This window comes from Citrobacter sp. TBCS-14 (assembly GCF_005280805.1).
Classification (GTDB): Bacteria; Pseudomonadota; Gammaproteobacteria; order Enterobacterales; family Enterobacteriaceae; genus Citrobacter; species Citrobacter gillenii.
The window spans coordinates 1-230,686 of record NZ_SZWM01000476.1 but is presented as its reverse complement, the minus strand read 5'-3'; the positions used below and the strand labels follow the sequence as shown (position 1 = coordinate 230,686).

Annotated in this window: 198 protein-coding genes, 8 pseudogenes, 1 riboswitch and 1 other annotated feature (1 of these 208 cut by a window edge); of the genes and pseudogenes, 122 read left to right on the top strand and 84 right to left on the bottom strand. The window is 53.3% G+C overall.

Annotated features, from left to right (window positions below; translation table 11 throughout):
• Positions 1-269: the 5' end (the start) of an MDR efflux pump AcrAB transcriptional activator RobA gene (robA, locus tag FDX22_RS18050; protein ID WP_096758389.1), read on the bottom strand. The gene continues 601 nt to the left of window position 1, outside the view; only the first 269 of its 870 coding nucleotides appear in the window; its start codon is at positions 267-269; the stop codon falls past the left edge of the window.
• A 211-nt stretch (positions 270-480) separates the two neighbouring features.
• On the opposite strand from robA, the gene creA reads away from it, so the two are divergent.
• Genes creA through creD form a run of 4 tightly spaced genes read left to right on the top strand, consistent with a single transcriptional unit; the run spans position 481 to position 4,484 of the window.
• Positions 481-954: a protein CreA gene (gene creA, locus FDX22_RS18045; RefSeq protein ID WP_096758388.1), complete on the top strand. Its 474-nt coding sequence runs from the start codon at positions 481-483 to the stop codon at positions 952-954.
• 12 nt (positions 955-966) lie between these two features.
• Positions 967-1,656: a two-component system response regulator CreB gene (gene creB / locus FDX22_RS18040; protein WP_096758387.1), complete on the top strand. Its 690-nt coding sequence runs from the start codon at positions 967-969 to the stop codon at positions 1,654-1,656.
• On the top strand, positions 1,656-3,080 hold the full coding sequence (gene creC / locus FDX22_RS18035; protein ID WP_137399166.1) for a two-component system sensor histidine kinase CreC: 1,425 nt from the start codon (positions 1,656-1,658) through the stop codon (positions 3,078-3,080). Before creB ends, creC begins: the two co-directional genes overlap by 1 nt.
• A gap of 57 nt (positions 3,081-3,137) precedes the next feature.
• On the top strand, positions 3,138-4,484 hold the full coding sequence (gene creD / locus FDX22_RS18030) for a cell envelope integrity protein CreD (RefSeq protein ID WP_115259515.1): 1,347 nt from the start codon (positions 3,138-3,140) through the stop codon (positions 4,482-4,484).
• Between the two features lie 60 nt (positions 4,485-4,544).
• Here creD and arcA read toward each other — a convergent pair.
• Together arcA and FDX22_RS32655 are read right to left on the bottom strand one after the other, a co-directional pair.
• A pseudogene (arcA, locus tag FDX22_RS18025) lies at positions 4,545-5,078 on the bottom strand (two-component system response regulator ArcA); the annotation flags it as partial.
• A 209-nt stretch (positions 5,079-5,287) separates the two neighbouring features.
• A pseudogene (locus FDX22_RS32655) lies at positions 5,288-5,470 on the bottom strand (response regulator); the annotation flags it as partial.
• 95 nt (positions 5,471-5,565) lie between these two features.
• On the opposite strand from FDX22_RS32655, the gene yjjY reads away from it, so the two are divergent.
• The 6 genes from yjjY (at position 5,566) to thrC (ending at position 11,832) form a co-directional block, all read left to right on the top strand.
• Positions 5,566-5,706, top strand: a complete 141-nt coding sequence (gene yjjY / locus FDX22_RS18015; protein ID WP_001541509.1) for a protein YjjY — start codon at positions 5,566-5,568, stop codon at positions 5,704-5,706.
• A 399-nt stretch (positions 5,707-6,105) separates the two neighbouring features.
• The gene (locus tag FDX22_RS18010) at positions 6,106-6,792 is read left to right on the top strand and encodes a tRNA/rRNA methyltransferase (protein ID WP_115259514.1); all 687 of its coding nucleotides are present in this window, start codon (positions 6,106-6,108) and stop codon (positions 6,790-6,792) included.
• A gap of 206 nt (positions 6,793-6,998) precedes the next feature.
• Positions 6,999-7,125, top strand: a sequence feature (Thr leader region).
• Positions 7,004-7,069, top strand: a complete 66-nt coding sequence (gene thrL / locus FDX22_RS18005; RefSeq protein WP_096759473.1) for a thr operon leader peptide — start codon at positions 7,004-7,006, stop codon at positions 7,067-7,069. It overlaps the preceding feature by 66 nt.
• A 23-nt stretch (positions 7,126-7,148) precedes the next feature.
• Positions 7,149-9,611, top strand: coding sequence for a bifunctional aspartate kinase/homoserine dehydrogenase I (gene thrA, locus FDX22_RS18000; RefSeq protein WP_146717569.1), 2,463 nt, complete (start codon positions 7,149-7,151; stop codon positions 9,609-9,611).
• Between the two features lies 1 nt (position 9,612).
• Positions 9,613-10,545, top strand: coding sequence for a homoserine kinase (gene thrB / locus FDX22_RS17995; protein WP_096758382.1), 933 nt, complete (start codon positions 9,613-9,615; stop codon positions 10,543-10,545).
• Positions 10,546-11,832 carry a threonine synthase gene (thrC, locus tag FDX22_RS17990; protein ID WP_146717568.1) on the top strand — a complete coding sequence of 429 codons (1,287 nt, stop codon included), beginning with the start codon at positions 10,546-10,548 and terminating at the stop codon, positions 11,830-11,832.
• 102 nt (positions 11,833-11,934) lie between these two features.
• Here the strand turns inward: thrC and yaaA are convergent, their stop codons facing one another.
• On the bottom strand, positions 11,935-12,708 hold the full coding sequence (gene yaaA / locus FDX22_RS17985; protein ID WP_115259511.1) for a peroxide stress protein YaaA: 774 nt from the start codon (positions 12,706-12,708) through the stop codon (positions 11,935-11,937).
• A 77-nt stretch (positions 12,709-12,785) separates the two neighbouring features.
• Complete coding sequence (locus tag FDX22_RS17980) at positions 12,786-14,216, bottom strand: sodium:alanine symporter family protein (RefSeq protein ID WP_115259510.1); 1,431 nt, start codon at positions 14,214-14,216, stop codon at positions 12,786-12,788.
• Between the two features lie 274 nt (positions 14,217-14,490).
• On the opposite strand from FDX22_RS17980, the gene tal reads away from it, so the two are divergent.
• From tal to FDX22_RS17965, 3 genes are all read left to right on the top strand, one after another.
• Positions 14,491-15,444, top strand: a complete 954-nt coding sequence (tal, locus tag FDX22_RS17975; RefSeq protein ID WP_096758378.1) for a transaldolase — start codon at positions 14,491-14,493, stop codon at positions 15,442-15,444.
• 110 nt (positions 15,445-15,554) lie between these two features.
• Complete coding sequence (mog, locus tag FDX22_RS17970) at positions 15,555-16,142, top strand: molybdopterin adenylyltransferase (RefSeq protein WP_117342344.1); 588 nt, start codon at positions 15,555-15,557, stop codon at positions 16,140-16,142.
• Between the two features lie 124 nt (positions 16,143-16,266).
• The gene (locus FDX22_RS17965) at positions 16,267-17,574 is read left to right on the top strand and encodes an MFS transporter (RefSeq protein ID WP_146717567.1); all 1,308 of its coding nucleotides are present in this window, start codon (positions 16,267-16,269) and stop codon (positions 17,572-17,574) included.
• Between the two features lie 35 nt (positions 17,575-17,609).
• Here the strand turns inward: FDX22_RS17965 and satP are convergent, their stop codons facing one another.
• Together satP and FDX22_RS17955 are read right to left on the bottom strand one after the other, a co-directional pair.
• Complete coding sequence (gene satP, locus FDX22_RS17960; protein WP_096758375.1) at positions 17,610-18,176, bottom strand: acetate uptake transporter; 567 nt, start codon at positions 18,174-18,176, stop codon at positions 17,610-17,612.
• Between the two features lie 171 nt (positions 18,177-18,347).
• Positions 18,348-18,752, bottom strand: a complete 405-nt coding sequence (locus tag FDX22_RS17955; RefSeq protein ID WP_146717566.1) for a DUF2541 family protein — start codon at positions 18,750-18,752, stop codon at positions 18,348-18,350.
• Positions 18,753-19,136: 384 nt separating this feature from the next.
• Here FDX22_RS17955 and dnaK point away from each other — a divergent pair, with 384 nt between their 5' ends.
• The 4 genes from dnaK to nhaR all read left to right on the top strand — a co-directional run bounded on the left by dnaK (position 19,137) and on the right by nhaR (position 24,588).
• Positions 19,137-21,053, top strand: coding sequence for a molecular chaperone DnaK (gene dnaK / locus FDX22_RS17950; RefSeq protein WP_096758373.1), 1,917 nt, complete (start codon positions 19,137-19,139; stop codon positions 21,051-21,053).
• Positions 21,054-21,139: 86 nt separating this feature from the next.
• Positions 21,140-22,273 carry a molecular chaperone DnaJ gene (gene dnaJ, locus FDX22_RS17945; protein ID WP_115259505.1) on the top strand — a complete coding sequence of 378 codons (1,134 nt, stop codon included), beginning with the start codon at positions 21,140-21,142 and terminating at the stop codon, positions 22,271-22,273.
• Positions 22,274-22,483: 210 nt separating this feature from the next.
• The gene (gene nhaA, locus FDX22_RS17940; RefSeq protein WP_115259504.1) at positions 22,484-23,650 is read left to right on the top strand and encodes a Na+/H+ antiporter NhaA; all 1,167 of its coding nucleotides are present in this window, start codon (positions 22,484-22,486) and stop codon (positions 23,648-23,650) included.
• Positions 23,651-23,688: 38 nt separating this feature from the next.
• Positions 23,689-24,588: a transcriptional activator NhaR gene (nhaR, locus tag FDX22_RS17935; RefSeq protein WP_115259503.1), complete on the top strand. Its 900-nt coding sequence runs from the start codon at positions 23,689-23,691 to the stop codon at positions 24,586-24,588.
• Positions 24,589-24,647: 59 nt separating this feature from the next.
• Here nhaR and rpsT read toward each other — a convergent pair whose 3' ends face one another.
• A complete protein-coding gene (gene rpsT / locus FDX22_RS17930; protein ID WP_003018940.1) occupies positions 24,648-24,911 on the bottom strand; it encodes a 30S ribosomal protein S20 in 264 nt (87 codons plus the stop codon).
• 105 nt (positions 24,912-25,016) lie between these two features.
• On the opposite strand from rpsT, the gene FDX22_RS31330 reads away from it, so the two are divergent.
• The 7 genes from FDX22_RS31330 to rihC all read left to right on the top strand — a co-directional run bounded on the left by FDX22_RS31330 (position 25,017) and on the right by rihC (position 32,136).
• Complete coding sequence (locus FDX22_RS31330) at positions 25,017-25,232, top strand: DUF2575 family protein (protein WP_096758366.1); 216 nt, start codon at positions 25,017-25,019, stop codon at positions 25,230-25,232.
• A gap of 7 nt (positions 25,233-25,239) precedes the next feature.
• The gene (gene ribF / locus FDX22_RS17920) at positions 25,240-26,286 is read left to right on the top strand and encodes a bifunctional riboflavin kinase/FAD synthetase (RefSeq protein WP_146717565.1); all 1,047 of its coding nucleotides are present in this window, start codon (positions 25,240-25,242) and stop codon (positions 26,284-26,286) included.
• Positions 26,287-26,323: 37 nt separating this feature from the next.
• The gene (gene ileS / locus FDX22_RS17915) at positions 26,324-29,140 is read left to right on the top strand and encodes an isoleucine--tRNA ligase (protein WP_146717564.1); all 2,817 of its coding nucleotides are present in this window, start codon (positions 26,324-26,326) and stop codon (positions 29,138-29,140) included.
• Complete coding sequence (lspA, locus tag FDX22_RS17910; protein WP_096758363.1) at positions 29,140-29,637, top strand: signal peptidase II; 498 nt, start codon at positions 29,140-29,142, stop codon at positions 29,635-29,637. Before ileS ends, lspA begins: the two co-directional genes overlap by 1 nt.
• 117 nt (positions 29,638-29,754) lie before the next feature.
• Positions 29,755-30,204 carry an FKBP-type peptidyl-prolyl cis-trans isomerase gene (gene fkpB, locus FDX22_RS17905; RefSeq protein ID WP_115259500.1) on the top strand — a complete coding sequence of 150 codons (450 nt, stop codon included), beginning with the start codon at positions 29,755-29,757 and terminating at the stop codon, positions 30,202-30,204.
• Position 30,205: 1 nt separating this feature from the next.
• A complete protein-coding gene (gene ispH, locus FDX22_RS17900) occupies positions 30,206-31,156 on the top strand; it encodes a 4-hydroxy-3-methylbut-2-enyl diphosphate reductase (protein ID WP_146717563.1) in 951 nt (316 codons plus the stop codon).
• 65 nt (positions 31,157-31,221) lie between these two features.
• Positions 31,222-32,136 carry a ribonucleoside hydrolase RihC gene (gene rihC, locus FDX22_RS17895; protein ID WP_146717562.1) on the top strand — a complete coding sequence of 305 codons (915 nt, stop codon included), beginning with the start codon at positions 31,222-31,224 and terminating at the stop codon, positions 32,134-32,136.
• Here rihC and FDX22_RS17890 read toward each other — a convergent pair whose 3' ends face one another.
• Complete coding sequence (locus FDX22_RS17890; RefSeq protein WP_137362031.1) at positions 32,137-33,045, bottom strand: LysR family transcriptional regulator; 909 nt, start codon at positions 33,043-33,045, stop codon at positions 32,137-32,139.
• 92 nt (positions 33,046-33,137) lie between these two features.
• Between FDX22_RS17890 and FDX22_RS17885 the strand changes: the two genes are divergently transcribed.
• The 5 genes from FDX22_RS17885 (at position 33,138) to caiF (ending at position 40,378) form a co-directional block, all read left to right on the top strand.
• Entirely contained in the window at positions 33,138-33,770 is a 633-nt protein-coding gene (locus FDX22_RS17885; RefSeq protein ID WP_146717561.1) for an alanyl-tRNA editing protein, read from the top strand.
• A 269-nt stretch (positions 33,771-34,039) separates the two neighbouring features.
• Positions 34,040-34,861, top strand: coding sequence for a 4-hydroxy-tetrahydrodipicolinate reductase (dapB, locus tag FDX22_RS17880; RefSeq protein ID WP_146717560.1), 822 nt, complete (start codon positions 34,040-34,042; stop codon positions 34,859-34,861).
• A 456-nt stretch (positions 34,862-35,317) separates the two neighbouring features.
• Positions 35,318-36,466 carry a glutamine-hydrolyzing carbamoyl-phosphate synthase small subunit gene (gene carA, locus FDX22_RS17875; RefSeq protein WP_096758357.1) on the top strand — a complete coding sequence of 383 codons (1,149 nt, stop codon included), beginning with the start codon at positions 35,318-35,320 and terminating at the stop codon, positions 36,464-36,466.
• 18 nt (positions 36,467-36,484) lie between these two features.
• Positions 36,485-39,709: a carbamoyl-phosphate synthase large subunit gene (gene carB, locus FDX22_RS17870; protein WP_146717559.1), complete on the top strand. Its 3,225-nt coding sequence runs from the start codon at positions 36,485-36,487 to the stop codon at positions 39,707-39,709.
• Between the two features lie 273 nt (positions 39,710-39,982).
• Entirely contained in the window at positions 39,983-40,378 is a 396-nt protein-coding gene (gene caiF / locus FDX22_RS17865) for a carnitine metabolism transcriptional regulator CaiF (protein ID WP_096758355.1), read from the top strand.
• A 76-nt stretch (positions 40,379-40,454) separates the two neighbouring features.
• Here caiF and caiE read toward each other — a convergent pair whose 3' ends face one another.
• From caiE to caiT, 6 genes are all read right to left on the bottom strand, one after another.
• Entirely contained in the window at positions 40,455-41,051 is a 597-nt protein-coding gene (caiE, locus tag FDX22_RS17860) for a carnitine operon protein CaiE (protein ID WP_117342338.1), read from the bottom strand.
• A gap of 93 nt (positions 41,052-41,144) precedes the next feature.
• Complete coding sequence (gene caiD / locus FDX22_RS17855; protein WP_115259493.1) at positions 41,145-41,930, bottom strand: crotonobetainyl-CoA hydratase; 786 nt, start codon at positions 41,928-41,930, stop codon at positions 41,145-41,147.
• A gap of 53 nt (positions 41,931-41,983) precedes the next feature.
• Positions 41,984-43,537 (bottom strand): crotonobetaine/carnitine-CoA ligase, encoded by a 1,554-nt coding sequence (gene caiC, locus FDX22_RS17850; RefSeq protein ID WP_146717558.1) that lies wholly within the window; start codon positions 43,535-43,537, stop codon positions 41,984-41,986.
• A gap of 63 nt (positions 43,538-43,600) precedes the next feature.
• Positions 43,601-44,818, bottom strand: coding sequence for an L-carnitine CoA-transferase (gene caiB, locus FDX22_RS17845; RefSeq protein WP_115259491.1), 1,218 nt, complete (start codon positions 44,816-44,818; stop codon positions 43,601-43,603).
• A gap of 60 nt (positions 44,819-44,878) precedes the next feature.
• Complete coding sequence (gene caiA, locus FDX22_RS17840) at positions 44,879-46,021, bottom strand: crotonobetainyl-CoA dehydrogenase (RefSeq protein WP_096758350.1); 1,143 nt, start codon at positions 46,019-46,021, stop codon at positions 44,879-44,881.
• A 33-nt stretch (positions 46,022-46,054) separates the two neighbouring features.
• On the bottom strand, positions 46,055-47,572 hold the full coding sequence (gene caiT, locus FDX22_RS17835; protein ID WP_096758349.1) for an L-carnitine/gamma-butyrobetaine antiporter: 1,518 nt from the start codon (positions 47,570-47,572) through the stop codon (positions 46,055-46,057).
• A gap of 481 nt (positions 47,573-48,053) precedes the next feature.
• On the opposite strand from caiT, the gene FDX22_RS17830 reads away from it, so the two are divergent.
• The 9 genes from FDX22_RS17830 (at position 48,054) to folA (ending at position 56,346) form a co-directional block, all read left to right on the top strand.
• On the top strand, positions 48,054-48,824 hold the full coding sequence (locus FDX22_RS17830; RefSeq protein WP_146717557.1) for an electron transfer flavoprotein FixA: 771 nt from the start codon (positions 48,054-48,056) through the stop codon (positions 48,822-48,824).
• Positions 48,825-48,839: 15 nt separating this feature from the next.
• On the top strand, positions 48,840-49,781 hold the full coding sequence (locus FDX22_RS17825; protein WP_115259489.1) for an electron transfer flavoprotein subunit alpha/FixB family protein: 942 nt from the start codon (positions 48,840-48,842) through the stop codon (positions 49,779-49,781).
• 50 nt (positions 49,782-49,831) lie between these two features.
• On the top strand, positions 49,832-51,118 hold the full coding sequence (locus tag FDX22_RS17820; RefSeq protein ID WP_137399178.1) for an FAD-dependent oxidoreductase: 1,287 nt from the start codon (positions 49,832-49,834) through the stop codon (positions 51,116-51,118).
• Positions 51,115-51,402: a ferredoxin-like protein FixX gene (fixX, locus tag FDX22_RS17815; RefSeq protein ID WP_096758345.1), complete on the top strand. Its 288-nt coding sequence runs from the start codon at positions 51,115-51,117 to the stop codon at positions 51,400-51,402. The genes FDX22_RS17820 and fixX overlap by 4 nt, the downstream gene beginning before the upstream one ends.
• Before the next feature lie 108 nt (positions 51,403-51,510).
• The gene (locus FDX22_RS17810; protein ID WP_115259487.1) at positions 51,511-52,854 is read left to right on the top strand and encodes an MFS transporter; all 1,344 of its coding nucleotides are present in this window, start codon (positions 51,511-51,513) and stop codon (positions 52,852-52,854) included.
• Between the two features lie 90 nt (positions 52,855-52,944).
• Entirely contained in the window at positions 52,945-53,178 is a 234-nt protein-coding gene (locus FDX22_RS17805; protein ID WP_096758343.1) for a YgdI/YgdR family lipoprotein, read from the top strand.
• Positions 53,179-53,282: 104 nt separating this feature from the next.
• Positions 53,283-53,813 (top strand): glutathione-regulated potassium-efflux system oxidoreductase KefF, encoded by a 531-nt coding sequence (gene kefF, locus FDX22_RS17800; protein WP_115259486.1) that lies wholly within the window; start codon positions 53,283-53,285, stop codon positions 53,811-53,813.
• Positions 53,806-55,668 carry a glutathione-regulated potassium-efflux system protein KefC gene (gene kefC, locus FDX22_RS17795; protein WP_146717556.1) on the top strand — a complete coding sequence of 621 codons (1,863 nt, stop codon included), beginning with the start codon at positions 53,806-53,808 and terminating at the stop codon, positions 55,666-55,668. Before kefF ends, kefC begins: the two co-directional genes overlap by 8 nt.
• Positions 55,669-55,866: 198 nt before the next feature.
• On the top strand, positions 55,867-56,346 hold the full coding sequence (gene folA / locus FDX22_RS17790; RefSeq protein ID WP_096758340.1) for a type 3 dihydrofolate reductase: 480 nt from the start codon (positions 55,867-55,869) through the stop codon (positions 56,344-56,346).
• Between the two features lie 96 nt (positions 56,347-56,442).
• Here the strand turns inward: folA and apaH are convergent, their stop codons facing one another.
• Genes apaH through lptD form a run of 6 tightly spaced genes read right to left on the bottom strand, consistent with a single transcriptional unit; the run spans position 56,443 to position 63,204 of the window.
• Entirely contained in the window at positions 56,443-57,291 is an 849-nt protein-coding gene (gene apaH, locus FDX22_RS17785) for a bis(5'-nucleosyl)-tetraphosphatase (symmetrical) ApaH (RefSeq protein WP_146717555.1), read from the bottom strand.
• A gap of 10 nt (positions 57,292-57,301) precedes the next feature.
• Entirely contained in the window at positions 57,302-57,679 is a 378-nt protein-coding gene (gene apaG / locus FDX22_RS17780; RefSeq protein WP_096758338.1) for a Co2+/Mg2+ efflux protein ApaG, read from the bottom strand.
• A 2-nt stretch (positions 57,680-57,681) separates the two neighbouring features.
• Positions 57,682-58,503, bottom strand: coding sequence for a 16S rRNA (adenine(1518)-N(6)/adenine(1519)-N(6))-dimethyltransferase RsmA (gene rsmA, locus FDX22_RS17775; protein WP_096758337.1), 822 nt, complete (start codon positions 58,501-58,503; stop codon positions 57,682-57,684).
• A complete protein-coding gene (pdxA, locus tag FDX22_RS17770; protein WP_146717554.1) occupies positions 58,496-59,488 on the bottom strand; it encodes a 4-hydroxythreonine-4-phosphate dehydrogenase PdxA in 993 nt (330 codons plus the stop codon). The genes rsmA and pdxA overlap by 8 nt, the downstream gene beginning before the upstream one ends.
• A complete protein-coding gene (gene surA, locus FDX22_RS17765; protein ID WP_146717553.1) occupies positions 59,488-60,774 on the bottom strand; it encodes a peptidylprolyl isomerase SurA in 1,287 nt (428 codons plus the stop codon). Before surA ends, pdxA begins: the two co-directional genes overlap by 1 nt.
• 54 nt (positions 60,775-60,828) lie before the next feature.
• Positions 60,829-63,204, bottom strand: a complete 2,376-nt coding sequence (gene lptD, locus FDX22_RS17760; protein ID WP_146717552.1) for an LPS assembly protein LptD — start codon at positions 63,202-63,204, stop codon at positions 60,829-60,831.
• Between the two features lie 255 nt (positions 63,205-63,459).
• Here lptD and djlA point away from each other — a divergent pair, with 255 nt between their 5' ends.
• Entirely contained in the window at positions 63,460-64,272 is an 813-nt protein-coding gene (gene djlA / locus FDX22_RS17755) for a co-chaperone DjlA (protein ID WP_096758333.1), read from the top strand.
• A 104-nt stretch (positions 64,273-64,376) separates the two neighbouring features.
• Here the strand turns inward: djlA and rluA are convergent, their stop codons facing one another.
• The 3 genes from rluA to polB all read right to left on the bottom strand — a co-directional run bounded on the left by rluA (position 64,377) and on the right by polB (position 70,481).
• On the bottom strand, positions 64,377-65,036 hold the full coding sequence (gene rluA, locus FDX22_RS17750) for a bifunctional tRNA pseudouridine(32) synthase/23S rRNA pseudouridine(746) synthase RluA (RefSeq protein WP_135912603.1): 660 nt from the start codon (positions 65,034-65,036) through the stop codon (positions 64,377-64,379).
• Between the two features lie 11 nt (positions 65,037-65,047).
• Positions 65,048-67,954: an RNA polymerase-associated protein RapA gene (gene rapA, locus FDX22_RS17745; protein ID WP_146717551.1), complete on the bottom strand. Its 2,907-nt coding sequence runs from the start codon at positions 67,952-67,954 to the stop codon at positions 65,048-65,050.
• 175 nt (positions 67,955-68,129) lie between these two features.
• Positions 68,130-70,481: a DNA polymerase II gene (polB, locus tag FDX22_RS17740; RefSeq protein WP_146717550.1), complete on the bottom strand. Its 2,352-nt coding sequence runs from the start codon at positions 70,479-70,481 to the stop codon at positions 68,130-68,132.
• 527 nt (positions 70,482-71,008) lie between these two features.
• Between polB and FDX22_RS17735 the strand changes: the two genes are divergently transcribed.
• Positions 71,009-71,395 carry a DUF4751 family protein gene (locus FDX22_RS17735; RefSeq protein ID WP_115259478.1) on the top strand — a complete coding sequence of 129 codons (387 nt, stop codon included), beginning with the start codon at positions 71,009-71,011 and terminating at the stop codon, positions 71,393-71,395.
• A 43-nt stretch (positions 71,396-71,438) separates the two neighbouring features.
• Here the strand turns inward: FDX22_RS17735 and araD are convergent, their stop codons facing one another.
• The 3 genes from araD to araB all read right to left on the bottom strand — a co-directional run bounded on the left by araD (position 71,439) and on the right by araB (position 75,453).
• The gene (araD, locus tag FDX22_RS17730) at positions 71,439-72,134 is read right to left on the bottom strand and encodes an L-ribulose-5-phosphate 4-epimerase (RefSeq protein WP_115259477.1); all 696 of its coding nucleotides are present in this window, start codon (positions 72,132-72,134) and stop codon (positions 71,439-71,441) included.
• Between the two features lie 96 nt (positions 72,135-72,230).
• Positions 72,231-73,733, bottom strand: coding sequence for an L-arabinose isomerase (gene araA, locus FDX22_RS17725; RefSeq protein ID WP_115259476.1), 1,503 nt, complete (start codon positions 73,731-73,733; stop codon positions 72,231-72,233).
• A 10-nt stretch (positions 73,734-73,743) separates the two neighbouring features.
• Complete coding sequence (gene araB, locus FDX22_RS17720; protein WP_115259475.1) at positions 73,744-75,453, bottom strand: ribulokinase; 1,710 nt, start codon at positions 75,451-75,453, stop codon at positions 73,744-73,746.
• Between the two features lie 339 nt (positions 75,454-75,792).
• Here araB and araC point away from each other — a divergent pair, with 339 nt between their 5' ends.
• Both araC and FDX22_RS17710 read left to right on the top strand, forming a co-directional pair.
• Positions 75,793-76,638, top strand: a complete 846-nt coding sequence (araC, locus tag FDX22_RS17715) for an arabinose operon transcriptional regulator AraC (protein ID WP_117342325.1) — start codon at positions 75,793-75,795, stop codon at positions 76,636-76,638.
• Between the two features lie 119 nt (positions 76,639-76,757).
• A complete protein-coding gene (locus FDX22_RS17710; RefSeq protein ID WP_096758325.1) occupies positions 76,758-77,525 on the top strand; it encodes a DedA family protein in 768 nt (255 codons plus the stop codon).
• A gap of 57 nt (positions 77,526-77,582) precedes the next feature.
• On the opposite strand, the gene thiQ is transcribed toward FDX22_RS17710, so the two are convergent.
• The 4 genes from thiQ to sgrR form a co-directional block, all read right to left on the bottom strand.
• Complete coding sequence (gene thiQ / locus FDX22_RS17705; RefSeq protein ID WP_135912598.1) at positions 77,583-78,284, bottom strand: thiamine ABC transporter ATP-binding protein ThiQ; 702 nt, start codon at positions 78,282-78,284, stop codon at positions 77,583-77,585.
• Entirely contained in the window at positions 78,268-79,878 is a 1,611-nt protein-coding gene (thiP, locus tag FDX22_RS17700) for a thiamine/thiamine pyrophosphate ABC transporter permease ThiP (RefSeq protein WP_146717549.1), read from the bottom strand. The genes thiQ and thiP overlap by 17 nt, the downstream gene beginning before the upstream one ends.
• Complete coding sequence (gene thiB, locus FDX22_RS17695) at positions 79,854-80,837, bottom strand: thiamine ABC transporter substrate binding subunit (RefSeq protein ID WP_115259471.1); 984 nt, start codon at positions 80,835-80,837, stop codon at positions 79,854-79,856. The genes thiP and thiB overlap by 25 nt, the downstream gene beginning before the upstream one ends.
• 157 nt (positions 80,838-80,994) lie before the next feature.
• Positions 80,995-81,172: riboswitch (TPP riboswitch) on the bottom strand.
• 46 nt (positions 81,173-81,218) lie between these two features.
• Positions 81,219-82,874: an HTH-type transcriptional regulator SgrR gene (sgrR, locus tag FDX22_RS17690; RefSeq protein WP_146717548.1), complete on the bottom strand. Its 1,656-nt coding sequence runs from the start codon at positions 82,872-82,874 to the stop codon at positions 81,219-81,221.
• A gap of 99 nt (positions 82,875-82,973) precedes the next feature.
• Between sgrR and sgrT the strand changes: the two genes are divergently transcribed.
• Both sgrT and FDX22_RS17680 read left to right on the top strand, forming a co-directional pair.
• A complete protein-coding gene (gene sgrT, locus FDX22_RS17685) occupies positions 82,974-83,096 on the top strand; it encodes a glucose uptake inhibitor SgrT (RefSeq protein ID WP_096758320.1) in 123 nt (40 codons plus the stop codon).
• A gap of 115 nt (positions 83,097-83,211) precedes the next feature.
• Positions 83,212-84,390 carry a sugar efflux transporter gene (locus FDX22_RS17680; RefSeq protein WP_146717547.1) on the top strand — a complete coding sequence of 393 codons (1,179 nt, stop codon included), beginning with the start codon at positions 83,212-83,214 and terminating at the stop codon, positions 84,388-84,390.
• A gap of 107 nt (positions 84,391-84,497) precedes the next feature.
• On the opposite strand, the gene leuD is transcribed toward FDX22_RS17680, so the two are convergent.
• The 5 genes from leuD to leuL form a co-directional block, all read right to left on the bottom strand.
• On the bottom strand, positions 84,498-85,103 hold the full coding sequence (gene leuD, locus FDX22_RS17675) for a 3-isopropylmalate dehydratase small subunit (RefSeq protein WP_146717546.1): 606 nt from the start codon (positions 85,101-85,103) through the stop codon (positions 84,498-84,500).
• A 10-nt stretch (positions 85,104-85,113) separates the two neighbouring features.
• Positions 85,114-86,514, bottom strand: a complete 1,401-nt coding sequence (gene leuC / locus FDX22_RS17670) for a 3-isopropylmalate dehydratase large subunit (RefSeq protein WP_137362013.1) — start codon at positions 86,512-86,514, stop codon at positions 85,114-85,116.
• Positions 86,515-86,516: 2 nt separating this feature from the next.
• Positions 86,517-87,608 (bottom strand): 3-isopropylmalate dehydrogenase, encoded by a 1,092-nt coding sequence (leuB, locus tag FDX22_RS17665; protein ID WP_115259468.1) that lies wholly within the window; start codon positions 87,606-87,608, stop codon positions 86,517-86,519.
• On the bottom strand, positions 87,608-89,179 hold the full coding sequence (gene leuA, locus FDX22_RS17660) for a 2-isopropylmalate synthase (protein WP_117342317.1): 1,572 nt from the start codon (positions 89,177-89,179) through the stop codon (positions 87,608-87,610). Before leuA ends, leuB begins: the two co-directional genes overlap by 1 nt.
• Positions 89,180-89,275: 96 nt before the next feature.
• Positions 89,276-89,356, bottom strand: coding sequence for a leu operon leader peptide (leuL, locus tag FDX22_RS17655; protein ID WP_115259466.1), 81 nt, complete (start codon positions 89,354-89,356; stop codon positions 89,276-89,278).
• A gap of 654 nt (positions 89,357-90,010) precedes the next feature.
• Between leuL and leuO the strand changes: the two genes are divergently transcribed.
• The 25 genes and pseudogenes from leuO (at position 90,011) to mutT (ending at position 117,802) form a co-directional block, all read left to right on the top strand.
• Positions 90,011-90,958: a transcriptional regulator LeuO gene (gene leuO / locus FDX22_RS17650; protein WP_115259465.1), complete on the top strand. Its 948-nt coding sequence runs from the start codon at positions 90,011-90,013 to the stop codon at positions 90,956-90,958.
• 319 nt (positions 90,959-91,277) lie between these two features.
• The gene (ilvI, locus tag FDX22_RS17645) at positions 91,278-93,002 is read left to right on the top strand and encodes an acetolactate synthase 3 large subunit (RefSeq protein WP_096758313.1); all 1,725 of its coding nucleotides are present in this window, start codon (positions 91,278-91,280) and stop codon (positions 93,000-93,002) included.
• A 2-nt stretch (positions 93,003-93,004) separates the two neighbouring features.
• On the top strand, positions 93,005-93,496 hold the full coding sequence (ilvN, locus tag FDX22_RS17640; RefSeq protein WP_096758312.1) for an acetolactate synthase small subunit: 492 nt from the start codon (positions 93,005-93,007) through the stop codon (positions 93,494-93,496).
• Between the two features lie 179 nt (positions 93,497-93,675).
• The gene (gene cra, locus FDX22_RS17635; protein WP_096758311.1) at positions 93,676-94,680 is read left to right on the top strand and encodes a catabolite repressor/activator; all 1,005 of its coding nucleotides are present in this window, start codon (positions 93,676-93,678) and stop codon (positions 94,678-94,680) included.
• 614 nt (positions 94,681-95,294) lie between these two features.
• Positions 95,295-95,753 carry a division/cell wall cluster transcriptional repressor MraZ gene (gene mraZ / locus FDX22_RS17630; RefSeq protein ID WP_005124560.1) on the top strand — a complete coding sequence of 153 codons (459 nt, stop codon included), beginning with the start codon at positions 95,295-95,297 and terminating at the stop codon, positions 95,751-95,753.
• Between the two features lies 1 nt (position 95,754).
• Positions 95,755-96,696, top strand: a complete 942-nt coding sequence (gene rsmH / locus FDX22_RS17625; RefSeq protein ID WP_146717545.1) for a 16S rRNA (cytosine(1402)-N(4))-methyltransferase RsmH — start codon at positions 95,755-95,757, stop codon at positions 96,694-96,696.
• A 110-nt stretch (positions 96,697-96,806) separates the two neighbouring features.
• Positions 96,807-97,172, top strand: coding sequence for a cell division protein FtsL (gene ftsL / locus FDX22_RS17620; protein ID WP_115259462.1), 366 nt, complete (start codon positions 96,807-96,809; stop codon positions 97,170-97,172).
• A 15-nt stretch (positions 97,173-97,187) separates the two neighbouring features.
• Positions 97,188-98,273, top strand: a pseudogene (gene ftsI / locus FDX22_RS17615) (peptidoglycan glycosyltransferase FtsI); the annotation flags it as partial.
• 13 nt (positions 98,274-98,286) lie between these two features.
• Positions 98,287-99,153: pseudogene (gene ftsI, locus FDX22_RS17610) on the top strand (peptidoglycan glycosyltransferase FtsI); the annotation flags it as partial.
• Complete coding sequence (gene murE / locus FDX22_RS17605; protein WP_117342316.1) at positions 99,140-100,627, top strand: UDP-N-acetylmuramoyl-L-alanyl-D-glutamate--2,6-diaminopimelate ligase; 1,488 nt, start codon at positions 99,140-99,142, stop codon at positions 100,625-100,627. The pseudogene ftsI (FDX22_RS17610) and the gene murE, both read left to right, overlap by 14 nt.
• Positions 100,624-101,982, top strand: coding sequence for a UDP-N-acetylmuramoyl-tripeptide--D-alanyl-D-alanine ligase (gene murF, locus FDX22_RS17600; protein WP_117342315.1), 1,359 nt, complete (start codon positions 100,624-100,626; stop codon positions 101,980-101,982). The genes murE and murF overlap by 4 nt, the downstream gene beginning before the upstream one ends.
• A complete protein-coding gene (mraY, locus tag FDX22_RS17595; protein ID WP_096758305.1) occupies positions 101,976-103,058 on the top strand; it encodes a phospho-N-acetylmuramoyl-pentapeptide-transferase in 1,083 nt (360 codons plus the stop codon). Before murF ends, mraY begins: the two co-directional genes overlap by 7 nt.
• 2 nt (positions 103,059-103,060) lie before the next feature.
• Positions 103,061-104,377 carry a UDP-N-acetylmuramoyl-L-alanine--D-glutamate ligase gene (murD, locus tag FDX22_RS17590; protein ID WP_115259459.1) on the top strand — a complete coding sequence of 439 codons (1,317 nt, stop codon included), beginning with the start codon at positions 103,061-103,063 and terminating at the stop codon, positions 104,375-104,377.
• Positions 104,377-105,621 (top strand): cell division protein FtsW, encoded by a 1,245-nt coding sequence (gene ftsW, locus FDX22_RS17585; RefSeq protein WP_135912587.1) that lies wholly within the window; start codon positions 104,377-104,379, stop codon positions 105,619-105,621. Before murD ends, ftsW begins: the two co-directional genes overlap by 1 nt.
• The gene (murG, locus tag FDX22_RS17580; RefSeq protein ID WP_146717544.1) at positions 105,618-106,685 is read left to right on the top strand and encodes an undecaprenyldiphospho-muramoylpentapeptide beta-N-acetylglucosaminyltransferase; all 1,068 of its coding nucleotides are present in this window, start codon (positions 105,618-105,620) and stop codon (positions 106,683-106,685) included. The genes ftsW and murG overlap by 4 nt, the downstream gene beginning before the upstream one ends.
• Before the next feature lie 51 nt (positions 106,686-106,736).
• Positions 106,737-108,212: a UDP-N-acetylmuramate--L-alanine ligase gene (gene murC, locus FDX22_RS17575; protein ID WP_146717543.1), complete on the top strand. Its 1,476-nt coding sequence runs from the start codon at positions 106,737-106,739 to the stop codon at positions 108,210-108,212.
• Positions 108,205-109,125, top strand: coding sequence for a D-alanine--D-alanine ligase (locus tag FDX22_RS17570; RefSeq protein WP_117342314.1), 921 nt, complete (start codon positions 108,205-108,207; stop codon positions 109,123-109,125). Before murC ends, FDX22_RS17570 begins: the two co-directional genes overlap by 8 nt.
• 1 nt (position 109,126) lies before the next feature.
• Positions 109,127-109,774, top strand: a pseudogene (gene ftsQ, locus FDX22_RS30105) (cell division protein FtsQ); the annotation flags it as partial.
• A 6-nt stretch (positions 109,775-109,780) separates the two neighbouring features.
• A pseudogene (locus FDX22_RS30100) lies at positions 109,781-110,188 on the top strand (cell division protein FtsQ/DivIB); the annotation flags it as partial.
• Positions 110,185-111,447 (top strand): cell division protein FtsA, encoded by a 1,263-nt coding sequence (ftsA, locus tag FDX22_RS17560; protein WP_146717541.1) that lies wholly within the window; start codon positions 110,185-110,187, stop codon positions 111,445-111,447. The pseudogene FDX22_RS30100 and the gene ftsA, both read left to right, overlap by 4 nt.
• Positions 111,448-111,632: 185 nt before the next feature.
• On the top strand, positions 111,633-112,784 hold the full coding sequence (ftsZ, locus tag FDX22_RS17555) for a cell division protein FtsZ (RefSeq protein ID WP_003018753.1): 1,152 nt from the start codon (positions 111,633-111,635) through the stop codon (positions 112,782-112,784).
• Between the two features lie 100 nt (positions 112,785-112,884).
• On the top strand, positions 112,885-113,802 hold the full coding sequence (gene lpxC, locus FDX22_RS17550) for a UDP-3-O-acyl-N-acetylglucosamine deacetylase (RefSeq protein WP_045439825.1): 918 nt from the start codon (positions 112,885-112,887) through the stop codon (positions 113,800-113,802).
• 281 nt (positions 113,803-114,083) lie between these two features.
• Positions 114,084-114,590, top strand: a complete 507-nt coding sequence (gene secM, locus FDX22_RS17545; protein ID WP_115259455.1) for a secA translation cis-regulator SecM — start codon at positions 114,084-114,086, stop codon at positions 114,588-114,590.
• A 60-nt stretch (positions 114,591-114,650) separates the two neighbouring features.
• Positions 114,651-117,356, top strand: a complete 2,706-nt coding sequence (gene secA, locus FDX22_RS17540) for a preprotein translocase subunit SecA (RefSeq protein WP_115259454.1) — start codon at positions 114,651-114,653, stop codon at positions 117,354-117,356.
• Positions 117,357-117,412: 56 nt separating this feature from the next.
• Positions 117,413-117,802 (top strand): 8-oxo-dGTP diphosphatase MutT, encoded by a 390-nt coding sequence (mutT, locus tag FDX22_RS17535; RefSeq protein ID WP_115259453.1) that lies wholly within the window; start codon positions 117,413-117,415, stop codon positions 117,800-117,802.
• A gap of 101 nt (positions 117,803-117,903) precedes the next feature.
• On the opposite strand, the gene yacG is transcribed toward mutT, so the two are convergent.
• From yacG to coaE, 3 genes are read right to left on the bottom strand one after another with little or no spacing between them, the layout of a single operon-like run.
• The gene (gene yacG / locus FDX22_RS17530) at positions 117,904-118,098 is read right to left on the bottom strand and encodes a DNA gyrase inhibitor YacG (protein ID WP_115259452.1); all 195 of its coding nucleotides are present in this window, start codon (positions 118,096-118,098) and stop codon (positions 117,904-117,906) included.
• Between the two features lie 9 nt (positions 118,099-118,107).
• Positions 118,108-118,851: a cell division protein ZapD gene (zapD, locus tag FDX22_RS17525; protein WP_096758294.1), complete on the bottom strand. Its 744-nt coding sequence runs from the start codon at positions 118,849-118,851 to the stop codon at positions 118,108-118,110.
• Positions 118,851-119,471, bottom strand: a complete 621-nt coding sequence (coaE, locus tag FDX22_RS17520) for a dephospho-CoA kinase (RefSeq protein ID WP_135912586.1) — start codon at positions 119,469-119,471, stop codon at positions 118,851-118,853. Before coaE ends, zapD begins: the two co-directional genes overlap by 1 nt.
• A gap of 225 nt (positions 119,472-119,696) precedes the next feature.
• Here coaE and FDX22_RS17515 point away from each other — a divergent pair, with 225 nt between their 5' ends.
• The gene (locus FDX22_RS17515; RefSeq protein ID WP_115259449.1) at positions 119,697-120,740 is read left to right on the top strand and encodes a GMP reductase; all 1,044 of its coding nucleotides are present in this window, start codon (positions 119,697-119,699) and stop codon (positions 120,738-120,740) included.
• 109 nt (positions 120,741-120,849) lie between these two features.
• Here the strand turns inward: FDX22_RS17515 and hofC are convergent, their stop codons facing one another.
• The 4 genes from hofC to nadC form a co-directional block, all read right to left on the bottom strand.
• On the bottom strand, positions 120,850-122,052 hold the full coding sequence (gene hofC / locus FDX22_RS17510; protein ID WP_146717540.1) for a protein transport protein HofC: 1,203 nt from the start codon (positions 122,050-122,052) through the stop codon (positions 120,850-120,852).
• Positions 122,042-123,427, bottom strand: coding sequence for a type II secretion system protein GspE (gspE, locus tag FDX22_RS17505; protein ID WP_146717539.1), 1,386 nt, complete (start codon positions 123,425-123,427; stop codon positions 122,042-122,044). The genes hofC and gspE overlap by 11 nt, the downstream gene beginning before the upstream one ends.
• A gap of 9 nt (positions 123,428-123,436) precedes the next feature.
• Positions 123,437-123,874, bottom strand: coding sequence for a prepilin peptidase-dependent pilin (gene ppdD / locus FDX22_RS17500; RefSeq protein ID WP_115259446.1), 438 nt, complete (start codon positions 123,872-123,874; stop codon positions 123,437-123,439).
• 231 nt (positions 123,875-124,105) lie between these two features.
• Positions 124,106-124,999 carry a carboxylating nicotinate-nucleotide diphosphorylase gene (nadC, locus tag FDX22_RS17495; protein ID WP_115259996.1) on the bottom strand — a complete coding sequence of 298 codons (894 nt, stop codon included), beginning with the start codon at positions 124,997-124,999 and terminating at the stop codon, positions 124,106-124,108.
• Positions 125,000-125,086: 87 nt separating this feature from the next.
• Between nadC and ampD the strand changes: the two genes are divergently transcribed.
• Together ampD and ampE are read left to right on the top strand one after the other, a co-directional pair.
• On the top strand, positions 125,087-125,650 hold the full coding sequence (ampD, locus tag FDX22_RS17490; protein WP_096758288.1) for a 1,6-anhydro-N-acetylmuramyl-L-alanine amidase AmpD: 564 nt from the start codon (positions 125,087-125,089) through the stop codon (positions 125,648-125,650).
• Positions 125,647-126,501, top strand: a complete 855-nt coding sequence (ampE, locus tag FDX22_RS17485) for a beta-lactamase regulator AmpE (RefSeq protein ID WP_096758287.1) — start codon at positions 125,647-125,649, stop codon at positions 126,499-126,501. The genes ampD and ampE overlap by 4 nt, the downstream gene beginning before the upstream one ends.
• 81 nt (positions 126,502-126,582) lie before the next feature.
• Here the strand turns inward: ampE and FDX22_RS17480 are convergent, their stop codons facing one another.
• The 3 genes from FDX22_RS17480 to aroP all read right to left on the bottom strand — a co-directional run bounded on the left by FDX22_RS17480 (position 126,583) and on the right by aroP (position 130,467).
• A complete protein-coding gene (locus tag FDX22_RS17480; protein ID WP_115259444.1) occupies positions 126,583-127,533 on the bottom strand; it encodes a family 43 glycosylhydrolase in 951 nt (316 codons plus the stop codon).
• Complete coding sequence (locus FDX22_RS17475; RefSeq protein ID WP_115259443.1) at positions 127,533-128,939, bottom strand: glycoside-pentoside-hexuronide (GPH):cation symporter; 1,407 nt, start codon at positions 128,937-128,939, stop codon at positions 127,533-127,535. The genes FDX22_RS17480 and FDX22_RS17475 overlap by 1 nt, the downstream gene beginning before the upstream one ends.
• A 154-nt stretch (positions 128,940-129,093) precedes the next feature.
• Positions 129,094-130,467 carry an aromatic amino acid transporter AroP gene (aroP, locus tag FDX22_RS17470; protein ID WP_115259442.1) on the bottom strand — a complete coding sequence of 458 codons (1,374 nt, stop codon included), beginning with the start codon at positions 130,465-130,467 and terminating at the stop codon, positions 129,094-129,096.
• A 564-nt stretch (positions 130,468-131,031) separates the two neighbouring features.
• Here aroP and pdhR point away from each other — a divergent pair.
• The 4 genes from pdhR (at position 131,032) to lpdA (ending at position 138,127) form a co-directional block, all read left to right on the top strand.
• On the top strand, positions 131,032-131,796 hold the full coding sequence (gene pdhR, locus FDX22_RS17460) for a pyruvate dehydrogenase complex transcriptional repressor PdhR (RefSeq protein ID WP_146717538.1): 765 nt from the start codon (positions 131,032-131,034) through the stop codon (positions 131,794-131,796).
• Positions 131,797-131,959: 163 nt separating this feature from the next.
• Positions 131,960-134,623 carry a pyruvate dehydrogenase (acetyl-transferring), homodimeric type gene (gene aceE, locus FDX22_RS17455; RefSeq protein WP_096758282.1) on the top strand — a complete coding sequence of 888 codons (2,664 nt, stop codon included), beginning with the start codon at positions 131,960-131,962 and terminating at the stop codon, positions 134,621-134,623.
• Between the two features lie 14 nt (positions 134,624-134,637).
• Entirely contained in the window at positions 134,638-136,527 is a 1,890-nt protein-coding gene (gene aceF, locus FDX22_RS17450; protein ID WP_137361999.1) for a pyruvate dehydrogenase complex dihydrolipoyllysine-residue acetyltransferase, read from the top strand.
• 175 nt (positions 136,528-136,702) lie between these two features.
• A complete protein-coding gene (gene lpdA / locus FDX22_RS17445) occupies positions 136,703-138,127 on the top strand; it encodes a dihydrolipoyl dehydrogenase (protein ID WP_096758280.1) in 1,425 nt (474 codons plus the stop codon).
• 119 nt (positions 138,128-138,246) lie between these two features.
• On the opposite strand, the gene FDX22_RS17440 is transcribed toward lpdA, so the two are convergent.
• Entirely contained in the window at positions 138,247-139,041 is a 795-nt protein-coding gene (locus FDX22_RS17440) for a DUF2950 family protein (RefSeq protein WP_096758279.1), read from the bottom strand.
• Between the two features lie 10 nt (positions 139,042-139,051).
• Complete coding sequence (locus tag FDX22_RS17435; RefSeq protein ID WP_146717537.1) at positions 139,052-140,656, bottom strand: DUF3300 domain-containing protein; 1,605 nt, start codon at positions 140,654-140,656, stop codon at positions 139,052-139,054.
• Between the two features lie 433 nt (positions 140,657-141,089).
• Between FDX22_RS17435 and acnB the strand changes: the two genes are divergently transcribed.
• Both acnB and yacL read left to right on the top strand, forming a co-directional pair.
• A complete protein-coding gene (gene acnB / locus FDX22_RS17430) occupies positions 141,090-143,687 on the top strand; it encodes a bifunctional aconitate hydratase 2/2-methylisocitrate dehydratase (RefSeq protein ID WP_096758277.1) in 2,598 nt (865 codons plus the stop codon).
• 173 nt (positions 143,688-143,860) lie between these two features.
• Positions 143,861-144,223 (top strand): protein YacL, encoded by a 363-nt coding sequence (yacL, locus tag FDX22_RS17425; RefSeq protein ID WP_096758276.1) that lies wholly within the window; start codon positions 143,861-143,863, stop codon positions 144,221-144,223.
• Between the two features lie 32 nt (positions 144,224-144,255).
• Here yacL and FDX22_RS17420 read toward each other — a convergent pair whose 3' ends face one another.
• Positions 144,256-146,307, bottom strand: a complete 2,052-nt coding sequence (locus FDX22_RS17420; protein ID WP_186805345.1) for a glycoside hydrolase family 36 protein — start codon at positions 146,305-146,307, stop codon at positions 144,256-144,258.
• An 18-nt stretch (positions 146,308-146,325) separates the two neighbouring features.
• Positions 146,326-147,729: a sugar porter family MFS transporter gene (locus FDX22_RS17415; RefSeq protein WP_115259438.1), complete on the bottom strand. Its 1,404-nt coding sequence runs from the start codon at positions 147,727-147,729 to the stop codon at positions 146,326-146,328.
• A 233-nt stretch (positions 147,730-147,962) separates the two neighbouring features.
• Between FDX22_RS17415 and FDX22_RS17410 the strand changes: the two genes are divergently transcribed.
• Positions 147,963-148,976, top strand: coding sequence for a LacI family DNA-binding transcriptional regulator (locus tag FDX22_RS17410; protein ID WP_146717536.1), 1,014 nt, complete (start codon positions 147,963-147,965; stop codon positions 148,974-148,976).
• Here FDX22_RS17410 and FDX22_RS17405 read toward each other — a convergent pair.
• Positions 148,969-149,316 (bottom strand): YacC family pilotin-like protein, encoded by a 348-nt coding sequence (locus FDX22_RS17405; protein ID WP_096758273.1) that lies wholly within the window; start codon positions 149,314-149,316, stop codon positions 148,969-148,971. The two genes, FDX22_RS17410 and FDX22_RS17405, sit on opposite strands and share 8 nt — an antisense overlap.
• Positions 149,317-149,469: 153 nt before the next feature.
• Between FDX22_RS17405 and cueO the strand changes: the two genes are divergently transcribed.
• From cueO to hpt, 3 genes are all read left to right on the top strand, one after another.
• Complete coding sequence (cueO, locus tag FDX22_RS17400) at positions 149,470-151,080, top strand: multicopper oxidase CueO (RefSeq protein WP_117342305.1); 1,611 nt, start codon at positions 149,470-149,472, stop codon at positions 151,078-151,080.
• Positions 151,081-151,205: 125 nt separating this feature from the next.
• The gene (locus FDX22_RS17395) at positions 151,206-151,730 is read left to right on the top strand and encodes a hypothetical protein (RefSeq protein WP_096758271.1); all 525 of its coding nucleotides are present in this window, start codon (positions 151,206-151,208) and stop codon (positions 151,728-151,730) included.
• A gap of 247 nt (positions 151,731-151,977) precedes the next feature.
• Positions 151,978-152,514: a hypoxanthine phosphoribosyltransferase gene (gene hpt, locus FDX22_RS17390; protein WP_003018658.1), complete on the top strand. Its 537-nt coding sequence runs from the start codon at positions 151,978-151,980 to the stop codon at positions 152,512-152,514.
• 72 nt (positions 152,515-152,586) lie between these two features.
• On the opposite strand, the gene can is transcribed toward hpt, so the two are convergent.
• Positions 152,587-153,249, bottom strand: a complete 663-nt coding sequence (gene can / locus FDX22_RS17385; protein WP_096758270.1) for a carbonate dehydratase — start codon at positions 153,247-153,249, stop codon at positions 152,587-152,589.
• A gap of 101 nt (positions 153,250-153,350) precedes the next feature.
• Here can and FDX22_RS17380 point away from each other — a divergent pair, with 101 nt between their 5' ends.
• The 4 genes from FDX22_RS17380 to FDX22_RS17365 all read left to right on the top strand — a co-directional run bounded on the left by FDX22_RS17380 (position 153,351) and on the right by FDX22_RS17365 (position 156,879).
• The gene (locus FDX22_RS17380; protein WP_096758269.1) at positions 153,351-154,277 is read left to right on the top strand and encodes an ABC transporter ATP-binding protein; all 927 of its coding nucleotides are present in this window, start codon (positions 153,351-153,353) and stop codon (positions 154,275-154,277) included.
• Positions 154,274-155,044, top strand: coding sequence for an ABC transporter permease (locus FDX22_RS17375; RefSeq protein ID WP_096758268.1), 771 nt, complete (start codon positions 154,274-154,276; stop codon positions 155,042-155,044). Before FDX22_RS17380 ends, FDX22_RS17375 begins: the two co-directional genes overlap by 4 nt.
• A 103-nt stretch (positions 155,045-155,147) precedes the next feature.
• On the top strand, positions 155,148-155,588 hold the full coding sequence (locus FDX22_RS17370; protein ID WP_115259434.1) for a PTS sugar transporter subunit IIA: 441 nt from the start codon (positions 155,148-155,150) through the stop codon (positions 155,586-155,588).
• Between the two features lie 61 nt (positions 155,589-155,649).
• On the top strand, positions 155,650-156,879 hold the full coding sequence (locus FDX22_RS17365; protein ID WP_135912575.1) for a polysaccharide deacetylase family protein: 1,230 nt from the start codon (positions 155,650-155,652) through the stop codon (positions 156,877-156,879).
• Between the two features lie 2 nt (positions 156,880-156,881).
• Here FDX22_RS17365 and FDX22_RS17360 read toward each other — a convergent pair whose 3' ends face one another.
• From FDX22_RS17360 to thpR, 16 genes and pseudogenes are all read right to left on the bottom strand, one after another.
• On the bottom strand, positions 156,882-157,967 hold the full coding sequence (locus FDX22_RS17360) for a fimbrial protein (protein ID WP_137399700.1): 1,086 nt from the start codon (positions 157,965-157,967) through the stop codon (positions 156,882-156,884).
• Positions 157,968-157,981: 14 nt separating this feature from the next.
• Complete coding sequence (locus tag FDX22_RS17355) at positions 157,982-158,548, bottom strand: fimbrial-like protein (protein WP_115259431.1); 567 nt, start codon at positions 158,546-158,548, stop codon at positions 157,982-157,984.
• A 72-nt stretch (positions 158,549-158,620) separates the two neighbouring features.
• A complete protein-coding gene (locus FDX22_RS17350) occupies positions 158,621-159,178 on the bottom strand; it encodes a fimbrial protein (protein WP_115259430.1) in 558 nt (185 codons plus the stop codon).
• 22 nt (positions 159,179-159,200) lie between these two features.
• The gene (locus FDX22_RS17345) at positions 159,201-159,782 is read right to left on the bottom strand and encodes a fimbrial protein (protein ID WP_135912573.1); all 582 of its coding nucleotides are present in this window, start codon (positions 159,780-159,782) and stop codon (positions 159,201-159,203) included.
• A 22-nt stretch (positions 159,783-159,804) separates the two neighbouring features.
• On the bottom strand, positions 159,805-162,360 hold the full coding sequence (locus FDX22_RS17340; RefSeq protein ID WP_115259428.1) for an outer membrane usher protein: 2,556 nt from the start codon (positions 162,358-162,360) through the stop codon (positions 159,805-159,807).
• A 45-nt stretch (positions 162,361-162,405) separates the two neighbouring features.
• Positions 162,406-163,128 (bottom strand): fimbrial chaperone, encoded by a 723-nt coding sequence (locus tag FDX22_RS17335; protein ID WP_135912571.1) that lies wholly within the window; start codon positions 163,126-163,128, stop codon positions 162,406-162,408.
• Positions 163,129-163,187: 59 nt separating this feature from the next.
• Positions 163,188-163,772 carry a fimbrial protein gene (locus FDX22_RS17330; protein ID WP_135912570.1) on the bottom strand — a complete coding sequence of 195 codons (585 nt, stop codon included), beginning with the start codon at positions 163,770-163,772 and terminating at the stop codon, positions 163,188-163,190.
• A gap of 291 nt (positions 163,773-164,063) precedes the next feature.
• Positions 164,064-164,444, bottom strand: coding sequence for an aspartate 1-decarboxylase (panD, locus tag FDX22_RS17325; RefSeq protein ID WP_023178331.1), 381 nt, complete (start codon positions 164,442-164,444; stop codon positions 164,064-164,066).
• A gap of 95 nt (positions 164,445-164,539) precedes the next feature.
• Positions 164,540-165,394, bottom strand: a complete 855-nt coding sequence (gene panC, locus FDX22_RS17320) for a pantoate--beta-alanine ligase (protein WP_115259425.1) — start codon at positions 165,392-165,394, stop codon at positions 164,540-164,542.
• Positions 165,395-165,405: 11 nt separating this feature from the next.
• Positions 165,406-166,197: a 3-methyl-2-oxobutanoate hydroxymethyltransferase gene (gene panB, locus FDX22_RS17315; RefSeq protein WP_117342296.1), complete on the bottom strand. Its 792-nt coding sequence runs from the start codon at positions 166,195-166,197 to the stop codon at positions 165,406-165,408.
• A gap of 123 nt (positions 166,198-166,320) precedes the next feature.
• Positions 166,321-166,809, bottom strand: a pseudogene (gene folK, locus FDX22_RS17310) (2-amino-4-hydroxy-6-hydroxymethyldihydropteridine diphosphokinase); the annotation flags it as partial.
• Positions 166,810-166,919: 110 nt separating this feature from the next.
• Positions 166,920-168,317 (bottom strand): polynucleotide adenylyltransferase PcnB, encoded by a 1,398-nt coding sequence (gene pcnB / locus FDX22_RS17305; protein WP_222592533.1) that lies wholly within the window; start codon positions 168,315-168,317, stop codon positions 166,920-166,922.
• A gap of 71 nt (positions 168,318-168,388) precedes the next feature.
• A complete protein-coding gene (gene gluQRS / locus FDX22_RS17300; protein WP_146717534.1) occupies positions 168,389-169,285 on the bottom strand; it encodes a tRNA glutamyl-Q(34) synthetase GluQRS in 897 nt (298 codons plus the stop codon).
• A 72-nt stretch (positions 169,286-169,357) separates the two neighbouring features.
• Positions 169,358-169,813: an RNA polymerase-binding protein DksA gene (gene dksA / locus FDX22_RS17295; RefSeq protein ID WP_003829221.1), complete on the bottom strand. Its 456-nt coding sequence runs from the start codon at positions 169,811-169,813 to the stop codon at positions 169,358-169,360.
• Between the two features lie 178 nt (positions 169,814-169,991).
• Positions 169,992-170,696 carry a DNA/RNA nuclease SfsA gene (sfsA, locus tag FDX22_RS17290; protein ID WP_115259421.1) on the bottom strand — a complete coding sequence of 235 codons (705 nt, stop codon included), beginning with the start codon at positions 170,694-170,696 and terminating at the stop codon, positions 169,992-169,994.
• A 12-nt stretch (positions 170,697-170,708) separates the two neighbouring features.
• Positions 170,709-171,242, bottom strand: a complete 534-nt coding sequence (gene thpR / locus FDX22_RS17285) for an RNA 2',3'-cyclic phosphodiesterase (RefSeq protein ID WP_146717533.1) — start codon at positions 171,240-171,242, stop codon at positions 170,709-170,711.
• A 73-nt stretch (positions 171,243-171,315) separates the two neighbouring features.
• Between thpR and hrpB the strand changes: the two genes are divergently transcribed.
• The 6 genes from hrpB (at position 171,316) to fhuB (ending at position 182,643) form a co-directional block, all read left to right on the top strand.
• On the top strand, positions 171,316-173,745 hold the full coding sequence (gene hrpB, locus FDX22_RS17280) for an ATP-dependent helicase HrpB (protein ID WP_186805344.1): 2,430 nt from the start codon (positions 171,316-171,318) through the stop codon (positions 173,743-173,745).
• Between the two features lie 125 nt (positions 173,746-173,870).
• Positions 173,871-176,411, top strand: a complete 2,541-nt coding sequence (mrcB, locus tag FDX22_RS17275; protein ID WP_146717531.1) for a bifunctional glycosyl transferase/transpeptidase — start codon at positions 173,871-173,873, stop codon at positions 176,409-176,411.
• Between the two features lie 232 nt (positions 176,412-176,643).
• Positions 176,644-178,857 carry a ferrichrome porin FhuA gene (gene fhuA / locus FDX22_RS17270; protein ID WP_146717530.1) on the top strand — a complete coding sequence of 738 codons (2,214 nt, stop codon included), beginning with the start codon at positions 176,644-176,646 and terminating at the stop codon, positions 178,855-178,857.
• A 47-nt stretch (positions 178,858-178,904) separates the two neighbouring features.
• Positions 178,905-179,702 carry a Fe3+-hydroxamate ABC transporter ATP-binding protein FhuC gene (gene fhuC / locus FDX22_RS17265; RefSeq protein WP_096758256.1) on the top strand — a complete coding sequence of 266 codons (798 nt, stop codon included), beginning with the start codon at positions 178,905-178,907 and terminating at the stop codon, positions 179,700-179,702.
• A complete protein-coding gene (gene fhuD / locus FDX22_RS17260; protein WP_146717529.1) occupies positions 179,702-180,589 on the top strand; it encodes a Fe(3+)-hydroxamate ABC transporter substrate-binding protein FhuD in 888 nt (295 codons plus the stop codon). The genes fhuC and fhuD overlap by 1 nt, the downstream gene beginning before the upstream one ends.
• 14 nt (positions 180,590-180,603) lie before the next feature.
• Positions 180,604-182,643 carry a Fe(3+)-hydroxamate ABC transporter permease FhuB gene (fhuB, locus tag FDX22_RS17255; protein WP_117342289.1) on the top strand — a complete coding sequence of 680 codons (2,040 nt, stop codon included), beginning with the start codon at positions 180,604-180,606 and terminating at the stop codon, positions 182,641-182,643.
• 136 nt (positions 182,644-182,779) lie between these two features.
• On the opposite strand, the gene hemL is transcribed toward fhuB, so the two are convergent.
• Positions 182,780-184,060 carry a glutamate-1-semialdehyde 2,1-aminomutase gene (hemL, locus tag FDX22_RS17250; RefSeq protein WP_096758253.1) on the bottom strand — a complete coding sequence of 427 codons (1,281 nt, stop codon included), beginning with the start codon at positions 184,058-184,060 and terminating at the stop codon, positions 182,780-182,782.
• 168 nt (positions 184,061-184,228) lie between these two features.
• Here hemL and clcA point away from each other — a divergent pair, with 168 nt between their 5' ends.
• From clcA to erpA, 3 genes and pseudogenes are all read left to right on the top strand, one after another.
• Positions 184,229-185,650 (top strand): H(+)/Cl(-) exchange transporter ClcA, encoded by a 1,422-nt coding sequence (clcA, locus tag FDX22_RS17245; RefSeq protein WP_115259415.1) that lies wholly within the window; start codon positions 184,229-184,231, stop codon positions 185,648-185,650.
• 23 nt (positions 185,651-185,673) lie between these two features.
• Positions 185,674-185,739, top strand: a pseudogene (gene yadW, locus FDX22_RS30535) (small protein YadW).
• Positions 185,732-186,076, top strand: coding sequence for an iron-sulfur cluster insertion protein ErpA (erpA, locus tag FDX22_RS17240; RefSeq protein WP_003018581.1), 345 nt, complete (start codon positions 185,732-185,734; stop codon positions 186,074-186,076). The pseudogene yadW and the gene erpA overlap by 8 nt, the downstream one beginning before the upstream one ends.
• A gap of 119 nt (positions 186,077-186,195) precedes the next feature.
• Here the strand turns inward: erpA and FDX22_RS17235 are convergent, their stop codons facing one another.
• From FDX22_RS17235 to mtnN, 3 genes are read right to left on the bottom strand one after another with little or no spacing between them, the layout of a single operon-like run.
• Positions 186,196-186,819: a TRIC cation channel family protein gene (locus FDX22_RS17235; RefSeq protein WP_135912565.1), complete on the bottom strand. Its 624-nt coding sequence runs from the start codon at positions 186,817-186,819 to the stop codon at positions 186,196-186,198.
• Between the two features lie 38 nt (positions 186,820-186,857).
• Positions 186,858-187,658 carry a vitamin B12 ABC transporter substrate-binding protein BtuF gene (gene btuF / locus FDX22_RS17230; RefSeq protein ID WP_117342287.1) on the bottom strand — a complete coding sequence of 267 codons (801 nt, stop codon included), beginning with the start codon at positions 187,656-187,658 and terminating at the stop codon, positions 186,858-186,860.
• The gene (mtnN, locus tag FDX22_RS17225) at positions 187,651-188,349 is read right to left on the bottom strand and encodes a 5'-methylthioadenosine/S-adenosylhomocysteine nucleosidase (protein ID WP_115259412.1); all 699 of its coding nucleotides are present in this window, start codon (positions 188,347-188,349) and stop codon (positions 187,651-187,653) included. The genes btuF and mtnN overlap by 8 nt, the downstream gene beginning before the upstream one ends.
• Positions 188,350-188,432: 83 nt before the next feature.
• Between mtnN and dgt the strand changes: the two genes are divergently transcribed.
• The 3 genes from dgt to cdaR all read left to right on the top strand — a co-directional run bounded on the left by dgt (position 188,433) and on the right by cdaR (position 192,821).
• On the top strand, positions 188,433-189,950 hold the full coding sequence (gene dgt / locus FDX22_RS17220; RefSeq protein WP_115259411.1) for a dGTPase: 1,518 nt from the start codon (positions 188,433-188,435) through the stop codon (positions 189,948-189,950).
• 129 nt (positions 189,951-190,079) lie between these two features.
• The gene (gene degP, locus FDX22_RS17215) at positions 190,080-191,513 is read left to right on the top strand and encodes a serine endoprotease DegP (RefSeq protein ID WP_115259410.1); all 1,434 of its coding nucleotides are present in this window, start codon (positions 190,080-190,082) and stop codon (positions 191,511-191,513) included.
• Between the two features lie 150 nt (positions 191,514-191,663).
• Complete coding sequence (cdaR, locus tag FDX22_RS17210; protein WP_115259409.1) at positions 191,664-192,821, top strand: DNA-binding transcriptional regulator CdaR; 1,158 nt, start codon at positions 191,664-191,666, stop codon at positions 192,819-192,821.
• An 87-nt stretch (positions 192,822-192,908) separates the two neighbouring features.
• On the opposite strand, the gene FDX22_RS17205 is transcribed toward cdaR, so the two are convergent.
• From FDX22_RS17205 to map, 4 genes are all read right to left on the bottom strand, one after another.
• The gene (locus FDX22_RS17205; RefSeq protein WP_096758245.1) at positions 192,909-193,295 is read right to left on the bottom strand and encodes a DUF3461 family protein; all 387 of its coding nucleotides are present in this window, start codon (positions 193,293-193,295) and stop codon (positions 192,909-192,911) included.
• A 109-nt stretch (positions 193,296-193,404) separates the two neighbouring features.
• A complete protein-coding gene (gene dapD, locus FDX22_RS17200; RefSeq protein WP_115259408.1) occupies positions 193,405-194,229 on the bottom strand; it encodes a 2,3,4,5-tetrahydropyridine-2,6-dicarboxylate N-succinyltransferase in 825 nt (274 codons plus the stop codon).
• A 31-nt stretch (positions 194,230-194,260) separates the two neighbouring features.
• The gene (gene glnD / locus FDX22_RS17195) at positions 194,261-196,933 is read right to left on the bottom strand and encodes a bifunctional uridylyltransferase/uridylyl-removing protein GlnD (RefSeq protein ID WP_117342285.1); all 2,673 of its coding nucleotides are present in this window, start codon (positions 196,931-196,933) and stop codon (positions 194,261-194,263) included.
• A 103-nt stretch (positions 196,934-197,036) separates the two neighbouring features.
• A complete protein-coding gene (gene map, locus FDX22_RS17190; protein WP_146717528.1) occupies positions 197,037-197,831 on the bottom strand; it encodes a type I methionyl aminopeptidase in 795 nt (264 codons plus the stop codon).
• Positions 197,832-198,155: 324 nt separating this feature from the next.
• Here map and rpsB point away from each other — a divergent pair, with 324 nt between their 5' ends.
• From rpsB to tilS, 20 genes are all read left to right on the top strand, one after another.
• Positions 198,156-198,881, top strand: coding sequence for a 30S ribosomal protein S2 (gene rpsB, locus FDX22_RS17185; protein ID WP_016151758.1), 726 nt, complete (start codon positions 198,156-198,158; stop codon positions 198,879-198,881).
• A gap of 134 nt (positions 198,882-199,015) precedes the next feature.
• Positions 199,016-199,867 (top strand): translation elongation factor Ts, encoded by an 852-nt coding sequence (tsf, locus tag FDX22_RS17180; protein WP_096758241.1) that lies wholly within the window; start codon positions 199,016-199,018, stop codon positions 199,865-199,867.
• A 146-nt stretch (positions 199,868-200,013) separates the two neighbouring features.
• Positions 200,014-200,739: a UMP kinase gene (gene pyrH, locus FDX22_RS17175; RefSeq protein ID WP_096758240.1), complete on the top strand. Its 726-nt coding sequence runs from the start codon at positions 200,014-200,016 to the stop codon at positions 200,737-200,739.
• A 139-nt stretch (positions 200,740-200,878) separates the two neighbouring features.
• Complete coding sequence (frr, locus tag FDX22_RS17170) at positions 200,879-201,436, top strand: ribosome recycling factor (RefSeq protein ID WP_115259405.1); 558 nt, start codon at positions 200,879-200,881, stop codon at positions 201,434-201,436.
• Between the two features lie 108 nt (positions 201,437-201,544).
• Positions 201,545-202,741, top strand: a complete 1,197-nt coding sequence (gene ispC, locus FDX22_RS17165; protein WP_146717527.1) for a 1-deoxy-D-xylulose-5-phosphate reductoisomerase — start codon at positions 201,545-201,547, stop codon at positions 202,739-202,741.
• A 188-nt stretch (positions 202,742-202,929) separates the two neighbouring features.
• Complete coding sequence (gene ispU / locus FDX22_RS17160) at positions 202,930-203,688, top strand: (2E,6E)-farnesyl-diphosphate-specific ditrans,polycis-undecaprenyl-diphosphate synthase (protein WP_115259402.1); 759 nt, start codon at positions 202,930-202,932, stop codon at positions 203,686-203,688.
• A 12-nt stretch (positions 203,689-203,700) separates the two neighbouring features.
• Entirely contained in the window at positions 203,701-204,558 is an 858-nt protein-coding gene (gene cdsA / locus FDX22_RS17155; RefSeq protein WP_115259400.1) for a phosphatidate cytidylyltransferase, read from the top strand.
• Positions 204,559-204,569: 11 nt separating this feature from the next.
• Positions 204,570-205,922 carry a sigma E protease regulator RseP gene (gene rseP, locus FDX22_RS17150; RefSeq protein ID WP_096758235.1) on the top strand — a complete coding sequence of 451 codons (1,353 nt, stop codon included), beginning with the start codon at positions 204,570-204,572 and terminating at the stop codon, positions 205,920-205,922.
• Positions 205,923-205,951: 29 nt separating this feature from the next.
• Positions 205,952-208,366: an outer membrane protein assembly factor BamA gene (gene bamA / locus FDX22_RS17145; protein WP_146717526.1), complete on the top strand. Its 2,415-nt coding sequence runs from the start codon at positions 205,952-205,954 to the stop codon at positions 208,364-208,366.
• 122 nt (positions 208,367-208,488) lie between these two features.
• Positions 208,489-208,974, top strand: a complete 486-nt coding sequence (skp, locus tag FDX22_RS17140) for a molecular chaperone Skp (RefSeq protein WP_115259395.1) — start codon at positions 208,489-208,491, stop codon at positions 208,972-208,974.
• A 3-nt stretch (positions 208,975-208,977) separates the two neighbouring features.
• Positions 208,978-210,003, top strand: a complete 1,026-nt coding sequence (lpxD, locus tag FDX22_RS17135; RefSeq protein WP_115259393.1) for a UDP-3-O-(3-hydroxymyristoyl)glucosamine N-acyltransferase — start codon at positions 208,978-208,980, stop codon at positions 210,001-210,003.
• Positions 210,004-210,106: 103 nt separating this feature from the next.
• Entirely contained in the window at positions 210,107-210,562 is a 456-nt protein-coding gene (gene fabZ / locus FDX22_RS17130; RefSeq protein WP_000210739.1) for a 3-hydroxyacyl-ACP dehydratase FabZ, read from the top strand.
• Between the two features lie 3 nt (positions 210,563-210,565).
• Entirely contained in the window at positions 210,566-211,354 is a 789-nt protein-coding gene (gene lpxA, locus FDX22_RS17125; protein WP_096758231.1) for an acyl-ACP--UDP-N-acetylglucosamine O-acyltransferase, read from the top strand.
• On the top strand, positions 211,354-212,502 hold the full coding sequence (gene lpxB, locus FDX22_RS17120) for a lipid-A-disaccharide synthase (RefSeq protein WP_096758230.1): 1,149 nt from the start codon (positions 211,354-211,356) through the stop codon (positions 212,500-212,502). Before lpxA ends, lpxB begins: the two co-directional genes overlap by 1 nt.
• A complete protein-coding gene (gene rnhB, locus FDX22_RS17115) occupies positions 212,499-213,095 on the top strand; it encodes a ribonuclease HII (RefSeq protein WP_115259391.1) in 597 nt (198 codons plus the stop codon). Before lpxB ends, rnhB begins: the two co-directional genes overlap by 4 nt.
• Positions 213,096-213,131: 36 nt before the next feature.
• Complete coding sequence (gene dnaE, locus FDX22_RS17110) at positions 213,132-216,614, top strand: DNA polymerase III subunit alpha (RefSeq protein WP_096758228.1); 3,483 nt, start codon at positions 213,132-213,134, stop codon at positions 216,612-216,614.
• A 12-nt stretch (positions 216,615-216,626) separates the two neighbouring features.
• The gene (gene accA, locus FDX22_RS17105) at positions 216,627-217,586 is read left to right on the top strand and encodes an acetyl-CoA carboxylase carboxyl transferase subunit alpha (RefSeq protein ID WP_096758227.1); all 960 of its coding nucleotides are present in this window, start codon (positions 216,627-216,629) and stop codon (positions 217,584-217,586) included.
• Positions 217,587-217,685: 99 nt separating this feature from the next.
• On the top strand, positions 217,686-219,836 hold the full coding sequence (ldcC, locus tag FDX22_RS17100; protein WP_146717525.1) for a lysine decarboxylase LdcC: 2,151 nt from the start codon (positions 217,686-217,688) through the stop codon (positions 219,834-219,836).
• Positions 219,837-219,889: 53 nt separating this feature from the next.
• Positions 219,890-220,279 carry a VOC family protein gene (locus FDX22_RS17095; RefSeq protein ID WP_096758225.1) on the top strand — a complete coding sequence of 130 codons (390 nt, stop codon included), beginning with the start codon at positions 219,890-219,892 and terminating at the stop codon, positions 220,277-220,279.
• Positions 220,280-220,340: 61 nt separating this feature from the next.
• Complete coding sequence (gene tilS, locus FDX22_RS17090; RefSeq protein WP_146717524.1) at positions 220,341-221,633, top strand: tRNA lysidine(34) synthetase TilS; 1,293 nt, start codon at positions 220,341-220,343, stop codon at positions 221,631-221,633.
• Between the two features lie 83 nt (positions 221,634-221,716).
• Here tilS and rof read toward each other — a convergent pair whose 3' ends face one another.
• Both rof and FDX22_RS17075 read right to left on the bottom strand, forming a co-directional pair.
• Positions 221,717-221,977, bottom strand: a complete 261-nt coding sequence (gene rof / locus FDX22_RS17080) for a Rho-binding antiterminator (RefSeq protein ID WP_096758223.1) — start codon at positions 221,975-221,977, stop codon at positions 221,717-221,719.
• Entirely contained in the window at positions 221,964-222,164 is a 201-nt protein-coding gene (locus FDX22_RS17075; protein ID WP_096758222.1) for a YaeP family protein, read from the bottom strand. The genes rof and FDX22_RS17075 overlap by 14 nt, the downstream gene beginning before the upstream one ends.
• A 188-nt stretch (positions 222,165-222,352) precedes the next feature.
• Here FDX22_RS17075 and FDX22_RS17070 point away from each other — a divergent pair, with 188 nt between their 5' ends.
• From FDX22_RS17070 to nlpE, 3 genes are read left to right on the top strand one after another with little or no spacing between them, the layout of a single operon-like run.
• Complete coding sequence (locus tag FDX22_RS17070; protein WP_115259385.1) at positions 222,353-222,895, top strand: YaeQ family protein; 543 nt, start codon at positions 222,353-222,355, stop codon at positions 222,893-222,895.
• Positions 222,895-223,317, top strand: coding sequence for an alternative ribosome rescue aminoacyl-tRNA hydrolase ArfB (gene arfB, locus FDX22_RS17065; RefSeq protein WP_096758220.1), 423 nt, complete (start codon positions 222,895-222,897; stop codon positions 223,315-223,317). Before FDX22_RS17070 ends, arfB begins: the two co-directional genes overlap by 1 nt.
• A 31-nt stretch (positions 223,318-223,348) precedes the next feature.
• Complete coding sequence (gene nlpE, locus FDX22_RS17060; RefSeq protein WP_115259383.1) at positions 223,349-224,047, top strand: envelope stress response activation lipoprotein NlpE; 699 nt, start codon at positions 223,349-223,351, stop codon at positions 224,045-224,047.
• 42 nt (positions 224,048-224,089) lie between these two features.
• On the opposite strand, the gene proS is transcribed toward nlpE, so the two are convergent.
• The 6 genes from proS to metN form a co-directional block, all read right to left on the bottom strand.
• Entirely contained in the window at positions 224,090-225,808 is a 1,719-nt protein-coding gene (gene proS, locus FDX22_RS17055) for a proline--tRNA ligase (RefSeq protein ID WP_146717523.1), read from the bottom strand.
• A 110-nt stretch (positions 225,809-225,918) separates the two neighbouring features.
• Entirely contained in the window at positions 225,919-226,626 is a 708-nt protein-coding gene (gene tsaA, locus FDX22_RS17050; protein ID WP_146717522.1) for a tRNA (N6-threonylcarbamoyladenosine(37)-N6)-methyltransferase TrmO, read from the bottom strand.
• Entirely contained in the window at positions 226,623-227,027 is a 405-nt protein-coding gene (gene rcsF, locus FDX22_RS17045; protein WP_096758216.1) for an Rcs stress response system protein RcsF, read from the bottom strand. The genes tsaA and rcsF overlap by 4 nt, the downstream gene beginning before the upstream one ends.
• Positions 227,028-227,143: 116 nt before the next feature.
• A complete protein-coding gene (metQ, locus tag FDX22_RS17040) occupies positions 227,144-227,959 on the bottom strand; it encodes a methionine ABC transporter substrate-binding lipoprotein MetQ (protein ID WP_096758215.1) in 816 nt (271 codons plus the stop codon).
• A gap of 45 nt (positions 227,960-228,004) precedes the next feature.
• Positions 228,005-228,658, bottom strand: coding sequence for a methionine ABC transporter permease MetI (locus tag FDX22_RS17035; RefSeq protein WP_003018471.1), 654 nt, complete (start codon positions 228,656-228,658; stop codon positions 228,005-228,007).
• Positions 228,651-229,682, bottom strand: a complete 1,032-nt coding sequence (gene metN / locus FDX22_RS17030; protein ID WP_096758214.1) for a methionine ABC transporter ATP-binding protein MetN — start codon at positions 229,680-229,682, stop codon at positions 228,651-228,653. Before metN ends, FDX22_RS17035 begins: the two co-directional genes overlap by 8 nt.
• A gap of 189 nt (positions 229,683-229,871) precedes the next feature.
• Between metN and gmhB the strand changes: the two genes are divergently transcribed.
• Positions 229,872-230,438, top strand: a complete 567-nt coding sequence (gmhB, locus tag FDX22_RS17025) for a D-glycero-beta-D-manno-heptose 1,7-bisphosphate 7-phosphatase (RefSeq protein WP_115259377.1) — start codon at positions 229,872-229,874, stop codon at positions 230,436-230,438.
• The last annotated feature ends 248 nt before the right edge of the window (positions 230,439-230,686 follow it).

Below are 230,686 nucleotides of genomic sequence, written 5' to 3'. Positions count from 1 at the left end.
CGGGTAAACGTCTGTTGAGAGTCAAAACGGTATTGCAGGGCAATATCCAGAATCGGACGCGCAGTCAGGCGTAACGCCACAGCGGACTTCGATAAACGACGGGCGCGGATGTAGGCACCAATAGCGTGGCCCGTCACGTCCTTAAACATTCTCTGCAGATGCCACTTGGAATAGCCTGCTTTTGCCGCCACATTGTCAAGCGACAGAGGCTGATCCAGATGACCTTCCAGCCAGATTAATAGGTCGCGAATAATGCCAGCCTGATCCATAAAATATCCTCATCCTTTCAACAGCGAGTACCTGACGTCAGGTAAGAGGATAATAGCATTTTTTGCTGTTTTAGCATTCAGTGTTTTTTTTGCTCATAAATGCTGTTTTCGGACATACGAAAGCGTGATTATTGTAATCCTGTGATCTGTATACATTTTATTTTAGAATGTTGAATAATTGCTCAGGGCAACTTTTAAAAATGGTAACAATATGAAATATAAGAGCTTAGTCATTTCCTCAATTTTGCTGTTGTTGGCGCAGGTGGCCCATGCGGAACAGATCGGTTCTGTCGATACGGTATTTAAAATGTTTGGACCGGATCATAAAATCGTCGTCGAAGCGTTTGACGATCCCGATGTAACCAATGTGACCTGCTATGTTAGCCGCGCAAAAACCGGTGGCATTAAGGGCGGGTTAGGGCTGGCTGAAGATACCTCCGATGCCGCCATTTCCTGCCAGCAAGTGGGGCCGGTTGAGCTGAGTGACAGAATCAAGAACGGTAAAGCGCAGGGCGAAGTCGTCTTTAAGAAACGGACGTCGCTGGTGTTTAAATCATTACAGGTGGTGCGTTTTTATGATGAAAAACGCAACACGCTGGCGTATCTGGCCTATTCCGACAAGGTTGTCGACGGTTCGCCGAAAAATGCCATCAGCGCGGTGCCCATCATGCCGTGGCGGCAGTAACAAGGAAGCAAAATGCAACAGGCGTTGATCTGGTTGGTTGAGGATGAGCAGGGTATCGCGGATACGCTTATCTACATGCTGCAACAGGAAGGTTTTAGCGTGGAAGCGTTTGAGCGTGGACTGCCGGTGCTGGAAAGCGCGCGTCAGCGATGCCCGGATGCGATAATCCTCGACGTCGGACTGCCTGATATCAGCGGTTTTGAACTGTGCCGACGTCTGCTGGAGCGCCACCCGGCGCTGCCGGTTCTTTTTCTGACCGCCCGCAGCGATGAAGTGGACCGCCTGTTAGGTCTGGAGATTGGCGCGGATGATTACGTCGCCAAACCCTTCTCGCCGCGCGAGGTGTGCGCCCGAGTGCGCACGCTGCTGCGGCGGGTGAGGAAATTTGCAGCACCGCCATCGGCAGCGCGTTTTGGCAATTTTGAACTCAATGAACCCGCCGCGCAGATTGCGTGGTTTGGCTGTCCGTTAAACCTGACGCGCTATGAGTTCCTGTTGCTGAAAACCTTGCTGATGTCGCCGGGGCGTATCTACTCGCGCCAGCAACTGATGGATTTAGTTTGGGCCGATGCGCAGGATACCTACGACAGAACGGTGGACACGCACATCAAAACACTGCGCGCCAAACTGCGGGCTATTAATCCGGATCTCTCGCCGATTAACACGCATCGCGGGATGGGATACAGCCTGAGGAACGCCTGATGCGCATTGGCATGCGACTGCTGCTGGGCTACTTTTTGATTGTCGCCGTTGCCGCCTGGTTTGTTCTGTCTATTTTTGTGCAGGAGATTAAACCTGGCGTACGCCGGGCCACCGAAGGCACGCTGATTGACACCGCCACGCTGTTAGCGGCGCTGGCACGCGACGACGTACTCTCTGGCTCTGCTGCCAACGGCAAGTTGGCGCAGGCCTTCTCGCAACTGCATAACCGCCCTTTTCGTGCCAACATCAGCGGCATTAACAAAGTGCGCAATGAGTATCACGTCTACATGACTGATGCTCAGGGCAAGGTGTTGTTTGATTCCGCCAATAAAGCAGTAGGGGAAGATTATTCCCGCTGGAACGACGTGTGGTTAACGCTGCGCGGGCAATATGGTGCGCGCAGTACGCTGCAAAATCCGGCTGACCCGGAAAGCTCGGTGATGTACGTTGCGGCACCGATTATCGACGGTGAGCGCATTATTGGGGTGCTTAGCGTCGGGAAGCCCAATGCGGCAATGGCACCGGTAATTAAACGCAGCGAGCGGCGGATGCTGTGGGCGAGCGCGGTGTTGCTGGGGATCGCATTAGTGATTGGCGTGGGAATGGTATGGTGGATCAACCGCTCTATTGCCCGCCTGGCGCGCTATGCTGACTCGGTGACGGAGAATCGGCCCGTCGCGTTACCGGATTTAGGCAGCAGTGAATTGCGAAAACTGGCGCAGGCGCTGGAAAGTATGCGCCTGAAGCTGGAGGGTAAGAATTACATTGAGCAGTATGTGTATGCCTTAACCCATGAACTGAAAAGCCCGCTGGCGGCTATTCGTGGCGCGGCGGAGATTTTACGCGAAGGGCCGCCACCTGACGTGGTGGCACGTTTTACCGAAAATATTCTGACGCAAAATGCGCGTATGCAGGCACTGGTCGAAACCCTGTTGCGCCAGGCGCGGCTGGAAAACCGGCAGGATGTTGCGTTTACGCCCGTTGCGGTTGATGCACTGTTTGCCCAGTTGCGCGAGTCGCGTAGCGTCCAGTTGTCTGCTAAACATATCACGCTCAACATTGAGCCCTCATCATGGGTGGTTGCGGCTGAACCTGCGCTGCTGGAGCAGGCCATGGGTAATCTGCTGGATAACGCCATCGACTTTACCCCTGAACAGGGGACCATTTTCCTGAGTGCGCAGCAGCAAGGAGAAAAGGTCTCGTTGCAGGTGACGGACAGCGGCAGCGGGATCCCTGATTTTGCGTTACCGCGCATTTTTGAACGATTTTATTCACTGCCCCGCGAGAATGGTCACAAGAGCAGCGGTCTGGGGCTGGCGTTTGTCAGCGAAGTCGCCCGTCTGTTTGACGGCGATGTGACACTGAGTAATCGCCCCGAAGGCGGGGTACAGGCGTCGTTCACACTTCACCGTCACTTCACATAACTTCAAATTCTGCGCACATAGCCGTTCTACCTTGTCGTCATTGCAAAGGAGAACGCTATGTTGAAATCCCCCCTGTTCTGGAAAATCGTCACCTTAGGTGGCGCCATGCTGTTGCTGTTAATTCCTCTGACGATGGTCAGGCAGATAATCGTTGAGCGATCGGATTACCGTAATGAGGTCGAAGATGCTATCCGGCAGAGTACCAGTGGGCCGCAGAAGTTAGTTGGGCCGCTAATTGCTATCCCCGTGACCGAACTTTATACCTCGCTGGAAGACGGTAAAGAAGTCTCGCAAAAGCGCAGCTATATCCATTTCTGGCTGCCGGAGTCGTTGATGGTTGAGGGCAATCAAAATGTTGAAGGACGTAAAGTCGGCATTTATGAGGGCCAGGTCTGGCATAACGATGTGTCGTTGAACGCGGAGTTCAATGCGGAACGGCTGAGTGAATTGCATCACCCTAATATAACGTTAGGGAAACCGTTTATTGTGGTTGGCGTCGGCGACGCACGCGGGATTGGCGTGGTGAAAGTGCCGCAGATTAACGGGACGTCGCTGGCCGTTGAGCCGGGAACGGGGCTTGATGGGCGTGCGCAGGGGATCCACATTCCGCTGCCGGATGCGGAATGGACGAAGCAAAACCTTAGTCTGGCGCTGTCGCTTAATCTGAACGGTACCGGGGATTTTTCCGTTGTCCCCATTGGACGTAACAGCGAAATGACCCTAACCAGTAACTGGCCGCATCCCAATTTTCTGGGGGATTTTTTGCCCACGAAGCGTGAAGTTAGTGCATCAGGGTTTACGGCCCAATGGCAAAGCAGCTGGTTTGCCAATAACCTCGGTGATCGTTTTGATGGGGAAAAAATTGGCTGGCAGGGAATGCCAGCGTTTAGCGTGGCGGTAGCTACACCGGCCGATCAATATCAGCTGACCGACAGAGCAACGAAGTATGCCATCTTACTGATCGTACTGACTTTTATGTCTTTCTTTGTGCTTGAGAGTATGACCAGTCTGCGCCTGCACCCCATGCAGTATCTGTTGGTAGGGTTATCGCTGGTGATGTTTTATCTGCTGTTGCTGGCACTGTCAGAACATATTGGTTTTACCGCGGCGTGGATTATTGCCAGCCTGATTGGTGCCCTGATGAACGGCGTGTATTTACAGGCGGTATTACAAGGGTGGCGTAACAGTATTCTGTTCACCCTGGCGCTGTTGGCACTGGACGGGGTGATGTGGGTGTTACTGCGTTCGCAGGACAGTTCTTTGCTACTGGGAACCGGCGTGCTGTTATTGGCACTGTGCGGGATTATGTTCCTGACGCGTCATCTTGACTGGCACGCACTGGCTCGGCCCAAAGCAAAAGAGACGCAACCCGTGGAAAACGATGAATTTCGTTTGTGGAAGTAGGGTGGAGATAAAATGAAAAACGGCGCTTTACGCGCCGTTTTTGTTCCCGCAAGGATGAGATTAATCCTGCAGGTCGCCGCAGAAACGATAGCCTTCACCGTGAATGGTGGCGATGATTTCTGGCGTATCCGGCGTAGATTCGAAATGCTTACGAATACGACGGATAGTCACGTCAACGGTACGGTCATGCGGCTTCAGTTCGCGACCGGTCATTTTTTTCAGCAGTTCTGCGCGAGACTGGATCTTGCCCGGATTCTCACAGAAGTGAAGCATGGCACGGAATTCGCTGCGTGGCAGTTTATACTGCTCGCCGTCAGGACCGATCAGAGAACGGCTGTTGATGTCCAGTTCCCAACCATTGAACTTGTAGCTTTCGACGCTACGACGTTCTTCGCTGACCGTGCCCAGGTTCATGGTACGGGACAGCAAGTTACGAGCACGGATAGTCAGTTCACGCGGGTTAAACGGTTTGGTGATGTAATCATCCGCGCCGATTTCGAGGCCGAGAATTTTATCGACTTCGTTATCGCGGCCCGTCAGGAACATCAGCGCAACGTTAGCTTGTTCGCGGAGTTCGCGCGCTAACAGAAGACCGNCACTGTGCCCAGATTCATGGTGCGGGACAGCAGGTTACGAGCACGGATAGTCAGTTCGCGTGGGTTAAACGGCTTGGTGATGTAATCGTCAGCGCCGATTTCGAGGCCGAGAATTTTATCGACTTCGTTATCACGGCCCGTCAGGAACATCAGTGCAACGTTAGCTTGTTCGCGAAGTTCACGCGCTAACAGAAGACCANGAAGACCGTTTTTACCTGGCAGATTGATATCCATAATCACAAGGTTGATGTCATATTCAGAGAGGATCTGATGCATTTCCGCGCCATCTGTCGCCTCGAATACATCATAGCCTTCCGCTTCGAAAATGCTTTTCAACGTGTTACGTGTTACTAACTCGTCTTCAACGATAAGAATGTGCGGGGTCTGCATGTTTGCTACCTAAATTGCCAACTAAATCGAAACAGGAAGTACAAAAGTCCCTGACCTGCCTGATGCATGTCGTAAATTAACATGATCGGCGTAACATGACTAAAGTACGTAATTGCGTTCTTGATGCACTTTCCATCAACGTCAACAACATCATTAGCTTGGTCGTGGGCACTTTCCCTCTGGACCCGACAGTGTCAAAAACGGCTGTCATCCTAACCATTTTAACAGCAACATAACAGGCTAAGACGTACCGGACACCCAATAAAACTACGCTTCGTTGACATATATCAAGTTCAATTGTAGCACGTTAACAGTTTGATGAAATCATCGTATCCAAATGTTAGCTTTCATCACAAAATTGCAATAATACAACTAGTTGCACGTGCTAACTAATAAATGTAATGAATCCTACGAATGAGATCCATTTTAAATTAAATTATCATGAATAAACAGAAGGATATGCAACTTCTGTTAACATAAAAAGCAATAGTACAGGTACGAAACAGTTTAGCATTTTTTACTTAATGTAAAATGCTTTTTCAGTGATCTCTGTTAAAAATATGTAAATTCGCGCTGCGTAATATGTTGATGTGCATCACATTATTATCGGCAAACTGACCAAAAAGAGTAGCAAAATGCGTTTAACAATTATTCTGGTGGCCCCTGCCAGAGCGGAAAATATTGGTGCGGCAGCCCGTGCGATGAAAACCATGGGATTCACCGAGTTGCGGATCGTTGACAGTCAGGCACACCTGGAACCGGCCACGCGCTGGGTGGCCCACGGTTCGGGTGACATTATTGATAATATTAACGTTTTTACAACGTTAGCCGAGGCGCTGCACGACGTGGATTTTACCGTTGCTACCACGGCGCGCAGTCGCGCAAAGTTTCATTATTACGCTACTCCGGTCGAATTGGTTCCGTTGCTGGAGGAAAAATCGGCGTGGATGGATCACGCTGCGCTGGTTTTTGGCCGTGAGGATTCTGGCCTGACGAATGAAGAACTGGCGCTGGCAGACGTGTTGACCGGCGTACCGATGGTGGCTGACTATCCTTCACTGAATTTGGGGCAGGCGGTGATGGTGTATTGCTATCAATTAGCCGGTTTAATACAACAGCCCGCTAAAACCGCTGAGGTGACGGATGAGCTTCAGCTCCAGGCATTACGGACGCGTGTTTTACGTTTATTGACCACGCTGGATGTTGCCGATGACATCAAACTCACGGACTGGTTGCAACAACGAATGGGCCTGTTAGGACAGCGAGACACGGCAATGTTGCACCGTTTTTTACATGATATTGAAAAAAATATCACAAAATAAAATATTGCCAATCTATTCTTTGTGGGTTTTTTATTCTTACTTCAAGCGTGCCTGACGCGCCGTATTGGTTGAAAGTAAAACGGTAAGCAGTGACTCGTGAACAAGTTTCGGAACGTGATCAATTTAGAAATTTATTGACTTAGGTCACGAGATACTTTAACCCTAAAAGAATAGAGCACAGACAGATAATAATTACAGAGCACACAACATCATGAAACGCATCGGCACCACCATTACTACAACCATCACCATTACCACAGGTAACGGTGCGGGCTGACGCGTACAGGAAACACAGAAAAAAGCCCGCACCTAAACAGTGCGGGCTTTTTTTTCGACCAGAGGCAACGAGGTAAACCATGCGAGTGTTGAAGTTTGGCGGTACATCAGTGGCAAATGCAGAGCGCTTTCTGCGGGTTGCCGATATTCTGGAAAGCAATGCCAGGCAGGGGCAGGTTGCGACCGTCCTCTCTGCCCCGGCAAAAATCACTAACCATCTGGTGGCGATGATTGAGAAGACCATCGGTGGCCAGGATGCTTTAGCCAATATCAGCGACGCCGAACGTATTTTCTCTGAGCTTTTGGTCGGTCTTGCCGCGGTTCAGCCCGCTTTCCCGCTGGCGCAACTCAAAGCCTTTGTTGAACAAGAATTTGCCCAAATTAAGCATGTCCTGCACGGCATCAGCCTGCTGGGACAGTGCCCGGACAGCATCAACGCCGCGCTTATCTGCCGTGGTGAAAGAATGTCGATCGCAATTATGGCCGGGCTGCTGGAAGCACGTGGCCACAAAGTGACGGTTATTGATCCGGTTGAGAAACTGTTAGCGGTGGGTCATTACCTCGAATCGACCGTTGATATTACCGAGTCTACGCGTCGAATTGCCGCCAGCCGTATTCCGGCAGACCATATGGTGTTGATGGCAGGCTTTACCGCCGGGAATGAAAAAGGTGAGCTGGTGGTGCTGGGACGTAACGGCTCTGATTACTCCGCCGCCGTGCTGGCTGCCTGTTTGCGTGCAGACTGCTGTGAGATCTGGACGGACGTTGACGGCGTGTATACCTGCGACCCGCGTCAGGTCCCCGATGCCAGACTGCTGAAGTCAATGTCTTATCAGGAAGCGATGGAGCTGTCTTATTTCGGCGCCAAAGTGCTTCACCCGCGCACCATTACCCCGATTGCCCAGTTCCAGATCCCTTGCCTGATTAAAAATACCGGTAACCCGCAAGCGCCGGGTACGCTGATTGGCGCCAGCCGCGATGAAGATGATCTGCCGGTAAAAGGCATTTCGAATCTCAACAATATGGCGATGTTCAGCGTGTCGGGTCCTGGAATGAAAGGGATGGTCGGCATGGCGGCCCGCGTGTTTGCCGCGATGTCTCGCGCAGGGATTTCGGTGGTACTGATCACCCAGTCGTCTTCTGAATACAGCATCAGCTTCTGCGTCCCGCAGGGCGACTGTGCGCGTGCACAGCGTGCGATGCAGGATGAATTCTACCTAGAGTTGAAAGAAGGACTGCTGGAGCCGCTGGCGGTCACTGAGCGCCTGGCGATCATCTCAGTAGTTGGCGACGGTATGCGTACACTGCGCGGTATCTCCGCGAAATTCTTTGCCGCGCTGGCGCGTGCCAACATCAATATCGTGGCTATCGCCCAGGGCTCGTCTGAGCGCTCTATTTCGGTGGTGGTGAACAATGATGATGCCACCACCGGCGTGCGCGTGACGCATCAGATGCTGTTCAATACCGATCAGGTGATCGAAGTCTTTGTCATAGGCGTCGGTGGCGTCGGGTCTGCGCTGCTTGAACAGCTTAAGCGGCAACAAACCTGGCTGAAGAGCAAGCATATTGATTTACGCGTTTGCGGGGTGGCGAATTCGAAGGCCCTGCTGACCCATGTTCACGGTCTGAATCTGGAAAACTGGCAGGCGGAGCTGGCGGAAGCCAAGGAACCTTTCAACCTCGGTCGCTTAATTCGCCTGGTGAAAGAATACCATCTGCTTAACCCGGTGATAGTGGACTGTACGTCAAGTCAGGCCGTGGCAGATCAGTATGCGGACTTCCTGCGCGAAGGCTTCCACGTCGTGACGCCGAATAAAAAGGCGAATACCTCGTCGATGGATTACTACCATCAGCTACGTTTTGCCGCCGCGAAGTCCCGACGTAAATTCCTCTATGACACCAACGTTGGCGCGGGATTACCGGTTATCGAAAACCTGCAAAACCTGCTCAGTGCAGGTGATGAACTGCAACGCTTCTCGGGGATTCTGTCCGGTTCGCTGTCGTTTATTTTTGGCAAGCTGGATGAAGGCATGAGCTTCTCGCAAGCCACCACGCTTGCACGCGAAATGGGCTATACCGAGCCCGATCCACGCGATGACCTTTCCGGGACGGATGTGGCGCGCAAACTGCTGATCCTCGCCCGCGAAACCGGTCGCGAGCTGGAGCTTAGCGATATCGTTATTGAGCCGGTGTTACCGCAAGATTTTGATGATTCTGGCGATGTCTCTGCGTTTATGGCTAAGCTGTCGCAGCTCGATGATGCGTTTGCCGCGCGCGTGGCGAAAGCCCGTGATGAAGGGAAAGTCATGCGCTATGTTGGCAATATCGAAGAAGACGGTGTATGTCGGGTGAAAATCGCCGAAGTGGATGGCAACGATCCGCTGTATAAAGTGAAAAATGGCGAAAACGCGCTGGCGTTCTACAGTCACTACTACCAGCCATTACCGCTGGTACTGCGTGGTTACGGTGCAGGTAATGATGTCACGGCGGCGGGCGTCTTTGCCGATCTGCTACGCACCCTTTCATGGAAGTTAGGAGTTTAACATGGTGAGAGTTTATGCCCCGGCTTCCAGTGCCAATATGAGCGTCGGGTTTGATGTGCTCGGGGCGGCGGTTACGCCCGTTGATGGTTCTTTGTTAGGTGATGTTGTCTCTGTGGAAGCCGCTGACAGCTTTAGCCTCAACAACCTGGGGCGCTTTGCGAGCAAACTGCCGTCAGAGCCGCGGGAAAATATCGTCTACCAGTGCTGGGAGCGATTTTGTCAGGAGCTGGGGAAAGCCGTTCCGGTGACGATGACGCTGGAAAAAAATATGCCGATTGGCTCCGGCTTAGGCTCCAGCGCCTGTTCTGTTGTGGCCGCGCTGGTGGCAATGAATGAGCACTGCGGTAAACCGCTCAACGACACCCGCCTGCTGGCGATCATGGGTGAGCTGGAAGGGCGTATCTCCGGCAGTGTTCACTACGATAATGTGGCGCCTTGCTTTTTGGGCGGTATGCAGTTGATGATTGAGGAAAACGGCATTATCAGCCAACAGGTGCCAGGCTTTGATGAGTGGTTGTGGGTGCTGGCCTATCCGGGAATTAAGGTTTCAACGGCTGAAGCGCGGGCGATTTTACCGGCGCAATACCGTCGCCAGGACTGTATCGCCCACGGGCGACATCTGGCGGGCTTCATTCATGCTTGCTATTCCCGTCAGCCAGGGTTAGCGGCAAAGCTGATGAAAGATGTGATTGCCGAGCCATATCGCACCCGCTTGCTGCCCGGCTTCAGCCAGGCGCGTCAGGCAGTGGCGGAAATCGGCGCGGTGGCCAGTGGTATTTCCGGTTCTGGACCGACGCTGTTTGCCCTGTGCGATAAACCGGAGACGGCGCAGCGGGTTGCAGACTGGCTGGGTAAAAATTACCTGCAAAATCAGGAAGGCTTTGTTCATATTTGCCGGCTGGACACGGCGGGCGCACGGGTACTGGGAAAATAAATGAAACTCTACAATCTAAAAGATCATAACGAGCAGGTCAGTTTCGCGCAGGCCGTCACCCAAGGGTTGGGTAGAAAACAGGGGTTATTTTTTCCGCACGATCTGCCGGAATTTAGCCTGACCGAAATCGATGAAATGCTGAAGTTGGATTTTGTCAGCCGTAGCGCAAAGATCCTGTCCGCCTTTATTGGTGATGAAATAGCGAATGACGTCCTCGCAGATCGCGTGCGCGCGGCGTTTGCATTCCCTGCGCCGGTTGCTCAGGTGACGGGGGATGTCGGTTGTCTGGAGCTGTTCCACGGCCCGACGCTGGCCTTTAAAGACTTTGGCGGGCGCTTTATGGCGCAGATGCTGACGCACATCAGCGGCGACAAGCCGGTAACCATCCTGACGGCCACGTCCGGCGATACCGGGGCGGCGGTCGCGCATGCCTTTTATGGCCTGAAAAATGTGCGCGTGGTGATCCTCTATCCTAACGGTAAGATCAGCCCGTTACAGGAAAAACTGTTCTGTACGCTGGGTGGAAACATTGAAACTGTCGCCATTGACGGTGATTTTGATGCCTGCCAGGCGCTGGTGAAACAGGCGTTTGATGACGAAGAACTGAAGGTGGCGCTGGGATTAAATTCGGCTAACTCGATCAACATCAGCCGGTTGCTGGCGCAAATCTGCTACTACTTTGAGGCCGTGGCGCAACTGCCGCAGGAGGCGCGCAATCAGCTGGTGGTTTCTGTACCGAGCGGCAACTTTGGCGATCTGACCGCTGGACTGCTGGCAAAATCACTCGGTTTGCCGGTGAAGCGTTTTATCGCGGCAACCAATGTCAACGATACGGTTCCGCGTTTCCTTGAAGAAGGCGAGTGGGCGCCGAAAGCCACCCAGGCGACCTTATCGAATGCCATGGATGTCAGCCAGCCGAACAACTGGCCGCGCGTGGAAGAGCTGTTCCGTCGTAAAATCTGGCGTCTGAACGAACTGGGCTATGCGGCCGTTGACGATGCGACCACTGAGGAAACGATGCGTGAGCTGCAGGCGATTGGCTACATCTCAGAGCCGCACGCGGCGGTGGCGTACCGCGCGCTGCGTGATCAACTGAACCCAGGCGAATATGGCCTGTTCCTTGGGACCGCGCACCCGGCGAAGTTTAAAGAAAGCGTTGAACAGATCCTTGATGTGACGCTGGATCTACCAAAAGAGCTGGCGGAGCGTGCGGACTTGCCGCTGCTGTCGCATCATCTACCGGCTGATTTTGCCGCGCTGCGTCAACTGATGATGACCCGCGGGTAATTGTTGTGCCGGATGGTGACGCTAGCACGTCTTATCCGGCCTACGGGCGTTCGTTTTGTGTCGTAGGCCGGATAAGGCGTTAGCCGCCATCCGGCATGTACACTAGTGCTCGTGACGTTTAAACACCAACTCGCCTTTACCGGAAGCTTCTTCATCAAAGAAATAGCCCTCGCTGTTAAAGGCGGTCAGCTGTTCTGGCTGGGTTAAGCGGTTTTCAATGATATAGCGGCTCATCAGACCGCGCGCTTTTTTAGCATAGAAACTGATCACTTTGAATTTGCCATTTTTCTCGTCGAGGAAGACCGGTTTGATCAGCTCCGCGTTCAGTTTTTTCGGTTTCACGGACTTAAAATACTCATCCGAGGCGAGGTTAATCACCACGTTGTCGCCTTGTGCTTCCAGCGCTTCGTTCAGCTTGTCAGTGATGATGTCCCCCCAGAACTGGTAGAGATCTTTGCCTTTGGTGTTGGCAAGGCGAATGCCCATCTCGAGGCGGTAAGGCTGCATCAGATCCAGCGGGCGCAGCACGCCGTACAACCCGGACAACATGCGTAAATGCCGTTGGGCGAAATCAAAATCGGCCTCGCTGAAGGTGTCTGCCTGCAGCCCAGTGTAGACGTCGCCTTTAAACGCCAGGATGGCCTGACGCGCATTATCGGGCGTGAAGTCAGGCTGCCAGTCGTGGAAACGGGTGGCGTTCAGGTCCGCCAGCTTGTCGCTTATCCCCATCAGCTTACCTATTTGCGGTGCAGACAGCTGACGCGCTTCGTGGATAAGCTGCTGGGAATGGTCCAGCAGCTCGGGCAGCGTATGGCGCGTGGTGGCCAGTGGACTTTGGTAGTCGAGCGTTTTTGCAGGTGAAATCAGAATCAGCATATCCAGTCCTTGCGGGAGATTTACTGCGACTGTAGCAAAAAAAACGACAGAATTGATCGATGGTTGCGATTGCCGCGCTAGCTGCGCGGCGGCTCATCCCAGGTATCAGGTGCAAGCTGTTGTCTGATATCAGGATAACGCTGCGGATCAAATTCCGGTCGCACGCCGAGTTTTCGCTGGCGCAGGTAGTCGCTGGCAAGAGTATGAACAACCGGGGAAAGCAGCAAAATCGCCGTCAGATTCGTGATGGCCATGCAGGCCATAATAATGTCGGCGAGCTGCCACACCAGCGGAAAGTGGAGTAGTGTTCCGCCGATCACGGTGCAGACGGTGGTAATACGCAAAATCCAGATGATGCGAATGGTGTCCAGTTTCAGAAAGATCAGATTATTTTCTGCATAAATGTAGTTAGCGACAATAGAGCTGAAGGCGAACAGAACCACAATCAGCGCAACGAATCCGGCACCCCATTCCCCCGTGAGCGTTACCATGGCCTTCTGGACCAGTTGAATACCTTCCATTGGAACGTACGTGGTGCCATTGCCTGCCAGTAGAATAATCATTGCGCTGGCCGTACAGATAACCAACGTATCACCCAGCACGCCAATCATCTGCACGATGCCTTGTGCGGCGGGATGCGGAGGCCATGACGCGGCCGCGGCCGCGGCGTTAGGCGTTGAACCCAGGCCCGCTTCATTAGAAAACATACCGCGTTGAAAGCCGCTGGCAATGGCCTGGCTTAGCGTATACCCGGCGGCGCCGGCGGCGGCTTCCTGCCAGCCAAACGCGCTTTTCACAATAGTGACGATGACCTCAGGGATCTGTCCGATATGCCACAGGCAGATGACGATGCTGCAGCCGACCCACAGCAGGGCCATTAAGGGCACGATCCATTGCATCAGGCGGGCAACGCCTTTAATACCGCCGACGATGACGAGCAAAGACAGCACTGCCAGCGAGATCCCGGATACGAGGGGCGGGATGTCGAAAGCAAACTCCAGCGCACGCGAGACCGAGTTCGCCTGGACGCTGTTAAAAACTAAGCCATAGGCAATGAGTAAAAAGATGGCGAACAGAACACCCATCCAGCGCATGCCCAGCCCGCGCGCCATATACCACGCGGGTCCGCCGCGAAACTGGCCTTTACTGTCGCGTTCTTTATACAGTTGGGCGAGTGAGCATTCGGCAAATGAAGTTGCCATGCCGATCACCGCCGAGACCCACATCCAGAAGACGGCACCCGCCCCCCCAGCCGCGATAGCCAGGGCAACGCCTGCCAGGTTTCCGCTGCCGATACGGGCGGCGAGGCTGGTACACAGAGCCTGAAATGAGGTTAAACCCCCAGGTTGTGGGTTGATGCTATTTTTAAGACTTTTGCCAAACTGGCGAACGTAGCGGAACTGGACGAAACCGGTACGGTAAGTGAACCAAAATCCTGCGCCCAGCAGGAGATAGATCATCACCGAGCCCCACAGTATTTCATTAATAAATGCGAAAAAATCAGGCATTAACATCCCTCTTGTTGATGCCGGCACGCGCTAATATCCTGATGTAAGCGCTACCAATTATCGAACAGTATAAACCTTGTAATGAGATTGATAGCGGGAGTTTACCATAACATCAGGTCGACTCTTTAATTGCGCACTATAGGCTCTGAGATGCGTAATCAGGGCTGAACGGCAGGTGAGGCACTCCCGGCGGTTGCGCTGAGAGTGCGTCGTGCTATCATCAGGAAAGATCGGTTACATCCCCCTAACACGCTGTTTAAAGAGAAACGCTATCATGACGGACAAATTGACCTCCCTTCGTCAGTTCACCACTGTAGTGGCCGACACCGGAGACATCGCGGCAATGAAGCTGTATCAGCCTCAGGATGCCACAACTAACCCTTCTCTCATTCTTAACGCAGCGCAGATCCCGGAATACCGCAAGCTGATTGATGACGCTGTGGCCTGGGCTAAGCAGCAGAGCAACGACCGCGCGCAGCAGGTCGTCGACGCGACGGACAAACTGGCGGTAAACATCGGCCTGGAGATCCTGAAACTGGTCCCGGGTCGTATCTCTACTGAAGTTGACGCGCGCCTGTCCTACGACACCGAAGCGTCTATCGCGAAAGCGAAACGTCTGATCAAAATGTACAACGATGCTGGCATCAGCAACGATCGCATTCTGATCAAACTGGCTTCTACCTGGCAGGGTATCCGTGCCGCGGAGCAGCTGGAAAAAGAAGGCATCAACTGTAACCTGACTCTGCTGTTCTCCTTCGCGCAGGCGCGTGCATGTGCAGAAGCAGGCGTTTACCTGATTTCTCCGTTCGTTGGCCGTATTCTGGACTGGTACAAAGCCAACACCGATAAGAAAGAGTACGCACCGGCAGAAGATCCGGGTGTGGTTTCCGTCACGGAAATCTATGAGTACTACAAACAGCACGGTTACGAAACCGTGGTGATGGGCGCGAGCTTCCGTAACATCGGCGAAATCATTGAGCTGGCGGGCTGCGATCGTCTGACTATTGCCCCGGCACTGCTGAAAGAGCTGGCTGAAAGCGAAGGCGCGCTCGAACGTAAACTGTCCTTCTCTGGCGAAGTGAAAGCGCGTCCTGCACGTATCACTGAAGCTGAGTTCCTGTGGCAGCACAACCAGGACCCGATGGCTGTAGACAAACTGGCGGACGGTATCCGTAAGTTTGCTGTAGACCAGGGCAAACTGGAAAAAATGATCGGCGATCTGCTGTAATCATTTGCGCGTGGCCCTGACGGGGGTCACGCTACCTCTTCTGAAATCTGTCTGTCCTTCCCTTCGCAGTGTATCATTCTGTTTAACGAGACTGTTTAAACGGAATAATCATGAATACTTTACGCATTGGCTTAGTTTCTATTTCTGACCGTGCCTCCAGCGGTGTTTATCAGGATAAGGGTATTCCCGCACTTGAAGAGTGGCTAGCGTCCGCCCTGACAACGCCTTTTGAACTGCAAACCCGGTTGATCCCGGATGAGCAGGCGATCATCGAACAAACATTGTGTGAACTGGTTGATGAGATGGGCTGTCACCTGGTGCTGACCACCGGCGGCACCGGCCCGGCGCGTCGTGATGTAACCCCAGATGCTACGATGGCGGTAGCCGACAGGCAGATGCCCGGCTTTGGTGAACAAATGCGCCAGATTAGCCTGCACTTTGTGCCGACGGCGATCCTCTCCCGTCAGGTTGGGGTTATTCGCAAGCAGGCACTGATCCTCAACCTGCCTGGCCAGCCGAAATCGATCAAAGAAACGCTGGAAGGGGTGAAAGACGCCGACGGTAACGTTATTGTGGCGGGTATTTTTGCAAGTGTACCATATTGTATACAGCTGCTGGATGGGCCGTATGTGGAAACCGCCCCGGAAGTGGTAGCATCTTTTCGGCCTAAAAGCGCGATACGCGATACAAATGCCTGAAAGTAGCCTTTTCGTGACATAAAGCGCAATGCCGGTGGAGTATTGAATTGTTTACGATATAGTAATTTTTGATTTACACGTATCGCTAAACACCTTCAATCACTCCACTGACGCATGGTTTGCTATGTCACAACATTCTCGACCGCTGAATCGCCAGGATTATAAAACCCTTTCGCTCGCTGCTCTCGGTGGGGCGCTCGAGTTTTATGATTTTATTATCTTTGTCTTCTTTGCCGCCGTTGTGGGTGAGCTGTTCTTCCCTGCGGACATTCCCGAATGGCTACGTCAGGTGCAAACCTTCGGTATTTTTGCCGCGGGCTATCTGGCGCGCCCGTTAGGCGGCATCATCATGGCGCATTTTGGCGATCTGGTCGGGCGCAAAAAAATGTTCACTCTGAGCATTTTACTGATGGCGATACCGACGCTGGCGATAGGTCTGCTGCCGACGTATTCCTCGATGGGGATCCTGGCCCCGCTGTTGCTGTTGCTGATGCGTATTCTGCAAGGTGCCGCCATTGGAGGAGAAGTGCCGGGGGCGTGGGTGTTTGTTGCCGAACACGTGCCGGAGCGCCGTATCGGCATTGCCTGTGGAACGCTGACCGCCGGGTTAACGGTGGGGATCCTTCTGGGCTCGGTGGTGGCCACGTTGGTGAATACCAGCCTGACGCAGCAGGCGGTACATGAGTACGGCTGGCGTATACCTTTCTTGCTGGGAGGTGCGTTTGGGCTGGTGGCAATGTATCTGCGCCGCTGGTTGCAGGAGACGCCGATCTTTCTCGAGATGCAGCAGCGCAAAGCGTTGGCGCAGGAACTGCCGGTGAAGTCGGTCGTCAGCAAGCATAAAAAAGCGGTGGTGGTGTCGATGCTACTGACCTGGCTGCTCTCGGCTGGGATTGTGGTGGTGATCCTGATGTCGCCCGTCTGGCTGCAAAAACAGTATGGTTTTGCACCTGCGCTGACGTTACAGGCCAACAGCGTGGCCACCATTATGCTGTGCATCGGGTGCTTGCTGGCGGGATTCGTGGTCGACAGAGTGGGTGCCAGCAAAACTTTTATTGTCGGTAGCCTGCTGCTGGCCTGCTCCAGCTGGTTTTTCTATCACCTGACCGGCAGTCATCCTGAGCATCTGTTCCTGCTGTACGGTCTGGTTGGGCTGTGCGTTGGCGTGGTCGGCGCGGTGCCTTACGTGATGGTACGGGCGTTCCCGGCGGAAGTCCGTTTTACCGGTATTTCTTTTTCCTATAACGTCTCGTATGCCATTTTCGGTGGTTTGACACCAATCGCGGTCACGATGTTGATGAGTGTGTCGCCGATGGCTCCGGCCTGGTATGTGCTGGCGCTTTCGCTGGTGGGTTTAGGGCTGGGGATTTGGCTACGACAGGATATTTATCATCGTGATACGGACGCTGAGGGAGAATTACAGCGTCTGTAAGGATTATCCCCCCTTGCGGGGGGATACAGACAGAATTAGTGCATTTCACCAATTGGCAGGATGGTGCGGCCAAACTGTTCGTTCAGCACTTCACCCATCGCCAGGTAAATGGCGCTTGCGCCACACACTAAGCCAATCCAGCCAGCAACATGAATAATCGCTTCGTTACCTGCAATATTGCCCACAGCCAGCAGGGCGAACAGCACGGTCAGGCTCAGGAAGACAAACTGCAGCGCGCGGTTTGCTTTCAGTGTGCCGAAGAACATGAACAGGGTGAACACGCCCCACAGACCCAAATACACGCCGAGGAACTGCACGTTCGGTGCTTCTGTCAGGCCCATTTTCGGCATTAACAGGATCGCGACCAGCGTCAGCCAGAACGAGCCGTAAGAGGTGAAGGCGGTTAAGCCGAAGGTATTGCCTTTTTTGTACTCCAGCAGACCGGCAAAAATTTGCGCGATACCGCCGTAGAACAGTCCCATCGCCAGGATAATACCGTCAAGGGCGAAGAAACCCGCGTTATGCAGGTTAAGCAAAATGGTGGTCATGCCGAAGCCCATCAGGCCCAGCGGTGCCGGATTAGCCAACTTAGTGTTGCCCATAATTCCTCAAAATCATCATTGATTGAATGGTGAAATAATTTCCCCGAAAAACGATCACGGACTTCGGGGCGCGGCATGATAATCAGGGGAGAGGGGGCTGTCTATGATCTGATGAGGGGAAAACGAATTTTTTTCCCCAGTACTGAATATCATGGCCGAGAAGTCAGGGGGTTAGTCATCACCAATGACTTTTAAGGTCGCCATGTCGGAGGAGTTTACTGACTGGCCAGAGAAGGTGATTTTAGACACACAGCGTTTGTTGTCGTTGTCGCTATTGATGTTAATCCAGTTGGTGGTTTTCCCCTCTTTGATGGAGGAAGGAACATTCAGGCTCTGGCTGGACATGTGCGCGGCTTTAAAATAAACGGAAGCGCCATTTAGTGTGATATCACCACGGTCTGCCGTCAGTTGAATACGCTTCACGACACGACAAACAGGGATTCTTAGCGTGAGATCGTTGGTTGCATTTCTGGGCATGGCAATCATTCCCAGAACTTTATGATCGTTAGCCTGTGCAGTGCTGCTCAGCAGCAGACCTATCAACAGGCTGGCGGGAAGGGTAAACAGGGATTTCATGAAATTTCTCTTTGACGGGTTCAAAAGTGAGTGACGAGTGACCATAATACCGCCGTTGGAAAAACGGTTCATGCAGGTAATCTTTTCTTTTTATTACAATTTTCAAGTGAATGACTGGTATTTTTAATATTGGTTTTATGAATTATTTTGGGGTGGTGACTATTTACTTTCCTGTTTTTCTGCCCGTTATCTCTCATTTTATTGCGATCGGGCTAAAAAAAATTTGCATGCCCCCCTTGATGACGTGGGTTACGACCCCATCTTGTAGACAACCGCAGTGGTGAGTCTGAAAAAAAACGATTCAGGGTAGTTGAAACCGCACGTTTCGCCCTTATTACAGATTCACAACCACCTGATGACAGAATTTTTAGTGGAGACGTTTAGATGGGTAAAATTATTGGTATCGACCTGGGTACTACCAACTCTTGTGTAGCGATTATGGATGGCACTACTGCACGTGTGCTGGAGAACGCCGAGGGCGATCGCACCACGCCTTCTATCATTGCTTATACCCAGGATGGTGAAACTCTGGTTGGTCAGCCGGCTAAACGTCAGGCAGTGACAAACCCGCAAAACACCCTGTTTGCGATTAAACGCCTGATTGGCCGCCGCTTCCAGGACGAAGAAGTACAGCGTGATGAAGCCATCATGCCGTACAAAATCATCGGTGCTGACAACGGTGATGCATGGATTGACGTAAAAGGTCAGAAACTGGCACCGCCGCAGATCTCTGCTGAAGTGCTGAAAAAAATGAAGAAAACGGCTGAAGATTACCTGGGCGAACCGGTAACTGAAGCGGTTATCACCGTACCTGCATACTTCAACGATGCTCAGCGTCAGGCAACGAAAGACGCCGGCCGTATCGCAGGTCTGGAAGTCAAACGTATCATCAACGAACCGACCGCTGCTGCACTGGCTTACGGTCTGGACAAAGAAGTCGGCAACCGTACTATCGCGGTCTACGACCTCGGTGGTGGTACTTTCGATATCTCTATTATCGAAATCGACGAAGTTGACGGTGAAAAAACCTTCGAAGTTCTGGCAACCAACGGTGATACCCACCTCGGTGGTGAAGACTTCGATAGCCGCATGATCAACTATCTCGTTGATGAATTTAAGAAAGATCAGGGCATTGACCTGCGTAACGACCCGCTGGCAATGCAGCGCCTGAAAGAAGCCGCAGAGAAAGCGAAAATTGAGCTGTCTTCTGCGCAGCAGACCGACGTTAACCTGCCGTACATCACTGCAGATGCGTCTGGTCCGAAACACATGAACATCAAAGTGACTCGTGCGAAACTGGAAAGCCTGGTAGAAGACCTGGTTAACCGTTCTATCGAGCCGCTGAAAGTTGCTCTGCAGGATGCTGGTCTGTCTGTTTCTGACGTTCAGGATGTTATCCTGGTCGGTGGTCAGACTCGTATGCCGATGGTACAGAAGAAAGTTGCTGAGTTCTTCGGTAAAGAACCGCGTAAAGACGTTAACCCGGACGAAGCTGTAGCAATCGGTGCTGCTGTTCAGGGTGGTGTATTGACCGGTGATGTTAAAGACGTACTGCTGCTGGACGTTACCCCGCTGTCTCTGGGTATCGAAACCATGGGCGGCGTGATGACTCCGCTGATCGCGAAAAACACCACTATCCCGACCAAGCACAGCCAGGTGTTCTCTACCGCTGAAGACAACCAGTCTGCGGTAACCATCCATGTGCTGCAGGGTGAACGTAAACGTGCTGCTGATAACAAAGATCTGGGTCAGTTTAACCTGGATGGTATCAGCCCGGCACCGCGCGGTATGCCGCAGATCGAAGTGACCTTCGATATCGATGCTGACGGTATCCTGCACGTTTCTGCGAAAGATAAAAACAGCGGTAAAGAGCAGAAGATCACCATCAAGGCGTCTTCTGGTCTGAACGAAGAAGAAATTCAGAAAATGGTTCGCGAAGCAGAAGCGAACGCAGAATCTGACCGTAAGTTTGAAGAGCTGGTCCAGACCCGTAACCAGGGTGACCATCTGCTGCACAGCACTCGCAAGCAGGTTGAAGAAGCAGGCGATAAACTGCCGGCTGACGACAAAACTGCTATCGAGTCCGCTCTGACTGCGCTGGAAACGTCTTTGAAAGGCGAAGACAAAGCAGATATCGAAGCGAAAATGCAGGCGCTGGCACAGGTTTCCCAGAAACTGATGGAAATCGCTCAGCAGCAGCATGCGCAGCAGCAGGCGGGTTCAGCTGATGCTTCCGCGAACAACGCGAAAGATGACGATGTTGTCGACGCTGAGTTTGAAGAAGTGAAAGACAAAAAATAATCGCCCTTTGAACGGGTAAAACACTGGCACGGGCGAAGAGGTTTCCTCTCCGCCCGTGCACGCATGTTAGGGGCAGATAAAAAGAGATGGCTAAGCAAGACTATTACGAGATTTTGGGCGTTTCCAAAACAGCGGAAGAGCGTGAAATCAAAAAGGCCTATAAGCGCCTGGCCATGAAATTTCACCCGGACCGTAACCAGGGTGATAAAGAGGCCGAAGCCAAATTCAAAGAGATCAAAGAAGCCTACGAGATCCTGACCGACGCGCAAAAACGCGCGGCTTACGATCAGTACGGTCATGCTGCGTTTGAGCAAGGCGGTATGGGCGGCGGTGGCGGTTTCGGCGGCGGTGCTGACTTCAGCGATATCTTTGGTGACGTGTTTGGCGATATCTTTGGCGGTGGTCGTGGCCGTCAGCGCGCCTCACGTGGTGCGGATTTACGTTACAACATGGATCTCACTCTGGAAGAAGCCGTGCGTGGCGTCACCAAAGAGATCCGTATTCCTACGCTGGAAGAGTGTGACGTTTGCCACGGCAGCGGCGCGAAATCCGGGACTCAGCCGCAGACCTGTCCGACCTGTCACGGTTCCGGTCAGGTGCAGATGCGTCAGGGTTTCTTTGCCGTACAGCAGACCTGTCCACACTGTCAGGGCCGCGGTACGCTGATTAAAGATCCGTGCAACAAATGTCACGGGCATGGCCGCGTAGAGAAGAGCAAAACACTGTCCGTTAAAATCCCGGCAGGGGTTGATACCGGTGACCGTATTCGTTTATCTGGTGAAGGCGAAGCGGGTGAGCATGGCGCACCGTCAGGCGATTTGTACGTTCAGGTGCAGGTGAAACAGCACCCGATTTTCGAACGTGAAGGAAATAACCTGTACTGTGAAGTGCCGATCAACTTTGCGATGGCTGCGCTGGGCGGCGAGATTGAAGTCCCGACGCTGGATGGCCGGGTGAAGTTAAAAGTCCCTGGCGAAACGCAAACCGGTAAACTTTTCCGTATGCGTGGTAAAGGCGTTAAGTCGGTACGCGGTGGTGCTCAGGGCGATCTGCTGTGTCGCGTGGTGGTTGAAACCCCGGTTGGTTTGAACGACAAGCAGAAACAGTTGCTGAAAGATCTGCAGGACAGTTTTGGTGGCCCGACGGGGGAACAAAACAGCCCGCGTTCTAAAAGCTTCTTCGACGGTGTGAAGAAATTCTTTGACGACCTGACGCGTTAATTTACCGCCATAAATTTGATAAAAAGCCTGGGACTGAAGAGTCTCAGGCTTTTTTATTTTTTCGGATCCGTCCTGAACAGGAACGAAACAATCCCCAGATTGTTAGATCGTAAAAACCGATCTATTTATCATAAATAATCTAATATTAACGATGAGTTATGCGGAGTAAGATAGTAATTACGAAGTATTCACCCAATAGAGAGAATAAAAGTGAAACATCTACATCGTTTTTTTAGTAGCGATGCCTCGGGAGGCATTATTTTGATCATCGCTGCGGTAGTAGCAATGTTGATGGCCAATATCGGCGTAACCAGTGGATGGTACCACGACTTTCTGGAGACCCCGGTTCAACTGCGGGTCGGCGCGCTTGAGATCAATAAAAATATGCTGCTGTGGATCAACGACGCCTTAATGGCGGTGTTTTTCCTGCTGATTGGTCTGGAAGTTAAGCGTGAGCTGATGCAGGGATCGCTGGCCAGTTTACGCCAGGCAGCGTTTCCGGTGATTGCCGCGATTGGCGGGATGATTGTCCCGGCGCTGTTGTATCTGGCATTCAACTATGCCGACCCCATCACACGTGAAGGATGGGCGATCCCGGCGGCAACGGATATCGCTTTTGCGCTCGGCGTACTGGCGCTGCTGGGCAGCCGTGTTCCGCTGGCGCTGAAAATCTTTCTCATGGCGTTGGCGATTATTGACGATCTTGGCGCGATTGTGATCATCGCACTGTTCTATACCAGCGATCTCTCTCTGCTGTCGTTGGGGGTTGCCGCATTAGCGATTCTTATTCTGGCGGCGTTGAACCTGTGTGGTGTCAGACGTACCGGTATTTATATCCTGGTGGGCGTCGTGCTATGGACCGCAGTGCTGAAGTCAGGGGTGCATGCGACGCTGGCGGGTGTGATTGTCGGTTTCTTCATCCCGTTGAAGGAAAAGCATGGCCGTTCTCCGGCGAAACGTCTGGAGCATGTGCTGCATCCGTGGGTGGCCTATCTGATTCTGCCGTTGTTTGCCTTCGCCAATGCGGGGGTTCCACTGCAGGGTGTGACGATGGACGGATTGACCTCCATCCTGCCGCTAGGGATTATCGCCGGCCTGCTTATCGGTAAACCGCTGGGGATTAGCCTGTTCTGCTGGCTGGCATTACGCCTCAAGGTGGCGCAGCTGCCTGAAGGCACGAACTTCCAGCAAATCATGGCGGTGGGTATTCTTTGCGGGATTGGCTTTACGATGTCTATTTTCATCGCCAGCCTGGCGTTTGGTAACGTTGATCCGGAGCTGATTAACTGGGCGAAACTGGGGATCCTGATTGGTTCTCTGCTATCGGCGGTGATCGGTTATAGCTGGCTGCGTACCCGGTTAAACGCGTCAGCCTGAGCCGATAACCCTTTGGTGACAATTTTCAGGGAGAGAGTATGTCTCATATAAATTACAACCACCTGTATTACTTCTGGCATGTGTATAAAGAAGGTTCGGTGGTGGGGGCCGCAGAAGCGCTTTATCTGACACCGCAAACCATTACCGGGCAGATCAAAGCGCTGGAGGAACGCTTACAGGGGAAGTTGTTTAAGCGTAAGGGGCGAGGGCTGGAGCCTAGTGAGCTAGGCGAATTAGTTTTTCGTTATGCGGACAAAATGTTCACTTTAAGCCAGGAGATGCTGGATATCGTGAACTACCGCAAAGAGTCTAACTTGCTGTTCGATGTGGGCGTGGCGGATGCGTTATCTAAACAGCTGGTCAGTAGCGTGCTCGACGCGGCCGTCGTTGACGATGAACAAATCCATCTACGCTGCTTTGAATCCACGCATGAGATGCTGCTGGAGCAGCTCAGCCAGCACAAGCTGGATATGATTATCTCCGACTGCCCAATCGACTCAACGCAGCAGGAAGGGCTGTTCTCGGTAAAAATCGGCGAGTGTTGCGTGAGTTTCTGGTGCACCAATCCGCTGCCGGAGAAGCCGTTTCCAGCCTGCCTTGAGGAGCGTCGCCTGCTGATACCAGGACGTCGCTCAATGCTCGGACGCAAGCTGCTGAACTGGATTAACTCGCAGGGACTGAACGTTGAGATCCTCGGGGAGTTTGACGATGCCGCCTTGATGAAAGCCTTTGGCGCTACGCACAATGCTATTTTCGTCGCCCCTACGCTCTATTCGAACAATTTCTACGCTGATGATTCCATCATTGAGATTGGACGCGTGGAGAATGTGATGGAGGAGTACCATGCCATTTTTGCGGAGAGGATGATCCAGCATCCGGCGGTGCAGCGTATTTGCAATGCTAACTACTCGGCATTGTTTGCGCCGGGGAGTAAGTAAACAGACATAAAAAAACCCGCTTACGCGGGTTTTTTCACAAAGCGACAACAAGCAGGCGATTAAGCCAGTTTGTTGATCTGTGCAGTCAGGTTTGCTTTATGACGTGCAGCTTTGTTTTTGTGGATCAGACCTTTAGCAGCCTGACGATCCACGATTGGTTGCATTTCGTTAAATGCTTTCAGTGCAGTAGCTTTGTCGCCAGCTTCAATAGCTGCGTATACTTTCTTGATGAAAGTACGCATCATAGAGCGACGGCTAGCGTTGTGCTTGCGGGCCTTTTCAGACTGAACGGCACGCTTCTTAGCTGATTTGATATTAGCCAAGGTCCAACTCCCAAATGTGTTCTATATGGACAATTCAAAGGCCGAGGAATATGCCCTTTTAGCCTTCTTTTGTCAATGGATTTGTGCAAATAAGCGCCGTTTAAATTGCAGCACTCGTTGCGTAGTGATGGCGCAGGATTCTACCAGCTTGCGTGCTGTGAATACAGCTTTTCCACGAGAAAAGTTGAATTGATTGGTCAGCGGAGGACCGCATTTTGTTTCATAACAATGAAAACAATCTTCTTTCTGTTTCGCAGAACCAATCGCCGGTTAACCTTGACCGCGGTACAGGGTATACTTTCACGATTTTCACTGTTTTGAGCCAGACATGAAGCTGATACGAGGCATACATAATCTCAGCCAGGCCCCGCATGGGTGTGTGCTGACTATTGGTAATTTCGACGGTGTGCACCGTGGCCACNGTTTTGAGCCAGACATGAAGCTGATACGAGGCATACATAATCTCAGTCAGGCCCCGCATGGGTGTGTGCTGACTATTGGTAATTTCGATGGCGTGCACCGTGGTCATCGCGCGTTGTTGCAGGGCTTACAGGAAGAAGGGCGCAAACGAAATTTACCGGTCATGGTGATGATTTTCGAGCCGCAGCCGCTGGAGCTGTTTGCGACTGAAAAGTCACCTGCGCGACTGACCCGCCTGCGGGAAAAGCTGCGTTATCTGGCGGAATGTGGCGTTGATTACGTGCTGTGCGTGCGTTTTGACCGGCGTTTTGCCGCATTAACGGCGCAGAACTTTATCAGCGACCTGTTGGTGAAGCGCCTTGGCGTACAATTTCTTGCCGTAGGTGATGATTTCCGCTTTGGCGCTAGCCGCGCGGGCGATTTCTTGTTATTACAGGAAGCGGGCGCGGAGTATGGCTTTGATATCACCAGCACCCAGACCTTCTGTGAGGGCGGGGTGCGAATCAGCAGCACTGCTGTGCGCCAGGCGCTAGCAGAAGATAATCTGCTGTTAGCCGAAAGCTTACTGGGCCATCCGTTTACCATTTCAGGACGGGTGGTACACGGCGACGAGTTAGGGCGGACCATCGGGTTCCCCACGGCGAATTTACCGCTTCGTCGCCAGGTTTCTCCAGTTAAAGGGGTGTACGCGGTTGAGGTGATGGGCTTGGGCGAAACGCCTTTACCCGGTGTCGCGAATATCGGAACCCGCCCAACAGTGGCCGGTGTACGCCAGCAGTTAGAAGTGCATCTACTGGACGTTGTAATGGACCTCTACGGTCGCCATATAGATGTCGTGCTGCGTAAAAAAATACGCAACGAGCAGCGATTTGCCTCGCTGGATGAACTAAAAGCGCAGATTGCGCGTGATGAGTTAACTGCCCGCGAATTTTTTGGGCTATCAAAACCGGCTTAACGCCTATACGAGTTTTAAATACGGAACCGAGAATCTGATGAGTGACTTTAAATCAACCCTGAATTTGCCGGAAACAGGGTTCCCGATGCGCGGCGATCTCGCCAAGCGTGAACCGGGAATGCTGGCGCGTTGGACCGATGATGACCTGTACGGCATCATTCGTGCGGCTAAAAAAGGCAAAAAAACCTTTATTCTGCATGATGGCCCTCCTTATGCGAATGGCAGCATTCATATTGGTCACTCCGTTAACAAGATTCTGAAAGACATTATCGTGAAGTCCAAAGGGCTTTCCGGTTACGACTCCCCTTATATCCCTGGCTGGGACTGCCACGGCCTGCCTATCGAACTGAAAGTAGAGCAGGAGTTCGGCAAGCCGGGTGAAAAGTTCACTGCCGCAGAGTTCCGCGCCAAGTGCCGCGAATACGCCGCAACGCAGGTTGACGGTCAGCGTAAAGACTTTATCCGTCTGGGTGTGCTGGGTGACTGGCAGAAGCCGTACCTGACGATGGACTTCAAAACCGAAGCCAACATCATTCGCGCGCTGGGCAAAATCATCGGCAACGGCCACCTGCATAAAGGCGCGAAGCCGGTGCACTGGTGTGTAGACTGCCGTTCCGCGCTGGCGGAAGCGGAAGTTGAGTATTACGACAAAACCTCCCCGTCTATCGACGTTGCGTTCCACGCCGCCGATCAGGATGCGGTGAAAGCGAAATTTGGCGTTTCTGACGTGAATGGCCCGATCTCTCTGGTTATCTGGACCACCACCCCGTGGACCCTGCCGGCTAACCGTGCGATTTCTCTGGCCCCTGATTTTGACTATGCACTGGTGCAGATTGACGGTCAGGCCGTGATTCTGGCAAAAGACCTGGTCGAAAGTGTGATGCAGCGTCTCGGCGCGGCGGATTACACCATTCTGGGCACGGTAAAAGGCGCTGAGCTGGAACTGCTGCGCTTTACCCATCCGTTCATGGGCTTTGATGTTCCGGCGATCCTGGGCGATCACGTGACGCTGGATGCCGGTACCGGTGCGGTACACACCGCGCCAGGCCACGGTCCGGATGACTACGTGATTGGTCAGAAATACGGCCTGGAAGTCGCAAACCCGGTAGGGCCAGATGGTACCTATCTGCCGGGTACGTACCCGACCCTGGATGGGGTTAACGTCTTCAAAGCGAACGATGTTGTCGTGGCGCTGCTGACTGAAAAAGGTGCACTGCTGCACGTTGAGAAGATGCAGCACAGCTATCCGTGCTGCTGGCGTCACAAGTCACCGATCATCTTCCGCGCCACCCCGCAGTGGTTTGTCAGCATGGATCAGAAAGGCCTGCGTGCGCAGTCGCTGAAAGAGATCAAAGGCGTGCAGTGGATCCCCGATTGGGGCCAGGCGCGTATTGAATCGATGGTCGCCAACCGCCCTGACTGGTGTATCTCCCGTCAGCGTACGTGGGGTGTGCCGATGTCTCTGTTTGTCCACAAAGACACTGAAGAGCTGCATCCGCGCGCCATCGAACTGATGGAAGAAGTGGCTAAACGCGTTGAAGTTGACGGTATCCAGGCGTGGTGGGATCTCGATCCCAAAGATATCCTCGGTGATGAAGCCGATCAGTACGTCAAAGTACCGGATACCCTGGACGTATGGTTCGACTCTGGTTCTACCCACTCATCCGTCGTCGACGTGCGTCCTGAGTTTTCGGGGCATGCGGCAGATATGTATCTGGAAGGCTCTGACCAGCATCGTGGCTGGTTCATGTCTTCGCTGATGATCTCCACTGCGATGAAGGGCAAAGCGCCGTACCGTCAGGTACTGACCCACGGTTTTACCGTTGATGGTCAGGGCCGCAAGATGTCCAAGTCCATCGGTAACACCGTTTCTCCGCAGGACGTGATGAACAAGCTGGGTGCGGATATTCTGCGCCTGTGGGTGGCGTCTACCGACTATACCGGTGAAATGGCTGTTTCTGACGAAATCCTGAAACGTGCTGCTGACAGCTATCGCCGTATCCGTAACACCGCGCGCTTCCTGCTGGCAAACCTGAACGGGTTTGATCCGGTGAAAGACATGGTGAAACCGGAAGAGATGGTTGTTCTGGACCGGTGGGCTGTGGGCTGTGCGCAAGCGGCGCAGGACGAGATCCTCAAAGCCTACGAAGCCTATGACTTCCACGAAGTGGTACAGCGCCTGATGCGTTTCTGCTCCGTTGAAATGGGTTCGTTCTACCTCGACATCATCAAAGACCGTCAGTACACCGCGAAAGCGGACAGCGTGGCGCGTCGTAGCTGCCAGACCGCGCTGTTCCATATTGCTGAAGCGCTGGTGCGTTGGATGGCGCCGATCATGTCCTTCACCGCAGATGAAATCTGGGGCTACCTGCCGGGCGATCGTGAAAAATACGTCTTCACCGGTGAGTGGTATCAGGGGCTGTTTGGCCTGGCCGATACCGAAGCGATGAACGATACGTTCTGGGACGAGCTGCTGAAAGTGCGTGGCGAAGTGAACAAGGTCATCGAGCAGGCACGTGCAGACAAGAAAGTGGGCGGTTCTCTGGAAGCGGCAGTGACCCTGTACGCTGAACCTGAACTGGCTGCCAAGCTGACAGCGCTGGGCGAAGAGTTACGCTTTGTTCTGTTGACCTCGGGTGCGACCGTTGCGGACTATGCTGCAGCACCGGCCGATGCTCAGCAGAGCGAACTGCTCAAAGGCTTGAAAATTGCTCTGAGCAAAGCCGAAGGCGAGAAATGCCCACGCTGCTGGCATTACACGACCGACGTGGGTCAGGTGGCGGAACACGCAGAAATCTGCGGACGCTGTGTCAGCAACATCGCCGGTGATGGCGAACAACGTAAGTTTGCCTGATGAGTCAGCCTCTTTGTTCAACAGGACTCCGCTGGCTGTGGCTGGTGGTAGTCGTGCTGATTATTGATTTGGGCAGCAAGTACCTGATCCTCCAGAATTTTGCTCTGGGGGATACGGTGTCGCTGTTCCCGTCACTGAATCTGCACTATGCGCGTAACTATGGCGCGGCGTTTAGCTTCCTGGCTGACAGCGGTGGCTGGCAGCGGTGGTTCTTTGCCGGTATCGCGATCGGTATTTGCGTCATTCTAATGGTGATGATGTATCGCTCGAAGGCGACGCAGAAGCTGAATAACATCGCGTATGCGTTAATCATTGGCGGTGCACTGGGCAACCTGTTTGACCGCCTGTGGCATGGCTTCGTCGTGGATATGATTGACTTTTACGTCGGTGACTGGCATTTCGCCACCTTCAACCTTGCCGATACGGCGATTTGTATCGGTGCGGCGTTGATTGTGCTGGAAGGCTTCTTACCGGCGAAAGAGAAAAAAGCCGCATAAAAATATGCCGGATGGCGCTATGCTTATCCGGCCTACACTCTACTGCGAATCTTGTAGGCCCGGTAAGCGTAGTGCCACCGGGCAAACAGGCGGCAGCACTTTTAAAGAGCAACCTGCATGTCTAAATCAGTACAGAGTAACAGTGCGGTGCTGGTGCACTTCACCTTAAAGCTCGACGATGGCTCCACCGCAGAGTCAACCCGCAGCAACGGCAAGCCTGCGCTGTTTCGCCTGGGCGACGGTTCTCTGTCTGAAGGACTGGAACAACACCTGCTGGGGTTAAAAGAGGGCGATAAAACCACTTTTGCTCTGGAGCCTGATGCTGCTTTTGGCGTATCAAGCCCGGACCTCATTCAGTATTTCTCGCGTCGGGAGTTTATGGACGCGGGTGAGCCAGAAATTGGCGCTATCATGCTCTTTACCGCAATGGACGGCAGTGAGATGCCTGGCGTGATCCGAGAAATCAACGGTGATTCCATCACGGTTGACTTCAACCATCCGCTGGCTGGGCATACCGTTCATTTTGATATTGAAGTGCTGGAAGTCGAACCGGCACTGGAGGCGTAAAATGCAGATCCTGTTGGCTAACCCGCGCGGATTTTGCGCTGGCGTAGACCGCGCTATCAGCATTGTGGAAAACGCGCTGGCTATCTACGGCGCGCCGATTTATGTCCGTCATGAAGTGGTGCATAACCGCTATGTGGTGGATAGCCTGCGCGAGCGCGGCGCTATTTTTATTGAGCAAATCAGTGAAGTACCGGACGGTGCGATCCTGATTTTCTCCGCCCACGGCGTGTCTCAGGCCGTGCGTAACGAAGCCAAAGGCCGCGATCTGACGGTCTTTGATGCCACCTGCCCGCTGGTGACCAAAGTGCATATGGAAGTCGCGCGCGCCAGCCGCCGTGGCGAAGAGTCGATTCTGATTGGTCACGCCGGACACCCGGAGGTTGAGGGTACGATGGGCCAGTACAGCAACCCGCAGGGGGGGATGTACCTGGTGGAATCGCCGGAAGACGTTCTGACGTTGAATGTCAAAAATGAAGGTAAGCTCTCCTTCATGACCCAGACTACGCTCTCGGTTGATGACACCTCTGATGTGATTGATGCCCTGCGTCAACGCTTCCCGAAAATTGTTGGGCCGCGCAAAGACGATATCTGCTATGCCACCACCAACCGTCAGGAAGCGGTTCGTGCGTTGGCGGAGCAAGCGGATGTGGTACTGGTTGTCGGCTCGAAAAACTCGTCGAACTCCAACCGCCTGGCAGAACTGGCCCAGCGTATGGGCAAGACCGCGTATCTGATTGACGATGCGACCGATATCCAGGAAGTCTGGGTGAAAGATGCGGCGTGCGTCGGCGTGACGGCCGGTGCTTCTGCGCCGGATATTTTGGTACAGAACGTGATTGTCCGTCTGCAGGAGCTCGGCGGTGGGGATGCTATCCCACTGGAAGGCCGTGAAGAGAACATCGTTTTCGAAGTGCCGAAAGAGCTGCGTGTGGATGTTCGTGAAGTAGAGTAACTCTTTCGCGTCATGATTATGAGAAGATGCCAGACTTAACGTCTGGCATTTTTTTTGGAGAAACCATGCGCTTACCGATCATTCTTGATACCGATCCCGGCATTGATGATGCGGCGGCGATTGCCGCTGCACTGTTTTCCCCCGAGCTGGATCTGCAACTGATGACGACGGTGGCAGGCAACGTGTCGGTGGAAAAAACGACCCGTAATGCGTTGCAGTTGCTGCACTTTTGGAATGCGGATATTCCGTTGGCGCAGGGGGCAGCTATACCGCTGGTGCGGCCGCTGCGTGATGCGACTTCAGTGCACGGTGAGTCCGGTATGGCAGGGTATGATTTTGTCGAACACAATCGGCAGCCGCTGGCGAAACCCGCCTTCCAGGCAATTCGAGATGCGCTGATGCATGCCCCGCAGCCCGTTACGCTGGTGGCAATTGGCCCGTTGACCAATATTGCTCTGTTGCTTACCCACTATCCTGAATGCGTATTCAATATTCGCCGCCTGGTGATGATGGGCGGTTCAGCCGGGCGCGGTAACTTTACGCCCAATGCGGAGTTTAATATTGCTGTCGATCCCGAAGCGGCGGCAAAGGTCTTTCGCAGTGGGCTGGAGATAGTCATGTGCGGGCTGGATGTCACCAACCAGGCCATGCTGGCACCAGAGTACCTGGCAACATTACCCGCACTTAATCAGACGGGGAAAATGCTGCACGCGCTGTTCAGTCATTATCGTAGCGGCAGCATGAATACCGGTCTGCGTATGCACGATCTCTGCGCCATTGCCTGGCTGGTCCGCCCGGATCTGTTCACGCTCCAGCCCTGCTTTGTGGCGGTGGAAACCCAGGGGGAATACACCTCGGGAACGACGGTAGTGGATATCGAGGGTCGCCTGGGGCAGCCCGCCAACGCGCAGGTCGCGCTGGCGCTGGATGTTGACGGCTTCCGCCAGTGGGTCGCTGAGGTGCTGTCACGCGCGCCATAATCAACGGCCAGACTGAGGCAATTTCTCGCTAAGGTAATCAATCATGGCCCGCATTCTGGCGGGCATATGTTGGTTGCGTGTCCATAAGAGCCACAGGTCGCCGCTGTAATCGCTGATAAACTCCCACTCCGGTAATACCTGGACGATCTCGCCGCTGGCAAGCGTTTCACGGGCGGTAAACAGCGGCAGGCTGCCAATCCCCAGATGATGCTTTACCGCGTCCAGCCGCACGCCGGTATGGTTGGCAGCATAACGCCCATGAGTTTGCAGAGTTTCAATTTTATCCCCACGGCGAAACTTCCAGCGCGAATCAGCGGGCGTTTCGCCAAGGCTAATACAGCTATGATCGCGCAGGGCTTGTGGGGTATCGGGCGTACCGTGCTGGCGCAAATATTCCGGCGTGGCGCAGATAACGTGACTGACCGGCATCAGCGGCTTGCCGTACAAACCCGGCGACGGCGACTGACTGATGCGCAGTGCCAGATCCACGCCATCATCAATCAAGTCCATATAGCGGTCTTCCAGCCTCAGACAGACATCCACGTCCGGGAAGCGGGTGAAAAACTCCGCCATTAAAGGGTGAATAACAAAACGCCCGACCGCCTTTGGCACGCTGACCGTTAGCTTCCCTTGGGCAATAGCCTGGCGGCTGCTGCCGGAGTCTACCGCCATTTGCGCGGCGTTTAGCATCTCTTGCGCGTGTTCATAAACCATCTTCCCGGTCTCGCTTAGCGCCAGCTTACGGGTGGTGCGGTGCAGCAGTTTGCTGCCTAATGCCTGCTCAAGCCGCGAGACGCTGCGGCTGATAGCGGAAGGCGTTGCGCCGGATATTTTGGCGGCGGCGGAGAAACTCCCCTGGTCGACAATCAACACAAAGGTGGCAAGGTCAGGAAGCAGGTTGGGATTCATTTGTGCGTACCGGGCAAAGATGCATTGAATGTTGATGGGATTATCGGTGCTGGTAAAGTGAATATACTCTGCTCATCAAGAGGAGAACAACCATGACTGAACGTCTTTATTACACCAGCGATGACACCCGAGGCCATGCGACGATCACACACTGCACGGCAGAACCCGATGGGCGCTTTGCGATTACGCTCGATAGCACGCTGTTTCATCCACAGGGCGGCGGACAACCCTCGGACAGTGGCGCGATCGGTGGCGTCCCGGTTGAAGGCGTGATGACGCGCGGTGAAGAGGTGGTGCATATTGTGGCGCAACCGCTGCCGCCTGGCGAAACGACGCTGCATATTGATGCTGCTGTCCGCCATCTTCACGCCCGTCTGCACTCAGCCGGGCACATGATTGGTCAGGCCGGTGAAATATTTGGTTGGCGACCGGTTAAAGCGCACCATTGGCCGAATGAAGGGCGCATTACTTTTGCGACAGGCGAGGGCAGCACTTTGCCGGAAGCGACACAACTGATGGCGAAAATTGGCCAATGGCAGACCGACAATCTTGCGCGCCGAATTACCTTTGACGGCGGCTTACGCCAGGTCGGTTTTGGTGACCTACCGGGATATCCTTGTGGCGGTACGCACGTGGCCCGTTTATCCGAGTTGGGTGAGGTGATCATTACACAGGTTAAGCTGAAAAAAGGGCAGATGGTGGTGAGCTATACTCTAGCGGCCTGAAAATGGGCTGGCAGAAACGGTCACGCGAATTGGCTACCTACCGTTGGGTTTTAAAGTGCTTTTCTTATCGTCTGTCGCCATTCTGAGCGAGTTTGACTTCTTTCCCCGACTGCGGCAATGATTCATCCTGCGGGGTGAATCATGTCTTTTACTGATATTCCTCTCTGTTTATCATTAATTTCTAATTATGGACGTTTTCGGCTGGCGACCCTGTCGCGGGCTGGTTACTCTGAAAACGATTTACGCAATTTTAACAAAAGAGAATAGCTATGCATGATGCACAAATCCGCGTCGCCATTGCAGGCGCCGGTGGCCGCATGGGACGGCAGTTAATTCAGGCTGCGATGGCGATGGAAGGAGTACAACTGGGGGCGGCACTAGAGCGTGACGGCTCCTCTTTACTGGGCAGCGATGCTGGTGAGCTGGCGGGCGTTGGAAAATCTGGCGTAACCGTTCAGAGCAGCCTCGAAGCGGTAAAAGACGATTTCGATGTCTTTATCGATTTTACCCGCCCGGAAGGCACGCTGACGCATCTGGCATTTTGTCGGCAGCATGCAAAAGGCATGGTGATTGGCACGACCGGGTTTGATGATGCCGGTAAGCAGACCATTCGCGATGCCTCGCAGGATATTGCCATTGTGTTTGCCGCCAACTTTAGCGTCGGCGTGAACGTGATGCTTAAACTGCTGGAGAAAGCGGCGAAGGTGATGGGCGACTACACCGACATCGAAATTATTGAAGCGCACCACCGTCATAAAGTCGACGCACCGTCAGGGACGGCGCTGGCGATGGGGGAGGCGATTGCCGGGGCGCTGGACAAAGATTTAAAGGACTGTGCCGTCTACTCGCGTGAAGGTTACACCGGTGAACGTGTGCCTGGCACTATCGGTTTCGCCACGGTGCGTGCTGGTGACATCGTCGGGGAACATACGGCGATGTTCGCCGATATTGGCGAACGTATCGAGATTACGCACAAAGCGTCCAGCCGTATGACGTTTGCCAACGGTGCGGTAAGATCGGCGATGTGGTTGAAAGGTAAGTCAAATGGTCTTTTTGATATGAAAGATGTGCTTGATTTAGGCAGTTTATAAGGTTTTATTACCCTTCGTGATGTGGTTATTGTAATCATAATTTATTGATTACATAGGGCAATATTTTATTGCCCTTTTGTTTTTCCATTGTTTTTATAATTTTCAATTAAAACACTTATTTTAAGATGTTTTGTAATGTGTTTTTGTTGCCTCAATGTAAATTTTGACCAAATGGTCCACTTTTTTGTCTGCCATGATTCATTTTTACATTCTTGACCTCCCGCAAGCGTTTTCTACCGTTACTTAGCTGATCTTTTTGCCTGTTAAATCACATGATTTGTCCCAGTGGCGTAAAATAATAATAAAAAATCCCCTTTTGGGTAGACTTTTTCCCGGGCTGTCTCTAGAATGCCGCCGTTTGCCAGAAATCCATAGGTAAGCAAATTTGCATTGATTCATACTGTGTTAATGAATTAATATGCAAATAAAGTGAGTGAATATTCTCTGGAGGGTGTTTTGATTAAGTCAGCGCTATTGGTTCTGGAAGACGGAACCCAGTTTCACGGTCGGGCCATAGGGGCAACAGGTTCGGCGGTTGGGGAAGTCGTTTTCAATACTTCAATGACCGGTTATCAAGAAATCCTCACTGATCCTTCCTATTCCCGCCAAATCGTCACCCTTACTTATCCTCATATCGGCAATGTCGGCACCAATGAAGCCGATGCAGAATCTTCTCAGGTACATGCGCAAGGTCTGGTCATCCGCGACCTGCCGCTGATTGCCAGCAATTACCGCAATACCGAAGACCTCTCTTCTTACCTGAAGCGCCATAACATCGTGGCGATTGCCGATATTGATACCCGTAAGCTGACCCGTTTGTTGCGCGAGAAAGGCGCTCAGAACGGCTGCATCATCGCAGGGGATAACCTGGATGCACAGCTGGCGCTGGAAAAAGCGAAAGCCTTCCCGGGCCTGAACGGCATGGATCTGGCGAAAGAAGTCACTACGGCAGAACCGTATGGCTGGACACAGGGAAGCTGGACGCTGGAAGGCGACCTGCCGGAAGCAAAATCCGCTGAAGAACTCCCGTTCCACGTGGTTGCCTACGATTTCGGCGCGAAACGTAACATTCTGCGTATGCTGGTGGACCGCGGCTGCCGCCTGACGGTTGTGCCTGCGCAGACCTCCGCAGAAGACGTATTAAAGATGAATCCGGACGGTATCTTCCTGTCCAACGGTCCTGGCGACCCGGCACCGTGTGACTACGCGATTGCCGCGATTCAGAAATTCCTCGAAACCGATATTCCGGTGTTTGGCATCTGTCTCGGCCATCAGCTGCTGGCGCTGGCGAGCGGTGCGAAGACCATCAAGATGAAGTTTGGCCACCACGGCGGCAACCATCCGGTGAAAGATATTGATAACAACACCGTGATGATTACCGCGCAGAACCACGGTTTTGCGGTGGATGAAGCCTCAATGCCTGCTACCTTGCGCGTTACGCACAAATCACTGTTCGATGGCACCCTACAGGGTATCCATCGCACCGACAAGCCGGCGTTTAGCTTCCAGGGCCACCCTGAAGCGAGCCCGGGGCCGCACGATGCTGCGCCGCTGTTCGACCACTTTATCGAGTTAATTGAGCAATACCGTCAGTCCGCGAAATAATCAGGAGTTAAAAGAGCCATGCCAAAACGTACAGACATAAAAAGTATCCTGATTCTGGGCGCGGGTCCGATTGTTATCGGCCAGGCGTGTGAGTTTGACTATTCCGGCGCGCAGGCGTGTAAAGCCCTGCGTGAAGAGGGTTACCGCGTTATTCTGGTCAACTCCAACCCGGCGACCATCATGACCGACCCGGAAATGGCCGATGCCACTTACATCGAGCCAATTCACTGGGAAGTGGTACGCAAAATTATCGAAAAAGAGCGCCCGGATGCGGTACTGCCTACCATGGGCGGCCAGACGGCGCTGAACTGCGCGCTGGAGCTGGAGCGTCAGGGCGTACTTGAAGAGTTCGGTGTGACCATGATTGGTGCCACCGCCGATGCGATTGATAAAGCAGAAGATCGCCGTCGCTTCGACATCGCAATGAAGAAAATCGGTCTCGACACCGCGCGTTCTGGTATCGCCCACACCATGGAAGAAGCGCTGGCGGTTGCCGCTGACGTCGGCTTCCCGTGCATCATCCGCCCGTCCTTCACCATGGGCGGTACCGGCGGCGGTATTGCCTATAACCGCGAAGAGTTTGAAGAGATTTGCGAACGCGGTCTGGATCTTTCCCCAACGAAAGAGCTGCTGATTGATGAATCGCTGATTGGCTGGAAAGAGTACGAGATGGAAGTGGTACGTGACAAAAATGATAACTGCATTATTGTCTGCTCCATCGAAAACTTCGACGCCATGGGCATTCATACCGGTGACTCCATCACCGTAGCGCCTGCCCAGACGCTGACCGACAAAGAATATCAAATCATGCGTAACGCCTCGATGGCGGTACTGCGTGAAATCGGCGTAGAAACCGGCGGGTCTAACGTGCAGTTTGCGGTGAACCCGAAAAACGGCCGCCTGATTGTCATTGAAATGAACCCACGCGTTTCCCGCTCCTCGGCGCTGGCCTCGAAAGCGACCGGTTTCCCGATTGCCAAAGTGGCGGCGAAACTGGCTGTCGGTTATACCCTCGATGAGCTGATGAACGACATCACCGGTGGTCGCACCCCGGCGTCGTTCGAACCGTCTATCGACTACGTTGTGACTAAGATCCCGCGCTTTAACTTCGAGAAGTTTGCCGGTGCTAACGACCGTCTGACGACGCAGATGAAGTCCGTCGGCGAAGTGATGGCGATTGGCCGCACACAGCAGGAATCGCTGCAAAAAGCGCTGCGCGGTCTGGAAGTGGGCGCCACCGGTTTCGACCCGAAAGTGAGCCTGGATGACCCGGAAGCGCTGACCAAAATTCGTCGCGAGCTGAAAGATGCAGGCGCTGAGCGTATCTGGTACATCGCCGATGCGTTCCGTGCTGGTCTGTCCGTTGATGGCGTCTTCAACCTGACCAACATTGACCGCTGGTTCCTGGTACAGATTGAAGAACTGGTGCGTCTGGAAGAAAAAGTTGCAGAGCTGGGGATTAACGGCCTCGACGCTGATTTCCTGCGCCAGCTCAAGCGTAAAGGCTTTGCCGATGCGCGTCTGGCAAAACTGGCTGGCGTGCGCGAAGCGGAAATCCGCAAACTGCGCGAACAGTATAGGCTGCACCCGGTTTATAAGCGTGTGGATACCTGCGCCGCAGAATTCTCCACCGACACTGCCTACATGTACTCCACCTATGAAGAAGAGTGCGAAGCGAACCCGACTCAGGATCGCGACAAAATTATGGTGCTGGGCGGTGGTCCGAACCGTATCGGTCAGGGTATCGAATTCGATTACTGCTGCGTACATGCGTCGCTGGCGCTGCGCGAAGACGGTTACGAGACCATTATGGTCAACTGTAACCCGGAAACGGTTTCTACCGACTACGACACCTCCGACCGTCTGTACTTTGAACCGGTAACGTTCGAAGACGTGCTGGAAATCGTGCGTATCGAGAAGCCGAAAGGCGTTATCGTGCAGTACGGCGGGCAGACTCCGCTGAAGCTGGCGCGTGCGCTGGAAGCCGCAGGCGTGCCGGTTATCGGCACCAGCCCGGACGCGATTGACCGCGCTGAAGACCGTGAGCGTTTCCAGCAGGCGGTTGACCGTCTGAAGCTAAAACAACCGGCCAACGCCACCGTCACCGCCATTGAAATGGCGGTCGAGAAGGCAAAAGAGATTGGCTACCCGCTGGTGGTGCGCCCGTCCTACGTGCTTGGCGGTCGGGCAATGGAAATTGTGTACGACGAAGCCGACCTGCGTCGCTACTTCCAGACCGCGGTCAGCGTCTCCAACGACGCGCCGGTGCTGCTGGACCGCTTCCTGGATGACGCAGTAGAAGTGGACGTGGACGCTATCTGCGACGGCGAAAGGGTGCTGATTGGCGGCATCATGGAGCACATTGAGCAGGCGGGCGTTCACTCCGGCGACTCCGCGTGTTCCCTGCCAGCCTACACGCTGAGCCAGGAAATTCAGGACGTGATGCGCCAGCAGGTGCAGAAACTGGCCTTCGAACTGCAGGTTCGTGGTCTGATGAACGTCCAGTTTGCGGTGAAGAACAACGAAGTTTACCTGATTGAAGTCAACCCGCGTGCGGCGCGTACCGTACCGTTTGTCTCCAAAGCCACCGGTGTTGCGCTTGCAAAAGTGGCGGCGCGCGTGATGGTCGGTCAAACGCTGGCACAGCAGGGCGTCACCAAAGAAATTATCCCGCCGTACTACTCGGTGAAGGAAGTGGTGCTGCCGTTTAACAAGTTCCCGGGCGTTGACCCCCTGTTAGGGCCAGAAATGCGCTCTACCGGCGAAGTGATGGGCGTAGGTCGCACCTTTGCGGAAGCATTCGCCAAGGCGCAGCTGGGCAGCAGCTCCACCATGAAGAAACAGGGCCGCGCACTGCTCTCCGTGCGTGAAGGCGATAAAGAGCGCGTCGTTGACCTGGCGGCGAAGCTGCTGAAGTTTGGTTTCGAGCTGGACGCAACCCACGGTACGGCAATTGTACTGGGGGAAGCCGGTATCAACCCGCGTCTGGTAAACAAGGTGCATGAAGGTCGTCCGCATATTCAGGACCGTATCAAGAATGGCGAATATACCTATATCATCAACACCACTGAAGGTCGTCAGGCGATTGAAGACTCCAAGCTGATTCGCCGCAGCGCGCTGCAGTACAAAGTTCATTATGACACCACGCTGAACGGCGGTTTCGCCACGGCGATGGCGCTGAATGCGGATGCTACCGAGAAGGTGACCTCCGTTCAGGAAATGCACGCACAGATCGCGAAGTAATCGACAATGACCCACCTGCTTCTGAGCGGGTCGGGTCTGCAATTTAATAAGAAACGGTTTCTGTAAAGAAACCGTTTTTTTTATCTATTAAGGTCATTACAGGCAAATAGCGCTGTGATAACCACATTTTCAATGTAATAAGCAAGATGTTGCTCACACTAATCAACATTCAAGTCGCATACTATCTCTCATATACACAATTTTAATAGGGCTTTGTTTTTATTTATCCAGACAGGCCGTAGCCAGATTTTTAATTTGTGAAATGGTGTGCTTATGTGTGAAGAATATGTTGAAAGACCGCTTTATTTGTTAATTGCCGATTGGATCAGGGCTGAAGATCGTTGGGTCACGGCAAAAGAAATCTCCCTCCATTTTAATATTGAACACTGCAAAGCAATTAATACGCTCTCCTATATTCTGTCTGAAGTGGGAGAAATTGTTTGTGAAGTTAAGATGATCCCTAACCAGATTGCAGGCCGGGGCTGTCAGTGCCAGCGTCTGGTGAAAGTCGTGAGTATTGATTCTCATCTCTACAGCAGATTGAATCACAATTTGCAGGATAAAAAAGTGAGCGTAGGGAAAATGCCGCGTATGTCGGCTGTACCGCCAACAGAGCTTAATCGCGAGCAGAAATGGCAGATGATGCTGTCAAAAAGTATGCGTCGCTAATTGTAAGTTTGCCTGATGGCGGCATAAACGGTAATTGACTCGTAGGCCGGATAAGCGTGAGCGCATCCGGCATCAATTACTGTGCTGATTTGGGCTTCACATCCGTTGTGCCTTTCAGACGCGGGCGGTTTTTATCAATCTGCGTTAACGGCTGTGTTTCGCGTAACCCTACCCGACAGCGAACCGCGAGATCCTGATACTCTTTGGTGTTCAGCCGCTTCCAGTGCAGCTCCTGGTCTGTCACCTCTCGCAGCACGCGGGCAGGTGAACCGACCAGCATTTGCCTTGCCTCGCCGGTAAATCCGGCTTTAACAAAGCTCATGGCGGCGACAATGCTCTCTTCGCCAATTGTTGCGCCGTCCATTATGACGCTGTTCATGCCAACCAGCGCGTCCCGGCCAATGACGCAGCCGTGCAGGATTGCACCATGTCCGATGTGTCCATTCTCATGCACGATGGTGTCGGTGTCACAGTAGCCGTGCATGATGCAACCATCCTGAAGATTCGAGCCTGCTTCAAGGATCAGGCGGCCATAGTCGCCGCGCAGCGAGGCAAGAGGACCGATATATACGCCAGCACCGACGATCACATCGCCAATCAGCACTGCGCTAGGATGGACATACGCCTGTGGGTGTACCACCGGGATCAGGCCTTCAAACGCATAATAACTCACGATATTCCTCAGTTGTTTTTGCCGGATAACGCGGCCTACGAGTGTGCATTTTTTGTAGGCCGGATAAGCAAAGCGCCATCCGGCCTCAGCACATTAACGACCTTTCCACACCGGATCGCGTTTTTCAGCAAATGCCTGCGGTCCTTCGAGCGCATCCTCAGAGTGCAGTACGGATGGGTAATGCTTCAGCACGCCGCTGCGGATGTAGCGGTAGCCTTCTTCTACCGGCATTTCGCTGGTCGCGCGGTAAATCTCTTTCAGCGCGGCGATGGCCAACGGGGCGCTATTCACCAGCTGCTGCGCCAGTTCGCGGGCGCTGTCCATCAGTTCAACCTGGCTGACGACGCGGTTCACAATCCCCCAGCGCAGTGCTTCTTCGGCGCTCATTCGTCTGCCGGTCATCACCATTTCGTTGACGATAGCAGGCGGCAGCAGCTTCGGCAGACGCAGCACGCCGCCGCTGTCTGGCACGATACCAAGCTTGGCTTCCGGTAGCGCAAAGCTGGCGTTTTCCGCACAGATGATAAAATCTGCCGCCAGCGCTAGCTCGAATCCGCCGCCGAAGGCATAGCCGTTTACTGCGGCGATGACCGGCTTGTCGAGATCAAATATTTCCGTTAAACCGGCAAAACCGCCGGGACCAAAATCGGCATCCGGCGCTTCACCTTCTGCTGCCGCTTTTAGGTCCCAGCCCGCAGAAAAGAATTTCTCGCCGCCGCCGGTGATAATCGCCACGCGCAATTCCGGGTCATCGCGGAAATGAAGAAAAGCCTCACCCATGGCAAAACTGGTTTTGGCGTCAATGGCATTCGCTTTGGGCCTGTCTAATGTAATTTCCAGAATCGGGCCGTTACGGGTCAGATGTAATGATTCACTCATAGCTCATCTCCAAAAAATAGATTTGCCGACAGGAGGCATTCCTGGCGGAGGATTTATTTCAGATTTTTTTTGATTATTTTTCCGGAACAATTACGCGGCAGGTCGGTTCTTATCTCCAAAAACGAGGGAACCTTAAACTTCGCCATATTGCCTTCGCAGAAACTGAAAAATTCTGCTTCGCTTAATGTTTCCCCCTCATTCAATACGATAAAGGCTTTAATCGCCTCATCGCGGATAGCGTCTTTAATACCGACAATGACAATGTCCTGAATTTTAGGGTGAGCAGCGATTATATTTTCCAGCTCGACGCAGGAAACATTTTCCCCACCGCGTTTAATCATGTTGCAGCGCCGGTCAACGAAATAGAAAAAGCCGTCTTCATCCCGGTAGCCGGAATCACCGGTATGCAACCAGCCGTCCGACTCCAGCGCGTTGGCCGTGGCCTGTGGCTGTGCATAGTACTCTTTAAATATCGTTTTACCCGGCACGCCTTTAATGCAGATTTCGCCAATCTCTCCGGCAGGTAACGGCTGATTATGATCGTCGCGGATTTCGGCTTCATAGCTAAAGCCCACGCGGCCAATGGAAGGCCAGCGCCGTTGGTCACCGGGGCGGTCACCAATAATACCGACGATGGTTTCCGTCATGCCGTAGGAGGTCAGCAGCCTAACGCCAAAGCGCGTGATAAAATCATCTTTTTCCTGCACCGATAAATTGAGGTAGAACATCACTTCGCGCAGCTTGTGCTGCCTGTCAGTCGGGCTTGCGGGCTGTACCATCAGGGTGCGGATCATCATCGGAATGCATTCCGTCACCGTCGCCTGATATTTACGTACCTGGTCCCAGAAGGCCCGGGCGCTGTATTTCTCTATCAGCACAAAGGTACTGCCTGCGGAAAAAGCCGCCATGGCTGCCGTACACTGGCAGTCAATATGGAAAGCGGGCATGACCGTCAGGTAGACGTCGTCATCGCGCAGGGCGCACTGCCAGGCGGAGTAGTAACCGGCAAAACGCAGGTTATAGTGGGTAATCACCACCCCTTTGGGACGCGAGGTGGTGCCTGAGGTAAACAGAATTTCTGCCGTGTCATCAGTGGATAACGGTGGTGTATAGCACAGCGTTGTCGGCTGCTGGTCCTTGAGCTGAGAAAAATGGCTCACGCCATCGTCAGCCGGAACCTGCTCTCCGATAAGAGAAATGTGATTAAGCGGGGTGGTATTTTCCCGTTTTATCTGGCGGTACATTGGATAAAACTGAGCGCTGGTGACCAGCAGGCTGACCTGGCTGTTTTGCAGGATCCAGGCGCTTTCTTCCCCCAGCAAGCGGGCGTTAATCGGTACCATCACGGCGCCAATTTTTGCCAGCCCAAACCAGCAAAAAATGAACTCCGGGCAGTTATCCAGATGTAATGCGACCTTATCGCCTTTGCGTATGCCCAATGAATGAAAAAGGTTCGCCGTACGGTTAATCTCTTCATTAAGTGAGGCATAGCTAAACTGCCGAACGTTTCCTTCGCAGGATTCGAAAATAAGTGCTGCTTTATCTCCGTACACCCCGGCCAGGTCGTCCCACATCTGACGTAAGTTTTGTCTGCCAACGATATCCATTTTACCTTATCCACTGAAATCAGGCGTGAGCGCTAACCCGCAAAGCCGGTCAGCGCATCGCGTTTAATCCTCAACCCTGGCCAGGCCTTTGCCGACCAGCTCATTAATGTCTGCTTCGCTGTAACCGATATTTTTCAGAATGGCGGCGGTATCCATGCCGTGTGACGGCATGCCACGCCAGATTTTCCCTGGGTTATTTTTGAATTTCGGCATGATGTTGGGGCCTTTACAGGTGCGACCGTCCATCGTTTGCCACTGGGTAATAGATTCACGGGCTACGTACTGCGGGTTGTCTTCCAGTTCCGGGATCGTCAGTACTTTCGCGCAGGCGATATTCAGTTCGGCAAAGCGCGCCTGAACGTCTGCAATAGTGTGTTCTGCCAGCCAGGCATCCAGTTTCTCTTCGACTAACGGGCCGTACGGGCACTCAACACGATGGATGAGCTGTGTGCCTTCCGGAACTTCTGGCGTTCCGAGAATGTGCGCCAGACCAATATCCTTAAAGCATTCGTTGATTTGCGTAATGCCAACCAGCTCCATCACGATGTAGCCGTCGGCACATTTATACAGGCCGCAACCGGCGTAGTAGGGGTCTTTACCTTTGGTCATACGCGGGCAAACTTCACCGCCGTTGAAGTAATCCATCATGAAGTACTGGCCCATACGCAGCATGACTTCGTACATGGCAATATCAATACTTTCGCCTTTACCCGTTTCGCGCACTTTATACAGAGCAGCCAGGGCTGCCGTGGTGGCTGTCATGCCGGAGAAGTAATCGGCGGTGTACGGGAAGGCTGGCATCGGCTGGTCAACGTCGCCGTTTTGAATCAGATAACCGCTGAACGCCTGGGCGATGGTATTGTACGCCGGGAGGTTGGTGTACTCATCGGTGCCATACTGGCCGAAGCCGGAGAGGTGAGCGATAACCAGCTTCGGGTTATGCTCCCATAAAACCTCATCGGTAATACCGCGGCGGGCAAAGGCCGGACCTTTACTGGCTTCAATGAAAATGTCGGTGGTTTCCATGAGCTTCAGAAACGCTTCCCGGCCTTCATCTTTGAAAATATTGAGTGACAGGGCGTGCAGATTGCGGCGTGACAGCTGCGGGTAGTTGGGTTGCACGCGGATGGTATCGGCCCAGGCGACGTTTTCAATCCAGATAACCTCAGCGCCCCATTCGGCAAACATCTGTCCGGCGAACGGCCCGGCGATTTCGATCCCTGAAAAGACAACGCGTACGCCGGCAAGCGGCCCAAATGCAGGCATTGGTAAATGGTCCATAATGTAACTCCTGGCAGTTAGTTGTAGGCCGGATAGGCGAAGCGCCATCCGGCATTCCACTTAGCGGTATTGCTTGAGTACCGCACGACCCAACGTCAGGATCTGCATTTCATCAGAGCCACCGGAAACACGGTCAACACGCAGGTCACGCCAGAAGCGCGTGATGCGATGATTGCCCGCAATACCCACACCGCCGAGTACCTGCATGGAGGTGTCCACGACCTCAAACGCGGCGTTAGCGCAGAAGTATTTGCACATTGCTGCATCACCCGAGGTAATGGTGCCGTTATCTGCTTTCCACGCGGCTTCCAGCAGCATGTTTTTCATGGAGTTCAGTTTGATCGCCATATGCGCAAACTTCTCCTGAATGAGCTGGAAACGACCGATTGCTTCGCCAAACTGGACGCGTTGATTGGCGTAGCGCGCCGCATCTTCAAAGGCGCACATTGCTGTACCGTAGTTGGTCAGGGCGACGAGGAAACGTTCGTGGTCAAATTCTTCTTTCACGCGGTTAAAGCCATTACCTTCCCGACCGAACATGTCTTTTTCATCCAGTTCGACGTCATCAAAGGTAATTTCACAGCAACTGTCCATGCGCAGGCCGAGTTTCTCCAGCTTATTGACTTTGATACCGGCTTTCGTCATGTCAACAAACCACTCGGTGTAAATCGGTTTATCCGGCGATGCACCATCACGAGCCATCACCACGATATACGGGGTATAGGCGCTACTGGTGATAAAGCACTTACTGCCATTAAGATAAACCTTACCATCTTTGCGTGTATAAGTGGTTTTCAGACTGCCAACATCCGATCCAGCTCCCGGTTCTGTGATAGCGGAGTTCCACATCTGCTTACCGGTGCCCTGGAACGCCATGATTTTATCAATTTGTTCCTGGGTGCCTTCACGCAGGAAAGTGTTAAAACCTCCCGGCAATTGATACAGCACGTAAGTCGGTGCGCCAAGGCGACCTAATTCCATCCACACCGCGGCAACGGTGACGAAACCGGCTTCCAGACCGCCGTGTTCTTCCGGGATCAGCAGGCTGTCGATGCCCATATCCGCCAGCGCTTTTACAAAACGTTCTGGGTAGACGCTGTCACGATCGCACTCGGCAAAGTAAGCTTCCCAGTTCTCACTGGCCATCAGTTCACGAATACCTGCGACAAACAGTTCCTGCTCGTCATTCAAATTGAAATCCATCTTCAAGCCTCTTCAGTAATGGGTTAATTAAACTTACTTGTCTTTCCAGTGCACTTTGGCGTCTTTAATAAAGGACAGCGTGACCATAATGTTGACGAAGAACAGCGGGCATCCTCCGGCAATAATCGCCGTCTGGATGGGCTTCAGTCCGCCCAGCGCCAGCAGAACAATACCGATGACGCCGACCAGTACCGACCAGCCGATACGGATTAACAGCGGCGGTTCTTCACCGTCGCGAACTTCGCGGCAGGTGGACATCGCCAGGGTGTAAGAGCAGGCGTTAATCAACGTGACGGTGGCAATAAAGCAGAGGATAAAGAATCCCCACATGGTGGCGGTGCTGAACGGCAATGCGGCCCAGGTTTCGATGATGGCGCGCGCCACGCCGTGTTGCTCAATCAGTTGTGGGATGTTGACAATATTTTTATCCATCAACAGCAGCGTGTTGCTGCCAAGGACCGTCCACAGGATCCAGGTGGAAGCAGTCAGACCCAGTACCATGCCGAAGCACAGTTCACGTACGGTACGGCCGCGAGAAATACGGGCGAGGAAGATGCTCATCTGGATGGCGTAAATCACCCACCATGCCCAGTAGAAGACAGTCCAGCCCTGCGGGAAGCCGCCTTTACCGATAGCGTCGGTATAGAACAGCATGCGCGGTAAATACATCATCAGCATGCCGACGGAGTCGGTGAAGTAGTTCATGATGAAGCTGGCACCGCTGACGATAAACACCCAGCCCAGCATCAGGAAACTCAGGTAGCTACGAATGTCGCTGGCGATCTTCACCCCTTTTTGCAGACCACAGGCCACGCAAATGGCGTTCAGAATGATCCAGCAGGTAATGATGATGGCGTCTAATTGCAGGGTATGCGGAATGCCGAACAGATACTGGATACACTCGGTCACCAGCGGTGTAGCCAGACCGAGGCTGGTCCCCATCGCGAAGATCAGCGCGACCAGATAGAAGTTATCGACGATGGTGCCGAATAACCCTTTAGCGTGTTTCTCGCCAACTAACGGTACCAGTGTGGAGCTGGGACGGATGACGTCCATCTTGCGCACAAAGAAGAAGTAGGCGAAGGCCACAGAAAGGAAGCTATAGGTTGCCCACGGCAGCGGCCCCCAGTGGAACAGGCTGTACGCCAGACCGAGTTCTTTCGCGCCGGTAGAATTAGGAGCGAGAGCAAAGGGCGGGGTGGAGATATAGTAATAAATCTCTATTGAGCCCCAGAACAGCACGGCAGCCGATGTACAGGAGGCGAACATCATAAATATCCAGCTGGTGGTGCTAAACTCCGGTTTTTCATCACCTAATTTCTTTTTGGCATACGGGCCAAAGACCAACCAGAACCAGCCGAACAGCATGATCACCATGTACCATTCAAATGCCCAGCCCCAGACATTGGTGACGTAACTGAATACCGCATTAATAACCACATTCGCGGCATCAAGATCTCTTACTGTTAGCCAACAAAGTATTCCGACAATTATTAATGGCGGGAAAAAAACCTTTGGTTCTATTCCCGATTTCTTCTTTTCATTTTTCATAAGTGAATTCCAGTGTGAAAACGAAATTTATTTAGCGTTCCCGATTGTGCTGTTTTGTATATTTATTATTAATAATTTGTTGATAACTATTTAACCTCTGGGGCGCCTCCGTGAGTAACTCATAATGGGTATTCGTTAGCGGTGGTTCTGTTATGTGTGTCACACTTTTTTATGCTGGCTATTTTGTTGGGTTTTTTGTTATTTATTGTTTTAAATCAGTGTGTTGGTGTTGGTTTTTTAAGTTTTATAAGTCGTTGTCTTTCAATATTGTTGAACCAGCAAACAATATTGAAAACTTTCATATTTGACAGGTGATTTTCAATATTGTTGAGATGCATAACACTATTGAAAGTTACAAATATGAATGTGTGACATTTTCAATATTGGTGATTAATGTTTTATTTCCGAATTAAAGAGCGTGATATCTGTATTTAACACAGCCGATATGAATAACGTTTCCTTCATGATTTCTGGAGATGCAATGAAGATAATTACTTGCTACAAATGCGTGCCTGACGAACAGGATATTGCGATTAATAATGCTGATGGTTCGCTGGATCTCAGCAAGGCTGATGCCAAAATCAGTCAGTACGACCTGAATGCGATTGAGGCTGCTTGTCAGTTAAAACAGCAGCTGGGAGAGGCTCAGGTTGTTGCACTGAGCGTGGGTGGCAAAGCGTTGACCAATGCTAAAGGGCGCAAAGATGTGCTTTCTCGCGGTCCGGATGAGTTGATCGTGGTGATTGACGATCAATTCGAACAGGCGCTGCCTCAGCAGACGGCGACAGCACTGGCTGCCGCGGCACAAAAATCCGGTTTTGATCTGATTATCTGTGGTGATGGATCTTCCGATCTTTATGCCCAGCAGGTCGGTCTGCTGGTGGGCGAAGCATTGAATATCCCGGCGATTAACGGTGTGAGCAAGATCCTCTCACTGGCGGATAACACCCTCACGGTAGAACGCGAGCTGGAAGATGAAATTGAAACTCTGAGCATCCCGCTGCCAGCGGTGATTGCGGTCTCTACCGACATCAACACCCCACAAATCCCTTCCATGAAAGCCATTCTTGGCGCGGCGAAAAAACCGGTTCAGGTCTGGTCGCCAGCGGATATGGCGCTAAATAGTGTGGATGTGTATTCCGCCCAACAGGTTGCTGCACCGAAGCAACGCGAGCGTCAGCGCGTTGTGATTGAAGGTGACGGTGAAGAACAGATCGCCGCGTTTGTCGAGAACCTGCGCAAAATCATTTAATTATCAGGGGATGTTATGAACAAGTTTTCCAGTGTCTGGGTATTCAGTGATACCCCTTCTCGTCTGCCGGAGCTGATGAAGGGTGCGCAGGCTTTAGGTGAGTCAATCAACACGTTCGTACTGAGCGAGGCTGACAGTGCGGCAGCAATCCAGCTGGGCGCCAACCATGTCTGGCTGCTCAGCGGTAAACCCGATGACCGTATGATCGAAGATTATGCGGATGTGATGGCCCAGACCATTCGTCAGCACAGTGAAGGTGGCGCGGTACTGCTGCCGAATACTCGTCGCGGCAAACTGCTGGCAGCAAAGCTGGGCTTTCGTTTGTCGGCTGCGGTGTCTAACGATGCCAGCTCGGTGACGTTGCAGGACGGCAATGTGGCGGTCAAACATATGGTGTATGGCGGTCTGGCAATGGGGGCGGAAACCATCGCCTCGCCATTTGCGGTGATCACGCTCAGCAGCGGAACGTTTGACGCGATGCAGCCAGAGGCATCCCGCATCGGTGAGAAGCATGAGGTGCAGTGGCAGGCTCCGGCCGTCGCGGTCACCCGTACCGCCACGCAAGCGCGCAAGAGCAACAGCGTCGATCTCGACAAAGCGCGACTGGTGGTCAGCGTGGGACGCGGTATTGGCAGCAAAGAGAATATCTCGCTGGCGGAAGCGCTGTGCCAGGCCATGGGCGCTGAGCTGGCTTGCTCCCGTCCGGTGGCTGAAAACGAGAAGTGGATGGAGCACGAACGCTACGTTGGGATCTCCAACTTGATGCTCAAGCCCGACCTGTATCTGGCGGTGGGGATCTCCGGGCAGATCCAGCACATGGTTGGCGCGAACGGCGCACAGACGATTTTTGCCATCAATAAAGATAAGAATGCCCCGATTTTCCAGTACGCTGACTTTGGCATCGTTGGCGATGCGCTGAAGATCCTGCCTGCGCTGACGGCCGCATTAGCGCGCTAAACCATTCCGGGCAGAGTACGAAAGTACTCTGCCGCTGAGAGGAGTTGTATATGTCCGAAGATATCTTTGATGCCATCATCGTGGGTGCAGGGCTGGCTGGCTCGGTTGCGGCGCTGGTGCTCGCTCGTGAAGGTGCACAGGTGCTGGTTATCGAGCGCGGCAATTCTGCTGGCGCGAAGAATGTCACCGGTGGGCGCATGTATGCGCACAGCCTGGAGCGTATCATCCCTGGCTTTGCTGAGCATGCTCCCATTGAACGCATGATCACCCACGAAAAACTCGCCTTTATGACTGAAAAAGGGGCGATGACGATGGATTATTGCAACGGAGAAGAGGCGGCGGCGTCGCAGGTTTCTTATTCCGTATTGCGCAGTAAATTTGACGCCTGGCTGATGGAGCAGGCTGAAGAGGCGGGCGCCCAGCTGATTACCGGTATCCGCGTGGATAATGTCGTCCAGCGTGATGGCAAGGTCGTGGGTGTGGAGGCCGATGGCGATATTCTTGAAGCAAAAGTGGTGATCCTCGCTGACGGTGTGAATTCTCTTCTGGCAGAAAAGTTGGGTATGGCCAAGCGCGTTGACGCGGCACATGTGGCCGTTGGTGTGAAGGAGCTTATTGAATTGCCGAAATCGGTGATTGAAGACCGCTTTCATCTGCAGGGTAACGAAGGCGCAGCCTGTCTGTTTGCTGGGTCGCCAACCGACGGCCTGATGGGCGGTGGCTTCCTCTATACTAATGAAACCACTGTTTCTTTAGGGCTGGTATGCGGCCTTCATCACCTGAAGGACGCGAAAAAATCGGTCCCGCAAATGCTGGAAGATTTCAAACAGCACCCGGCCGTTGCCCCACTGATTGCTGGTGGCAAGCTGGTGGAATATGCCGCTCACGTAGTGCCGGAAGCCGGGATGAATATGCAGCCGGAACTGGTGGGCGACGGTGTACTGATTGCTGGTGATGCTGCCGGAATGTGTATGAACCTTGGCTTCACCATTCGCGGTATGGATTTGGCTATCTCGGCAGGCGAAGCGGCCGCTAAAACGGTACTTTCAGCCATGAAGCGTGACGACTTTAGCAAGCAAGCGCTTGCCGAATATCACCAGCATTTGGACGACGGCCCGATGCGCGATATGCGCATGTATCAGAAGCTGCCTGCGTTCCTCGATAATCCCCGCATGTTTACCGCCTATCCAGAAATGGTAGTGAATATCGCCCGCGACCTGTTTACCGTGGATGGTTCAGCACCGGTCCCGATGCGTAAAACATTGCTGCGTCATACGAAGAAAGTGGGCTTCATCAACCTGATGAAGGATGGCCTTAAAGGAGTGACCGTATTATGACTTCTCCCGTCAATGTAGACGTCAAACTGGGTGTCAATAAATTCAATGTCGATGAAGAAAGCCCGCATATCATTCTGAAAACTCAGCCCGATAAACAGGTGCTGGAGGTGCTGATCAAAGCCTGCCCGGCCGGCTTGTACAAAAAACAGGATGACGGCAGCGTGCGCTTTGATTACGCCGGTTGCCTGGAATGCGGCACTTGTCGAATTCTCGGACTCGATACGGCGCTGGAGAAATGGGAATACCCACGCGGCACCTTTGGTGTGGAGTTCCGCTACGGCTAAACCTGGTGCCGGATGGCGGCTTCGCCTTATCCGGCCTACAGGCACAGTACGTAGGCCTGATAAGCGCAGCGCCATCAGGCATTAAGTTAAATAAAACAGGACATCACCATGCAGCAGCCCAGGAACTTTGATGACATCAAATTCACCTCCATTCACCGGCGAATAATGCTGTGGGGAAGCGGTGGACCGTTTCTGGATGGCTATGTGCTGGTGATGATTGGCGTTGCACTGGAGCAGCTCACACCGGCATTGAAGCTGGATGCGGAGTGGATTGGTCTGTTAGGTGCCGGGACGCTGGCCGGGCTGTTTGTCGGCACGTCGCTGTTTGGCTACATCTCCGATAAAGTCGGGCGGCGCAAAATGTTCATCATCGATATCATCGCCATTGGCGTGATATCGGCGGCGACGATGTTTGTTTCTTCTCCCGTAGAGCTGCTGGTGATGCGGGTGTTGATCGGGGTGGTCATCGGTGCAGATTATCCGATAGCCACTTCCATGATCACCGAGTTCTCCAATACCCGACAGCGCGCCTTTTCCATCGGTTTTATCGCTGCCATGTGGTATGTCGGTGCGACCTGCGCCGATCTGGTCGGCTACTGGCTGTATGATGTCGAGGGGGGATGGCGCTGGATGTTGGGGAGTGCGGTGATCCCCTGTATATTGATCCTCATTGGTCGTTTCGATCTTCCCGAGTCACCGCGATGGCTACTGCGTAAAGGGCGGGTAAAAGAGTGTGACGCGATGATGATCAAGCTGTTCGGCGAGCCGGTGGTGTTCGACGAAGAAGCACCGCAGGAAACACGCTTTCTTCAGTTGTTTAATCGCCGCCATTTCCCGTTTGTCTTATTCGTCGCCGCCATCTGGACCTGCCAGGTGATCCCGATGTTCGCTATTTATACCTTTGGTCCACAGATTGTCGGATTGCTCGGCCTCGGCGTTGGGAAAAGCGCCGCACTGGGCAACGTGGTGATTAGCCTGTGCTTTATGCTGGGCTGTATTCCACCGATGTTCTGGCTCAATAGTGCTGGTCGTAGGCCGCTGTTAATCGGCAGCTTTATTATGATGACGCTGGCGCTGGCCGTGTTAGGGCTGATTCCTGATATGGGTGTCTGGCTGGTGGTGCTGGCGTTTGCCGTGTATGCGTTTTTCTCGGGAGGACCGGGGAACCTTCAGTGGTTGTACCCCAATGAGCTGTTCCCCACCGATATTCGCGCGTCAGCCGTCGGGGTGATCATGTCGCTAAGCCGGGTAGGAACCATTGTGTCTACTTGGGCGCTGCCAGTATTCATCACCAAATACGGGATCAGCCATGTGATGCTGATGGGGGCCGGGATTTCGCTGATTGGCCTGCTGGTTTCCATTGCCTTTGCGCCAGAAACGCGGGGGCTGACGTTGGCTCAGACCAGCCAAATGACGATCCGCAGTAAGCCAGCGTCGAGAGCCAGCCATTAGGAGTGTTCTGTATTTTCCCTGTTACTCAGTCAGTTAGCCTAAACTTAAACGGTATATCACTGAAAATGACTGAAAAGCAGGGAGAACACCATGCAAAAACATATTCTGATCACCTCCATTTTTACCGCAGCAGCGCTGTTCACCGTCGTCGGTTGTTCCTCCAACCAGGCGGTTAAAACAACCGACGGTAAAACCATTGTCACCAACGGCAAGCCGCAGGTGGATGATGATACAGGCCTGGTGTCGTATGAAAATGCGGAAACCGGTAAAACGGAACAAATTAACCGCGATCAAGTGAAAGATATGAGCGAACTCGACAACTAATTCAGTTTTCTCCATTCAGCTACTCAATAATATTGACTTTTAGCCTGCTGATTAACTGACTAAACTCACTGGTATTACAATAATGCAGTGATAGCAGGCTAATCATGATTCTCATCATTTATGCACATCCCTATCCGCAGCACTCGCATGCGAATAAGCGGATGCTTGAGCAGGCAAGGACGCTGGAGGGCGTAGAGGTTCGTTCGCTCTACCAGCTTTATCCCGACTTCAATATCGACATCGCCGCGGAGCAGGACGCGCTTTCACGCGCGAGCCTCATCGTCTGGCAGCATCCCATGCAGTGGTACAGCACACCGCCTCTCCTCAAACTGTGGATGGACAAAGTCCTCGCCCACGGCTGGGCGTATGGTCATGGAGGCACTGCGCTGCGCGGTAAACATTTGTTGTGGGCGGTCACCACCGGCGGCGGTGAAAATCATTTTGATATCGGCTCACACCCAGGTTTTGACGTGCTTTCTCAACCGTTGCAGGCCACGGCGTTATATTGCGGCCTGAAGTGGTTACCGCCGTTTGCGATGCACTGTACGTTCATCTGTGACGACGAAACGCTACAGGCTCAGGCGCGGCATTACAAGCAGCGCTTAATGGAGTGGCAGGAGGCACATCATGGATAGCCACACGCTGATACAGGCGCTGATATATCTTGGCTCAGCGGCGTTGATTGTGCCGATTGCGGTCCGGCTGGGGTTAGGGTCGGTACTGGGGTATCTCATTGCAGGGTGCATTATTGGCCCGTGGGGCTTAAGGCTGGTGACGGACGCCGAATCAATCCTGCATTTTGCGGAAATCGGCGTGGTGCTGATGCTGTTTGTCATCGGTCTGGAACTCGACCCACAGCGTTTGTGGAAGCTGCGGACATCGGTGTTTGGTGGTGGCGCGCTGCAAATGGTGGTCTGCGGCGGATTAATTGGTTTGTTCTGTATGTTCCTCGGCCTGCGCTGGCAGGTGGCTGTACTGATTGGCATGACGCTGGCTCTCTCCTCGACGGCTATCGCCATGCAGGCGATGAATGAACGCAACCTGATGGTGTCGCAAATGGGCCGCAGTGCGTTTGCCGTACTGTTGTTCCAGGATATTGCCGCCATTCCGCTGGTTGCCATGATCCCGCTGCTGGCGGCGAGCGGGGCGTCAACCACGCTCGGAGCGTTTGCGCTGTCGGCGCTGAAAGTGGCCGGTGCACTGGCGTTGGTGGTGGTTCTGGGTCGTTATGTCACACGACCGGCCCTGCGTTTTGTCGCGCGCTCCGGACTGCGGGAAGTGTTCAGCGCCGTCGCCCTGTTCCTGGTTTTTGGATTCGGTTTATTGCTGGAAGAGGTGGGCCTGTCGATGGCGATGGGCGCATTCCTGGCGGGCGTTTTGCTGGCAAGCTCGGAGTATCGTCATGCGCTGGAAAGTGATATCGAACCGTTTAAAGGGTTGTTGCTGGGGCTGTTTTTCATCGGCGTCGGGATGTCTATCGACTTCGGCACGCTAATTGATAATCCGCTACGTATTATTATTCTGCTGGCGGGTTTCCTGGCAATCAAAACCATCATGCTGTGGGTGATTGCTAAGCCGTTGCAGGTGCCGAACAAGCAACGTCGCTGGTTTGCCGTATTATTAGGACAAGGGAGTGAGTTTGCCTTCGTGGTGTTTGGTGCGGCGCAAATGGCCAATGTGCTTGATCCTGAATGGGCAAAAGCGCTGACGCTTGCAGTGGCGCTGTCGATGGCGGCCACGCCCATTTTGCTGGTTGTCCTGACGCGGCTGGAAAAATCGTCCACCGGTGAAGTGCGTGAGGCGGATGAAATCGATGAGGAGCAACCCCGGGTGATTATCGCCGGGTTTGGTCGATTCGGCCAGATAACCGGTCGCTTGCTGCTGTCGAGCGGGGTGAAGATGGTGGTACTTGATCATGACCCGGACCATATCGAAACGCTGCGCAAATTTGGAATGAAGGTTTTTTATGGCGATGCAACACGGATGGATCTACTGGAGTCTGCGGGGGCCGCGAAAGCGGAGGTGATCATTAATGCCATTGACGATCCGCAAACCAGTCTGCAACTGACCGAAATGGTGAAAGCACATTTCCCGCACTTGCAAATTATTGCCCGGGCGCGCGATGTTGATCATTACATTCGCTTGCGTCAGGCGGGGGTTGAGATGCCTGAGCGTGAAACCTTTGAAGGCGCGTTGAAAACCGGGCGCCTGGCGCTGGAGGGTCTGGGGCTTGGGCGCTATGAAGCACGTGAGCGGGCCGATTTATTCCGTCGTTTCAATACGCTGATGGTTGAGGAAATGGTGAAAGGTGAAAACGACGCGATTTCACGCGCGGCGGTATATAAGCGCACCAGCGCCATGTTGAGTGAAATTATTACCGAGGATCGTCAGCATTTGTCTCTGATTCAACGCCATGGCTGGCAAGGCACGGATGAAGGTAAACATACGGGAGACGTCGCAGATGAGCCGGAAGTGAAACCGTCAACATAGGGTAAAAAATGTGATGTTCTGCAAACTTTACTGCTAATTGACTGTTTTTGAACTACTGTAATGCTGGCAGCCCACTAAGAAGTCACGGACTCGCCAGCAGAACAGAAAATTTTCCTGCACATCTTCCTTTGGCTAGTCGACGAAAGAATGCGCTTTCCGTATAGTGGCGACAATTTTTTTGTATCCGGGAATTATTCAATGATCAGTCTGATTGCGGCGTTAGCGGTAGATCGCGTCATCGGTATGGAAAACGCCATGCCGTGGAACCTCCCTGCCGATCTCGCCTGGTTTAAACGTAACACCTTAAATAAGCCGGTTATTATGGGGCGCCATACCTGGGAATCCATCGGCCGACCGTTGCCAGGGCGTAAAAATATCGTCATCAGCAGCAAGCCGGGCACCGACGATCGCGTGCAGTGGGTGAAGTCTATTGATGAGGCGATTGCTGCCTGTGGCGATGAACCCGAGATTATGGTGATTGGCGGTGGGCGCGTGTATGAGCAGTTCCTGCCTAAAGCACAGAAGCTGTATCTGACGCATATCGATGCAGAAGTCGAAGGGGATACGCATTTTCCGGACTACGAGCCGGATGACTGGGAATCGGTCTTTAGCGAATTCCACGATGCCGACGCGCAAAACTCACACAGCTATTGCTTCGAAGTTCTGGAACGTCGTTAATCATGTAATTGCCGGATGGCGGCGAAACGCCTTATCAGGCCTACATCCGGCACTGGAGTAGGCCTGATAAGCGTAGCGCCATCAGGCATAAACATTTCAGGCGTTTACCGCCTCACCGGGATCCAGCTTCAGATGGCGATTTGACGGCTGAGTAAAGTACTGTTTGTCTTCCCAGCGCAGACAGGTGAGCTCCCCGCCCCAACAGCAGCCTGTATCCAGCGCGTAAACCCCTTCCGGCGTCCCTTTACCCTCCAGTGAGGCCCAGTGCCCAAAGGCAATGCTATAGGCGTCACTGACCGGTCCTGGGATGGCAAACCACGGTTTCAGTGGAGCGGGCGCGTCTTCCGGCGACTCTTTGCTGTACATATCCAGCTGGCCATTCGGGAAACAGTAACGCATGCGGGTAAAGGCGTTAGTAATAAAACGTAGGCGTGCCAATCCGGTCAGTTCCGGCGTCCAGTTATTTGGCATGTCGCCATACATGGCATCAAGAAAGAACGGGTACGAGTCGCTCGACAGCACGGCTTCGACATCTCGGGCGCAGTCTTTCGCGGTTTGGAGATCCCACTGTGGTGTAATCCCGGCATGCGCCATCACCAGCTTCTTCTCTTCATCAACCTGTAACAGCGGTTGGCGACGTAGCCAGTTCAGCAGAGAATCCGCATCCGGGGCATCGAGTAGCGGCGTGAGCCGGTCTTTGGGTTTATTCCGGCTGATGCCTGCAAATACGGCCAGCAGGTGCAAATCGTGATTACCTAAGACTAACCTTACGCTGTCGCCGAGCGATTTGACATAACGCAGTACGTCAAGCGAGCCGGGGCCACGCGCGACCAGGTCGCCTGTGAGCCATAAGGTATCTTTCCCAGGGGCAAAATTGACTTGATGCAGCAATGCGATCAGTTCGTCGTAACAACCGTGAACGTCGCCAATGAGGTATGTTGCCATAGCTATTGTTTTAGTGGATGAGCGTTGGAACGGCGAGCCTGAATACGGGAATGTCGATGGTAAAGGCAACGCCTTTCTCATCGATCATTTCGTAATGACCCTGCATGGTGCCCAGCGGGGTTTCAATCACCGCGCCGCTGGTATATTGGTACTCTTCACCGGGATCAATGTGGGGCTGAACGCCAACCACACCTTCACCCTGAACTTCGGTTTCACGGCCATGACCATTGGTAATCAACCAGTAACGTCCCAACAGTTGCACCGGCGCTCGCCCCAAATTGCGGATGGTTACGGTATAGGCAAAAACGTAACGTTCATCATCAGGTGAGGATTGCGCCTCAATATAGACGCTTTGTACCTGAATACACACTCGGGGCGAATTGATCATGCTTAACTCTCCTTCGATGACGCTTTTTCTGACAGATAGTTAGCCATCCGGCAGTATTGGGCGACAGAGATATTTTCCGCTCGCAGCGCCGGATCAACACCCAGTTCCGTCAGCACTTCAACGCTGAACAGATTACCGAGGCTGTTACGTACCGTTTTACGGCGCTGGTTAAACGCTTCGGTCGTAATGCGGCTCAGGACGCGAACGTCTTTGACCGGGTACGGCATCGTCGCGTGAGGGACCAGGCGTACAACGGCGGAATCAACTTTAGGCGCAGGCGTGAACGCGGATGGCGGTACTTCAAGTACCGGGATCACCTGGCAGTAATATTGTGCCATAACGGTTAGTCGACCATACGCTTTACTGTTTGGCCCTGCAACCAGACGGTTGACCACTTCTTTTTGCAACATGAAATGCATGTCGGCAATGGCATCAGTATAGGTAAAAAGATGGAACATCAGCGGCGTGGAGATGTTGTATGGCAGGTTACCAAATACGCGCAGCGGCTGACCCAGGGTTTGCGACAACTCGCCAAAGTCCATGGTCATAGCATCTTGCTGATAGATAGTCAGCTTCGGCCCTAAAAACGGGTGCGTTTGCAGGCGTGCGGCCAGATCGCGGTCCAGTTCAATGACCGTGAGCTTGTCCAGACGTTCACCTACCGGCTCGGTTAATGCCGCAAGGCCCGGGCCGATTTCGACCATGGCCTGACCCTTTTGCGGGTTGATAGCAGAGACAATACTTTCGATCACAAACTGATCGTTGAGGAAGTTTTGCCCGAAACGTTTACGGGCTAAATGGCCCTGATGGACTCGATTATTCATTAGTATTAACAATCATTTTGATGGCGAGGTTAAGCGCCGTAATAAAACTGCCGACATCTGCTTGCCCACGACCCGCAAGTTCGAGTGCGGTGCCGTGATCAACGGATGTGCGAATAAAGGGCAGGCCCAGTGTGATATTCACACCGCGACCAAATCCTTGGTATTTTAGCACGGGGAGACCCTGATCGTGGTACATTGCCAGCACGGCATCCGCGCTATCGAGATATTTAGGTTGAAACAGGGTATCTGCGGGCAGTGGACCGCGTAATTTCATTCCCTGAGCACGCATTTCATCCAGTACTGGAATGAGCGTATCGATCTCTTCCGTCCCCATATGACCGCCTTCCCCCGCATGTGGGTTCAGGCCGCAGACCAGAATCTGCGGATCGTTCAGGCCAAACTTGGTACGTAAATCATGGTGCAGAATGCCGATCACTTCCCGCAGTAGTGTGGGCGTAATGGCATCGGCAACGTCTCTGAGCGGCAGGTGCGTGGTTGCCAGGGCAACGCGCAACTCCTCGGTCGCCAGCATCATCACGACTTTTTTCGCCTGCGAGCGTTCTTCAAAGTACTCAGTGTGTCCGGTAAACGGCACGCCGGCATCGTTGATCACGCCCTTGTGAACCGGGCCAGTAATCAGCGCGGCGAATTCACCGTGTAAGCAACCGTCGCATGCGCGAGCCAGCGTATCAATCACATACGGTCCATTCTCTACCGCCAGTTGCCCCGCAATGACAGGGGCCCGCAGCGCAATCGGTAACAGCGTCAATGTGCCCGCTGCTTGTGGTTTGGCTGGGATATCAGGAGAGTAGGGGAGGAGCGAAAGCGGTAAACCGAGCATAGCTGCTCGGTTCGAAAGTAATGCGGCATCGGCGCAGACGACGAGTTCAACCGGCCACTCACGCTGCGCAAGCTGGACCACCAGGTCCGGACCAATCCCGGCGGGTTCGCCGGGAGTGATGACAACGCGTTGAGTACGGACCATTAGTTGCTCAGAATTTTAACGTACGCGCTGGCACGCTGTTCTTGCATCCAGGTCGCGGCTTCTTCAGAGAACTTACGGTTCATCAGCATGCGGTAGGCTCTGTCTTTCTGCGCGGCGTCAGTTTTATCAACGTTACGCGTGTCCAGCAGTTCGATCAGGTGCCAGCCAAAAGAGGAGTGCACCGGAGCGCTCATCTGACCTTTGTTCAGTCGGGTCAGCGCATCGCGGAAGGCTGGATCGAAAATATCCGCTGCCGCCCAACCCAGATCGCCGCCCTGGTTTGCAGAACCAGGATCCTGAGAGAACTCTTTAGCCGCGGCGGCAAAGGTCGTTTTACCGCTCTTAATATCAGCCGCGATTTGCTCCAGTTTCAGACGCGCCTGCTGATCGGTCATGATCGGAGACGGTTTCAGCAGGATATGGCGGGCATGAACTTCCGTTACGGAGATGCTCTGGCTCTGGCCACGCATATCGTTGACTTTCAGAATGTGGAAGCCGACACCTGAACGAATCGGGCCGATGATATCGCCTTTTTTCGCAGTGCTTAGTGCCTGTGCAAAGATGCCTGGCAGTTCCTGAATACGTCCCCATCCCATCTGGCCGCCTTTCAGCGCCTGCTGGTCTGCGGAATAGGTGATCGCCAGTTTACCGAAATCGCTACCGTTACGTGCTTCTTCGACGACAGCACGCGCCTGGCTTTCTGCTTCATTAACCTGGTCGGAGGATGGGTTTTCCGGTAACGGAATCAGAATGTGGCTCAGGTTCAGCTCAGTGCTGGCATCATTTTGATTGCCAACCTGCTGAGCCAGAGCATCCACTTCCTGCGGCAGAATGGTGACGCGACGGCGAACTTCATTGTTACGCACTTCAGAGATGGTCATCTCTTTACGGATCTGGTTACGATAGGTCGAATAGCTCAGACCATCGTGGGCCAGACGACTGCGCATCTGGTCCAGTGTCATATTGTTCTGCTTAGCGATGTTGGCGATGGCCTGATCCAACTGCTCATCAGTGATTTTCACCCCCATCTTCTGACCCATCTGCAGAACGATTTGATCCATGATCAAACGTTCGAGGATCTGATGGCGCAGCGTTGCGTCGTCGGGTAATTGCTGACCCGCCTGACCCGCATTAAGTTTTACTGACTGCATTAAGCCATCAACGTCGCTTTCCAGAACGACGCCGTTATTGACGACGGCTGCGACTTTATCGACTACCTGTGGGGCAGCGAAACTGGTATTCGCGACCATGGCGAAACCGAGAAGCAGCGTTTTCCAGTTCTTCATACTTTTTCCATTATTAATTAACCGCAATGCGGATTACGTTTTAAATCAATCAGATCATAAAGCGCTTTGATACGGCAAAATGTTCGAACGCAACATTTGGTTGGTGCCGAGACCATAGTTAGAGCTCAGACCGCGCAGTTCGATGTTAAAGCCGATCGTGTTGTCATAAATCGCGTGTTGCTGTTTGTCATCCCAACCGTTCAGCTTACGCTCGTAGCCAAAGCGAATGGCATAACAGCAGGAGTTGTACTGCACGCCCAGCATCTGGTCAGCAGGTTTATTGACGTTCGTATCGAAGTAATAAGCCCCGACAATTGACCAGCGGTCAGCAATCGGCAAGCTGGCCACGGCGCCCACTTGAGAAATCCCGTTTTCATACTGCGCCTGATTCCATTTATTTTTATCCTTACTGTCATTCGGCAGTGTGGCCTGGATGTATTCCGGGCTGGCGTAACGGTAGTTCAACTGCAGCAAACTGTTTTCGTCGCGACGGTATTCGATGCTGCTGCTGCTGGTGGCGACACTATCCAAACGGGTATCGTACTGGATCCCGCTGCGTAAACCCCAACGATCGGAGATGCGCCAGTAGGTATCGCCTGCCCACACCAGTGAACCGGTTTTGTCATCATTCTCCCATTTTATGTGGTCATCACCGGTGCGAGACTCGGTGAAATAGTAGATTTGACCCACAGAAATGTTAAAACGTTCAACTGCGGCGGCGTCATATACGCGAGATGTGACCCCGGTCGTTACCTGGTTGGCCGAGGCAATACGGTCCAGACCGCCATAGGTGCGGTCACGGAACAGGCCGCTGTAGTCAGCTTGCAGCAGGGAAGAGTCGTAGTTATTAATGTTGCTTTGATCGCGGTATGGCACGTATAAATACTGCGCGCGCGGCTCCAGCGTCTGGGTATAACCCGGTGCCAGCATTGCCATATCGCGTTCAAAGATCATCTTACCGTCGACTTTAAACTGCGGCATGACGCGGTTGGCTGATTCATCCAGCTTATTTAGGTTGTTGGGATTATTGTTGTACGAATCCAGATTACTCTGCTGATAGTGCGTAGCCAGCATTTTGGCTTCAGTGTTGATACTTCCCCACTGATTGGACAACGGCAGATTGATGGTCGGTTCGAGGTGTAAACGCGTTGCTTCCGGCATGTTGTCGGTGGTGTTAACGAAATGTACCGCCTGCGCATAAACGCGGGTATCAAACGGACCAACATCGTTTTGATAGAAGTTGACGTCTAACTGAGGTTCGGCGGAATAGCTACTGGTGCTCTGATCGTCAAAGACCTGGAACTGTTTGGTGGAAACTGTCGCATCAAAGTTCTGTACCGCGTAGCCGACGCTGAATTTCTGCGTGGCGTAGCCGTCGGTACTGGAACCGTACTTGTTATCAAAGTCATTGAAATAACTAGAGTCGCTGACCTTGGTGTAGTCGACATTGAAGCGCCACACCTGGTCCATCACGCCAGCGTGTTGCCAGTAGAACAACCAGCGGCGTGAGTTGTCATCCTTCGAGTTTTCATCCTCGTAGACTTTATCGGAGTTCAAATAGTCGAATTCCATCAAACCGGCACCCGCCTGGCTGAGGTAACGGAATTCGTTCTCCCACATCACGCCGCCACGACGGTGCATGTAATGCGGTGTAATGGTGGCGTCCATATTGGGCGCGATGTTCCAGTAATACGGCAGGTAGAACTCAAAATAGTTATTGCTAGTGTATTTTGCGTTCGGGATCAAGAAACCGGAGCGGCGTTTGTCGCCGACGGGCAGCTGCATATACGGGCTGTAAAAGACCGGAACCGGACCCAGTTTAAAGCGGGCGTTCCAGATTTCCGCGACCTGTTCTTCGCGATCGTGGATCACTTCGCTACCGACAACGCTCCAGGTATTCGAACCCGGTAGACAGGAAGTGAAGCTCCCGTTTTCCAGAATGGTGTAGCGGTTTTCACCACGCTGTTTCATCAGGTCGGCTTTACCGCGTCCCTGACGACCGACCATCTGATAGTCTCCTTCCCAGATGTTGGTATCTTTGGTATTCAGATTTGACCAACCCTTCGGCCCCTTCAGAATGACCTGATTGTCATCATAGTGGACGTTACCCAGCGCATCGACGGTACGGACCGGCTCCGGCAGACCCTCGGCCTGCTTCTGGTGCAACTGCACTTCGTCAGCCTGCAGGCGGCTGTTACCCTGTGCGATATCCACGTTGCCAGTAAACACGGCGTCATCCGGGTAATTCCCTTTCGCGTGATCGGCATTGATGGTAACAGGTAATTCATTGGTCTCGCCCTGCACCAGAGGACGGTTATAGCTTGGCACGCCCAACATGCACTGTGAGGCGAGATCGGCTGCCAGACCCTGTTGACTATAAAGGGCGCTGGCAATCATGGTGGCCAGAAGAGTGGGAATACGTTTTTTCATACGTTGTATTTATTGTTCCATCATCAGTAGCGTCGCGCGTGACAAACGGTCACAGCCTAACTTATCTCATCTTCACTGCGCTAGTGTTAATCCTGCCCATTTAGGCATCCGTGGTGTTAGGCACGGCATTGAATGACAGGTATGATAATGCAAATTATAGGCGATGTCCCACAATTGACCGCTGCCGTAAAACGGTAAAAGCACCTTATATTGTGGTACATAGCCCGGCTGGCAGCGTAAAGATTTGGGGAGTCTATGCAGTATTGGGGAAAGATTATTGGTGTCGCCGTGGCCTTAATGATGGGCGGCGGCTTCTGGGGCGTGGTTTTAGGCCTGCTTGTGGGTCATATGTTCGACAAAGCCCGCATGCGCAAAATGGCGTGGTTTGCCAATCAACGTGAACGTCAGGCGCTGTTTTTTGCCACCACCTTTGAGGTGATGGGACACCTGACCAAATCAAAAGGACGCGTCACGGAAGCCGATATTCATATCGCCAGCCAGCTGATGGACCGGATGAATTTACACGGTGACTCACGTACCGCTGCGCAGCATGCCTTCCGGGTGGGAAAATCAGACAATTACCCATTACGTGAAAAAATGCGCCAGTTTCGCAGTGTCTGTTTTGGCCGCTTCGACCTGATCCGTATGTTTCTGGAGATCCAGATCCAGGCGGCGTTTGCGGACGGGTCGCTGCATCCTAACGAACGTGAAGTGCTGTATGTGATTGCTGAAGAGCTGGGGATCTCGCGCGCGCAATTTGATCAGTATCTGCGCATGATGCAGGGTGGTGCGCAGTTTGGTGGTGGATATCAGCAACAGTCTGGCGGTGGCTGGCAGCAGGCACAGCGTGGCCCGACGCTGGAAGATGCGTGTAATGTGCTGGGTGTTAAAGCGACCGACGATGCCACTACTATTAAGCGCGCTTATCGTAAACTGATGAGCGAGCACCATCCCGACAAGCTGGTCGCGAAAGGACTACCGCCGGAGATGATGGAAATGGCCAAGCAGAAAGCGCAGGAAATTCAAAAGGCTTATGAGTTAATTAAAGAACAGAAAGGCTTCAAGTAAGCGGCAGAATAAGTTGCCGGATGGCGGCTAGCGCCTTATCCGGCCTACGTTGAAGAATGTAGGCCGGGCAAGCGTAGCGCCCCCGGCACAGAGCAGCACAAAATTTAAAAATCTGCCGGGACTTTAAAGGTCATACTATTGCCATACTCGGGATGAGTAATGGTGAGCATCTCGGCATGCAGCAGCAGGCGTGGCGCTAACGCCAGGGCTTCCGGCGGGGCATAGAAGCGGTCACCCAGAATCGGATGCCCTAACGCCAGCATATGCACGCGTAGCTGATGAGAACGCCCGGTAATGGGTTTCAGCACCACCCGCGCGGTATTATCCGTCGCGAATTCCACTACTTCATACTCAGTCTGCGCGGCTTTGCCCGTCTCATAACAGACTTTCTGTTTTGGTCGGTTCGGCCAGTCGCAAATCAGCGGTAAATCCACCAGTCCCTCGGCGGGTGAGGGATGCCCCCACACGCGTGCGACATACTGCTTCTTCGGTTCGCGCTCGCGAAATTGACGCTTTAGCTCGCGCTCTGCCGCTTTGGTCAGCGCCACTACAATCACGCCGCTGGTGGCCATGTCCAGGCGATGCACTGATTCTGCCAGTGGATAGTCGCGTTGAATACGCGTCATCACGCTGTCTTTGTGCTCTTCAAGGCGACCCGGCACGGACAACAAGCCGCTCGGCTTGTTGACCACCATAATGTGTTCATCCTGATACAGGATAACCAGCCAGGGTTCCTGCGGCGGATTGTAGTTTTCCATCCCCATGTATGGCTCCGTTACTGATGCGTCACGACGATCAGGCGTAAGGCATCCAGACGCCAGCCGGCCTGATCCAGGCTTTCCATCACCTGCTGACGGTTGCTTTCAATCGCGGCAAGTTCGTCATCACGGATGTTCGGGTTAACGGCGCGCAGCGCTTCCAGACGCGACAGTTCTGCAGACAGCTTCTCATCCGCTTCTTTACGTGCGGCGTCGATCAGCGCGCGGGCAGATTGCTCAACCTGCGCTTCACCCAACTGCAGAATCGCATGGACATCTTGCTGCACGGCGTTGACCAGCTTGCTACCGGTATGGCGATTAACGGCACTGAGCTGGCGGTTAAAGGTTTCAAACTCCACCTGAGCGGCGAGGTTGTTACCGTTTTTATCCAGCAACATGCGCACCGGCGTCGGTGGCAGGAAGCGGTTGAGCTGCAGTTGCTTCGGTGCCTGCGCTTCGACCACGTACACCAGTTCAACCAGCAGGGTACCAACCGGCAATGCTTTGTTTTTCAACAGAGATATGGTGCTGCTGCCGGTATCACCAGACAGGATAAGATCCAGACCGTTACGGATCAGCGGATGCTCCCAGGTGATAAACTGGGCGTCTTCACGCGACAGTGCAATATCTCGCTCAAAGGTAATGGTGCAGCCGTCTTCAGGCAACCCCGGAAAATCCGGGACCAGCATATGATCGGACGGCGTCAGCACAATTAAGTTGTCCCCGCGATCGTCCTGATTAATACCGACGATATCAAACAGGTTCATGGCGAAGGCGATCAGACTGGTGTCGTCATCCTGCTCCTCAATGCTCTCAGCCAGCGCCAGCGCTTTTTCGCCGCCGTTGGAGTGAATCTCGAGTAGACGGTCGCGCCCTTGTTCCAGCTGCGCTTTCAGTGCGTCATGCTGTTCACGGCAGGCTTTGATCAGATCATCAAATCCTTCGTTGTTTTCCGGCTCCGCCAGATAACCAATCAGGTTGTTATAGACCGTATCATAAATCGTACGCCCGGTCGGACAGGTGTGCTCAAACGCATCCAGACCTTCGTGGTACCAGCGCACCAGCACGGACTGGGCGGTTTTTTCCAGGTACGGGACGTGGATCTGAATATCGTGCGCTTGACCAATACGGTCCAGACGTCCAATACGTTGTTCCAGCAGATCCGGGTTAAACGGCAGGTCAAACATCACCAGGTTGCTGGCGAACTGGAAGTTACGGCCTTCAGAACCGATCTCCGAGCACAGCATCACCTGTGCACCGCTGTCCTCTTCGCTAAACCAGGCGGCAGCACGGTCACGTTCGATGATCGACATACCTTCATGGAATACGGCAGCGCGAATGCCTTCACGCTCGCGCAGCACCTGCTCCAGCTGCAACGCGGTGGTCGCTTTCGCACAGATAACCAGTACTTTCTGCGAACGATGACTGGTCAGGTAGCCCATCAACCATTCAACGCGTGGGTCGAAGTTCCACCAGGTGCCGGTATCGCCTTCGAACTCCTGATAAATCTGCTCCGGATAGAGCATGTCGCGGGCGCGCTCTTCTGCGCTTTTACGTGCGCCCATAATGCCGGAGACTTTAATGGCTGTCTGGTATTGGGTCGGCAGCGGCAGCTTAATAGTATGCAGTTCGCGTTTCGGGAAACCTTTCACCCCATTACGGGTGTTACGGAACAGTACGCGGCTGGTGCCATGGCGGTCCATTAGCATGGAAACCAGTTCCTGGCGCGCGCTCTGGGCATCTTCACGATCGCTGTTAGCAGCTTGCAGCAGCGGCTCGATGTCCTGCTCACCAATCAGATCGCCGAGCATGTTCAGCTCATTGTTGCTCAGTTTGTTGCCTGCCAGCAGCATGGCGACGGCATCGGCTACCGGACGGTAATTTTTTTGCTCTTCAACAAACTGCTCGAAATCGTGGAAACGGCTTGGGTCCAGCAGGCGTAAACGCGCAAAGTGACTTTCCATACCCAGCTGTTCCGGCGTTGCGGTCAGCAGCAAGATGCCCGGTACGCACTCGGCCAGTTGTTCGATCGCCATATACTCGCGGCTTGGCGCATCTTCGCTCCACACCAGGTGATGAGCTTCATCGACCACCAACAGATCCCATTCTGCTTCACACAAATGCTCCAGACGCTGCTTGCTACGACGCGCAAAATCCAGAGAGCAGATGACAAGCTGCTCGGTTTCAAACGGATTGTAGGCATCGTGCTGCGCTTCGGCATAGCGCTCATCATCAAACAGCGCAAAGCGCAGGTTGAAACGGCGCAGCATTTCGACCAGCCATTGGTGCTGTAACGTCTCAGGGACGATGATCAGCACGCGTTCGGCGGCACCGGACAGCAGTTGCTGATGCAGGATCATCCCGGCTTCAATGGTTTTTCCCAGGCCCACTTCATCTGCCAGTAAAACGCGAGGGGCATGGCGACGACCGACATCATGGGCAATATTAAGCTGGTGGGGGATCAGGCTGGTACGTTGACCGCGCAGACCACTCCACGGCATACGATACTGTTCGCTCTGAAATTTACGCGCACGATAGCGCAGCGCAAAGCGGTCCATACGGTCGATTTGGCCAGCAAACAGACGATCCTGAGGTTTGCTGAACACCAGCTTGCTGTCGAGCAGGACTTCGCGCAGCACGACGCCGGTTTCTTCGGTATCAAGGCGGGTTCCGATATAGGCAAGCAGTCCGTTTTCTTCTTTTACTTCATCGACATGCAATTGCCAGCCTTCATGGCTAGTGATCGTATCACCAGGATTGAACATCACGCGGGTCACAGGGCAGTCACTGCGCGCATACAGACGGTTTTCACCCGTCGATGAGAAAAGTAAGGTGACGGTTCGCGCATCCATGGCGACAACGGTACCAAGTCCCAATTCGCTTTCTGTATCGCTGATCCAGCGTTGACCAAGTGTAAAAGGCATATGTGTTCGGCTCTATATCTTTAATTGCAGGCAATACTCGTCATGTATCGGGTAACCCGAGTTTTCAGAGCATACGACCCCGCTACCAGGCTAGTGAATCAGTGGTAGTGGTGTTAAATGGGTCCAGGAATGGAAAGGGCGCTATGGTACTGGATGGCGACGGTTTCGTCACGCGTCAAAATAACCCCAGTTGCCCTGTGAGTAGTGTAGCAAAGTTATCATCAACAAAGGGAAGAATTCCCTCGGCAACCGGCTGTATCTGGCGCGTAAGATAATGCTCATAATCCAGCGCAGAAAGCTGATAATCCACAGGTTCCGGGCCGTTTATCGTCCAGACATATTTTATGGTGCCACGGTTTTGATACTGCGGAGGACGGCCTCGCTTGATGTTCTGTTCATCGGCAAGCCGCGCGGCGCGAACGTGGGGTGGGACATTACGCTGGTATTCGCTTAACGGGCGGCGCAGGCGCTTACGGTAAACCAGCTGATCGTCCAGTTCACCGGCCATCAGGCTGTCGATGGTTTCCCTGACAAAATCCTGATACGGCTCCTGGCGAAAGACCCGCAAATAGAGTTCCTGCTGGAACCGTTGTGCCAGCGGTGTCCAGTCAGTGCGTACGGTTTCCAGTCCTTTGAAGACCATACGCTGCTGGTCCCCGTCCTGAATGAGTCCGGCGTAGCGCTTCTTGCTGCCCGTATCCGCGCCGCGAATGGTCGGCATCAAAAAGCGGCGAAAATGGGTTTCAAACTCCAGTTCAAGCGCGCTGGTCAGGTTTTGTTGTTGCAGCGACTGCGCCCACCAGGTGTTGACATGATGGACCAACTCCCGACCAATCCTTGCCGCATCCTCTTCCGCGTGTGCGCCTTTGAGCCAGACAAACGTTGAGTCGGTATCGCCATAGATAACGTCATAACCCTGCGCTTCAATCAGCGCTTTGGTCTGGCGCATGATCGCATGCCCGCGCATGGTGATCGACGAGGCCAGTCTGGGATCGAAAAATCGACATGCCGTGGTGCCGAGCACGCCGTAAAAGGCGTTCATAATGATTTTGAGCGCCTGCGAGAGCGGCTTATTTCCCTGGCGTTTTGCCTCGTCTCGCCCGTGCCAGATCTGGGTCACTATTTCCGGTAGGCAGTGTTTTTCGCGCGAAAACCAGGCACCAAGGAATCCTTCAGTGCTGTGTTCAGGATCCGGCTGCGCCATACCTTCGATAAGTCCCACCGGATCGATCAGAAAGGTGCGGATGATAGACGGGTACAGGCTTTTGTAATCCAGAACCAGCACCGAGTCGTACAAACCAGGACGCGAGTCCATCACATAGCCGCCGGGGCTGGCATGGGGGGGGACTTCCCCGAGATTTGGCGCAACGTAACCGGCACGGTGCATGCGCGGAAGATAGAGATGACCAAATGCCGCAACCGAGCCACCGTGCCTGTCGACCGGCAGACCGTTGACCGTTGAGCGCTCCAACAGAAACGGCATGATCTCGGTTTTATGAAAGATGCGCGTGACCAGTTCACAGTCTTTGAGATTATAAGTGGCAAGCGCGGGCTTATCCTGAGCGAATCGGCGGTCAATTTCGTCCATGCGGTCCCAGGGATTATCAATTGATTTCCCTTCGCCCAGTAGCTCCTGCGACACCGTTTCCAGCGAAAACGAGGAAAAGTTCCAGAACGCGGATTTGAGGGCCTCAATGCCGTCAATGATCAGGCGGCCTTTGGCCTGGGCGAAAAAAACGCCGTTTTTGAAACCGTGCTCGCGCCATTCCAGTTCGCTGTTGTCACGGCCAAAACGCAGGGGAATTCGGTAACGCTCGGCATGATTTTGCAGGACACGTAAATCGAACTGCACGACGTTCCAGCCGATGATGACATCAGGATCGTGGTGGGCTATCCACGCGTTGAGCTTTTCCAGCAACTGCGGACGGCTCGCCACATATTCAAGTTCAAAATCAAGCTGTGAGGCATCACCGTTGGCCGGGCCGAGCATATAGACAATACGCTGTCCGCAGCCTTCGAGACCAATGCAGTAAAGCTCGCCGTGCCGCGTGGTTTCGATATCCAGCGATAGCCATTTTAAGGGGGGGCGATAGTCCGGGTTTGGCTTCAACCGCGCGTTGATCAGCGTGTCGTTATACCGATCGCCATCCACCCAAACGGGGGAGGTGATAAAGCGCTCCATCAGATAACGTTCTGGCGGGCGCACGTCGGCCTCATAGACCGTGACGCTATTTTCGCGTAGCAGCTTCTCAAGACGCATCAACTGGCGATGGGATCGGCAGTACAGCCCCGAAACGGGCTGGAGATGAAAATCTTGCAGGTTAAGCTGAGCCAGCCGAAAGCCGTTTTCTGCGCGTAATAGTGAAGTAACGCGGGAAACCTGGCTGGTTGGGATGAAGGCAACTGACTCCTGCGGCGCAAGCGTGACCAGCAATGGCCCGTCGTCCGTTGCCAGCCAGAATGAAACCTCTGTCCCCTGTGGGGTATCCCGCCAGTGCCGGGTTAAAATAAAACCTGCCTGCGCCACGCTGCGTACCCATCAAAAAACCCGGCATGATTATAGCCTGGTTTATCTGGTTGTACTGTTTTTTTATACAGATTATGACGAATTTGATTCATGAATACGAGGATGAAGATTTGGGTGGATGAATTATTTTATTCGTAGGCTTACTTTTTTAATTTTTTATTACTTATCTGATTTATATATTGCGAGTTGAATTCAAGTCCATTTCCGGATTTTTGTCGATTTTTAGGAATTGTGCTTATTTAATTATGCAACTTATTTCTCGGAATTGAAAAATGATGTTTTTTCTATTTGTGTTTATTACAGGTTGGTGTAAGAATTTTATTCGAAGTGTTCGGGCTAACAGGTTAAATATAATATATTTAACTGGGATTCTATTGTTGAATAAAAACGGATTTCAGTTCGATTTCGTCGGGTTATCTCTCTGTGTTATTTGATTTTTATTTTAATATAATTTTATTTCTAGCGCTAACTGGGATACTTCAAATGTTTATTATATTTCATGTAATTAATATGAGAATGGAGTCTTTATGAATATTTTCTCTAAACAGCAACTTAGCGTCAAGTACAGTAACTATATGTTTGTTAATACATTGCTGGCTAACCCTGCTGTAAAGACCGTGAGTAAATTTATTTTATATAAAACATGGAACGGTCAACTGTGGAATGCTGAAGTTATTGATGATGGCAATGCTTTTTTCCATTGGCAGGGTAGTGATAAAAGTAACGGTCATCGTGATACGGTTATTAATTACGTGGTGAATGGTCAGAAGTGGCAGACTACAATTTCAGATTATGTCTTTTTCCATTGTGTGGAGGGCGATCAAGATAATGGGCATTGTGATACTGTAATTGACTATCTCTGCTCAAATGATTGCGTATATCAAGCTTCCTTTGCTGAATACTTCAGCGAATAATGATACTGGAGCGCGTAGTTTATCTACGCGCTTATAAAGAAGATTATTGTCCGTAGTAGGCTTTAGCACCGTGCTTACGCAGATAATGCTTGTCCAGCAGCGTTTGCTGCATATCCGGTAGCTGCGGTGCGAGCTGGCGGCAGAAGATCCCCATATAGGCAACCTCTTCCAGCACAATCGCGTTATGAACGGCATCTTCGGCGTTTTTACCCCATGCAAACGGGCCGTGAGAATGTACCAGTACGCCTGGCATTTGTGCCGCATCAATACCTTGTTTTTCAAAGGATTCAACGATCACATTCCCGGTTTCCCACTCGTATTCACCGTTAATTTCTGCATCGGTCATTTTTCGCGTGCAGGGAATAGCGCCGTAGAAATAGTCTGCGTGGGTCGTTCCTGTGGCTGGAATCGACTGACCCGCCTGTGCCCAGATCGTCGCGTGACGTGAATGGGTGTGGACAATACCACCAATGCTCGGGAAAGCCTGATACAGCAGACGGTGAGTGGGCGTATCGGAAGACGGTTTTTTCTGCCCCTCCACCACTTCACCGGTGGCAATACTGACCACTACCATATCGTCCGCGGTCATTACGCTGTAATCAACACCGGAAGGTTTGATCACGAATACGCCATGTTCACGGTCGACGGCGCTGACATTCCCCCAGGTGAGGGTCACCAGGTTGTGCTTTGGCAGCGCCAGATTCGCTTCCAGGACCTGACGTTTAAGATCTTCTAGCATGTTAACTCCTGAATGCTGGATGGCGTTACGCTTATCCGGCCTACGGTGATTTGTAGGCCGGTAAATGAAATGCCACCGGGCAATCCGTTTCGATAATTAACGTTTGAACCCGTAGTACACTTCGTTCCAGCGCAGCGCGTCCTTAAAGGCCGGCAGGCGGGTATCGTTGTCGATCACCGCGATCTCGATATCGTGCATTTCAGCGAACTGACGCATGTCATTCAGATCCAGCGCATGGCTGAAGACGGTGTGGTGTGCGCCACCGGCCAGGATCCAGGCTTCAGACGCGGTAGGCAGATCCGGCTGGGCTTTCCACAGCGCGTTCGCCACCGGCAGTTTCGGCAGGTCGTGCGGGGTTTGTACTGTATCAATGCAGTTGACCAGCAGACGATAGCGATCGCCGAGATCGATCAGGCTGGCAACCACGGCCGGGCCGGTTTTGGTGTTGAAGATCAGACGAGCAGGGTCGTCTTTACCGCCAATGCCCAGGTGCTGCACGTCGAGGATCGGTTTTTCTTCTACGGCAATCGACGGGCACACTTCCAGCATGTGCGAGCCGAGCACCAGATCGTTGCCCTTCTCGAAGTGGTAGGTGTAATCCTCCATAAATGAGGTGCCGCCCTGCAGGCCGGTTGACATCACCTTCATGATGCGAAGCAGCGCGGCAGTTTTCCAGTCACCTTCGCCTGCAAAGCCGTAGCCCTGCTGCATCAGACGCTGTACGGCCAGACCCGGAAGTTGTTTCAGGCCGTGCAAATCTTCAAACGTGGTGGTAAAGGCATTGAATCCACCCTGTTCGAGGAAACGCTTCATGCCCAGTTCAATACGGGCGGCTTCCAGCACGTTCTGACGCTTGTCACCGTGGATTTGCGTTGCTGCCGTCATGGTGTAGGTGCTTTCATATTCGTCGATCAGCGCGTTGATCTCACCATCGCTAATCGCGTTCACTACCTGTACCAGATCGCCCACGGCCCAGGTGTTCACCGAGAAACCAAATTTGATCTGTGCAGCCACTTTATCGCCATCAGTGACTGCAACTTCACGCATGTTGTCGCCAAAACGGCATACTTTCAGATGGCGGGTATCCTGTTTGGACACGGCCTGGCGCATCCAGGAACCGATACGCTCGTGCGCTTGCTTATCCTGCCAGTGACCGGTGACCACGGCATGCTGCTGGCGCATACGCGCGCCGATGAAGCCAAACTCACGGCCGCCGTGTGCAGTTTGGTTCAGGTTCATAAAGTCCATATCAATGCTGTCCCACGGTAGGGCGGCGTTGAACTGGGTATGGAACTGCATCAGCGGTTTGTTGAGAATGGTCAGGCCGTTGATCCACATTTTGGCCGGTGAGAAGGTATGCAGCCAGACCACCAGGCCCGCACAACGATCGTCATAGTTGGCATCGCGGCAAATAGACGTGATTTCGTCAGGCGATGTTCCCAGCGGTTTTAACACCAGTTTGCAGGGCAGTTTAGCTTCAGTATTCAGTGCGTTAACAACGTGCTCGGCGTGCTGGGTTACCTGACGCAGGGTTTCTGGGCCATACAGGTGCTGGCTACCAATCACAAACCACACTTCATAGTTATCAAAAATCGTCATTGTCGTGTCCTTAATGTGTCAGGGTTGCCAGATCTACCGGGGCTTTGTGCGCCGGTGCGGCAGTCGGAAGGTATTGTTGTTCGGCGCTTACCGCCCACTGCTGGTAGCGGCGATACAGTTGTTCAAAACGTTGAGCCTGCTCAGGACGAGGGTGCAGTGTGTTTTCCACGGCACTCGCCATTTTTTGCTGGGCGGCGGGGATATCGGCATGCACGTTTGCGGCAACGGCGGCAAAAATTGCCGCACCAAGCGCGCAGCACTGGTCTGAGGCGACAATCTGCAGCGGACGATTAAGGACGTCACAGCAGGCCTGCATGATGACCGGGTTTTTACGTGCGATGCCGCCGAGCGCCATCACGTTATTCACTGCGATGCCTTGTTCGGTAAAGCATTCCATAATGGCGCGTGCACCAAACGCCGTTGCGGCAATCAATCCACCAAACAGCGCTGGTGCGTCGGTCGCGAGGTTAAGGTCGGTAATGACCCCTTTCAGACGTTGGTTGGCATTGGGTGTACGACGCCCGTTGAACCAGTCGAGTACTACCGGCAGATGGTCCAGCGACGGATTTTTTGCCCATGCTTCGGTTAGCGCAGGCAGCAGCTGTTTTTGGCTGGCTTTAATCTGCGTTTTGAGTTCCGGGTGCTGCGCAGCAAGCTGCTCCAGCGGCCAGCTCAGCACGCGGCTAAACCAGGCATAGATATCGCCGAAGGCGGATTGACCGGCTTCCAGGCCAATAAAGTGCGGCACCACGCTGCCATCAACCTGACCGCATATGCCTTTTACTGCGCGTTCGCCGACGCTGGCTTTGTCGGCAATCAGAATATCGCAGGTCGAGGTGCCAATGACTTTCACCAGCGTGTTTGGCTGTGCGCCCGCGCCGACTGCGCCCATATGGCAGTCGAATGCACCGCCGGAAATGACCACGCTTTCCGGCAGACCCAGGCGCTGTGCCCATTCCGCACAGAGCGTGCCCACTGGCAGGTCTGCGGTGAAGGTATCGGTAAACATCGGGTATTGCAGATGTTGGTTGATGAGGGGGTCGAGTTCATCAAAGAAACTGGCTGGCGGCAGGCCACCCCAGCTTTCATGCCACAGGGATTTGTGACCGGCGCTGCAGCGTCCGCGACGAATATCCTGTGGGCGCGTGGTGTCAGAGAGCAGGGCGGGGATCCAGTCGCACAGCTCAATCCAGGACACGGCAGCCTGCGCGACTGCGTTGTCCTGGCGGGTAACGTGCAGGATTTTCGCCCAGAACCATTCACTGGAATAAATGCCGCCGATATAGCGCGAATAATCGACCTTGCCCGGCGTATGGCACAGGCGGGTGATTTCTTCGGCTTCTTCGACTGACGTGTGGTCTTTCCACAGGACGAACATCGCGTTCGGGTTCTCGGCGAACTCTTCTCTGAGTGCGAGGACGTTGCCGTTGGCATCAATAGGCGCAGGGGTTGAACCGGTGCTGTCAACGCCAATCCCGACCACTGCCGCACGCTGTTCTGCGCTCAGTTCGCCGAGGACCGTTTTCAGTGCGGCTTCCATGGATTCAATGTAGTCACGCGGGTGATGGCGAAACTGGTTGTTTGGGCCATCGCAATATTGCCCTTCCTGCCAACGTGGGTACCACTCTACGCTGGTGGCAATCTCCTCGCCGGTGGCACATTCCACCGCCAAAGCGCGTACTGAATCACTTCCAAAATCGAGGCCAATTGCAATCGCCATCGTCTTACTCCATCCAAAAATACGGGTATGGATAAACAGTAGATAATGGGGGTAAAAACCGTCAGGCAGGATCCGCTAATCTTATGGACTAAAATGCTGTGGCATCACAAAGTGTGACGCCGTGCAAATATTCAATGTGGACATTTCTGCCGTAGTTATAGACACTTTTGTTAGCCGTTTTTATCATTGGCGCAGGACATGTTTTTTACAAAATGCTTTTCGCATGCGGGGTTGATGGTCCATCACTGAAACCATAACGGTCTACAGGGGCGACGGTGACGATATCTTGCATAATATGGACGATTTGTTTCTTATCAGAACACCGGGAGTATTGAAATTATGGCTGAACCGCAAAACGATCCCCTGTTGCCGGGCTACTCGTTTAACGCGCATTTAGTGGCGGGATTAACCCCTATTGAGGCGAACGGGTACCTGGATTTTTTTATCGACAGACCGCTGGGAATGAAGGGCTATATCCTGAACCTGACCATTCGCGGGGAAGGGGTCATCAACAATCAAGGTAAGCAGTTTGTTTGCCGACCGGGCGATATTTTGCTGTTTCCGCCGGGTGAAGTTCACCATTACGGCCGCCATCCCGATGCCAGTGAATGGTACCACCAGTGGGTCTACTTTCGACCTCGCGCCTACTGGCAGGAGTGGCTTACCTGGCCGGCGATTTTTGCACAGACTGGTTTTTTCCGCCCGGATGAAGCGCATCAGCCACACTTCAACGAACTGTTCGGCCAGATAATCAGCGCCGGGCAGCGGGAGGGTCGTTACTCTGAGCTGTTGGCGATCAATTTGCTGGAACAACTGCTGCTCAGACGTATGGAAGCAATTAATGAATCTCTGCACCCCCCCATGGATAACCGCGTGCGTGATGCCTGTCAGTACATCAGCGATCACCTGGCGGACAGCAATTTTGATATTGCCAGCGTCGCGCAGCATGTCTGCCTGTCGCCGTCTCGTTTGTCGCACCTGTTCCGCCAGCAGCTCGGCATCAGCGTACTCAGCTGGCGTGAGGATCAGCGAATCAGCCAGGCGAAGCTCCTGTTGAGCACCACGCGCATGCCGATCGCCACCGTCGGGCGCAACGTCGGGTTTGACGATCAGCTCTATTTCTCCCGCGTTTTCAAAAAATGTACCGGCGCCAGCCCGAGCGAGTTTCGCGCTGGCTGTGAATAAAAAGTGAATGATGTGTCCGAAAAGTTGTCATATCTCGCAAACTATTCATACGAATGATGGCTTGACGAAGTTGAGAAGGGTTATCAGAATCCTTGCTTCGTAAATCTGACGGACACATTATGCAAGCATTGCTGGAACATTTTATTCTCCAGTCCGCCGTATACTCTTTGATAGCCGTACTGCTGGTGGCTTTTCTGGAGTCGCTGGCGCTGGTGGGCTTAATTTTACCCGGTACCGTGCTGATGGCCGGACTGGGTGCGCTGATTGGTAGCGGTGAACTGAACTTCTGGCATGCCTGGCTTGCGGGCATTGTCGGCTGCCTGATGGGTGACTGGATCTCCTTCTGGCTGGGCTGGCGTTTTAAAAAGCCGCTGCATCGCTGGTCTTTTATGAAAAAGAACAAGGCGTTACTGGATAAAACTGAACATGCGCTTCATCAGCACAGCATGTTTACTATTCTGGTAGGTCGTTTTGTTGGTCCGACGCGTCCGCTGGTGCCAATGGTGGCGGGGATGCTTGATCTGCCTGTCGCCAAATTTATAGTGCCTAATATCATTGGCTGTGTACTGTGGCCGCCGTTTTATTTTCTGCCGGGTATCCTGGCGGGCGCGGCAATTGATATTCCCTCAGATGTACAGAGCGGCGATTTCAAATGGCTATTGCTGGCGACCGCACTATTGCTGTGGGTCGGGGGATGGCTGTGCTGGCGGCTATGGCGTAGCGGCAAAGCGGCTGTTGATCGCTTAACCGTTTATTTGCCGCGAGGTCGACTGCTGTATCTGGCGCCGCTTGTTCTCGGGATCGGCGTGGTGGCGCTGGTCGCACTGATCCGCCATCCGCTGATGCCGGTGTATATCGATATCCTGCGCAAAGTGGTGGGCTACTGACGATGCTTTTGCCGGATGGCGCTGATGCTTATCCGGCCTACAAAATCTCGCAATCTATCATCCGGCTTTGATACCCAACAGCGCCGAGGCGCTGGCGTGACCGCTCAACAGCTCATCTGTTTTACCTTGCCACGCAATGCGCCCGTCGGCGACTACGATTGAACGTGGCGCAATGCGCGCGGCGTCTTCTACGCTGTGGGACACCATCAGCAGCGTCAGCTGCTTTTCACGACACACGTCGGCCACCAGTGTGAGCATTTCCTGACGCAGGGCGGGGTCGAGTGCGGAGAACGGTTCATCAAGCAGCAACACGGGCTGTTCTCGCACCAGGCAGCGCGCCAGGGCTACACGCTGGCGTTGCCCGCCGGAAAGCTCGCCAGGAAGCCTTTCCAGCAACATGTCGAGTCCCATTTGTTGAGCAATGTGGCGCATTTTCTCCTGCTGCTGCGCGTTCAGTTTCAACCCAGGGTTAAGGCCGAGGGCGATATTCTGTTGCACACTCAGGTGGCTGAACAGGTTGTTTTCCTGAAACAGCATGGAGACAGGGCGGCGAGAAGGCGGCGTGCGGGTATGATCCTCACCACCAATCATCATTGTGCCGCTGGCTGGTGCCAGAAAACCGGCAATCAGGTTTAATAGCGTACTTTTCCCGGCGCCGCTGGGTCCCAGCACGGCGATCTGTTCACCGCGCGCGACCGACAGCGTAAAGCGCATGGGTAAATGGTGATACAGCCATGTGATATCAATCAGTTTTAACATGTCGACCCGGTAATTTCTCAATAACAGTAAACAGCGTAAAGCACAGGATCAGCAGCAATAATGCGGTGACTGCACCATCCTGACTGCGATAGGAGCCAATCTGCTGATAGAGGTAAAACGGTAACGTGCGGAAGTCCTCGTTGCCAAACAGGGCTACCACGCCAAAATCGCCAATCGACAGGACGCAGGCGAAGGCCATGGCTTGCGCCAGCGGGCGTTTCAACGCACGCAGCTCAATCACTTTCAACCGCGACCATCCTTCAATGCCTAAAGACTGGCACAACATGCTGTAGCGCGCCGTTACGTCACGCATCGGGTTTTCCAGCACTTTCAGCGCATAAGGGATGGCCATTAGTGCATTGGTAAAAATCACAATGCCGTCGGCAGAGTCCGGCAGTCCAATACTGTTATTGAGCAGCAGGAAGAACCCGGTTGCCAGCACGATGCCCGGCATTGCGAGGATCAGCATGCCGCTCAGTTCCAGCGCCTGACCGGCTAAAACTTGCTGCCGTGCCCGCAGCTCGCGGCTGCTCCACAACAGCATCATGGTGAGAATGACGCACAGAAGGCCTGCCGCCAGCGCAATACGCAGCGAAGTCCACAGGGCTTGCCACAATACAGGCTGCGCGAGAACGTCCAGAATATGACGGTTAACACCATCGACAATCACCGCCAGCAGCGGCGGGAGTAACAGCAGCAGCGCCAGAATAATCAGCAGGGTGTCGGTCACTCGGCTGTGCGGGCGGTCGTCGGGATCGCGCCAGCCTTGTACCAGCGTGGTGCCGGGGGCTATCGCTCGACTCATGCGCTGGCTGAGCAGCACCAGTCCTAAGCAGCAAATCATCTGGATCAGTGCCAGCATGGCGGCGCGGGCGGGATCGTAGTCGAAGCTCAGCGCCTGATAGATAGCCAGCTCGATGGTGGTCGCCTGCGGCCCGCCGCCGAGCGACAGCACGGTAGCAAAACTGGCGAAGCACAGCATAAAGATGAGCGCCGCTACCGGAGGGATCTGGCGGCGCAGCCACGGCCATTCAACGAAGCGGAAGAAATGCCAGCCGCGCATACCTAGCTGCGCGGCGAGCTGCCGCTGTTCGCCGGGAATATTCTCCAGCGACTGCAGCAGTAAACGGCTGGCCATCGGCAGGTTGAAAAAGACGTGTGCCAGCAGAATGCCCTGCAGACCGTACGGTGAAAACGTCCACTCCAGGCCGAGAGCCTGCCAAAGTGAGGCCAGCCAGCCCTGACGACCGTAGACGCTAAGGATGCCAAAGACGGCGACCAGCACCGGCAGGATCAGCGTCATTGCGCACAGGCGCAGCAGCGCTATACGCCCAGGGAAACGGCGACGATAAAGCGCCCGGGCGAGGAAGATTGCCGGGATCACCGACAGCGCAGCGGATAAAAATGCCTGCCAGAAGGAAAAACGCACCACGTGCCACAGGTAGCTGTCCTGCCACAGCGTGAACCAGTCTCCCTGAGGGGCGTTCAGCCACAGCGCCAGAAACGCCGCCAGGGCGACGGCCACTATCAACGTAGCGGCCGAAAGCCCTGGGAGCAGCCAGCCGGGAATTAACGGCTGACGGCGCGTTGCCATGCGTTAATCCATGTCTGACGTTGAGTTGCTACCTGTTGTGGGGTGAATTCCAGCGCGGTGGACGGTTTTTCCAGTTGTGCAATGCCAGGAGGAAGCGTGACCTGGGTTACCGGATACATCCAGTTGCCAGTGGGGATCGCGTTCTGGAACGCCGGAGAAACCATAAATGTCAGGAATTTTTCCGCCAGTTCGGGTTGTTTGCTGGCGGCGGTACGTGCGGCGACCTCCACCTGCAAATAGTGTCCCTCGCTAAAATTGGCGGCGGCGTAGTTATCTTTCTTCTCTTCGATGATGTGATACGCCGGAGAGGTGGTATAGCTCAGCACCAGATCGCTTTCACCTTTCAGGAACAGACCGTAGGCTTCACTCCAGCCCTTGGTGACGGTGACGGTTTTAGCCGCCAGTTTCTGCCAGGCTTCCGGCGCTTTATCGCCGTACACTTTCTGCATCCACAGCAGCAGTCCCAGACCCGGCGTGCTGGTGCGTGGGTCCTGATAAATTACGCGCCATTTCTGGTCGCTTTCGACCAGTTCTTTCAGGCTCTTCGGTGGGTTTTTCAGCTTGTTTTTGTCATACACAAAGGCGAAATAGCCGTAATCAAACGGTACAAAGGTGTCGTTTTTCCAGCCGCCAGGGACGTTGATGGCATCGCTCGCCACGCCGCTTTTGGCAAACAGTTTGGTCTGCATTGCCGCGTCGAGCAGGTTGTTATCCAGTCCGAGCACGACGTCGGCTTTACTGTTTTTTCCTTCCATACGCAGGCGGTTAAGCAGCGAGACGCCATCTTCCAGCGCCACCAGCTTTAGTTCGCAGTTGCAGTCGGCTTCAAAGGCTTTTTTGATGGTTGGGCCGGGGCCCCAGTCGGCGGCGAACGAGTCGTAGGTATAGACGGTCAGAACGGGTTTGGCGAAGGCAGGCGCTGCGCACAGCAGTAAAAGCGGAAGACATTTTTTAAACACTTTGCACCTCATAAAGTAAAACTCTAAATAATTCGAGTTGCAGGAAGGCGGCGACGTAGCGCATCCCCGGGAGCGTACAGGTAGTACGTGACTGGGGTGAGCGAGGAAAGCCAACGCATCTGCAGCTTGAAGTATGACGAGTTAGGTGGCAAAGGACTTGAGCTACAGCCTCAAATCCCTTCGCCGGCATTATCCGGATCAGGTTCGACGGGTATCTCTCAGCCTCATACACTTCATCCTTCACGCTGCCTCTGCGTTGGCTGCGTTTGCTTGCCGCCTTGATGCATCATGAATGATTTTGTGTATGTCTTTTATTGGCACCCCGTTGAGAACGGCGTTAGTGTAATGATTTTGTTGCTATGCGGCAATCAAGAGCCGGATCTACGGGTCCGGCGGTGCAAACCATGCTGATTTAAAATCAAACCAGCCAAGCGTATTCATGCGTAACCCACGCATACTGCGCTGCCCCTGAATGATCAGCCAGTGATGGATCAGCGGTACAATGGCTTTACTGGCAAGCAGTTGCTGACACCATGCTGCGAGGCTCATCTCGCCGGTGCGCCAGCGGGCGGCGTCGCTTTCCCAGTCCAGAGAAAGACAGTTTTGCAGCAGCGGGACTTCGCACAAATGGGCGAACAGCGAGAAGTCCAGCGGTAAGGTAAAGTTGGCGCTGTTGAGCCAGATATCGCTGACGGTCTCGCCTGCGTGCCATTGATCGTAGTCGATCTCCTGAATATTCAGCTGTACCTGATGCTCCGCCAGCAATGTTTTCATGATCTGCGCAATCACCCGATGCTCGATATGATCGCGATAGTAGGTGAGCGTCAGTGTTTCCAGTCCCGCCGGTTTTTCACCGAGTCCTGGCCTGGCGTGATGCCAGCGAGGCAGTAATCCGTACGCGGGAAACCAGTGTCGTTGATACTGCTCGTCAGCCTGAAAAATTAAATTCGTCGGCGAGAGTATGCGGCTTACCCATTCGCGCACCTCCTGATTGGCTCCGCGATGGGCGCGGGAATCAAACAGCATGTAATAACACCCTTCCTCCAGCCGGCTTTCGATAGCCTTTTCATCTTCCGTCGGGCCTTTGAGCGTGAGTCCGCCGCCGGGCTCTTCGGCGATGTCCGGTAACACCCACACGTTCACTTCGTCAATCAGCGCCCGGTAACCAAAGTAATCATCAAAAGCGTGAATTTTTAGCTGGTTACTCGTATTGCGGACGACCGCATAGGGACCGGTGCCAATCGGGTGGCTGGAAAAGTTATTCAGCGTTTCCCATTCGCGCGGCAGGACCATGGCGGGGACCTGTCCCAGTAGCCACGGCAGCCAGCGATCAGGTTGCGCCAGATGGATATCTAGCGTCCAGGCCGTGGGGGAGGCAATTTGCGTAATGTGCGAGTACAGCGGCAGGCTGTTGATCCGCCTCACTGAGGCGATCACATCCTCCATTTCCAGCTCGCGACCATGATGAAAATGGATCCCAGGACGCAGGAAGAACCGCCAGTGCAGCGGCGAAATTTGTTGCCAGTGGTGGGCAATGTCGGCTTCCAGTTCCCCATTTTCCTCATTTACGCGGGTTAAGGCGCTGAAGATTTGCCTGGCGATATGGGTTTCGGAACGGCGTAGCGCCGTACCGGGGAGCAGATTGCGCATCGGGCGATAGTAAAGGACGCGCATGATGTGCCGCCCCTGGCGAAAGCTGCGGCCCAGATGGGAAACCAGCATTTGTCGCACGGCTGTTTTATCGCCGACCAGTTGCACCAGTTGATCAATGCGATCCTGTTCCAGCAGGTCTTCCGCCCGCTGCTGCTGGAGCGCCAGCCCGGTGTAGAGAAAGGTCAGGCGTGAACGTTTGCCGCGACCGACCTCGGCTTCCCACGTTAGCCAGCCGCGTTCCTGCATGGTGTTGAGCAGGGTACGCATATGGCGGCGCGAGCAACTGAGTAACTCTGCCAACTCGTTCAGCGTGGTGTCTTGCGTTTTGCCGTCGCAGCATTGCCACAGGCGGATAAACTGTTGTTGCAAACGACCAGAAGACATAAAAGGGGAACTCCCACGGAAAACTCAGCAATTTTATTATCCCCATATTAAGCCAATAATGAATTCCGATGAAGCGATGAGACAACGAAGGGGTCATCTATGCGTCAGTTCTATTTAAAGTACTTTACCTCGACAGCGCGTTTGTCCTGGTTGGCTTGCCTGAGTGCGCCGCAGCGCTTAAAGATGCTTGATGAACTGATGCAGTGGGAGTTGCAAGACTGACCTCTGAATTGGGAATTGCAGACATCATGTGTGACTGAGTATTGGTGTTAATCGCCGCGCCAGCAGGTATTATCTGCTGGCTTTTTTCGTTTCCGCTGCGCTTAAAAGGAAAGATATGCTCTGGATTATGACCATGGGACGGCGCCTTAACGGCGTGTATGCGGCGTTTATGCTGGTTGCCTTTATGATGGGCGTAGCGGGCGCGTTACAGGCACCCACGCTGAGCCTGTTTCTGAGTCGCGAGGTGGGGGCACAGCCATTTTGGGTTGGGCTGTTTTACACCGTCAATGCGATCGCCGGGATCGCGGTCAGCCTTGGTTTGGCGAAACGATCCGACAGTCGGGGCGATCGGCGTAAGCTGATCATGTTCTGCTGTCTGATGGCGATTGGCAACGCGTTGCTGTTTGCCTTTAACCGCCACTATTTAACGCTGATCACCTGCGGGGTGCTGCTGGCTTCGCTGGCAAATACCGCCATGCCGCAGCTGTTTGCGCTGGCGCGGGAGTATGCCGATAACTCGGCGCGAGAAGTGGTGATGTTCAGCTCGGTGATGCGTGCGCAGCTTTCGCTGGCGTGGGTGATTGGGCCGCCGCTGGCGTTTATGCTGGCGTTAAATTACGGCTTCACGATGATGTTTTCGATTGCTGCCGGGATATTTGCCATTAGCCTGGTGCTGATCGCGCTGATACTGCCGTCGGTGGCGCGGGTCGAGCAGCCTGTCGATGTCCCGCTTGAGCAGACCGGCGGCTGGCAGGACAAAAATGTGCGCATGTTGTTTATTGCCTCCACGCTGATGTGGACCTGCAACACCATGTACATTATCGATATGCCGCTGTGGATTAGCCTTGAACTGGGACTACCGGACAAACTGGCCGGGATCCTGATGGGCACCGCCGCCGGGTTGGAAATTCCGGCAATGATTCTGGCGGGTTACTACGTGAAGCGTTTTGGTAAGCGGCGGATGATGATAACAGCCGTGGTGGCAGGCGTGCTGTTTTACCTTGGGCTTATCTTCTTCCATAGCCATACGGCGCTACTGGTCCTGCAGCTGTTTAATGCGGTATTCATCGGGATTGTTGCCGGAATAGGCATGCTGTGGTTTCAGGATCTGATGCCGGGCAGGGCGGGTTCAGCTACCACCTTATTTACCAACAGTATCTCCACGGGGGTGATTCTGGCGGGGGTCATTCAGGGGGCGGTGGCGCAAAGTTATGGGCATTATGCCGTCTACTGGGTGATTGCGGGAATTTCGGTGGTTACGCTGGTGATGACCGGACGAGTGAAGGATGTGTAGTGGGTGTGCTGGATACGCTGCGCTTATCCGGCCTACAAATCTTTCCGTAGGCCGGATATGACGCTTTTGCGTCGTCATCCGGCATGCTTATCCGGCAACAACAAGCACTAGCGCATAAACGCGGGCTGTTTGTTCTCGTAGGTCGAGATCGCGTCTTCGTGCTGCAACGTCAGCCCAATACTGTCGAGACCGTTCAGCATGCAGTGGCGGCGGAAGGTGTCGATTTCAAACGGATACGCTTTATCGCCAGCCTTCACCACCTGTGCCTGCAGATCCACCTCAAAACGGATCCCCGGGTTGGCCTGTACCAACGTGAACAGGTCATCCACTTCGTCGTCGCTTAATTTCACCGGCAGCAGTTGGTTATTAAAGCTGTTGCCGTAGAAAATGTCGGCGAAGCTTGGGGCGATCACCACTTTGAAACCGTAATCGGTCAGCGCCCACGGCGCATGTTCGCGCGAGGATCCGCAGCCAAAGTTTTCTCGCGCGAGCAGAATCGATGCGCCTTGATATTCCGGGAAGTTCAGTACGAATTCCGGATTAGGCTGCTGACCATTCTCATCGAGAAAGCGCCAGTCGTTAAACAGGTGTGCGCCAAAACCGGTACGCGTCACCTTCTGCAAAAACTGTTTGGGAATGATTGCATCCGTATCGACGTTGGCGGCATCCAGGGGGACAACCAGGCCGGTATGCTGGGTAAATTTCTCTGCCATGGTAGTTTCCTTATTTGATGCGGCGAATGTCGGCAAAATGACCGGTAACGGCGGCCGCGGCGGCCATGGCCGGGCTGACTAAGTGCGTACGCCCTCCGCGGCCCTGACGACCTTCAAAGTTACGGTTGCTGGTGGAAGCACAGCGTTCGCCCGGATTCAGACGATCGTTGTTCATCGCCAGGCACATTGAGCAACCCGGTAAGCGCCATTCAAAACCGGCTTCAATGAAAATCTTATCCAGACCTTCTGCTTCAGCCTGGGCTTTAACCGGGCCTGAACCCGGCACTACCAATGCCTGCACGCCCGGCGCGACCTTGCGGCCTTTGGCGATTTCAGCTGCGGCACGTAAATCTTCAATACGCGAGTTGGTGCAGGAGCCGATAAACACTTTATCAATAGCCACTTCCGTCAACGGAATGCCCGGCTTCAGCCCCATATAGGCCAGCGCTTTTTCCGCTGATGCGCGTTCAACCGGATCGCTAAACGACGCGGGGTCGGGAATGTTATCGTTTACGGAGATTACCTGGCCTGGGTTAGTGCCCCAGGTGACCTGCGGAGCAATCTCTTCTGCCTGCAGGGTGACGGTGGTATCAAACGTCGCCCCGTCGTCGGTTTTCAGCGTTTTCCACCAGGCGACGGCATCGGCAAAATCCTGACCTTTAGGGGCATGCAAACGTCCCTGTACATAGTTGAAGGTGGTTTCATCCGGTGCGACCAGACCCGCTTTGGCCCCCATTTCGATTGCCATATTACACAGGGTCATACGACCTTCCATGCTCAGGGCGCGGATGGCATCGCCGCAAAACTCAACCACGTGCCCGGTACCGCCTGCACTACCGGTTTTACCGATAATCGCCAGCACGATATCTTTGGCAGTAATTCCTGGTGCTGCCGTGCCATTGACTTCGATCTTCATGGTTTTGGCGCGCCCTTGCTTCAGGGTTTGCGTGGCCAGCACGTGTTCGACTTCTGAGGTCCCGATACCAAACGCCAGCGCGCCGAACGCACCGTGTGTGGCGGTGTGGGAGTCACCGCAGACGATGGTCATACCCGGTAAGGTCACACCTTGCTCGGGTCCCATCACGTGGACGATACCCTGAAAAGGGTGGTTCAGATCGTACAGTTCGACGCCGAACTCATTGCAGTTTTTGATCAGCTCCTGCATCTGGATGCGCGCCATTTCACCGGAGGCGTTAATGTCTTTGGTTTGCGTCGAGACGTTATGATCCATGGTGGCGAAGGTTTTACCCGGCTGGCGAACCGGACGGTTATGCGCCCGCAGGCCGTCGAATGCCTGCGGTGAGGTCACTTCGTGCACCAGATGGCGGTCGATATACAGCAGCGGCGTTTCGTCCTGCGCTTCATACACGACGTGCGCATCGAACAACTTTTCATACAACGTTTTAGCCATGATTACACCCCTTCTGCGACGTAGCGAGCAATGATATCGCCCATCTCATCGGTACTGACTGCGGCTGTGCCACGGGCTAAATCACCGGTGCGAATACCTTCTGCTAATGCGCGGTTAACGGCGCTTTCAATGGCTGCTGCTGCATCATTGGCGTCCAGGCTGTAGCGCAGCAACAGAGCCAGTGACAAAATCTGGGCAATCGGGTTGGCAATGTTTTTACCGGCGATATCCGGTGCTGAGCCGCCGGCGGGCTCGTACAGGCCAAAGTCCTGCTCATTCAGGCTGGCAGACGGCAGCATGCCCATGGAGCCGGTGATCATCGCGCATTCATCGGACAGGATGTCACCAAACAGGTTGGAGCACAGCAGCACGTCAAACTGAGACGGATCTTTAATCAACTGCATGGTGGCGTTGTCGATATACATATGCGTCAGGACAACGTCCGGGTATTCATTGGCTATTTCATTGACCACTTCACGCCACAGAATCGAGGTTTGCAGCACGTTGGCTTTATCAATCGACGTCACTTTACAGCGACGCTTGCGGGCAGATTCAAATGCAATGCGCGCAATACGTTCGATCTCGAAACGGTGATAGACCTCGGTATCAAAGGCTTTTTCATGTTGACCGCTACCTTCACGGCCTTTTGGCTGACCGAAGTAGATCCCGCCCGTCAGTTCGCGTACGCACAGGATGTCGAAACCGTTGGCGGCAATATCGGCGCGCAGCGGGCAAAAATCTTCCAGCCCCTGGTACAGCTTAGCCGGGCGCAGGTTGCTGAATAATTTGAAGTGTTTACGCAACGGCAACAGGGCACCACGCTCCGGCTGCTGGTTTGGCGGCAAATTTTCCCATTTCGGGCCGCCCACGGAGCCAAACAGAATGGCATCGGCCTGCTCACAGCCGTCAACCGTTGCGGGTGGCAGCGGCTGACCGTGGTTGTCGATGGCAACGCCGCCCACGTCATAGTGGCTGGTGGTAATGCGCATAGCGAAACGGGTGCGAATCGCGTCCAGTACTTTCAGAGCCTGCGCCATCACTTCCGGGCCAATACCGTCACCCGGCAAAACAGCAATATGATAATTCTTCGACATCACACGGTTTCCTTGTTGTTCTCGTTGTTTTGAGCTTTGCGTTGCAATTCTTTTTCGACTTCTTCGGCGCGCCAGATGTTATTCAGTACATGCACCATGGCTTTCGCGGAGGACTCGACAATATCCGTTGCCAGGCCTACGCCGTGGAAGCGACGGCCGTTAAAGTTGGCGACGATATCCACCTGACCCAGCGCATCTTTACCGTGGCCTTTTGCGGTCAGGCTGTATTTCACCAGTTCGATGTCGTAGTCGGTAATACGGTTGATGGCCTGATAAATAGCATCGACCGGGCCGTTACCGTTGGCGGCTTCGGCTTTCACATTCTCACCACAGGCCAGCTTGACGGAGGCGGTGGCAATATCATTGGAGCCAGACTGCACGCTGAAGTAATCCAGGCGGAAATGTTCGGGTTCTTCTTGCTGTTTGTTAATAAAGGCCAGCGCTTCCAGGTCGTAATCAAATACCTGACCTTTTTTATCCGCCAGCTTCAGGAAGGCGTCGTACAGGTTGTCCAGACTGTATTCACTCTCTTTATAGCCCATCTCATCCATACGGTGTTTGACCGCAGCACGTCCGGAACGGGACGTCAGGTTCAGTTGCACCTGGTTCAGACCGATGGACTCCGGGGTCATGATTTCGTAGTTTTCACGGTTTTTCAGTACGCCGTCCTGATGAATACCGGAGGAGTGGGCAAAGGCGCCGCTACCGACAATCGCTTTGTTGGCCGGAATCGGCATATTGCAGATTTGGCTGACTAACTGGCTGGTACGCCAGATTTCCTGATGATTAATGCGGGTCTGTACGTTCAGAATATCTTTGCGGACTTTGATCGCCATGATCACTTCTTCCAGCGAGCAGTTACCGGCGCGTTCACCGATCCCGTTCATCGCCCCTTCGACCTGACGTGCACCGGCATGAACAGCGGCCAGCGCGTTACCGACGCCCAGACCTAAATCGTCGTGGGTGTGCACGGAAATGATCGCTTTGTCGATATTCGGCACGCGTTCATACAGGCCGGAAATGATTGCGCCAAATTCGAAGGGCATGGTGTACCCGACGGTATCGGGGATATTAATGGTTTTGGCACCGGCATTAATCGCCGCTTCTACCACGCGAGCCAGATCGGCAATAGGGGTACGGCCGGCGTCTTCGCATGAGAATTCCACGTCATCCGTGTAATTACGCGCACGCTTAACCATATAGACAGCCCGCTCGATAACTTCATCCAGCGTACTACGTAATTTGGTGGCGATATGCATCGGCGAGGTGGCGATAAACGTATGAATGCGGAAAGCCTCAGCCACCTTCAGGGATTCAGCGGCGACATCGATATCTTTTTCCACACAGCGGGCTAAGGCGCAGACGCGGCTGTTTTTAACCTGTCGGGCAATGGTCTGTACCGACTCAAAATCACCTGGCGAAGACACAGGGAAACCGACTTCCATCACGTCAACGCCCATACGCTCGAGAGCCAGAGCAATCTGCAGTTTTTCTTTCACACTCAGGCTTGCCTGTAACGCCTGTTCACCATCGCGTAAGGTGGTATCGAAAATAATGACTTGCTGGCTCATGGTTTAGGTCCTTTGTCTTTTTTGGCGCCTTGCTTCGAGCATAAAAAAACCCGCGCAGCGGCGCGGGTTTTTGTCTTAACTGGAGCTGACGTAATGCTAAATGTCGTTCACCAGTCTACCGCGCAACGAAGATGCGTTTAGTAGTAGTAGACCGTTAAAACGAACAATGTAAGTCATCAATCAGGCTCCAGGCGAATGCGATATGCTTTTAGTGGTACTGGATATGAAAGCTGATGTCAACCCCGCTCCCGGTAAACGTCCGTATTCAGAAGAAAAACACCTCTGCAATCTAAGCGAATTGTGCTGAATTTTTAGAGAAGCATAAAATAAATTAGTGTGCGTTCGTACATACTTTTCATGCTTTGACATATTTGAGCATATTTGTTTGCAACTATTGTGACAGCATGCTGATGAGATGGGGTGTAGATACACTTTTTATCTTTATGATTTATCAGTTTTTATAGTGTCCATGAATGAATACAGGGGGCACGCTTCTCAATGATTGATAAATTAATGTTAACTTTTAATGTATTAATAATATAAACATTTAATCAAATCTTAAATATATATTCACCGTGCGTATGATTGTGTATTCGTCGTGCTTATGGTTATATTGTTCGTGAAATTTAAACATATGAATCATCGTGCAGTGACATCTGCCACACTGCGCTCGCATTGGGTTTCTGTTCATTTAGGTTCGTACCTTTATGTTTTCCTAATTTTAATGTTTTTCCTTTTTCTTATTTTATATGCATGGTAAATCATATTAACGGAGGTTATTTCTTCACTCCGTCTGGGAAAAGGGAGTTTAGAGTGACAGTGGAGTTAAATATGCCAGAAGTGAAAATAATAGATAAACCAAATCCTATAACAATGGGAAAGCCGCAGCTTCGCATGGTTGATCTTAATTTATTAACCGTCTTTGACGCGGTAATGCAGGAACAAAATATTACCCGCGCTGCGCATACTCTGGGGATGTCGCAACCTGCAGTCAGTAATGCTGTGGCGCGTTTGAAAATTATGTTCAATGATGAACTTTTTGTTCGTTATGGCCGTGGGATCCAGCCGACAGCGCGGGCCTTCCAACTTTTTGGCTCCGTCCGTCAGGCATTGCAACTGGTACAGAATGAACTGCCGGGTTCGGGGTTTGAGCCTGCCAGTAGCGAGCGCGTATTCAACCTCTGCGTATGCAGCCCATTGGATAATATTCTGACTTCCTTGATTTATAATCGGGTTGAGCAAGTTGCGCCAAACATTAATGTCGTATTTAAATCTTCACTCAATCAAAATACCGAACATCAATTACGCTATCAGGAAACGGAGTTCGTTATTAGTTATGAAGAGTTCCGTCGCCCTGAATTCACCAGTATTCCCTTGTTCAATGATGAGATGGTGTTAGTCGCGAGCAGAAAACACCCCCGTATTAGTGGCCCATTATTGGAAAACGATGTTTATAATGAACAGCATGCGGTGGTATCTCTCGATCGCTTTGCATCATTTAGCCAACCCTGGTATGACACTGCGGATAAACAATCTTGTGTTGCTTATCAAGGTATGGCGTTAATCAGCGTGTTGAATATTGTTTCGCAAACGCATCTGGTGTCTATTGCACCACGTTGGTTAGCGGAAGAATTCTCTGAGCAGTTAGATCTGCAGATATTGCCTTTACCGTTAAAATTGAATAGCCGTACATGCTATCTTTCCTGGCATGAAGCTGCGGGCAGGGATAAAGGCCACCAATGGATGGAAGAGTTGTTAGTCTCCGTCTGTAAGCAGTAGTATTCGGCAGAATAAATCGGGCAAGACGTCTGGTTTATTCTGCTTTTGGCTTTTTATCTAAGATTTTGTGCTGAACTTGTCTTTCTGCATCTGTCCAAAAGTGTAAAAAAATAGACTAATCGCTGTAAGTCTCCATTTTTAAGCGATTATTTCTCATTTCATTAGCGGATGCTGGTTTAAATCTCCATTTATTCTGCGCTTACCTCCTTTTTATTCTTATTCATGCGAATTCCCCCTCTTAGGTGTCAATTGCCATGCGTCATCCTCAGCGGTTAATGTGTTGTTAAACCGTTATTCATTATAAGAGTGGAGGCAAGCCATGGAGATGTTGTCTGGAGCCGAGATGGTCGTGCGATCGCTCATCGATCAGGGTGTGAAGCAGGTATTTGGTTATCCTGGGGGCGCGGTCCTCGATATTTATGATGCGCTGCATACGGTCGGGGGAATCGATCATGTGTTGGTCCGTCATGAACAAGCCGCCGTACATATGGCCGATGGTCTGGCGCGTGCCACGGGTGACGTCGGCGTAGTTCTGGTGACCTCCGGGCCGGGCGCAACCAATGCGATTACCGGTATTGCTACGGCGTATATGGATTCCATTCCGCTGGTGATCCTCTCCGGGCAGGTGGCGACGTCGCTGATTGGCTACGATGCCTTTCAGGAGTGCGACATGGTCGGTATCTCTCGTCCGGTGGTGAAGCACAGCTTCCTCGTTAAGCAAACGGAAGATATTCCTCAGGTCCTGAAAAAGGCCTTCTGGCTGGCGGCAAGCGGTCGCCCAGGCCCTGTGGTCGTGGATTTGCCAAAGGATATTCTGAATCCGGCAAAGAAACTGCCGTATAGCTGGCCGGAGTCGGTCAGTATGCGCTCGTATAATCCGACGACAACCGGACATAAGGGGCAAATAAAGCGCGCGCTACAAACGCTGGTCGCGGCTAAAAAACCGGTGGTATATGTTGGCGGCGGTGCGGTCAATGCGGCCTGTCATGAACAACTTGGCCAGATTGCACAAGCGCTTAACCTGCCGGTTGTTTCTTCGTTGATGGGATTGGGCGCGTTTCCGGCCACGCATCGTCAGGCGCTGGGCATGCTGGGGATGCATGGCACCTACGAAGCCAATATGACCATGCATCATTCCGATGTGATCTTTGCCGTTGGTGTTCGCTTTGACGATCGCACAACCAATAACCTGGCAAAATATTGCCCAAATGCGACCGTACTGCATATCGACATCGATCCGACCTCTATTTCGAAAACCGTCACTGCGGATATTCCGATTGTCGGCGACGCCCGACTGGTGCTGGATCAGATGCTGGAACTGTTACCGCAGGAGAAATCGCAGCAACCGCTTGATGATAACCGCGACTGGTGGCAGCAGATAGAACAGTGGCGTGCGCGCCAGTGTCTGAAATATGACACGCAAAGTGAGAGCATTAAGCCGCAGGCTGTCATTGAAACCCTCTGGCGTCTGACGAAAGGGGATGCGTATGTAACCTCGGACGTTGGTCAGCACCAGATGTTTGCCGCGCTGTACTACCCGTTTGATAAGCCGCGTCGTTGGATTAACTCCGGTGGCCTCGGCACCATGGGATTCGGTTTACCTGCAGCATTAGGCGTAAAGATGGCGCTACCGAATGAAACGGTGGTGTGCGTCACCGGCGATGGCAGTATTCAGATGAATATCCAGGAGCTGTCGACGGCGTTGCAATATGAGCTGCCGGTGCTGGTACTCAATCTTAACAACCGTTACCTCGGCATGGTTAAACAGTGGCAAGACATGATTTACTCCGGGCGTCACTCGCAGTCTTACATGCAGTCGCTGCCCGACTTTGTACGTCTTGCCGAGGCATATGGTCATATTGGTATCCAGATAAACCATCCGGATGAACTCGAGAGCAAATTGGGTGAGGCGCTGGAGCACGTGCGTAACCATCGTCTGGTGTTTGTCGATGTCACCGTTGATGGCAGTGAACATGTCTACCCGATGCAGATTCGCGGAGGCGGTATGGATGAAATGTGGTTAAGCAAAACGGAGAGGACCTGATTATGCGCCGGATATTATCAGTATTACTGGAAAACGAGTCGGGTGCATTGTCACGAGTGATTGGTCTCTTCGCTCAGCGCGGTTACAACATTGAAAGCCTGACCGTCGCACCGACGGACGATCCGACGTTATCGCGAATGACGATCCAGACGGTGGGTGATGAAAAGGTCCTTGAGCAGATCGAAAAGCAGCTGCACAAACTGGTGGATGTCCTGCGCGTAAGCGAGTTGGGACAGGGGGCTCATGTTGAACGAGAGATCATGCTGGTGAAAATTCAGGCCAGCGGTTACGGTCGTGAAGAAGTGGTGCGCAATACGGAAATATTCCGCGGGCAAATCATTGACGTCACGCCGTCCATCTACACCGTACAACTGGCAGGTACCAGCGATAAGCTCGATGCTTTCCTGGCTACATTGCGTGAAGTGGCGAAAATCGTCGAGGTTGCGCGCTCCGGCGTGGTGGGGCTTTCTCGCGGTGATAAAATCATGCGCTAATCATGGCCCAGTTATTAATTCGTGAGCCCAATGCTACCGGTTGGGCTTTTTTTTGAGAAATCAGCGGTAACCAGAGACAAAAGCGGTTGCCGCGGTCATTATTCTGCGCTTAGATGTTAATAGTTTAACCCATGCCATCTCAAAGGTTATGGTTGGTACATTTTACGCAAGGGGCAATTGTGAAACTGGATGAAATCGCTCGGCTGGCCGGCGTTTCGCGAACGACTGCAAGCTACGTTATTAATGGCAAAGCAAAGCAATATCGCGTAAGCGACAAAACGGTTGAAAAAGTCATGGCGGTGGTGCGCGAGCATAATTACCACCCAAATGCTGTGGCAGCCGGGCTACGTGCTGGACGCACACGTTCTATCGGGCTGGTGATCCCGGATCTGGAGAATACAAGTTATACCCGGATAGCCAACTATCTGGAGCGCCAGGCGCGTCAGCGTGGCTATCAGCTGCTGATTGCCTGCTCTGAAGATCAGCCAGATAACGAAATGCGCTGTATTGAACATCTATTACAACGCCAGGTTGATGCCATTATTGTGTCGACCTCTTTGCCGCCGGAGCATCCGTTTTACCAGCGCTGGGCTAACAGCGCATTCCCGATTGTGGCGTTAGACCGCGCGCTGGATCGTGAACATTTCACCAGCGTTGTCGGGGCCGATCAGGACGATGCAGAAATGCTGGCGGAAGAATTGCGTAAGTTCCCGGCTGATACCGTCCTTTATCTCGGTGCGCTGCCGGAATTATCTGTGAGTTTCCTGCGTGAGCAGGGTTTTCGTACCGCGTGGAAGGACGATCCGCGTGAAGTGAATTTCCTGTATGCCAATAGCTATGAGCGGGAAGCCGCCGCGCAGCTGTTTGATAAATGGCTGGAAACGCACCCGATGCCACAGGCGTTGTTTACCACTTCCTTTGCGCTTTTACAGGGCGTGATGGATGTGACATTACGTCGTGACGGGCAGCTACCGTCTGATTTAGCGATTGCTACCTTTGGCGATCATGAATTGCTCGACTTCCTACAGTGCCCGGTACTGGCGGTGGCGCAACGTCATCGCGACGTTGCAGAGCGCGTACTGGAAATCGTGTTGGCCAGTCTGGATGAGCCGCGTAAGCCAAAACCAGGCTTAACGCGCATCAAGCGTAACCTGTATCGCCGCGGTATTCTCAGTCGGAGTTAAGGTGTTCTGCTGGACGCGCTGGAAGGCGATAACCTTCTGGCGCGGTCATTTATTCAATTATCAGAAATAACCTCATTATATTTAAGAATATTCTTTAGAATTGTCTGAAATTCAATTTCTATATATCGTGATTAAAAACGCAAACCACCATTTTTACGTTATTGATACGTAACGACGCGTTACGATTGTATTAATTTGTTACATCGTTGTAGGGAATTGCCGAATTAACAAACACTTTGCTTCTGTATTGCAGATTTTTCTCACCTGCCTTGGTCGTACAAGGCGTACAGACCGATTAACTGGTACTGTTATCTCGCTGCATATTGTCCTAAAATGCCGCTCGCGTCGCAAACTGACACTTTATATTTTCTCGAGATGATATTGAGTTGTTTTAAACAATGATGAGTTGTTGGATTTTTTTCTTACAAATATTCATGACGTTAATTTGCTTCGTTCGCTGTACGGAATTTGTTCAACGCTGATATTAGCCGTAAACATTGGGTTTTTTGCTCCTCTAAGCGCCGTGACTTGCTTGACAAGGTTTTCCTCCGCTCCGTAAACTCCTTATAAGTGGGATTTTGTGGGACAAAGTGGTAATCGGGGGTGAGACGGGCATGTTCCGGGGAGCGACGTTAGTTAATCTCGACAGTAAAGGGCGCTTATCAGTGCCTACCCGGTATCGGGATCAACTGCTCGAGAGTGCTACCGGTCAAATGGTTTGCACCATTGACATCCATCACCCGTGCCTGCTGCTTTACCCCCTGCCTGAATGGGAAATTATCGAGCAGAAGCTATCTCGTCTGTCCAGCATGAATCCGGTCGAGCGCCGCGTACAGCGCCTGCTGTTGGGGCATGCCAGTGAATGTCAGATGGATAGCGCCGGTCGATTACTGATAGCACCCATTTTGCGGCAACATGCAGGGTTAACAAAAGAAGTGATGCTGGTTGGGCAGTTCAACAAATTTGAGCTGTGGGATGAAACGACCTGGTATCAACAGGTCAAGGAAGATATCGACGCTGAGCAATCTGTTACCGGCGCGCTGTCGGAACGATTGCAGGATTTGTCTCTATAAGATGATGGAAAAATTTAAACATACAACGGTGTTGCTGGATGAGGCCGTAAACGGTCTGAATATTCGTCCGGACGGCATCTACATTGACGGGACATTTGGTCGCGGCGGTCACTCACGACTGATCCTCTCGCAGCTTGGCGAAGAGGGGCGTTTGCTGGCTATCGATCGCGATCCGCAGGCTATTGCGGTAGCTCAGACCATTAACGATCCCCGCTTCTCCATCATTCATGGACCTTTCTCCGCGCTGGCTGAGTACGTGAGTGAGCGCGGGCTAACCGGTAAGATCGATGGCATCCTTCTCGATCTTGGCGTCTCTTCTCCGCAATTAGACGATGCGGAGCGCGGCTTTTCGTTTATGCGTGACGGTCCGTTGGACATGCGTATGGACCCAACGCGCGGCCAGTCAGCCGCCGAGTGGCTGCAAACGGCAGATGAAGCGGATATTGCCTGGGTGATTAAAACCTTTGGCGAAGAACGCTTTGGCAAACGCATTGCTCGCGCCATTGTCGAGCGTAACCGCGTTGAACCGATGACCCGCACCAAACAACTGGCGGAAGTCATTGCGGCGGCCATGCCGGTAAAAGACAAATTCAAACATCCCGCGACCCGTACCTTCCAGGCGGTGCGCATTTGGGTGAACAGTGAACTGGAGGAGATAGAGCAGGCGCTAAAAAGCTCGCTCAGCGTGCTGGCTCCAGGTGGTCGCCTTTCTGTCATCAGTTTCCACTCGCTTGAAGACCGTATTGTGAAGCGCTTTATGCGCGAACAAAGTCGCGGTCCTCAGGTTCCGGCGGGGATCCCGATGACCGAAGCGCAGATCCAAAAGCTGGGCGGCCGTGAGTTGAGAGCATTAGGCAAGTTGATGCCGGGTGAAGAAGAGGTCGCAGAAAATCCTCGTGCCCGTAGTTCAGTTCTGCGCATTGCAGAGAGGACGAACGCATGATCAGCAGAGTGACAGAAGCCCTCAGCAAAGTTAAGGGATCGATAGGAAGCAACGAGCGCCATGCCTTGCCTGGTGTGATCGGTGACGATCTTTTGCGGTTTNACGAACGCATGATCAGCAGAGTGACAGAAGCCCTCAGCAAAGTTAAAGGATCGATAGGAAGTAACGAGCGCCATGCTTTGCCTGGCGTGATCGGTGACGATCTTTTGCGGTTCGGGAAGCTGCCACTCTGCCTGTTCATTTGCATTATTTTGACGGCGGTCACCGTCGTGACGACCGCGCACCATACGCGGTTACTGACCGCGCAGCGTGAACAGTTAGTTCTGGAACGCGATGCACTGGATATCGAATGGCGTAACCTGATCCTCGAAGAGAACGCTCTCGGTGACCATAGCCGTGTTGAACGGATCGCAACGGAAAAGCTGCAGTTGCAGCATGTCGATCCCTCACAAGAAAATATCGTTGTACAAAAATAAGGATAAACGCGACGCATGAAAGCAGCGGCAAAGACGCTCAAACCAAAACGCCAGGAAGAACAAGCCAACTTTATCAGTTGGCGTTTTGCGTTACTGTGCGGCTGTATTTTGCTGGCGCTGTGCTTCCTGCTGGGACGCGTTGCGTGGCTGCAAATTATTGCGCCTGACATGCTGGTGCGTCAGGGCGACATGCGCTCCTTGCGCGTCCAGGAAGTCTCCACGTCACGTGGCATGATTACCGACCGTTCCGGCCGTCCGCTGGCGGTGAGCGTGCCGGTGAAGGCCATCTGGGCCGATCCGAAAGAAGTGCATGATGCGGGTGGCGTAAGCGTTGGCGAACGCTGGCGAGCGCTGTCGACTGCGCTGAACATCCCGCTCGACCAACTGGCTTCTCGCATCAATGCCAACCCGAAAGGGCGTTTTATCTACCTCGCACGCCAGGTCAACCCTGACATGGCCGACTACATCAAAAAACTCAAGCTGCCGGGGATTCATCTGCGCGAAGAATCCCGCCGTTACTATCCTTCCGGGGAAGTGACCGCTCACCTCATCGGTTTTACCAACGTCGACAGCCAGGGCATTGAAGGCGTTGAGAAGAGTTTTGATAAATGGCTCACCGGTCAGCCGGGCGAGCGCGTGGTGCGTAAAGACCGCTATGGCCGCGTGATTGAAGATATTTCTTCAACAGACAGTCAGGCGGCACATAACCTGGCGCTGAGTATTGATGAGCGCTTGCAGGCACTGGTCTATCGCGAACTGAACAACGCCGTCGCGTTTAACAAAGCGGAATCAGGTAGCGCCGTGTTGGTAGACGTCAACACCGGCGAAGTGCTGGCGATGGCGAATAGCCCATCCTACAACCCAAACAATCTCTCCGGTACGCAAAAAGATGTCATGCGTAACCGTACCATCACTGACGTATTTGAACCGGGCTCAACGGTTAAACCGATGGTGGTGATGACGGCACTGCAGCGCGGCGTAGTGCGTGAAAACACCGTGCTGAACACCATTCCCTATCGAATTAATGGCCACGAAATCAAAGACGTGGCGCGTTATAGCGAATTGACCCTGACCGGGGTACTACAGAAGTCGAGTAACGTCGGTGTTTCCAAANGACGTGTTTGAGCCGGGTTCTACCGTTAAACCGATGGTGGTGATGACCGCGCTGCAGCGTGGCGTGGTACGTGAAAATACCGTACTTAACACCATTCCTTACCGAATTAATGGCCACGAAATTAAAGACGTGGCGCGTTATAGCGAATTGACCCTTACCGGGGTTTTGCAGAAGTCGAGTAACGTCGGTGTTTCCAAACTGGCGTTAGCGATGCCGTCCTCAGCGTTAGTAGATACTTACTCACGTTTTGGGCTGGGAAAAGCGACCAATTTGGGGTTGGTCGGAGAACGCAGTGGCTTATATCCTCAAAAACAACGGTGGTCTGACATAGAGAGGGCCACCTTCTCTTTCGGCTATGGGCTAATGGTAACCCCGTTACAGTTAGCGCGAGTCTACGCAACGATCGGCAGCTATGGCGTTTATCGCCCGCTGTCGATTACCAAAGTTGATCCTCCTGTTCCGGGCGAGCGTATCTTCCCGGAATCTACCGTACGTACCGTCGTTCATATGATGGAAAGCGTGGCGCTGCCCGGCGGCGGCGGCGTGAAGGCGGCGATTAAAGGCTATCGCATCGCCATTAAAACCGGTACGGCGAAAAAAGTAGGGCCGGATGGTCGCTACATCAACAAATACATTGCTTATACCGCAGGCGTTGCGCCTGCGAGTCAGCCGCGCTTCGCGCTGGTGGTTGTTATCAACGATCCGCAGGCGGGTAAATACTACGGTGGCGCCGTTTCCGCGCCGGTCTTCGGTGCCATCATGGGCGGCGTACTGCGCACCATGAACATCGAGCCGGATGCGCTGACAACGAGCGATAAAAGTGATTTTGTGAATAATCAAGGCGAGGCGACAGGTGGCAGATCGTAATTTGCGCGACCTTCTTGCTCCATGGGTGCCGGGTGCACCGGAGCGAGCACTGCGGGAGATGACGCTCGACAGCCGTGTGGCTGCATCGGGCGATCTCTTTGTGGCAGTGGTAGGTCATCAGGCGGACGGGCGTCGATATATCCCGCAGGCGATAGCGCAAGGTGTGGCTGCCATTATTGCAGAGGCAAAAGATGAGGCAACCGACGGTGAAATCCGTGAAATGCACGGCGTACCGGTTATCTATCTGAGCCAGCTTAACGAACGTTTATCAGCACTGGCGGGCCGCTTTTACCACGAGCCTTCTGACACTATGCGTCTGGTGGGGGTCACCGGCACCAACGGGAAAACCACGACCACCCAACTGCTGGCGCAGTGGAGCCAGCTGTTGGGCGAAACCAGCGCCGTAATGGGGACCGTTGGCAATGGCCTGCTGGGCAAAGTGATCCCGACCGAAAATACCACCGGTTCAGCCGTTGACGTCCAGCATGTGCTGGCGGGGCTGGTTGAGCAGGGGGCCACGTTAGGCGCGATGGAAGTGTCATCCCACGGTCTGGTTCAGCATCGCGTGGCAGCGTTGAAGTTTGCCGCGTCGGTATTTACCAACTTAAGCCGTGACCATCTCGACTATCACGGCGATATGGAACATTACGAAGCCGCGAAGTGGCTGCTGTACTCCACGCACCATTGCGGTCAGGCCATCGTCAATGCAGATGATGAAGTCGGCCGTCGCTGGCTGGCAAAATTGCCGGATGCGGTCGCCGTTTCGATGGAAGACCATATTAACCCGAACTGCCACGGTCGTTGGCTGAAAGCGGTTGAGGTGAATTATCACGACAGCGGCGCGACGATCCGCTTTACCTCGTCCTGGGGTGACGGTGAAATTGAAAGCCGCCTGATGGGCGCCTTCAACGTCAGTAATCTGCTGCTGGCACTGGCAACGCTGCTGGCATTAGGGTACCCGTTAGCGGATTTACTGAAAACGGCGGCACGTCTGCAGCCAGTTTGCGGGCGTATGGAAGTGTTCAGTGCGCCGGGCAAAACAACGGTGGTGGTGGATTATGCCCACACGCCGGATGCGCTGGAAAAAGCGCTGCAGGCGGCACGTCTGCACTGCACCGGTAAGCTGTGGTGCGTCTTTGGCTGCGGCGGCGATCGTGACAAAGGCAAGCGTCCGCTGATGGGCGCCATCGCGGAAGAGTTCGCGGATATTGTGGTGGTCACTGATGACAACCCGCGCACTGAAGAGCCGCGCGCCATCATTAACGACATTCTGGCAGGTATGCTGGATGCCGGGCACGCGAAGGTGATGGAAGGTCGTGCTGAAGCGGTCACCAACGCCATTATGCAGGCGAAAGAAAACGACGTTGTGCTGGTGGCCGGTAAAGGCCACGAAGATTACCAGATCGTCGGCGCGCATCGCCTCGACTATTCTGACCGCGTGACGGCCGCTCGTTTGCTGGGGGTGATCGCATGATTAGCGTAACGCTCAGCCAGTTGGCGGAGATCCTCGGTGGCGAACTGAAAGGGGGCGATCTGACCCTTGATGCGGTGACCACCGATACGCGTAAAGTCACGTCGGGTTGCCTGTTTGTAGCGCTGAAAGGCGAACGCTTCGATGCCCATGATTTTGCCGAAACGGCGAAGGAGAACGGGGCGGGAGCGCTGCTGGTCAGTCGCCCGCTGGATGTTTCTCTGCCGCAGGTGATTGTGAAGGACACACGCCTGGCGTTTGGTGAGCTGGCGGCGTGGGTGCGCGCTCAGGTTCCGGCCCGCGTGGTGGCACTGACCGGTTCATCCGGTAAAACCTCTGTCAAAGAGATGACAGCCGCGATTCTCAGCCAGTGTGGGAACACGTTATACACTGCGGGCAATCTGAACAACGACATCGGCGTACCAATGACGCTGCTGCGACTGAACAACGATTATGACTATGCGGTGATTGAGCTTGGTGCCAACCACCAGGGCGAGATTGCCTGGACCGTCGGATTAACTCGACCGGAAGCGGCGCTGGTGAATAACCTGGCGGCGGCTCACCTGGAAGGGTTTGGTTCTCTGGCGGGTGTCGCCAAAGCAAAAGGCGAAATCTTTACCGGCCTGGCGGAAAACGGTATCGCCATTATGAATGCCGATAACAACGACTGGCTGAACTGGCAGAGCATTATTGGCGATCGCACCGTCTGGCGCTTCTCGCCGAATGCGGCCAACAGCGACTTTTCTGCTACCAACATTCATGTTACGTCACACGGCACCGAGTTTACGCTGCACACGCCGACGGGCAGCATTGATGTTTTGCTGCCGTTACCGGGGCGTCACAACATTGCCAATGCCCTGGCTGCCACAGCGCTCTCCATGGCGGTTGGCGCGACGCATGAGGCGATTAAAACCGGCCTGAAAGATTTACACGCAGTGCCGGGACGTCTGTTCCCTATCCCGCTTGCCGAGAATCAGCTGCTGCTGGATGACTCCTATAACGCCAACGTCGGTTCGATGACCGCCGCGGTACAGGTGTTGTCTGAAATGCCGGGCTATCGCGTGCTGGTGGTGGGCGATATGGCAGAACTTGGCGCGGAAAGCGAAGCCTGTCACATACAGGTAGGAGAGGCTGCGAAGGCGGCGGGTATCGACCGCGTATTGAGTACAGGGAAACTGAGTCAGGCAATCAGCGATGCCAGCGGTGTTGGCGAACATTTTGCGGATAAACCCGCGCTGGCCGCGCATCTTAAGACATTGATTGCCGAGCATCAGGTGATGACGATTTTAGTGAAAGGTTCACGTAGTGCCGCTATGGAAGAGGTAGTACGCGCATTACAGGAGAATGCAACATGTTAGTTTGGCTGGCCGAACATTTGGTCAAATATTATTCCGGCTTTAACGTCTTCTCTTATCTGACGTTTCGCGCCATCGTCAGCCTGCTGACCGCGCTGTTCATCTCGTTGTGGATGGGCCCGCGCATGATCGCCCGCCTGCAAAAAATGTCTTTTGGTCAGGTTGTGCGTAACGACGGCCCAGAATCGCATTTCAGCAAGCGCGGTACGCCGACCATGGGCGGCATTATGATCCTCACCGCGATTGTTATCTCCGTTCTGCTGTGGGCCTACCCGTCCAACCCTTACGTCTGGTGCGTGCTGGTGGTGCTGGTGGGTTACGGCATTATCGGTTTTGTCGATGACTACCGCAAAGTGGTGCGTAAAGACACCAAAGGCCTGATCGCCCGCTGGAAGTACTTCTGGATGTCGGTGATTGCATTAGGCGTGGCCTTCGCGCTGTATCTGGTGGGCAAAGATACGCCCGCCACGCAGCTGGTCGTGCCGTTCTTTAAAGACGTCATGCCGCAGTTGGGCCTGTTCTACGTTCTGCTGGCCTACTTCGTGATCGTCGGTACCGGCAATGCGGTCAACCTGACCGACGGCCTTGATGGCCTGGCTATTATGCCGACCGTGTTTGTTGCTGCTGGCTTTGCGCTGGTGGCGTGGGCGACCGGGAACATGAACTTTGCCAACTATCTGCATATTCCGTATTTACGCCATGCGGGGGAGTTGGTGATCGTCTGCACGGCGATTGTCGGGGCAGGATTAGGCTTCCTGTGGTTTAACACTTATCCGGCGCAGGTCTTTATGGGCGACGTCGGTTCGCTGGCACTGGGTGGCGCACTGGGCATTATTGCCGTGCTGTTGCGCCAGGAATTCCTGCTGGTGATTATGGGCGGTGTGTTTGTGGTGGAAACCCTGTCGGTGATTCTGCAGGTTGGCTCCTTCAAGCTGCGCGGACAGCGCATCTTCCGTATGGCGCCGATCCACCACCACTATGAATTGAAAGGCTGGCCGGAGCCGCGCGTGATCGTGCGCTTCTGGATTATTTCGCTGATGCTGGTGCTGATTGGCCTGGCAACGCTGAAGGTACGTTAATCATGGCTGATTACCAGGGTAAAAAAATCGTCATTATCGGTCTGGGGCTGACTGGGCTGTCCTGTGTGGATTTTTTCCTCGCGCGTGGCGTTACGCCGCGGGTGATGGATACCCGCACGACGCCACCGGGGCTGGATAAATTACCGGAAGCGGTTGAGCGCCATGTTGGCAGCCTGAATGATGACTGGCTGCTGGCCGCCGATCTGATCGTCGCCAGCCCAGGTATTGCCCTGGCGCATCCAGCGCTGAGCGCGGCCGCTGATGCTGGTATTGAAATTGTGGGTGACATTGAGCTGTTCTGTCGCGAAGCGCAGGCGCCGATCGTGGCGATTACCGGTTCTAACGGTAAAAGCACCGTCACCACGCTGGTCGGTGAAATGGCGAAAGCGGCCGGGGTGAATGTCGGCGTCGGCGGTAATATTGGTTTGCCTGCGTTGATGCTGCTGGATGCTGAACGCGAGCTGTACGTTCTGGAGCTATCCAGCTTCCAGCTGGAAACCACCTCCAGCCTGCAGGCTGTGGCGGCCACTATTCTGAACGTGACTGAAGATCATATGGATCGCTACCCGTTTGGGTTGCAGCAGTACCGTGCAGCGAAACTGCGCGTCTATGAGAACGCGAAAGTGTGCGTGGTTAACGCCGATGATGCGCTGACGATGCCGGTTCGCGGGGCTGATGAACGCTGCGTGAGCTTTGGCATCAATATGGGTGACTATCACCTGAATCGTCAGCAGGGCGAAACCTGGCTGCGCGTGAAGGGCGAAAAAGTGCTGAACGTGAAAGAGATGACGCTTTCCGGTCAGCATAACTATACCAACGCTCTGGCAGCGCTGGCGCTGGCGGATGCTGCGGGCCTGCCGCGGGCATCCAGTCTGAAAGCGCTAACCACCTTTACCGGACTGGCGCATCGTTTTCAGGTTGTGCTGGAACATAACGGCGTACGCTGGATTAACGATTCTAAAGCCACCAACGTCGGCAGTACTGAAGCGGCGCTAAATGGCCTGCACGTTGACGGCACGCTGCATCTGCTGCTGGGCGGGGACGGGAAATCCGCTGATTTTTCTCCGCTCAGTCGTTATCTGGTTGGCGATCGTATTCGTCTGTACTGTTTTGGTCGCGATGGGGCGCAGCTTGCCGCTCTGCGACCAGACGTTGCCGAGCAAACTGAAACCATGGAGCAGGCGATGCGTCTGCTCGCGCCGCGCGTTAAACCGGGCGATATGGTGTTGCTGTCGCCGGCCTGCGCCAGCCTCGACCAGTTTAAAAACTTTGAGCAGCGTGGCGATGTCTTTACCCGCCTGGCGAAGGAGTTGGGTTGATGCGTTTATCTCTCCCTCGTCTGAGAATGCCGCGCATACCGGGATGGGGTGTCCTGGCGTGGATCTTCGCGGCGCTTAAAGGCTGGGTGATGGCGTCGCGTGATAAAGACGCGGACAGCCTGATCATGTATGACCGCATGTTGCTGTGGCTGACGTTTGGTCTGGCAGCGATTGGTTTTGTGATGGTGACATCGGCGTCAATGCCCGTTGGGCAACGTCTGGCGGGCGATCCTTTCCTGTTCGCCAAACGTGATGCGCTGTATATCTTCCTGGCGTTCTGTCTGGCGATGGTCACGCTGCGTCTGCCGATGGAATTCTGGCAAAAGTACAGCACCACCATGTTGATCGCCTCGATCATCATGTTGCTGATCGTACTGGTGGTAGGCAGCTCGGTTAACGGGGCATCGCGTTGGATTGCACTGGGCCCGCTGCGTATTCAGCCGGCGGAATTTACCAAGCTGTCGCTGTTCTGTTATCTCGCCAACTACCTGGTACGTAAGGTGGATGAGGTGCGTAACAACCTGCGCGGCTTCTTAAAACCGATGGGCGTGATCCTGGTGCTGGCGGTGCTACTGCTGGCGCAGCCTGACCTGGGGACGGTGGTGGTGCTGTTTGTTACCACGCTGGCGATGCTGTTTCTGGCTGGTGCAAAATTGTGGCAGTTCATCGCCATCATCGGCATGGGGATCTCGGCGGTGGTGCTGCTGATCCTCGCCGAACCGTATCGTATCCGCCGCGTAACCTCTTTCTGGAACCCCTGGGAGGATCCGTTTGGTAGTGGCTACCAGCTGACGCAATCCCTGATGGCCTTTGGTCGTGGTGAGATTTGGGGGCAGGGGCTGGGGAATTCGGTACAAAAACTGGAGTATTTGCCGGAAGCGCATACTGACTTTATCTTCGCCATTATTGGGGAAGAACTGGGTTATATCGGTGTGGTACTGGCACTTTTAATGGTATTCTTCGTCGCTTTTCGCGCGATGTCGATTGGCCGTAAAGCGCTGGAAATTGACCACCGTTTTTCAGGCTTTTTAGCCTGCTCGATTGGGGTTTGGTTTAGTTTTCAGGCACTGGTTAACGTTGGGGCTGCGGCAGGTATGCTGCCCACGAAAGGTCTGACGCTGCCGCTGATTAGTTATGGTGGTTCAAGTCTGTTGATCATGTCGACGGCCATCATGTTTTTGTTACGTATTGATTATGAAACGCGTCTGGAAAAAGCACAGGCGTTTACACGAGGTGCACGATGAGTGGTCAACCGAAGCGGTTAATGGTGATGGCAGGCGGTACCGGCGGGCATGTGTTCCCGGGACTGGCGGTTGCGCACCATTTAATGGCCCAGGGCTGGCAGGTTCGTTGGCTGGGCACCGCCGATCGTATGGAAGCGGACTTAGTGCCGAAGCATGGCATTGACATTGATTTTATTCGTATCTCCGGTTTGCGTGGCAAGGGCCTCAACGCACTGCTGGCCGCACCCGTGCGTATTTTTAACGCCTGGCGCCAGGCTCGCGCCATCATGAAGCAGTTTAAACCTGACGTGGTGCTGGGGATGGGCGGTTATGTCTCGGGCCCCGGTGGTCTGGCGGCCTGGTCGTTAGGCATTCCAGTCGTGCTGCACGAGCAGAACGGCATCGCAGGCTTAACCAATAAATGGCTGTCAAAGATTGCCACGACGGTGATGCAGGCGTTTCCCGGCGCCTTCCCGGATGCGGAAGTGGTGGGCAACCCGGTACGTACCGATGTGCTGGCGCTGCCATTACCTGAAGAACGCCTGGCTGGACGTGAAGGTCCGGTTCGCGTGCTGGTGGTCGGGGGGTCTCAGGGCGCGCGCGTGCTGAACCAAACGCTGCCGCAGGTTGCTGCAAAGCTTGGCGACACGGTGACTATCTGGCATCAGAGCGGTAAAGGCGCACAGCAGACCGTGGAACAGGCCTATGTTGATGCCGGACAGCCGCAGCATAAGGTCACCGAATTTATTGATGATATGGCCGCAGCCTATGCGTGGGCAGATGTGGTGGTTTGTCGCTCCGGCGCGCTAACGGTGAGCGAGATCGCAGCAGCGGGCCTGCCAGCGATTTTTGTGCCGTTCCAGCATAAAGACCGACAGCAGTACTGGAATGCGTTGCCGCTGGAAAAAGCGGGCGCCGCCAAAATTTTAGAGCAGCCGCAGTTTACTGTGGATGCCGTCGCCAGCACCCTTGATGGGTGGTCGCGAGAAACCTTATTAACCATGGCAGAACGTGCTCGTAATGCATCCATACCGAATTCCACCGAATGGGTTGCAAATGCAGTGAGCCGGGCTGCCCGGGCGTAATTGTGGCGATGCCTTTTGCATCGCATGAACTGAGAAGTTAATGGCTAAAGAATGAATACACAACAATTGGCAAAACTGCGTTCCATCGTGCCCGAAATGCGTCGCGTTCGGCACATTCACTTTGTCGGCATCGGTGGTGCTGGTATGGGTGGTATTGCCGAAGTTTTGGCCAATGAAGGGTATCAGATCAGCGGTTCTGACTTAGCGCCGAATCCGGTCACGCAACAGCTGAGTAATCTGGGCGCGACGATTTTCTTCAACCATCGCCCGGAAAACGTGCGTGATGCGAGCGTGGTGGTGGTGTCCAGCGCCATTTCTGCGGATAACCCGGAAATTGTGGCGGCGCATGAAGCGCGTATTCCGGTGATTCGTCGCGCAGAGATGCTGGCTGAGTTAATGCGTTTTCGTCATGGTATCGCCATTGCCGGGACGCACGGTAAAACCACGACCACCGCGATGGTCTCCAGCATTTACGCAGAAGCAGGGCTGGATCCGACGTTTGTCAACGGTGGGCTGGTGAAGGCGGCGGGCGTACATGCGCGCTTAGGCCATAGCCGTTATTTAATTGCGGAAGCGGATGAGAGCGATGCGTCGTTCCTGCATTTGCAGCCGATGGTGGCGATTGTCACCAATATCGAAGCTGACCACATGGATACCTACCAGGGCGACTTCGAAAATTTAAAGCAGACGTTTATTAATTTCCTGCATAACCTGCCGTTTTATGGTCGTGCAGTGATGTGCGTTGACGATCCGGTGATCCGTGAATTGTTACCGCGCGTCGGTCGTCAGACTACAACCTATGGTTTCAGCGATGATGCTGACGTACGCATAGAAGATTACCAGCAGATTGGCCCGCAGGGTCACTTTACGCTGTTGCGTCAGGGGATGGCCGATCTGCGCGTTACGTTAAATGCGCCAGGCCGTCACAATGCGCTGAACGCGGCAGCCGCGGTTGCGGTAGCGACCGAAGAGGGTATTGAGGACGACGCTATTCTGCGCGCGCTGGAAAGTTTCCAGGGTACTGGGCGTCGTTTTGACTTCCTTGGTGAATTCCCGCTGGATCCCGTCAACGGTAAAGCCGGTAGCGCAATGTTGGTGGATGACTACGGGCATCACCCGACGGAAGTGGATGCCACGATCAAAGCCGCACGTGCGGGCTGGCCGGACAAAAATCTGGTGATGCTGTTTCAGCCGCACCGCTATACGCGTACCCGCGATCTGTACGATGACTTTGCTAACGTCCTGACACAGGTTGACGCGCTGTTGATGCTGGACGTGTATGCCGCAGGTGAAACGCCGATCCCGGGGGCTGACAGCCGTTCGCTGTGCCGTACCATTCGTGGCCGTGGCAAGGTTGACCCGATCCTGGTGTCCGATCCGGCACAGGTGGCTGAAATGCTGGCATCGGTGTTAACGGGTAACGATCTGATTTTGGTGCAGGGCGCTGGAAATATCGGCAAAATCGCGCGTTCCTTAGCTGAAATCAAACTGAAGCCGCAAAACCCGGAGGAAGAGCAACATGGCTGATAAAATCGCGGTCCTGTTGGGCGGAACCTCCGCAGAACGAGAAGTGTCGTTGAATTCAGGCGCAGCGGTGCTAGCCGGTTTACGCGAAGGCGGCGTGGATGCGCACCCGGTTGACCCAAAAGAGGTCGATGTCACGCTTCTGAAATCAATGGGTTTTCAGAAGGTGTTTATTGCGCTGCACGGCCGTGGTGGGGAAGATGGTACCTTGCAGGGCATGCTGGAGTTGATAGGCTTGCCCTATACCGGGAGTGGTGTGATGGCTTCCGCTATCTCAATGGATAAACTGCGCAGCAAGCTGCTGTGGCAGGGGGCAGGGCTACCTGTTGCACCATGGGTGGCGTTGACCCGCGCTGAGTTTGAAAAAGGGCTTAGCGATGAAGTGGTTACGCAGATTTCTGCGTTAGGCTTGCCGCTGATTGTGAAGCCAAGCCGCGAAGGCTCCAGCGTTGGGATGTCAAAAGTTGAAGAAGAAAATGCTTTGCAGGCTGCATTAGCATTGGCTTTTCAGCATGATGAAGAAGTACTGATTGAAAAATGGCTGAGTGGCCCGGAATTTACCGTTGCAATACTTGGTGAAGAAATTTTACCGTCAATACGTATCCAACCGGCCGGAACCTTCTATGATTATGAGGCGAAGTATCTGTCTGATGAGACACAATATTTCTGCCCTGCTGGTCTGGAAGTTGAACAAGAGGCTGCTTTACAGGCGTTAGTCCTGAAAGCATGGACCGCGCTGGGCTGTAAGGGGTGGGGTCGCATTGACGTCATGCTGGACAGTGATGACCAGTTTTATCTGCTGGAAGCGAATACCTCTCCGGGTATGACCAGCCACAGCCTGGTGCCGATGGCGGCACGTCAGGCGGGCCTGAGCTTCTCGCAGTTGGTGGTACGAATTTTGGAGTTGGCGGACTGATATGTCGCAGGCTGCGCTGAACACGCGAAACGGTGATGATGAAGAAGAAGCTCTCTCCTCACGCCGCAACAATGGAACGCGTCTTGCAGGAATTATTTTCCTGCTGACAGTGCTGTGCACCGTGTTTGTCAGCGGCTGGGTAGTGTTGGGATGGATGGAGGATGCGCAGCGTTTGCCGTTGTCAAAACTGGTTTTGACCGGCGAGCGTCACTACACGCGCAACGATGATATTCGTCAGTCCATCCTGGCGCTGGGCGCACCAGGAACCTTTATGACTCAGGATGTCAACATCATCCAGAGTCAGATTGAACGCCTGCCATGGATTAAACAGGCGAGCGTCAGGAAGCAATGGCCTGATGAATTGAAGATTCATCTGGTTGAATATGTGCCAATAGCGCGTTGGAATGATCAGCATATGGTCGATGCAGACGGAAATACGTTCAGCATACCGACGGGTCGCTCCAACAAGCAGGTATTACCGATGTTGTATGGCCCGGAAGGTAGCGCAAGTGAAGTGCTGCAAGGGTTCCGCGATATGGGGCAGGTGCTGGCTAAGGACAGATTCACCCTGAAGGAAGCGGCAATGACCGCGCGTCGTTCCTGGCAGTTGACGCTGAATAACGATATTAAGCTGAATCTGGGCAGGGGCGACNATGGCAATACATTCAGCGTCCCAACCGGTCGGGCCAATAAGCAGGTATTACCCATGTTGTATGGCCCGGAAGGCAGCGCGAGTGAAGTGTTGCAAGGGTTCCGCGATATGGGGCAGGTGCTGGCTAAGGATAGATTCACCCTGAAGGAAGCGGCGATGACCGCTCGTCGTTCCTGGCAGTTAACGCTTAATAACGATATTAAGCTCAATCTTGGCAGGGGCGACACGATAAAACGTTTGGCTCGCTTTGTGGAACTCTACCCGGTTTTACAGCAGCAGGCGCAAACCGATGGCAAAAGGATTAGCTACGTTGATTTGCGTTATGACTCAGGAGCGGCAGTAGGCTGGGTTCCCTTGCCTCCTGAGGAATCTAATCAGCAACAGAATCAGGCACAGGCAGAACAACAATGATCAAGGCGACGGACAGAAAACGGGTAGTTGGACTGGAGATAGGCACCGCGAAGGTAGCCGCTTTAGTAGGGGAAGTTCTGCCCGACGGTATGGTCAATATCATTGGCGTGGGCAGTTGCCCATCGCGAGGTATGGATAAAGGCGGGGTGAATGACCTTGAGTCAGTGGTGAAATGCGTACAGCGCGCCATTGACCAGGCTGAACTGATGGCGGATTGCCAGATTTCCTCGGTGTATCTGGCGCTTTCTGGTAAACATATTAGCTGTCAGAATGAAATTGGTATGGTGCCCATTTCCGAAGAGGAAGTGACACAGGAAGACGTAGAGAACGTGGTGCATACGGCGAAATCCGTACGCGTACGCGATGAGCATCGTGTTCTGCATGTCATTCCGCAGGAATACGCCATTGACTACCAGGAAGGCATTAAAAATCCGGTAGGGCTTTCCGGCGTACGCATGCAGGCTAAAGTGCATCTGATTACCTGCCACAACGACATGGCGAAGAATATTGTTAAAGCTGTTGAACGTTGTGGCCTGAAAGTTGACCAACTCATATTTGCCGGGTTGGCAGCCAGTTATTCTGTCTTGACGGAAGACGAACGTGAGCTGGGTGTCTGCGTAGTCGATATTGGTGGTGGTACAATGGATATCGCCGTTTATACTGGCGGCGCGTTGCGCCACACCAAAGTGATCCCTTACGCAGGGAATGTGGTAACCAGCGATATCGCGTATGCCTTTGGTACGCCGCCGAGCGATGCCGAAGCCATCAAAGTGCGCCATGGCTGCGCGCTGGGATCTATCGTCGGTAAAGATGAAAGCGTTGAGGTGCCAAGCGTGGGCGGTCGTCCGCCGCGCAGTCTGCAGCGTCAGACCCTGGCAGAGGTGATTGAGCCGCGTTATACCGAGCTGCTCAACCTGGTCAACGAAGAGATTTTGCAATTACAGGAACAGCTTCGCCAGCAGGGTGTGAAACATCATCTGGCGGCGGGGATTGTATTAACCGGTGGTGCGGCACAAATTGAAGGCCTTGCGGCCTGCGCTCAACGCGTGTTCCACACGCAGGTGCGAATTGGTGCACCGCTGAACATTACCGGTCTGACAGATTATGCCCAAGAGCCGTATTATTCAACGGCAGTGGGGTTGCTTCACTACGGGAAAGAATCCCATTTGAGTGGTGAGGCTGAAGTTGAAAAACGTGTAACAGCATCGGTTGGATCGTGGATCAAACGACTCAACAGTTGGCTGCGAAAAGAGTTTTAATTTTTATGAGACCGGCAACAATTACGGTCTCAGGCGACAGGCACATACACAACATCATTCAAGTTGCATCGCGGCGGCAACTGAGCGAATCACCTGGAGCATAGTTTACTATGTGACGGGAGTGAGTGAAGGCAGCCAACAAAGAGGCGGCTTGAAGGATGAAGTGTAAAACGGAGAGAGAAACTATGTTTGAACCTATGGAACTAACCAACGACGCGGTGATTAAAGTCATCGGCGTCGGTGGCGGCGGCGGTAATGCCGTTGAACACATGGTGCGCGAGCGCATCGAAGGTGTTGAATTCTTCGCGGTGAATACCGACGCTCAGGCGTTGCGTAAGACTGCGGTTGGACAGACCATTCAGATTGGTAGCGGTATTACCAAAGGTCTGGGCGCGGGTGCAAACCCGGAAGTCGGTCGCAATGCGGCTGATGAAGATCGTGAAGCTCTGCGTGCAGCGCTTGACGGCGCAGACATGGTGTTCATCGCAGCAGGCATGGGTGGCGGTACCGGTACCGGTGCAGCGCCAGTGGTTGCTGAAGTAGCAAAAGATTTAGGTATTCTGACCGTTGCTGTCGTGACTAAGCCTTTCAACTTTGAAGGCAAGAAGCGTATGGCATTCGCGGAGCAGGGTATCACCGAGCTGTCCAAACATGTGGACTCTCTGATCACTATCCCGAACGACAAACTGCTGAAAGTATTGGGTCGCGGTATTTCACTGCTGGACGCGTTTGGCGCAGCGAACGACGTGCTGAAAGGCGCGGTTCAGGGTATCGCTGAGCTGATCACCCGTCCGGGTCTGATGAACGTTGACTTTGCAGACGTACGCACCGTGATGTCCGAAATGGGCTACGCGATGATGGGCTCTGGCGTGGCGAGCGGTGAAGACCGTGCAGAAGAAGCCGCTGAAATGGCGATCTCTTCTCCGCTGCTGGAAGACATCGATCTGTCTGGCGCACGCGGCGTGCTGGTCAACATCACTGCGGGCTTCGACCTGCGTCTGGATGAGTTCGAAACCGTCGGCAACACCATCCGTGCATTTGCTTCGGATAACGCGACCGTGGTTATCGGTACCTCTCTGGACCCGGATATGAACGACGAACTGCGCGTCACCGTGGTGGCCACTGGAATTGGTATGGACAAGCGTCCGGAAATCACCCTGGTGACCAACAAGCAGGTACAGCAGCCGGTAATGGATCGTTACCAGCAGCACGGTATGGCGCCGTTGACGCAAGAGCAGAAACCGGTAGCAAAAGTGGTCAACGACAATACGCCGCAGACCACCAAAGAGCCGGATTATCTGGATATCCCCGCATTCCTGCGTAAGCAAGCTGATTAAGAATTAGCTGGAATTTGGGAATTGTGCCTCTTTGTGCTAAACTGGCCCACCGAATGTATAGTACACTTCGGTTGGATAGGTAATTTGGCGAGATTATACGATGATCAAACAAAGGACTCTTAAACGTATCGTTCAGGCGACTGGCGTCGGTTTGCATACCGGCAAAAAAGTCACCCTGACATTACGCCCTGCGCCGGCCAACACCGGGGTCATCTATCGTCGCACCGACTTGAATCCTCCGGTAGATTTCCCGGCCGATGCCAAATCTGTGCGTGATACCATGCTCTGTACGTGTCTGGTCAATGAGCATGATGTACGGATTTCAACCGTTGAGCACCTCAACGCTGCTCTGGCGGGCTTAGGCATCGATAACATCGTTATTGAGGTTAATGCCCCGGAAATCCCGATCATGGATGGCAGTGCTGCTCCGTTCGTTTACCTGCTGCTTGACGCAGGTATTGAAGAACTGAACTGCGCCAAAAAATTTGTACGCATCAAAGAGACCGTTCGTGTCGAAGATGGCGACAAGTGGGCTGAATTCAAACCGTACAATGGTTTCTCGTTGGACTTTACCATCGACTTTAACCATCCGGCGATTGATTCCAGCACCCAGCGCTATGCGATGAACTTCTCTGCGGATGCGTTTATGCGCCAGATTAGCCGTGCGCGTACTTTCGGCTTCATGCGTGATATCGAATATCTGCAGTCCCGTGGCCTGTGCCTGGGCGGTAGCTTCGATTGTGCCATCGTTGTTGACGATTATCGCGTATTGAACGAAGACGGCCTGCGTTTTGAAGATGAATTCGTTCGTCACAAAATGCTCGACGCGATTGGTGACTTGTTCATGTGTGGTCACAACATTATTGGTGCATTCACCGCGTATAAATCCGGTCATGCATTGAATAATAAATTGTTGCAGGCTGTCCTGGCAAAACAGGAAGCTTGGGAATTTGTGACCTTCCAGGACGATGCAGAACTGCCGCTGGCGTTCAAAGCACCTTCGACCGTACTGGCGTAACGACACCCGTTGTCGCAAAATTCGACTGGTAAATCTGGTACTCTCTCCGGCCAGGTAAGCCAGTCGTTTTTTTTATATACTCACTAACGCAGCCTTTCTCAACGCAAACTTTTCCCTGCCGTAACGTTAAAATAGTGTGCGATCGCTGCTTTGTTGAGCATATTTTCCCATGGCGGGTTGTCATTACTGCTGTGGAGCGGTCGCTTTAATGATAAGATCCGTGCGCAAAAATCGTTTTGAATTTATAACCCCAAATGCAGGGTATATCAGGTGGCAAAAACGTGAGTGGAATACTGACGCGCTGGCGACAGTTAGGCAGACGGTACTTCTGGCCGCATCTCTTATTGGGGATGGTCGCGGCGAGTTTTGGCCTGCCCGCGATCGGTAATGCCGCTGAACCGAATACCCCCGCCAAGGCGACCACCCGTAATCACGATCAATCAGCTAAGGTCAACTTTAGCCAATTGGCGTTGCTGGAGGCGAGCAATCGTCGCCCGAATTTTACCGTCGATTACTGGCATCAGCATGCTATTCGTACGGTTATCCGCCACCTTTCTTTTGCCATGGCTCCTCAGGCGTTACCCGTTGCCGAAGATCCATTGCCGAATCAGGCGCATCATCTTGCTTTACTGAATACGCTCAGCGCGATGCTGACGCAGGAAGGCAACCCGCCGGCGACCGTAAGTCGCGTGACGTATGCCCATTTTACTTCTCAAGCCGCGTTTAGCGTTCCTGTCTGGATAAGCCAGCTGCAGGGGATCCGCGCCGGTCCTCAACGCCTCAGCTAAAAAAAGAACCTTCCAACTATAATTTTTGACTCCGCGCTGCGGGGCGTTTGAGATTTTATTATGCTAATCAAATTATTAACGAAAGTATTCGGTAGTCGTAACGAACGTACACTGCGTCGTATGCGCAAAGTGGTCAACGTCATCAATGCTATGGAACCGGAGATGGAAAAACTCTCCGATGATGAACTGAAAGCGAAGACCGCTGAGTTCCGCGCGCGTCTGGAAAAAGGCGCGACCGTTGAGAGCCTGATCCCTGAAGCATTCGCGGTGGTACGTGAAGCGAGTAAACGCGTATTTGGTATGCGCCACTTCGACGTGCAGCTGCTGGGCGGTATGGTGCTCAACGAGCGCTGCATCGCAGAGATGCGTACCGGTGAAGGTAAAACGTTGACCGCGACGCTGCCGGCATACCTGAACGCGTTAAGCGGTAAAGGCGTACACGTGGTGACCGTCAACGACTATCTGGCACAGCGTGATGCCGAGAATAACCGCCCACTGTTCGAGTTCCTCGGTATGACCGTAGGGATCAACATGTCTGGCCTGCCCGCGCCTGCTAAGCGTGAAGCCTATGCCGCCGATATCACCTACGGTACCAACAACGAATACGGTTTTGACTACCTGCGCGACAACATGGCGTTTAGCCCGGAAGAGCGCGTTCAACGTAAACTGCACTATGCGCTGGTGGATGAAGTTGACTCCATCCTGATCGATGAAGCGCGTACGCCGCTGATCATTTCCGGCCCGGCTGAAGACAGCTCGGAAATGTATAAAAAAGTGAACAAAATCATCCCGCATCTGGTGCGTCAGGAGAAAGACGATTCTGACACCTTCCAGGGCGAAGGCCACTTCTCTGTCGATGAGAAGGCGCGTCAGGTGAACCTGACCGAACGAGGTCTGGTACTGATCGAAGAACTGCTGGTGAATGAAGGCATCATGGATGAAGGCGAGTCACTGTACTCTCCGGGCAACATTATGCTGATGCATCACGTAACCGCCGCGCTGCGCGCGCACGTCCTGTTTACTCGCGATGTTGATTACATTGTGAAAGACGGCGAAGTTATCATTGTCGACGAACACACCGGACGTACCATGCAGGGCCGTCGCTGGTCCGATGGTCTGCACCAGGCTGTTGAAGCGAAAGAAGGCGTGGATATCCAGAATGAAAACCAGACGCTGGCATCCATCACCTTCCAGAACTACTTCCGTTTGTACGAAAAACTGGCCGGTATGACCGGTACAGCGGATACCGAAGCGTTTGAGTTCAGCTCTATCTACAAACTGGATACCGTTGTCGTGCCGACCAACCGTCCGATGATCCGTAAGGATTTACCGGATCTGGTGTACATGACTGAAGCGGAAAAAATTCAGGCTATTATTGAAGATATTAAAGAGCGTACCGCTAACGGTCAGCCGGTGCTGGTGGGGACTATCTCCATCGAAAAATCTGAAGTGGTTTCTAACGAGCTAACCAAAGCCGGTATTAAGCACAACGTGCTGAATGCCAAGTTCCACGCCAACGAAGCGGCGATCGTTGCACAGGCGGGTTATCCGTCAGCCGTGACCATCGCCACCAACATGGCGGGTCGTGGTACGGATATCGTGCTGGGAGGGAGCTGGCAGGCAGAAGTTGCCGAGCTGGAGAACCCGACCGAAGAGCAAATCGCGCAGATTAAAGCCGACTGGCAGGTGCGTCACGACGCGGTATTAGCCTCCGGTGGTTTACACATCATTGGTACCGAACGTCACGAATCTCGTCGTATCGATAACCAGCTGCGTGGTCGTTCTGGCCGTCAGGGGGATGCGGGTTCTTCTCGTTTCTACCTGTCGATGGAAGATGCGTTGATGCGTATTTTTGCCTCTGACCGTGTGTCAGGAATGATGCGTAAACTGGGTATGAAGCCGGGCGAAGCGATCGAGCACCCGTGGGTAACCAAAGCTATCGCCAACGCGCAGCGTAAAGTAGAAAGCCGCAACTTCGATATTCGTAAACAGCTGCTGGAATACGATGACGTTGCCAACGATCAGCGTCGCGCCATCTACACCCAGCGTAACGAACTGCTGGATGTGACTGACGTTAGCGAAACGATTAACAGCATCCGTGAAGACGTCTTCAAAGCTACTATTGATGCCTATATTCCGCCTCAGTCGCTGGAAGAAATGTGGGATATTCCGGGCCTGCAGGAACGTTTGAAAAACGATTTTGACCTCGAGATGCCGATTTCAGAGTGGCTGGATAAAGAACCTGAGCTGCATGAAGAGACGCTGCGTGAACGTATTCTGGCTAACGCCATTGAAGTGTATCAGCGTAAAGAAGAGGTTGTGGGCGCAGAAATGATGCGCCACTTCGAAAAAGGCGTGATGCTGCAAACCCTCGATTCCCTGTGGAAAGAGCACCTGGCAGCAATGGACTACCTGCGTCAGGGTATTCACCTGCGTGGTTATGCGCAGAAAGATCCGAAGCAGGAATACAAGCGTGAATCCTTCTCTATGTTTGCATCGATGCTGGAGTCGCTGAAATATGAAGTGATCAGTACTCTGAGCAAAGTTCAGGTGCGTATGCCTGAAGAAGTCGAAGCAATGGAGCAGCAGCGTCGCGAAGATGCTGAGCGTTTAGCGCAGATGCAGCAACTGAGCCACAAAGATGATGAATCTGCTGTAGCAGAAGAACTTGCTGCGCAGACCGGCGATCGTAAAGTCGGTCGTAACGATCCGTGCCCTTGCGGTTCCGGTAAAAAATTCAAGCAGTGCCATGGTCGATTGAGCTAAGCAAATAACTCACTGAAAAGGCGCAGAATTCTGCGCCTTTTTTATGGATAAACAAAATGAAAATACTGCAAATTGCCGTTGGGATTATTCGTAATCAGCAAAAAGAGATTTTTATTACTCAGCGTGCCGCGGATGCCCACATGGCGAATAAGCTGGAATTCCCCGGTGGCAAAATTGAAGCAGGCGAAACCCCTGAGCAGGCGCTGATTCGAGAGCTACAGGAAGAAGTCGGGATTACACCCGTTCATAGTACGCTGTTCGAAAAGCTGGAGTACGCGTTCCCGGACCGACACATCACGCTGTGGTTCTGGCTGGTCGACAGCTGGGAAGGTGAGCCATGGGGTAAAGAGGGACAACCGGCGCAGTGGGTTGCGCAGTCTGCACTGAATGCAGAGGATTTTCCGCCGGCCAATGAACCGGTGATTAACAAGCTGATTGCGGGATAATGAACGGTATTCGTAGGCCTGATAAGCGCAGCGTCATCCGGCAGAATGACATAAAAATGCCGGATGCGGCGTTGCCTTATCCGGCCTACGCTTTAGCAGAATTACTTCTGCTCTTCACTCCAGTCATCGCTTTCTGATAAGTCGCCGGAGCTGGGAATACGCTTCTCTTCTGCGGCCCATTCGCCCAAATCGATTAACTGACAGCGTTTACAGCAAAATGGGCGAAACGGACTCACGTCCCCCCAGACGACGGGTTTACCACAGGTTGGGCAGTTGACGATGGTTTGTTCAGACATGTTTACTCCTTAACAGCACGCCAGGTCAAAATCGAGGCGTTCTGGTACCTGGCCATTTTCGCTATCCAGCGGCATAAAACGAATGGCAAAACGGCTCTTATGACCGGATATCTGCGGGTAGAGCTGTGAATCAAGCGGCAGATGCAAACGTAGCAAATCCGCATCGTCACCGTTATCCTGGTAAAAACCGTTCAGGCTAGTTTGCTTACGGAACGGTGCCGAATTACGGATTAGATCCAGAACCAGCGTCAGCGCCTGAGTCAGTGGATTCAGGCTGGCAAGCCAGTTTTCAACCTGCGCATCTCGCTGCGACTGAGGCAGATGCAGCCAGATATGCAGAGTTGGCAAATCAAAACTGCAGCATCCACCAGGAATACTTAAACGCTGGCGTACAAGACCAATCAGGCGATCTTCACGTAGCGTTTGTCCAATACGCGGTGCTGAAATCAAAACGCTGCCTGCGCTTTTTAACTGCTGGCGCAGGGCATCTATTCTGCTTTGATCGACGCCGGGAACTTCAACCCAGGCCTGAAGTTTACGCTGTTGTCGTTCCAGTTCCTTGAGGAGTTCGGTACGGACTTCGCCGCGTTCAAATACATCCAATAAATCCCCAATATTTCTAAAAAAATGCAGTGCGCCTGCATAATCGGCAATGGGTAAGTTAACGGAGAGTTGCTGGGTCAGAAACTCAATGCGCAGCCATGTACGCATCTTCTCATTGAGAGGGTGTTCAAAAAGGACCTGGGTGTGCATTACGGTTTTTCCTGTGAGACAAACTGCGACGCGCAGTGCAAATAGCGCGCGTGCAGGCGGGCGACATCCGAGGTGATGGCATCCGGTGCGCCATTATTATCAATAACATCGTCAGCCACGGCAAGACGAGCTTCACGTGTTGCCTGGGCTGCCAAAATTTGTTCAACATGTTCGCGTGTCACATCATCACGCTGCATGGTTCGTCTGAGCTGGGTCTCGGGAGTAACATCCACCACGAGTACGCGATTGGCCTTTTTGTACAGTGAGTTTTCAACCAGCAGGGGGACAACCCATAACAGATAAGGAGATGTCGCTTGCTGAAACTGGCGCTGAGTTTCCTGTTGAATCAGTGGATGGAGCAGGGCGTTCAGCCAGGATTTTTCATCAGGATCGGAAAAAATACGTTCGCGTAAAATTCGCCGTTGCAACGTGCCATCTGCGGCGATGAGTTCACTGCCAAAATGTTCAGCAATCGCGTTAAGGGCAGGCGTACCAGGCTCAACAACTTGACGCGCAATAATATCGGCGTCAATCACGTTTATTCCGAGGTCAGCGAACGCATTGGCAACGGTACTTTTACCACTGCCAATACCGCCAGTTAAGGCTACTGTATACCTCATAGATCCGGATCCTGGAGTTTAAGTTTGATTATCAAACAGTTAAAAGTTAAGCATGCGAAGGCGAGGCTGCTGCAGGATTGACCTACTCTGCGCCAGGTAAATTTATGGGATTGTAGCGTAAAAAAAGAGAATTTCGCAGTCTTGCGCGGTATTGATTAGTGCGTATGATAGCGTCACTGGAGTTGTGAGTTTCGATTTTTCGCCATTAACCCCAGGAATCCGCACATGCGTATCGAAGAAGATCTGAAGTTAGGTTTCAAAGACGTTCTTATCCGCCCTAAGCGTTCTACTCTCAAAAGCCGTTCCGATGTTGAGCTGGAACGTCAATTTACCTTTAAACATTCAGGTCAGAAATGGTCCGGCGTGCCAATCATCGCCGCAAATATGGACACTGTCGGAACGTTTGCCATGGCAACCGCGCTTGCCTCTTTCGACATTCTGACTGCTGTACATAAACACTATTCCGTAGAGGACTGGTCTGCTTTCGTTGCGAATGCATCTGCTGATGTCATCAAACACGTGATGGTTTCGACCGGGACATCTGACACCGATTTCGAAAAAACCAAACAAATTCTGGCGCTGAATCCTGCGCTGAACTTCATTTGCATTGATGTGGCAAATGGCTACTCAGAGCATTTCGTTCAGTTTGTGTCGAAAGCACGCGAAGCATGGCCGACGAAAACAATCTGTGCCGGTAATGTGGTGACCGGTGAAATGTGTGAAGAGCTGGTGCTTTCTGGCGCGGATATCGTCAAAGTCGGCATTGGTCCTGGTTCTGTTTGTACCACACGAGTAAAAACCGGCGTGGGCTATCCGCAGCTGTCAGCGGTTATCGAATGTGCGGATGCTGCACACGGTCTGGGCGGTATGATTGTCAGCGATGGCGGTTGCACGATGCCGGGTGACGTGGCAAAAGCGTTTGGCGGCGGTGCAGACTTCGTCATGCTGGGCGGTATGCTGGCCGGTCACGAAGAAAGCGGCGGTAAAGTGGTGGAAGAGAACGGTGAGAAATTTATGCTGTTCTACGGTATGAGCTCTGAGTCCGCCATGACGCGTCACGTGGGTGGTGTTGCCCAGTACCGTGCAGCTGAAGGTAAAACCGTTAAGCTGCCACTGCGAGGTCCGGTTGAGAATACCGCCCGTGATATCCTCGGCGGTCTGCGTTCTGCCTGCACTTACGTCGGTGCGTCTCGTCTGAAAGAGTTGACCAAACGTACAACCTTTATTCGTGTGCAGGAACAAGAAAACCGTATTTTCAATAGCCTGTAAGAACAAATAGCACGCTGTAAAATGCCTGATGGCGCTCAGCTTATCAGGCCTACGTTCATGATTTTCGTAGGCCGGATAAGGCGTTTACGCCGCCATCCGGCATCTGAATTTACCCCATTCCGCTCATCGCATCTCCCAGATGAAAAATCGGTAAATACATCGCCACTACCAGCGTGCCGATAATTAATCCCGTAATCACAAGCAATGCAGGCTCAAGCAGCGCAGCCAGATTCTCGGCCTGAGACATTGTGTTTTCGCTATGATGCCGGGCCAAATTATGCAACATCGCATCCAGCGAGCCGGAAGCTTCACCGGTTCTCACCAGCTGTAAACACAGTGGACTAAATTCTCCTGCATTTTTCAGCCCTTGCCAGACCGGTTTTCCGGCACTGATGTCTCGGTGTACCTGCGCTAATCGTTGTGACCAGAAAGGGCAGGCGAGTGTTTCCGCTACGCTCTCCAGACCTTGTAGAAAGGGAATTCCCGCGTTTTGCGTCAACGCCAGAACGGTGAAGATCTGCGTGAGTTTTTGGCCCCTGACCAGCGGTCCCATAACCGGACAGCGCAGCAAAAAACGCTGACGCAGAATAAGCCAGGACGGTTTTTGCTGTATCAGGCTATATGTCACCCCCAGCACCAGACCGAGTAATCCGATCATCCATCCCCATCGACTGCTGTAATGGGCAAGGGTCATAATCCCCTGCGTTAACGCCGGTAGCGGGGTGTTGAACGTACGATAGATGGCGGCAAATTCAGGTAGTACAAAGTGCAGCATCGCGATGACGACCATTACCGCCATGGTGAGAATGATGACTGGGTAACGCAGTGCTTTTTTAACTTTATCGGTCAGTTGCTGCTGTTGTGTCTGCTGGCGGGCCAGTTCAAAACAGCAGACGTCCAGTTTGCCGGTAAGCTCTCCGGTGCGAATCATCGCCTGGTAAAGTGGCGGAAAAACGTGTTGCCAACGCGACAGCGAGGCGGACAGTGACATACCTTGTTCCATGTCGTAAGCCAGCGAGCGCAGTAGTGCCTGCCACTGATTGCTGGGATGCTGGTCGGCAAGCAGTGTTAATCCGTCGCAAAGCGTCAACCCTGCTTTCAGTAATGTGGCTAACTGGTGTATGACTTCCGTGCTTTGTTCTCTACGCCAGTGCGAGGTTTTAACACGCATACTCTTAATACGAATTGGCGTAATGTGCAGTTGTTGCAGCGCATAGACCAGCGAGGGGCGATCGTCCGACCATAGCGCACCTTCTGCTGGCTGACCCTGAGCGTTTATGCCTTGCCATCGCCAGAGTTGCTTAACGGGCATGGGGCATGCCCAGTACACGGATGAGCTCTTCAAACGTCGTTAACCCTCTTTCAACCGCCTGACATCCGTTCTCGAAAAGTGAGTTCATTCCCGCCTGATGGGCGCCGGATTCCACTATGTCAGCAGTGGTACCGTTAGCGATGAGCTGGCGTACTGTGGGTGTGATGGGCAGAACTTCAAACAGCGCCGTGCGGCCATAAAATCCCTGATAGCAGTGTTCGCAGCCTGGAGGCTGCCAGCGCGGAAGCGGTGTGGGCCAGAGCGATGCTGGCAGCGTGACCGGGACATCAAGGCGCTGCCGACAATGGGGGCACAGTTTTCTGACTAATCGCTGGGCGATAACCAGCGTCAGCGCGGAGGCGATCATCCATCGGGCGACGCCCATTTGCTGCAGGCGTACCAGTGTTTCACTGGTGGAGTTAGTATGCAGCGTTGAAAGAACCAGATGACCGGTTTGCGCGGCTTTAAGGGCGATCTCTGCTGTTTCACCGTCGCGGATTTCACCCACCATAATAATGTCGGGATCCTGGCGCAGCAGTGCACGTAATACACCCTGAAACGTCAGGCCTGCGCGTGGGTGAATTTGCGTCTGGTTTACCCCGTCAATCGGGATCTCAACCGGATCTTCTACACTACACAGATTCACCTCCGGGGTATTTCGGGTTTGTAGCGCGCTGTAAAGCGTGACTGTTTTGCCACTTCCGGTCGGACCGGTGACCAGAATCAACCCTTGAGGCTGCTGTAAGGCTTGCGCAAAGGCGACCATCTGCGCGTCCTGCATACCCAGCGCGTTAATTTCCAACGCCTGCTCAACCTGATGCAGCAGGCGTAACACCACTTTTTCTCCGTAGCGACAGGGGAGTGTCGCAATGCGAAATGAGATGGGGGCACCTGAAATCTCAACGGTAAATTGCCCATCCTGCGGTAGTCGGTGCTCGGCAATGTCCAGACTGGCCAGCACTTTTAACCTTGCGGTGAGCGCAATACCCCTCTCCGTCAACACCTCCGGTAACGTGTGTAGCACGCCATCTACGCGTAGCCGTATCCGATAGTGATGTTTTGCGGGCTCAATGTGAATATCAGATGCCCGTTTTACCAGCGCGGATTGTAGCGTCTGTGTAAGTAATTCTGCTGCCGTCGCGCTGCTTTCAGGGATGACCGCTGGCAGCATTTGCCGCGGTTTGTGCGCGTGACCTTCCATTTGCTGGCGCGTCCAGCACACGATGTCGATGCGTCTGGTCGTGGCAAAATGCAGTGCATCCAGCAGTTCGTGGGAAGGCGCATCCACGACGGCGATGTGAACCACGTCATTGTCTGCATCCAGTAATATTCCTTGATAGCGTTGGCATAGTGCCGTCAGTTGCGTGGTATTCATCGTTGTTCCTTAGTTGGCATCAAAACGGAAAACGTCTTCACAGGCCTGCTGCAAAGCACCGTCATTTTGGATGTTGCAATTACGGCTCCAGCCGGTAATACCGTTGGCATTGTCCCAGTTGGGCGTCAGGGTGACGCTCAGACCGTTGAGGCTTTCCTGCCCGGTGAGGCTGACGACGCCTTTTTCGACACTCATGCCGGAGACATAGCGCGTGGTGGCAGGAGAGGGAATACCATTGGCCCCGGCATCACAGGTATCCGTACCACCATGCTCCAGCGCGCAGAGCTCGACAGCAGTGCGATAGGGGACAAAGGTTTGCAGCATGTCGGTCAGTGCCGCCTTACGTAGATAGTTCTGATAAGCCGGAATACCGATGGCGCTGAGAATGGCAATGATGCCAATGACCACCATCAGTTCGATAAGCGTGAAGCCTCGTTGCTTGTCCATAGTTCGCTCCTTGAGTTAGCTGACGCTACTGTGGCAAACCGGAAGGTACTTAGGCGAGGGGCAAAAAATAGAATGGGAAGGCAGGTTCAGAGGTTTTTTACGAAATTACACAAGCAGACAACGTATTTGCGAGGGAATGCGAAGAAACTGCCGGATGGCAGCGTAAATGCTTTATCCGGCTGGGGTTGTAGGCCCGATAAGCGAAGCGCCATCGGGCATTACCATGAGCAATTAACGAAAACGCATGGAGAGATCGAGCGCGCGCACATGCTTGGTCAGAGCACCGACGGAGATGAAATCCACGCCGGTTTCGGCAAATTCACGCAGCGTTTCATAGGTGACGTTTCCTGAAACCTCCAGACGCGCCTGGCCGTTGGTCCGTTTTACCGCTTCGCGCATTTGGTCGGTCTCGAAATTGTCGAGCATGATGATGTCCGCCCCGGCTTTCAGCGCGTCGTCCAGTTCATCCAGACTTTCCACTTCCACTTCAACAGGAACGTCCGGATGCAGCCAGAAGGCTTTCTCTACGGCCTGACGCACCGAGCCAGAGGCAATAATGTGATTTTCTTTAATCAGGAAAGCGTCAGAAAGTCCCAGACGGTGATTCGCGCCACCGCCGCACAGCACGGCATATTTTAGCGCGGTACGTAGCCCTGGCAGGGTTTTACGCGTATCCAGTAGCTGCGTCTTTGTCCCTGTCAGCAGGTCGACGTAGCGGCGTACTTCACTGGCGACGCCGGACAACGTCTGCACAAAGTTAAGGGCAGTGCGTTCGCCGGTCAGCAATACGCGGGAGGGGCCGTCCAGTTCAAACAATGGCTGATTCGCTTTAATGCTGTCGCCATCTTCAACGTGCCAGCTGATTTTTACATCATCGCCAGCAAGTTGAATAAAGACCTCTTCCACCCAACGTTTTCCACAAAAAACGCCCTCTTCGCGGGTAATCACGGTGGCGTGGGAGCGCATATCCTCTGGCAAAAGTTGTGCAGTGATATCGTTCCTGGCATCAACGTCGCCGCCTAAATCTTCACGCAGCGCCTGAGCGACAGCGGCAGGGATATCCAGGTTGATGCGTTCCAACAGCGCGTCACGTCGGGAGTCAGGGTTATAGCGGCGAGGCGGCATGATAAAACTCCAAATAGCTAACGAATCATAAGAGAGAAACATGCTACCCTGAACCCGATATGAGCACCACCAATAAGGAGATTCTGCATGTTGTTAGATAAGGGTTGGCTGGCGGAGGCGCGACGCGTTCCTTCTCCTCATTATGATTGCCGCCCGGATGACGAAAACCCTTCTTTGCTGGTAGTGCATAATATTAGCCTGCCGCCGGGTGAATTTGGTGGTCCGTGGATCGACGCGTTATTCACGGGAACAATTGATCCTAACGCCCATCCTTTTTTTGCTGAAATCGCCCATTTGCGCGTTTCGGCCCATTGTCTGATTCGCCGCGATGGTGAAATCGTCCAGTATGTCCCTTTTGATAAACGTGCCTGGCATGCGGGCGTGTCGAACTATCAGGGACGTGAGCGTTGTAATGATTTTTCGATCGGTATTGAGCTGGAAGGGACGGATACGCTGGCCTATACCGATGCGCAGTACCAGCAGTTGGCGGCTGTAACGCATGTCCTGATTCAGCGTTATCCGGCGATTGCCAATAACATAACTGGGCATTGCAATATTGCGCCCGAGCGTAAGACCGATCCTGGCGCGTCTTTTGACTGGGAAAGGTTTCGCGCTCTGGTCACCCCCTCGTCACACAAGGAGATGACATGACGCTGTTTACAACATTACTGGTGCTGATCGTTGAGCGCTTGTTTAAGCTGGGTGAACACTGGCAGCTCGATCACCGAACGGAAGCCTTTTTTCGCCGGATTAAGCATTTTTCTATGGCCCGAACCCTTGGCATGACAATGATAGCGATGGGGGTGACATTCCTGCTGCTGCGTGCGCTGTACGGACTGCTGTTTAACGTTCCGCTGCTGGTGGTGTGGATCTTAATTGGCGTGCTGTGCATCGGTGCGGGTAAGGTGCGTCTGCATTATCATGCGTACCTGAATGCGGCGTTGCGCAATGATGCCCATGCACGTGAGGCGATGGCCAGTGAGTTAACGCTTATCCATGGCGTCCCGCCGGAGTGCAATGAGCGGGAGTATTTGCGCGAGCTGCAAAATGCGCTGTTGTGGAATAACTTTCGCTTTTATCTGGCACCGCTGTTCTGGCTGATTGTCGGCGGCGCGTGGGGTCCGGTGACGCTGGTCGGTTATGCCTTTTTACGTGCATGGCAGTCCTGGCTGGCACGCTATCAGACCCCGCATCAGCGTTTACAGTCAGGAATTGATGCGATCCTGCATGTGCTGGACTGGATCCCCGTGCGGTTGGCGGGTGTGGTTTATGCGCTGTTGGGGCATGGTGAGAAGGCGCTGCCTGCGTGGTTTGCTTCTCTGGCGGATTTGCATACTTCGCAGTATCAGGTGTTAACACGTCTGGCGCAGTTCTCGCTGGCGCGCGAACCGCACACCGATAAAGTCGAAACGCCAAAAGCCGCCGTGGCGCTGGCGAAAAAGACATCGTTTGTGGTGGTGGTGATTATTGCGTTACTGACCATTTATGGGACATTAGTATAGCGTTATGCCGGATGGCGCTAACGCTTATCCGGCCTACACCATATATAGGCCCGGTAAGCGCAGCGCCACCGGGCAATGGTTTTAGAATGTATCAGCAGGCGGGATGCCAAAATCCGGCATGCCGTTTTCGTCCCAGCGTACGAGTTTCAAACGTGTATGGCGGTTGGGATCGTATAGCGGGTCGCCCTCAATCTCGGTGTAGTTCCTCGCATGGTACACCAGCACATCTTCCCCTTCCGGCGTTTGCGTAAAGCTATTATGTCCCGGTCCGAACTGACGATTCTCGTAGCTGGTGGTAAAGACAGGACGCGGAGATTTGTGCCAGTTATCCGGGTTCAGTGGATCGGCACTGAGATCAATCCACAGTAACCCCATGCAGTAGTTTTCGTCGGTGGCGCTGGCGGAATAGCTGATGAACAGTTTGTCGCCGTGCACCATCACGGCAGGGCCTTCGTTGACCCAAAAGCCACGGCACTCCCAGTCGTACTCTGGATGACTGAGCATTACCGGCTCGCCTTTAATCGTCCACGGATTTTCCAGCTCCGCGAGATAAATATTGGAATTCCCGGCAATATCGGGGGATTTTTGCGCCCACAGATACCACTGCTTTCCCTGGTGGTTAAAAGTGGTGGCGTCCAGGGCGAAGGTATCAAACTGCGTTTTAATCTGGCCTTTCTCTGTCCAGGTGCCGGTTAGCGGGTCGGCATCAGCACACTCGAGGGCGAACATGCGGTGCTGGAACATTCCCAGCTTGTCGAGTGCCTGAGTGTGCGTAGCGGCAAAATAGATGTACCACTTGCCAGCAATATGATGGATCTCCGGTGCCCAGATCAGTTCGCTCATCGGGCCGCTGTCTGGTTTGCGCCAGACAACCACCGCAGCGGCGGTGCGTAGTCCTTCCAGGGAGTCAGCCCGCCGGATCTCCAGACGATCGTATTCCGGTACAGAAGCAATGAAATAATAGTGGCTGCCGTCACGGAGAATAAACGGATCGGCACGCTGTTCGATAAAGGGGTTAGGCCACTGATTCATCAGGCTTTCCTTGCATTTTCAGGAGATTTAATGTCGTGATACTCATTCAATTCACGGTAGTTGGCGCGACGCTTTTCCAGGTCTGACTGGATTTGCTGCATAAACTCGCGGTCAACTTTCAGCAGACGAACTACGCCAGCAGTAATCAGATAGCCCACGCCCGGAATAAGGGTGAACAGCAGCATGATACCGTTAATGGCGGACTCGCTTTGTGCTTTAGCACCTGCGTCGTAACCGTACCAGGAGAGCAGGAATCCGACCATCGCCCCGGCAATCGCCAGACCCAGTTTCAGGAAGAACAGGTTGCCGGAGAAGCTGATACCGGTGATGCGTTTTCCGGTCTTCCACTCGCCGTAGTCATCGACATCGGCCATCAACGACCAGTGCAGCGGAGAAGGGATCTGATGCAGGATGTTGAGCAGGAAGTAGAGCACCATAATCATCACGGTAGCTTTTGGATCGAAGAAGTAAAACGCGCCAGAGAAAATCGCCAGTACGATATTGGTCCAGAAGAACACTTTCAGCTTGCACCAGCGGTCGGTTAACACCTTCGCCAGGATACTGCCGATCATCATGCCGACAACGCCGAGGCTAATAAACAAGGTGGCAAAGTGCGTGCTTTGTTGCATAACCCAGGTGACGTAGTACATGGTGGCAGCCATGCGAATAAAGCCCGGGCAGACGTTGCACAGGGTTAACAACAGGATTTTTACCCACTGATCGTTCTTCCAGACATCTTTCAGATCGGCTTTTAAATCGTCGTTGGTCTGGACGGCAGGACGCACGCGCTCGCGTACTGTCGCAAAGCAAAACAGGAACATGCACATGCCAATAAAGGCCAGCACGGCCATCGCCATCTGATAGCCCTTCGCTTTGTCTTCTCCACCGAACCAGTCAGCCATCGGCAGCAGAGTGAGAGAAAGTAGCAGAGTGGCAATGCCCACCAGCACAAAGCGATAAGATTGGCAGGCGACACGCTCTTTCGGGTCGTTGGTGATGACGCTGCCGAGTGAGCAGTAGGGAATATTGATCGCCGTGTAGGTGATGGACAGCAGGAAGTAAGTGACAAACGCATAGATAACTTTGCTGTTGTACGTCCACTCTGGGGTGGTAAACATCAGTACGCTGAATAATGCGTAGGGGAAAGCCATCCATAAAAGCCATGGACGAAACCGACCATATTTACTGCGTGTGCGATCGGCCATTGCGCCCATTATAGGGTCAGTTACGGCATCAATAACGCGAACTGAGAGTAATAAAACGCCGACCAATGCAGGGGCGAGGCCAAATATGTCAGTATAAAAATAGTTAACAAACAGCATGATAGCGCCAAATATGATGTTGCATCCGGCATCGCCCATACCATAGCCGATTTTTTCTTTCACCGACAGTTTACTGGTTTCCATCAACTGCGCTCCATAAATAAGATATGGAGAGAATTATTGTCTGGTGAACGTGTTTTTGCGTTGCAGGATAGCGCCGCTGATATGGATGAAATAGTCGTCTGTGGGAAAGTGTGAGGCAGGTAACACCCCCTGCCTTTGCAGGCAGGGGGGGAAATTAATGTGCTTTAACCGCTCTGGCTGTTTTCTGCTTACACAGATAACCGACGCCAAGAATAGCAATCCACACCGGGATCAGGTAAACGGAGATTGCCATGCCCGGCGTCATCAGCATAATCACCAGCACTGCTGCCATGAAAATCAGGCAAACCCAGTTACCCAGCGGATAGAATAGCGCCGGAAAACGACTGGCGACGCCCTGCTGTTGTTTCGCTTTGCGGAACTTGATGTGTGCAAGGCTGATCATCGCCCAGTTGATCACCAGCGCAGAGACCACCAGTGCCATCAGTAAGCCAAAGGCAGATTCCGGTGCCAGGTAGTTGATCAGGACGCACAGGGCGGTGACCAGCGCGGAGACGAGGATGGTATTCACCGGAACGCCACGTTTATCCACGTTCATCAGCGCTTTTGGCGCGTTGCCCTGTTGAGCCAGACCGAACAGCATACGACTGTTGCAATACACACAGCTGTTATAGACAGACAGGGCGGCGGTCAGCACCACGACGTTCAGTGCGTTAGCCACAAACGTGTCGCCCAGTTCGTGGAAGATAAGGACAAATGGGCTGGTATCTGCCGTTACGCGCGTCCACGGCATCAGGGAGAGCAGGACGGCCAGTGAACCTACATAGAAAATCAGGATACGGTAAATAACCTGGTTGGTCGCTTTCGGAATGCTTTGCTCCGGGTTATCCGCTTCTGCCGCAGTGATTCCGACCAGCTCTAGCCCGCCGAAGGAGAACATGATAATGGCCATCATCATCACCAGACCGGTGAAGCCATGTGGCAGGAAGCCACCTTGATCCCACAGGTTGCTGACGCTGGCCTGCGGGCCACCGTTGCCGCTAAATAGCAGCCAGCCACCGAACAGGATCATCGCCACGACCGCAATAACCTTAATAATGGCAAACCAGAACTCCATCTCACCGAATACTTTTACGTTGGTCAGGTTGATAGCGTTGATGGCCACGAAAAAGACGGCGGCAGAGGCCCAGGTAGGGATCTCCGGGTACCAGAACTGGATGTATTTTCCGACGGCAGTCAGCTCAGCCATGGCAACCAGAACGTACAGCACCCAGTAGTTCCAGCCGGAGGAGAATCCAGCGAAACCGCCCCAGTACTTATAGGCAAAGTGGCTGAAGGAACCGGCTACCGGCTCTTCAACCACCATTTCACCTAGCTGGCGCATAATTAAAAAGGCGATAAAACCGGCGATAGCGTAACCCAGGATAATCCCTGGCCCTGCAGACTGGATAACGGACGCGCTACCGAGGAATAACCCGGTGCCTATCGCGCCGCCCAGCGCGATAAGCTGTATATGGCGGTTTTTAAGACCGCGCTTTAGCTGATCGCCATGCTGTTGACTTTCCATCATGAAACCTCGTGTGTGGTTTTACTCTTCATCTTTCGAGTACTTATATTTTGAACCACGCAGTGACGCGTGTGTAAGTTTGCAATTCCGTTTGTTGTATTAATTTGTTTACGGTGATGCTTAGTAAAATGTTGCCTAAATACTTTTGTCTTGATCAGAATAATGTTATGCGAGCGCGAATGCACCTGCTTTATGAAGGGAGGATGACGAGTTGAATAAAAAGAAACCATTTGTAAGCGCGAGTTTATCTACCACAAAATTTCCATTTTGAATTTTTATTCGTTAATTTTGCTTTTTAAATCGATATTTAAGCAGGTGAATCGGTTCAGATGGGATAATTTTTCGTTTCAATTACGTTAAAACTACCTCGTGGTGGGTAAATTTAACATTTGTGCATAGTTACATGTTTGAAACGTTATTTCTGTAATGTTGTTAAAATATGCCTCCTTTACTGATTTCAATCAAAACCTGTATGGACAGAAGGTGAATACTTTGTTACTTTAGCGTCAAGAACATGAAATTGGTAAGACCAATTGACTCCGGGCAAATGGCTTAAGACAGGAAATCATGGCCTACAGCAAAATCCGCCAACCAAAACTCTCCGATGTGATTGAGCAGCAGCTGGAGTTTTTAATTCTTGAGGGGACACTTCGCCCCGGAGAAAAACTCCCACCGGAACGTGAACTGGCAAAACAGTTCGACGTCTCCCGTCCCTCCTTTCGCGAGGCGATCCAACGTCTCGAAGCGAAGGGTTTGCTGCTTCGTCGTCAGGGCGGTGGCACTTTTGTTCAGAGCAGCCTGTGGCAGAGCTTTAGCGACCCACTGGTAGAGTTGCTCTCCGACCATCCTGAATCCCAGTTTGACCTGCTTGAGACGCGCCATGCGCTGGAAGGTATTGCTGCTTATTACGCCGCACTACGCAGCACGGATGAAGATAAAACGCGTATCCGTGAACTCCACCATGCGATCGAGCTTGCCCAACAGTCCGGCGATCTTGACGGCGAATCTGATGCCGTTCTCCAGTATCAAATTGCTGTCACCGAAGCGGCGCACAATGTGGTACTGCTCCATTTGCTCCGTTGTATGGAGCCGATGCTGGCCCAGAACGTTCGTCAAAACTTTGAATTGCTGTATTCGCGTCGGGATATGCTGCCGTTGGTAAGCAGTCACCGTACGCGTATTTTTGAAGCGATTATCGCCGGGAAGCCGGAAGAGGCACGCGAAGCGTCCCACCGTCACCTGGCGTTTATCGAAGAAATTCTCCTGGACAGAAGCCGTGAGGAAAGCCGTCGTGAACGCGCCTTACGCCGCCTGGAGCAACGAAAGAATTAGTGATTTTTCTGGCAGCAAGTTAACCAGAAGATGTTGTAAATCAAGCGCCATTTAAAGTGCGCGGCAACTAAACGCAGAACCTGTCTTATTACGCTCTCTGGCGAGAACGTAATGGGACAGGTTCCAGATAACTCAACGTATTAGATAGATAAGGAATACCCCCATGTCAGAACGTTTCCCAAATGACGTGGATCCGATCGAAACTCGCGACTGGCTACAGGCGATCGAATCGGTCATCCGTGAAGAAGGTGTTGAGCGTGCTCAGTATCTGATCGACCAACTGCTTTCAGAAGCCCGCAAAGGCGGCGTGAAAGTAGCGGCAGGTACTGGGGCCAGCAATTATGTAAACACTATTGCCGTTGAAGATGAGCCGGAATACCCGGGCAATCTGGAGCTGGAACGTCGTATTCGTTCTGCTATCCGCTGGAACGCCATCATGACCGTACTGCGTGCGTCTAAAAAGGACCTCGAGCTGGGTGGCCACATGGCATCCTTCCAGTCCTCCGCAACGGTATATGATGTGTGCTTCAACCATTTCTTCCGTGCACGCAACGAGCAGGATGGCGGCGACCTGATTTACTTCCAGGGCCACATCTCTCCGGGCATCTATGCACGTGCATTCCTGGAAGGTCGTCTGACTGAAGAGCAGATGAACAACTTCCGTCAGGAAGTTCATGGCAAAGGCCTGTCTTCCTATCCGCACCCGAAACTGATGCCGGAATTCTGGCAGTTCCCGACCGTATCCATGGGTCTGGGTCCAATCGGTGCTATCTACCAGGCTAAATTCCTGAAGTATCTGGAACACCGTGGCCTGAAAGATACCTCTAAGCAGACCGTTTATGCCTTCCTGGGCGATGGCGAGATGGATGAGCCAGAATCTAAAGGCGCTATCACCATCGCGACCCGTGAAAAACTGGACAACCTGGTCTTTGTTATCAACTGTAACCTGCAGCGTCTTGACGGCCCGGTCACCGGTAACGGCAAGATTGTTAACGAACTGGAAGGCATCTTCGCAGGTGCTGGCTGGAACGTTATCAAAGTCATGTGGGGCGGTCGTTGGGATGAGCTGCTGCGTAAAGACACAAGCGGTAAACTGATCCAGCTGATGAACGAAACCGTTGACGGCGACTACCAGACCTTCAAATCCAAAGACGGCGCGTATGTTCGTGAGCACTTCTTCGGTAAATACCCGGAAACCGCAGCACTGGTTGCTGACTGGACTGACGAGCAGATTTGGGCGCTGAACCGTGGCGGTCACGATCCGAAGAAAGTTTACGCGGCACTGAAAAAAGCGCAGGAAACCAAAGGCAAAGCAACTGTAATCCTCGCCCATACCATCAAAGGTTACGGCATGGGTGACACCGCCGAAGGTAAAAACATCGCTCACCAGGTTAAGAAAATGAACATGGACGGCGTGCGTTACATCCGCGACCGTTTCAACGTTCCAGTTACCGATGAGCAGGTTGAAAACCTGTCTTACATTACCTTCCCGGAAGGTTCTGAAGAGCATACCTATCTGCACGCTCAGCGTCAGAAACTGCACGGCTACCTGCCGGCTCGTCAGCCTAACTTCACTGAGAAGCTGGAGCTGCCGGCGCTGGAAGACTTCGGTGCGCTGCTGGAAGAGCAGAACAAAGAAATCTCCACTACTATCGCTTTCGTTCGTGCCCTGAACGTGATGCTGAAGAACAAGTCGATCAAAGATCGTCTGGTGCCGATCATCGCCGATGAAGCACGTACTTTCGGTATGGAAGGTCTGTTCCGTCAGATTGGTATCTACAGCCCGAACGGCCAGCAGTACACCCCGCAGGACCGTGAGCAGGTTGCTTACTATAAAGAAGACGAAAAAGGTCAGATCCTGCAGGAAGGTATCAACGAACTGGGTGCTGGTGCATCCTGGCTGGCGGCTGCGACCTCTTACAGCACCAACGATCTGCCGATGATCCCGTTCTACATCTACTACTCCATGTTCGGGTTCCAGCGTATCGGTGACCTGTGCTGGCAGGCGGGTGACCAGCAGGCGCGCGGCTTCCTGATCGGCGGGACTTCTGGTCGTACGACGCTGAACGGTGAAGGTCTGCAGCACGAAGATGGTCACAGCCATATTCAGTCTCTGACTATTCCGAACTGTATCTCTTACGATCCGTCTTACGCGTACGAAGTTGCGGTCATCATGCACGATGGTCTGGAGCGTATGTACGGTGAGAAACAAGAGAACGTTTACTACTACATCACCACGCTGAACGAAAACTACCACATGCCGGCAATGCCGGAAGGTGCTGAGGAAGGTATCCGTAAAGGTATCTACAAACTCGAAACCCTCGAAGGTAAGAAAGGTAAAGTTCAGCTGTTGGGCTCTGGTTCTATCCTGCGTCACGTCCGTGAAGCAGCGCAGATCCTGGCCAACGACTACGGCGTAGGTTCTGACGTGTATAGCGTCACGTCCTTCACTGAACTGGCGCGTGATGGCCAGGATTGTGAGCGCTGGAACATGCTGCATCCGCTGGAAACTCCGCGCGTTCCGTACATCGCTCAGGTGATGAACGACGCACCGGCTGTAGCATCTACTGACTATATGAAACTGTTTGCCGAACAGGTTCGTACTTATGTACCGGCTGATGATTATCGCGTACTGGGTACTGACGGCTTCGGTCGCTCTGACAGCCGTGAAAACCTGCGTCACCACTTCGAAGTTGATGCTTCCTATGTGGTTGTAGCGGCACTGGGCGAACTGGCTAAACGTGGCGAAATCGATAAGAAAGTGGTTGCTGACGCTATCACCAAATTCAATATCGATGCAGATAAAGTTAACCCGCGTCTGGCGTAAGAGGTAAAAGAAACATGGCTATCGAAATCAATGTACCGGACATCGGGGCTGATGAAGTTGAAATCACCGAGATCCTGGTCAAAGTAGGCGACAAAGTTGAAGCTGAACAGTCGCTGATCACCGTAGAAGGCGATAAAGCCTCTATGGAAGTTCCGTCCCCTCAGGCGGGTATCGTTAAAGAGATCAAAGTCTCTGTTGGCGACAAAACTGAGACCGGCAAACTGATCATGATTTTCGATTCCGCCGACGGTGCAGCAGCTGCTGCACCTGCTCCGGCAGAAGAGAAGCAAGCAGCCGCTCCGGCAGCTGCACCTGCTGCGGCAGCAGCGAAAGACGTACACGTACCGGACATCGGCGGCGACGAAGTTGAAGTCACCGAGATTATGGTCAAAGTCGGCGACACCGTTGCGGCTGAGCAGTCTCTGATCACCGTAGAAGGCGACAAAGCCTCTATGGAAGTCCCGGCACCGTTCGCGGGTACCGTGAAAGAGATCAAAATCAACACCGGCGACAAAGTGTCTACTGGCTCCCTGATTATGGTCTTCGAAGTCGCTGGTAGCGCGCCAGCCGCGGCACCAGCTCAGGCTGCTGCACCGGCAGCCGCAGCGGCTCCGGCAGCGTCTGGCTCTAAAGAAGTTAACGTACCGGACATCGGTGGTGACGAAGTTGAAGTCACTGAAGTGATGGTCAAAGTGGGCGATAAAATTGCCGCTGAGCAGTCACTGATCACCGTTGAAGGTGACAAAGCGTCGATGGAAGTGCCGGCACCGTTCGCGGGTACCGTGAAAGAAATCAAAATCAGCACCGGCGATAAAGTGAAAACCGGTTCTCTGATTATGGTCTTCGAAGTTGAAGGCGCGGCACCGGCTGCTGCCCCTGCGCAAGCGGCTGCTCCGGCTCAGGCCGCAGCACCTGCACCTGCCGCAGCTCCGGCTCAGGCCGCAAAAGCTGAAGGCAAATCTGACTTCGCAGAAAACGACGCTTACGTCCATGCAACGCCGCTGATTCGTCGCCTGGCGCGCGAATTCGGTGTGAATCTGGCGAAAGTGAAAGGGTCTGGCCGTAAAGGTCGTATCCTGCGCGAAGACGTTCAGGCTTACGTGAAAGACGCGGTTAAACGCGCTGAATCTGCACCGGCAGCTGCGGCTGGCGGCGGTATCCCGGGCATGCTGCCTTGGCCGAAAGTGGACTTCAGTAAGTTTGGTGAAATCGAAGAAGTGGAACTGGGTCGCATCCAGAAAATCTCTGGCGCTAACCTGAGCCGTAACTGGGTGATGATCCCGCACGTTACCCACTTCGATAAAACCGATATCACCGATCTGGAAGCGTTCCGTAAACAGCAGAACGCCGAAGCTGAGAAGCGTAAACTGGATGTGAAATTCACCCCAGTAGTCTTCATCATGAAAGCGGTCGCAGCGGCTCTCGAGCAGATGCCACGCTTCAACAGCTCCCTGTCCGAAGATGGTCAGAAGCTGACGCTGAAGAAATACATCAACATCGGTGTTGCGGTCGATACGCCAAATGGTCTGGTTGTTCCGGTCTTTAAAGATGTGAACAAGAAGAGCATTACCGAGCTGTCTCGTGAACTGACGGTGATCTCTAAGAAAGCGCGTGATGGTAAGCTGACGGCTGGCGAAATGCAGGGCGGTTGCTTCACTATCTCCAGCATCGGCGGCCTGGGGACTACCCACTTCGCACCGATTGTGAACGCGCCTGAAGTGGCTATCCTTGGCGTGTCCAAGTCGGCTATTGAACCGGTGTGGAATGGTAAAGAGTTTACTCCGCGTCTGATGATGCCGATTTCTCTCTCCTTTGACCACCGCGTGATTGACGGTGCTGATGGTGCTCGTTTCATTACCATCATCAACAACACGCTGTCTGACATTCGCCGTCTGGTGATGTAAGCGAAAAAGCCGGCCCGACGGCCGGCTTTTTTCTGGTAATCTCATGAAGTCAGTGAGGTTATTGTGCGAAAGACAAATCGGTTGCCGTTTGTTGTTTCAAAATTGTTAACAATTTTGTAAAATACCGGCGGATAGAACGACCCGGTGGACGACGGGTATAAATTAAGAGGTCATGATGAGCACTGAAATCAAAACTCAAGTCGTGGTACTTGGGGCAGGCCCGGCAGGTTACTCTGCTGCCTTCCGTTGCGCAGATTTAGGTCTGGAGACCGTCATCGTAGAACGTTACAGCACCCTTGGTGGTGTTTGTCTGAACGTCGGCTGTATCCCTTCTAAAGCGCTGTTGCACGTAGCAAAAGTTATCGAAGAAGCGAAAGCACTGGCCGATCACGGTATCGTCTTCGGTGAGCCGAAAACCGATATCGACAAGATTCGTACCTGGAAAGAAAAAGTTATCACCCAACTGACCGGCGGTCTGGCTGGTATGGCTAAAGGCCGTAAAGTGAAAGTGGTAAACGGTCTGGGTAAATTTACTGGGGCTAACACCCTGGAAGTTGAAGGCGAAAACGGTAAAACCGTGATCAACTTCGACAACGCTATCATCGCGGCGGGTTCCCGTCCGATTGAACTGCCATTTATTCCGCACGAAGACCCGCGTGTGTGGGATTCCACCGACGCACTGGAACTGAAAACCGTACCAAAACGCCTGCTGGTTATGGGTGGCGGTATCATCGGTCTGGAAATGGGGACCGTTTACCATGCGCTGGGTTCAGAGATTGACGTGGTTGAAATGTTCGACCAGGTTATCCCTGCTGCCGATAAAGACGTGGTAAAAGTCTTCACCAAACGTATCAGCAAGAAATTCAACCTGATGCTGGAAACCAAAGTGACTGCCGTTGAAGCGAAAGAAGACGGTATTTACGTTTCCATGGAAGGCAAAAAAGCACCTGCTGAAGCACAGCGTTACGATGCCGTACTGGTTGCTATTGGTCGTGTACCGAACGGTAAAAACCTCGATGCAGGCAAAGCGGGCGTTGAAGTTGATGACCGTGGCTTTATCCGCGTGGACAAACAGCTGCGTACCAACGTACCGCACATCTTTGCTATCGGCGACATCGTCGGTCAGCCGATGCTGGCGCACAAAGGTGTTCATGAAGGCCACGTTGCCGCTGAAGTTATCGCTGGTAAGAAACACTACTTCGATCCGAAAGTGATTCCGTCCATTGCCTACACTGAACCAGAAGTTGCCTGGGTCGGTCTGACCGAGAAAGAAGCGAAAGAAAAAGGCATCAGCTACGAAACCGCCACCTTCCCGTGGGCTGCTTCTGGCCGTGCTATCGCTTCTGACTGTGCAGACGGTATGACTAAACTGATTTTCGACAAAGAATCTCACCGTGTTATCGGTGGTGCGATTGTCGGTACCAACGGCGGCGAGCTGCTGGGCGAAATCGGTCTGGCGATCGAAATGGGTTGTGATGCGGAAGACATCGCGCTGACCATCCACGCACACCCGACTCTGCACGAGTCCGTGGGCCTGGCAGCTGAAATCTTTGAAGGTAGCATTACTGACCTGCCGAACCCGAAAGCGAAGAAGAAGTAATCTTCTGACTTTGTAAGAAACGCCTCTTCGGAGGCGTTTTTTTTGCCTGTAACGACCTGTAATTTCAGATAACCTGCCGGGTAGCACTCGCGCTGACCCGGTCTACGGTTTACTCGGTTTTACTGCGCGACGGGGTGCCAGCTTTTATCCGGGGCGTAGGTGGTCAACGCCTGCGCTTTTTCTTGTGATGCTTCACCAAGATCTGCCTGGTAGACGGTGTCATCGCCGTTAATCATAAAGCTCATGACGCCCGTATGACCGTAGCTGACGGGCCAGGCCACCATCGCAAAGCCGCTGGTTTTGTCGGGAAGGATGCGGAAACGATAACCGTGATAACCCGTGCCAGGCTCTTGCGGGCTGAAGGCTGGTCCCAGAGGGCTTGGCGCTTCGCCTGGTGCAACGGGCCAGTACAGGCCATCCTTTTTCCCTTCCGTGCTGACAACCTTCTGCGCATACTTCTGGTTCATCGCAAAATAGCTCTGCTGAGCATCCACATAGGCGTGTAATGCCTCGATGGCGGCGAGTTCGTTGCGGCCAATTTCGCGAGTCTGGATCTCTTCGGCGGCCTGCTGCATATCAAATTGCCAGCCGGATGTGGTTTTGATCACCGGGATTGGCAACTGCCAGCCGCTGTCCCCGACAACAAGGTGCGCGGTATTGCCCTCGACGACGGTATTATGATGGACCTTCCAGTCACGCAGGAAGCGATCAACGGCATCAGGATCGACACCTTCTGGCGGCAGAAAATCGCGCCAGTCTTCTCCAAGCAGGTTGTTCATCGCACTTTCATTTTGTTCACCTATCGCGCTGGCCAGTGCGTCGGTTGCCTGGTCTGGTGTACTGAAAGATTGCTGTGCCATCGCGGTGGCCGAAACCATGAACAACACCATTCCACTGAGTAATTTCATTTTCATGTCGGTTCCCTTAACGATGACGGAGTTCACGGTGTTCAGCGCGCCCGCCGGATGCCTGGCGCGATGGTTGGTTGCGGGATATTTCCCTGCTCTGAGCGCCTCGCTGCTGCTGTGCTTGCCAGCTGCCTGAGCGACTATCGTTACCGCTCAGCGCATTGGCGCGCGGCTGACTGGTGCGCTGTTGAGTATTCCGCTGTTGCACGTTGCGTTGCTGTGCAGGTTGCGAAACCCGTTTCTCCTGTCTCTGCGCGGTCGTCTGGCGAGTCTCTCGTTGTTGCGTGCTTGTCCGTTTCGCGGTTTGTGGTTTTGTGTCGTAGCCACGGTAGTTGTTGCGCTGAGAAATCTGCTTCAACTGTTGATTTGATGCCTGGCGCTGAGCATCTTTCGTTCCCGGACGCGCGGTCTGAGAAAGCGTTTTACCCGTCGATTTCTCCATCTGACTCATGGCTGCCTGACGCTGGCTATCGCGGTTGACCGCTCTTTGCGGGTTTTGCTGGGTCGCGCTGAGCCCGGTTGCCGTGTTCGTGGCGTGGAAGCGGTTATTGAGCTGGTTATTCGCATAGGGCACACCCTCACGATAGGCCGGGTTATGCTGCCAGGTACGGTTGGCGTCAGTCAGCCGTTGACCACTGATTTTATTGAAGTTATCAACGTTGATATTGATGTTGTTATCGCCGTTGCGGTTATAACCGCCATGATTATCCCAGTCATCATTATTATGGTGGTGGTCCCAGTCGTCGTCGTCATCCCAGTCGATGTTGCTGAAGATGGCATAGGTTGTCGCTACCCCCAGACTGAAGCCTAAACCGTTAACGAAGCTGCTGCCAAATTGCTCACCGGGCGATGGCGGCAGATAGGTGGGAGGATAGGCGGTATTTGGCCAGGTGCCGTACACCGTATTCGGGTTATAGGTCGGAACGTAAACCACCTGTGGATCGGCGGATTCAATTTTGATAACCGTTGGGCTTGTTGTGGTGGTGGTCGTGGTATGGGTTGTCGACTGACTGGTGTCGGTTTTCGTCGGTGCAGGCTTTGTTACGGTGGTAACCGTCTGCTGAGGCGTTGATTGTAATGCCCCGGTTTGCTGCGCCAGTGCGCGCAGGCGTTGAACGGAGTCCATCACGTCCTGTGGCTGCGCGAGGAAAGCATCACCCAGGCTTTGTACCCACGGCGGATTTTCACCTAACAGTGACATCAACTGAGGAAACGCGACCAGTGATTTTACGCTAGGGTCCCAGGGCTGTCCGGCAACGGCCTGAATAGCGGCGTCACCCTGCATTTTAGGATTGTCTTTAGACCACTGCGCGGCCTGGATAACGTTGGCCGGGTAGGTCGCCGCCATCAAAATTTGCGACAGCAATGCATCCGGGTACAGCGCGACTGGCGCAACCCACTGATCGATTTGTGCGGCAGTGTATGTTGGTGCGACAGCGGGCGCGGATTGCACGGCAGATGCAGCTACGGGCGCTGGAGCAGGTGCTGAAGGTTGTTGTGCGACAGGGGCCGGTGCAACGGGTTCCGTTGTGCGGCTTTTGACGAACATCACGCCAGAGGCGGCAAACAGCCCGGCACTGCACAGAAGGACGAGCAGATGTGGCTTAAAGGGCAACTTCATAAAATGACTCCAACGAGACAAGCGCTGTGCCGTAAGGCGTTTCTGTTGCCGCGAGTATTATTCACCCGTGTTTTACAGTTTTGACTTTTATTGGGTAACCGCCCGGTATGTCCGGAAAAAGAGTGTGAACATTTATTACACAATTATATCTGATGCCTGAAAACGCGTAGAAATATTCTGATGCCGCCGTTTTAAATCAATCGCTTTAAGAGAGTGGGAGGGGACACAAATTTGCCTCGCCTCCTTGCTATACCATTCTTAACGATTCAGCCAATTTTTTATGTTGCTTTTTTGTAAACGGATTAACACTTAGTGAAAATCCTGTTATTGTGCCTTATGCGGTACCGGGCATTTACCCTACAAACTGCTGTCTCACAGGAGCGTGAAGAGAATCGCCTACCGCATATGACAATGAGAGCGAGGAGATACCGTCGTGCTAGAAGAATACCGTAAGCACGTAGCTGAGCGTGCCGCCTTAGGGATTGTGCCAAAACCGTTAGACGCAACCCAAATGGCCGCACTTGTCGAGCTGCTGAAGACTCCGCCTGTGGGCGAAGAAGAATTCCTGTTAGACCTGTTGATCAACCGCGTTCCTCCTGGCGTAGATGAAGCCGCTTATGTTAAAGCGGGTTTTCTTGCTGCCGTCGCGAAAGGCGACACTATGTCCCCGCTGGTGACACCAGAGAAAGCCATTGAACTGCTGGGCACCATGCAAGGCGGATACAACATTCATCCGCTGATTGACGCGCTGGACGATGCGAAACTGGCGCCGATTGCCGCTAAAGCACTGTCCCATACGCTGCTGATGTTCGATAACTTCTATGACGTAGAAGAAAAAGCCAAAGCGGGCAACGCCTACGCGAAGCAGGTAATGCAGTCCTGGGCCGATGCCGAATGGTTCCTGAACCGTCCAGCACTCGCTGAGAAAATGACCGTTACCGTGTTCAAAGTGACCGGCGAAACCAATACCGACGACCTGTCTCCGGCTCCGGATGCATGGTCGCGTCCGGATATCCCGCTGCACGCGCTGGCGATGTTGAAAAACGCCCGCGAAGGCATTGAGCCGGATCAACCGGGTGCCGTTGGTCCGATCAAACAGATTGAAGAACTGCAGAAGAAAGGCTACCCACTGGCCTACGTTGGCGACGTTGTCGGCACCGGTTCTTCACGTAAATCTGCGACCAACTCCGTACTGTGGTTCATGGGCGATGACATCCCGAACGTGCCGAACAAGCGCGGCGGTGGTCTGTGCCTCGGTGGTAAAATTGCGCCAATCTTCTTCAACACCATGGAAGATGCAGGCGCGCTGCCGATTGAAGTGGACGTAAACAACCTGAACATGGGCGACGTGATTGACGTTTACCCACTCAAAGGTGAAGTGCGTAACCATGAAACCAATGAACTGCTGGCGACCTTTGAGCTGAAAACCGATGTGCTGATTGACGAGGTACGCGCCGGTGGCCGTATTCCGCTGATCATCGGTCGCGGCCTGACCACCAAAGCGCGTGAAGCGCTGGGTCTGCCGCACAGCGACGTATTCCGTCAGGCGAAAGACGTGGCGGAAAGCAACCGCGGCTACTCGCTGGCACAGAAAATGGTCGGGCGTGCCTGCGGTGTTACCGGTATTCGTCCGGGGGCTTACTGCGAACCGAAAATGACCTCTGTAGGTTCTCAGGACACCACCGGTCCAATGACCCGTGATGAACTGAAAGACCTGGCGTGCCTGGGCTTCTCCGCAGACCTGGTGATGCAGTCGTTCTGTCATACCGCCGCCTATCCGAAGCCGGTTGACGTGACCACGCACCACACACTGCCTGACTTCATCATGAACCGTGGCGGCGTCTCGCTGCGTCCGGGCGATGGTGTTATTCACTCGTGGCTGAACCGCATGCTGCTGCCGGATACCGTCGGTACCGGTGGTGACTCGCATACCCGTTTCCCGATCGGTATTTCCTTCCCGGCGGGTTCTGGTCTGGTAGCGTTTGCCGCTGCAACCGGCGTGATGCCGCTGGATATGCCGGAGTCAGTGCTGGTGCGCTTCAAAGGCAAAATGCAGCCGGGTATCACCCTGCGCGATCTGGTCCATGCGATCCCGCTGTACGCGATCAAGCAGGGCCTGCTGACCGTTGAGAAGAAAGGTAAGAAAAACATCTTCTCCGGCCGCATCCTGGAAATCGAAGGCCTGCCGGATCTGAAAGTCGAGCAGGCATTTGAACTGACCGATGCGTCCGCTGAGCGTTCTGCTGCTGGCTGTACCATTAAGCTGAACAAAGAGCCGATCGTTGAGTACCTGACATCTAACATCGTCCTGCTGAAGTGGATGATCGCAGAAGGTTACGGTGACCGTCGTACGCTGGAACGTCGTATCCAGGGCATGGAAAAATGGCTGGCGGATCCACAGCTGCTCGAAGCCGACGCTGACGCAGATTATGCGGCAGTAATCGACATCGATCTGGCGGATATCAAAGAGCCAATCCTGTGTGCGCCGAACGATCCTGACGACGCGCGTCTGCTGTCTGACGTGCAGGGTGAGAAGATCGACGAAGTGTTCATCGGTTCCTGCATGACCAACATTGGTCACTTCCGTGCCGCAGGTAAGCTGCTGGATGCGCATAAAGGCCAGCTGCCGACCCGTCTGTGGGTGGCACCGCCAACCCGTATGGATGCCGCACAGCTGACCGAAGAGGGCTATTACAGCGTCTTTGGTAAGAGCGGGGCGCGTATTGAGATCCCGGGCTGTTCACTGTGTATGGGTAACCAGGCACGTGTGGCCGACGGTGCGACCGTGGTGTCAACGTCAACGCGTAACTTCCCGAACCGTTTAGGTACCGGCGCGAACGTTTATCTGGCGTCTGCGGAACTGGCGGCCGTGGCGGCGCTGATTGGTAAGCTGCCAACGGCGGAAGAGTATCAGACCTATGTTGCCCAGGTGGATAAAACCGCCGTGGATACCTACCGTTATCTGAACTTTGACCAGCTCTCTCAGTACACCGAGAAAGCGGACAGCGTGATTTTCCAGACGGCGGTATAATTCGCTAGCGGATTTTGCGCAAAAACGCATCAATGCCCGGAGAGGTCAGCTCTTCGGGCATTTTTATTTCTATTCCTTATACCCGTTACGCTTTTTTTCTGCCGCGCTGCTGCGATAATTACAGCAAGGTGCAGTGCGGTATTGGCGCACTGCCGGGAGCAGAGGAACACATTATGGATTACGAATTTCTGCGCGATATTACCGGAGTGGTAAAAGTGCGAATGTCCATGGGCCACGAAGTGGTAGGGCACTGGTTTAATGAAGAAGTGAAAGAGAACCTGGCCTTACTGGATGAAGTGGAACAGGCAGCGCGTGCGGTAAAAGGCAGTGAGCGTTCCTGGCAGCGGGCAGGGCATGAGTACACGCTCTGGCTGGATGGCGAAGAAGTGATGGTGCGTGCCAATCAACTGGAGTTTACGGGCGACGAAATGGAAGAAGGGATGAACTACTACGACGAAGAGAGTTTGTCTCTGTGCGGCGTCGAAGATTTCCTTCAGGTAGTGGCGGCATACCGCGAATTTGTTCAGCAGAAATAATGACTGCCTCCCTGTCGGGAGGCGGTTTTCATTTAGTGGGCAAAAGTGAGATGAAACAATCTGGCGGTCAGTTTCTCCGGTAGTGAAATCATTAATTCATGTTTGTTGATCGTTGGCTGACAGAGCACTTTGGCGAAGTGCGGGTAAACGCAACTTGCCTGCGTGACGCCACCGAGTGGTAGCGTGATTGAACTCTGCTCACTTTCCATACGCCAGACCGCCAGCCAGGCTTCATTTTCGTTACGCAGACCAAATGCCAGCCACGGTGACGCGAAAGAGGGCATGCCAAGAGGCCAGAACGGCTCGAGGTGAGGGATCTGCTGGCGAAACGATTTATACAGTGCGATCCCTTCCTGAACCAGTTCGAAACGCTCTTCGCTCAGTTCCGCCAGATGCCCGCTTTGATGAACCCGCAGCAGCAGGCTATTCACCATGTTCATCACCACTTCTTCACGGTCGCCTTCACGTAAGGGATAAGACCAAATGGCGGCCTGTTCAGGCGTTACCGCCGAGGCCGCAGCGGCGGCAATCGAGGCCATTAAGCGATAGTCGGTCTGATCGGTAACGGATTGAATGCTGTGCTGCTGCAAAAGCGCATAGTCCATGCGCAAGCCGCCACTGCCGCAGTTTTCAATCACCAGTTGCGGGTAGCGAGCCATGATGTTTTTCAGCCAGCTAAGATAAGCCCTATTGTGCTGTAGCAATCCGTCGCCGGGGCTGTCGGCTGCGTACTCTGTCCCGATACCCGCATTAATGTTGTAATCCATTTTGATATAGCTGATGCCATATTCCTCGACCAGACGGGAAATAACCCGATCGGCATGCTCCAGCACTAAAGGATGGCGAAAATCCAGCTGATAGCGCTGATGGTCAATAACCCGTTTGCCGTGGCGCAGGAAAAAACACGCATCAGGTAAGGATTGCGCCAGCGGGCAGGCAATCCCCATAACTTCCAGTTCCAGCCACAACCCCGATTTCATGCCTTTGGCGGTAATATAATCGAGCGGTTCACGGATCCCCCCGGGAAAGCGTGTTGGTGCGGGAAGCCATTCGCCGACCCCGTCCCACCATTCACCATCAGAGTACCAGCCGCAGTCGATACAAAAGTACTCACATCCCGCATTTGCGGCGGCGTCAATGAGTGGCAGCAGCTTCGCGGTGGTTGGATCGCCGGAAAGACAGTTCATATAGTCATTGAATATCACCGGGAGCCACTGGTTATCCGCCGACGGGCGTAGTATTTTTCGTCGATAACGGGTAATTTCCCGTAGCGCTTCTTGCAACACTCCCTGAACCAGCGCAACGGCGACCGGTACGGAAGTAAAGGTTTCTCCCGGAGCGAGATTTTTCCACCAATGACTTTCATTCTCGGTGGGGCCGCTGACTTGCAAATAGAGATGGTCGCGGAAATCGCCAATTTCCCACTGCCATGAGCCGCTGTGTTCAATCTGCCATAGTAGCGTGGTGCCAGCTGCGGTATCCTCAAAAGCGGCGCAGGGCAAATAGCCAATGCTGGACCAGGTTCCGGTACTCTCAACCGAGAGACGATCGAGTGAAAAATGGTTCACTTTATCCAGTCCGAGGTCCGGCAGTGAGCGACTCTTCCACTGTGCCTCGCCGTACCAGTTATTATGCGGCAAGTGCAGAAGTGCTGTTTTTTCCCATTGCTGGCTATTGATAGCAAACAGCGTTAAGGAGCTGACATATTCCAGTCCGAGGTGCTCAGGGGAATCATTGCGTACCTCGCACCAGACTCGCACCGTACGCGTGTCGCGAAAATGCTGAAGGTGCCAGCTTACGGCTATCGCATCACCGTTAAGGCTGATTTCAAGCTTCTTTCCCCGCTCATTTTCGCTAAAACAATGGGACTGGTAGCGTAACGATGAACCCGGCTCGCTGCCGGTATGTTTGCGGGCATGGTGATCGTTTTGGTTGTAGCCGCTGGCATGTACCTGTACCAGCGGAAACTCCCCGTGCACCGCGCAATCTCTGGTTGTTGAAAACCGGCTAATATAAATTTGCTGTTTTTCATTAAGCGAAAAAGAAATATACAAATTATCTTCAGTAAATTCTATAAAACTCATGTCCGATACTCCATTTTATCATCGGCCAATGTTGCGTAATTTTTTTCCTGCCATTAGATTCTGTTCAATTTTTTCTAGTGAAATGTTTTTTGTTTCAGGAACAAAGAAATAAATAATGATAATGGCAGTAAGGTTTAATAAGGCATATAGATAGAACGTGTGGGCGCTACCTAATGTATTGAGTAGCGACAGGAAGGTTGCACTGACAATCATCCCGGCGATATGGCAGGTAAATGTGGAACAGGTAATTCCAAATTCACGCCCTTTTAATGGCTGAATTTCGGAGCATAATAACCAGATTAGCGGGCCTGCTGACATAGAAAAACCGACGATAAACAGTAGCAGCATCGCCACGGTGACGCCTTTCTCCATCACCGATAACGCATCACCACCCAGTAGTGAGCCTACCACGCTCATCGCAATGCCCATGGTGATAAAACCAACATACAGCATAGGCTTACGTCCCCAACGGTCGACAAAACCGACGGCGATAAAGGTCGCCACCGTCATCACCAGGCCAACGATTACCGTTCCCCACATTTGGTCTGCTGTAGAACTAAAGCCAATTTCGTGGAAGATACGCGGCGCGTAGTACATCATCACATTGACGCCGGAGAACTGTTGCATGACTTGCAGGACGATCCCTAATCCGACACTACGGCGAAAGTGTTTATTTTCTTTAAATAAATGCCAGCCGTGTTGTTTAACTTTAAGCTGTTCTTTAATTTCCTGCAGCTCGCTTTCAACCTCTTCGCGGCTGTTGCGCAGGCGCAGCAATACGGCTCTGGCATCCTCTTCTCTGCCATGCATCATCAGCCAGCGTGGGCTACGAGGCAGGAACAAAGCGCCAAACAGGAAAACCAGTGATGGGATAGCCACAACCAGCAGCATTCCACGCCAGTTGCCGCTGTAGCTGAAGGCGGTATTGGTCAGAAAGACGATTAAAATTCCGAGAGCAATCATTAACTGATAAGCGGAAATCATCGCACCGCGGATATTTTTTGGCGTGATTTCAGAAAGATAAAGCGGCGTTGCGTAAGAGGCGACGCCGAGGCCAACACCGAGAATTAAGCGACCGGCGATCAACATATCCGCGCTGACGGCACAGGTACAGATAATGGCACCGATACAGAATGAGCCAGCGGCAATGAGCAGGGCATATTTACGCCCTAATCGATACGCCAGAAAGCCGCTGCACAGGGTTGCAGCTGCGGCACCGACCATCATTGAGCTGACGATCCATTCTTGTTGGTTATCAAGTAGATGATATTCTTTGGCGATAAGCGGGAGTGCGCCGGAGATGACGCCAATATCCAGGCCGAATAACAAACCGGCGAGAGCCGCTAACAGACAAATCCAAATCACCTGTGGCCGTGTTTTATTGACGGATGCCGCAACAGGAAGCGGGCTATCTAATTGCATAGGGATTACCTTTGTTAGTTTTGTTTGTAGGTGTCTTAAAAAAATACTTAATCGATTTCGTATTATTTTATGCTAGATCTGAAAAATAACGATAGCAATGGCTTTTCCTACGTAATTGTGATCTCTTCAACATAATCATGTTGTGTTAAAATGATTTTTTATTGTCATCGGGAAATTAATGGTTTAGATTGCAGAAATATCCTTGTCTGAAGCAATTTAGTCCATGCGGAAAAATGAATATTAAAGAACTTGCTGAGTTTCTGAATCTTTCTACGGCGACGGTCTCGAAGGCGTTGAATAACAAAAGCGATATCAGTAACCATACGCGGAAAAAAGTGCTGGAGGCGGCGGAAAAACTGGGCTATCGGCCGAATGCTTCCGCCCGGCATCTGCGCAGCGGTAAGGTGGGGGCCGTGGCGCTGCTGCTGCCTGCCGCAGACGGCGGCAACGTTCATACCGCATCATTTTTTATGCGTATTGCCAGAGGGCTACAGTCCAGCTTGAAAGCCAGCGGTATCGATCCTGTCATCCACATCACCACAGATCGGCAGGGGGAGCAGCAACTGTTGCAAAAAATCATTGAGCAAAACCGTGCGGATGCGGTCATCCTGACGGATACGCGTATTGATGATGAGCGGATTTTATTGCTGAACGATCGACGGTTTCCTTTCGTCACGATAGGACAAAGTCGGGTGCTGAAAGGGCATTTTAACTGGGTCGATTTCCACCATGAAGAGATGGGGCGGCAGTGCGTGCGTTTTGCGCTGCGTCAGGGGGCAAAGCGTATTGCTGTTGCGACGCTAGGTGCTGACAGCATGCATGGGCTGCAGTTTCTTGACGGCTGTCTGGAGGAAATGCGTGAAAGTGGACAAACGCCGAACGACGGGCTGATTTTCTTTGGTGCCGTTGCTGAGTCATCTGGTGAGGAGGCCATGCAGAAGTTTATGCAGCAAAATGCAAAGCCTGACTTTATTATTTTTATTAACGACTTTCTGCTGATGGGCGCCTGCCATTATCTGGCTGGATTGCCTGATTGCGGTCTGGATGAAAAGTCGATGCTGTGCGCCACGGCGAGCAGCGACTTTTCGTCACGGGTGATGTCGTCCGCCTGCCTGTTTACCGTCGATCACGAAGAGGTCGGGCGACAGTTGGGCGAAGCGGTACTACGGGTGACACAGGGGGATAACGCGGTGAAGTCGGTTTTGCTGACGCTGCCGGTCAACGCCATCCGGCATCACATTATTTAACGTAGGCCAACAGGCTCAGGGAGTCACGCGCCAGCGCTTTGCACTTTTTGGCAACCGGGATCCCGATACCGCTTAAATCGCGATAGCTGTCTTCACCGAGTGATTTCATGTCGAAGGTGTCGTAATTACTGAGGTCCCACTGGTTCTGCTGGGCAAAAAAGACCAGTGCGCGACGGATCTGCCCATTGGGCAAATTCTGGTATCCACAGTCATTTTTCAGAAAGACAAACACTGCCGTTAAATCGGCCATATCTTCGGCTTCGGACTCGCTGAGCGCGTAGCTATTTGCGCATACGGCCATCAGGCTGCCGAACAAAATTGTTCTGAAAAACGTCTTCATTGCTTCTACCACTGCATCACGGAATTTAAACGTTAGCACACTGCGAGCGAAGCGACGACCTTTATTATCAGCGGTTCACTTGACCTTCCCGTAAGGGGAAGGCTTATGCTTAAAAGATAGCCTGCTTAAGCTGCTGAATATAAGGAAGTGATTATGCAACGTCGTGACTTTTTAAAGTACTCCGTGGCGCTGGGCGTCGCGTCAGCGTTACCTCTCTGGAGCCGTTCGGTTTTCGCTGCTGAGCGTCCTGCTTTACCTATCCCTGATCTGTTAACGACAGATGCTGCCGATCGTATACAGTTGATCGTTCAAGCCGGGCAGTCGACCTTTGCAGGTAAAACCGCTACCACCTGGGGATATAACGGTAATTTACTGGGACCGGCGCTGAAACTGCAGAAAGGTAAAGCGGTCACCGTTGATATCCATAATCAGCTGGCCGAAGAGACGACGCTGCACTGGCACGGCCTGGAAATTCCCGGCGACGTCGATGGCGGACCGCAAGGGGTTATTCAGGCGGGCGGGAAACGTTCTGTGACCTTCACGCCCGAACAACGGGCAGCGACCTGCTGGTTCCACCCACATCAGCACGGCAAAACCGGTCGTCAGGTGGCGATGGGGCTGGCCGGACTGGTGCTGATTGAAGATGAGGACATCCACAAACTGCTGTTGCCGAAACAGTGGGGCATTGATGATGTTCCGGTGATTATTCAGGACAAACAGTTCTCCGCAGACGGACAAATTAACTATCAGCTGGATATGATGACCGCCGCCGTCGGGTGGTTTGGCGATACGCTGCTGACTAACGGGGCGATGTATCCGCAGCATGCCGCGCCGCGCGGTTGGCTGCGTCTGCGTTTGCTGAATGGCTGTAACGCCCGCTCACTAAACGTGGCGGCCAGCGACAACCGTCCACTGTACGTCATTGCCAGCGACGGCGGACTGTTGGCAGAGCCGGTGAAAGTCTCCGAGCTGCCCATGCTGATGGGCGAACGGTTTGAAGTGCTGGTGGATATCAGCGATGGCAAAGCTTTTGATCTGGTCACGCTGCCGGTGAGTCAGATGGGGATGGCGATTGCGCCCTTTGATAAGCCGCATCCGGTGATGCGCATCCAGCCATTGCGTATCACCGCTTCCGGTACGCTGCCGGACACGTTGACCACCCTGCCAGCCTTGCCTTCACTGGAAGGACTGACGGTGCGCAGGCTGCAGCTGTCTATGGACCCGATGCTCGACATGATGGGCATGCAGATGCTGATGCAGAAATATGGCGACCAGGCCATGGCAGGCATGGGGCATGGGCAGATGATGGGGCATATGAATAATGGCGAGATGGGCCACGGTAAAATGAATCATGGCAACATGAATCACGGTAATATGAATCACGGCAATATGGGCAGCATGGACCACGGCGGGACGTTCGATTTCCATAATGCCAACCGCATTAATGGCCAGGCATTTGATATGAATAAACCGATGTTTGCCGCGACGAAAGGTCAGCACGAACGCTGGGTGATTTCCGGGCAGGGCGACATGATGCTGCATCCGTTCCATATTCACGGCACCCAATTCCGCATTCTGTCTGAGAACGGTAAAGCACCGGCCGCGCATCGTGCGGGCTGGAAGGATACTGTTCGTGTTGAAGGCGGCGTCAGCGAAGTATTAGTGAAGTTTGATCACGATGCACCGAAAGAGCATGCCTATATGGCGCACTGCCATCTGTTAGAGCATGAAGACACCGGCATGATGCTCGGCTTTACCGTGTAACAAAATGACCGGATGGCATTTTTGCCATCCGGTAAAACAGGATGTTCTTAAAATGGGCATTTACCGTTTCATTCATTAGCGCGGCGGATATACTGATATGATTAATAATAAATCATGAGGTTAGAATGGATCTTTTCCGCAAGGTACTCACCGCATCTTTTGTCATGATGGTGGCGATTTCAGCGCATGCCGAAATGAAAATGCAACGCCAGAATATCCCGCAGCTCAATTTGAGTATCGAAATTCCGCAAACGCTGACGCCAATGTCCGACGAAATGGCGAAAATTAAGTACCCTTCGGAAAATCGTCCGCAGGTTATTTATGGCGACGAGCGTGGCAAGGCCTCTTTAGGGATGACCGCCGGGCGCAGCGCGTTGCCCGCATCACAGTTGGATCAAGCGAAAGATGCGATGCTAAAAATGCTGACTAACTTCAAACCGCAGGCGGAAGCCGTGACCGTGGATGGGCATAAAGCCTGGCTAATTACCTTCCGCTCCCAGGCGCCGGATACCGAAATCCTGAATATGATGCTGGTAACGTCGGAAAAAGATAAAGCCGTGCAGGTCGCTTTTAATATGACCAAAGATTTGGTTGAACAATATCAGGATGTGGCGAAAGCATCGTTAATGTCGCTTAAATTTGATAAGTGATTGTTGTCAAAAATCTGAGAGCAATAAAATACCCGCAGTAAATAGCGGGTATTTTTATTGAGTCTTGCCCAGGGCGGCCAGGGAAGACCCATGTTCTCTGTTCTGATGTGGGGTAAAGATACCGTCATAGGACAACAGATGCCGCGAATAAAGGCTTTTACTGGTATACTTCGTACCTTGCGCTTAGATGCTGTCTTATTAAGAGTGAGCATTGAGTGATTTGTTTTTAAATCATATGGTTAGAGATATGAAACATACTGTAGAAGTCATGATCCCGGAAGCGGAGATCAAAGCGCGCATTGCTGAACTCGGGCGTCAGATTAACGAACGTTACAAGGACAGCGGCAGTGACATGGTGCTGGTTGGTCTGTTACGCGGCTCATTTATGTTTATGGCAGACCTGTGCCGTGAAGTGCATGTCTCCCACGAAGTCGACTTCATGACCGCCTCAAGCTACGGCAGCGGCATGTCGACTACCCGTGATGTTAAAATCCTCAAAGACCTGGATGAAGACATTCGTGGTAAAGATGTACTGATTGTCGAAGATATCATCGACTCCGGTAACACGCTGTCAAAAGTGCGTGAAATCCTCAGCCTGCGCGAGCCGAAATCTCTGGCTATTTGTACGCTGCTGGACAAACCCTCCCGTCGTGAAGTGAATGTTCCAGTCGAATTTATCGGCTTTTCCATTCCGGATGAGTTTGTTGTCGGTTATGGCATTGACTACGCCCAGCGTTATCGCCATCTGCCGTATGTTGGCAAAGTGGTACTGCTGGACGAGTAAAACTGCGAACGTGCCTGATGGTGAGCGTTTTGTAGGCCGGGTAAGGCGTAGCCGCCCCCCGGCAATGTTGCGTTACTTATGGTTACTGTGCTTTTGGCTGAGGTTCGACAGCCCCTGTCGGTAGCGCTGTTCCAGGGATTCACGGCTGGTGGCGGTCACGTCCAGATCGCGAAGTAGGCCATCATGAATACCGTAGGCCCATCCGTGAATAGTGACCTTCTGACCACGCTTCCAGGCTGAACGCATGATGGTGGAGTGGCCCAGGTTGTAGACCTGCTCCATGACATTCAGCTCGCACAGTGTATCAATACGACGCTCCGGCGGCATTTCCCCGAGCAGCGAGCTGTGTTTAAACCAGATATCGCGGATATGCAGCAACCAGTTATCAATCAGTCCCAATTCTGTGTTTTCAATGGCGGCCTGTACGCCACCGCAACCGTAGTGCCCACAAATAATAATGTGTTCCACTTCCAGCACATCAACCGCATACTGAACCACTGAGAGGCAGTTCAGATCGGTATGAATTACCAGATTGGCGACATTACGGTGAACAAATAATTCGCCCGGTTCAAGACCGGTTAAACGTTCCGCGGGAACGCGGCTATCGGAGCATCCAATCCATAGAAAGCGCGGATTCTGCGCATGCGTCAGCGTTTCAAAAAATCCGGGGTCCTCTTCTATCAGCATCTTTGACCATAGTGCATTGTTGCTGATAAGTGTATCTATGTCTTTCATGGAGGCTGTAACCCAGTAAATTGCGTTGCGCTAATATAGGGTAACTCCTGATTTATTAAAACCAAATATCAAGTATTAGAATGTAAGGTAAGTAAAAAACCATGACCATTGCTCTGGAACTTCAACAACTTAAAAAGACTTATCCCGGTGGCGTTCAGGCGCTACGCGGCATAGATTTGCAAGTCGAAGCGGGTGATTTTTATGCGCTTTTAGGTCCTAACGGCGCAGGAAAGTCCACCACCATCGGGATTATCAGCTCGCTGGTGAACAAATCCTCAGGGCGGGTGAGCGTCTTTGGCTACGATCTTGAAAAAGATACGGTTAACGCTAAACGCCAGCTTGGGCTCGTGCCGCAGGAGTTTAACTTTAACCCGTTTGAAACCGTGCAGCAGATCGTGGTAAACCAGGCGGGCTATTACGGCGTTGAGTATAAAGAGGCGGTAAAACGCAGCGAAATTTATCTAAAACAGCTCGATCTGTGGGAAAAACGTAACGAACGGGCGCGTATGTTGTCCGGCGGTATGAAGCGACGTTTGATGATCGCCCGTGCCTTGATGCATGAGCCGAAGCTACTGATCCTCGATGAACCGACGGCGGGCGTTGATATCGAACTGCGTCGTTCAATGTGGGGATTTTTAAAAGATTTAAACGACAAAGGCACGACGATTATTCTGACCACCCACTACCTCGAAGAGGCGGAAATGCTGTGCCGTAATATCGGTATTATTCAGCATGGTGAGCTGGTGGAGAATACGTCGATGAAAAACCTGCTTTCCAAACTGAAATCCGAGACCTTTATTCTCGATTTAGCAGCGAAAAGCCCGTTGCCCAAACTGGAGGGCTATCAATACCGTCTGGTTGATACTTCCACGCTGGAAGTCGAAGTGCTGAGAGAGCAGGGGGTAAACAGCGTGTTTTCCCAGCTGAGCGCCCAGGGCGTTCAGGTATTGAGTATGCGTAACAAGGCGAACCGACTGGAGGAGCTGTTTGTTTCTCTGGTGCATGACAAACAAGGAGATCGCACATGATGCAGCTTTACTGGGTCGCACTGAAAAGCATCTGGGCGAAAGAGATCCACCGTTTTATGCGGATCTGGATCCAGACGCTGGTCCCACCGGTCATTACCATGACGCTGTATTTTATTATCTTCGGTAATTTGATTGGCTCACGCATCGGCGAAATGCACGGCTTTAGCTATATGCAGTTCATCGTACCGGGGCTGATTATGATGGCGGTCATTACCAATTCGTACGCCAACGTCGCGTCGTCATTTTTCAGCGCCAAGTTTCAACGCAACATTGAAGAACTGCTGGTCGCGCCGGTACCGACGCACGTCATTATTACCGGTTTTGTCGGTGGTGGCGTGGCGCGCGGGCTGTGCGTAGGTATTCTGGTGACCGCTATCTCCCTGTTCTTTGTGCCGTTTCAGGTACATTCGTGGGTCTTTGTGGCGCTTACGCTCGTCCTGACGGCGGTCCTGTTCTCGCTGGCCGGATTGCTGAATGCGGTTTTTGCCAAAACCTTTGACGATATCAGTCTGATCCCGACCTTTGTGCTGACACCGCTGACCTACCTGGGCGGCGTGTTCTACTCGCTAACGCTGCTGCCGCCGTTCTGGCAGGGACTGTCGCACCTGAACCCGATTGTCTACATGATCAGTGGTTTCCGCTACGGTTTCCTCGGCATTCATGATGTACCGCTGGTCACGACCTTTGGCGTGCTGGTGGTGTTTATTGCCGCCTTTTATTTACTCTGCTGGTATCTGATTCAACGCGGACGTGGGTTACGTAGCTGATTCTTTCTTCCTCTCCCGGACCGGGAGAGGAAGACTTTTGATGTTTATCACCGTTATGTATTTATCACCCTGATAAACTACTTGTCTGCTAAGGAGGTAGGCAATGTTAGGTTGGGTGATTACCTGTCATGACGATACGGCACAGGATATGCTGCATCGTCTGGAAAAAAAGTTCGGCTCGCAGGCGCAATGCCGGGCGGTAGGGTTTTGGCGTGGACTGAGTTCAAATATGTTAAGTCGGATGATGTGCGATGCCCTGCATGACACCGATTCTGGCGAGGGTGTGATATTCCTGACGGATATTCCAGGTGCTGCGCCTTATCGCGCGGCGGCATTGATGAGCCATAAACATTCCCAGTGTGAAGTGATCTCAGGCGTGACGTATCCATTGCTTGAGCGAATGCTTTTGTCGAGAGAATCGATGAGCAGCGCGGCGTTTCGCAATCAAATTGTTTCCCTCGGCGGTCCTGATGTCACCAGCCTGTGGCATCAGCAACAGAAAAATCCCCCCTTTGTGTTGAAGCATGATTTGTATGAGTATTAAGCATTGGTATTGATGATGCTTTTGCTACAATAACCGAGGTTTTTCGCCTCGGTTATTCCATATGGTTATGCGTGCTCTGCTTATTCTGATGTTCCTGTTTTCTGGTTTTGCGGTTGCGGCGTTGCCTGCGCGCTATATGCAAACCACTGAAGATGCTGCTGTCTGGGCACAGGTTGGCAATAAAATGGTGACGGTAGGGAATATTCGTGCGGGCCAGATCCTCTCGGTCATTCCCGGTGGCGAAGACTATTACGCGTTTACCTTTGGCTTCGGTAAGGGATTTATCGATAAAGGCCATCTGGAGCGCGTTCAGGGGCGACAGAAGGTCGAAGATGGACTGGGCGATCTCAATAAGCCCCTGAGCAATCAGAATCTGATCACCTGGAAAGATACGCCGGTTTATAACGCCCCCGACGCCGGGAGTGCGCCGTTTGGCGTGCTGGCGGACAATCTGCGCTATCCCATAATAAACAAGCTGAAAGACAGGCTGAACCAGACGTGGTTTCAAATCCGTATTGGCGACCGGCTGGCTTATATCAGCGCCTTAGATGCTCAGACCGATAATGGGATCCCGGTGCTGACTTACCATCACATTCTGCGTGATGAAGAGAACACCCGTTTTCGCCATACCTCGACGACCACTTCCGTACGTGCTTTCAGCAACCAGATGACCTGGCTGCGTGATATGGGCTACACCACGCTGACGATGTACCAGTTAGAAGACTACGTGCGTAACCGCGCTAATCTGCCCGCGCGCGCGGTGGTGGTAACCTTTGACGATGGCCTGAAGTCGGTTAGCCGCTATGCGTATCCGGTGTTGAAACAATACGGCATGAAAGCAACGGCGTTTATTATATCATCGCGTATTAAGCGGCATCCGCAAAAGTGGGATCCAAAATCGCTGCAGTTTATGAGCGTCTCTGAATTGAATGGCATCAGGGATGTGTTTGACTTTCAGTCACATACCCATTTTTTACATCGGGTAGATGGTTACCGTCGGCCGATCCTGCTGAGTCGTAGCCACCATAATATCCTGTTTGATTTTGCCCGTTCGCGGCGCGCGCTGGCGCAGTTTAATCCGCATGTGCTGTACCTCTCATACCCCTTTGGCAGTTATAACGCTACGGCGGTGACAGCGGCAGGAGAGGCGGGGTTTCACTTAGCGGTGACGACGGTGAAAGGGAAGGTGAAACCGGGGGATAATCCGTTCTTATTGAAAAGGCTTTATATTTTAAGAACGGATTCGCTAGAGACGATGTCGCGGCTGATCAGTAACCAGCCGCAGGGGTAAAATCAAAAGTAGTCGATGGTGAAGGTGCCAATGGCCTTAAATTCACCGGCGGTCACTGTACTACCATCATCGAGCTCGTAAATACGTGCATAAAAAGGCAGGTCGAGGGAGAGGCTATTCGCGACGCTCGTCATTGGACTCCAGATTTCAGCTCCGGGTTTAAAGCCTCCGTCTCCCTCGCGAGTTATCACATTGGTTTGCACGTAAACGCCAATCCCTTTCGCCGCATTGCTGCCACTCAGCGTGTTTTTGAGGAGCATATAACCAGTGCCATTGGTGGTGCTGGCCGTTGAAGTCAGTTTAAAACGCATCCACACGGTGTTGGTACAGTACTTCATCTGCAACGTAAAATTCTGATATGGCCAGTAGCCATCTCTGAGCGATGACATCATGATCTCGCCAAAATCAACGTTATTGGTGCCGTTATTGGCCGATACCGCGGTGCAGGTTGCTGCGTAAACCGGCACGCTAAAGCTGGTCGGCGTAACGTTGATGGTCCACGGGTTGTTATCATCAGAATCTGCGGTACCGATGCGGATTTGTCCCAGCGTGCGTGAATCTTTTGGTGTAATCGCGCTGACGTTGTTAACATTTCCAGCAAACCCGCTACCCTGATATAGCGTTACGGTAGCTTTCATTTGCTTGCTGTCCCAGTAGTCTATGCTACCGCTGTCGACCATGACCCACGAGCCTCCACTAGACGACGGAAAATAACCGCCGCCTCCGCCGGTGCTATACATTTTTACCGCATAGTAAATACCGTCGACATTGGTAGGATAAAGCGCTCTGCCATCGGTCATATTGACCCTCGAGGCTTCGGTGGTATTCATATAAAATGCCACGCCGTCCTTTCCGTTATTGCAATAGGTCCAGAGATCACGGTCAAGCGAGGGATCAAAATAGGTGAGTTCATAGATGGAGCCTGAGACGTCGTCGCTCACATAGTGAAATGAAATCGGGTTTGTCCCTCCGCCATTCAGCGCCATAGTGCCACTTTTGCCACTCTGTGAGAGGCGGCATTCTGTGCTTGCGCTGGCATTAAAACTCAGGGCCAATAGCGCTACCGGGAGTAGTAGATATTTAATCATGTCATCTTCCTTGATTATTGATAAATAGCATCAACCAGCACATGGCTGGTGATCTTTCCGGCGCTCACGATGCCGGTATTCTGGTAGCGGGCGTAAAAGTCGTAACGGGTCAGATAGTTGGCTGATGTTGAAACATCAATGGCGACGGATGAACTGCCGTCGCTATTGACGACGTTACGGTTATCGCTGCTGGAGAAAATCACGATGCCGACGTTTTCCGCCCCGCCAGTGGCCGCGGGTGTGTCGTTGATAAATACCTGCTGGCTCTCGGCAGGCCAGGTGCCGTTTTGCGGCTGAAAGCGGAACACCATTGCGTTAACCGTTGCCGTATCATTAGTGCAGCTTTCAACGTTGACACTAAACTGCGTGCCGCTGTCGGCATCGCCCGGCTGCAGACGTGTTGTGCCGTCGCCGTTGTAAAACCAACCCCGTGAAACGATCGGTAAATGAACCAATCCGTTATCTGAGAGGGAGATCTGGCAAGTGTTCTCCACGACGTTAGCCGTGAGAGTGACGTCCAGACCTCCCGCGTCCTCATCCGCAAAGCAGGGGGCAGTGTAGAGTCCGCCAGTCACTCCCATTATCAGTAGTGCTCTCCCTAGTGAAGAGAGTATTTGGATGTTGAATGGCATGACGGCTCTACTCCTCTAGGTTTACTGATAGGTGACAACAAACGTGACCGGCGCGCTGACGCTGCCTGCCGTGACGTTGGAAATCGTTCTATCCTTGGCGATAACAATACGGGAGGCAAAAGCAACATCGAGCGTACTGCCGCTCATGGTGAGCGTTTGCGCGGGCTTGGTATTGCAGCTTAGCAGCGTTCCTGTTCCGGCTACGCCTTGCCAGACTTCAAAACCGGTGGCGTTACCAGCAGAGAATGAATCTCCGTTAGTGCTTGGCCCTGAACACCCGCCCCCGGTACCGGAGACGACCTGATAGCTGGCGGTTTTGACGCCCGCGCAGTCGGTAAAGGCCACTTTGAACGGCTCGCTGCGGCTTTGATTGACCAGATCTGACTTAAAGACCTCGCCGAAATCCAATGTACTGATAGCCTGACCACCGGTGTTCTGAATTTGTGCCGTACAGGTGCCTGCCGAGACGGTCGTGGTAAAGGTTGCCGAAACGCTGGCGGTACCGGTTATTGCGGCAAAAGAGTGAGCAGAAAAAAGCACTGCACCGGCAACGCCGCCCAGAAATGATAATTTTTTCATCAAGAGATCCCTTTTCTGATGATTATTCGTAGGTGAAGTTGAAGGTCGCCACGGCGCTAAAGTCACCTGTGGTGCCTTTGCCTTTGCTGGTTTCCGCTAATGCGGCGACTAACGACACTTCTTTAGCGCTGATTTCCGCGCTGCTCCAGACTATCCGGCCCGTATCAGTAGTGGCGTTAATGATGAAAGGCGCATCGGTTGCGGAACCCCTGGCGATAGTAAGACCGAGGTAGCTTGCGGCATCAGCCGTTCCTGCTCCGTTAACAATGATGTAGTCGGAATAGCCAGACTTGGTGCCCGTTATGGTGGTTTTTAGCCCTTGTAAGCTGTCCGGGCATTCGTTGATTTTCAGCTTAAAAGTTGCCTGTGCTGCACTGTCGCCGTTGACGATTTTATCGAGGCTGACGGTTCCTCCCGAGCCAATGGGAATGGTGTTGTCTAGACCAGTACCACTGCCGCCTTCGATAGCCATATCACAGGTGGTTTCGCGTAGCGTTGCGGTAAAGGTGACATCCAGTGATGTCGCCTGGGTTGGGTATGCGGTTGCGAACAGCAGTCCGCTACAGCCCAGTAGGTAGAGTTTTTTCAGTCTCATTATCTTCATAATCCCTGTAAAAATAATGCCATTACATCTGGCAACGTTGGTTACTCAGTAGACGGGTAAGGCCAACTTTCTGTTCAGCTTTCTCGCTATCGAGCTGATAGTTGACGGTGCAGCGTCCGTCGCTGCCGCTGCCCCAGATGACAAGTAGTTTGCCGCTGTCAACGACACCGCGAACGTACGCCATACCGGCCTGCCCGACGGTCCCGATAGATTCACCTTTTTCGTTTTGCACATCCGCGCCGAGCGGGATAAAGCCGTTATCGGTACGTTGCAACTCCAGCAGCAGTGAACGTCCTTCATCGGTTTCGAAATCCACCCGTACCACGGCGCCGCTGCGCGGAATCACCACGGAGCTGGTGTTTTTCACCTCGACGTCGTGTTCCATTTTGTCGATATTGATGCCTACATTATTTTCCCGGTAAGCGGACAGATAAGGCTGGATGGCATAGCCAAAGCGGTTAATTTCGCCGTCGCCATTGGTTAAGCGCGCGCCTTTGGCACCCGAAGCGTGAACCAGTGCCAGCGTGTCGGTATCGCCGATGCTGTTCGGCGCCAGCGTCAGGCCGCCGGAGTGCAGCAACATGCCGCCGCTGTAACTTAATGAATATTGACGGCTGTTATCGTCGGATGCGGAAGCCGACACGCTGAGTGGCCCCAGTGAGCTGTTGTAGCTACCGTAGCCGCCAACCTGGTTAATTGAGCCGCTGTCACTACGGCTGGCGCTGGTGTTAACGCTATAGTTAAAGCGATAGTCGTCAGTGTTACCGTTGGCGCTGGTGGCGAAGTTATTGTTCGACTTCAGATCACTGTTGACGCTCATGTTGACGGTGGAAAAACCGAGCGGCCTTTTGTTACGACCGAACAGGTTTTCCAGCGGAATACTCAGACTTAAGTAAACGCTGTCGTCTTTATCACCGTATTCGTTATAGGTGCGCTGAACGGAAAGGCTGTAGCTGGCCCACGAGAAGGAATCGCTGTAGCCGATGCTGTATTGCGAGGTCGATGACGACTTGTTCCAGTAGTCCTCCCAACTCCCGTTCACATACAGGTTCCCGCTGCTGGAATCCCACAGAGAGACCGGCTGGCTGATATTGATTTGGAACTGGTTTTTCATGCGTTGGAAATTGCTGAACTCATTGTTTGCATCCGATCCGTTGTGCTTCACGTTATCGTTTAGCGTGGCGGCATCGCGCAGCGACATGTAGTTTTCAGTCGAGAAACGGTAGGCGGCAATGTTGAAAGACGTTTGCGAATCTTCAATCAGCTTACTCCAGGTGATGCGATAGCTCTGCCCGGTGAGGGTGTCCAGATCGTCGACCGATGTATTTGAGTGCGTAACGTCAAAAGCGAAGGCACCCACTGGCGTATTGGTGGCGATACCCAGCAAGCCAGCGTAATAGCCGACGTCCATGTACTGAGCACCGGTGTAAACAGTGAAGGTATTATTCAGGCCGTAGTAGCCGCTGGCGTAGCCCAGTCGAGGCTTCTCTTTTAAGCCATTGTCGTGCAGTTCGCCTGCGCCAACGTCCCAGCGACCATAGCCAGGACGCAGCATCTGTGTGACGGAGGAGTAGGGCACCGAGAAGGTGCGCACGCTGCCGTCGGCTTCTTCAATAGAAACATCCAGATTGCTGCCATAGCCGGTGGTGCTGAGATCGTTGATAGCGAAGGGGCCGGGCGGCACCGTGGTTTCATAAATTTTACTGCCGCTTTGCTTAATCGTGACCTTGGCGTTGCTTTTTGCCACGCCGCGAATTTCCGGGGCGAAGGTTGACGCCCCGCCGGGGAGCATACGGTCATCGTTATAAAAACGAACGCCGCGCAGGCTGAAGGAATCAAAGGCATCACCGCGGGTAAAGGAGTCGCCAACCAGAAACTGCGAGCGCAATGCCGTGATATCACGCTGTAGATAAATATCCTGGCTAGAGTATTCGCTGCCGTTGTCTTTGTCCCAGTTCGCGTTACCTCTGGCACGCAGATGCCATGCGCCAAAATTGGCACCGTATTTTAATCCGGCATAGGCCGAGTCAGAGCTGCTACCGCTGTTTTCCGAATGCCAGCTGTTGAGATCATAAGAAAACATTGCCACCGGAATACCATCCTGCCATAACGAAGGATCGACGTATCCGTTAGGGTTTTTGAGGACGTAAATCTGCGGCATGGAGAGTGACAGTTCCTGAGTGCCGATATCATAATTCCATGAGGACTGCGGGAACTGTTTGGCAAGATCGACACATTCAGCAGACTCGAGATCCATCCCTGCTGTTTTGACGCCAATTTGCGTCAATAACTTGCTAGTGAAGCAGGGCGTAGCGCGTGGCGTGCCATTATCGTTGAAGGTAAAATCGCCCAGCAATTTACGCTGACCATTCAGCAGGATCTGCGTTTTATAGGTACCCGGTGGGACTGGGTTGCCTTTTGAATAACGACTTACGTCGATGTTTGAGCCAGTATTGAAGAGAAATTGATCGTTAAATTCAACATCATCCGCTAAAACTGGAGATGCTTCTTCTGCCATTACTGGAGACTGGAGTGCAATATAAATAGCTGTACACAATAATGATCGACGAAAAAGCATAGTTCCCTTATCTCTTCTGGATGCTGATATCCTTCAGCGCGGTAATTAATTAATGCTGGCCTGGTGCTTCTCTATCCCACCGAAATCATTAATTGCGGCATATTCTATTTTTCCACCTGATATATTAGGCGTGTTTTTTAGCGGAATAACTTCACTTGATAGCGGTGAGATCGTATGGGAATCGACATTTATTTTCTTACCGCTTGCCGTAATAGTGGCGCTTGCCATCGATACGTAATAAGGACTGCTATTATTGGCAACCAGTGTTCCGCCCTGCTGTGACCATTTCAGATTTCCCGCCGCGGTGGCCGGATCGCCCTGTAAACCGTCCGGGCGAAAAAACATCTTAATACGGGTGCGGAACGCGAGCTGCAGGACGTTCTGGGCATTGGCGTCTTTTGCCTTTGGTGGAACTTCCAGCACGTTAAACCAGAACAGAGATTCCCGATCCTGAGGCAGGGCCTGCCCGGTCCACGTAATACGGACGGTCTGGCCTTTTGATGGATCAACGCGCGAAACCGGTGGCGTGACGATAAACGGTAATTTCAGCTCTTGTGGATTAACCGTATCACGACCGTCGTCCAGCCAGGACTGCACCAGCAGCGGTTTGTTGCCACGGTTTTCCATCTTGACGGTAACGTCTTTGGATGACTGTGGATACACCACGCGAGTGCCGGAGATAACGATGTCAGCACTGGCGCTAAATGTGCTTAACGCAGCGCTGGCGCATACCAGAGCAGCGAGGGTCAATTGGGTGTAACGATGCATATATGCTCCCTGCGATGCGCCTGCGGAAAAGGCAGGCGCATAATCCAACTACGGCGTGATTACTCGTAGGACATAGTAAAGGTAGCGTTGCTGCTGACTTTACCGGCGGTGATATCAGTCGTCCCTTTCACCCAGTCTGCGCTTGGAACGTAAGCCACGCGGTAAGCCAGTACGCCAACACCTTCGTCCAGCGTTGCTGTCTGAGTGTTGTTCGCCGGCAGGCCAACCTCGATGCGGTCAGTGTTGCTGGAACCGTTGTTATACAGCGCCAGGCTTACGTTATCGGCATGTCCAGAAACGCTCGGATCGGTTTTCAGGGTACCGTTAGACAGTTCAGCGAACTGCTGAGAGGTGAAGGTGGCTGACGCTTTGGTCAGCGTTGTCGGGCAACCGCTCAGATGCAGTTCGAACTCTTTGGAACCAACGCCGCCAGTGTCAGTGGTCGTCCCTTCAACTTCGCTGACTTTTACCACTGGCATGGTGATGGTGACGTTGTTGGCGTCAACACCGTTGTTAGAGGTGATGGTGCAGGTGGTGTCAGTAACGGCACCATCAAAAGTGATCAGACCTACATCATCTGCGAATGCAGATGCTGAACCCAGTGCGAAAACAATTGCTGCCGCAGCAATGCTCAACTTATTCATTTGTTAACATCCATATAAAATTAAATATTCCCGGCAATAAATGGAGGGAGCCTAAAGAATTTTAGGTCTGGGCATTTTATTCTTGAAAGGACTGTAGGGGGAATTAAGAATTGTTGATAATGAATGTAGAATTGAGCGTTTGAATGACTTAGGTGAATATGTTAAAATCGAAAATAAGTTTTACAGGATTAATTAATAAAATATAATATATTTTGTGACATTTATTATTCTGCGCTTTTTATATATTTTATGAATAATAGCCCTGAAAAATATTTCAAGGCTATTATATTATCAGGCAACCTGTACCGGAATCGCTTTCGCAGTACGTTTCATTTCGTTATCGCCTTCGAAGTAGGCAACTTTCGGGCGCCAGGTTCGCGCTTCTTCATCAGACATCGTCACGAAGCTGGCGATAATCACGATGTCGCCAACTTCAGCGCAATGCGCCGCAGCACCGTTCACGGAGATGATCTTCGAGCCGCGTTCAGCCGCAATGGCATACGTAGAGAAACGTTTACCGTTGGTCACGTTCCAGATATCAATCGCTTCGTTTTCCAGAATACCGGAAGCATCGAGGAAGTCCTGGTCAATAGCGCAGGAGCCTTCGTAATGCAGGTCCGCCTGAGTGACCTTCACGCGGTGAAGCTTGCCTTGCAGCATGGTGCGAATCATAACGTCTATACCCTGTCGTTTACCTTGGCAAAGCAGGCAAAAACGACCTGCTTTGAGAAATTTTTAGGCAGTATTGCCCGATTTTTAGCCCCTGTCTACTGGGCTAATGTAACGCTTTGATTGTCGATGAGACGCGCCTGGCCCAGCCATGCAGCGACCAGAATTACTGCACGTTTACTGGTTTCGCTTAGCGCCAGCAAAGTATCGGCATCGCGAATCTGAATGTCATCGGCACGGAAGCCTTTTTCGTTCAGCTCCTGCTCTGCAATGGCAATGATCTCTTCCTGATCGCGCTCACCGGCCTGTAATTTTTCCCCAATGCGGCTCATCACTTTGTACAAGCCTGGGGCGATTTTACGCTGCTCAGCCGTCAGGTAGCCGTTGCGTGAGCTGAGGGCTAAACCGTCTTTGGCGCGAATAATCGGCACACCGACGATCTCAATGTCGTAACCCAGATCGGCCACCATTTTGCGAATTAGCGCCAGCTGCTGAAAGTCTTTCTCGCCAAAACAGGCGATATCAGGCTGGATCAGGTTGAACAGCTTGCTAACGATGGTGGCAACACCGCGGAAGTGACCTGGACGACTTGCACCTTCCAGCATGGTGGAGAGGCCGGGAACATCAACGAAAGTGTGGCCTTCCAGACCCTGAGGGTAGATTTCTTCTACGGCTGGAGCAAAGACGTAATCGACTTTACGTTTGTTCAGCTTTTCGCAATCTTCTTGCAGCGTACGCGGGTAGCGCACCAGATCGTCCGGGCGGTCAAACTGCATCGGGTTAACGAAAATGCTGGCGATCACTACATCCGCTCGAGCCCGAGCTTCATCGACCAGCTTCATATGACCATCGTGCAGGTTGCCCATGGTGGGAACTAACGCGACGCGCTTACCTTCCTGACGCAGACGACGAACGTGCTGGCGCAGCAGCGGTAGGGTTTCAATAATTAGCACACCTTGACTCCTTAATGGAAACTGTGTTCTTCACCCGGGTAAACGCCGGATTCAACCTCGGTAATATACTGCCGCACCGCGGCGCGCATGTCGCCCGCTTCATTGAGGAAATTTTTGGCAAATTTCGGAATATGACCGCCGGTAATACCAAACGCATCATGCATCACCAGGATCTGACCGTCGGTGACATTGCCTGCGCCGATGCCGATGACCGGGATGGACAGCGCTTCGGTCACGCGTTTTGCCAGCTCAACCGGAACACACTCCAGCACCAGCAGCTGCGCACCTGCGGCTTCTAATGCCAGGGCATCGTCGAGCAGCGTTTGGCCAGCATCGCCACGGCCCTGCACTTTATAACCGCCAAAGATATTCACCGACTGGGGTGTTAAGCCCAGATGACCGCACACCGGGACCGCACGTTCGGTCAGCATTTTCACCGTATCAACCAGCCACGCGCCACCTTCAATCTTGACCATGTTTGCGCCAGCGCGCATCACCACCGCCGCGTTAGCAAAGGCTTGCTCCGGCGTGGCGTAGGCCATGAACGGTAGATCGGCAAGCAGCAGGCAGTTTGGCGCACCGTGACGTACTGCCCGGGTATGATAGGCGATGTCTTCAACGGTGACCGGTAGGGTGGAATCGTGCCCTTGTATTGTCATTCCCAGTGAGTCGCCGACCAGCATCACATTGATGCCTTCGTCGGCAAAGAGTTTAGCGAAGCTGTAGTCGTAGGCCGTAATCGTCGCGAAGCGCTTTTTCTCTTGCTTGCATTTTTGCAGCAAGGAAATGGTCGTCGGTTTCATAACATTTCCTGAGTGTGAAAGTCATATTTACCGGCATTCTAGCAGTCACATTCAGGGGGGCAATGGTTTTAAGCAACCGTTTGGCGCGAAAGCAGTAAACGCTAAAGGGGAGGGGAAAATTGACCAGTGGGCAGGTTTTTCTGCGCCAAGGTGGGTGAGGTGCTGATGCAGACGGGTACCGTCCGGGAAAGTCAGTTCCGGCTCGATTTCAAACAGCGGCCACAGCATAAAGCCCCGGTTTTTCATATCGTAATGCGGAACGGTCAGACGGTCGGTATTAATCACGTCGTTGCCAAACAACATGATGTCGAGATCCAACGTGCGCGGACCCCAGCGTTCGGCTTTCCGTACTCGCCCTTGCTGCAACTCGATACGCTGCGTGTGGTTGAGCAACTCTTCAGGCGCGAGCGTGGTTTCCAGCGCAACGGCAGCGTTCAGGTAATCAGGTTGATCCTGAGGACCCAATGGTGGCGTGCGGTAGAAGGAGGATACGGCGACGATCCGGCTGTCCGGGATTTCTCCCAGTGCCTGTACGGCAGCATTAACCTGTTCCAGCGGAGAGGCTAAATTGCTGCCGAGTGCGATATATACCCGTCGTCTTTCTGGCTGCATCTGTGTTGGCTTTCCTCGCTCATCCCTGTCACGTACTGATGTACGCTCCTGGGCATTCGCTGTGTCGCCGTCTTGATGCAACCCGAAATCCGTTGGGTATACGCGATGGGTCACGCACTTCCCTCGCGGCGCGGCGCACGTTTACGCGGACGACGATGGCGACGGCGTGCGTCTGGCTCTTCATCCAGCTCGTTCAGCATGCCTTTTTGCTCTGGTGGCGCGGAAACCTGGAATTCGCCCCACCACTGCGCCAGACGCTGCAGTTCGGCGCTGTTTTCCACTTCGGCACGCAGCGCCAGTAAATCGTAGGCTGCGCGGAATTTCGGATGCTCCATCAGCTTCCAGGCGCGTTTTCCCTGACGACGGGACATGCGTAACTGAAGCTGCCAGATATCGCGGGTGAGCGATGTCAGGCGTTTAGGAATCGCCAGCGAGCGGCACGCTTCGTCCAGCACGTCGTTCATCGCCAGAGCGAAAGCATCGTAGTAGGCCAGACCGCTTTCCTGAGCAATTTTCTGCGCGGCTTCCAGCAGCGGGTACCAGAACATGGCGGCAAACAGGAACGCCGGATTGACACGCATATCGTTGTGGATACGGGTATCGGTGTTCTTCAGTACCTGGGCAATAATGCGTTCCATTGCGCTGTCACCTTCTTCGGTGAAATAGCGGGTAATGGTCGGGAACAGCGGCTGGAACAGGCTGTACTCACGCAGTTTCTTATAAGTTTCGTAGCCGTAGCCCGCCTGTAACAGTTTGAGAGCTTCTTCAAACAGGCGTGCCGGCGGAATATCGTTCAGCAAGGTTGCCAGACGCGGGATCGGCTCGGCGGTTTCCGGGCTGATACGCATGTCGAGTTTTGCTGCAAAGCGGACGGCGCGTAGCATACGCACGGGATCTTCACGATAGCGAGTTTCAGGATTACCGATCAGGCGAATGACGCCGTCTTCCAGATCCTGCATCCCGCCGACGTAATCGCGAACGGTAAAATCCGCTACGCTATAGTAAAGGCTGTTAATGGTGAAATCGCGGCGTTGCGCATCTTCTTCGATGGAACCGAAGATGTTGTCACGCAGCAGCATACCATTTTGACCGCGCTGTGAGGTTGCACGGTCGGCTTCGCTGCCTTCATGGTGTCCGCGAAAGGTTGCCACTTCGATAATTTCCGGGCCAAACATCACATGGGCCAGACGGAAACGACGTCCTACCAGACGGCAGTTACGGAACAGTTTCCGAACCTGATCGGGGGTCGCGTTGGTCGTGACATCAAAGTCTTTCGGCTTTTTGCCCAGCAAAAGATCGCGTACGCCCCCGCCGACCAGCCATGCCTCGTATCCAGCCTTATTAAGCCTGTACATTACCTTCAGGGCATTTTCACTGATATCTTTGCGGGAGATAGAGTGCTGCTCACGCGGGATTACCGTCATATGTGGACGGGCGACGGCAAGCTCGGCCTCGCGCTCCTCGCGGCTTAGCACCTTGCGGCAAAAATTAGCGACTCGGGTAAAAATAGTACACCTCGGTAGTGTCAAACTTCAGTCAGAACAAGTGGTGCTGTGTAAAAATAGCGGCTAATCATAGCTCAGCAAGAGGCATTTGAGAATGCCGGATTTACATTCACTGAACCCGGCACCGTCGTAAGCACCCAATTTTGCACCGCAGTTTGCAGTAATTCTTCCACGCTTAGCGCTTGCCACGGTATTGCTATGTCTTGTCCGAGGAAGCGCAACGCGTCGATGAGAACAGGGCGCGGATCGCCTTGCGGCAGGGCAGGCGCATGATTCTGCTTAGAAAGTTTAGCCCCGTGTTCATTGAGCGCCAGCGGGAGATGAATATAGTCCGGTACCGGCCAGCCAAACTGCTGATACAGCGAAATTTGGCGCACTGTGGGCTCGATAAGATCCGCGCCACGCACGATTTCCGTCACGCCCTGAAAATGGTCATCAACCACCACCGCCAGGTTATAGGCAAACAGCCCATCGCGTCGGTGGATGACAAAATCTTCCCGAGCAAGCTGAGGGTTGGCCTGAATCTCGCCGCGCAGTCGGTCGTTAAACTGCATGACCGGGTGGCGTTGCTTGATACGCACCGCCGCGTGCTCTGGTCCGTGGCGTAATGTGCGACAGTGACCGTCATAAATGCCGCCAATACTCTGAATGCGGGCACGGGTGCAGGTGCAGTAATAGCTCAGATCCTGCTCTTGTAACCAGGCCAGCGCTGCACGGTACGCGTCATGGCGCTGAGATTGCCACAGTACCTCGCCATCCCAGTGCAGTCCGTAATGTTCCAGCTGACGCAGAATCGTATCTGCAGCACCGGGAACTTCACGAGGGGGATCGATATCTTCAATGCGCACCCACCAGATCCCGTGCTGTGCGCGAGCCTGTAGGTAGCTGCCGAGAGCGGCAATCAATGAACCAAAATGCAGTTCGCCGGAAGGGGATGGGGCGAAACGGCCAATATAGCGTTTGTCAGTCATGTCGGTGGATAGCATAAAAGAAGAAGGCGGGAGAAACTCCCGCCTGTAGTCAACGTGGTACAAATGACGGGATTAACCTGCCATCTGTTTTTCGCGAATCTCAGCCAGCGTTTTGCAGTCGATGCACAGATCGGCTGTCGGACGCGCTTCCAGACGGCGAATACCAATTTCTACGCCGCATGATTCGCAGTAGCCGAAATCTTCGTCTTCTACTTTCTTCAGCGTCTTCTCGATCTTTTTGATCAGTTTGCGCTCACGGTCACGGTTACGCAGCTCAAGGCTGAACTCTTCTTCCTGTGCGGCACGGTCAACCGGATCGGGGAAGTTAGCTGCTTCATCCTGCATATGAGTCACAGTGCGATCGACTTCATCCCTGAGTTGATTACGCCATGCTTCAAGAATACGCCTGAAGTGCGACAGCTGGGCTTCGTTCATATACTCTTCGCCCGGTTTCTCCTGGTACGGCTCCACCCCAGCGATGGCGAGAATACTCAGGGACGATGTTTTACGGTTTTGCCCTTCTTGCATGTTGCTTCTCCTTAACACGCACTATCGATCCCCATGTTCGGGGGAAAAATCAGGTCGCTATAAATAGCAGATGCTTTTCCGGATAGCAATTATCTAAACGTTACACTTGACAACCCTGTGAGGAAAAGCGTATTTGCGCACGCGGCCAGAATACTAATTAACCCGTTTGTATATGCCATTACAACGTAATGGCTAATGGCTCTTTAAGAGTCATTCCGTGGGCAGAAAGTTCCGCTTTATATACCAGAATTTCTACCCCCTTAAGCCGTGCTTCGACTAATAATTGCGCATATTTTGCATCGATATGACGCGCGGGTGAAAAATGTGTAATGGCTGAATGCAGCACTGCGAAAAATATCACCGCTCGCTTGCCTTCGGCCGCTACGTTCATCAATTCCCGAAGGTGTTTCTGACCTCGTTCAGTGATGGCATCGGGAAAATAACCCTGATTTTTTTCCGCCAACGTGACTGATTTCACTTCAATATAGCAGTCAGGGCGGGAATCCGCCTGTAACAAAAAATCAATGCGGCTGCCTTCGGCGCCGTATTTTACTTCACTTTTCAATATGCTGTAGTTCGAAAGTTCTGAAATTAACGCATTCTGAATAGCTTCTTTCGTTAATCTGTTAGCCCACAGGGTGTTAACACAAATAAACGCACCGGATTGGGTTTGCGTTAATTCCCAGGTATGCGGGTATTTCCGTTTAGTATTTTCTGATGTTGAATACCAGACGGTGTCACCCGGTGTAGCGCATCCGGTCATCGCGCCGGTATTCGGGCAGTGTAGCGTTAAGGTTGTACCGTCGGGTGTGATCACATCCGCTAAAAAACGCTTGTAGCGCTGAATTAAAGTCGCGCGCTGAAGTGGCGGAGAAAATTCCATGGAAATGTCCTTTTATTTTTCGCCAAGCGTCCAGCGCTGTAGTGGCGTGTAGCGTGTGCGACCGCGTGCAAATGAAGAGGCGTAAAGCGCAAACTCGGTGACCGGAAATGACCAGCAAAAACCCGGCGGCGGGATCGTGACCGCATGGCCGGCATCGCGTAACAGCGTGATATGCGGATGAAACGGCTGTGGGCTTTGGTAACACCCGCTGCGCGCGGCCTGCGCCCGCAGCATACTCGCCAATTGCAACAGCCCGCGTGGCGGCTGGCGCATTCCTAGCCAGACCACGCGTGAGCGCAGCCATTGTCCGGCGTCATCCAGTGTTAGCGTAAAACCCGGCTGGCGAATACGCCCGGCAAGTTGTGACAGCGCCTGCTGCTTCTCAGCGCTGACCTCGCCTAAAAAGGCCAGTGTCAGGTGCAGATTGTCAGTCGCGACGGGGCGACCCGCTTCAGGCGGGAACTGTGCGGCTCGCCAGTGGATAAGCTGCTCCCGAACCTTGGCTGGCAATTCAATGGCAAAGAACAGCCTTTTTGGCTCAGACATGATGGATACTCGGTTATGAATTAACGCGATGCTACAATGCAGCGCGAAGAATGTTAACCCTCTGGAGCCATTTGTGACGACGTTGCCCGTTGCCGCCGTAGTGCCTGAACTGCTTACCGCCCTTGATACCTCACCGCAGGTTCTGCTGACCGCACCGACCGGCGCCGGGAAATCGACCTGGCTGCCGTTGCAACTTCTTGCGCACAATGGCATTCAGGGACGGATTATTCTGCTGGAGCCGCGTCGTCTGGCGGCCCGCAACGTGGCGCAGCGTCTGGCCGAGTTGCTGAACGAAAAGCCCGGTGAGACCGTGGGCTACCGCATGCGTGCTCAACACTGCGTTGGACCGCATACCCGGCTCGAAGTGGTAACAGAAGGTGTGCTCACGCGCATGATTCAACGCGATCCCGAGCTAAACGGCATTAGCCTTGTGATCCTCGACGAATTTCATGAGCGCAGCTTGCAGGCTGACCTGGCGCTGGCGCTATTGCTGGATGTACAGCAAGGGCTGCGGGATGATTTAAAACTGCTGATCATGTCGGCAACGCTGGATAACGGGCGTCTGCAGCAGCTGTTGCCCGATGCGCCGACGATTGTCTCTGAAGGCCGCGCCTTTCCCGTAGAACGACGCTATCAGCCGCTGGCGGCGCATCAGCGCTTTGATGAAGCCGTGGCGGTGGCAACGGCGGAGCTATTGCGCCAGGAAAGCGGCTCGTTGCTGCTTTTTTTACCGGGCGTGGGGGAGATTCAGCGAGTGCAGGAACAGCTGACCTCGCGCGTAGGCAATGATGTTCTGCTTTGCCCGCTATACGGTGCGTTATCGCTTACCGAACAGCGTCAGGCGATTTTGCCCGCGCCGCCAGGCTCGCGCAAAGTGGTGCTGGCCACCAATATTGCCGAGACCAGTTTAACTATCGAAGGTATCCGGCTGGTGGTGGACTGTGCGCAGGAGCGCGTGGCGCGTTACGACCCGCGCACCGGTTTGACGCGCCTGATTACCCAGCGTATTAGCCAGGCGTCGATGACCCAGCGAGCCGGGCGAGCAGGCCGTCTGGAACCCGGTATTTGCCTGCATCTGCTGGCGAAAGAGCAGGCCGAAAGAGCGGCGGCGCAGGGCGAGCCGGAGATGCTGCAAAGCGACTTGTCCGGCTTGCTAATGGAATTGCTGCAATGGGGATGCACTGACCCAGCGCAGTTAAGCTGGCTGGATAGGCCGCCGACGGTCAATTTGCAGGCGGCAAAACGGCTGCTACACATGCTGGGCGCACTTGAGGGCGACAGGCTCAGTGCGGCGGGGCAGAAAATGGCGGCGCTCGGCAACGATCCGCGTCTGGCGGCGATGCTGGTCCGTGCCACAGATGACAACGAAGCGGCAACGGCAGCAAAACTGGCGGCGATTCTCGAAGAGCCCCCGCGCGGTGGCAGTACCGATCTGACGGTGGCGTTTTCACGCAATCAGCCGAATTGGCAGCAGCGTAGCCAGCAATTGCTGAAGCGCCTGAACATTCGAGGTGGGCAGTCTGATAGCGCGCTGATCGCCCCGTTACTGGCTTCGGCTTTCGCCGATCGCATTGCCCGACGTCGTGGTCAGGAGGGGCGGTATCAGCTGGCTAACGGGATGGGGGCGATGCTGGATGCCGACGACGCATCAGGGCGTCATGAATGGATTATTGCGCCTTTATTGCTGCAAGGCAGCGCCTCGCCGGATGCGCGTATTTTGCTGGCCCTGCCGCTGGATATCGATGCGCTGATACAATCATCTCCTGAGTTGCTGCAGCAGTCCGACACTATCGAATGGGATGAAAATCAGGGGACACTAAAGGCATTGCGCCGCACGCAGGTAGGTCAGTTGACGCTAAAAGTGCAGCCGCTGGCCAAACCCTCGGAAGAGGAACTGCATCAGGCGATGCTGAATGGTATTCGCGATAAAGGGCTAAGTGTGCTCAACTGGACGCCGGAAGCAGAGCAGTTCCGACTGCGTCTGCAATGTGCGGCAAAATGGCTACCGGAATACGACTGGCCTGCCATGGACGACGCGTCGTTGCTGGCGACGCTGGAGAGTTGGCTGCTGCCGCATATGAGCGGTGTGCACGCTTTACGCGCGCTTAAAGCAGTAAATGTGGGCCAGGCATTGCGCGGATTACTGGACTGGTCAATGCTGCAACGTCTGGATAGTGAATTGCCCACACATTACACTGTGCCGACGGGAAGCCGGATAGCCATTCGCTATCACGAGGATAATCCACCGGCGCTGGCGGTCAGGATGCAGGAAATGTTTGGCGAGGCCAATACGCCGACCCTCGCACAGGGGCGCGTCCCGCTGGTGCTGGAACTGCTCTCCCCGGCGCAGCGACCGCTGCAAATCACCCGTGATTTGAGCGCGTTCTGGCAGGGGGCGTACCGTGAGGTGCAAAAAGAGATGAAAGGGCGTTATCCCAAACATGTCTGGCCGGACGACCCGGCGAATACCGCGCCGACGCGGCGCACCAAAAAGTATTCATGAGTTGTAGTGGTAGGCCTGATAAGCGAAGCGCCATCAGGCAAAAAAATTGAGAGATTTCTTCTTCTGTCGCTTGACGGAAGAACAGAGAATCAGGTCTTTGCGCCTGAATGTTGCGGAGAAAAAGCATGGCGGGGAATGACCGCGAGCCAATTGGACGTAAAGGGAAACCGACGCGTCCGGCGAAACAAAAGGTGAGCCGTCGTCAGCTCAGAGATGATGAGTATGACGACGATTATGATGATGACTATGAGGATGAAGAACCGATGCCGCGTAAAGGTAAAGGCAAAGGGCGTAAGCCTCGTGGTAAACGCGGCTGGTTCTGGCTGCTGGTAAAACTGTCGATTGTCTTTTTGGTGCTGATTGCCATTTACGGCGTCTATCTGGATCAAAAAATCCGTAGCCGTATTGATGGCAAAGTCTGGCAGCTGCCTGCGGCCGTGTATGGCCGGATGGTTAACCTAGAGCCAGAAATGCCCATCGGCAAAAAAGAGATGGTGAAGCTGCTGGAGGCTACGCAGTATCGACAGGTCTCGAAGATGACGCGGCCCGGTGAGTTTACCGTGCAGGCGAACAGCATTGAGATGATCCGTCGTCCGTTTGACTTCCCGGACAGTAAAGAAGGGCAGGTGCGTGCGCGTCTGACCTTTGACGGCGATCATCTGGACACCATCGAGAATCTGGATAACAACCGTCAGTTCGGTTTCTTCCGTCTCGATCCACGCCTGATCACCATGCTCTCTTCGGCAAATGGCGAGCAGCGTCTGTTCGTGGCGCGTAGCGGTTTCCCGGATCTGCTGGTGGACACGCTGCTGGCAACCGAAGATCGTCATTTCTACGAGCATGACGGCATTAGCCTGTATTCCATTGGTCGTGCGGTGCTGGCGAACCTGACGGCAGGTCGCACGGTGCAGGGCGCCAGTACGCTGACCCAGCAGCTGGTGAAAAACCTGTTCCTCTCCAGCGAACGTTCTTACTGGCGTAAAGCCAACGAAGCGTACATGGCCGTGTTGATGGATGCCCGTTACAGCAAGGACAGGATCCTTGAGCTGTACATGAACGAAGTCTATCTCGGCCAGAGCGGCGACAACGAGATCCGCGGCTTCCCGCTGGCGAGCCTGTATTACTTTGGCCGTCCGGTTGAAGAGTTGAGCCTCGATCAGCAGGCGCTGTTGGTGGGGATGGTGAAAGGGGCGTCGATCTACAACCCGTGGCGTAACCCGAAACTGGCGCTGGAGCGACGTAACCTGGTGCTGCGTCTTCTGCAACAGCAGCAGATTATCGACCAGGAACTGTATGAAATGTTGAGTGCGCGTCCGCTAGGCGTGCAGCCGCGCGGTGGGGTGATCTCTCCACAGCCTGCGTTTATGCAGATGGTGCGTCAGGAGCTACAGGCGAAGCTGGGCGACAAAGTTAAAGACCTTTCCGGCGTGAAGATTTTCACCACCTTTGATTCCGTGGCGCAGGACGCCGCAGAAAAAGCGGCGGTGGAAGGCATTCCGGTGCTGAAGAAACAGCGTAAGCTGAGCGATCTGGAAACGGCGATTGTGGTAGTGGACCGCTTTAGTGGTGAGGTTCGCGCCATGGTCGGTGGGTCGGAGCCGCAGTTCGCAGGCTACAACCGTGCTATGCAGGCGCGTCGTTCAATTGGTTCTCTGGCGAAGCCCGCGACCTATCTGACCGCCCTGAGCCAGCCGAAGCTGTACCGCCTCAATACCTGGATTGCCGATGCGCCGATTGCGCTGCGTCAGCCAAACGGTCAGGTGTGGTCCCCGCAGAACGATGACCGTCGCTACAGCGAAAGCGGTAAAGTGATGCTGGTGGATGCGTTAACCCGTTCCATGAACGTGCCGACCGTCAATCTGGGCATGGCGCTGGGGCTGCCAGCGGTCACCGAGACCTGGGAAAAACTGGGCGCGCCGAAAGATCAGCTGCACCCGGTGCCAGCTATGCTGCTGGGGGCATTGAACCTGACGCCAATTGAAGTGGCGCAGGCGTTCCAGACCATCGCCAGCGGCGGTAACCGCGCGCCGTTATCAGCGTTGCGCTCGGTAATTGCCGAAGACGGTACGGTGTTGTATCAAAGCTTCCCGCAGGCCGAACGCGCTGTGCCAGCACAGGCGGCGTACATGACGCTGTGGACCATGCAGCAGGTGGTGCAACGCGGTACCGGCCGTCAGCTTGGCGCGAAGTATCCGGGGCTGCATCTGGCGGGGAAAACCGGGACCACCAACAACAACGTTGATACCTGGTTCGCCGGTATTGACGGCAGTCAGGTGACCATTACCTGGGTGGGTCGCGATAACAACCAGCCTACCAAGTTGTACGGTGCGAGCGGGGCGATGTCGATTTACCAGCGCTATCTGGCAAACCAGACGCCAACGCCATTAACGCTGACGCCGCCGGAAGATATTGTCGACATGGGCGTGGATTACGACGGCAACTTCGTGTGCAGCGGCGGGATGCGTACGCTCCCGGTGTGGACCAGCGATCCGGATTCGCTGTGTCAGCAAGGTGAGATGCTGCAACAGTCTGGCAATCCGTTTGATCAGTCAACGCCGCCGCAGCAGCCTCAACAGCAGCAGCAACAGCAACAACCGCCGCAGCAAGAGAAGAAAGACGGCGACGGTGTCGCAGGCTGGATCAAAGATATGTTTGGCAGTAACTAATCTCTCCCAAAACCCGCTTCGGCGGGTTTTTCTTTTCTCATCTCAGACTCCGACCAAACAACATTTCAGCGTAATTCATTAACCCTTTCTTTTCATCTGGTTATTTCTTGACCCCTCAGTTTTAGTAGGGATGTGTATCGCTTGCTATCTCGCCAGCGTTTCGAATATTATGCTGCCGTTATAATAATAATTCTCGTTTACGTTATCATTCACTTTCATCAGAGATATACCAATGGCGCGTTATAAAACTGCTCAGCCAAATTCCTCGCTGCGTAAAATGGCAGTGCTGGTAGCCACAGCGGTTAGCGGCATGTCTGTCTATGCACAGGCGGCGGTTGAACCAAAAGAAGAAACCATCACTGTCACCGCAGCACCCGCCGCACAAGAAAGCGCATGGGGACCTGCTCCAACCATCGCTGCCAAGCGTTCCGCCACGGCAACCAAGACTGATACGCCTATCGAAAAGACCCCACAGTCTGTTTCGGTCGTGACGCGTGAAGAGATGGATACCAAACAGCCGGCTTCCGTGAAACAAGCGATTGCTTACACCCCCGGCGTTTTTGCTACGCGTGGTAGTTCCACCACCTATGATGTGGTGACGATTCGTGGTTTCACCGCGCCTACCACCGTCAATACCAACCAATATCTGGATGGTATGAAACTTCAGGGCAATAACTATTCTGAAGTGTCGATGGACCCATATTTCCTGGAACGCGTAGAAGTGATGCGCGGGCCAACATCAGTGCTGTACGGCAATAGCAACCCTGGCGGTATTGTCAGCATGGTGAGCAAGCGTCCGACCACAGAGCCACTGAAAGAAGTTCAGTTTAAGATGGGGACTAACAACCTCTGGCAAACCGGGTTCGACTTTAGCGATGCTATCGATGATGACGGCGTGTGGTCATACCGCCTGACGGGGTTAGGGAATAGTCAGGACTCTCAGCAAGAGATGTCAAAATCAACGCGTTACGCGATTGCACCTGCGTTTAGCTGGCGTCCTGATGACAAAACCGATTTCACTTTCCTGAGCAACTTCCAGAACGATCCGTACGCAGGATACTATGGCTGGCTGCCGCGTGAAGGTACACTCGTTCCGTATTACGACGCGAATGGCAATCCGCACAAACTGCCGACCGATTTCAACGAAGGTGAAGAAGATAACAAGATGGCGCGCCGCCAGCAGATGGTGGGCTATAACTTCTCGCATGCGTTCAACGATACCTTCACCGTGCGCCAGAATCTGCGTTATGACCAGGTGAAAACGCTTTATCGTTCTGTTTATGGCTACGGTTACAGTGCACCGGGTAAGATTAACCGCCAATACGTGCGTTCTGACGAAGATCTCAACGCGTTCACCGTTGATACCCAATTGCAGTCTGCTTTTGCGACCGGTGATGTTGATCATACCCTGCTGACAGGCGTTGATTACTCACGTATGCGTAACGATGTGAATGCTCTGTATGGTTCTGCCGATCCGCTGGATATGCAGGATCCACAGTATGGCAATCCGAATATCGATGTGAGTGGGCCGTATGCGAAATACGCTGTGCTCAACCGCATGGAGCAGACCGGACTTTATGCCCAGGACCAGATGGAATGGGATAAGTGGGTGCTGACGCTCGGTGGTCGCTACGATTTTGCGAAAACCTCTACGTTGACCCGCTCCAGCAATTCTCTGGCAGAAGTGAACGATCAGCAGTTTACTTGGCGTGGTGGCATTAACTACCTGTTTGACAACGGTATTTCACCGTATTTCAGTTACAGCGAATCTTTCGAGCCGACCTCCGGTGCAACGAAAGAAGGGAAACCGTTCGATCCTTCACGTGGTAAGCAGTACGAAGCCGGTGTGAAGTATGTACCGAAGGATATGCCGGTCGTGCTGACGGCAGCGGTGTATCAACTGACGAAAAATAAAAACCTGACATCAGACCCGAACGATCCAACCGGGTTGTATAGCGTTCAGAGTGGTGAAATTCGCTCACGCGGTATTGAGCTGGAAGCCAAAGCAGCAGTCAATGCCAATATCAACGTCACGGCGGCATATAGCTACACGGATGCGGAATATACTGAGGACACTATCTTCAAAGGTAAACGCCCGGCAGAAGTTCCGCGTAATCATGCATCGTTGTGGACCGACTACACGTTCTATGACACTGCCCTGAGCGGTCTGACCGTTGGCGCAGGTGTGCGTTACACCGGTTCAACGGTGAGCTACTATAAAAACGACGCAGCGAAGAAAAATGACGCGTTTAACGTCGGTGGTTATACCGTTGCTGATGCCATGGTCAAATACGATCTGGCCCGTTTCGGCATGGCGGGGTCCAGCGTTGCGGTTAACGTCAATAACCTGTTTAATCGTGAATACGTTTCCAGTTGCTATAGCGAATACGCGTGCTACTGGGGCGCGGAACGTCAGGTCGTTGCAACTGCAACCTTCCGTTTCTAATTTCTCTTTGGGCACGCTTTGCGTGCCCGTTTTACAAGTTGGCCGCTATGCAGGAAAACAGATCCCATCCCGACACCACTTTTGCGTTAAGTAACGTCTCCTTTCGTGTGCCTGGCCGCACGCTTTTACATCCCCTCTCGTTAACGTTTCCCGTGGGAAAAGTGACCGGTCTTATCGGTCATAACGGCTCCGGTAAATCAACCTTATTGAAAATGCTCGGACGTCATCAGCCGCCTTCAGACGGCGAAATCCTGCTCGACGAGCAACCGCTGGAGAGCTGGAACAGTAAAGCATTTGCCCGTAAGGTCGCCTATTTACCGCAACAGTTGCCGCAGGCGGAAGGGATGACGGTGCGTGAACTGGTGGCGATTGGTCGCTATCCGTGGCACGGCGCGTTGGGACGCTTTGGCGTGGCTGACAGAGAAAAAGTGGAAGAGGCGATCACGCTTGTGGGGTTAAAGCCGCTGGCGCATCGACTGGTTGATAGCCTGTCAGGCGGCGAGCGTCAGCGCGCGTGGATCGCCATGCTGGTGGCGCAGGACAGTCGCTGCCTGCTGCTTGACGAACCGACTTCGGCGCTGGATATCGCGCATCAGGTTGATGTACTGGCGCTGGTGCACCGCTTAAGCCAGCAGCGCGGACTGACGGTGATCGCCGTACTGCATGATATCAATATGGCGGCCCGTTACTGCGATTATCTGGTGGCGCTACGCGGTGGCGAAATGATTGCTCAGGGAACGCCCGCGGAGCTGATGCGCAGTGAAACCCTGGAACTGATTTATGGCATCCCGATGGGCATTTTGCCGCATCCGGGCGGTGCCGCACCCGTGAGTTTTGTCTATTAATGGTCGGATTACATCATATCACCCGCCGACGTTTATTAACGGCGATGGCGCTGTCACCGCTGCTCTGGCAGATGAATTCGGCGCAGGCGGCGGTTGATCCAAAACGTATTGTGGCACTGGAATGGTTGCCGGTAGAACTGTTGCTGGCGCTGGGAATCACCCCCTATGGCGTCGCCGATGTTCCTAACTACAGGCTGTGGGTCAATCAACCCCCGTTGCCGGACTCGGTGATTGACGTCGGGTTACGCACAGAACCCAATCTCGAACTGCTGACCGAAATGAAACCCTCGTTTATGGTCTGGTCGGCAGGCTATGGCCCCGCGCCAGAAAAACTGGCGCGCATTGCGCCGGGTCGCGGATTTAGCTTCAGCGACGGCAAAAAACCGCTGGCGGTCGCTCGCCAGTCGTTGCAGGAGATGGCGCAACTGCTGAATCTGCAAACGGCTGCTGAACGTCATCTGGTGCAATACGATACCGTGATTGCCAGCCTGAAACCGCGCTTTATTCACCGCGGCGCGCGTCCCGTGCTCCTGGCATCCCTGCTTGATTCGCGGCATATGCTGGTATTTGGCCCGAACAGTTTGTTCCAGGACGTGCTGGACGAATACGGGATCCCTAACGCCTGGCAGGGAGAAACCAACTTCTGGGGCAGCACTGCCGTGGGGATTGACCGGCTTGCCGCGTATAAAGATGTTGATGTGCTGTGCTTCGATCATGGTAACGATAAAGAAATGGACGCGCTGATGTCCACGCCGCTGTGGCAGGCGATGCCGTTTGTTCGCGCCGGTCGCTTTCAGCGGGTACCCGCGGTCTGGTTTTATGGCGCCACGCTGTCGGCGATGCATTTTGCCCGCATTCTGGACACTGCGCTGGGAGGCAAAGCGTGAGCAGGAAACTTGAAATGCCGGATGGCGACGCTAAAAGCGCCTTATCCGGCCTACGGTTCGGGCGCGTTGTTGGCTGGATAAGACGAAGCCGCCATCCGGCGTTGCTGCTGGTGGCGCTGTTTATTGTTGCGATCTGGCTGACCTGGATTAACTTCTCCATTGCCCTGCCGCGTGACCAGTGGCAGCAGGCTATCTGGTCACCGAATATCGACGCCATCGAACAGATGGTTTTCCATTACAGCCTGCTGCCACGACTGGCGATTGCGTTACTGGTCGGTGCCGGATTGGGCCTGGTTGGCGTGCTGTTTCAGCAGGTGTTACGTAACCCGCTGGCGGAGCCGACCACGCTGGGTGTGGCAACCGGTGCGCAGCTGGGCATTACGGTCACCACGCTGTGGGCCATTCCCGGCGCGTTGACCACGCAATTCGCGGCGCTGGCCGGGGCGTGTATCGTCGGGGCGCTGGTGTTTGGCGTTGCCTGGGGCAAGCGTTTGTCACCTGTGACGCTGATCCTTGCTGGTCTGGTGGTCAGCCTGTACTGCGGTGCGATTAACCAGCTGATGGTCCTCTTCCATCACGATCAGCTGCAAAGCATGTTTATGTGGAGCAGCGGGACGCTCACCCAAACCGACTGGAACGGCGTGCAGCGTCTGTGGCCACAGCTGCTGGGTGGCGTGATGCTGACCCTGCTGTTACTGCGTCCAATGACGCTGATGGGGCTGGATGACGGGGTAGCGCGTAATCTCGGGCTGGCGCTGTCGCTGGCACGTTTGGCGGCGTTAACGCTGGCGATTGTGCTCAGTGCCTTGCTGGTTAACGCGGTGGGGATTATCGGCTTTATCGGCCTGTTTGCCCCGCTGCTGGCGAAAATGCTCGGCGCACGGCGTTTGCTGGCGCGCCTGATGCTGGCCCCGCTGATTGGGGCCCTGATCCTCTGGCTTTCCGATCAAATTATTCTGTGGTTGACCCGCGTGTGGATGGAAGTCTCCACCGGTTCGGTGACCGCGTTGATTGGTGCGCCGCTGCTGCTGTGGCTGCTGCCGCGCCTGCGCAGCATGAGCGCGCCGGATATGAATGCCAATAACCACGTGGCAGCAGAACGTCAGAACGTGCTGATGTTCGCGCTGGCGGGTGGGGCGATATTGCTACTGACTGCCGTCGTGGCGCTCTCGTTTGGTCGTGATGCCCACGGTTGGACCTGGGCCAGCGGCGCAATGCTGGATGAACTGATGCCCTGGCGCTGGCCGCGTATTCTGGCGGCGATGATTGCCGGGGTGATGCTGGCGGTGGCGGGCTGTATTATTCAGCGCCTGACCGGTAACCCGATGGCCAGTCCGGAAGTCCTTGGGATTAGCTCCGGTGCCGCGTTTGGCGTGGTGTTGATGCTGTTCCTCGTACCGGGTGATGCGTTTGGCTGGCTGCTGCCCGCCGGAAGTCTCGGGGCGGCGGTAACGCTGCTGATTATTATGATTGCCGCCGGGCGCGGCGGCTTCTCGCCGCAACGCATGCTGCTGGCGGGGATGGCGCTCAGCACCGCGTTCACGATGCTGCTGATGATGTTGCAGGCCAGCGGCGATCCGCGGATGGCAAGCGTGCTGACCTGGATCTCCGGCTCGACCTACAACGCCACTGGCGAACAGGTGCTACGGACCGGGATCGTGATGGTGATTCTGCTGGCAGTTACGCCGCTGTGCCGTCGCTGGTTAACGATTTTACCGCTGGGCGGAGAAACCGCGCGGGCGGTGGGTATCGCATTGACGCCGTCGCGCGTGGCGTTACTGATGTTGGCTGCGGGTCTGACGGCGACAGCCACCATGACCATCGGGCCGCTGAGCTTTGTTGGGCTTATGGCGCCGCATATTGCGCGGATGTTAGGTTTCCGGCGCACGATGCCGCATATGGTCATCTCGGCGCTGGCGGGAGGCGTGTTGCTGGTGTTTGCCGACTGGTGCGGGCGAATGGTGCTGTTTCCGTATCAGATCCCGGCGGGATTACTGTCGACGTTTATTGGTGCGCCGTACTTTATCTATTTGTTGAGAAAGCAGAGTCGCTGAGTTTGCCGGATGGCGGCCTATGGACGGACCCCTTTCATTTAGGCCGGATAAGACGCTTTGCGTCGCCATCCGGCAATAAAAAAGCCGGGTGGCGGCTTCGCCTTACCCGGCCTACGTTGTTTCTGGACGTTCTCTTTTACAGCTTCGCAAACACCCGGCGCGCGGCGTCGACAGTGTTATTGATATCTTCCATGCTGTGCGCCACGGACATAAAGCCCGCTTCAAACGCGGACGGTGCCAGATAAACACCTTCATCCAGCATCATGTGGAAGAAGCGCTTGAAGCGCTCAACGTCACATGCCATCACGTCCTGATAGCAGGTCACGGTTTCGGCATCGGTGAAGAAAATCCCGAACATCCCGCCCACATGGTTCACCACCAGCGGAATATTGGCTTCCTGAGCGGCTTCCAGCAGACCTTCTGCCAGACGCGTGGTGAGGTCATCTAAGGTCTCATGAATTCCCGGCTGAGCAACTTCGTTCAGACAGGCGAATCCTGCTGCCATGGCTATCGGGTTACCGGACAGCGTTCCCGCCTGGTAAACCGGGCCGGTAGGTGCCAGTGCGTCCATCACATCACGACGACCGCCGAATGCGCCAACAGGCATGCCACCACCGATGATTTTGCCCAGACAGGTCAGGTCAGGCACTACGCCGTAGTAATCCTGCGCGCCAGCCAGCGCGACGCGGAAACCGGTCATCACTTCGTCGATGATAAACAGCGCACCGAACTCGTCGCACAGTGCGCGCAGGCCAGGCAGGAATTCCGGCAGCGGCGGGATGCAGTTCATGTTGCCCGCGACCGGCTCGACGATGATGCAGGCAATGTCCTGCGGATACTGCTCGAATGCCGCCCGCACCGAGGAGAGATCGTTATAGGTACAGGTCAGGGTGTGCTTGGCAAAATCTGCCGGAACGCCCGGTGAGTTCGGCTGGCCCAGCGTCAGCGCACCGGAACCTGCTTTTACCAGCAAGCAGTCGGCATGACCGTGATAGCAGCCTTCAAATTTGATGATTTTATCGCGCCCGGTGAAGCCACGCGCCAGACGGATGGCGCTCATCGTTGCTTCGGTACCGGAGTTGACCATACGCACCATGTCCATGGTGGGCACAAGCTCGGTAACCAGCGCCGCCATTTTGACTTCCATCTCGGTCGGTGCACCAAAGCTCAGACCGCGCTCGGCGGCTTCGATCACTGCATTGCGGATCGCCGGGTGGTTATGACCCAGCACCATCGGGCCCCAGGATCCGACGTAATCGATGTAGGCTTTACCATCGACGTCATACAGATACGCGCCATCTGCTTTTTCGATAAACAGCGGAGTACCACCCACGCCGGTAAAGGCGCGAACAGGGGAGTTAACGCCGCCGGGGATCAGTTCGCGTGCTGCGCTGTAGAGGTTCTCAGACTTACTCATGGATGGGGTCCTGGTTCGTAGAAAAAGTGAATGCGGGCTATTCTAGTTATTCAGTGAAGGTTATGAAAGTTTTGTGCATTGGAAACAATACGATTTGCAGGGGATTTTCACAAAATGAGCGAGTAGAATGCCGACTCCGTATTTGTATTACCAATTAATGATCATCTGATGAAAACAGACTCTCCCTCTTTTGAAGCACAGCAAATTGTGCGGTTACGGCGCAGGGATCAGATCCGTCGACTCCTTGATCGGGACAAGACACCGCTGGCGATCCTCTTTATGGCGGCCGTGGTTGGCACCGTGACCGGGCTTGTGGGCGTGGCGTTTGAGAAATCTGTCACCTGGGTACAGAACCTGCGCATTGGCGCACTGGTACAAGTTGCCGATCATGCCATTCTGGTATGGCCGCTGGCCTTTATTCTCTCGGCGCTGCTGGCCATGGTGGGCTATTTTCTGGTGCGTAAATTTGCACCCGAGGCCGGTGGTTCGGGGATCCCTGAGATTGAAGGCGCGCTGGAAGAGCTGCGCCCGGTGCGCTGGTGGCGTGTATTGCCGGTAAAATTTGTCGGCGGCATGGGGACGTTGGGGGCCGGTATGGTGCTCGGTCGTGAAGGGCCGACGGTGCAAATTGGCGGTAACATCGGGCGCATGGTGCTGGATGTCTTTCGTATGCGCAGCGCTGAAGCGCGGCATACCCTGCTGGCAACCGGTGCGGCTGCCGGTCTTTCGGCGGCGTTTAATGCGCCGCTGGCCGGCATCCTGTTCATTCTGGAAGAGATGCGTCCGCAGTTTCGCTATAACCTTGTGTCGATCAAAGCCGTGTTTACCGGCGTTATCATGTCGAGCATTGTGTTTCGTATTTTCAACGGTGAGGCCCCGATTATTGAAGTTGGGAAGCTCTCCAATGCGCCGGTGAATACCCTGTGGCTGTATCTGATCCTCGGGATTATTTTTGGCTGTGTCGGACCGTTGTTCAATACCCTGGTGTTACGCACTCAGGATATGTTTCAGCGGTTCCACGGTGGTGACATTAAAAAATGGGTGCTGATGGGCGGGGCGATCGGCGGCCTGTGTGGGATCCTGGGCTTAATTAAACCGGAAGCCGCAGGCGGTGGGTTCAACCTGATCCCAATCGCCGCCGCGGGCAATTTCAGCGTCGGTATCCTGCTGTTTATTTTTATTGCCCGGGTTATCACCACGCTGCTGTGCTTCTCATCCGGTGCGCCGGGCGGGATTTTTGCCCCGATGCTGGCGCTGGGGACACTGCTCGGTACCGCGTTCGGCATGGCGGCCGCGGCCTCATTTCCGCAGTATCATCTGGAGGCTGGGACGTTTGCCATTGCCGGAATGGGGGCGTTGTTGGCGGCGTCGGTACGTGCGCCACTCACCGGCATCGTGCTGGTGCTGGAGATGACCGATAACTATCAGCTCATTTTGCCAATGATTATTACCTGTCTTGGCGCAACACTATTAGCCCAATTTATGGGCGGAAAGCCGCTATACTCGACTATCCTTGCCCGTACGCTGGCAAAACAGGAAGCGGAGCAGGCGGCGAAAAGCCAGAGTACAGCCGCTGGCGAGAATACTTGAACGAAATACCAGGGTATTAGATAATGGCCTTAACTATTGGGTTATAATTTGCCCAATTGCCAATGTCGTTTGGAGCAAAATATGAGTGATGATGTAGCGCTGCCACTGCAATTTACTGAAGCAGCAGCCAATAAAGTAAAAAGCCTGATCGCTGACGAAGATAACCCGAATCTGAAACTGCGCGTATATATCACCGGCGGTGGTTGCAGCGGTTTCCAGTATGGTTTCACCTTTGATGATCAGGTGAATGATGGCGATATGACTATTGAGAAACAGGGCGTTGGCCTGGTGGTTGACCCGATGAGCCTGCAGTATCTGGTGGGCGGCGCGGTTGACTATACCGAAGGTCTGGAAGGTTCCCGCTTCGTGGTGACTAACCCTAACGCCAAAAGCACCTGCGGGTGTGGTTCCTCTTTCAGCATCTGATTGCTGTCTGCAATACCGATGGTCTGATGGTGTAGGCCCGGTAAGCGTAGCGCCACCGGGCAATGTGCCGGATGGCGGCGTAAACGCCTTATCCGGCCTACATGTTCTGCATCGTTACATCAACGTCCGTTATCATCCAGCGCAAATGTCGGTAGCTTTAAGTGCCAGCGAATAGCGGCCAGTCGAATAACCAGCGTGACAACCATCCCCATCATACTGGCGTTTTCCAGCGGTATTGCGAAAGTATAAAACGCGGTTGCGTGAACAATGCCGCCGATAATGCAGGCCGTGGCATAGATTTCTGTACGTAATATCATCGGCACTTCACGGGCCAACACGTCGCGTATGATCCCACCGCCGACGCCGGTAATGACCCCCATACAAATCGCCACTAGCGGACCGGTTCCGGCGAGGAACGCCTTATTGACGCCAATGCCGACGAATACCGCCAGACCCACGGCGTCCAGCACCGGAAGGATCCATTTAGGCAAACGTCTGGGCTGGCGTACCAATACGATCGTCAGCATGCTGGTGATCATGGCAACCACCAGATCGGTAGGATCTTTAACCCAGAATACCGGCCCATGATCCAGGGCCATATCGCGGATCGTGCCGCCGCCGACTGCGGTAACCACCCCGAGGACCAGAACGCCGAACGGATCCATACGTAATTTCCCGGCCAGTAATACGCCAGAGATAGCAAATACCGCGGTACCGACAATATCCAGCCAATAGACGAGCATGCTTAAATCCTCACAACATACCTGGTGGGGGGCCGACGCTAATTTATCTGTGAAAGCGCATTACAGAGTTGTTTTGCGGCGAGGATAATACGCGGGCTCGCGCGTTCAAACCAGTCACTATTAAGGATAATAACCGGGATTTTTAACTGTTCTCCCCAGTATTGCTCAATTTTAAGATTTTCGCCCGAACCACCGGTGGCGACGATTGCCTGGGGGGCTCTTGCCAGTACTTGTTCACGGCTGACCTGTGGCCAGGGAACCCGGCTGCCAGCAAAGATGTTTTCTCCCCCGCATACCTCAAGAACCTGGTGTTGAAGGGAGCCTTTTCCACTGGTAAACAGAGGATTTGCACCAAACTGGAGAAACACCCGTTTTTTCGGTTTATTGGCATACTGAGATTTTAGTAAAGCATACTCATCAAGCAATGTTTGCGCGGCCTGTTTTGCTTGCTCAGGCTTGGGGCTCCACGGTGCCAATTGGCGCAGTGCGTCGGCAACTTGCTCGATGGTGACGGCATCCACCCAGATAACCTTAATCCCCAATGCGGTTAGCTGATTCACCTGCCGCTCGGCATTGCCTCCGCGCCAGGCGATGACCAGATCCGGTTTGAGCGCCACGATGCGTTCCAGATTCATGCCTTGCCAGGTGGAGACCTCTTCAATATTTTCGGCCTCGGGCGGATAATTTGAGTAGCTGCTGACGCCAACGGGCGTAATGCCGGCGGCAAAGGCAAGTTCGGTGTTAGCAGGGGAGAGGGAAACCACACGCGGAGCGGCATAAAGCCACGCCGGAAGCGTAAAAAGCAGGGCGACCAGCGCCCTGGAGATGAATTTAGCCATGCGCCAGTTTCTGTACCAGCGCTTCGACCATCAGGCTTGACTGCTTCGCGGCAACCACCAGGAATTCGTCAAAGCTCAGGTGGGACTGCTGATCGGCAACGTCGGAGATGGCACGAACCACCACGAACGGAACGTTAAAGTTATGGCAAACATGCGCAATCGCGGTGGCTTCCATTTCTACGGCAATCGCCTGCGGGAAGTTATGCTGAATTTTTGCCAGGCCAACAGAGCCGTTAATGAAGGCGTCGCCGCTAACGATAAGACCACGAACGGCGTTAAGGTTCAGTTCTGCAATGCAGGATTCCGCTGCGGCGATAAGCGCAGGGTCGGCTTTAAAACCTGCCGGGCAGCCCGGTAACTGACCGAATTCATAGCCAAATGCAGTGACGTCAGCGTCGTGATAACGCGCTTCGTCAGAGACCACGATATCGCCGACTTTCAGCGTAGAAGCCAGGCCGCCCGCAGAACCCGTATTAATGATGGCATCCGGTTTGCAGCGTTCCAGCAGCAGCGTGGCGCCCAGCGCCGCAGCCACTTTACCGATGCCCGATTTCAGTAGCGCAACCTCAGTCCCGTTCAGTTGGCCGGTGTAAATTTCACAACCGCCAAGGGTGATAGTCTGACGGTTTTCGATTTTGTCACGCAGCAGCGTAACTTCTTCTTCCATTGCACCAATGATGCCGATTTTCATAGATTTACTCGCGATAAGCCAGATTTGAGGGCATAGTCTATCATGCGCTTAAGGGGTAGCGCATTTCTCAGGCGGGAGAGGACATGGCACAGATCGATTTTCGAAAAAAAATAAACTGGCATCGTCGTTACCGTTCGCCGCAGGGCGCAAAATCTGAGCATGAGATCCTGCGAATTTTCGAAAGCGATCGTGGACGTATTATCAATTCTCCGGCTATCCGCCGACTGCAGCAAAAAACCCAGGTCTTTCCGCTGGAGCGCAACGCCGCAGTGCGGACACGTCTGACGCACTCGATGGAAGTTCAGCAGGTAGGGCGCTACATCGCCAAAGAGATCCTCAGCCGACTGAAAGAGCTAAAACTGTTAGAGCAGTACGGCCTGGATGAATTAACCGGTCCTTTTGAAAGCGTGGTCGAAATGTCCTGCCTGATGCATGACATCGGTAATCCACCGTTTGGTCACTTTGGTGAAGCGGCGATTAACGACTGGTTTCGCCAGCGCCTTTTCCCTGCCGATGCGGAAAGCCAGCCTCTCAGCGACGATCGCTGCCTGATCGCGGCGCTACGTTTGCGTGAAGGTGAAGAGTCGCTTAATGACATTCGCCGCAAGGTGCGTCAGGATCTGTGCCATTTTGAAGGAAATGCGCAGGGTATTCGTCTTGTGCACACTTTGATGCGAATGAATCTGACGTGGGCGCAGGTCGGCGGTATTTTAAAATATACTCGTCCGGCGTGGTGGCGTGGAGAGACGCCAGCAACGCATAACTATTTAATGAAGAAACCGGGCTATTACCTTTCCGAGGAACCGTATATTGAGCGGTTACGTAAAGAGTTATCATTAGCACCTTACAGTCGTTTTCCATTAACCTGGATTATGGAAGCCGCTGACGATATCTCTTATTGCGTGGCCGATCTTGAAGATGCCGTGGAGAAAAGAATCTTCAGTGTCGAGCAACTGTATCATCATCTGTATGAGGCCTGGGGACAACATGAAAAAGGCTCCCTGTTTAGTCAGGTCGTGGAGAACGCGTGGGAAAAATCGCGCTCAAATACATTAAGTCGTAGTACAGAAGATCAGTTCTTTATGTATTTGCGGGTCAACACGCTAAATAAACTTGTGCCCTACGCCGCGCAGCGTTTTATTGATAATTTACCGCAGATTTTTGAGGGTAGCTTTAATCACGCCCTGTTAGAAGACGCCAGCAGCTTCAGCCAATTGCTGGGAGTCTATAAAAATGTGGCGATGAAACATGTATTTAGCCATCCTGATGTCGAGCAACTGGAATTACAGGGGTATCGGGTGATCAGTGGCCTGCTGGAGATCTATCAGCCGTTATTAAAGATGGCACTTGCCGATTTTTCTACACTTGTTCAAAACGAAAGATTAAAACAGTTCCCCATTGAGTCACGATTATTTCAAAAGCTCTCTACGCGCCATCGACTTGCTTATGTCGAAGTGGTCAGTAAAATATCTCCGACGTCTGCCGAGTACCCGGTACTGGAATATTATTATCGCTGCCGCCTGATCCAGGATTATATCAGCGGGATGACCGATTTGTATGCCTGGGATGAATATCGACGGTTGATGGCGGTAGAACAATAAACATCCATTTGTAAAGACGGACAATAAAATTTTACTTTTTCCTTAAAGTTTATTCTGGAACTTAGCGCGATAAAACGACTCTGACGTATACAGCAATTTTGCGTTATCAGTTAATCGAGAATGAAACACATGAAAAAAACCACATTAGCAATGAGTGCACTGGCTCTGAGTTTAGGTTTGGCGTTGTCCCCTCTGTCTGCAACGGCGGCTGAGACTGCGTCTTCAGCAACCACGGCTCAACAGATGCCAAGTCTGGCCCCGATGCTCGAAAAAGTGATGCCATCGGTGGTGAGTATTAATGTCGAGGGGAGCACGACGGTGAATACGCCGCGAATGCCGCGTAATTTCCAGCAGTTCTTTGGGGATAACTCCCCGTTCTGCCAGGACGGTTCTCCGTTCCAGAGTTCCCCATTCTGTCAGGAAGGCGCACCGGGCGCGGGTAATGGCGGCGGTCAGCAGCAGAAATTTATGGCGCTGGGTTCCGGCGTGATTATCGATGCTGCAAAAGGTTATGTTGTGACTAATAACCACGTGGTGGATAACGCCACAGTGATTAAAGTCCAACTGAGCGACGGACGTAAATTTGACGCGAAGATGGTCGGCAAAGACCCGCGTTCTGACATTGCGCTGATTCAGATTCAGGATCCGAAGAACCTGACTGCAATCAAGTTGGCAGACTCCGATGCGCTGCGCGTGGGGGATTATACCGTGGCGATTGGTAACCCGTTTGGACTCGGTGAAACGGTGACCTCCGGTATTGTTTCTGCACTGGGTCGTAGTGGCCTGAACGCAGAAAACTATGAAAACTTTATCCAGACCGATGCGGCGATCAACCGTGGTAACTCCGGTGGCGCACTGGTCAACCTGAACGGTGAGCTGATCGGTATTAACACCGCGATCCTCGCGCCGGACGGTGGCAATATCGGTATCGGTTTTGCTATCCCAAGCAACATGGTGAAAAACCTGACCTCGCAGATGGTGGAGTTCGGTCAGGTGAAACGCGGTGAGCTGGGAATTATGGGGACAGAGCTGAGCTCTGAGCTGGCGAAAGCGATGAAAGTGGATGCCCAGCGTGGGGCATTCGTCAGCCAGGTGATGCCGAACTCTTCCGCAGCGAAGGCGGGTATTAAAGCCGGTGACGTGATTACCTCGCTGAACGGTAAGCCGATCAGCAGCTTCGCCGCGCTGCGTGCGCAGGTGGGTACGATGCCGGTAGGCAGCAAAATCAGCCTTGGCCTGCTGCGTGACGGTAAACCTGTGACGGTGAATCTGGAACTGCAGCAGAGCAGCCAGACTCAGGTTGATTCCAGCTCCATCTTCAAAGGTATTGAAGGGGCGGATATGAGTAACAAAGGCCAGGACAAAGGTGTCGTGGTCAGCGATGTAAAACCAAAAACGCCGGCAGCGATGATTGGCCTGAAGAAAGGGGATGTAATTATCGGAGCTAACCAGCAGCCGGTGAAAAACATTGCCGAACTGCGCAAAATCCTCGACAGCAAACCGGCTGTTCTGGCGCTGAATATTCAGCGTGGTGACAGCTCCATCTATCTGTTGATGCAGTAAGCCTCTCTAAACCCCTTCCCGGCAGCGGGGAGGGGTTTCTTTTTGTGAACCCTCCCACAACTCCATACTTCTCTCCTTCAGTTTGTGCATCTGCACAATGCTGCCGATTATTATCTTCCTTATGCTGAGCATTGCTCACAGGAGGGGTTTATGGCTGGCTGGCATCTTGATACCAAAATGGCGCAGGATATTGTGGCGCGCACGATGCGCATCATCGATACCAATATCAACGTAATGGATGCCCGTGGGCGGATCATTGGTAGCGGCGATCGCGAGCGTATTGGTGAATTGCACGAAGGTGCACTGCTGGTGCTTTCACAGGGCCGGGTGGTAGACATTGACGATGCAGTAGCGAAGCATTTGCACGGCGTACGACAGGGGATAAACCTGCCGCTACGACTCGAAGGTGAAATTGTTGGCGTCATTGGCTTAACCGGCGAGCCGGAGCATCTGCGCAAATATGGCGAGCTGGTGTGTATGACCGCCGAAATGATGCTGGAGCAGTCGCGTCTGATGCACCTGCTGGCGCAGGACAGCCGTCTGCGTGAAGAGCTGGTCATGAACCTGATTCAGGCGGAAGAAAATACGCCCGCGCTGATGGAATGGGCACAGCGTTTAGGCATTGATTTGAACCAGCCGCGCGTGGTGGCGGTGCTGGAAGTCGATAGCGGCCAACTGGGCGTTGACAGCGCGATGGCAGAACTGCAGCAGCTACAGAATGCATTGACCACGCCAGAGCGTAACAACCTGATTGCGATTGTGTCACTGACCGAGATGGTGGTGCTGAAACCCGCTCTTAATCAGTTTGGCCGTTGGGACGCGGAAGATCACCGCAAGCGCGTAGAGCAGCTTATCGCTCGCATGAAAGAGAACGGACAGCTGCGTTTTCGCGTGTCGCTGGGTAACTTCTTTACTGGACCAGGCAGCATTGCTCGTTCTTACCGCACGGCGCGGACGACGATGATGGTCGGTAAGCAGCGTATGCCGGAAAACCGCAGCTATTTCTATCAGGATTTGATGCTGCCGGTGTTACTGGACAGCCTGCGCGGTGGCTGGCAGGCCAACGAGCTGGCGCGTCCGCTGGTACGGCTAAAAGCAATGGATAATAATGGGTTACTGCGTCGGACGTTAGCGGCATGGTTTCGCCATAACGTGCAGCCGCTGGCGACGTCAAAAGCGTTGTTTATCCACCGCAATACGCTGGAATATCGTCTGAATCGTATCTCTGAGCTTACCGGGTTGGATTTGGGAAATTTCGACGACAGGTTATTGCTGTATGTGGCGTTACAGCTGGATGAACAGCATTGATTGATTGCCTGATGGCGCTACGCTTATCAGGCAAAATGCCGGGTGGCGGTTTCGCCTTACCCGGCCTACGAATACATCCACCCACGGTTATTTACGCGTCAGTTTTTCCAGATCGGATTCAATTTCGCTGATCTTGTTGGTGACGACGCTTTCCAGATGTCGTAAGTCATCGAGGATCTTGCGTTTGAGATCGACTTCACTGCGATCGCGCTGGCAGATCTGATCTAGTTCATCAATCACATAGCGCAGGTTCGGGCTGATCTCCTGCACCTCTTTGTAACCCTGGCCGATACCATCGGCAACCACGGTTTTACGCTGACGGGGATATTTAAACTTAACGCTCTTGGCAAAAAACTCGCCTTTATCCTTCTGGAAATAGATTTTCAGGATATCGTTGTTGGCTTCTTGCCGCAGGCTGTAACGATCGATCTCTTCAGGATTGGTAATGCCCAGACTTTTCAGATTGTCATACATAGCGGTACCCTTAAGCTCACTATAACCATTGAATAATTAACGAAAAGCCTTGTTTATGCCACTCGCAGATGTAAAAAAAGCGGGCTAAGCCCGCTTTTTCAAATTGCCGTTAGTCGATGGTACGCAATAGCTCGTTAATTCCGACTTTGCCACGCGTTTTGGCGTCGACTTTCTTGACTATTACCGCGCAGTACAGGCTGTACTTACCGTCTTTCGACGGCAGATTTCCCGATACCACAACCGAACCCGCCGGAACGCGGCCATAGAAAACTTCGCCGGTTTCGCGGTCGTAGATTTTGGTGCTCTGGCCCAGGTATACGCCCATGGAGATAACGGAGCCTTCTTCGACGATCACGCCTTCTACCACTTCAGAACGCGCACCAATGAAGCAGTTGTCTTCGATGATGGTTGGGTTCGCCTGTAACGGTTCCAGCACGCCACCGATGCCAACGCCACCGGACAGGTGAACGTTTTTACCGATTTGCGCACATGAGCCGACGGTTGCCCAGGTATCCACCATGGAACCTTCATCAACGTAAGCACCGATGTTGACGTAAGACGGCATCAGGACGGTGTTACGTGCGATATAGGCACCCTGGCGCACGGCAGCAGGGGGAACTACGCGGAAGCCTTCTTTCTGGAAGCGCGCTTCGTCGTAGTTGGCGAATTTCATCGGGACTTTATCGAAATAGCGGCTTTCTGCGCCATCGATAACCTGGTTGTCGTTAATACGAAAAGAGAGCAGTACCGCTTTCTTCAGCCACTGATGTGTGACCCACTGACCCTCAATCTTTTCTGCAACACGCAGCGCACCGGAATCCAGCAGAGAAATAACCTGATTTACCGCTTCACGGGTTACGGTATCTACATTTGCCGGAGTAATTTCGGCGCGGCGCTCGAAAGCGGACTCAATAACGTTCTGTAACTGCTGCATTGTTAAACTCTTTCCATAATAAATAAACACATCACCCTTTATCGTTTGGATTGAGGGCCTCTGTCAACCGTTGATGTACTTCCTGCTGCAGCGCATTATTAAGGGCACGCCGGTCGGCCGTTGCGATTATGAATAAATCTTCTACTCGCTCGCCAATGGTTGTAATTCGGGCGCCATGCAGCGAAATTCCCAGATCGGCAAAAATCTGTCCGACCCGCGCCAGCAGGCCGGGCTGGTCGAGCGCGATAAGCTCGAGGAATGATTTTCGGTCGGTATGAGTCGGTAGAAAAGTCACCTCGGTCTCGACGGTAAAGTGACGTAGTTTTGCTGGTTGGCGGCGCGGTTGTGGTGGCTGCCAACTTCGTTGGGTGATCGCCTGCTCCAGCCCTGAACGGATGGCGTCGTGGCGGTCTGACGACAGCGGACTGCCGTCCGGCTCCAGCACGATAAATGTATCCATCGCCATGTTGTCGCGGGTGGTAAAAATCTGCGCATCGTGGACGCTAAGGTTTCGCCGATCCAGTTCAGCACAAACCGCGGCAAACAGATAGGGACGGTCCGGACTCCAGATGAAAATCTCCGTTCCGCCGCGCGTGGCCTGTGGGCTGAGTAAGATTAGCGGCTTGCTCATGTCGTGCTGCAGTAGATGGCGCGCATGCCAGGCCAGCTGGTTTGGGCTGTGGCGCACGAAATAGTTGGCGCGGCAGCGCGACCAGATATGGTGCAGCGCTTCTTCATCAATGTTGTCCATGCGCAGCAGCGCCAGCGCCTGCAGCTGGTGATGACGAACGCGTTCGCGCATATCCGGTGTGTTTTGCATGCCGCGACGTAGCTGTTTTTCGGTAGCGAAGTACAGCTCGCGCAACAGGCTTTGTTTCCAGCTGTTCCACAGCGTTTCGTTGGTGGCGCAAATGTCCGCCACCGTCAGGCACACCAGGAAGCGCAGGCGGTGTTCCGTTTGCACTTCTTCGGCGAACTGCTTGATGACTTCGGGGTCCTGAATATCGCGGCGCTGGGCGGTAACCGACATCAGCAGATGCTGGCGCACCAGCCAGGCGACCAACTGTGTTTCGCGGGAATTCAGCCCGTGCAGTTCGGCAAACTTGAGGACATCCTGAGCACCGAGAACCGAGTGGTCGCCGCCGCGACCTTTGGCGATATCGTGGAAAAGCGCGGCAATCAGAATCAGCTCCGGCTGGCGCAGACGCGGCCAGAGATCGACACACAGCGGGTGACGCTGACGGGTCTCTTCTTTGGCAAAGCTTTCCAGCTTTAGCATCACGCGAATCGTGTGTTCATCCACCGTATAGGCATGAAACAGGTCAAACTGCATTTGGCCGACAATGTGCGACCACTGCGGCATATAGGCCCACAGCACACTGTGACGATGCATCGGCAGCAGGCCACGGCTCACCGCCCCCGGATGGCGTAACATGCTGAGAAACAGCGAACGCGCCTCCGGGATGTAGCACAGCGGTTGTGTCAGATGGCGGCGGGCATGGCGCAAATGGCGCAGCGTAGTGGAGTAAATCCCGGTGATCGCGCTATTGCGCACCATGGTGTAAAACATCCGCAGAATGGCTTCCGGTTCGCGGATAAATAGATCGTCGTTACGCAAATCAATTAACGTGCCGCGTAGCTGAAAGTCGTCATCGATCGGGCGCGGCTTTTCATCTGCGGATAGAGCGAGGATGGCCTCATCAAACAGCTGTAGCAGCATGTGGTTCAGCTCACTGACCCTGCGCGTGACGCGAAAATAGTCTTTCATCATCCGTTCGATAGGCTCGTTGCCTTCACCGCCGTAGTGTAGCCGTTGCGCGACGCTAAGCTGACGGTCAAACAGTAGACGGTTATCGTAACGCGTGACTTCCAGATGCAGTGCGAAGCGAATGCGCCAGAGGATGTGCAGACACTCATTCAGTTCAGCACGTTCCGCCAGCGTCAAGAAGCCGAATCCAACCATCTCATCCAGCGACGTGGCGCCAAAGTGGCGGCGGGCTACCCACTGGAGGGTGTGGATATCGCGCAGGCCGCCGGGGCTACTTTTGATATCCGGTTCCAGATTGTAGCTGGTGCCGTGATAGCGCTGGTGGCGCAGGTTCTGCTCTTCCACTTTGGCGGCGTAAAATTTATCGGAGGGCCAGAAGCCTTCGCTAAAAATATGTTTTTGTAGCTCAAGAAACAGCGCCACGTCGCCAATCAGCAGGCGTGTTTCAATCAGGTTAGTGGCGACGGTTAAATCGGACAGGCCTTCCAGCAGACACTCTTCCAGCGTACGCACGCTGTGCCCCACCTCCAGTCTCACATCCCACAACAGCGTTAGCAGTTCGCCGACCTTCTCGGCCTGCGCATCAGGCAGTTTTTTACGACTCAGGATCAGCAGGTCGATATCGGAAAGCGGGTGCAGTTCGCCACGCCCATAGCCGCCGACGGCAACCAGCGCCAGATCGGCAATTTGACCGAAACCGGCTTCAATCCACAGGCGTTGCAGCAGTTGGTCAATAAACTCGGTGCGCGCTTCGATCAACTGCTCTGCGGAAATACCACTGTCAAAGGCTTCACCTAACCAGTTCTGAAACGAATCGATATGCGTTTTAATGCCGCTACAGTTGAGATCGTGCTGAGGCCAGGTTCCCGGGTTTTGCGGTTGGCCCGGCAGGGTGGGGAGGGCAGTATTTGCGTGTTGTTCAGGAAGAGTATTCATTGTGCGCCACCCATAAAAAAGCCGGATGACGCTTACGCTTATCCGGCCTACGGGAGAGTGCCATTTGTAGGCCTGATAAGCGACAGCGCCATCAGGCAAAACATTATTCGTCGTGTGTGATGACCGCCGGGATAGTGTCATCCTTGCGTAACGTCAGAATTTCACAACCGTTTTCCGTCACCACAATAGTATGCTCGTACTGTGCAGACAAGCTACGGTCTTTGGTTTTTACCGTCCAGCCGTCTTTCATGGTGCGGATACGATAATCACCGGCGTTGAGCATCGGTTCAACGGTGAAGGTCATGCCCGGTTGCAGCACTACGCCGCCATCGTCTGCATCGTAGTGCAGAACCTGAGGTTCTTCATGGAAGCCGCGACCGATGCCGTGGCCGCAGTATTCGCGTACCACAGAGAAGCCTTCGCCTTCCGCATATTTCTGAATGGCTGCGCCCAGCGTGCGCAGACGAATACCCGATTTTATCATCCGCAGCGCCAGATACAGGCTTTCCTGCGTGACGCGGCACAGACGCTCGCCCAGAATCGTCGGCTTGCCGACGATAAACATTTTGGAGGTGTCACCGTGGAACTCGTCTTTAATCACGGTAACGTCGATGTTGACGATATCGCCGTCTTTCAGGTGCTTGGCGTCGTCCGGGATCCCGTGGCATACCACTTCATTGATGGAGATGCAGACGGATTTCGGATAACCGTGATAACCCAGGCACGCGGAGATCGCCTGCTGCTCGTTCACGATGTAGTCATTGCAGATACGATCCAATTCGCCGGTGCTGACGCCCGGTTTGATAAACGGTTCGATCATTTCCAGCACTTCGGCGGCCAGACGACCAGCGACGCGCATTTTTTCGATTTCTTCAGGGGTCTTGATTGAGATAGCCATAAATTCTGTCCATCAGTGTCGATGATTTCGACAATAATTGTGTAAGTGCTGCTAATGGTATCAGTCAGGGGTGTACCCTGCCAAATTGAGAATCATTAACAGCACAGACCGCCAACTATTATTGGTGTCTATGGCGTATTTGTGGTATAAAGCGCGCCGGACTTCCGATCCATTCGAAGACTACACACGATGGACGGGAGCGACAAATCTCACTTTGTGTAACAACACACACGTATCGACACATATTCCGGGGTGCCCTTTTGGGTCGGTAATATGGGATGCGTGGAGGCTTAACCCCAACTTTTATATATAGAGGTTTTAATCATGGCAACTGTTTCCATGCGCGACATGCTCAAGGCTGGTGTTCACTTCGGTCACCAGACCCGTTACTGGAACCCGAAAATGAAGCCTTTCATCTTCGGTGCGCGTAACAAAGTTCACATCATCAACCTTGAGAAAACTGTACCGATGTTCAACGAAGCTCTGGCTGAACTGAACAAGATCTCTGCTCGTAAAGGTAAAATCCTTTTCGTTGGTACTAAACGCGCTGCAAGCGAAGCGGTGAAAGAAGCTGCTAACAACTGCGACCAGTTCTTCGTGAACCATCGCTGGTTGGGCGGCATGCTGACTAACTGGAAAACCGTTCGTCAGTCCATCAAACGTCTGAAAGATCTGGAAACTCAGTCTCAGGACGGTACTTTCGAAAAGCTGACCAAGAAAGAAGCGCTGATGCGCACCCGTGAGCTTGAGAAACTGGAAAACAGCCTGGGCGGTATCAAAGACATGGGCGGTCTGCCGGACGCTCTGTTCGTAATCGATGCTGACCACGAGCACATTGCTATCAAAGAAGCAAACAACCTGGGTATCCCGGTATTTGCAATCGTTGATACCAACTCTGATCCGGACGGTGTTGACTTCGTTATCCCGGGTAACGACGACGCAATCCGTGCTGTGACCCTGTACCTGGGCGCTGTAGCTACTACCGTTCGTGAAGGCCGTTCTCAGGATCTGGCTTCCCAGGCGGAAGAAAGCTTCGTAGAAGCTGAATAATAAGGCACGCTCGTTAGAGCCCCCTTATAAACCAGGTTGTATCACGTTTGGTTAGGGGCCCTTTAGGCCCCTTTTTCACTTTTAAATCTGTGCGGTTTGACGCCGGGCAGATCAAATCTTCCGAGGATTTTAGAATGGCTGAAATTACCGCATCCCTGGTAAAAGAGCTGCGTGAGCGTACCGGCGCAGGCATGATGGATTGCAAAAAAGCACTGACTGAAGCTAATGGCGACATCGAGCTGGCAATCGAAAACATGCGTAAATCTGGTGCGATCAAAGCGGCGAAAAAAGCAGGCAACGTTGCTGCTGACGGCGTGATCAAAACCAAAATCGACGGCAACTACGGCATCATTCTGGAAGTTAACTGCCAGACTGACTTCGTTGCTAAAGATGGTGGTTTCCAGGCATTTGCAGACAAAGTTCTGGATGCTGCAATCGCGGGCAAAATCACTGACGTTGACGTTCTGAAAGCACAGTTCGAAGAAGAACGTGTTGCGCTGGTTGCTAAAATCGGTGAGAACATCAACATCCGTCGTGTTGCTTCCATCGAAGGCGACGTACTGGGTTCATACCAGCACGGTGCGCGTATCGGTGTTCTGGTTGCGGCTAAAGGCGCAGACGAAGAGCTGGTTAAACAGCTGGCAATGCACATTGCTGCAAGCAAGCCTGAATTCGTTAAGCCAGAAGACGTATCTGCTGAAGTGGTAGAGAAAGAATACCAGGTTCAGCTGGATATCGCGATGCAGTCTGGTAAGCCGAAAGAAATCGCAGAGAAAATGGTTGAAGGCCGCATGAAGAAATTCACCGGCGAAGTTTCTCTGACGGGTCAGCCTTTCGTTATGGATCCGAGCAAATCTGTTGCTCAGCTGCTGAAAGAGCATAATGCTGACGTAACAGGCTTCATCCGCTTTGAAGTGGGTGAAGGCATCGAGAAAGTTGAGACTGACTTTGCAGCAGAAGTTGCTGCGATGTCCAAGCAGTCTTAATTTTTTAAAGGAGCCGCCTGAGGGCGGCTTCTTTTTGTGTCTGGCTTGTAAATTCAGCGAACCGCTATAGTGGCTACGTTGAAAAGCGACATACAATGTCGCTGGTATTAACTCATCTCATTCGTTGACAGTCTCAGGAAAGAAACATGGCTACCAATGCAAAACCCGTCTACAAACGTATTCTGCTTAAGTTAAGTGGCGAAGCGCTGCAAGGTTCAGAAGGCTTCGGTATTGATGCAAGCATACTTGACCGTATGGCTCAGGAAATCAAAGAACTGGTTGAGCTGGGTATTCAGGTTGGCGTAGTGATTGGTGGCGGTAACCTGTTCCGTGGTGCTGGTCTGGCGAAAGCGGGAATGAACCGCGTTGTGGGCGACCACATGGGCATGTTGGCCACCGTAATGAACGGTCTGGCAATGCGCGATGCGCTTCACCGCGCCTATGTGAACGCCCGCCTGATGTCCGCAATTCCTTTGAACGGTGTGTGCGATAACTACAGCTGGGCGGAGGCTATCAGCCTGCTGCGCAACAACCGTGTTGTTATCCTGGCGGCCGGTACCGGCAACCCGTTCTTCACGACAGACTCTGCAGCCTGCCTGCGCGGTATTGAAATTGAAGCTGATGTAGTGCTGAAAGCCACCAAAGTTGACGGCGTATTTACCGCAGATCCGGCGCAAGATCCAACCGCGACCATGTACGAACAACTGACCTATACTGAAGTTCTGGATAAAGAACTGAAAGTGATGGATCTGGCGGCGTTCACGCTGGCTCGTGACCACAAATTGCCTATTCGTGTCTTCAACATGAACAAACCGGGTGCGCTGCGCCGTGTGGTGATGGGTGAAAAAGAAGGGACGTTAATCACGGAATAATTCCCGTTGCGGCTAAATGCAGGTAATATTCTGCTTTAATGTCGCGGGATACGTCCCTCAAAATTAATCAAGACTATACTTGTCGCATCTTGCGTGGTGGATATGGTCTGACTGAAACAAGCTTTCAAGGATTCGTAACGTGATCAACGAAATCAGAAAAGATGCTGAAGTACGCATGGACAAATGCGTCGAAGCATTCAAAAATCAAATCAGCAAAATTCGCACGGGTCGTGCTTCTCCCAGCCTGCTGGATGGCATTATCGTGGAATATTACGGCACGCCAACTCCGCTGCGTCAGCTGGCAAGCGTAACGGTTGAAGATTCCCGTACTCTGAAAATCAACGTGTTTGACCGTTCTATGGGCCCGGCCGTTGAGAAAGCGATTATGGCTTCTGACCTCGGTTTGAACCCAAGCTCTGCGGGTTCTGACATCCGCGTTCCGCTGCCGCCGCTGACCGAAGAACGTCGTAAAGATCTGACCAAGATCGTGCGTGGCGAAGCAGAAGGCGCGCGTGTTGCCGTGCGTAACGTTCGTCGTGATGCTAACGACAAAGTGAAAGCGCTGTTGAAAGATAAAGAGATCAGCGAAGATGACGATCGCCGTTCTCAGGACGACGTGCAGAAAATGACTGACGCCGCTATCAAGAAAGTGGATGCGGCGCTGGCAGAGAAAGAAGCGGAACTGATGCAGTTCTGATTCGCCTGTACGCTTAAAACGCCGCTCAGAAGGTCTGCAAAGGCTGGATGGCGGCGTTTTGCTTTTTTCTGTCTATCCCCTAAAGGGTAAAATTCTTCAGGATGTCTGATGAAGCAATTAACCATTCTCGGCTCAACCGGCTCTATTGGTTGCAGTACGCTGGATGTCGTACGCCATAACCCGGAAACGTTTCGTGTTACTGCGCTGGTCGCGGGTAAAAATGTTGCCCGTATGGTCGAGCAGTGCCTGGAGTTCTCTCCCCGCTATGCAGTAATGGATGATGAAACAAGCGCTGCGCAGGTGAAAGCGGCTCTGCTGGAGCAGGGAAGTCGTACCGAGGTGATGAGCGGACAACAGGCGGCCTGTGATATGGCTGCGCTGGATGATGTCGATCAGGTAATGGCCGCGATTGTCGGCGCGGCGGGGCTGCTGCCTACGCTGGCGGCAATCCGTGCAGGCAAAAGCATTTTACTGGCGAATAAAGAGTCGCTGGTAACCTGCGGTCGTTTGTTTATGGATGACGTGAAGCGCCACAAAGCGCAGCTTTTGCCGGTAGATAGCGAACATAACGCGATTTTTCAGAGTTTACCCCAACCTATTCAGCACAATCTGGGATACGCTGACCTTGAGCAAAATGGCGTCATGTCCATTCTGCTTACCGGGTCTGGTGGCCCTTTCCGTGAAACGCCATTGCACGATCTGGTGTCAATGACCCCCGATCAAGCATGCCGTCACCCGAACTGGTCGATGGGACGAAAAATCTCCGTCGACTCTGCCACTATGATGAATAAAGGTCTGGAATACATTGAAGCGCGCTGGTTGTTTAATGCCAGTGCAAGCCAGATGGAAGTGCTGATTCATCCACAGTCGGTGATTCATTCGATGGTTCGGTATCAGGATGGTAGCGTTCTGGCACAACTGGGTGAGCCTGATATGCGCACGCCTATTGCCCATACTATGGCATGGCCGAAACGCGTCACATCTGGCGTGAAGCCTGTCGACTTTTGCAAACTGAGCGCGTTGACGTTTTCCGCGCCGGATTACCAACGCTATCCGTGCCTGAAACTGGCGATGGATGCGTTTGAGCAAGGGCAAGCAGCGACAACCGCGCTGAACGCTGCGAATGAAATTACCGTTGCCGCATTTCTGGCGCAACAAATTCGATTTACCGATATTGCCGAGCTCAATTTATCCGTACTGGATAAGATGGATTTGCAGGAACCCCAGAACGTTGATGACGTGTTGAGGGTTGATGCCGTTGCACGGGACGTCGCCAGAAAACAAGTGATGCGACTCTCAAGCTGATGATAATCCCTCTACAGAGATTCGTGCTATTTGTTAGCGTTGGGCTTCAGTGATATAGTCTGCGCCACCCGATCGCAGGTATTGGCATTTTTTCGGTCGGGTAAGCCGTGGTTTGACACGGCTTTTTTGTGTAGAGGCTTCAGTATTCCTGAGTACCGTTAAATCCTTTCAGGGACTAAAAACGCGTTATGTTGTCTGCAACTCAACCATTAAGCGAAAATTTGCCAGCACATGGCTGTCGCCATGTAGCCATTATTATGGATGGCAATGGCCGCTGGGCGAAAAAGCAAGGGAAGATTCGCGCCTTTGGGCATAAGGCCGGAGCAAAATCCGTCCGCCGGGCTGTCTCTTTTGCTGCCAATAACGGTATTGATGCGTTAACGCTGTATGCCTTTAGCAGTGAGAACTGGAACCGACCTGCGCAGGAAGTGAGCGCGTTAATGGAATTATTCGTGTGGGCACTTGATAGTGAAGTGAAAAACCTGCATCGCCATAACGTTCGTCTGCGTATTATCGGGGATATCAGTCGATTTAACTCACGTTTGCAAGAACGGATTCGCAAGTCGGAAGCGCTTACAGCCCAGAATACGGGGTTAACGCTGAATATTGCTGCGAATTACGGCGGACGTTGGGACATTGTCCAGGGAGTCAGGCAACTGGCGCAACAGGTGCAAGACGGTCTGCTGCGCCCTGAGCAAATTGACGAAGAAATGCTTGGTCAGCAAGTTTGTATGAATGAACTGGCTCCTGTGGATTTAGTGATAAGGACTGGGGGAGAGCATCGCATCAGTAATTTTTTGCTGTGGCAAATTGCCTATGCTGAACTTTACTTTACGGATGTTCTCTGGCCCGATTTCGATGAACAAGACTTTGAAGGTGCGCTGCATGCCTTTGCTAATCGAGAGCGTCGTTTCGGCGGGACCGAACCCGGTGATGAAAAAGCCTGATGGGGGTCGCTTTTGCTGAAGTATCGCCTGATTTCTGCTTTTGTTTTAATACCCGTTGTCATCGCGGCGCTGTTTTTATTGCCGCCGGTGGGGTTCGCCATTGTTACGCTGGTCGTATGTATGTTGGCCGCGTGGGAGTGGGGACAGTTAAGCGGTTTCACCACTCGCACACAGCGAGTTTGGCTGGCGGTTCTGTGCGGGCTTTTGCTGGCACTGATGCTGTTTTTACTGCCTGAATATCATCATAATATTCATCAGCCGTTGGTCGAAGTGTCGCTTTGGGCGTCGTTGGGCTGGTGGGGCGTTGCACTATTGCTGGTGTTATTTTACCCAGGTTCGGCGACTGTCTGGCGTAATTCAAAGATATTACGCATCATTTTCGGCATCTTAACCATTATCCCTTTCTTTTGGGGAATGCTGGCGCTACGTGCCTGGCATTATGATGAGAATCATTATAGTGGCGCAGTATGGCTGCTGTATGTCATGATCCTCGTCTGGGGAGCGGATTCCGGTGCGTATATGTTTGGCAAGTTATTTGGTAAACATAAACTGGCGCCGAAGGTTTCTCCGGGTAAAACCTGGCAAGGTTTTATTGGCGGACTCGCCACTGCGGCTGTGATCTCATGGGGTTATGGTATGTGGGCGAATCTTGATGTCGCGCCTGTCACCTTGCTCATTTGCTCTATTGTTGCGGTCCTGGCCTCGGTGCTGGGTGACTTGACTGAGAGTATGTTTAAGCGTGAAGCAGGTATTAAGGACAGTGGTCACTTAATCCCAGGGCACGGCGGCATTCTGGATCGTATTGATAGTCTGACGGCTGCGGTACCGGTCTTTGCTTGCTTGCTGTTACTGGTTTTCAGGACGCTTTAACGGATGGTCTTATGCTGAGTATTCTCTGGAATCTGGCTGCATTCATCGTCGCACTCGGTGTGCTTATCACCGTGCATGAATTTGGTCATTTCTGGGTTGCCCGGCGCTGTGGTGTTCGCGTTGAGCGTTTTTCCATTGGTTTTGGAAAGGCGCTGTGGCGGCGCACTGATAGATTGGGTACCGAATACGTCATCGCCCTGATCCCTCTCGGCGGCTACGTCAAAATGCTGGATGAGCGTGCAGAACCGGTGGTGCCGGAACTGCGCCACCACGCGTTCAACAACAAAACGGTTGGGCAGCGTGCGGCCATTATTGCCGCAGGTCCGATTGCAAACTTCCTTTTCGCTATTTTTGCTTACTGGCTGGTGTTTATCATCGGCGTCCCTGGTGTTCGTCCGGTTGTGGGTGAAATAACACCCAACTCGATTGCCGCACAGGCGCAAATTCAGCCAGGTACGGAACTAAAAGCGGTTGATGGTATCGAAACCCCTGATTGGGATACCGTGAGATTGCAGCTGGTCGCTAAAATTGGCGATGAGCAGACCATTCTTAGCGTGGCGCCGTTTGGCAGCAACCAGCGGCAGGACAAAACGCTGGATTTGCGCCAATGGGCATTTGAGCCAGACAAACAGGATCCCGTTACGAGTTTAGGGATTCGTCCACGCGGTCCGCAGATTGAACCGGTGCTGTCAGAAGTACAGGTTAACTCCGCAGCAAGTAAGGCGGGTTTGCAAGCTGGCGACAGGATCGTTAAAGTCAATGGTCAGCCGCTCACGCAATGGATGACGTTCGTGACGCTGGTGCGTGATAATCCGAATAAGCCGTTAGCGCTAGAAATTGAAAGGCAGGGGAGTTCCTTGTCTTTGACGTTAACTCCGGACTCAAAACCGGGTAACGGTCAGGAAGAGGGATTTGCGGGTGTCGTGCCTAAAATTATTCCTCTGCCTGATGAGTATAAGACTGTACGCCAGTATGGACCATTCGGCGCCATCCTCGAAGCCTCGGATAAAACGTGGCAGTTGATGAAGTTGACGGTCAGTATGCTGGGAAAATTGATTACCGGTGATGTGAAACTGAACAACCTCAGTGGGCCGATTTCTATCGCCCAGGGGGCTGGGATGTCAGCGGAGTTCGGGGGGATTTATTACCTGATGTTCCTTGCGCTTATCAGCGTGAACTTAGGGATAATTAACCTGTTTCCGTTGCCCGTTCTTGACGGGGGGCATCTGCTGTTCCTGGCGATTGAAAAGCTGAAGGGCGGTCCGGTATCCGAGCGGGTTCAAGACTTTAGTTATCGCATTGGCTCGATTTTGCTAGTGTTGTTAATGGGGCTTGCACTTTTCAATGATTTCTCTCGGTTGTAAGAGAGTGTTAGGAAGAACGCATAATAACGATGGCGATGAAAAAGTTGCTCATAGCGTCGCTGCTGTTTAGCAGCGCCACCGTATACGGTGCTGAAGGGTTCGTCGTGAAGGACATTCATTTCGAAGGCCTACAGCGAGTCGCCGTTGGTGCGGCTCTCCTCAGTATGCCGGTGCGCACAGGCGACACGGTTAATGATGAAGATATCAGTAATACCATTCGTGCTCTGTTCGCCACCGGTAACTTTGAGGATGTCCGCGTCCTGCGCGATGGTGATACCCTTCTGGTTCAGGTAAAAGAACGCCCGACGATTGCCAGCATCACTTTCTCCGGTAACAAATCGGTTAAAGATGACATGCTGAAGCAAAACCTCGAGGCGTCTGGTGTGCGTGTTGGCGAGTCTCTCGATCGCACCACGCTTGCCGATATCGAAAAAGGCCTGGAAGATTTTTACTATAGCGTCGGTAAGTACAGCGCCAGTGTGAAAGCGGTGGTGACGCCGTTGCCGCGTAACCGCGTTGACCTCAAACTGGTGTTCCAGGAAGGTGTCTCGGCGAAGATCCAACAGATCAATATCGTCGGTAACCATGCCTTTACAACCGACGAATTGATCTCTCACTTCCAACTGCGCGATGAAGTGCCGTGGTGGAACGTGGTGGGCGATCGTAAATACCAGAAACAGAAACTGGCGGGCGACCTTGAAACCCTGCGTAGTTACTATCTGGATCGCGGCTATGCTCGCTTCAATATCGACTCCACGCAGGTCAGCCTGACGCCGGATAAGAAAGGTATCTACATCACCGTCAACCTTACAGAAGGCGAGCAGTACAAGCTTTCTGGGGTACAGGTGAGCGGTAACCTGGCTGGACACTCTGCCGAAATTGAGAGCCTGACGAAAATCGAACCGGGTGAACTCTATAACGGCACCAAAGTGACCAAAATGGAAGATGATATCAAGAAGCTTCTGGGTCGCTACGGTTATGCCTACCCGCGCGTACAGTCGCAGCCTGAAATCAACGATGCCGACAAGACGGTTAAATTGCGCGTAAACGTGGATGCGGGTAACCGTTTCTATGTGCGTAAGATCCGCTTTGAAGGTAACGATACCTCTAAAGACTCCGTCCTGCGTCGTGAAATGCGCCAGATGGAAGGTGCCTGGCTGGGTAGCGATCTGGTCGATCAGGGTAAAGAGCGTCTGAATCGTCTGGGCTATTTCGAAACAGTCGACACCGATACTCAGCGTATTCCGGGCAGTCCTGATCAGGTTGATGTGGTCTACAAGGTGAAAGAACGTAACACCGGTAGCTTTAACTTCGGCGTCGGGTACGGTACCGAAAGCGGCGTGAGCTTCCAGGCGGGCGTTCAGCAGGATAACTGGTTAGGCACCGGGTATTCTGTTGGTATTAACGGCACCAAAAACGATTACCAGACCTATACTGAATTGTCTGTGACCAACCCGTACTTCACCGTGGATGGTGTGAGCCTTGGTGGCCGCGTCTTCTATAACGACTTTGAAGCGGATGACGCAGACCTGTCTGACTACACCAACAAAAGTTATGGTACAGACGTCACGCTGGGCTTCCCGATCAACGAATACAACACGTTGCGTGCGGGTCTGGGTTACGTGCATAACTCCTTGTCTAACATGGATCCACAGGTTGCAATGCAACGTTATCTGGTTTCCATGGGTGAGAGCCCTGATGCGGATAGCTTCAAATCAGACGATTTCACCTTCAACTACGGTTGGACATACAACAAACTGGACCGTGGCTATTTCCCAACGGAAGGTACGCGTATCAACCTGAACGGTAAAGTCACCGTTCCGGGTTCTGATAACGAATACTACAAAGCGACGTTGGATACCGCGACCTACGTACCGATCGATGACGACCATAAATGGGTTGTTCTGGGTCGTACTAAGTGGGGTTATGGTGATGGATTAAGCGGCAAAGAAATGCCGTTCTATGAGAACTTCTATGCCGGTGGTTCCAGCACCGTGCGTGGCTTCCAGTCCAACACCATTGGTCCAAAAGCCGTCTATTTACCAGCAAATCGTTATAATGATGATGACGATTATGACAACGAATGTGACACCACCAATACGTCACCGTGTAAATCAGACGATGCAGTGGGCGGTAACGCCATGGCTGTCGCCAGCCTGGAGTTTATTACCCCAACGCCGTTTATTAGCGACAAGTATGCTAACTCGGTCCGTACCTCCTTCTTCTGGGATATGGGTACCGTCTGGGATACCAACTGGGATTCTGCGAAGTATTCTGGCTATCCAGACTACAGCGATCCGAACAATATCCGTATGTCTGCGGGTATCGCGTTACAATGGATGTCCCCATTAGGGCCGTTGGTCTTCTCCTACGCCCAGCCGTTCAAAAAGTACGATGGAGACAAATCAGAACAGTTCCAGTTTAACATTGGTAAAACCTGGTAATTGTTCTGCGCAAAGGAATGTAGTGGTAGTGTAGCGATGACTTTAGGCGATCCTGAATGGGGTCGCCTGGCCACGCAAAGAACTGTACCTTCGGGTGCAAATGGGATGGTAAGGAGTTTATTGTGAAAAAGTGGTTATTAGCTGCAGGTCTCGGTTTAGCGATGGCAACGTCCGCACAGGCTGCTGACAAAATTGCAATCGTCAATATGGGTAGCCTGTTCCAACAGGTTGCACAGAAGACTGGTGTTTCTAATACGCTGGAAAACGAGTTCAAAGGCCGCGCCAGCGAACTGCAGCGCATGGAATCCGATCTGCAATCTAAAATGCAGCGTCTGCAATCCATGAAAGCAGGTAGCGATCGTACTAAGCTGGAAAAAGACGTTATGGCTCAGCGCCAGACTTTCTCTCAGAAAGCGCAAGCTTTTGAGCAGGATCGTGCGCGTCGTTCCAACGAAGAACGTGGCAAACTGGTTACGCGTATCCAGACAGCCGTGAAATCTGTCGCTAGCAGCCAGAGCATCGATCTGGTCGTTGACGCAAACACCGTTGCTTACAACAGCAGCGATGTTAAAGACATCACCGCTGACGTACTGAAACAGGTTAAATAAGTAATGCCTTCAATTCGACTGGCTGATTTAGCAGAGCAGTTGGATGCAGAATTACACGGTGATGGCGATATCGTCATCACCGGCGTAGCGTCCATGCAATCTGCGCAAACTGGCAATATTACGTTCATGGTGAATCCTAAGTACCGTGAGCATTTAAGCCTGTGCCAGGCTTCTGCCGTTGTGATGACGCAGGACGATCTTCCTTTTGCTAAGAGTGCTGCGCTGGTAGTGAAGAACCCCTACCTGACCTATGCACGAATGGCGCAAATTTTAGATACCACGCCTCAGCCGGCACAGAACATTGCACCCAGTGCAGTGATTGATGCGACGGCAAAGCTGGGTAGCAATGTCTCTGTTGGCGCAAATGCGGTCATCGAGTCTGGCGTAGAACTGGGCGATAACGTGGTTATCGGTGCAGGCTGTTTCGTCGGAAAAAACACAAAAATCGGCGCAGGTTCACGCTTGTGGGCGAATGTGACGATTTATCACGATATCCAGATCGGTGAACATTGCCTGATCCAGTCCAGCACCGTTGTCGGATCTGACGGCTTTGGCTATGCGAACGATCGTGGTAATTGGGTGAAGATCCCACAGCTTGGTCGCGTAATTATTGGCGATCGTGTCGAGATCGGCGCTTGCACGACCATCGATCGTGGCGCTCTGGACGATACCGTGATCGGCAATGGTGTTATCATTGATAACCAGTGCCAGATTGCGCATAACGTTGTGATTGGCGACAATACGGCGGTAGCCGGTGGCGTCATTATGGCGGGCAGCCTGAAGATTGGCCGTTACTGCATGATTGGCGGCGCCAGTGTGATCAATGGGCATATGGAAATATGCGACAAAGTCACGGTCACTGGTATGGGTATGGTGATGCGTCCTATCACCGAACCAGGCGTCTATTCCTCAGGCATTCCGCTACAGCCCAACAAGGTATGGCGTAAAACAGCTGCACTGGTGATGAATATTGATGATATGAGCAAGCGCCTCAAAGCGATTGAGCGCAAGGTTAATCAACAAGACTAAAGCACCTTTTTTGCACGTCTGACTTTTCGGCCTGTCCCATTCATACGATTGCGACAGGCCGTGTTATTATTGCCTTTTAGTATATTTTGACAGGAAGAGTATTTTGACTACTAACACTCATACTCTGCAAATTGAAGAGATTTTAGAACTTCTGCCGCACCGTTTTCCGTTTTTGCTGGTTGATCGTGTGCTGGATTTTGAAGAAGGTCGTTTTCTGCGCGCAGTGAAAAATGTATCCGTTAACGAGCCTTTCTTCCAGGGCCACTTCCCGGGTAAACCGATTTTCCCTGGCGTGCTGATTCTGGAAGCAATGGCCCAGGCAACGGGTATTCTGGCGTTTAAAAGCGTAGGAAAACTGGAGCCAGGCGAGCTGTATTATTTCGCTGGTATCGATGAAGCACGCTTCAAGCGTCCTGTCGTACCTGGCGATCAGATGATCATGGAAGTCACTTTCGAGAAAACGCGCCGTGGCCTGACCCGTTTTAAAGGGGTTGCACTGGTTGACGGTAAAGTTGTGTGCGAAGCAACGATGATGTGTGCCCGTAGCCGGGAGGCCTAATACGTGATTGATAAATCCGCCTTTATTCACCCGACCGCCATTGTGGAAGAGGGCGCCAGTATTGGTGCCAATGCCCACATTGGACCTTTTTGTATTGTTGGACCCCACGTTGAAATTGGTGAGGGTACCGTACTGAAGTCTCACGTTGTCGTGAATGGCCATACTAAAATTGGTCGCGATAACGAGATCTATCAGTTTGCCTCCATCGGCGAAGTAAACCAGGATCTGAAGTATGCTGGCGAACCGACCCGCGTGGAAATTGGCGATCGCAACCGCATCCGCGAAAGCGTCACCATTCATCGTGGCACAGTGCAAGGCGGTGGGTTGACGAAGGTGGGCAGCGATAACTTACTGATGATCAACGCGCACGTTGCGCATGATTGTACGATTGGTAATCGCTGTATTCTGGCGAATAACGCCACGCTTGCCGGACACGTTTCGTTGGATGATTTCGTTATCATCGGCGGGATGACGGCGGTGCATCAGTTCTGCATCATCGGCGCACATGTGATGGTTGGTGGTTGTTCTGGTGTTGCTCAGGACGTTCCGCCGTACGTTATCGCCCAAGGTAATCATGCCACGCCATTTGGCGTCAACATCGAAGGTCTGAAGCGTCGCGGGTTCACCCGTGAAGCGATTACCGCGATCCGTAACGCCTATAAAGCGTTGTATCGCAGTGGTAAAACTCTGGAAGAAGTGAAGCCGGAAATCGCCGAGCTGGCGAAGCAGTACCCGGATGTTCAGGCTTTCAGTGATTTCTTTGAGCGCTCAACGCGTGGCCTGATTCGTTAATGACTGAGCAGCGTCCATTAACGATTGCCCTCGTCGCCGGAGAAACCTCCGGCGATATTCTTGGTGCAGGATTAATTCGCGCACTCAAGGCGCGTGTACCCAATGCCCGTTTTGTTGGCGTGGCAGGTCCGCTGATGCAGGCCGAAGGCTGTGAAGCCTGGTACGAAATGGAAGAGTTGGCGGTGATGGGCATTGTTGAAGTGCTCGGACGCCTGCGCCGTTTACTGCATATTCGCGCCGATCTGACTCGTCGTTTTACCGATCTTAAGCCGGACGTTTTCGTTGGCATTGATGCACCTGATTTTAATATTACCCTTGAAGGGAACTTGAAAAAACAGGGCATTAAAACCATTCATTACGTCAGCCCTTCCGTGTGGGCATGGCGACAGAAACGCGTTTTCAAAATAGGCAGATCCACCAATATGGTGCTGGCCTTTCTGCCTTTCGAAAAAGCGTTTTATGACAAATTTAATGTACCGTGCCGCTTTATCGGCCACACCATGGCGGACGCCATGCCGTTGGATCCGGATAAAAACGCCGCTCGCGACGTGCTGGGTATTCCCCATGATGCGCACTGCCTGGCACTATTGCCAGGAAGCCGGGGCGCTGAAGTGGAGATGCTTAGCGCTGATTTTCTGAAAACAGCACAGTTGCTACGCCAGCAGTATCCCGATCTCGAAGTGGTCGTGCCTCTGGTGAATGCCAAACGACGAGAACAGTTTGAGCGCATTAAAGCTGAGGTAGCACCGGAACTTTCCGTACATCTGCTTGATGGGATGGGACGCGAAGCGATGGTTGCCAGCGATGCAGCGCTGCTGGCTTCCGGCACGGCAGCGCTGGAGTGTATGCTGGCGAAGTGCCCGATGGTTGTCGGATACCGTATGAAACCCTTCACGTTCTGGCTGGCGAAACGTCTGGTGAAAACCGATTATGTTTCGTTGCCGAACCTGCTGGCGGGAAGAGAATTAGTCAAAGAGCTGTTACAGGATGAATGCGAACCGCAGGCGTTGGCGAAAGCGCTGCAGCCGTTGCTGGCGAATGGCAAAACCAGCCATGCGATGCACGATACGTTCCGCGACCTGCACCAGCAGATCCGTTGTAATGCCGATGAGCAGGCGGCGGATGCAGTCCTGGAGTTAGCACAATGATTGAATTTGTTTATCCACATACGCATTTAGTGGCGGGTGTGGATGAAGTAGGACGAGGCCCTTTGGTCGGGGCTGTGGTGACAGCTGCTGTTATTCTTGATCCAGCGCGTCCGATAGTCGGTCTGAACGACTCCAAAAAACTCTCTGAAAAGCGTCGTCTGGCGCTTTACGATGAAATCAAAGAAAAAGCGTTAAGCTGGAGCCTGGGACGGGCGGAACCGCATGAAATTGACGAGCTGAATATTCTGCATGCCACCATGCTGGCCATGCAGCGCGCGGTAGCCGGTTTGCACATTACGCCTGAATACGTGCTCATTGACGGTAATCGTTGCCCGGTATTGCCGATGCCGTCGATGGCGGTGGTGAAAGGGGACAGTCGCGTGGCGGAAATCAGCGCAGCGTCTATTTTGGCGAAAGTCACCCGCGATGCGGAGATGGCGACGCTGGATACGGTTTTCCCGCAGTACGGCTTTGCGCAGCACAAAGGCTACCCAACAGCTTTTCATCTGGCGGCGCTTATAGAGCATGGCGCGACAGAACACCACCGTCGCAGCTTTGGCCCTGTTAAACGCGCACTGGGACTCACGTCCTGATTCTTGTGGCAAGAATAAGTAAACCGGAATCTGAAGATGTCTGAACCACGTTTCGTCCACCTGCGGGTGCACAGCGACTACTCCATGATTGATGGGTTGGCAAAAACGGGGCCGCTGGTGAAAAAGGCGGCCGCGTTGGGCATGCCTGCACTGGCGATCACCGATTTTACCAACCTGTGTGGTCTGGTGAAGTTTTACGGGGCGGGTCACGGTGCGGGCATTAAACCGATTGTTGGTGCTGATTTTCATGTCCGTAGCGAGCAGTTTGGCGACGAGTTGACGCAACTAACGGTGCTGGCGGCCAATAATACGGGCTATCAGAATCTGACGTTGTTGATATCAAAAGCCTATCAACGTGGCTATGGATCCGAAGGACCGGTCATCGACAGAGACTGGTTGCTTGATTTAAAAGAAGGCTTAATTTTACTTTCCGGTGGTCGCATGGGCGACGTCGGACGGAGCTTGCTACGCGGTAACAGCGCGCTGGTTGATGAGTGCGTCACGTTTTATGAAGAACATTTCCCCGATTGTTATTTTCTGGAACTGATCCGTACCGGCAGGCAGGACGAAGAGAATTATTTGCATGCCGCAGTGGCGCTGGCCGAAACGCGGGGTCTGCCGGTGGTGGCGACCAACGATGTTCGCTTCCTTGAAACCGGAGATTTTGACGCGCATGAGATCCGCGTGGCGATCCATGATGGTTTCACACTCGATGATCCGAAACGTCCGCGCAACTATTCGCCGCAGCAGTATATGCGCAGCGAAGAAGAAATGTGCGAGCTGTTTTCCGACATTCCGGAAGCGCTGCAAAATACCGTCGAGATAGCCAAGCGCTGTAACGTGACGGTGCGTCTGGGTGAATACTTCCTGCCGCAGTTCCCGACCGGAGATATGACCACCGAAGACTATCTGGTCAAAAAATCGAAAGAAGGTCTGGAAGAACGCCTTGCATTTTTGTTCCCGGATGAAGCCGAGCGCAAAGAGAAGCGCCCACCTTACGACGAACGCCTGGACATTGAACTTCAGGTTATCAACCAGATGGGGTTCCCGGGCTACTTCCTGATCGTCATGGAGTTTATCCAGTGGTCGAAAGACAACGGCGTGCCGGTCGGACCTGGCCGTGGTTCCGGTGCCGGCTCGCTGGTGGCCTATGCGCTAAAAATTACCGATCTTGATCCGCTGGAATTTGACCTGCTGTTCGAACGTTTCCTTAACCCGGAACGTGTCTCGATGCCTGACTTCGACGTTGACTTCTGTATGGAGAAACGCGACCAGGTGATTGAACACGTGGCGGAAATGTATGGTCGTGACGCGGTATCACAGATTATTACCTTCGGTACGATGGCAGCAAAAGCGGTTATCCGCGACGTGGGCCGCGTACTGGGGCATCCGTACGGGTTTGTCGACAGGATTTCTAAACTGGTGCCACCCGATCCGGGGATGACGCTGGCAAAAGCCTTTGAGGCAGAGCCGCAGTTGCCAGAAATCTACGAGGCGGACGAAGAGGTCAGGGCGCTGATCGACATGGCGCGTAAGCTGGAAGGCGTCACGCGTAATGCCGGTAAGCATGCGGGCGGCGTGGTTATTGCGCCCACTAAAATTACCGACTTTGCTCCGCTCTATTGTGATGAAGAAGGTCTTCATCCGGTCACTCAGTTTGATAAAAACGACGTGGAATACGCCGGGTTGGTTAAGTTTGACTTCCTGGGTCTGCGTACGCTGACGATCATTGACTGGGCGCTGAAAATGATCAACCCGCGTCGGGCAAAGCAGGGACTGGAGCCGATTGACATCGCCGCCATCCCGCTCGACGATAAAAAATGTTTTGATATGCTGCAGCGCTCGGAGACAACCGCCGTCTTCCAGCTTGAATCTCGCGGCATGAAGGATCTGATCAAACGCCTGCAGCCTGACTGCTTCGAAGATATGATAGCCCTGGTGGCGTTGTTCCGCCCAGGCCCACTGCAGTCGGGAATGGTAGATAACTTTATCGACCGTAAGCACGGGCGAGAAGAGATATCCTACCCGGATGTACAATGGCAGCATGAGTGCCTGAAACCTGTTCTGGAGCCGACGTACGGCATTATCCTGTATCAGGAACAGGTCATGCAGATTGCCCAGGAACTGTCTGGTTATACTCTTGGCGGCGCGGATATGCTGCGCCGTGCGATGGGTAAGAAAAAGCCGGAAGAAATGGCCAAGCAGCGCGGCACCTTTGAAGAAGGGGCGAGAAAGCGCGGCGTAGACGGTGAGCTGGCGATCAAAATCTTTGACCTGGTGGAGAAATTCGCCGGGTACGGGTTTAACAAATCGCACTCCGCAGCCTATGCGTTGGTGTCTTACCAGACGCTATGGTTGAAAACGCATTACCCCGCCGAGTTTATGGCCGCGGTAATGACCGCCGATATGGATAACACTGAGAAAGTGGTCGGGCTGGTGGATGAATGCTGGCGTATGGGGCTGAAAATCCTGCCGCCGGATATCAACTCCGGGCTGTATCATTTCCACGTAAATGATGATGGCGAGATTGTGTATGGCATCGGCGCGATAAAAGGCGTGGGTGAAGGCCCCATTGAAGCTATTATTGAAGCGCGTAACAAAGGTGGCTATTTCCGCGAGCTGTTCGATCTCTGTGCCCGTACGGATATCAAAAAGCTAAACCGCCGGGTGCTGGAAAAACTGATCATGTCCGGGGCGTTTGACCGCCTTGGCCCGCATCGCGCCGCACTGATGAATTCGCTGAACGACGCGCTTAAAGCCGCCGATCAGCACGCAAAAGCCGAAGCCATCGGTCAGGCCGATATGTTTGGCGTTCTGGCCGAAGAGCCGGAACAGATTGAACAATCCTATGCCAACTGCACGCCGTGGCCGGAGCAGGTGGTATTAGATGGTGAGCGTGAAACGTTAGGGCTTTACCTGACGGGACACCCCATCAACCAGTATTTAAAAGAAATTGAGCGCTATGTCGGAGGCCACAGGCTGAAAGACATGCATCCGACAGAACGTGGTAAAGTTACCACGGCTGCGGGGCTCGTCATTGCTGCGCGGGTAATGGTCACCAAGCGCGGCAATCGTATCGGCATCTGCACGCTGGATGACCGTTCCGGGCGTCTGGAAGTGATGTTATTTACCGATGCCCTGGATAAATACCAGCATTTGCTGGAAAAAGACCGCATACTTATCGTCAGCGGACAGGTCAGCTTTGATGACTTCAGCGGTGGGCTTAAAATGATGGCCCGTGAAGTCATGGATATTGACGAAGCCCGGGAAAAATACGCTCGCGGGCTTGCTATCTCGCTGACGGACAGGCAAATTGATGACCAGCTTTTAAACCGACTCCGTCAGTCTCTGGAACCCCACCGCTCGGGGACAATTCCAGTACATCTCTACTATCAGAGGGCGGATGCACGTGCGCGGTTGCGTTTTGGCGCAACGTGGCGTGTCTCTCCGAGCGATCGTTTACTGAACGATCTCCGTGGCCTTATTGGTTCGGAGCAGGTGGAACTGGAGTTTGACTAATACAGGAATACTATGAGTCTGAATTTCCTTGATTTTGAACAGCCGATTGCAGAGCTGGAAGCAAAAATCGATTCTCTGACTGCGGTGAGCCGTCAGGATGAGAAACTGGATATTAACATCGATGAAGAAGTGCATCGCCTGCGTGAAAAAAGCGTAGAACTGACGCGCAAAATCTTTGCCGATCTTGGCGCATGGCAGGTAGCCCAGCTGGCTCGCCATCCACAGCGTCCGTACACCCTGGATTACGTCCGCCTGGCGTTTGATGAATTTGATGAGCTGGCGGGCGATCGTGCCTATGCGGATGATAAAGCTATCGTCGGCGGCATCGCGCGTCTTGATGGTCGTCCAGTGATGATCATTGGTCATCAGAAAGGCCGCGAGACTAAAGAAAAAATTCGTCGTAACTTCGGCATGCCAGCACCGGAAGGCTATCGCAAAGCGCTGCGCCTGATGGAAATGGCCGAACGTTTCAAGATGCCGATCATTACCTTCATTGACACCCCTGGGGCTTATCCGGGCGTGGGCGCGGAAGAACGCGGTCAGTCTGAAGCGATTGCGCGTAACCTGCGTGAAATGTCACGTCTGAGCGTACCGGTTATCTGCACCGTTATCGGCGAAGGTGGCTCCGGTGGCGCGTTGGCGATCGGCGTGGGCGATAAAGTGAATATGCTGCAATACAGCACCTATTCTGTTATCTCCCCGGAAGGCTGTGCATCCATTCTGTGGAAAAGCGCAGACAAAGCGCCGTTGGCGGCAGAAGCGATGGGCATTATTGCCCCGCGTCTGAAAGAGCTGAAGCTGATCGATTCTATCGTACCGGAACCGCTGGGCGGGGCGCATCGTAATCCAGAAGTCATGGCTGCGTCGCTGAAAGCACAGCTGCTGGCCGATCTGGCCGATCTCGATGTGTTAAGTACGGAAGAGCTGAAAAATCGCCGTTACCAGCGTCTGATGAGCTACGGTTACGCGTAAACTACATATATTCTGAAAAGGGCCACAACGCTGTGGCCCTTTTTTTTACCTGCGGTTTGACCAGGCTATGATTAACTAAGGTTTTTCCAGGAGGAACGCATGAATATCATTGCCATCATGGGACCGCATGGCGTCTTTTATAAAGATGAGCCCATCAAGGAACTTGAACGTGCACTACTGCAGCAGGGATTCCAGATTATCTGGCCGCAGAATAGCGTCGACCTGCTGAAATTTATTGAGCACAACCCGCGAATTTGCGGCGTCATTTTTGACTGGGATGAGTACAGCCTGGAGCTGTGTAGCGATATCAACCAGCTTAACGAATATCTGCCGCTTTACGCCTTTATCAATACCCATTCGACGATGGATGTCAGCGCACACGACCTGCGCATGGCGCTGTGGTTTTTCGAGTATGCTCTAGGCCAGTCTGACGATATTGCCACCCATATTCGCCAGTACACCAATGAATACCTCGATAACATCACTCCGCCGTTTACCAAGGCGTTGTTCACCTACGTGAAAGAAGGGAAGTATACCTTCTGTACGCCGGGGCACATGGCGGGGACGGCATACCAAAAGAGTCCAGTGGGCTGCCTGTTCTATGACTTTTTTGGCGGCAATACGCTCAAGGCCGACGTCTCCATTTCCGTGACCGAACTGGGGTCGCTGCTGGACCATACTGGCCCGCACCTGGAGGCCGAAGAATATATCGCCCGCACCTTTGGGGCAGAGCAGAGCTATATGGTGACGAATGGCACCTCGACGTCGAATAAAATTGTCGGTATGTATGCAGCCCCGACCGGAAGTACGTTACTGATCGATCGTAACTGTCATAAATCACTGGCGCATTTGCTGATGATGAGCGACGTGGTACCCATCTGGCTGAAGCCCACGCGTAATGCGCTGGGTATTCTTGGCGGCATACCTAAACGTGAATTTACCCGTGAGAGTATTGAGCGCAAAGTCGGAGAGACCGTCCAGGCCCAGTGGCCAGTACATGCGGTGATCACCAACTCTACCTACGACGGTCTGCTGTATAACACCAACTGGATCAAACAGACGTTGGACGTGCCGTCTATTCATTTTGACTCGGCCTGGGTGCCATACACTCATTTTCACCCGATCTATCAGGGGAAAAGCGGCATGAGCGGCGAACGAGTACCTGGTAAGGTTATCTTTGAAACCCAGTCGACCCACAAGATGCTGGCGGCGCTGTCGCAGGCCTCTCTGATCCACATTAAAGGTGACTACGATGAAGAGACCTTTAATGAAGCCTTTATGATGCATACCTCGACGTCGCCGAGCTACCCGATTGTCGCGTCAATAGAAACGGCGGCGGCAATGCTGCGCGGCAACTCAGGCAAGCGCTTAATCAATCGCTCCGTTGAGCGTGCGCTGCATTTTCGCAAAGAAGTACAGCGACTGCGGGAAGAATCGGACGGCTGGTTCTTTGATATCTGGCAGCCGGAAAAGGTGGATGAAGCGGAATGCTGGCCCGTAGCGCCGGGTGAAGACTGGCATGGGTTTACCGATGCCGACGCCGACCACATGTTCCTCGATCCGGTGAAAGTGACTATTCTGACACCGGGGATGGATGAACAGGGAAACATGAGTGACGAAGGGATCCCGGCGGCGCTGGTGGCGAAATTCCTCGACGAACGCGGTGTCGTGGTGGAGAAAACGGGTCCGTATAATCTGTTATTTTTGTTCAGCATTGGCATTGATAAAACCCGGGCGATGGGGTTGCTGCGCGGGCTGACAGAGTTCAAACGATCGTACGATCTGAATTTGCGTGTGAAGAATATGCTGCCAGATTTGTATGCTGAAGATCCGGATTTCTATCGCAATATGCGTATTCAGGATCTGGCACAGGGGATCCATAATCTGATCCGCCAACACGATCTCTCCGGGCTAATGCTACGGGCATTTGACACCCTACCGGAAATGAAAATGACGCCACATCAGGCCTGGCAGCGGCAGATCAAAGGCGAGGTGGAGACGGTGACGCTTGACCAACTGGTGGGGCGCATTTCTGCAAATATGATCCTGCCTTATCCTCCCGGCGTACCGTTGCTGATGCCGGGGGAAATGATCACCGAAGACAGCCGGGCGGTGCTCGATTTCCTGTTGATGCTGTGTTCTGTCGGCCATCATTATCCCGGATTCGACACGGATATTCATGGCGCTAAACTGGGTGAGGACGGCGTGTACCGTGTGCGAGTCCTAAAAATGGCATCGCAGCTTGCCTGAACCGACCGTGGACGAGTAACGTGCGAAAAGAAAACTAAAGAGGCTAAGACGCTATGCTGGGATTAAAACAGGTTCACCATATTGCCATTATTGCGACGGACTACGCGGTGAGTAAGGCATTTTACTGCGACGTGCTGGGCTTTACGCTGATGAGCGAGGTCTACCGGGAAGAGCGTGACTCCTGGAAAGGCGATCTGGCGCTGAACGGGCAGTACGTGATTGAGCTTTTTTCTTTTCCATTTCCACCTTGCCGTCCCAGCCGACCGGAAGCCTGCGGGTTACGCCATCTGGCGTTCAGCGTGGATGATGTGGAAAAGGCGATAGCCCATCTGGAAAATCATAATGTGAAATGTGAGGCAGTACGTGTCGACCCCTTTACCGGCAAACGCTTTACTTTTTTCAACGATCCGGATGGATTACCGCTTGAATTATACGAGCAGTAAGGCTTGTCATTGTAACGGTAGCCCGGTAACGTGCCGGGCAATACCCTAGTAAGTACTCATCATGACGACACTCACACTAAACACTTCACTTCTGACATCTCTCCATATCCTGGTGGCCTTTAGCGGTGGCCTCGACTCGACCGTGCTGTTGCACCAACTGGTGCTGTGGCGAAAACAACACCCCGACGTCGTGCTACGCGCTATCCACATCCACCATGGATTGAGTCCGCACGCAGACGAATGGGTGACGCACTGCGAATCGGTTTGTGCACAATGGCAGGTGCCGCTGGTGGTTGAACGGGTGCATCTTCAGGATGACGGGCTGGGGATAGAGGCGCAGGCCCGGCGGGCGCGCTATCAGGCTTTTGCCCGGACGCTGCTGCCGGGTGAAGTGCTGATGACCGCCCAGCATCTTGATGACCAGTGTGAAACCTTTTTGCTGGCGCTCAAACGCGGCAGCGGCCCGGCCGGACTTTCTGCAATGGGGGAAAGTTCACCGTTTGCTGGGACCCAGCTTATTCGCCCGCTATTGGCGCAAACGCGTGACGCGCTTGAACGCTGGGCGTTGGAGCATGGACTACGCTGGATTGAAGATGAAAGTAATCAGGATGATGCCTACGATCGCAATTTTCTGCGGCTACGTATAATCCCGCAACTGCAACAGCGCTGGCCGCACTTTGCTGAAGCGGCGGCCCGCAGTGCGGTGCTGTGTGCCGATCAGGAACGTTTGTTGGATGAGTTACTTGCCAATGATTTAGCGGAGTGTGTCACCGAGCAGGACACCCTTTTAGTTGAGCCATTAATGACGATGAGCGATGTACGACGTGCAGCGCTGCTTCGTCGCTGGCTGGCAGGGCTGAATGCACCGATGCCATCCCGGGATGCGCTGGCGCGAATCTGGCAGGAAGTGGTGCTGGCACGGGAAGATGCTGCGCCGTGCTTGTGCGTAGGCGAATATGAAATTCGCCGCTATCAGTCACAGCTGTGGTGGGTGAAATCCGTTACCGGGCAAAGTGAAACTGTCATCCCGTGGTCATGCTGGCAAACACCGCTGACGCTGCCTGCCGGGCTGGGAGACGTACAGTTACTCCCAACGGGAGAATTACGTATGCCGCACGTGGGTGAACCGGTCAGTATTCGCTTTAAAGCGCCCGGGTTATTACACATTGTCGGGCGTAACGGTGGGCGTAAGCTCAAAAAAATATGGCAGGAGCAGGGAATTCCGCCCTGGCGACGCGATACCACGCCGTTACTGTTTTACGGCGAAACGCTGATTGCGGCAGCCGGTGTCTTTGTTACGCGGGAAGGACAGGCGGAAGGGGAAGAAGGCGTGAATCTGGTATGGCATGCCTGATGGCGCTGCGCTTATCAGGCCTACGTATCGCATGGAAAGTAGGCCGGATAAGGTGCTTGCACCGCCATCCGGCAACAAAATAATCAGGATTCGCTAACCACCACGGTACCGATTTCCGGGTGGCTGAAGCTGGCAATCTTGTCGAGACGAAGCTCACGTGATTCTCCAGAGACGTCTGCAACCAGATATTCCACATTTTTGCGTGAAACCAGGTCATTGGCTTTCGCCTGCAGCACTTCGCCATCTTTCAGCGCCAGCGTCAGTAATAAATGGTGCTGGCAGGCGAGCTCAAGATTGTCGTAATCATCACAGTTAATGGGTTGATACGTTTCATTCATTGACATAATCGCTCACCAGTAAGTTCGCGGCAGCATAGGCCGCTTTTTCTCTGACCGACTCTGAAAGGGCGCTGTCTTCCGCCACTTCATTCAGCACTTTCAATACGCAACCCAGCGCATCCGGGACATACCCTAAGTCTCCGCTGGCGATTTCCGCGTACCGCTTGCGTATTAACTCACAATATTTTTCCACATGCCCTCCTGTCAGTACTCTGACTTAACCGTGGATGCAAGTCTAAGCCTACGAAGATAAACTCTGTTTAGCAAGGTGACTATACCATACTCATTCAAGCAATATCAGCGCCTTGATAGAAGAGCTGTTAGCAGCCTTTTGGCGTAGTTTTCGCTACAATGTGCGCCTGATTCGAAAGGAGTTCTCTCATGGCGCTTAAAGCGACAATTTATAAAGCCGTTGTCAACGTGGCGGATCTTGACCGCAACCAGTTTCTTGACGCGGCATTGACGCTGGCGCGTCACCCTTCTGAAACCCAGGAACGCATGATGCTGCGCCTGTTGGCATGGATTAAATATGCCAATGAGCGGTTACAGTTTACGCGAGGCTTGAGCGCAGAAGATGAGCCAGAAGCATGGCTGCGTAACGATCATCTGGGCATTGATTTATGGATTGAACTCGGCCTGCCGGATGAGCGTCGGATTAAGAAGGCCTGTACTCAGTCTGGGGAAGTTGCTTTGTTTACCTATAACAGTCGGGCGGCGCAAATCTGGTGGCAGCAAAACCAGAATAAGTGCGCACAGTTTAAAAATCTGACTGTCTGGTATCTGGATGACGAACAGCTGGCGCAGCTGAGCGACTTTGCCGGGCGTACTATGACGTTGCAGGCGACCATCCAGGATGGGGCTATCTGGTTGTCAGACTCTCAGAACAATCTGGAAATTCATCTGACCGCGTGGCAGCAGCGTTGATGATCGTTCTCTCCCGAAACGTCTCTATCCCTGATAATGAGCTGGAAATCACGGCTATCCGGGCACAGGGTGCGGGTGGGCAGCACGTTAATAAGACCTCGACGGCCATCCATTTGCGCTTTGACATTCGGGCCTCTGGCCTGCCAGAGTATTACAAGGAACGCTTGCTGGCGGCCAGTCATCATCTGATCACTGCCGACGGCGTCATCATCATTAAGGCGCAGGAATATCGCAGTCAGGAACTCAACCGGGAAGCGGCTCTGGCCAGGCTGGTGGCGTTGATTAAAGAATTAACCGCAGTGCAAAAAAGCCGCCAGGCAACGCGTCCTACGCGCGCTTCGAAAGAGCGCCGGTTGTCATCGAAGGCGCAAAAATCCACCGTGAAGGCGCTGCGCGGGAAAGTTCGTCGTTCGCAGGACTAACGAACAGGAATAAAAAAATCATAAGGATTTTATAGTGAAAACAGCAATATTGTCAGTGGTCGCTGTATGCACGCTCTTTTCCTTGATCGGCTGTAATAATCGTACTGACGTCGAAGCATTGCAGTCGACGCGGGCGGCAGAATTAAAACCGATGCAGCAAAGTTGGCGTGGCATCTTGCCCTGCGCCGACTGCGAAGGGATTGAAACCTCGCTGTTCCTGGAAAAAGACGGGACCTGGGTGATGAACGAACGGTATCAGGGCGTACGGGATGAACCGTCTTCCTTTGCCTCCTATGGCACCTGGGCACGCACGGCGGATAAGCTGGTGTTGACCGACAGCAAAGGTGAGAAGTCTTACTACCGGGCAAAAGGCGAGGCGCTGGAAATGCTCGATCGTGAAGGTAATCCGATCGAATCGCAGTTCAACTATACCCTTGAGCCGGTGTCAGCCAGTTTGCCCGTCACGCCAATGCCGATGCGTGGGATGTATTTCTACATGGCGGATGCGGCTGTCTTTACCGACTGTGCGACGGGCAAGCGTATGCCGGTCGCAAATAATGCCCAGCTTGAACGCGGCTATTTAGCTGCTCGCACGGAAACTGGCCAATCGGTCTTGTTGACCCTTGAAGGGCATTTCACGCAGGAGGCGAACCCGGATACGGGCGAGAAGGTGAAAACGCTGATGGCGGATAAAGACGCGAAGTTTATACCCGGTAAAGGGTGTAATTAATCTCTGAAAAAAAGGCCCTGATGATCAGGGCCTTTTGCTGTATTAGCCTTTAATGGCTTTAATCAGATAGTCGACGATGTCGCCGGTTTTAATCAGCTGTTTCTCGCCGTTACGACGGTATTTGTACTCGATATCATCGTTATCGAGGTTACGGTCGCCCAGCACGATGGTGTGCGGAATACCGATCAGTTCCATATCGGCAAACATCACGCCTGGACGCTCTTTACGATCGTCCATCAGCACTTCGATACCCTGCGCACGCAGCTCTGCGTAAAGCTTCTCAGCCAGTTCCTGCACGCGGTAGGATTTGTGCATGTTCATCGGCAGAATCGCCACCTGGAACGGCGCGATAGCGTCCGGCCATACAATGCCACGATCGTCAAAGTTCTGTTCAATAGCGGCAGCAACAACGCGAGTCACCCCGATACCGTAGCAGCCCATGGTCAGAATCTGGTTACGACCATCTTCGCCCTGAACGGAAGCTTTCATTGCTTCAGAGTACTTGGTACCCAACTGGAAGATGTGACCGACTTCGATACCGCGTTTAATCAGTAGTGTGCCTTTGCCGTCCGGGCTCGGGTCGCCGGCAACGACGTTACGGATGTCAGCCACTTCTGGCGTGGCGACATCACGATCCCAGTTAATACCGAAATAGTGTTTACCGTCGATGTTAGCACCTGCTGCGAAGTCGCTCATGACCGCAACGGTACGATCGATAACTACCGGGATCGGCATGTTCACTGGACCGAGCGAGCCAGGACCTGCTTTGACTACGGCACGAATTTCTTCTTCGGTGGCGAAGGTCAGTGGGCTGGCAACCTGCGGCAGTTTTTCTGCTTTGACTTCGTTCAGTTCGTGATCGCCACGAACCAGCAGCGCAACCAGCGGGTAGCTGCTGCCTTCGACCGCTTTCACCAGCAGCGTTTTAACGGTTTTTTCGATCGGCAGATTGAACTGCTCAACCAGCTCAGCGATGGTTTTCGCGTTTGGCGTATCGACCAGCGTCATTTCCTGCGTGGCAGCGCCGCGCGGTTCTTTTGGTGCTACGGCTTCTGCAAATTCGATGTTGGCAGCAAAGTCGGAGCTGTCAGAGAACACCACGTCATCTTCGCCGCTCTGCGCCAGAACCTGGAATTCGTGAGAAGCGCTACCGCCGATAGAACCGGTGTCAGCCTGTACTGCACGGAAATCCAGACCCATACGGCTGAAGATCTTGCTGTACGCGGCATACATTGCGTCGTAGGTTTCTTGCAAAGATTCCTGAGTCGTATGGAAAGAGTACGCATCTTTCATCAGGAATTCACGGGAGCGCATGACGCCGAAACGCGGACGCACTTCGTCACGGAATTTAGTCTGGATCTGGTAGAAGTTCAGCGGCAGCTGTTTGTAGGAGCTGAGCTCGTTACGGATCAGGTCGGTGATCACTTCTTCATGCGTTGGGCCGAGTACGAATGGACGATCGCCGCGGTCAGCAATACGCAGCAGTTCCGGGCCGTACTGTTCCCAACGGCCGCTCTCTTCCCACAGTTCAGAAGGCTGAACTACCGGCATTAACACCTCGATAGCACCGGCGTTGTTCATCTCTTCACGCACGATGTTTTCGACTTTTTTCAGGACGCGCACGCCGGTCGGCAGCCAGGTGTATAACCCGGAGGCCAGCTTGCGAATCATCCCGGCGCGCAGCATCAGCTGGTGGCTGATAACCTCGGCGTCGGCAGGTGTCTCCTTCAGAGTGGAGAGCAGATATTGGCTAGTACGCATGTTGTTACGGTTCCAGTTGAACGATCGAACAGGCTCAACGCGAGCCTGACACAAAAAAAGTGGTTTAGTTTACCAGCGAGAAAGGGATGTCAAAAGAGAAGGGCGCGAAATTACCGGGGTTCGAGCGCAAAGACTTCGAAACCCTCTGCCGTCACGCGCCAGCGCACGTTGAAATCGTGTAGCCAGACGGCGTACGTTTTGCCTGTCTCTTCACCCTTACGATACGCAGGACGCGGGTCCTGTGCCAGCACTTCACCAATAAATGTTTTTAGCAGCGGATAACGTTTTTCCAGCATCAGAAGTTGTTGCTCAACCTCAGGGGTGAAACTGACCGCCATTTCCGCGACTGGCGCATGCTGTGCATAGCTGGCGGTGGCATCGGGTAGTGCTTCAGCAAACGGCAGGTAGGGCTTGATATCGACCACCGGAGTTCCGTCGACCAGATCCAGACTGCCCAGTTGTAGGACAACGTTATCTTTCTGGCAGACAATGCCTTTTAGTTCGACCAGCGACATGCCGACAGGGTTAGGGCGAAAGGTCGAACGTGTGGCAAAGACGCCCATTCTGGCGTTGCCGCCAAGTCGAGGAGGGCGCACGGTTGGCCGCCATCCACCTTCCATTGTCTGGTGAAAAACAAAAATCACCCACAAATGGCTGAACGCTTCCAGGCCGCGAACGGCATCGGCCTGGTTATACGGTGCGAGCAAATGCAGTTCGCCGTTGGCACTTTTCACCAGACCTGGCTGGCGTGGAACGGCGAATTTTTCTTTATAGGGAGAGCGGATAACGCCTATTTGCTCGAACTGAAAGTGGCTCATTTCGTCGAAATATTCAGTGCAGAACCAATGCAAACCGCCTGACGATAGCAACCCGGTGTTCCGCTGGTCACTTCGCAACTGTGCAGCAATACCGCATTCGCTTTCATTTTAGAGGCATTAATCTGCATGCGTTTGCGTGCGGTTGGAATGCTTGGAGGAGAATCCTGGTTTGATGCCTGGCAGGATTCACCGCTGACTTCACCCAGATCGCGGAATGGTTTACCGACCAGATCTTCAGCGTTGGTGATAATTCTTACCGGTGTGGCACGCGGTGCTTTTGGTTTTTCTGGCTCCACTTTCGGCGGGGTCGTAGTGCTTTGAACGGGTTCAACAGGGGATCTGCTTAACATAGAACAGCCGCTCAACATGAGTGCTACTAAACAGATCGGTAAAGCACGCATAATATTTCCTCAATGAATGATCTAAACGTCAGATATTGAATCAGGTGCTTGCATAAATGACAAGACGGGCAAGCGCCCGTCCTGATGATATTACAGATTCTGGAAACAGCCTAAAATTACCAGCCCTTAACAGCGCCGCCATTGAAGACTTTGTTTGCCGCTTCGTAAACTTCGTCGGACTGATACGCTTCAACGAATTTCTTCACGTTCTCAGCGTCTTTATTGTCTTCGCGAGTTACGATCAGGTTTACGTACGGGGAATCTTTATCTTCAACAAAGATACCGTCTTTTGCCGGGGTCAGGCCGATCTGGCTGGCGTAGGTGGTATTGATAACCGCCAGCGCGATCTGTGCGTCGTCCAGTGAACGCGGCAGCTGTGGTGCTTCCAGCTCTACCAGCTTCAGGTTTTTCGGGTTTTCAACCACATCCAGCGCGGTTGGCAGCAGGCCAACGCCGTCTTTCAGTTTGATCAGGCCCACTTTCTGCAGCAGCAGCAGGGAACGACCGAGGTTAGTCGGGTCGTTTGGAATCGCTACCTGAGAACCGTCCTGCAGTTCATCCAGTGATTTGATTTTTTTGGAATAGCCAGCAATGGGGTAGACGAACGTATTGCCTGCAGCAACCAGTTTGTAACCGCGATCTTTGATCTGCTGATCCAGGTATGGTTTGTGCTGGAAGGCATTGGCATCGATATCGCCTTTGCTCAGCGCTTCGTTAGGCAGGACGTAATCGTTGAACGTGACCAGTTCAACGTCCAGACCGTATTTTTCTTTCGCCACTTTCTGAGCGACTTCGGCAACCTGCTGCTCTGCGCCAACAATAACGCCCACTTTGATGTGGTTTGGATCTTTTTCATCCTGACCGCAACCCACAAGTGCCAGAGAACCGATCAGGGCTCCAACTGCCGCAAAGGTTTTGAATTTGAACGCCATGCTTATTTCCTTTTCTTAATGAGTTTTTCTGTGTTGTGTGTAACGTTACTTGTGCGTGACCGCCCGGACGATGCGATCGCCGGATAACTGAATTAAATAAACCAGAACGACAAGTAATACCAGTACTGTATTCATCACGGTAGCGTTGTATCCAATGTAACCGTATTGATAGCCAATCTGCCCAAGACCGCCCGCACCGACGGCCCCGCCCATTGCTGAGTAACCGACCAGGGTAATCAGCGTGATCGTTGCCGCATTCACCAGGCCTGGCAACGCTTCTGGTAGTAACACTTTACGCACGATCTGTAACGGCGTAGCGCCCATCGCTCTTGAGGCTTCAATCAGCCCGGTCGGGATTTCCAGCAGCGCGTTTTCTACCATTCGGGCAATAAACGGTGCGGCACCCACGGTCAGCGGGACGATAGCGGCCTGTAAACCGATCGAGGTGCCGACAATCATGCGGGTAAATGGAATCATCCATACCAGCAGTATAATGAATGGGATGGAGCGGAAAATATTGACCAGCGCTGACAGCGTACGATAGAGCTTCGCGTTCTCGATGATTTGCCCCGGACGCGTGACGTACAGCAGTACGCCGACGGGCAGGCCAATCACAAAGCCAAAAAAACCGGACACAAAGGTCATTGCCAGCGTTTCCCATACGCCGCGAACTAGCAGCCACATCATTGGCTCAGACATAACCCAGTACCTCTACTTTTACATGGTGTTCCTGCAGCCAGTTGATGGCCGCTTGTGTATCTTCTTGTGCGCCGTGCATTTCAGTCAGCATGATGCCGAACTTGACGCCACCGGCGTAATCCATCTGCGCACTGATAATGTTGTTGTTCACATTAAAGCGGCGAGCAATTTCGGAAAGCAGTGGGGCATCGACGGAGTGGCCGGTAAACTCCATACGCAGCATCGGGACGCTATCGGCTTCTGGTTCTGCTTTTAAGCGTTCCTGATAATCTTCTGGAATATCCAGATGCAGCGTGGATTGAATGAATTTCTGCGCCAGCGGCGTTTTCGGATGTGAAAACACTTCGCTCACCGTGTCCTGCTCGATCAGTTCACCGTTACTGATAACCGCCACGCAGTCACAAATACGTTTTACGACGTCCATCTCATGGGTAATCAGCAGGATGGTTAACCCAAGACGGCGGTTAATGTCTTTCAGTAATTCCAGAATCGAACGGGTCGTTGCCGGATCGAGTGCGCTGGTGGCCTCATCGCACAGCAATACCTTCGGTTGGCTTGCCAGAGCACGGGCAATGGCGACACGCTGTTTCTGGCCGCCTGAAAGGTTGGCGGCATAGCTGTCGTGCTTATCGCCAAGGCCCACTAAATCCAGTAGCTCGGTAACGCGACGTTTGATCTCTTCTTTTGGGGTGTTGTCCAGCTCCAGTGGAAGCGCGACGTTACCAAATACCGTGCGGGAAGACAGCAGGTTAAAGTGCTGGAAAATCATGCCGATTTGACGGCGAGCTTTGGTCAGCTCGGATTCAGAAAGCGTAGTGAGCTCCTGACCGCCGACCTGTACACTGCCCTCCGTTGGGCGTTCAAGTAAGTTAACGCAGCGGATGAGCGTACTTTTACCGGCACCTGAGGCGCCAATAACGCCATAAATCTGTCCGGCAGGAACATGCAGGCTGACATTGTTCAATGCCTGAATGGTGCGCGTCCCCTGCTGGAACACTTTGGTGATATTCGAAAGTTTAATCATGGGTTATTTATTATCGTAATTAAGTTAGCCGTGGCATTTTCGTCTGTCTGGTACGGTCGACGTCGTTAATAAGATGGATGTTAAGGCATCCAGACGTCTAAATCAATCTGGCTTTGCACGATGAGCACTTTCTTGCCTGCCGAAACATGCGATACTAGAGCAACATGCCTTATTCAGGAGCTATAAAAGGTGGCAAAGTCTGTACCTGCAATTTTTCTCGACCGTGACGGCACCATTAATGTGGACCACGGTTACGTACATGAGATCGACGAGTTCGAGTTTATCGACGGCGTTATTGATGCCATGCGTGAACTTAAACAGATGGGCTATGCACTTATCGTCGTGACTAACCAGTCGGGTATTGCCCGCGGTAAATTTACTGAAGCGCAGTTTGAAACGCTGACGGAGTGGATGGACTGGTCGCTGGCCGATCGTGATGTTGATCTGGATGGCATCTACTATTGTCCTCACCACCCGCAGGGAACGGTAGAAGAGTACCGCCAGGTTTGCGACTGTCGTAAACCGCATCCAGGAATGCTTCTCTCTGCGCAAGAGTTCCTGCACATAGATATGGCGGCTTCCTATATGGTGGGCGACAAAATAGAAGATATGCAGGCAGCAGCCGCTGCTAACGTTGGGACCAAAGTATTGGTGCGCACGGGTAAGCCTGTTACGCCAGAAGCAGAAAATGCGGCTGATTTAGTGATAAATAGCCTGGCTGACCTGCCATTGGCGATAAAAAAGCAGCAAAAGTAAGCGTTATGGATAAAAGGTGAGCGGTTGAAACAAAAATGCATTTTTCCGCTTGTCTTCCTGAGTCGACTCCCTATAATGCGCCTCCATCGACACGGCGGATGTGAATCACTTCACACAAACAGCCGGTTCGGTTGAAGAGAAAAACCTGAAAATAAACGGTTGACTCTGAAAGAGGAAAGCGTAATATACGCCACCTTGCAACAGTGAGCGAAAGCCGCGTTGCACTGCTCTTTAACAATTTATCAGAC

What these genes read in the sequence shown, in the direction of transcription:
- yaaA (WP_115259511.1), bottom strand. Translation starts at nt 12,708, where the DNA reads ATGCTGATTCTGATTTCACCTGCAAAAACGCTCGACTACCAAAGTCCA.
- panB (WP_117342296.1), bottom strand. Translation starts at nt 166,197, where the DNA reads ATGAAACCGACGACCATTTCCTTGCTGCAAAAATGCAAGCAAGAGAAA.
- ftsL (WP_115259462.1), top strand. Translation starts at nt 96,807, where the DNA reads ATGATCAGCAGAGTGACAGAAGCCCTCAGCAAAGTTAAAGGATCGATA.
- creA (WP_096758388.1), top strand. Translation starts at nt 481, where the DNA reads ATGAAATATAAGAGCTTAGTCATTTCCTCAATTTTGCTGTTGTTGGCG.
- ilvI (WP_096758313.1), top strand. Translation starts at nt 91,278, where the DNA reads ATGGAGATGTTGTCTGGAGCCGAGATGGTCGTGCGATCGCTCATCGAT.
- thiP (WP_146717549.1), bottom strand. Translation starts at nt 79,878, where the DNA reads ATGGCAACGCGCCGTCAGCCGTTAATTCCCGGCTGGCTGCTCCCAGGG.
- hpt (WP_003018658.1), top strand. Translation starts at nt 151,978, where the DNA reads ATGAAACATACTGTAGAAGTCATGATCCCGGAAGCGGAGATCAAAGCG.
- FDX22_RS17820 (WP_137399178.1), top strand. Translation starts at nt 49,832, where the DNA reads ATGTCCGAAGATATCTTTGATGCCATCATCGTGGGTGCAGGGCTGGCT.
- ppdD (WP_115259446.1), bottom strand. Translation starts at nt 123,874, where the DNA reads ATGGACAAGCAACGAGGCTTCACGCTTATCGAACTGATGGTGGTCATT.
- FDX22_RS17360 (WP_137399700.1), bottom strand. Translation starts at nt 157,967, where the DNA reads ATGATTAAATATCTACTACTCCCGGTAGCGCTATTGGCCCTGAGTTTT.
- tsf (WP_096758241.1), top strand. Translation starts at nt 199,016, where the DNA reads ATGGCTGAAATTACCGCATCCCTGGTAAAAGAGCTGCGTGAGCGTACC.
- thrB (WP_096758382.1), top strand. Translation starts at nt 9,613, where the DNA reads ATGGTGAGAGTTTATGCCCCGGCTTCCAGTGCCAATATGAGCGTCGGG.
- FDX22_RS17830 (WP_146717557.1), top strand. Translation starts at nt 48,054, where the DNA reads ATGAAGATAATTACTTGCTACAAATGCGTGCCTGACGAACAGGATATT.
- accA (WP_096758227.1), top strand. Translation starts at nt 216,627, where the DNA reads ATGAGTCTGAATTTCCTTGATTTTGAACAGCCGATTGCAGAGCTGGAA.
- mtnN (WP_115259412.1), bottom strand. Translation starts at nt 188,349, where the DNA reads ATGAAAATCGGCATCATTGGTGCAATGGAAGAAGAAGTTACGCTGCTG.
- proS (WP_146717523.1), bottom strand. Translation starts at nt 225,808, where the DNA reads ATGCGTACTAGCCAATATCTGCTCTCCACTCTGAAGGAGACACCTGCC.
- FDX22_RS17515 (WP_115259449.1), top strand. Translation starts at nt 119,697, where the DNA reads ATGCGTATCGAAGAAGATCTGAAGTTAGGTTTCAAAGACGTTCTTATC.
- kefC (WP_146717556.1), top strand. Translation starts at nt 53,806, where the DNA reads ATGGATAGCCACACGCTGATACAGGCGCTGATATATCTTGGCTCAGCG.
- lpxD (WP_115259393.1), top strand. Translation starts at nt 208,978, where the DNA reads ATGCCTTCAATTCGACTGGCTGATTTAGCAGAGCAGTTGGATGCAGAA.
- FDX22_RS17735 (WP_115259478.1), top strand. Translation starts at nt 71,009, where the DNA reads ATGAATATTTTCTCTAAACAGCAACTTAGCGTCAAGTACAGTAACTAT.
- thrC (WP_146717568.1), top strand. Translation starts at nt 10,546, where the DNA reads ATGAAACTCTACAATCTAAAAGATCATAACGAGCAGGTCAGTTTCGCG.
- FDX22_RS17440 (WP_096758279.1), bottom strand. Translation starts at nt 139,041, where the DNA reads ATGAAAATGAAATTACTCAGTGGAATGGTGTTGTTCATGGTTTCGGCC.
- surA (WP_146717553.1), bottom strand. Translation starts at nt 60,774, where the DNA reads ATGAAGAACTGGAAAACGCTGCTTCTCGGTTTCGCCATGGTCGCGAAT.
- ldcC (WP_146717525.1), top strand. Translation starts at nt 217,686, where the DNA reads ATGAATATCATTGCCATCATGGGACCGCATGGCGTCTTTTATAAAGAT.
- FDX22_RS17570 (WP_117342314.1), top strand. Translation starts at nt 108,205, where the DNA reads ATGGCTGATAAAATCGCGGTCCTGTTGGGCGGAACCTCCGCAGAACGA.
- apaG (WP_096758338.1), bottom strand. Translation starts at nt 57,679, where the DNA reads ATGATCAATTCGCCCCGAGTGTGTATTCAGGTACAAAGCGTCTATATT.
- pyrH (WP_096758240.1), top strand. Translation starts at nt 200,014, where the DNA reads ATGGCTACCAATGCAAAACCCGTCTACAAACGTATTCTGCTTAAGTTA.
- FDX22_RS18010 (WP_115259514.1), top strand. Translation starts at nt 6,106, where the DNA reads ATGCGTTTAACAATTATTCTGGTGGCCCCTGCCAGAGCGGAAAATATT.
- map (WP_146717528.1), bottom strand. Translation starts at nt 197,831, where the DNA reads ATGGCTATCTCAATCAAGACCCCTGAAGAAATCGAAAAAATGCGCGTC.
- yjjY (WP_001541509.1), top strand. Translation starts at nt 5,566, where the DNA reads ATGACTAAAGTACGTAATTGCGTTCTTGATGCACTTTCCATCAACGTC.
- araA (WP_115259476.1), bottom strand. Translation starts at nt 73,733, where the DNA reads ATGACGATTTTTGATAACTATGAAGTGTGGTTTGTGATTGGTAGCCAG.
- sgrR (WP_146717548.1), bottom strand. Translation starts at nt 82,874, where the DNA reads ATGTCTTCTGGTCGTTTGCAACAACAGTTTATCCGCCTGTGGCAATGC.
- fkpB (WP_115259500.1), top strand. Translation starts at nt 29,755, where the DNA reads ATGTCTAAATCAGTACAGAGTAACAGTGCGGTGCTGGTGCACTTCACC.
- FDX22_RS17340 (WP_115259428.1), bottom strand. Translation starts at nt 162,360, where the DNA reads ATGCTTTTTCGTCGATCATTATTGTGTACAGCTATTTATATTGCACTC.
- dnaK (WP_096758373.1), top strand. Translation starts at nt 19,137, where the DNA reads ATGGGTAAAATTATTGGTATCGACCTGGGTACTACCAACTCTTGTGTA.
- leuC (WP_137362013.1), bottom strand. Translation starts at nt 86,514, where the DNA reads ATGGCTAAAACGTTGTATGAAAAGTTGTTCGATGCGCACGTCGTGTAT.
- FDX22_RS17070 (WP_115259385.1), top strand. Translation starts at nt 222,353, where the DNA reads ATGGCGCTTAAAGCGACAATTTATAAAGCCGTTGTCAACGTGGCGGAT.
- murF (WP_117342315.1), top strand. Translation starts at nt 100,624, where the DNA reads ATGATTAGCGTAACGCTCAGCCAGTTGGCGGAGATCCTCGGTGGCGAA.
- FDX22_RS17370 (WP_115259434.1), top strand. Translation starts at nt 155,148, where the DNA reads ATGTTAGGTTGGGTGATTACCTGTCATGACGATACGGCACAGGATATG.
- mraY (WP_096758305.1), top strand. Translation starts at nt 101,976, where the DNA reads ATGTTAGTTTGGCTGGCCGAACATTTGGTCAAATATTATTCCGGCTTT.
- panD (WP_023178331.1), bottom strand. Translation starts at nt 164,444, where the DNA reads ATGATTCGCACCATGCTGCAAGGCAAGCTTCACCGCGTGAAGGTCACT.
- FDX22_RS17710 (WP_096758325.1), top strand. Translation starts at nt 76,758, where the DNA reads ATGCAAGCATTGCTGGAACATTTTATTCTCCAGTCCGCCGTATACTCT.
- FDX22_RS17235 (WP_135912565.1), bottom strand. Translation starts at nt 186,819, where the DNA reads ATGCTCGTCTATTGGCTGGATATTGTCGGTACCGCGGTATTTGCTATC.
- FDX22_RS17395 (WP_096758271.1), top strand. Translation starts at nt 151,206, where the DNA reads ATGGATCTTTTCCGCAAGGTACTCACCGCATCTTTTGTCATGATGGTG.
- can (WP_096758270.1), bottom strand. Translation starts at nt 153,249, where the DNA reads ATGAAAGACATAGATACACTTATCAGCAACAATGCACTATGGTCAAAG.
- FDX22_RS17480 (WP_115259444.1), bottom strand. Translation starts at nt 127,533, where the DNA reads ATGAATCAGTGGCCTAACCCCTTTATCGAACAGCGTGCCGATCCGTTT.
- cdaR (WP_115259409.1), top strand. Translation starts at nt 191,664, where the DNA reads ATGGCTGGCTGGCATCTTGATACCAAAATGGCGCAGGATATTGTGGCG.
- mraZ (WP_005124560.1), top strand. Translation starts at nt 95,295, where the DNA reads ATGTTCCGGGGAGCGACGTTAGTTAATCTCGACAGTAAAGGGCGCTTA.
- pdhR (WP_146717538.1), top strand. Translation starts at nt 131,032, where the DNA reads ATGGCCTACAGCAAAATCCGCCAACCAAAACTCTCCGATGTGATTGAG.
- murC (WP_146717543.1), top strand. Translation starts at nt 106,737, where the DNA reads ATGAATACACAACAATTGGCAAAACTGCGTTCCATCGTGCCCGAAATG.
- ftsZ (WP_003018753.1), top strand. Translation starts at nt 111,633, where the DNA reads ATGTTTGAACCTATGGAACTAACCAACGACGCGGTGATTAAAGTCATC.
- thpR (WP_146717533.1), bottom strand. Translation starts at nt 171,242, where the DNA reads ATGTCTGAGCCAAAAAGGCTGTTCTTTGCCATTGAATTGCCAGCCAAG.
- caiB (WP_115259491.1), bottom strand. Translation starts at nt 44,818, where the DNA reads ATGGACCATTTACCAATGCCTGCATTTGGGCCGCTTGCCGGCGTACGC.
- aceE (WP_096758282.1), top strand. Translation starts at nt 131,960, where the DNA reads ATGTCAGAACGTTTCCCAAATGACGTGGATCCGATCGAAACTCGCGAC.
- secA (WP_115259454.1), top strand. Translation starts at nt 114,651, where the DNA reads ATGCTAATCAAATTATTAACGAAAGTATTCGGTAGTCGTAACGAACGT.
- satP (WP_096758375.1), bottom strand. Translation starts at nt 18,176, where the DNA reads ATGGGCAACACTAAGTTGGCTAATCCGGCACCGCTGGGCCTGATGGGC.
- FDX22_RS17810 (WP_115259487.1), top strand. Translation starts at nt 51,511, where the DNA reads ATGCAGCAGCCCAGGAACTTTGATGACATCAAATTCACCTCCATTCAC.
- ampD (WP_096758288.1), top strand. Translation starts at nt 125,087, where the DNA reads ATGTTGTTAGATAAGGGTTGGCTGGCGGAGGCGCGACGCGTTCCTTCT.
- rnhB (WP_115259391.1), top strand. Translation starts at nt 212,499, where the DNA reads ATGATTGAATTTGTTTATCCACATACGCATTTAGTGGCGGGTGTGGAT.
- mutT (WP_115259453.1), top strand. Translation starts at nt 117,413, where the DNA reads ATGAAAATACTGCAAATTGCCGTTGGGATTATTCGTAATCAGCAAAAA.
- caiC (WP_146717558.1), bottom strand. Translation starts at nt 43,537, where the DNA reads ATGGATATCGTTGGCAGACAAAACTTACGTCAGATGTGGGACGACCTG.
- FDX22_RS17410 (WP_146717536.1), top strand. Translation starts at nt 147,963, where the DNA reads ATGAATATTAAAGAACTTGCTGAGTTTCTGAATCTTTCTACGGCGACG.
- dksA (WP_003829221.1), bottom strand. Translation starts at nt 169,813, where the DNA reads ATGCAAGAAGGGCAAAACCGTAAAACATCGTCCCTGAGTATTCTCGCC.
- FDX22_RS17405 (WP_096758273.1), bottom strand. Translation starts at nt 149,316, where the DNA reads ATGAAGACGTTTTTCAGAACAATTTTGTTCGGCAGCCTGATGGCCGTA.
- leuA (WP_117342317.1), bottom strand. Translation starts at nt 89,179, where the DNA reads ATGAGCCAGCAAGTCATTATTTTCGATACCACCTTACGCGATGGTGAA.
- ispH (WP_146717563.1), top strand. Translation starts at nt 30,206, where the DNA reads ATGCAGATCCTGTTGGCTAACCCGCGCGGATTTTGCGCTGGCGTAGAC.
- araB (WP_115259475.1), bottom strand. Translation starts at nt 75,453, where the DNA reads ATGGCGATTGCAATTGGCCTCGATTTTGGAAGTGATTCAGTACGCGCT.
- mrcB (WP_146717531.1), top strand. Translation starts at nt 173,871, where the DNA reads ATGGCGGGGAATGACCGCGAGCCAATTGGACGTAAAGGGAAACCGACG.
- thiQ (WP_135912598.1), bottom strand. Translation starts at nt 78,284, where the DNA reads ATGTTAAAACTGATTGATATCACATGGCTGTATCACCATTTACCCATG.
- FDX22_RS17365 (WP_135912575.1), top strand. Translation starts at nt 155,650, where the DNA reads ATGGTTATGCGTGCTCTGCTTATTCTGATGTTCCTGTTTTCTGGTTTT.
- FDX22_RS17680 (WP_146717547.1), top strand. Translation starts at nt 83,212, where the DNA reads ATGCTCTGGATTATGACCATGGGACGGCGCCTTAACGGCGTGTATGCG.
- tal (WP_096758378.1), top strand. Translation starts at nt 14,491, where the DNA reads ATGACGGACAAATTGACCTCCCTTCGTCAGTTCACCACTGTAGTGGCC.
- dgt (WP_115259411.1), top strand. Translation starts at nt 188,433, where the DNA reads ATGGCACAGATCGATTTTCGAAAAAAAATAAACTGGCATCGTCGTTAC.
- lpdA (WP_096758280.1), top strand. Translation starts at nt 136,703, where the DNA reads ATGAGCACTGAAATCAAAACTCAAGTCGTGGTACTTGGGGCAGGCCCG.
- sgrT (WP_096758320.1), top strand. Translation starts at nt 82,974, where the DNA reads ATGCGTCAGTTCTATTTAAAGTACTTTACCTCGACAGCGCGTTTGTCC.
- ampE (WP_096758287.1), top strand. Translation starts at nt 125,647, where the DNA reads ATGACGCTGTTTACAACATTACTGGTGCTGATCGTTGAGCGCTTGTTT.
- nadC (WP_115259996.1), bottom strand. Translation starts at nt 124,999, where the DNA reads ATGCCGCCTCGCCGCTATAACCCTGACTCCCGACGTGACGCGCTGTTG.
- FDX22_RS17435 (WP_146717537.1), bottom strand. Translation starts at nt 140,656, where the DNA reads ATGAAGTTGCCCTTTAAGCCACATCTGCTCGTCCTTCTGTGCAGTGCC.
- fixX (WP_096758345.1), top strand. Translation starts at nt 51,115, where the DNA reads ATGACTTCTCCCGTCAATGTAGACGTCAAACTGGGTGTCAATAAATTC.
- FDX22_RS17350 (WP_115259430.1), bottom strand. Translation starts at nt 159,178, where the DNA reads ATGAAAAAATTATCATTTCTGGGCGGCGTTGCCGGTGCAGTGCTTTTT.
- FDX22_RS17965 (WP_146717567.1), top strand. Translation starts at nt 16,267, where the DNA reads ATGTCACAACATTCTCGACCGCTGAATCGCCAGGATTATAAAACCCTT.
- kefF (WP_115259486.1), top strand. Translation starts at nt 53,283, where the DNA reads ATGATTCTCATCATTTATGCACATCCCTATCCGCAGCACTCGCATGCG.
- dnaE (WP_096758228.1), top strand. Translation starts at nt 213,132, where the DNA reads ATGTCTGAACCACGTTTCGTCCACCTGCGGGTGCACAGCGACTACTCC.
- ftsW (WP_135912587.1), top strand. Translation starts at nt 104,377, where the DNA reads ATGCGTTTATCTCTCCCTCGTCTGAGAATGCCGCGCATACCGGGATGG.
- FDX22_RS17420 (WP_186805345.1), bottom strand. Translation starts at nt 146,307, where the DNA reads ATGAGTTTTATAGAATTTACTGAAGATAATTTGTATATTTCTTTTTCG.
- glnD (WP_117342285.1), bottom strand. Translation starts at nt 196,933, where the DNA reads ATGAATACTCTTCCTGAACAACACGCAAATACTGCCCTCCCCACCCTG.
- thrA (WP_146717569.1), top strand. Translation starts at nt 7,149, where the DNA reads ATGCGAGTGTTGAAGTTTGGCGGTACATCAGTGGCAAATGCAGAGCGC.
- rihC (WP_146717562.1), top strand. Translation starts at nt 31,222, where the DNA reads ATGCGCTTACCGATCATTCTTGATACCGATCCCGGCATTGATGATGCG.
- rpsB (WP_016151758.1), top strand. Translation starts at nt 198,156, where the DNA reads ATGGCAACTGTTTCCATGCGCGACATGCTCAAGGCTGGTGTTCACTTC.
- metQ (WP_096758215.1), bottom strand. Translation starts at nt 227,959, where the DNA reads ATGGCGTTCAAATTCAAAACCTTTGCGGCAGTTGGAGCCCTGATCGGT.
- FDX22_RS17355 (WP_115259431.1), bottom strand. Translation starts at nt 158,548, where the DNA reads ATGGGAGTGACTGGCGGACTCTACACTGCCCCCTGCTTTGCGGATGAG.
- ileS (WP_146717564.1), top strand. Translation starts at nt 26,324, where the DNA reads ATGAGTGACTTTAAATCAACCCTGAATTTGCCGGAAACAGGGTTCCCG.
- coaE (WP_135912586.1), bottom strand. Translation starts at nt 119,471, where the DNA reads ATGAGGTATACAGTAGCCTTAACTGGCGGTATTGGCAGTGGTAAAAGT.
- mog (WP_117342344.1), top strand. Translation starts at nt 15,555, where the DNA reads ATGAATACTTTACGCATTGGCTTAGTTTCTATTTCTGACCGTGCCTCC.
- FDX22_RS17095 (WP_096758225.1), top strand. Translation starts at nt 219,890, where the DNA reads ATGCTGGGATTAAAACAGGTTCACCATATTGCCATTATTGCGACGGAC.
- FDX22_RS17955 (WP_146717566.1), bottom strand. Translation starts at nt 18,752, where the DNA reads ATGAAATCCCTGTTTACCCTTCCCGCCAGCCTGTTGATAGGTCTGCTG.
- degP (WP_115259410.1), top strand. Translation starts at nt 190,080, where the DNA reads ATGAAAAAAACCACATTAGCAATGAGTGCACTGGCTCTGAGTTTAGGT.
- apaH (WP_146717555.1), bottom strand. Translation starts at nt 57,291, where the DNA reads ATGGCAACATACCTCATTGGCGACGTTCACGGTTGTTACGACGAACTG.
- fhuB (WP_117342289.1), top strand. Translation starts at nt 180,604, where the DNA reads ATGCCGGATGGCGACGCTAAAAGCGCCTTATCCGGCCTACGGTTCGGG.
- leuD (WP_146717546.1), bottom strand. Translation starts at nt 85,103, where the DNA reads ATGGCAGAGAAATTTACCCAGCATACCGGCCTGGTTGTCCCCCTGGAT.
- folA (WP_096758340.1), top strand. Translation starts at nt 55,867, where the DNA reads ATGATCAGTCTGATTGCGGCGTTAGCGGTAGATCGCGTCATCGGTATG.
- FDX22_RS17415 (WP_115259438.1), bottom strand. Translation starts at nt 147,729, where the DNA reads ATGCAATTAGATAGCCCGCTTCCTGTTGCGGCATCCGTCAATAAAACA.
- sfsA (WP_115259421.1), bottom strand. Translation starts at nt 170,696, where the DNA reads ATGGAATTTTCTCCGCCACTTCAGCGCGCGACTTTAATTCAGCGCTAC.
- gluQRS (WP_146717534.1), bottom strand. Translation starts at nt 169,285, where the DNA reads ATGACTGACAAACGCTATATTGGCCGTTTCGCCCCATCCCCTTCCGGC.
- nhaR (WP_115259503.1), top strand. Translation starts at nt 23,689, where the DNA reads ATGTCTCATATAAATTACAACCACCTGTATTACTTCTGGCATGTGTAT.
- fhuA (WP_146717530.1), top strand. Translation starts at nt 176,644, where the DNA reads ATGGCGCGTTATAAAACTGCTCAGCCAAATTCCTCGCTGCGTAAAATG.
- FDX22_RS17825 (WP_115259489.1), top strand. Translation starts at nt 48,840, where the DNA reads ATGAACAAGTTTTCCAGTGTCTGGGTATTCAGTGATACCCCTTCTCGT.
- creB (WP_096758387.1), top strand. Translation starts at nt 967, where the DNA reads ATGCAACAGGCGTTGATCTGGTTGGTTGAGGATGAGCAGGGTATCGCG.
- lpxC (WP_045439825.1), top strand. Translation starts at nt 112,885, where the DNA reads ATGATCAAACAAAGGACTCTTAAACGTATCGTTCAGGCGACTGGCGTC.
- ispU (WP_115259402.1), top strand. Translation starts at nt 202,930, where the DNA reads ATGTTGTCTGCAACTCAACCATTAAGCGAAAATTTGCCAGCACATGGC.
- FDX22_RS17335 (WP_135912571.1), bottom strand. Translation starts at nt 163,128, where the DNA reads ATGCATCGTTACACCCAATTGACCCTCGCTGCTCTGGTATGCGCCAGC.
- ispC (WP_146717527.1), top strand. Translation starts at nt 201,545, where the DNA reads ATGAAGCAATTAACCATTCTCGGCTCAACCGGCTCTATTGGTTGCAGT.
- cueO (WP_117342305.1), top strand. Translation starts at nt 149,470, where the DNA reads ATGCAACGTCGTGACTTTTTAAAGTACTCCGTGGCGCTGGGCGTCGCG.
- caiA (WP_096758350.1), bottom strand. Translation starts at nt 46,021, where the DNA reads ATGGATTTCAATTTGAATGACGAGCAGGAACTGTTTGTCGCAGGTATT.
- leuL (WP_115259466.1), bottom strand. Translation starts at nt 89,356, where the DNA reads ATGACTTACATTGTTCGTTTTAACGGTCTACTACTACTAAACGCATCT.
- araC (WP_117342325.1), top strand. Translation starts at nt 75,793, where the DNA reads ATGGCTGAACCGCAAAACGATCCCCTGTTGCCGGGCTACTCGTTTAAC.
- lptD (WP_146717552.1), bottom strand. Translation starts at nt 63,204, where the DNA reads ATGAAAAAACGTATTCCCACTCTTCTGGCCACCATGATTGCCAGCGCC.
- ilvN (WP_096758312.1), top strand. Translation starts at nt 93,005, where the DNA reads ATGCGCCGGATATTATCAGTATTACTGGAAAACGAGTCGGGTGCATTG.
- rseP (WP_096758235.1), top strand. Translation starts at nt 204,570, where the DNA reads ATGCTGAGTATTCTCTGGAATCTGGCTGCATTCATCGTCGCACTCGGT.
- dapD (WP_115259408.1), bottom strand. Translation starts at nt 194,229, where the DNA reads ATGCAGCAGTTACAGAACGTTATTGAGTCCGCTTTCGAGCGCCGCGCC.
- arfB (WP_096758220.1), top strand. Translation starts at nt 222,895, where the DNA reads ATGATCGTTCTCTCCCGAAACGTCTCTATCCCTGATAATGAGCTGGAA.
- murD (WP_115259459.1), top strand. Translation starts at nt 103,061, where the DNA reads ATGGCTGATTACCAGGGTAAAAAAATCGTCATTATCGGTCTGGGGCTG.
- lpxB (WP_096758230.1), top strand. Translation starts at nt 211,354, where the DNA reads ATGACTGAGCAGCGTCCATTAACGATTGCCCTCGTCGCCGGAGAAACC.
- rluA (WP_135912603.1), bottom strand. Translation starts at nt 65,036, where the DNA reads ATGGGGATGGAAAACTACAATCCGCCGCAGGAACCCTGGCTGGTTATC.
- FDX22_RS17475 (WP_115259443.1), bottom strand. Translation starts at nt 128,939, where the DNA reads ATGGAAACCAGTAAACTGTCGGTGAAAGAAAAAATCGGCTATGGTATG.
- carB (WP_146717559.1), top strand. Translation starts at nt 36,485, where the DNA reads ATGCCAAAACGTACAGACATAAAAAGTATCCTGATTCTGGGCGCGGGT.
- erpA (WP_003018581.1), top strand. Translation starts at nt 185,732, where the DNA reads ATGAGTGATGATGTAGCGCTGCCACTGCAATTTACTGAAGCAGCAGCC.
- dapB (WP_146717560.1), top strand. Translation starts at nt 34,040, where the DNA reads ATGCATGATGCACAAATCCGCGTCGCCATTGCAGGCGCCGGTGGCCGC.
- clcA (WP_115259415.1), top strand. Translation starts at nt 184,229, where the DNA reads ATGAAAACAGACTCTCCCTCTTTTGAAGCACAGCAAATTGTGCGGTTA.
- dnaJ (WP_115259505.1), top strand. Translation starts at nt 21,140, where the DNA reads ATGGCTAAGCAAGACTATTACGAGATTTTGGGCGTTTCCAAAACAGCG.
- FDX22_RS17805 (WP_096758343.1), top strand. Translation starts at nt 52,945, where the DNA reads ATGCAAAAACATATTCTGATCACCTCCATTTTTACCGCAGCAGCGCTG.
- murG (WP_146717544.1), top strand. Translation starts at nt 105,618, where the DNA reads ATGAGTGGTCAACCGAAGCGGTTAATGGTGATGGCAGGCGGTACCGGC.
- hofC (WP_146717540.1), bottom strand. Translation starts at nt 122,052, where the DNA reads ATGCCCGTTAAGCAACTCTGGCGATGGCAAGGCATAAACGCTCAGGGT.
- yacG (WP_115259452.1), bottom strand. Translation starts at nt 118,098, where the DNA reads ATGTCTGAACAAACCATCGTCAACTGCCCAACCTGTGGTAAACCCGTC.
- aroP (WP_115259442.1), bottom strand. Translation starts at nt 130,467, where the DNA reads ATGATGGAAAGTCAACAGCATGGCGATCAGCTAAAGCGCGGTCTTAAA.
- pdxA (WP_146717554.1), bottom strand. Translation starts at nt 59,488, where the DNA reads ATGGTCCGTACTCAACGCGTTGTCATCACTCCCGGCGAACCCGCCGGG.
- fhuC (WP_096758256.1), top strand. Translation starts at nt 178,905, where the DNA reads ATGCAGGAAAACAGATCCCATCCCGACACCACTTTTGCGTTAAGTAAC.
- araD (WP_115259477.1), bottom strand. Translation starts at nt 72,134, where the DNA reads ATGCTAGAAGATCTTAAACGTCAGGTCCTGGAAGCGAATCTGGCGCTG.
- creC (WP_137399166.1), top strand. Translation starts at nt 1,656, where the DNA reads ATGCGCATTGGCATGCGACTGCTGCTGGGCTACTTTTTGATTGTCGCC.
- hemL (WP_096758253.1), bottom strand. Translation starts at nt 184,060, where the DNA reads ATGAGTAAGTCTGAGAACCTCTACAGCGCAGCACGCGAACTGATCCCC.
- fhuD (WP_146717529.1), top strand. Translation starts at nt 179,702, where the DNA reads ATGGTCGGATTACATCATATCACCCGCCGACGTTTATTAACGGCGATG.
- tsaA (WP_146717522.1), bottom strand. Translation starts at nt 226,626, where the DNA reads ATGAGCCACTTTCAGTTCGAGCAAATAGGCGTTATCCGCTCTCCCTAT.
- bamA (WP_146717526.1), top strand. Translation starts at nt 205,952, where the DNA reads ATGGCGATGAAAAAGTTGCTCATAGCGTCGCTGCTGTTTAGCAGCGCC.
- rsmH (WP_146717545.1), top strand. Translation starts at nt 95,755, where the DNA reads ATGATGGAAAAATTTAAACATACAACGGTGTTGCTGGATGAGGCCGTA.
- aceF (WP_137361999.1), top strand. Translation starts at nt 134,638, where the DNA reads ATGGCTATCGAAATCAATGTACCGGACATCGGGGCTGATGAAGTTGAA.
- btuF (WP_117342287.1), bottom strand. Translation starts at nt 187,658, where the DNA reads ATGGCTAAATTCATCTCCAGGGCGCTGGTCGCCCTGCTTTTTACGCTT.
- FDX22_RS17890 (WP_137362031.1), bottom strand. Translation starts at nt 33,045, where the DNA reads ATGAATCCCAACCTGCTTCCTGACCTTGCCACCTTTGTGTTGATTGTC.
- leuO (WP_115259465.1), top strand. Translation starts at nt 90,011, where the DNA reads ATGCCAGAAGTGAAAATAATAGATAAACCAAATCCTATAACAATGGGA.
- zapD (WP_096758294.1), bottom strand. Translation starts at nt 118,851, where the DNA reads ATGCACACCCAGGTCCTTTTTGAACACCCTCTCAATGAGAAGATGCGT.
- rsmA (WP_096758337.1), bottom strand. Translation starts at nt 58,503, where the DNA reads ATGAATAATCGAGTCCATCAGGGCCATTTAGCCCGTAAACGTTTCGGG.
- yacL (WP_096758276.1), top strand. Translation starts at nt 143,861, where the DNA reads ATGGATTACGAATTTCTGCGCGATATTACCGGAGTGGTAAAAGTGCGA.
- gspE (WP_146717539.1), bottom strand. Translation starts at nt 123,427, where the DNA reads ATGAATACCACGCAACTGACGGCACTATGCCAACGCTATCAAGGAATA.
- lspA (WP_096758363.1), top strand. Translation starts at nt 29,140, where the DNA reads ATGAGTCAGCCTCTTTGTTCAACAGGACTCCGCTGGCTGTGGCTGGTG.
- FDX22_RS17980 (WP_115259510.1), bottom strand. Translation starts at nt 14,216, where the DNA reads ATGCCTGATTTTTTCGCATTTATTAATGAAATACTGTGGGGCTCGGTG.
- rcsF (WP_096758216.1), bottom strand. Translation starts at nt 227,027, where the DNA reads ATGCGTGCTTTACCGATCTGTTTAGTAGCACTCATGTTGAGCGGCTGT.
- djlA (WP_096758333.1), top strand. Translation starts at nt 63,460, where the DNA reads ATGCAGTATTGGGGAAAGATTATTGGTGTCGCCGTGGCCTTAATGATG.
- FDX22_RS17330 (WP_135912570.1), bottom strand. Translation starts at nt 163,772, where the DNA reads ATGAATAAGTTGAGCATTGCTGCGGCAGCAATTGTTTTCGCACTGGGT.
- rof (WP_096758223.1), bottom strand. Translation starts at nt 221,977, where the DNA reads ATGTCAATGAATGAAACGTATCAACCCATTAACTGTGATGATTACGAC.
- metN (WP_096758214.1), bottom strand. Translation starts at nt 229,682, where the DNA reads ATGATTAAACTTTCGAATATCACCAAAGTGTTCCAGCAGGGGACGCGC.
- FDX22_RS17375 (WP_096758268.1), top strand. Translation starts at nt 154,274, where the DNA reads ATGATGCAGCTTTACTGGGTCGCACTGAAAAGCATCTGGGCGAAAGAG.
- caiD (WP_115259493.1), bottom strand. Translation starts at nt 41,930, where the DNA reads ATGAGTGAATCATTACATCTGACCCGTAACGGCCCGATTCTGGAAATT.
- tilS (WP_146717524.1), top strand. Translation starts at nt 220,341, where the DNA reads ATGACGACACTCACACTAAACACTTCACTTCTGACATCTCTCCATATC.
- leuB (WP_115259468.1), bottom strand. Translation starts at nt 87,608, where the DNA reads ATGTCGAAGAATTATCATATTGCTGTTTTGCCGGGTGACGGTATTGGC.
- FDX22_RS17345 (WP_135912573.1), bottom strand. Translation starts at nt 159,782, where the DNA reads ATGAAGATAATGAGACTGAAAAAACTCTACCTACTGGGCTGTAGCGGA.
- rapA (WP_146717551.1), bottom strand. Translation starts at nt 67,954, where the DNA reads ATGCCTTTTACACTTGGTCAACGCTGGATCAGCGATACAGAAAGCGAA.
- creD (WP_115259515.1), top strand. Translation starts at nt 3,138, where the DNA reads ATGTTGAAATCCCCCCTGTTCTGGAAAATCGTCACCTTAGGTGGCGCC.
- FDX22_RS17035 (WP_003018471.1), bottom strand. Translation starts at nt 228,658, where the DNA reads ATGTCTGAGCCAATGATGTGGCTGCTAGTTCGCGGCGTATGGGAAACG.
- caiT (WP_096758349.1), bottom strand. Translation starts at nt 47,572, where the DNA reads ATGAAAAATGAAAAGAAGAAATCGGGAATAGAACCAAAGGTTTTTTTC.
- ftsA (WP_146717541.1), top strand. Translation starts at nt 110,185, where the DNA reads ATGATCAAGGCGACGGACAGAAAACGGGTAGTTGGACTGGAGATAGGC.
- caiF (WP_096758355.1), top strand. Translation starts at nt 39,983, where the DNA reads ATGTGTGAAGAATATGTTGAAAGACCGCTTTATTTGTTAATTGCCGAT.
- FDX22_RS17380 (WP_096758269.1), top strand. Translation starts at nt 153,351, where the DNA reads ATGACCATTGCTCTGGAACTTCAACAACTTAAAAAGACTTATCCCGGT.
- FDX22_RS17885 (WP_146717561.1), top strand. Translation starts at nt 33,138, where the DNA reads ATGACTGAACGTCTTTATTACACCAGCGATGACACCCGAGGCCATGCG.
- FDX22_RS17205 (WP_096758245.1), bottom strand. Translation starts at nt 193,295, where the DNA reads ATGTATGACAATCTGAAAAGTCTGGGCATTACCAATCCTGAAGAGATC.